This is a genomic window from Kribbella pratensis (assembly GCF_004366075.1).
Lineage (GTDB): Bacteria > Actinomycetota > Actinomycetes > Propionibacteriales > Kribbellaceae > Kribbella > Kribbella pratensis.
Map to the genome: position 1 here is coordinate 228,401 of NZ_SODU01000001.1, position 224,956 is coordinate 453,356.

Sequence of the window (224,956 nt, forward strand, 5' to 3'; positions counted from 1 at the left end):
GACGAGATCCCGCAGGAGACCGGCGGACCGTACCCGGGCGACGGCTCGAACGGGCCCAACGTCCTCACCCAGTCCGGCATCGTCCGCAGCGACATCACCAAGTCGTTCGGATCCGCATCCGGCGTCGCCGCCGGCGTACCGCTGACCGTCGAGCTCACCGTCGTCGACGCCGACCAGGACAAGGCCCTCGAAGGCGCCGCCGTCTACCTCTGGCACTGCGACGCCCAGGGCCGCTACTCGCTGTACTCCGACGGCGTGACGAACGAGAACTACCTCCGTGGCGTCCAGGCCGCTGACGGCTCCGGCAAGGTCACCTTCAAGACGATCTTCCCGGCCGCGTACATGGGTCGCTGGCCGCACATCCACTTCGAGGTCTACGCCAGCGCCGCCGAGGCGACCAAGGCCGGCCAGATCACCCGTACGTCGCAGCTCGCCCTCCCCAAGGACGTCTGCAGCACCGTCTACGCCACCGACGGGTACGACGGCAGCGCGCAGAACCTCAGCCAGACGTCGCTGGAGAACGACAACGTGTTCGGCGACGACGACGGCGTACACCAGCTCGCGACCGTCACCGGGGACGTCTCCAGCGGGTACGTCGCCACGCTGACGGTGGGTGTGTAGCAGCGAGTTAACACCGGCCAAGTAGCGTTGGCTTGATGCCAGACTCGCCTGACCCTCAGAACCCCGCCCGGCCGGCCGGTCCGCCACCGCCCGGAACGTGGGTGCTGGGGCGCGTCCGCGGCATCCGGCTGACCATGCGTTTCACGTGGTTGCCGGTGGCGATGCTGCTCGCGATCGGCTTCGCCGCGATCATCGGGCAGCAGTTCCCCGAGCTCGGCGGCTGGCGGTACGTCGCGGCGTTCGCGTTCGTCGTCGCGTTCACGGTGTCGATCCTGATCCACGAGCTCGCGCACGCGCTGATGGCGATGCGGTTCGGCATCGGCGTCTCGGAGATCAACCTCGGTTTCTTCGCGGCCGGCACGCACATCGAAGGTGAGCGGAAGTCACCGCTCGAGGAGTTCGCCGTCTCGGTCGTCGGCCCGATCGCGTCCCTGATCGTCGGCGGCCTCGCGTACCTCGGTTCCCGCGCCTTCGACGAGGGCGTCGCGTACGTCGCGCTGTGGGAGCTCGGCGTCGCGAACCTGATCGTCGGCGTCACGAACCTGCTGCCCGGCCTGCCGCTGGACGGCGGCTGGGTGCTGCGGGCGATCGTGTGGAAGTTCACCGGCAACATGCACACCGGCACGATCGCCGCCGCGTGGGCCGGACGCATCCTCGCGATGGCGGTGCTCGCACTGCCGGTGCTGCTCGAGGAGATCTGGGGCCGGCACCCGTCGATGATCGACTTCCTGATCGCCCTGCTGGTCGGCTTCTTCCTCTGGTCCGGCTCGACCGCGTCCCTGATGCAGGCCCGGCTGCGGCGCAAACTGCCCGCACTCCAGGTCCGGACGATGGCCCGCCGCGCCATCGCCGTACATTCCGGTACGCCGCTCGCGGAAGCCGTCCGGCTCGCCGGAGAGGCGCACGCCGGGGCGGTCGTGGTGATCGACGGCGACGGCAAGCCGCACGCCCTGGTGTCCGAGTCCGCGGTCGCCGCGGTCGCCCCGAACCAGCGCCCCTGGACCACGGTCAGCGAGGTCTCCACCCGGATCGGCGCGGGCCACATCATCGGCGTCAACGACACCGGCGAGGAGATCCTCAGCACACTGCGCGAGCACCCCGCCTCGGAGTACCTGGTCCTGGGCGCCGACGGCGGCGTGTACGGCGTACTCGCGACCGCCGACGTTGAACGCGCTTTCCGAGGTCGTTGAACAGCCGCTGATTCTTCGGTTCCGGTGACCGAAAGTTAAGGTGAGCGCCTTATGGCTGACTTGCGCGACTTTCCCGACCAGGCGTACTCCGGCGTCCATCACGGACCGCTGCAGGAGGGCGAGTGGATCACCCTGCAGGACTCCAAGGGCCGCCGGCACTCGGTCAAGCTGGAGCGCGGGAAGACCTTCCACACCACCAAGGGCGGGATCGAGCACGACCAGCTGATCGACGGCCCGGACGCCGTGGTGATCAGGTCCAAGGGCAACGTCGAGTACCTCGCGCTGCGGCCGCTGATGGCCGACTACTCGGTCTCGATGCCGCGCGGCGCCGCCGTGATCTACCCGAAGGACACCGCGCAGATCGTCACGATGGCCGACATCTTCCCCGGCGCGAAGGTGGTCGAGGCGGGCGCCGGTTCCGGTGCGCTGACCACCGCGCTGCTGCGGGCGGTCGGCATCCACGGTCAGGTGATCTCGTTCGAGCGCCGCGAGGACTTCGCCGAGGTCGCGCGGAAGAATGTGACCGGTTTCTTCGGCGGCGAGCACCCCGCCTGGCGGCTCGAGGTCGGCGACCTGGTCGAGAAGCTGAACGAGCAGGACGTCGACCGCGTCGTCCTCGACATGCTCGCGCCGTGGGAGTGCGTTGACGTGGTCGCTGAGGCACTTTCACCCGGCGGGGTGTTCTGTGCCTATGTGGCCACCACAACGCAGCTGAGCCGCGTTGTGGAGACGCTGAGGGCACACGGCGAGTTCACCGAGCCGCGCGCGTGGGAGTCACTCGTGCGAGACTGGCATGTAGAGGGTCTCGCCGTCCGTCCGGGCCACCGGATGCAAGGACACACGGCCTTCCTGGTCACCGCCCGGAGGATGGCGCACGGGGTGCAGGCACCCCGTAAGAAGCGCCGTCCGGCACCGGGCGCGTACGGCGACGACTACGCCGGACCGCGCCGCCCTGAGGCAGCCGGTGCGCCGTCGTCCGAAGCATCCGCGGAAACTTCCGGCGACATGCCGTAGGCAACGGACTCCATCCGCAACCGACACGTGATGGGATTCAGCTTGCCCGGCGAGGTTTTCTGGGTAAGGTCCATAGGGTCGAGCCCCACATGGTGAGGTGATGATCGTGGCTGGAGACGAGAGTCCTACCGCGGCAGAACTGCGTAACCAGGTCCGGTACCTGGAAGCCGAGGTCGCGGCGTTGCGACGTCGGCTGCTCGAGCACCCGGCGGACAGCCGGTCGCTCGAGAGCAGACTGTCCGAAACCCAGGCCTCCTTGGCGAGTGTCACCGCTCAGAACGAGCGGCTGGCGGACACGCTGCGGGAGGCGCGAGAGAAGATCATCGCCCTGAAGGAGGAGGTCGACCGGCTGGCGCAACCGCCGTCCGGTTTCGGCACCTTCCTCGGACGGAACGAAGACGACACGCTCGACGTGTTCACCGGGGGCCGGAAACTCCGGGTCGCGGCGAGCCCGTCGGTGGACCTGGACGCGCTCAAGCTCGGCCAGGAACTGATGCTGAACGAAGCACTTAACGTGGTCGAGGCCTGTGACTTCGAGGTCGTCGGCGACGTGGTGATGCTCAAGGAGCTGCTCGCCGACGGCGAGCGGGCACTGGTGATCGCACAGGCCGACGAGGAGCGCGTGGTGCGACTGGCGTCGCCGCTGCTCGACGTACCCCTGCGTGCCGGTGACTCGCTGTTGCTCGAGGCCCGCTCCGGATACGTGTACGAGAAGATCCCGAAGTCCGAGGTCGAGGAGCTGATCCTCGAAGAGGTTCCGGACATCGACTACACCCAGATCGGCGGCCTGTCCGGCCAGATCGAGCAGATCCGGGACGCGGTCGAGCTGCCGTACCTGCACAAGGACCTGTTCCTGGAACACGAGCTCAAGCCGCCGAAGGGCGTGCTGCTCTACGGCCCGCCGGGGTGTGGCAAGACGCTGATCGCGAAGGCGGTCGCGAACTCGCTGGCCAAGAAGGTCGCCGAGCGGACCGGGACCGAGGGCCAGAAGTCGTTCTTCCTGAACATCAAGGGCCCCGAGCTGCTGAACAAGTACGTCGGCGAGACCGAGCGTCACATCCGCCTGGTCTTCCAGCGGGCCCGGGAGAAGGCTTCCGAGGGCATGCCGGTGATCGTGTTCTTCGACGAGATGGACTCGCTGTTCCGCACCCGCGGATCCGGTGTGTCGTCGGATGTCGAGAACACCATCGTCCCGCAGTTGCTGAGCGAGATCGACGGTGTCGAGGGGCTGGAGAACGTCCTCGTCATCGGTGCCTCCAACCGCGAGGACATGATCGACCCGGCGATCCTGCGGCCCGGCCGGCTGGACGTGAAGATCAAGATCGAGCGCCCCGACGCGGAGGCGGCGCGGGACATCTTCTCGAAGTACCTGACCGCGAACCTGCCGCTGCACGTCGACGATCTGGGCGAGTTCGGCGGGGACCGGCAGGGCTGCGTGGACGGGATGATCCAGCGCACGGTCGAGCGGATGTACACAGAGGCCGACGAGAACCGCTTCCTCGAGGTCACCTACGCCAACGGTGACAAGGAGGTCCTGTACTTCAAGGACTTCAACTCGGGCGCGATGATCCAGAACATCGTCGACCGGGCGAAGAAGATGGCGATCAAGGCGTTCCTGGACGAGAACCAGAAGGGTCTGCGGGTGCAGCACCTGCTGCAGGCCTGCGTGGACGAGTTCAAGGAGAACGAGGACCTGCCGAACACCACGAACCCGGACGACTGGGCCCGGATCTCCGGCAAGAAGGGCGAGCGGATCGTCTACATCCGGACGCTCATCTCCGGCAAGCAGGGCACCGAGCCCGGCCGGTCGATCGACACCGCGACCAACACCGGTCAGTACCTGTAACACGCCGTACCGCGAACCGCCCCCGGACCGAGCGTCCGGGGGCGGTTCCGCTTCTCCTGGGTCTCCTGGGGGTAGGTCTAACACCCGGTGAGATCGGGGGGTTTCCCCGATTGGTACCGCGGTTTTGCGGGCCTAGCGTGCTGCTATGGCGACGGACGAGGTGCGGAAGGACCTGCGTGCTGCGGTGGCGGCACGCCAGGAGCTGGGACCGGAGTACGAGGCCGAGATCATCGACGGCTTCCTGGAGAAGCTCGACGCGCGTGACCGGCACCGTAGCGCCGGGCTGCTGCCGGAGCCTGCGCCTCGGCGGCACCCGAGCCGCGAGACCGACCCGGGCGGGCTGGCGCTGGCGATCGTCTCGATCGTCGCCGCGATCCCGATCACCGCGATCGCAGCCGGCATGATCGGCCCCTTCGGCGTCGTCATCTGCTGGGCGGGCCTGGTCGCGATCAACTTCGCCCGGACGATGGCCCGCCGCCGCTAACCGACAGGCACCGGCCGGCCCTGGGCGTCGAAGGCGCGGACCTCGGTCTCGAGTCGCTGGCCGAGCGTGAACTTTCCGTTCGCCTGGACCTCGAGGTAGGCGAAGCCGCCGTCGACGACGCCGCTCGTCCACGGGCCGGTCTTCCCGTCGAGCACGTACCGGGCCTCGACCTTGGCGACATCCGGATGGGCCCGGTAGAGCCGCCACGCCTGCAGCGTGGTCAGGTCGTTCGTGATGTCGCCGTCGGTGCTGCCGAGCGTCACCAGACCGCGCTGCGCCGTCGGCTCGGTCCGCCAGGCCTTGTCCTCGACCCGTGCGACGGATGCGACCGCGCCGAGCTTGGCGCTCGGTGGCATGCGCGTCATGCAGAACCGGTACCCGAGCTTGGCGATGGATGGTGCTCCTCCGGGCCCGGGCTTGCGACCGCCGCGGGTCACAGTGGGCTGCGCCGTGGCGCGCTTCGTGTTCAGTGCCAGTGCCACCAGCGCGCTGCTGTCCGTGGTGATGCCGCGGACGTGACGGCTCCAGACAAGCTGAGCGGGACCCGCTTCATCCGGGAACTGGCAATCGGCGACGATCTTGGCCACGTCGCCCCGCGGCACCGCGCCGAGGTCGACCCCGACCCTGGCCTCGGGCGAGGTGAGCGGTGCCGATGTACCGGCCGCGGCGGGTTCGTCGGGCGACTTCTGGGTAACGACCAACGTGCCGGCGACCACGGCCGCGACGGCTCCGACGCCGACCATCGGGGCGATCCAGCGCCGGGCCTGGCGGCCGGTGGCGGGCCGGGTACGCTCCATCAGCTGGTTACGCATCCGGGAGCGCTCGGCGGCGCTCAGCGGTGGAACGCGCGGCGGTTCGAGTTCGGTGTTCATGACAGCTCCTCGGTGAGGTCGACCCGGGTCAGCAGGTCGGGGAAACGGCGACGTGTGCGGTGCAGCCGGGCCTTGACGGTTCCGACCGGTACGCCGAGCGCGTCCGCGGCCTCGGCAGTGGTGAGTCCGGACCAGACGACGAGCTCGAGGGTCTCGCGCTCGTGCCGGGGGAGCTTGGCCACGGCGCGACGGATCGCCGACATCCGGAGCTCGTCGTCCAGCCGGCGGGCGACATCGGGGGCATGGTCGTCGTCAGGTGACGGCTCGGGCAGGCGATCGACAAGGTTCCGCAAGCGGGCCGCCGTCCGGGCCAGCGTCCGGCACTCGTTGCCGGCCACGACGAGCAGCCAGCCGCGAGCGCTCGATCCGGTCAGCGGCCCCGGCGGATTGCGCTCGAACCGCCGCCAGGTGCTCAGGAACGTTGCCTGGACCACGTCGTCGGCGGTGCTCCAGGATGCGGTCCGCCGGAACGCGAACGCCCGTACGTCGTCGGCGTACCGGTCGAAGAGCTCGCCGAGCGCGAAATGGTCCCCAGCGCGCAACTGCTCCCAGAGCTCCTCGTCGGAGCCGTCGACGGGCGGCGGGTCGCTCGCTGAACCGGCGGCTGCGGATCCCGTCGACGGGTCCCTGTCGTCAGTCAGGATGATCTTCACATGAGCTAGTGACCGCTCGCCTGCCAAGGGGTTGCATCACAGCACGGCGGCGATCTCTGCCAGTCCGGTCGCGACGTCGTCGGGAAGGCCCAGGAGCAGGCCGCGGTGGGTGCCGTACCAGGGGGATAGACGGGCCCAGTCGTGGGCGCGTTCGACCTGGTCAGGGGTGGGTCGGTACACCTCGGCGAGGCCGGCGGCGACCGGGGCCGGTGCGCCGTTGAGGGGCCAGCAGAGGTCGAGGGCGGGGTCGCCGATGACGGCGTCGGTCCAGTCGATGACTCCGGTGATCTGTCCGTCGGTCATCAGGATGTGGTCGGGACCGAAGTCGCAGTGCACCAAGGCGGTTCGGACGTTCGCGACGCGGTCCAGCAGCTCGACCGCTGTGGTCCGGACCTCTGCCGGGAGCAACGGCACGATCTGGTCGCGGCACTCGCCCAGAAAGGCGGTCTTCTCGGCTGTAGCGGTCGCTGCGTCCAATGCGCCGTACGCCACGGCTTCTGTGGTGTCGACCGCATGTAACGCCTTCAGGAAGCCGCCCAGTGCCCGGCCAGTCTCGACGCTGCCGTCGGTGAACGGTTCGCCGGGGAGCAGCAGGTGGCGTACGCCGTCGCTTGTCAGCTCAGGTACTGGGACCGGCAGCGGGAGCTGTGGCGCGAGCCAGGGGAGGAGGGTGGCCTCGGCGAGCAGCCGCGGGCGCACCTCCGGGCGACGCGGTGCCCGGTGGATCCACGGCCCGTCGATCCAGGCGTGGCTGTCCCACCCCTCGATGATTGTCATACCAAGCTCCGGACGTACGGCCCGAGCAACGCCAGCGTGTCCGGCATGAACGACCACTCGTCGAACTTGGCCACGAGCTCGGCCGGCGACATCCACGCGCCCCAGGCGACCTCTTCCGGCTGATGCCGCACCGGGCCGTCCCAGACACACGTGTACAGGTACGCGTGGTACCGCGTGTTCTCGTCGGCGTAGTCGTCCTCCGGTAACCGCGTCAGCTCCACGCCGGAGATCCCGAGCTCCTCGTCCAGTTCCCGTACGACGGCATGGAACGGGTCCTCACCGGCCGCGACGACCCCACCCGCAGCGAAGTCGTACCGTCCCGGATAGACGTCCTTCGTCGGCGTCCGCCGATGCACGTAGATCTCACCGGCGGAATTCAGGACGACGACACCCGTCGCGGAGTGACGCAGGTTGTCGCGCCGCATCACAGACCGTGGCACCGCCCCGGTGACCTGGTTGGCCTCGTCCAGAATCGCCACCATCTCGTCCACCCGCGCAGTCTCACAGATAACCCTGTGGATACAGCAACCCCTTTAGTCGCTGGTACCGCGTAGGCTCGGCTGCATGAGTGTTCGGCGGATCATGGGTACCGAGACCGAGTTCGGGATCTCGGTGCCGGGGCAGCCCGGGGCGAACCCGATGCTGACCTCGAGCCAGGTGGTGAACGGGTACGCGCAGACGCAGCCGCTCGCGCGCAAGACCCGGTGGGACTTCGACGAGGAGCACCCGCTGCGGGACGCGCGAGGATTCGACCTCAGCCGGGAGGTGGCCGACTCCAGCCAGCTCACCGACGAGGAGACCGGCCTGGCGAACGTGATCCTCACCAACGGCGCCCGGCTGTACGTCGACCACGCCCACCCGGAGTACTCCGCGCCCGAGACGACGAACCCGCGGGACGCGGTGGTGTGGGACAAGGCCGGCGAGCTGGTGATCATGGAGGGGGCGCGGCAGGCCCGGCTGATTCCCGGGGCGCCGCAGCTGAACCTCTACAAGAACAACACCGACAACAAGGGCGCGTCGTACGGTTCGCACGAGAACTACCTGATGCGGCGGTCGACGCCGTTCGCGTCGATCGTGCGGCACCTGACGCCGTTCTTCGTGAGCCGTCAGGTGGTGACCGGCGCCGGCCGGGTCGGGATCGGCCAGGACGGCGCGGCGCACGGCTTCCAGATCAGCCAGCGGGCCGACTACTTCGAGGTCGAGGTCGGCCTGGAGACGACGCTGAAGCGGCCGATCATCAACACCCGCGACGAACCGCACGCGAACCCGGACCGCTACCGCCGGCTGCACGTGATCATCGGCGACGCGAACCTGTCCGAGATCTCGACGTACCTGAAGGTCGGGACGACGTCGCTGGTGCTGGCGATGATCGAGGACGGCTGGCTGACCGACGACCTCAGCGTCGACCGGCCGGTGACCGCGCTGCACGAGGTCAGCCACGACCCGTCCTGCACGCACCTGCTGACGCTCAAGGACGGCCGCAAGATCACCGCCGTCCAGCTGCAGACGGAGTACCTGGAGCAGGCCCGCAAGTACGTCGAGGACAAGTACGGCGACGACGCGGACCGGCAGACCAAGGACGTGCTGCACCGCTGGGAGCAGGTGCTCGACCAGCTCGCCACCGACCCGATGAAGCTGTCCGACCAGCTCGACTGGGTCGCGAAGTACAAACTGCTCCAGTCGTACCGCGACCGCGACGCCCTCGAGTGGGACGACTCGAAGCTGCACCTGATCGACCTGCAGTACGCCGACCTGCGCCCGGACAAGGGCCTGTATTACAAGTTGGTGAAATCCGGCCGGATGCAGCGGATCGTCTCCGACGAGGAGATCCGGATGGCCGTCGCGCACCCGCCGACCGACACCCGGGCGTATTTCCGCGGCCGCTGCATGCAGCAGTACGCGCCGCAGGTCGCGGCCGCCTCCTGGGACTCGGTGATCTTCGATCTGCCCGGCAAGGAGTCGCTCCAGCGGATCCCGACCCTGGACCCGCTGCGGGGCACGAAAGCGCATGTCGGGGCACTTCTTGACCAATGCGACACCGCAAGTGACCTGGTTCGCACCATTACTGGGGGTGCCGCCGGGTAGGGTCGCTAGTGAGGGTCGGTTGGGCGGCCCTCCCAGCGGTTCTAGGAGGTGTGCCATGGCGAAGGACGGCGGTCAGCAGCACAAGCAGCCGAAGCGTTCGTCGACCGAGGAAGAGGTCGAGCAGGTCGAGGCGTCGGAGGACGTCCAGGAGCGGAAAGAGCGGCTCGACGAGGACGTCGACTCGATCCTGGACGAGATCGACGAGGTCCTCGAGGAGAACGCCGAGGAGTTCGTCCGCGGATTCGTGCAAAAGGGTGGGGAGTGAACCGCTCGATGACATCTGATGCCTCCGGCCGGCTGCCGGAAGCCTTCCTGACCCCAGGCGGCTCGTCGTTCATGGACTTCCTGGCCGGGCATGCGCCCGACCTGCTGCCCGGACGACGGTCCCTGGGGCAGGGTGACCTGTCCAGCGAAGTCCCGCACGGTACGACGATCGTGGCCGCCACCTTCCCGGGTGGCGTGATCATGGCCGGCGACCGGCGGGCCACGATGGGCAACATCATCGCCCAGCGTGACATCGAGAAGGTGTTCCCCGCCGACGAGTACTCGGCGGTCGCGTTCGCCGGCTCGGCCGGCTTCGGGATCGAGATGGTCCGGTTGTTCCAGGTCGAGCTGGAGCACTACGAGAAGCTCGAGGGCGCCACCCTCAGTCTCGACGGCAAGGCCAACCGGCTCAGTGCGCTGATCCGCGGCAACCTGCCGATGGCCATGCAGGGTCTTACCGTGGTGCCGCTGTTCGCGGGCTACGACCCGGACATCAAGGGCGGCCGGATCTTCTCCTACGACCCGACCGGCGGGCGGTACGAGGAGACCCACTTCTACAGCGTCGGTTCGGGCTCGCTGTTCGCCCGCGGCGCGCTGAAGAAGCTGTACCGCGAGGACCTGTCCGAGACCGACTGCGCGACGGTGGCGATCCAGTCGCTGATCGACGCGGCCGACGACGACTCGGCGACCGGTGGCCCGGACATGCTGCGCCGGATCTTCCCGGTGATCGGCGTGGTCACCGTCGACGGCTACCGGCGGCTGCCGGAGGACGAGGTGGCGGCGCTGGTCGACGCCGCCTGGGCCCAGCGCCACGAGCGTCCCGACGGCCCGGCCGCGGCGTCCCTGACCTGACCATCTCGATGATCATGCCCGATCGACTGATTAGAGGACGACACCTTCGATGAGCGTTCCGTTCTACGTCTCGCCCGAGCAGCTGATGCGGGACCGGGCCGACTTCGCCCGGAAGGGCATCGCCAAGGGCCGCAGCGCGATCGCGCTGCAGTACGCCGACGGCATCCTGTTCGTGGCGGAGAACCGCTCGCCCGCCCTGCACAAGGTGGCCGAGATCTACGACCGGATGGCGTTCGCCGCCGTCGGCCGGTACAACGAGTTCGAGAACCTGCGGATCGCCGGAGTCCGGCTCGCCGACATGCGCGGGTACTCCTACGACCGGCGCGACGTCACCGGCCGGGCGCTGGCCAACGCGTATGCGCAGACCCTCGGCGCGATCTTCTCCTCCGGCGGCGAGAAGCCGCTCGAGGTGGAGATCCTGGTCGCCGAGATCGGCGCCGGCCCGGCCGACGACCAGATCTACCGGCTCACCTACGACGGCTCGATCGCGGACGTCCGCGGGTACGCCGTGATGGGCGGCGCCGCGGAGACGGTCGCGGAATACATCGGCGAGCACTACTCCGACGGCATCTCGCTGGCCGGCGCGGTCCGGCTGGCAGTGGACGCGCTCGGCCACGACAGCACCGAGGTCCGGGAGCTCACCCCGGACCAGCTCGAGGTCGCCGTCCTGGACCGGACCCGGACCCAGATGCGCAAGTTCAAGCGCATCTCCGAGGAGTCGTTGGCCGGCATCCTGAGCGAGTCCAGCCCGGCGGTGGACGCGAAATCGGAGTCGGGCTCGGGTTCGGACGCGAGTGACTCCAGTGAGTCGTCCACGGGTGACACTCCAGTCGCACCGCCGGCGGACGACGCACCGGTAGCGCCGCCGGAAGACTCGGACGACGACCGTCCGCTGTGACGGACCAGATCGAGAACTCAGCCGCTACCGACAAGGTGGCGGCTGAGCTGTCTCGTCCGGCCGACCCGGCACCTTGGGAGCTGCTGGGGGAGGAGACGGGGTTCCACCGGTTCCTGAGCGTGAACCTGCGCCGGTACCGGATGCCCGACGGGCGCGAGGTCGACTGGGACGTGCTCGGCCCGAAGTCCGACGCCGGGATCACGTCCGGCGTGACCGTGCTGCCGTTGACGCCTGAGGGCCGGATCGTCACGGTGCGGATGTTCCGGGCCGGACCGGACCGCGTCGTCACGAATCTGCCAGGTGGGTACGTCGAGCCCGGCGAAGACCCCGCGGTGGCAGGTGTCCGGGAGCTCGAGGAGGAGACCGGCTACGTCTGCGAGTCGCTCGAAGTCGTCGGCTGGCAGTGGTCGGCGGCCTCGTCGACGTACCGCAAGTACGTCGCGATTGCCCGCGGCTGCCGCCCCGACGGGAAACAGCAACTGGACGAGACCGAGGACTGTATCCCGGTCGAGCTGTCCCTGGACGCGTTCCGTGCGGAGTTGCGCACACCCGGTGCGATGACGGGAATCGACGCCGCCTATCTCGCGTTGGACCACGCAGGTTTGCTCTAGCAACCAGCAATCTGTGGAGGAATCGATATGAGCGACTGGAACGCCAACATCATCACCGAGTTCCGGGACAACGAGGGCAAAGTCGGTGGGCAGTTCGAGGGCGCACCGATGGTCCTGCTGCACCACTACGGCCGTCGGAGCGGGCAGGAGTACGTCGCTCCGACGATGTACCTCGCCGACGACAGCCACCCGGACCTGATCTACGTCTTCGCGAGCAAAGGCGGCGCCCCCACCAACCCCGATTGGTACCGCAACCTCACGGCAGCCGGCAAGGCCACGATCGAGCGTGGGACCGAGACGTACGAGGTGATCGTCAAGGAAGTGACCGGCGCCGAGCGCGACCGGATCTACGCCGAGCAGGCCCGGCGGTATCCCGGCTTCGCCGACTACGAGCGCAGTACGGCCGGCATTCGCACCATCCCCGTGCTCGAGCTCAAGCGCGCGTAGGAATCCAGGCGAGCTGATCGGCGCGGCGAGCGGGCCGGTATCCTGACAGCGGACCGCGACTGGCGCTGAGGTGGACGACCACCGGGGAACGGTCTGCCATCCGGCTTCGCCGCGCGCCTGGGCACACTTCTGACGCAGAGGAGTGCGCCGATGAGCGCAGAACTGATGATCGGGACCGACCTCGCCGCCGACATGGTCGCCAAGGCGGCCGAACGAGCACGGGTCCTGCAGGAGAGGTACGGCGTGCAGCCGTGTCTGGCGACCGTGCTGGTCGGTGACGACCCGGCGTCGGCGACGTACGTGCGGATGAAGCAGAACCGCTCAAAGAAGGCCGGGATCGCGTCGCTGAGCGTCGTACTGCCGGCCGAGACTTCCACCGCGGAGCTGGTCGCGGAGATCACCAAGCTCTCCGAGGACCCGGCCGTGCACGGGATCCTGCTGCAGCACCCCGTGCCGGCGCAGATCGACGAGCGGGCCGCGTTCGAGGCGATCGACCCGGCGAAGGACGTCGACGGCGTGACGATGCGGTCGTTCGCGGCGATGGCGTTCGGGGATCCGGGTTTCCGCTCGGCCACCCCCGGCGGGATCATGCGGCTGCTGGCGGCGTACGACGTACCGCTCGAAGGGGCGCACGCCGTGGTGATCGGCCGCAGCCCGATCCTCGGTAAGCCGGCCGGCATGTTGCTGCTGGCATCGAACGCCACCGTCACGTACGCGCACTCCCGGACCCGGGACCTGCCCGAGCTGGTCCGGACCGCGGATGTGGTGATCGCCGCGGTCGGCAAGGCGAACTTCGTCCGCGGCGACTGGCTGAAGCCGGGCGCGGTCGTGGTCGACGCCGGGTACAACGAGGGCAACGTCGGCGACGTGCACTTCGCGGAGGCGGCCGAGGTGGCCCGGCTGATCACGCCGGTACCGGGCGGGGTCGGGCCGATGACGATCGCGCTGCTGCTGGAGCAGACGGTCGACGCCGCTGAGACGGCTGTCCACTCTTTGACTACTCTGGCCTAGGGTTGGGGGACAAGATCTAAGGAGGCGGACGTGGCGGTACGGGCGATCCGGGGTGCCACCCAGCTGGACGTGGACGAGCGCGAGCACCTGCTCGAGCGGTCCGCGGAGCTGGTGAAGGCGGTCCTGGAGGCGAACGATCTGGAGAACGAGGACCTGATCAGCATCCTGTTCACCGTCACGTCGGACCTGCGTTCGGAGTTTCCCGCCGTCGCGGGCCGGCAGATCGGGCTGACCGACGTACCGCTGATGTGCATGCAGGAGATCCCGGTGCCGCATGCGCTGCCGCGGGTGGTGCGGCTGATGGTGCACACCGAGACGCCGCGGTCCCGGGACAAGATCCAGCACGTCTACCTGCACGGAGCAGTCGCGCTCCGCCCGGACCTGACCGGCGCCCAGTGAGGGCACAGTGAGTGAGTTGCGCGGGCCGGTTCGCATTGTCGGCACCGGATTGATCGGTACGTCGATCGGTCTCGCGCTGGCGCGGCTCGGTGTGGTCGTGGAGCTCGTCGACGGGAACCCGGACAACGCGCTGATGGCCGAGCGGATCGGCGCCGGCTCGCGGCTGGTCGAGATCGAGCCGCAGCTGGTCGTGGTCGCCGTACCGCCGGACCACGTCGGCGCCGTCGTCGCCGAGCAACTGGAGGCGACTCAGGCCATCGTCACGGACGCGGCCAGTGTGAAGTCCAAGCCGCTGACCGATGCGCGCCGGCTGACCGGTGACGTCAGCCGGTACGTCGGTAGTCACCCGATGGCAGGCTCCGAGCGCAACGGCCCGCTGGCCGCACGCGCCGACCTGTTCGACGGCGCCACCTGGGCGATCACCCCGCACGCGACGAGCGCTCCGGAAGCGATCGATCTCGTACGCCGGCTCGCCGAGGCCTGTGGTGCCCGGACGGTGGAGCTGTCGGTCGAGGACCACGACCTCGGCGTCGCCCGGGTCTCGCACCTCCCGCACCTGATGTCGGCGCTCGCCGCGGGCACGCTGGCGGACGCGCCGTCCTCCCATCTCGAACTGTCCGGTCAGGGTGTCCGCGACGTGACCCGGATCGCGGCGGGCGACCCGCGGTTGTGGACCCAGATCGTGTCCGCGAACTCGACCGCGCTCACCGGCCTGCTGGAGCAGATCCGCGGCGAGCTCGACCGGCTGCTCGTTGCCCTCGGCAAGGAAGAGGCGGCCGACGAACTGACCGCGATCCTCGGCCAGGGCGTGTCCGGCGCGGTCCGCGTCCCGGGCAAGCACGGTACGCCGCACATCGACCTGGTCACGGTCCTCGTCACGATCCCGGACCGCCCCGGCCAACTGGCCCGGCTGTTCGCCGACGCGGCCGAATCCGGCGCGAACGTCGAGGACCTGCGCATCGACCACAGCCCGGGTCGCCCCGTCGGTGAGGTCGAGCTCGCCGTCAAACCGGGATCGGTCGACCAGTTGGTCGAGGTCCTGACCGACCGCGGGTGGGTAGTCCACCGGTAGGTTGTCCCCGGCCGAAGGTAACCTTCGGGGCATGATCATCGCTGTTGACGGGCCGAGCGGCTCCGGTAAGTCGAGCACCGCGCGTGGAGTGGCCACCCGCCTCGGTCTGCGGTACCTGGACACCGGTGCGACGTACCGTGCGGTGACCTGGTCGGCCGTCGATCGCGGACTGGACCTGGACGACACGGCGGCGGTCGCGCAGCGTGCGCGGGAGCTCGAGCTGGAGGTCAGCACCGACCCCGGCCACCAGTTCGTGATCGCCGACGGGACCGACGTCACGGCCGCGATCCGGGAGCCGCGGATCAGCGCGGTGGTGTCGAAGATCGCCACCAACCTCGACGTCCGCAAGGAGCTGATCCGGCGCCAGCGGGAGATCATCGACGACGCCCAGAATTCTCCGCAGTCGGGCGGCGGGATCGTGGTCGAGGGCCGCGACATCGCCACCGTGGTCGCCACCGACGCCGAGCTGAAGGTCCACCTGACCGCCGACCAGGACGCGCGGATGTCCCGCCGCGGCGCCGAGCTCGAGTCCGGTTCGGTGACCGCCGAGCAACTGCGGGACCAGATCGTCCGCCGCGACGCCGACGACGCCACCGTTTCGCAATTCCTGGTCGCCTCCGACGGTGCGGTGACCGTCGACTCCACCCATCTGAGCCTCGAGGAGGTCATCGACGTGATCAGCAGACTCGCCAAGGAGACCGTCCCTCAAGGCCGGGAGCGATGAGGGCTGAAGTCACCGGGCACAAGGACCTGCCCGGACCGACGATCTGCCTGCACTGCCGTACCGGATGGCGCTCCCGTTGCGGAGGATCGCCAGGCCCTACTTCCGCCGCAAGTACAAGCTGACCGTGCATCACGAGGACCGGTTCCCGCTGACCGGTCCGCTGCTGATGGCGCCGAACCACCTGAGCCTGCTCGACGGGCCGCTGCTCGGTGCGATCGCCCCGCGGATGCTGCACCAGCTCGGCAAGATCGAGGCTTTCGGCGGCCTCCAGGGGGCGATCCTGCGCCGGATCGGCCAGATCCCGGTCGACCGGTCGACGTACGACGTACTCGCGGTCCGGCAGTCCATCAAGGTACTGCGGGACGGCCGGGTGCTGAACATCTACCCGGAGGGCACCCGCGGCCCGGGCGACTTCAGCCGGATCCGGACCGGCGTGGCGTACCTGGCGATGGTGACCGGGGCCCCGATCCTGCCCGTCGCGCTGATCGGGACGCGGCTCCCAGGGGGTGACGTGGAGGGCTTTCCGCCGGCCGGGAGCCGGATCGACGTGGTGTACGGCGAGCCTTTCGCCGTCGAGCGCGTACCCTTTCCCAGGAGACAACCCGACGTACAGGCGGTCGCCGGCCAGATCGGCGACGTGTTGCGCGCCCATGTGAAGGCGGCCGTCGACGAAACCGGCCACCCGCTTCCGGGCTGGCGAGACCAGAAGGACCCTGATGACTGACCTGCCCACCGAAGCACCGACGCATGACCGCGAAGACACCGGGCCGCTGCCCGTTCTCGCGATCGTCGGGCGGCCGAACGTGGGCAAGTCCACGCTGGTCAACCGCATCATCGGCCGCCGCGAGGCGGTCGTCGAGGACACCCCGGGCGTCACCCGGGACCGCGTCTCGTACGACGCCAACTGGGCCGGCCGCGAGTTCACGGTCGTCGACACCGGTGGCTGGGACCCGGACGCGGTCGGCATGGCCGCCCTGGTCGCCGCCCAGGCGGAGGTCGCGATCAACGCCGCCGACGCGGTGCTGTTCGTGGTCGACGCCGTGGTGGGTATCACCGACGCGGACGAGGCAGTCGTCCGGGTGCTGCGGAAGTCCGGCAAACCCGTCGTACTGGCCGCGAACAAGGTCGACGACCAGCGCATCGAGTCCGAGGCGATGAACCTGTGGAGCCTCGGGATCGGTGAGCCGTACCCGGTGTCCGGGATGCACGGCCGCGGGACGGGCGACCTGCTGGACGCCGTACTCGCGGCGCTTCCGGAGGCCCCGGCCGAGCGCGACGGTGAGGTCGGCGGACCGCGCCGGGTCGCGATCGTCGGCAAGCCGAACGTGGGCAAGTCCTCGCTGCTCAACAAGGTCGCCAAGGAGGACCGGGTCGTCGTGAGCGACGTCGCCGGTACGACGGTGGACCCGGTCGACGAGCTGATCACGCTCGGCGGTCAGGAGTGGCGGTTCATCGACACCGCGGGCATCCGGCGCAAGGTGAAGAACGTCCAGGGGCACGAGTACTACGCCTCGCTGCGGACCAATGCGGCGATCGAGCGGGCCGAGGTCGTGGTGGTCGTGATCGACGCCTCGGAGTCGCTCACCGAGCAGGACCTGCGGATCATGAACGCGGTCGAGGAAGCCGGCAAGGCGCTGGTGATCGCGTACAACAAGTGGGACCTGATGGACGAGGAGCGGCGTTACTACCTGGAGCGCGAGATCGACCGCGACCTGGTGCAGTTCCGCTGGGCGCCGCGGGTGAACATCAGCGCGCTCACCGGCTGGCACATGGACAGGCTGGTGCCCGCCATCGAGGCCGCGCTGGAAGGCTGGCAGACGCGCGTCCCGACCGGGCAGCTCAACGCCTTCCTCGGCCGCCTGGTCGCCGCCCATCCGCACCCGGTCCGCTCCGGCAAGCAGCCGAAGATCCTCTTCGGCACCCAGGCCACCACGATGCCCCCGACCTTCGCCATCTTCACCTCCGGCCAGATCGAGGCGTCGTACCAGCGCTTCATCGAACGCCGCCTCCGCGAGGACTTCGGCTTCGTCGGCAGCCCGATCCACGTCCAGATCCGAGCCCGCCAGAAGAACAAGAAACGCTGACCGAACCCGGTCCGAACCACCCGGTCGGATGAGGTAAGGTTTACCCCGGCTCGCTCTTCGGAGCGTCCATCGGGCTGTGGCGTAGTTTGGTAACGCGTCTGGCTGGGGGCCAGAAGACCGCAGGTTCAAATCCTGTCAGCCCGACATTCGAGGGGCACCCAACAGGTGCCCCTCTTCTGCGTTTCAGTGGACGTCGGCCAGTTGCCTGGGCTCGGGCTCGTCGGCGACCTTGAGGGACTCGCCCTCGATGTCGACGCGCGGGGTGATCCGGTCCAGCCACTTCGGGAACCACCAGGCCCGGTCGCCGAGGAGGCTGAGGATGGCGGGAACCAGGGTCATCCGGACGACGAAGGCGTCGATCAGGACACCGATGGTGAGGCCGAAGCCGATCGCCTTGATGATCGGGTCCTCGACGAGGATGAAACCCGCGAAGACCGACGCCATGATCAGCGCCGCGGCGGTGACCACGCGCGCACCGTGACCGAGGCCCTGGACGGTCGCGTCGTTCGCGTGCCGCCCGTGCACGAACTCCTCCCGGACCCGGGACACGATGAACACCTCGTAGTCCATCGCCAGCCCGAACAGGATGCCCATCATGATGATCGGCAGGAAGCTCACCAGCGGACCGGGGGAGTCGATCCCGACCAGGCTCGCCAGATGCCCTTCCTGGAAGACCGCGATCGTGATCCCGAACGTCGCCCCGATCGTCAGCACGAACCCGAGCGTCGCCTTCAACGGCACCAGCACCGACCGGAACGCCAGCAGCAACAGCAGGAACGAGAGCCCGATCACGACGAACAGGTACGTCGGCAACGCGTCGGACAACTTGTTCGACACATCGACGCCGACCGCCGTGTTCCCGGTCACCGAGATACTCGCGTCGCCCGTGGCGAGCGGCTGCACCGCCGACCGCAGGTTCTTCACGAGATCAGCGGTTTCCTCGCTGGCCGGCCCGCTCTTCGGGATCACCTGCAGCAATCGCGTCGTACCGTCCTGACTCGCCGCGGCCGGCTGCGCCGCGACCACATCCGGCAGGCCTTGCGCCTTGCCCAGCACCTGCTGCACCAGCGCGTTGGACGTCGCCGCGTCGTTGCTCTTCACAACAACCACCAGCGGCCCGTTGGCGCCCGGCCCGAACGCCGCGGCCGTCAGGTCGTACGCGACCCGCTGGTTGCTCCCGGCCGCCGCCGAAGCACCGTCCGGCAGCGCGAGCTGCATGTCCTTCGCCGGGATCGCGAGCAAGCCCAAGCCGATGATGCCGACAGCAACGATCGGCACCCGCAATCGGGTCACCAGCCGACCCCACCGGAAACCGAAGCCTTCCTTGTGAGTCGCCGCGGCCGGTGACTTGCGCAGCTTCCGCGGCAGCACCCGGTTCCCCACGAACCCGAGCAGTGCCGGCAGCAACGTCAGCGCCACGAGGACGGCGGTCAGCACGGTTGCCGCTGCGGCCAGGCCCATCGCGGTCAGGAACGGTACGCCGACCACGGACAACCCGGCGAGCGCGATCACCACGGTCGCGCCGGCGAACAACACCGCTGACCCGGCCGTCGCAGTCGCTCGCGCGACGGACTCCTCCGGATCCATGCCTTCGCCGAGCTGCGACCGGTGCCGCGAGCTGATGAACAGCGAGTAGTCGATCCCAACGGCGAGTCCGAGCATCAGCGCCAGGATCGGCGCCGTCGACGACACGTCGGTGAACGCGGTCACGATGAACAACCCGGCCATCCCGGCCAGCACGCCGAGCAGCGCCGTCACCAGCGTCATCCCGGCCGCCACGAGCGATCCGAACGTGACGACCAGTACCACAGCCGCGACCGCCACACCGAGCACCTCGGTCGCGCCGATCTCCGGTACGCCGGCCTTGATCTGTCCGCCCGGCACCACCTGGAGATCACCCGAGCTGAGTCCGCTCAGTCCGTCGTACCCGTCGCTGCTCTCGTGCGACAGCTCGTCGGCCGGCTTGTCGAACTGGACGCTGATCAATCCCGTCGTACCGTCCGGGCTGATCGCCTTGCTGGTGAACGGGTCGATCGCCGCGATCACCTCGGGCACCTTCGCGACCTTGGCGACGGTGGCGCCGACGGCGGCCTTCACGGTCGGGTCTGCGAGCGTTTTGCCGTCGGGCGCCTTCACCACGACCGTGGCGGACGCACCGCTGGCGGCCGGTAGCTCTTGCTTGAGCGCGTCGAGCGCGCGTTGCGACTCGGTGCCCGGGATCGAGAATGTGTTCGCGGTCTTGCCGCCCAGTGTCAGCGCACCGACGCCGAGGACGACGAGGAACAGCGCCCACAGGGCGGCGACCAGGCGCCTGCGCTGATAGGAGAACCGGCCGAGCCGGTACAGCAGATTGGCCATCGTGAAGAGCGTCCGTTCAGATCGGTACGGCGTACGGGCAGAAGTGATCGCCCCGTGGCGGCGGGGGAGTCGGGTCGGGGCTCAGGCGCGGCGGAGGATTCTCCGCAGGGCGATGTCGCAGAGTCTTCGGAGGTCGTCGTCGGTGCGTTCCTGCGCGTGCCGGCACTCGCCGAGGAGGCCGTTGATGGCGAACTTCGCCAGGTCCTGCTCGAGTGGGTCGTCGGACCCGGCCAGGTAGTCCGAGAGCTGCATGCCGTCGGCGACGAGTTGCGCGACCTCGGGCATCTGCTCGATCACCGGGAGGATGTCCTGGAGCACGTCGACCACGCCGCGATGGACGACGGCGAGATCGATGAAGCTCCGGATGGCGAGCTCCTGTGCGTCGGCGCGGGACAGCTCGGCGGCGGCCTTGACGAGCGCGGCCACGTCGGCGGCGGCGGGCTCGAGGACGGCGGCGAGGACGGCGGGCTTGCCGCTGAAGTGGTACAGCACGGTCGCCTTGGAGCAACCGGCCGCGGTCGCGATGTCCTGCAGTGACGTCGCGTTGTAGCCGGCGGCCTGGAACAGGTCCATCGCCTGACGCACGATCTCGCGCCTGGTCCGCTCCCGCGCCGGGGTGGTAACTGCCATGTCATGCATCATGACTGACCGATCGGCCAGTTTTCAACCGATCGGTCAGTTTTGTGGTCCGGGCCACGTGGTTGTCTTCGGTGTAATGATGTAATTCAGGAGGCGAGAGCGATGGCTGACGAGATTGCCGACGGGGTGGCCGGGGACGACGTACTGGACGCCTACTCCCGGGTGGTCTCGGGCGTGGCGGCACACCTGATCCCGCGGGTCGCGAGCCTGCGGATCCACAGCCGGCGCGGCGACTCGTCCGGCTCCGCCGTCGTCCTGACCGGCGACGGGCATCTGCTCACGAACGCGCACGTGGTCGGCGACGGCGTCGAGGCGTCGGCCGAGTTCGCGGACGGTACGACGGCGCAGGCCCGGGTGGTCGGGGTGGACCGGCTGTCCGACCTCGCCGTACTGCGGGCCGACCGGGAGATCCCAGATCCGCCGGAGTACGGCGACGCGGACGTGCTGAAGGTCGGGAACCTGGTGGTTGCCGTCGGGAATCCGCTCGGCCTGGCCGGGAGCGTGACGGCCGGCGTGGTGAGTGCGCTGGGCCGGTCGTTGCCGGTGCGCAGTGGCTCCGCTCAGCGCATCATCGAGGACGTGATCCAGACCGACGCAGCGCTGAACCCGGGCAACTCAGGCGGGGCGCTTGCCGACGGCAACGGGCGGGTGATCGGGATCAACACCGCGGTGGCCGGGATCGGGCTGGGTCTCGCGGTGCCGGTCAACCAGACCACGCGCCGGATCATCTACTCGCTGCTGCACGACGGTCGCGTGCGTCGCGCGTACCTCGGGCTCGTGACCAAGCCCGCGCCGCTGCAGCCGGCGCTCGCGGAACGGTTCGATCAGCGCTCGGCTCTGCGCGTCGTCGAGGTCATTCCGGCCAGTCCGGCGGCGGCCGCGGGTCTACGGCAGGGCGATCTCGTCCTGGCCGTGAACGGCGTACAGCTTCGGGATGCTCAGTCTCTGCAGCGTCAGTTGTTCGAGGACGCGATCGCGCGCCGTACCGAGATCACCGCGATCCGGAACAACGCGCTCGTGGACGTGATCGCCTACCCGGCCGAGCTCAGTGATTGAGTTCGGCACGCAGGAGCACGCAGGTGCCGGGTTTTAGGGGCGCGTTCGGGAAGGTGAAGTCGCGGGTGACCTCGCTGAACCCGAAGCGGCGGGTGAGATCGAGAATGGCGCCGTTGGAGAGATTGACGAAGGTGTAGATCTCGTCGGCGCGCTCGGCGGTCCAGCGGATGCGGTCCTGGGTGAGCAGGTCGCCGATGCCGTGGCGGCGCCACTCGTTCGAGACGATCAGCCCGATCAGGTAGTACCCGTCCGGAGCCGTTGTGGGCGGGTCGGCGGGGGAGATCTGGTGCCGGATCACGGCGCCGTACCCGACGACTTGACCATCGATCTCGGCGACGGCGGGGTACCGGTCGGGGTTCTGGAGGTCGGCTTGGAGCCTGCTCCGGCGCTCGTCGACCGACCCGCCGGTTCGCGTGACGATCAGCTCGGCGCAGGTTGTCAGATCCGCCTCCACCGCCGGGCGCACGAGGACGTCGGCCGTCTTGCGAGCGGCCCCGGGCTCATATTCCGCGAAGCCGGTCATGCAGGCATCCTAGGATCGGCCGGGTGGACGAACTCATGCGGCAGGTCGACGAACTGTACGAGCGGGCGATCTTCAACGGCGAGTACGACGGCCTGCCCGCCGCCGACCGCGCACTGGACACGGTCGAGGCCCGGCTGCTCCTGCAACGCGGCCGAATCCTCCACTGCCGCTTCCTGCAACCGCACGCCGACCCGCCGGAAGAGTCGCACGTCGACCGGCCGGAGTCGCGCGCCGAGCAGCCGGGTGTGTCGCACGTCGACCCGGTGGAGGAGCTCGCGTACTTCGAGCGCGCGGCGGACCTGTTCCGTGGCGCCGGCGACGAGCGCGGCGAGGCCGAGGCGTTGTTCTGGATCGGCTGCTTCCACCAGGTCGTCCGCGACGACAACCCGACCGCCATCCCCTTCCTCACCCAGGCCGCCGACCTGTGCCGCAAGACCGGCGACCAACTAACCCTCTCGTACGCCCTCCGCCACCTAGGCATCGCCGCCCACATGGCCGACGACTACCCCAAAGCCCGCGACCTGCTGGAGGAGTCCACCGCACTCCGCCGCACCCTCAATTTCACCGCCGGCGTCGCCGCCAACCTGGTGGGCCTCATCTACCTGGCAATAGCCCAGAACCGCCCCGACGACGCCCGAGCCCTAGCCGCCGAAGCCACAACCCTCGCCACCACATCCGGCGCCACAAAGATCACCGAACAAATCGAAGCCGCCCGCTCACGCATCTAATGGCGGGTGTGCAGTTGGACAGGAGGTATCGGTTGGCTGGGTAGTGCACCTCAGCGTGATTGTGGTTGTGCGTACAGCGTCTCGCTGGTGCTCTACCTGTCGAGCTGCACACGACCAGCTGACCGCGAGTGGTTACCAGCCGCGGTTGCGCCATTCGGGGAGGTTGGGGCGTTCGGTGCCGAGGGTGGTGTCGGAGCCGTGGCCGGGGTAGACCCAGGTTTCGTCGGGGAGGTCGGCGAAGAGTTTGGTCTCGACGTCGTTCAGGAGTGAGGTGAAGCGCTCGGCGTCGCCCTGGGTGTTGCCGACGCCGCCGGGGAAGAGCGAGTCGCCGGTGAAGAGGTGGGGTGCGCCGTCGGGGTCGTCGTACAGGAGTGCGATCGAGCCCGGGGTGTGACCGACGAGGTGGATGACGCGGAGGCTGCACCGGCCGACGGCGATGTGGTCGCCGTCGTCGACGGGCTGGTCGGTGGGGACCGGGATGCCCTCGGCGTCGTACCGGCCGGCGACCGTGGTGGCGCCGGTGCGGGCGACGACCTCGGCGAGCGCCTCCCAGTGGTCCTGGTGGCGGTGCGTGGTGATCACCCGCGCGAGGCCGCCGTCACCGATCAGCCGCAGCAGGGTGTCCGCTTCGTTCGCGGCGTCGATCAGCACCTGCTCGTCGGTATGCCGGCAGCGCAACAGGTACGCGTTGTTGTCCATCGGCCCGACCGCGACCTTGGTGATCATCAAGTGGGCCAGCTCGTGCGTCTGCGCTGCCCCGCCGACCTTCACGTTCCCGTGGTACTCCGGCATCTCGCCTCTCCCTGATCTCGGTGACACGCCGATCCTCGCACCTCCCGACCACCGGTGCAGCCACCACCTGCGGCGATCGAATATACTTTCGAAGAGGCTTCCGGATTCGGCAGGCGGAAGTTTTTGTCGGTGGGCCTCGTTAGCATGACCGGGCATGCCAGAGATGCACCCCCAGCACCACCCGGAACCCCTCGAGAACGGCTGAGAGTGAGCTTGTGTCTGACCGTCTGATCGTGCGCGGAGCGCGTGAGCACAACCTGAAAGACGTCTCGGTCGACCTGCCGCGGGACGCCATGATCGTCTTCACCGGCCTGTCCGGGTCCGGGAAGTCCAGCCTGGCCTTCGACACGATCTTCGCCGAGGGCCAGCGGCGGTACGTCGAGTCGCTCTCGGCGTACGCACGGCAGTTCCTCGGCCAGATGGACAAGCCGGACGTCGACTTCATCGAGGGCTTGTCGCCGGCCGTCTCGATCGACCAGAAGTCCACCTCGCGGAACCCGCGGTCCACCGTCGGCACGATCACCGAGGTGTACGACTACCTCCGGCTGCTGTTCGCCCGCGCCGGGCGGCCGCACTGCCCGGAGTGCGGCGAGCCGATCGCGCGGCAGACGCCGCAGCAGATCGTCGACCGGGTGCTCGAGCTGGAGGAGGGCACCCGGTTCCAGGTGCTCGCGCCGGTCGTCCGCGGCCGCAAGGGGGAGTACCTGGATCTCTTCCGCCAGCTGACCGGTCAGGGTCTGTCCCGGGCCCGGGTCGACGGCGAGACGATCCAGCTCACCGACCCGCCGAAACTCGACAAGCAGAAGAAGCACGACATCGACGTCGTCGTCGACCGGCTGGCGGTGAAGAGCTCCGCCAAGCAGCGGCTCACCGACTCGGTCGAGACCGCGCTCGGTCTGGCCAGCGGGCTGCTCGTGCTGGACTTCGTCGACCTGCCGGAGGACGACCCGCACCGCGAGCGCCGGTTCTCCGAGAAGCTCGCCTGCCCGAACGATCACCCGCTCGCGATCGACGAGCTCGAGCCGCGGTCGTTCTCGTTCAACTCGCCGTACGGCGCCTGCCCGGTGTGCACCGGTCTCGGGACCCGGATGGAGGTCGACCCGGAGCTGCTGGTTCCGGACCCGTCCAAGTCGCTCGACGAGGGCGCGATCCAGCCGTGGGCGGGGCAGAACGTCTCGCAGTACTTCGAGCGGCTGCTGGAGGCGCTGGCGAAGGACCTGAAGTTCAAGACCAGCACGCCGTTCGGGGAGCTGCCGGCGAAGGCGAAGAAGGCGCTGCTCACCGGTCACGACAAACAGGTCCACGTCTCGTACCAGAACCGCTACGGCCGCGAGCGGTCGTACTACACGAGCTTCGAAGGCGTCATCCCGTACGTCGAGCGGCGGCACGCGGAGGCGTCGAGCGACACCGGGCGGGAGCGCTTCGAGGAGTACATGCGCGAGGTGCCGTGCCTGGCCTGCAACGGCGCGCGGCTGAAGCCGATCTCGCTGGCGGTCACGCTCGGCGGGAAGAACATCGCGGAGATCAGCGCGATGTCGATCGACGAGGTGCACGGATTCCTGTCGCAGATGGAGTTGAGCCCGCGTGAGAAGCAGATCGCCGAGCGCGTGGTCAAGGAGATCGGCGAGCGGCTGCGGTTCCTGCTCGACGTCGGTCTGGACTACCTCGCGCTGAGCCGGCCGGCGGGTTCGCTGTCCGGAGGTGAGGCGCAGCGGATCCGGCTGGCGACGCAGATCGGTTCGGGTCTGGTCGGCGTACTTTATGTGCTCGACGAGCCGTCGATCGGCCTGCACCAGCGGGACAACCGGCGGCTCATCGACACGCTGGTCCGGCTCAAGGAGCTCGGCAACACGCTGATCGTCGTCGAGCACGACGAGGACACCATCGACCACGCGGACTGGGTCGTCGACATCGGCCCGGGCGCCGGTGAGCACGGCGGCCAGGTCGTCGTGTCCGGCACGGTCGAGGACCTGCGCAACCACCCGGACTCGATCACCGGCGCCTACGTGTCGGGCCGACGGGAGATCCCGATCCCGGCGGTACGGCGGCCGCTCACCGAGGGCCGCGAGCTGACCGTGTACGGCGCGCGCCAGAACAACCTGAAGGATCTCGACGTCACCATCCCGCTCGGGGTGTTCGTCGCGGTCACCGGGGTGTCCGGCTCGGGCAAGTCGACGCTGGTGAACGACATCCTCTACACATCGCTGGCGCGGCAGATCTACGGTGCCCGCGCGGTGCCCGGACGGCACACGAAGATCTCCGGGATGGAGCTGGTCGACAAGGTCATCCACGTCGACCAGTCGCCGATCGGCCGCACGCCGCGGTCCAACCCGGCGACGTACACCGGCGTGTGGGACCACATCCGGAAGCTGTTCGCGGACACGCCTGAGGCGAAGGTCCGCGGGTACCAGCAGGGTCGCTTCTCGTTCAACGTGAAGGGCGGCCGCTGCGAGGCCTGCTCGGGTGACGGCACGCTGAAGATCGAGATGAACTTCCTGCCGGACGTGTATGTCCCGTGCGAGGTGTGCCACGGCGCCCGGTACAACCGCGAGACGCTCGAAGTGCACTACAAGAGCAAGACGGTCGCGGACGTGCTGGACATGCCGATCGAGGAGGCGGCCGAGTTCTTCGCGGCGATCCCGGCGATCTCGCGGCACCTGAAGACGCTCGTCGAGGTCGGCCTCGGGTACGTACGGCTCGGGCAGCCGGCGCCGACGCTGTCCGGCGGTGAGGCGCAGCGCGTCAAGCTGGCGTCCGAGCTGCAGCGGCGGTCGACAGGCCGCACGGTGTACGTGCTGGACGAGCCGACGACGGGCCTGCACTTCGAGGACATCCGCAAGCTGCTCGGCGTTCTCAACGGTCTGGTCGACAAGGGCAACTCGGTGCTGGTGATCGAGCACAACCTCGACGTCATCAAGACCGCCGACTGGATCATCGACCTCGGCCCCGACGGCGGACGTCGCGGCGGCACCCTGGTTGCGGAAGGTACGCCGGAGCAGGTCGCGGCCAACCCCGCGTCGTACACCGGGCAGTTCCTCGCCGAGATCCTCAGGGGTCGCGCGGCCAAGCCGAGCGCCAAGCAGGCCGCGGCGAAGTCGGTGCCGGCGAAGAAGGCGGTTGCGAAGAAGACCACCGCAACAAAGAAGACGGCCGTCGCAAAGACCACCGCCGCGAAGAACGGCGGTGCCAAGAAGAGCACGGCGGCCAAGAAGGCTGCGCCGGCGAAGAAGACGGCTGCCAGGAAGCGCGTCGCAGGCTGACCAGAGAGTCAGCGACGGAAGAGCTGCTGCCAGAGGTGCCGGACCCAGGTGCGGCGCGGTGACGGCAGCAACGCCGCCGGCAGCATGACTGCCGGCGGCTTCGCAAGCGTGACCGGCACCTGAACCATGCGGTCGCCCTGCAACCAGTACAGGTCGGGGCTGCACTGGTCCGGCGCATCGCGGTAGGTGTCGGCGACGTACTGCGCCAACCTGTCGGCGATCTGCTGTCCCGCATCGGCTGCGCAGAAGGCGACGCTGCTCAACCTCGGTACGCCGACCAGCACGCCGAGTCCGATGGAGGCCTGGGGCAACAACTTCTCGCGGTCGACGATCGCCATCGACACGAGTGGGTCGTCGTCGCGGGAGAGCACCGAGAAGCCGTCGTGCTCCACCGGCCGCAGGTCCGAGATGTGCTCGAGCGTCAACTGCACCGGCGACGGTACGTCGGGATCACCGAGCCCGAGCATGGAGCGCCGTACGACGGTCAGCCGACGGTAGTCCGCGCCGGTGCCGATGAAAACCACGACCTCGAAATGGTCGCCGAACGGGATCAACGCGTCCGCCACCGGACCAGAGGTTCGCGCCGACCAGCCGCGCTGCAGCAGCATCGCGCGCTGACGTACGGCGACGTCGCCGAACCGGTGTTCCTCCGTGGCCAGCTCGCCCTCAGCGACGACCGCGCGCAGCCAGGCCTCGATCTGCTCGGCCCAGAGCTGCTGGGGGAGCTGACGGCACCGGTCGATGATCTCGCCGAGGCCGACGACGGCCGACATCTGCAACGCGCCGCGGCCCCAGCCGACCTCGACCGTGCGTTCGGCGGTATCGACGACGCATCCCGGCATCCACATCGGCGCCAGGTCCGCGATCGCCTTCAGAACCGTCGAGTCGTTCGTCGTACCAGTCATCTCCAGGCCTCTCCCACCACTAAAGTGTGCCGGGCGATGACTGAGTCTGACTGGCAGGGGGACATGCTGCGCCGAATGTCGGGGCAGTCGGCACCACCTGAACAGACCCAAGAACCCGAGCAACCCGCGCCTCAGCCCTCACTCCCACCTGCAGATCAGCCTGCGATCCAACCCCAGGCAGACCACCAACAGCACCCCCACCAGCAACCGGACAAGCAGCAGCCGTACGTGGAGCACCCGGCGCAGGCGGCGTACCAGCGGGACCAGCCGCCCGCGGATTGGAGGCGCTCGGCGGGTGACAGTGAGGAGTCGGTGTTCGACAAGTTTCGGCGGGTTGCGGCCGAGGCGGCGTACCTGATCGGTGGATCCGGCCGCCTGCAGCATGAGGTTGACCTGATCGCCACCTGTCGCCGCCCGATCGCGATCGCCCGCCGGGTCGGGGTGACGAGCCCGGTGCTGAACGGCGGTACGTCGACGGTGACGGCGCTGCTGTCCACGACGCTGGCGGCCCAGCGGGCGGACCGGGTGGTTGCGGTCGACGTCGATCCGGGCGGTGCCGAGCTGTCGCGACGGCTCGAGCTGACCCGTGGCTCGGGCGCGATGGAGGGTGCGAGTCTGGTCCGCAGCGACCCCACCGTTCCGGCGCTGCGGTCGACGCTCGCCGCCGCGCAGAGTCAGGGTGCGCGGGACGTCGGTCTCGCCGTCGTGGACTGCCCGGGCAGCATGTTCGACGAGATCGCCACCGAGATGGCGAACACCGGACACTGCACGGTCCTCGTCGTACCGTCGGCGCCGGACATCGCGGCGTACTGCCTGCAGCAGCTCGATCAGCTGGCGCCTGCCGGACAGGACGTGCTGCTCAACCGCGGCGTCGTCGTGATCACGGTGGTCGACAGTTCCACTCTCGACACAGCCCGTTGGCTGGTCGACGCGTTCCGGCAGCGCGGACTGGATCCCGTTGTGGTGCCGTACGACCCGCACATCGCCGGCGCCTGGCCGCTGCACTCGAGCGAACTGGAGACCGAGACGCGGCGCGCCGTCCTGGAACTCGCGGCGCGTGTCGTCGGGATCGTGACGCGGACTGCCAGCTGATTCACAGCAAACCTTCAAACTGCGGTTCAATCCCACCGGCGTTGAACCGTTCGGCCGATCCGCCCGTTTGACTCGGTATATAGCGTTCAACTACTTCGATCAGCAGGCTCCTGGAGGTCCGGATTCATGAGCGATGACACGATGGCACCAGCCACCACACCGCCGCAGGCCGATGGACTGGCCAAGGCGGCCGACGGTCTGCGCGACCGGCGGACGGTGCTCCGTTGCGCGGCGATGGTCGCGCTCGCGGGTGCCAGCGCGCCGATCCTCGCGGCCTGCGGTGGCAGTGACGACGCCTCGGGCGGCGGTACGACGCCGTCCGCGAGCGGCTCGAACTCGGCGCCGAGCGCCAGCGGCAGCGCCTCGTCGAGCGCCCCTTCGTCGAGTGCCCCGTCATCGAGTGCGCCGGCCGGTGGCGGTGCGGTGCTCGGCCCGGTGTCCGACGTACCGGTCGGCGGCGGGAAGGTGTTCACCGACGCGAAGGTCGTGGTGACGCAGCCGACCGCGGGGCAGTACAAGGGTTTCTCCGCGGTGTGCACGCACCAGGGCAACCCGATCGGCTCGGTGGAGGGCGGCCAGATCGTCTGCCCGTTCCACAACAGCCACTTCAGTATCACCGACGGCAGCCCGGTCAGCGGGCCCGCGCAGACGGCCCTGCCGGCCGTGAACGTGAAGGTCGAGGGCGGCAACATCGTCGAGTCCGCCTGACCGATTTGCTGGGCTGACCAGTCAAATTGGTGGCTCCATCAGGCAAATGGGGGGTTCCCCACCCGGAATCAGGGTGGGGAACCCCCTATCTCATGGGTCAACCCATGAAATGGGTCAGGACTGGTCGGCTGCCCCGACGAACAGGAGCTTGTTCGGCGAGCCTGTGCCCGGGTCGCCGACCTTGTCGGCGGTCGAGGTGTCGACCAATGCCTTGGCGACGTCGGCCGGCGTGGCGTCCGGGTGGTCGGCCAGGTACAGCGCGACCCCGCCGGCGACGTGCGGCGTGGCCATCGACGTACCGCTCATCTTCGCGGTGGCGTCCGGCCCGGTGATGCCGACCGAGGTGATGTCGACGCCCGGTGCGAACAGGTCCACGCACTTGCCGAAGTTCGAGAACTCCGCGCGCTTGTCCTGGTCGTCGGTGGCGCCGACGGTGATCGCCGAAGGCTCCCGTGCCGGCGAGCCCTGGCAGGCGTCCGCGCTTTCGTTGCCGGCAGCAACGGCGTACGTGACACCGGAGTCGACCGAGGCCTTGACCGCCGCGTCGAGGGCGTCGTCGGCGCCGCCGCCGAGGCTCATGTTCGCGACCGCCGGCTTCTTGGCGTTCTTGGTCACCCAGTCGATCCCGGCCACAACAGACTCGGTCGAGCCGGAGCCCTTGCAGTCGAGCACCCGGACGCCGACGACCTTCGCACCCTTGGCCAGGCCGTACGTCGTGCCCGCGATGGTGCCGGCCACGTGGCTGCCGTGGCCCATGCAGTCGACGCCGTTCTGGCCGTCGCCGACCGTGTCGGTGCCGACCGACGCGCGGTCGCCGAAGTCCTTGTGGGCGGCGTAGATCCCGGTGTCGATCACGTAGACGTTCACGTTCTCGGCGGTGGTCGACGCCTCGTACTTCTTGTCCAGCGGCAGGTCGCGCTGGTCGGCGCGGTCCAGGCCCCACGGCGGGTCGTCCTGGCTGACCGTGATCTTCTGGTTCTGCTGGACGAACGCGACCCGTTTGTCACCGGCCAGCTTCTTCGCCTGGTCCTCGGTCATGCCGGCGGAGAAGCCCTTGATCGACGAGTCGAACTGCTTGTTGATCTTGACGTCGTAGCTCGAGGCCAGGCTCTGGGTCGCGGCCCGGGTCTGTGCCCGCGAGTTCTGGCCGGCCAGTACGACGATGTAGCTGCCGGGGATCGCGTTCGAGCTGCCGGCGCCGCGGATCGTCGCGGGAGCGGTTTGCGACGCGTCACTACCGGCCGCGGTGACGGCGATCCCGGTGACGGCGAGCGCGGATGCAGCTGCAGCACCCAAAAGACGGCGCTGCAGGGCGCGTGATATCCGAAGGGGTGGGAACATGGGCGGAACTCCCTCGAGTCAGCGCAAGGCCTTGTTGCCTCACGCAAAGGACCTGCGCATCTACCCTGGTCCACACGCTAGGGAGCGCGCCCATCCCAGCCGGGGGTCAACTCAGCCTTATGACTCAACCCGCAATACGACCGCAATCTTCAGCTGGTTTGCCGCATCTGGTGATTGGAATACTTGCGCGCCGCGAACTCGTACGCCTCCACGATCAACGGGAGCAGTTGGTCCAGACCGGTCGGGTCGACGATCGCGACCCAGTGCTGAGCGGCATAGAACGGATGTGGCATCAACACGTCACGGGCGGCGTAGTCGTGGCCCGAGTCGAGCACCCAGTCGGCGTCGCGCTCGGTCGGCACCGGTCCGAACAAGGACGTGTACGTCGTCTTGGTGAGGCCGAGGTTGAGACGCCAGGAGCCGGGCTCGTCGAGCCGGGACACCTTCTCGTAGTGGTCACCGGTGACGATGGTGGCGAACGGTTGCTGCCGCTCCGCGGGCAGGTCGGCGGCCGGGTCGTACAGGTAGAACAGGTCGTCCTGGGCCTCGAGCACCCGGACGCCGTCGTACGCGCGAATCAGTCGGTCCAGTTCTTCAACTCTCATACCTTCAAGTCTGTCATTGAACCTGCGTTAGAAACTTTCCCGCGATTCCGGATTTGTCGGCAGGCCGAACTAGGGTGGTTGGGTGGCTGATCCGTCCTCGTACCGTCCTGCTCCGGGATCGATCCCCGACTCGCCCGGTGTCTACCGTTTCAGCGACTCCGGCGGCCGGGTGATCTACGTCGGCAAGGCGAAGAACCTGCGCGCGCGGCTGTCGTCGTACTTCCAGGACCTGGTGAACCTGCACCCGCGCACGCAGGCGATGGTGACGACGGCCGCGAAGGTCGAGTGGACGGTGGTCTCGACGGAGGTCGAGTCGCTGCAGCTGGAGTACTCCTGGATCAAGGAGTACGACCCGCGCTTCAACGTGAAGTACCGCGACGACAAGTCGTACCCGTGGCTCGCGATCACCCTCAACGAGGAGTATCCGCGGGTGATGGTCGGTCGCGGCCAGAAGAAGAAGGGCGTGCGGTACTTCGGTCCGTACAGCCACGCGTGGGCGATCCGGGAGACCGTCGACCTGCTGCTCCGGGTGTTCCCGATGCGCTCCTGCAGCAAGGGCGTGTTCAACCGGCACCGCCAGATCGGCCGGCCCTGTCTGCTCGGGTACATCGGCAAGTGCGCCGCGCCCTGCACGGGGCAGGTGACCCAGGAGGAGCACCGGCAGATCGTCGACGACTTCGCCGCGTTCCTCTCCGGCCAGACCGCGACGTACGTGCGCCGGCTGCAGAAGGAGATGCAGGCCGCGGCCGCCGAGCTCGAGTACGAGCGGGCCGCGAAGATCCGCGACGACCTGGCCGCCCTGGAGAAGGCACTGGCCAAGAACGCGGTGGTCCTCGGCGACGGCACCGACACGGACGTGATCGCGCTCAGCGAGGACCCGCTCGAGGTCGCGGTCCAGATCTTCTACGTCCGCGGCGGCCGGATCCGCGGTGAACGAGGCTTCATCGCCGACAAGGCCGACGGTACGGCGTCCACCGCCGACCTGGTGTCCCGGTTCATCCAGCAGACGTACGCCGGGGACTCGGCCGACGCGATCCCGCGGGAGATCCTGGTCCCGACGATGCCCGAGGACGCGGCCGCACTGACCGAGTGGCTCGAGGCGACACGTGGCGCGCGGGTGGACATCCGGGTCCCGCAGCGCGGCGACAAGAAGGCGCTGATGGAGACCGTCGAGCGGAACGCGCTGCAGACGCTGACGATGCACAAGACCAAGCGGGCCAGCGACCTGACCACGCGCAACCAGGCGCTCGAGGAGATCCAGGCCGCGCTCGACCTGCCCGAGGCGCCGCTGCGGCTGGAGTGCTACGACGTCTCGAACCTGCAGGGCACCGAGGTGGTCGCCTCGATGGTCGTGTTCGAGGACGGACTGCCGCGCAAGAGCGAGTACCGGCGGTTCGTGATCAAGGGCGTCGACGGGCAGAACGACGTCGCCTCGATCGCCGAGGTGCTGACCCGGCGGTTCAAGCGGCTGCTCGACGAGCGCGCGACGATGACCGGTGACGAGGATCCGAGCGGCACGCTGATCGACCCGGAGACCGGGCGGGCGAAGAAGTTCTCGTACGCACCCGGCCTCGTGGTCGTCGACGGTGGTCCTCCGCAGGTCGCGGCGGCCCGGCAGGCGATGGACGAGCTCGGCCTCGGCGACATCCCGGTCTGTGGCCTGGCGAAGCGCCTGGAGGAGGTGTGGCTGCCGGACGAGGAAGACCCGGTGATCTTCTCGCGGACGTCGGAAGGCCTCTACCTGCTGCAGCGGCTCCGGGACGAGGCGCACCGGTTCGCGATCACGCACCACCGCAACCGGCGGTCGAAGTCGATGGTCGAGAGCGTCCTCGACGAGGTGCCGGGGCTTGGTGAGGTCCGGCGCAAGACGCTGCTGCGGCACTTCGGGTCGCTGAAGAAGTTGCGGCTGGCCACGATCGACGAGGTGGCGGATCTGCCCGGTTTCGGGCGCCGTACGGCGGAGTCCGTCGTACTCGCGGTTAACGCTGCCGCAACGAAGGCGGAAACCGGCCGGGCTCCGTCGGTGAACACGGCCACAGGCGAGATACTGGGGGACGACGTCCCGGCGCCGGCCGAGACGCCTGACGGGGATCCAGGGAGAACTGAGAACTGATGGACGATACAGGCGGCAACCTCATCATCGTGTCCGGTATGTCGGGCGCGGGACGGAGCTCCGTCGCCGACGTACTGGAGGACCTCGGCTGGTTCGTGGTGGACAACCTGCCGCCGATGTTCCTGACCACGCTCGTCGAGCAGGTCGTCGGGACCGGCGCGGCACCGCGGCTCGCGGTCGTCGTCGACGTCCGGACCGGCCTGTTCTTCGAGGAACTGAGCTCTGCGATCCACGACCTGCGGCTGAAGGGGTACCGGCCGCTGACGTTGTTCCTGGAGGCGTCCGACGACGTCATCGTGCGGCGGCAGGAGAGCGTGCGCCGGCCGCACCCGCTGCAGGGCGAGGGCAGGCTACTCGACGGCATCCAGCGCGAGCGCGAGCTGCTCGGCGACATCCGGGCCGGCGCCGATCTGGTGATCGACACCTCGAGCTTGAACATCCACCAGCTCGCCGCGAAGATCGTGAACGCGTTCGGCGACGAGGAGAACGCGGAGCTGCGAGCGACCGTGGTGTCGTTCGGGTTCAAGTACGGCATCCCGGTGGACGCCGACGTGGTCGCCGACATGCGCTTCATCCCGAACCCGTACTGGCAGCCCGACCTGCGCCCGATGACCGGGCAGGACAAGCCTGTGTCAGACTTCGTGCTCGGCCATCCGCTGGCCCAGCAGTTCCTGCAGAACTACGTGGACGTGCTGGACACCCTGCGGACCGGCTACCTGAACGAGGGCAAGCGCTTCGTCACTGTCGCGATCGGCTGCACCGGGGGTAAGCACCGCAGCGTTGCGATGGCGGAGGAGATCGCCCGCAGGCTGCGCGAGAAGGGGTCACCGACGTTAGTGGTACACCGGGATCTGGGGCGGGAGTGAGCCGGGCGCCCAGGGTCGTCGCACTGGGTGGGGGACATGGCCTGGCCGCATCCCTTTCCGCGCTTCGTCATGTCACCGATCAACTGACCGCCGTCGTCACGGTCGCCGACAACGGAGGCTCGTCCGGGCGGCTGCGTCGAGAGCTCGGCGTACTGCCACCAGGTGATCTGCGGATGGCGCTGGCCGCGCTCTGCCGTGACGACGAGTGGGGCCGGACGTGGGCCGACGTACTGCAGCATCGCTTCCGCAGCAACGGTGAGCTGCACGACCACGCCGTCGGCAATCTGCTGATCGTCGCGTTGTGGGAGCTGCTCGGCGAGGCGGTCGACGGACTCGACTGGGTCGGCCGGCTGCTCGGCGCGGAGGGCCGGGTGCTGCCGATGTCCGCCGTACCGCTGGACATCACTGCGCGGGTGCTCGGGCTGGATCCCGAGCATCCGGAGCTGATCACGGAGATCCGCGGTCAGGCCGAGGTGGCGTCGACCGAGGGCCACGTCGTCGACGTCGCGCTGGATCCGGCCGACCCGCCGGCTTGTCCCGAGGCCCTGGTGGCGATCGCGGAAGCGGACTGGGTCGTGGTCGGGCCGGGATCCTGGTTCACCTCCGTCATCCCGAACCTGCTGGTGCCCGCATTGTGCCGCGGTCTCGAGCAGACGAGCGCCCGCCGGCTCCTGACATTGAACCTGGGGGAGCAGAAGGGGGAGACCGACGGGTTCTCGCCCGAGACGCATCTGGAGGTGCTGGCCGGCCACGCGCCGGATCTCCGGATCGACGTCGTACTCGCCGACGCCGGTCACGTGCCCGACCCCGAGTCGCTCCGCCGTACGGCGGAATCCCTCGGGGCCGAGCTGGTGATCGCCGACATCGCCGACGAGGACCGCGAGCTCCACCACGCACCGGACAAACTCGCCAAGGTCTACCGGGAGATCTTCTTAAGGCCCTAGTCGAAGTCGGCGTCCACGTCCTTCTTGGCGGTGTACACCTGCTTGCCCTGGGCGTCGTACCCGCGAACTCGGACGTTCTTGATGTCCGAGTTCCCGCCGGTGAGGCCCCAGATGTAGTAGCCGTTCGAGATCAGCGCGCGGGTCGGGCCCTGCTTCGGCAGGTCGACGACGAGCTGCGCGACGCCGTCCGGCACCATCCCGAAGCTGAAGTCGTCGGCGAACTTCCCGTTCGCCTGTACGGCGCTCCGCGTGTAGTCGTACGCGCCCTTGGCCGTCGGCGCCAGCATGTGGCACCACGCGTACACCTTCTTGTCCGGCGAGATCAGTACGGCGGTGAGCTTGTTGCCGGTGCCCGTCTTGAGCGCGACCTGCCACTCCTTCGTGACCGGGCCGGCGGCCTTGATCCGCGGATCCTGAGCTCCACTGCTGCCACTGAAGTAGATGTCGTCCACTTCACGGCACCGCGTGGTGACCTGCTCGTCGGTCAGTGGACTGACCGGCGGCGCGGGAGCGAGAGCCTTCCCGGTCAACGGGTCTTTTGTCCGTACGACGTTCGGGGTGATCGGCTCGGCGGTCTTGACCGTGACGCTGTCCGGGACAGACGGCCTCGTGGTCGGGAGCGGCGGTCGTGTGTACTCGAAGACCTTGCGGCCTTGCTCGTCGTACCCGCGGACCTGCCGCACCCGCCCGCTGGTCGAGGCGTCGAATCCCAGCGAGTAGAAACCGTTCTCGCCGAGAAGTGCCTGCCGCGGCTCGGTCTCGCCGTCGAGGTTGACCAGGACCTCGGGGACACCGTCCGGAACCCGGTTCGCCACCCCGCCCGGAGACTTGATCGACGCGTCCGCCTTTGTGCTCACCCGGCCGTAGGACTGCGCCTGCCCGACGCTCATCAGCGTGCAGGTGCTGACGATGGACCGGTCCGGCGACAGGAAAATCGCCTGTACTCGGTTGCCGGTGCCGGCCTTCGCGACGACCTTCCAGCGGGCGTCGAGCGGCTGAAGTTTGTCGAGGGGGTTGGCACCGTGCTCGCGCAAGAAGTCGACGTACTCCTTGTCGGCCTGCTTGCACTGGTCGCGCAGGTTGGCATCGCTGAGCTGGCTGACCGGCGGAGGCGCCTGGACCTGCGCGCCGGTCTCGTCCTTGATGACCCGACCGGTCGTCGGATCCAGCGTGAGCCTCGGGCCGTCCGCTGGACCGGTGGTCTCGCTGCGGTTCGCGGACCACGTGGCGACACCGGCGATGATGACGCCCGTGGTGAGGACCGCCGTCGAGACCGTTGCGATCCGGGTCTTCCGCACGGAGCGCCGGGCCCGGACGAGCAGATCGTCGACGTCGGTGGTCAGTGGCTGGTCGGAGTCGTCGGCGGCAGCGGCCAGCAAGCGTTCGATGTCCGTGGTCATGAGGCGCTCCTTTCGGTCTGGTCGAGAAGTTCGCGGAGGCGGGTGAGGCCGCGGGACGTCTGGCTCTTCACGCCGCCCACGCCGATGCCGAGGATGTCGGCGGTCTGTTCGAGGCTGAGGTCGGTGTAGTGCCGCAGTACGACGCACGCACGTTGGCTCGGCGGCAGCGCGCCGAGCGCCTGTACGACGAGCATCCGGTCGTCGACGGCGCCGACCGGATCGGGCTGCGGCCCTGTGTTCTCGTCGGCGTCGACGAGCCGCTCCCGCCGCCACGGTTTCCTGGACTGGTCGAACACGGCCGTGACCAGGCATTGGTGCGCGTACCCGTTCAGCCCTTGGGTGCGGTCGATCCGGTGCCAGCGGCGGTACACCTTCACCAGCGCGTCCTGCGCCGCGTCCTCCGCCCGGTGCCAGTCGCCACACATCAGGTACGCCGTTCTGCGCAGCCGCCGGATCGTGGTCGCGGCGAACTCGGTGAACTCGGCGTCGTCCGGTCCCTTCATGCCCCTCCTCTCAGAACTTCGCCGGAGTAACGCACTCAGCGCGCGGAAAGGTTGCAATGCGCGTAACCGGGGCAGCTTCCGCCCGTTGGGTCTTTGACACGGGTGGGAGGATGGCCTTCATGGCGATGACAGCACAGGTGAAGTCCGAGTTGACCAGTATTCAGGTGACGAAACCGTGTTGCCGCAAGGCTGAGGTCTCGTCGATCCTGCGGTTCGCCGGCGGGCTGCACCTGGTGTCCGGACGCATCGTCGTCGAGGCCGAACTGGACAGCGGCGCCGCTGCCCGGCGGCTGCGCAAGGACATCGCGGAAATCTTCGGTCACCCGTCGGACGTGGTCGTGATCTCGCCCTCGGGCATCCGGAAGCAGACCAAGTACGTCGTTCGCGTCGTCCGGGACGGTGACGCGCTCGCGCGGCAGACCGGCCTGGTGGACAACCGTGGGCGTCCGGTCCGCGGGCTCCCGCCCGCGGTCGTTTCCGGTGCGTCCTGTGACGCTGTGGCGGCCTGGCGCGGTGCGTTCCTCGCGCACGGTTCGCTGACCGAGCCGGGCCGGTCGTCCTCACTCGAGGTGACCTGCCCCGGGCCGGAGGCGGCGCTCGCACTGGTCGGTGCGGCGCGGCGGCTCGGGATCGGTTCGAAGGCGCGCGAGGTGCGGAACGTGGACCGCGTGGTGATCCGCGACGGTGACGCGATCGGCGCTCTGCTCACGCGCCTCGGTGCACATGAGTCCGTGCTGGCGTGGGAAGAGCGGCGGATGCGTCGCGAGGTCCGCGCGACCGCGAACCGGCTGGCCAACTTCGACGACGCGAACCTGCGTCGCTCCGCACGAGCCGCGGTGGCCGCGGGCGCGCGCGTCGAGCGGGCGCTGGAGATTCTCGGCGACGACGTACCGGATCACCTACAGGTCGCGGGCAAGCTGCGGCTGGAGCACAAGCAGGCCAGCCTCGAAGAGCTTGGCCAGCTGCACGAGCCGGCCCTCACCAAGGATGCCGTCGCCGGCCGGATCCGCCGGCTGCTCGCGATGGCCGACAAGCGCGCCAGCGACCTCGGCGTCCCGAACACCGAAGCAAACCTCACCCCGGAGATGCTCGACCCGGCCTGACCGGATCGTTAGCGGCAGCAGATGGATGAACGGCCAAGCCGGACAGACCGCTGACGGCGCGAAGGAGAGGGCGGCCGGATCACGGGCCGCGAAACCCGCGCTCGGTCTCGACTGATCGAGCGCTGATCTCCGTCCGTCCCACCCCCGGATGACTGCGGGGGCGGGGCGGCGCGGCCGAAGGTTTTCCCGGGATTTCCGGGGTTTTCGAACCTGACCGGTTCCTTTTGGCGGGTGGCTCGCCGAGGGTGTGCGTGCCCATTCGCGCACATCCTTTCCCGGATCGCGCGCGTCTCCCGCCCAAGGAGTAACGCATGAAGCGCATTCATCGCGCCGGTCTGGCCGCGACCGCGATCGCCGGTCTGGCCGTCGTCACCATCACCGTCAACGTGCAGGCCGCCCAACCCGGTGGCTCCGCCGTGTCCCCGGTGGCCGCTGCCCGCGCCAACGCCGCACAGCTCGGCATCGGCGACGGCAGCGACCTGGTCGTCCGTGACGTCGTCGTGGACGGCGATGGCAGCAGCCACGTCCGGTTCGACCGCACGTACCAAGGTCTGCCGGTCGTCGGCGGCGACGTCGTCGTACACCAGGACAAGGCCGGCAAGACCCGGTCGGCGACCGGTGGGGTCGGCAAGCTCGCCCTGTCCGTGAAGCCTGCTGTCTCTGCCGCGTCCGCAGCCGCTGCCACCAAGCAGAAGTCCGCCAAGCAGCAGCTCGTCGTCTTCGTCACGAACGCCGGCCAGTCCAAGCTCGCGTACAAGGTCGTCAGCGAGGGCCGCCAGGCCAACGGCGAGCCGACCGGCACCGAGACGTACGTCGACGCCCAGAACGGCAAGGTCCTGGACAGCTGGACCACGGTGAACGACGACCTCGGCAGCGGCACCGGCCTGTACGTCGGCACTGTCGGCCTGGACACCACGAAGTCCGGCACCAGCTGGACGATGGTCGACCCGGTCCGCGGCGGCAACGCGACGTACAACGCCGGCACGCTGTTCTCCGACGCCGACAACGTCTGGGGGACCGGCAGCAACTCGAACGCGCAGACGGCCGGCGTCGACGCCCACTACGGCATCGCCAAGACGTGGGACTACTACAAGAACGTGCACGGCCGCAACGGCATCGCGAACGACGGCAAGGGCGCGAAGTCCTACGTCCACGACGGCGCGTACGTGAACGCCTCCTGGAGTGACTCCTGCTTCTGCATGAAGTACGGGGACGGCGACCCGAGCCAGGGGATCGGCCCGCTCGTCGAGCTGGACATCGCCGGGCACGAGATGAGCCACGGCGTCACCAGCCGCACCGCAGGCCTGCGCTACAGCGGCGAGTCCGGCGGCCTGAACGAGTCCACGTCGGACATCTTCGGCACGGCCGTCGAGTGGTACGCCGCCAACAGCCAGGACACCCCGGACTACGTGCTCGGTGAGGAGATCTTCACCGACTACAACCCGGCCACGAACTACATCCGGCGGCTCGACAAGCCGTCGCTGGACGGCGCCTCCGCCGACTCGTGGTCGAAGAGCGTCGGCCGGCTCAACGTGCACTACTCGTCCGGTGTCGGCAACCACTTCTTCTACCTGCTGTCCGAGGGCAGCGGCGCGAAGACGATCAACGGCATCGCGTACAACAGCCCGGCCGCCAACGGCGTCACGGTCACCGGGATCGGCCTCAGCAAGGCCGAGAAGATCTGGTACCGCGCGCTGACGACGTACATGACGTCCCGGACCGACTACCACGGCGCCCGGACCGCGACGCTGAACGCCGCGACGGACCTGTACGGCGCGAGCAGCGCCGAGCGGGCCGCGGTGGACAAGGCGTGGGTGGGGTTGAACGTTCTGCCGTAGTTGAGTGAACAGCAGTGCGAACGGCGGTTTCCGGAGAGACATTCCGGAAATCGCCGTTCGTCGTACCAGCCAGTGGTCTGGTCTGAAGCCGTGAAAAATAACCGGTGGTCTCATCTGGACGCTACCAGTTGATCGAGTGGGCTGTTGGGCTAGTGTTCGGGCTGTAGCGGCAGTGCCAAAGCTAGTTCTGAGGAGACGCAGACCCGTGACCGTACGCGTAGGTATCAACGGCTTCGGCCGCATCGGCCGTAACTTCTTCCGCGCCGTGCAGGCGTCCGGTGCCGACATCGAGGTCGTCGCCGTCAACGACCTGACCGACAACCAGACCCTCGCCCACCTGCTGAAGTACGACTCGATCCTGGGCCGGTTCCCGGGTGAGGTCTCCGCCACCGAGGACGACATCACCGTCGGCGGCAAGAGCTTCAAGGCGTTCGCCGAGCGCGACCCGGCCAACCTGAAGTGGTCGGACGTCGGCGCCGACGTGGTGATCGAGTCCACCGGCTTCTTCACCGACGCCACCAAGGCCAAGACGCACGCCGACAACGGCGCCAAGAAGGTCATCATCTCCGCCCCGGCGAAGAACGAGGACCTGACCGTGGTGATGGGCGTGAACCACGACCTGTACGACGCCGAGAAGCACACCGTGATCTCGAACGCGTCCTGCACCACGAACTGCATCGCCCCGCTGGCCAAGGTTCTGAACGACGCGTTCACGATCGAGAAGGGTCTGATGACCACGATCCACGCGTACACCCAGGACCAGAACCTGCAGGACGGCCCGCACAAGGACCTGCGCCGCGCCCGCGCCGCCGCGCTGAACATCGTCCCGACCTCCACCGGCGCCGCGAAGGCGATCGGCCTGGTGCTGCCGGAGCTCAAGGGCAAGCTGGACGGCTACGCGCTGCGCGTCCCGGTCCCGACCGGCTCGGCGACCGACCTCACCGTCACCGTCGGCCGCGAGGTCACCGTGGACGAGGTCAAGGAGGCCTACAAGGTCGCCGCGGCGGAGGGTTCGCTGAAGGGCTACCTGACCTACACCGAGGACGAGATCGTCTCGACCGACATCGTCACCGACCCGGCGTCCTGCATCTTCGACGCGGGCCTGACCAAGGTGATCGGCAACCAGGTGAAGGTCGTCGGCTGGTACGACAACGAGTGGGGCTACTCGAACCGCCTCGTCGACCTGGTGAACCACGTCGGCGCGTCGCTCTGACATTCCCACAAGCTTTGCGTCCGAAGGCAGCCCTGGTGCTTCTTCGGGCGCAAAGCTCGTTCTCACGAGGAAGCTGAACTGTGAAGACCATCGAAGACCTCGGCGACCTGGCCGGGCAGCGGGTGCTGGTCCGGTCCGACCTGAACGTGCCGATCAAGGACGAGGTGATCGGCGACGACGGCCGGATCCGCGCGTCGCTGCCGACTCTGGTGAAGCTGGCGAAGGCGGGCGCGAAGGTGATCGTGACCGCGCACCTCGGCCGTCCCAAGGGCGAGCCGAACCCGAAGTACACGCTGGCCCCGGTGGCCAAGCGGCTCGGTGAGCTGCTGCAGCCCGAGGGCATCACGGTGCGGTTCGCCTCCGACGTCACCGGCGACGCGGCGCAGACCGCCGTACAGGATCTCGACGAGGGCGAGGTCCTGCTGCTGGAGAACGTGCGCTACGACCCGCGCGAGGAGAGCAAGGACGAGGCCGAGCGGGGCGCGCTGGCCGATGAGCTCGCGGCGCTGGCCGACGTGTTCGTCAGCGACGGCTTCGGTGTCGTGCACCGCAAGCAGGCCAGTGTGTACGACGTCGCGCGCAAGCTCCCGCACGCCGCGGGTGGCCTGGTGCTCGCCGAGGTCGACGTACTGAAGAAGCTCACCGAGGACCCGGCCCGGCCGTACGTCGTCGTGCTCGGCGGCGCCAAGGTGTCGGACAAGCTCGCGGTGATCGACAACCTGATCGCCAAGGCCGACAAGCTGCTGATCGGCGGCGGCATGGTCTTCACGTTCCTCAAGGCGCAGGGCCACGAGGTCGGCAAGAGCCTGCTCGAGGACGACCAGCTGGACGTCGTCCGCGGCTACCTGAAGGATGCCGGCGACAAGATCGTGCTGCCGACCGACATCGTGGTCGCGCCCGAGTTCAAGGCCGACTCGCCGGCCACCGTGGTGGCCGCGGACGCGATCCCGGCCGACCAGCTCGGTCTGGACATCGGCCCGGAGTCCGGCAAGGCCTTCGCCGCCGAGGTCGCCGCGGCGAAGACGGTCTTCTGGAACGGCCCGATGGGCGTGTTCGAGATGGCGGCGTTCGCCGGCGGAACCAAGGCCGTCGCGCAGGCGTTGACCGAGGTGGACGGGCTGAGTGTCGTAGGCGGCGGTGACTCCGCGGCCGCCGTACGGCAGCTAGGCTTCGCCGACGACGCGTTCGGCCACATCTCCACCGGTGGCGGCGCGTCGCTCGAATACCTGGAGGGCAAGGAGCTCCCGGGTCTCGCGGTACTGGAAGAGGACTGAGATGGCCACCGACAACTCAGCTGCCCGTACGCCGTTGATGGCGGGCAACTGGAAGATGAACCTGAACCACGTCGAGGCCGTGCACCTGCTGCAGAAGCTGAGCTGGACGCTGCAGGACAAGAAGCACGACTTCGAGCGGGTCGAGGTGGCGGTGCTGCCGCCGTTCACCGATATCCGCAGCGTGCAGACGCTGGTCGACGGTGACCGGATGAAGATCAAGTACGGCGCGCAGGACGTGTCCACGCGCGACGCCGGCGCGTACACCGGCGAGATCTCGGCGGCGATGCTCACCAAGCTCGGCTGCACCTACGTGCTGACCGGGCACTCCGAGCGCCGGCAGTACCACAACGAGACCGACGAGATCGTCAACGCCAAGACCGCGAAGGCGCTCGAGGCCGGACTGGTCCCGATCATGTGCGTCGGCGAGGGCCTGGAGATCCGGAAGGCCGACGGTCACGTCGAGCACTGCCTGGGTCAGATCGACGCCGGCCTGGCCGGACTGAAGCAGGACGACGTCCGCAAGGTCGTCATCGCCTACGAGCCGGTCTGGGCGATCGGCACCGGAGAGGTGGCCACGCCGGAGGACGCGCAGGAGGTGATCGCCGCGATCCGGGGCCGGATCGAGGAGACGATCTCACCCTCGGTCGCCGACTCGGTACGGATTCTTTACGGTGGGTCGGTGAAGATGGCCAGTGCAAGTGGCATCATGGCCCAACCGGATGTCGACGGCTGCCTGGTCGGAGGTGCGAGCCTTCAGGTGGACGAGTTCGCCGGCATCTGCCGTTACCTGGACCTTCAGTTAGGCTACTCCTCGTGATTCTCGCTTTCTCGATCGTCGTGATCGTCTGCAGCCTGTTCCTGACGCTGCTGGTGCTGCTGCACAAAGGCCGCGGTGGCGGCCTCTCGGACCTGTTCGGTGGCGGTGTGTCGTCCAGCCTCGGCGGCTCGTCGGTCGCCGAGCGGAACCTGGACCGGATCACGATCGGCGTCGGTCTGATCTGGTTCGCCGCCATCGTCGCGCTCGGCCTGCTCTACAAGCTCGGCTGAGGGGAGTAGGTTCGCGTGGCTGGTGGTGGCAGTGCGATTCGTGGCAGCCGGGTCGGTGCCGGGCCGATGGGCGAGGCGGAGCGCGGCGACACCGCGCCCCGGCAGCGCATCGTGTTCTTCTGTGCGAACCGGCACGAGACCGCAACCTGGTTCGCGGTCGAGGCCTCCATCCCGGAGGAGTGGGACTGTCCACGGTGCGGTCTGCCGACCAGCACCGATGTGAACAACCCGCCCCCGCCGCCGAAGATCGAGCCCTACAAGACCCACCTGGCCTATGTGAAGGAGCGCCGCTCCGAGCAGGAGGCGCAGGAGATCCTCGACGAAGCCCTCGAGAAGCTTCGCGCCCGCCGCGCCCGCGGCGAGGTCATCTTCTAGCAAGTACGTCTGAGCCCGGACCGACCTGGTCCGGGCTCAGACGTACTTGTACCCCCTGTGGTCGGGTGGGCGCAGCGCGCTAGGGTCGGCGGCATGAAGACGTCGATCGCGCCCGTTCGCTGGACCCCGCCGCCCGCACCGCCGGTGCGGCATCCCAAGGGCATCGACGTCGAGGTCGTCGGGTTGCCCGGCGCCGGCCCCGAGGACACGCTGATCGACGACGACGGCAGCGTCCTCACCGGTCTGTACGACGGCCGCATCCTGCGCGTCAGCGCCGACGGCAAGACGATCAGCACCCTCGCCGCCACCGGCGGCCGGCCGCTCGGCCTGGAATGGCTGCCGGACGGCAAGGTGCTGATCTGCGACGCGAACCGCGGCCTGCTGACCCTCGACAAGAACAATCGGATCACCACCCTGCTGTCCGAGATCGACGGCCGCCCGATGCGGTTCTGCAACAACGCGGACGTCACCGAGGACGGCACGATCTACTTCACCGACTCGTCGACCCGGTTCGGCATCGACGAGTGGATGGCCGATCTCCTCGAACACTCCACGACCGGCAGCGTGTACCGCCGTACCCCCGACGGCGAGGTGACCCGGCTGGCGACCGGTCGCGGCTTTCCGAACGGCGTGGCGCTCAGCAGCGATCGCCGTACCCTCTTCTGGGCCGAGACCGCGATGTACGGGCTCTACAAACTCGACCTCACCACCGAGGGCGCGGCGCCGGTGCAGATCGCGTCGATCCCGGGGCTGCCGGACAACATCGCGCGTGGCTCTGACGGCCTGATCTGGGTCGCGGTCGGGTCGCCGCGCAACGCCGTACTCGACCTGCTGCTGCCCAAGCACCCGGTGCTCCGCAAGGTCGTCTGGTCGCTGCCGGACGCGCTGAAGCCGAAGGCCGCGGACATCATCGAGATCCAGGCGTACGACGAGACCGGCGAACTGATCCACGACCTGCGCGCCAAGCACCCGAACTTCCACATGCCCACCGGCGTCCGCGAACGCGACGGGAAGGTGTGGCTAGGAAGCATCGGCACGAGCTCCCTAGCCACGTTCCCGACGCCGGCCCGTTAGGGCTTAGGCGGCGGGACCTCGCCCCGCGGCTGCGGTGACTCCGGGACCTCGGTGCCGGCGTCGTGGCCGTTGCCGGCGACGACGAGCGAGAAGGCGTCGCCGTGGTTGCTGACTCCTTCGATGACCGCAGCCTCGACCGCCTCCGAGCCGATCTCGCTGCGCAACATCAAGGGGTCGGTGCGCAGGTCCTTGGCGAGCGCGACCGCGAGTCCGACCATCACGACCGCGAACGGCAACGCCGCGACGATCGTGAGGTTCTGCAGGCCTTGCAAGGCGTCCGCGCCACCTCCGCCGGCGAGCAGCATGACCGCCGCCACCGCACCGGTCAGCACGCCCCAGAAGATCACCAACGGTTTCTTCGGCTCGATCGCACCACGCTCGGACAGCGTGCCCATGACGATCGACGCGGCGTCCGCACCGGACACGAAGAAGATCGCGACCAGCAGGACGACGATGACCGTCGTGACCGCGCCCAGCGGGATGTGGTCGAGCATGCCGAACAGCTGACCCTCGGTCGTCGACGCGCCGGCGATGTCGGTACCGCCACGCTGGATGTCGATCGCCGTACCGCCGAAGATGCAGAACCACAGCACACTGACCAGCGACGGCACCAGCAGGACGCCGGTGACGAACTGCCGGATCGTGCGGCCGCGGCTGATCCGCGCGATGAACATGCCGACGAACGGCGTCCACGAGATCCACCAGGCCCAGTAGAAGACGGTCCAGCCGGACAGCCAGGTGGCCATCGCGTCGCCGCCGCTGGCCTCGGTCCGCGCGGCCATGTCGGCCAGGTCGCGGAAGTAGTCGCCGATCGCGGTCGGCACCAGGTTCAGGATCAGCACGGTCGGACCGACCACGAACACGAAGACCGCGAGAACGACGGCCAGCACCATGTTGATGTTCGAGAGCCACTGGATGCCCTTCGCGACGCCGGAGACCGCCGAGGCGACGAAGGCCGCGGTGAGTACGGCGATCACGCCGACCATGACGGCGTTCCCGGTGTTGTCCAGCCAGCCGAGGATCCGGACACCGGAACCGATCTGCAGCGCGCCGAGCCCGAGTGACGCGGCCGACCCGAACAGGGTCGCGAAGATCGCCAGCCCGTCGATCACCTTGCCGATCGGTCCTTCGGTACGGCGTCCCAGCAGCGGAGCGAACGCCGCGCTGATCAGCTGCGACCGCCCGCGCCGGAACGTGCCGTACGCGATCGCGATGCCGACGACGGCGTAGATCGCCCACGGGTGCAGGGTCCAGTGGAACAACGTGGTCGCCATCGCGGTCTCGAGGGCCTCCGGCGACCCGCCCTGGACGGTGCCGGGCGGGGGACTGGTGAAGTGCGAGAGCGGCTCGCTGACGCCGAAGAACATCAGCCCGATGCCCATGCCGGCGCTGAACATCATCGCCACCCAGGACACGGTCCTGAACTCGGGTTCCTCGTCGTCCCGGCCGAGCGGGATCCGCCCGTACCGTCCGGCGGCGAGCCAGATCACGTAGACGACGAAACCGGAGGCCAGCAGGACGAACAGCCAGCCGGTGTTCTCCTCGACCCATCCGAGGGCCGAGGTGGACGCCGTACCGAGACCGGCGGCGTCGGCGATGCCCCAGGCGACGAAGGCCAGGGCGATGACCGCGGTGACACCGAAGGTGACGCGGTCGAGTCCGGAGCCGCGACTTCGGCTGCCGGGTGCTGGGGGTGTTGCGATGGCGGGATGGGGTGCGGGGTCTTGGGTGTCTGCCTGGTTGTCGATATCGATCGCCACAGGTAAGTCACGCCTCGCTTAGGCGCGCCTCCGTTCTGTTGTGTCGGGAAAAGTGCCTTACGACCGTGTCGAAGATCGTGGCAAAACGCAACAATCGTGCTTTCGGCCACACTCGGTAGGGTGCGGTCATGCGTTTCGGGATCGCGATTCTGCCGGAGTACCGCTGGCGCGACGCCGCGCCGCGGTGGCGGCGAGCCGACGAGTACGGCTTCGACCATGCGTGGACGTACGACCACCTGACCTGGAGCGGCCTCCAGGACTCACCGTGGTACGGGACGACGCCGACACTGACGGCGGCCGCACTCGCCACGTCGGCGATCAAGCTCGGCACGTTCGTCACCTCGCCGAACTTCCGGCACCCGCTGGCGCTGACCCGCGACATCCTCGCGATCGACGACGTGTCGGACGGCCGGTTCCTGTGCGGGATCGGGGCCGGCGGCAGCCTGGACGCGACGATCCAGGGCGGGCCCGACCTGACGCCACGGCAGAAGCAGGACCGCTATCAGGAGTTCGTGCAGCTCCTCGACACCCTGCTCACCACGGACGGCGTCGACTTCAAGGGCGAGTACTTCGAGACGCGCAACGGCCGGACGCTGCCTGGTTGCGTCCAGCAACCACGTGTCCCGTTCATCCTGGCCGGCAACGGGCCGCGCTCGCTCAAGTTCGCCGCCCGGCACGGCGACGGCTGGATGACGACCGGGGGAGCGGGGGACGACCTCGACAGCTGGTGGGCGTCGGTCGCCGACCTCAGCCACCGCCTCGACGACCTCCTCGAAGGCCGCCACCTGGACCGGTACCTGTCCCTCGACTCCAAGGTCTACGCGCTCTCCAGCCCGTCCGCCTTCGAGGACGCCGTCGGCCGCGCCGCCGCTCTCGGCTTCACCGATGTCATCACCCACTGGCCCCGCACCGAGGGCGTGTACGCCGGCTCCGAAACCGTCCTCGAGCAGATCGCGAGCGACGTCGTACCGCGATTGCGCTGAGCGCGGTAATGCGGCGAAAGGGCCGCACACCTGGTGGTGTGCGACCCTCTCGTCAGTGTGCTGGAAGGGCGATCAGGAACCGATCGCGCGGATGTTCTCCGCCTGCAGACCCTTCTGGCCCTGGGTGATCTCGAACTCCACGCGCTGGTTCTCGTCCAGCGAACGGAAGCCCGACATCTGGATGGCGGAGTAGTGCGCGAACACGTCCGCGCCACCGTCATCCGGGGTGATGAAGCCGAAGCCCTTGTCAGCATTGAACCACTTGACAGTACCGACAGCCATTTGTCTATCTCCTCGATGGCTATTAACAATCCGCGACCCACACCTCATGAGCCGCGCGTCGCCGAAAGGCCCCAGACGACAGACCGGCCATGCAGCACAGCAAAAGTCAGGGAGTCCAAAACTGCAACGCCATAACTGTAGCCGTTCTGCGGCCTGATGGTAGAGGTGACCACAAACACGTGTCGCTGATTGTCGCGACTCGCTACCCTCCGTGCACGCCCGAATCTGGGCAGCACAGGGCCGGTCCAGAAGCGGAAATCCCGCGCGACCTGCTGTTTCGCAGCCGCAGGTCGGGACGGGACGTTGGCAACGAAGGACAATGGCCCGGTACGCCGGGTGATGGGCGCATGATTCTGATCGGAGTCCCCGGCGTGTCGCGCCGCTGTGGACAGTTGCGCGACAGGCAACGCGCCAGGAACAGCGAGGAGGCAACGATGATCGTCAGCGTGACCCGGAGCGGTGGTTTCGCCGGCCTGACCAAGCAGGCCGAACTCGACACCAGCGACCAGCCGGACGCCGACCGGCTGGAGGCCGCAGTCCGGGAGTTGGGTGCAAAGGACCTGGGCACCGGCCGGCCGCAGCCGGACCGGTACGTATACCGGCTGGAGGTACGTGACGCCGCCGACATCACGCACCACACGGTCGCAGAGCAGGACATGGACGCGACCACAGCCTGGCTATTGGACCGCATCCTGAGCTAGCGCCAGTCGATCTCCGGTGACCGGTAGAAGTTGACGCCGAGCACCTCCCAGCGCGGCCCCTGCTCGGCCAGCCGGTCGCGGTACGTCGTCCAGTCGAGCGCGGACTCCTGCGACCATCCGAGCTCGGCGATGCCCGGCAGCCGCGGGAACGTCATGAACTCGACCTTCTCCAGATCGTCGAGCGTCTCTGTCCACAGCGGCGCCTCGACGCCGTCGATCGCACTCGCAGGCACGTTCGGGACCAGCGTGGCCGGGTTCCAGCTGTAGGACTGCTCGACGCTGACCAATCCGGCCCACTGCAGACCGAGCGGCGTCTCCTCGTGGTACTTCATGTCCAGGTACGCCCGGTTGGCGGGGGACAGCACCAGAGTCGCCCCCTGCTCCACTGCCTTCTGCGCCAGCACCTGAGCCTTGGGGTCCTCGGTGCCCCAGTACTGCACGACAGTGCCGGCAGGCAGCGACCCGTCGGCGATCTCGTGCCATCCCATCACCCGCTTGCCGTGCTTGACGACCAGCTCGGCGGCTTGGGGTACGAAGGCGAGGTACTCCGAGTGCGGGGTCGAGTGGGCCTCGTCGCCACCGAGGTGCAGGAGCTCACCGGGCGTCTGCTCGGCCACCTCCCGGAACACGTCGTCGAGGAACTCGTACGTCACGTCCTTGTCGATGGCGAACGAGCTGAACCCGACCTCGGTCTCCGTATAGAGCTCCGGCGCCTGGTCACCCTTGTTCAGCTCGGGGTACGACGCCAGAGCCGCATTGGTGTGTCCTGGGGTGTCGATCTCCGGTACGACGGTGATGTAGTGCTCCGCGGCGTACTGGACGAGCTCGGCGTACTCCGTCTTCGTGTAGTAGCCGCCGGTGCCGCCGCCGACCTGCAGACTGCCGCCGTACTCCGTGAGGCGCGGCCAGGAGTCCACTTGGATCCGCCAGCCCTGGTCGTCCGAGAGGTGCAGGTGCAGCCGGTTGATCTTGTAGAGCGACACCAGGTCGATGAAGTGCTTCACCTGGTCGAGGGTGAAGAAGTGCCGCGACACGTCGAGCATCACGCCGCGGTACCCGTACCGCGGGAAGTCGGAGATCGTCGTACCGGCGATCTCCCACGGACCCTCTTGCTCGCTGTTGGCCTCGGCCTTGGCGGGGAGGAGCTGCCGGAGTGTGGTGACGCCGCGGAACAGGCCCTCGGTGGTCGCCGCAGTGACGGTCACCCCGGACGCGTCTGCGCGGAGCTCGTAGCCCTCAGCACCCAGCGACTCTGCGCCGTCGGTGGACAGCGTGATCGTGCCGGTGCCTTCCTGGACAGGCAGCTCGAAACCGGTCGACCGGCGGAGCTGAGCGGCGAACCGGTCCGCGATCGGTTGGGCGGAGGAGTCGGCGATGCCGATGGTGGCGTCGGGCTGCAGCGTGAAGGTCTCGTCGGGGAGTGCCTGCTGCGCCGTGGGCTGCGGAATCATGATCGAAAGTGTTCGCGGCTCCCGGCATTACGTCAAGAGGCTTCAATACCGCTTGGCCGACTCGATCGCCCGCGCCACATAGCTGCCGCCGAACAGCACGACATGCACCAGCAACGGGTGCAGCTGGTGCAGCTCGATCCGCTCTCGCCATCCGTCTCGCAGCGGGTGCGCCTCGTCGTACGCACGCAGTACGCGGTCCAGCCGCGGTAGCCCGAAGAGCGCGAGCATGGCGAGGTCCGTCTCTCGGTGACCGCCGTGAGCAGCCGGATCGATCAGGTGTACGCCGTCCGGCGTCCAGAGCACGTTGCCGGACCACAGGTCGCCGTGGATCCGGCACGGCTCGTCGGACGGGTCGTCGTACGCACCTGCCTCCAGGCGAGTGCAGACGCGCTCGATGAGGTCCAGGTGGATGCCCTGGTCGTGGGCGGCCCGCAGGTACGGCCGTAGCCGCAGGTTCGCGTAGAACTCGCCCCACGACCGCACGGGCTCCACTGCGTGCGGCAACGGGACGGTGCCGATGTAGCCGTCGCCACTCCACCCGTCGGGCGGTACGCCGAAGTAGCGGGCGCCGGCGTCATGCGTGACAGCCAACCGCTGCCCGAATTCCTCGGCCGCGGACTCGGTCGGCGCAGACGTGTCCAACCTGGTCGTCGCCAGCTGAGTGGGGGAGACCTGGAGCGGCTCAGCGACCGGCACTCCGCCAGGAACCGCCAGCCAGCGCAGACCGGCCGCCTCGACCTCGAAGAAGCCCGCGGGTGCGTCAGACCGGCTCTTCACAAACGGCGTGGTCATCCCGGCACTCTGGCACGGTCCGTCGCTGTCGAACCAGCAGGGGCTCGCTGAGCATGACGAGAGTTGCGGCCGCGGCCAGCAAGCCGCCGACGAGTGCTACCGCTCGTACAGTAGTGGTGTCGATCAGTGCGCCGCCCACGAACGCTCCGGCGGCGATGCCGACGTTGAACGCCGAACTGGTCCCGGCAGACGCGATGTCGGTGCTGCCCGGGGCGATCTGCAGCGTCCGGCTCTGTACGGCGACTGCGAGCCCGCTGAACGCCAGACCGATCACTGCGATCAGCGCGACCGTCACGACTTGCACCTGTCCCAGCGCGTACAGCCCCAGCAGGCCGATCGTGATGAGACCGAGAGGCAGGACGGTCGCGCCCCACGGGTACCGATCCAGGACGCGTCCGACGATCACCGTGCCGGCCAGTCCGCCCGCACCGCTGGCCAGCAGCATCGGACCGAGCACCTCGGACGAGACCCCGGAGATGTCCAGCAAGAACGGCGTGATGTACGTGTTGAACGTCAGGAATCCGGTCACGCCGACAGCGGACGCGACCAGCAGGACGACGTACCGCCGCAGGTCGGGGGAGCTGCCCCGCCGGGACGGACTGTCCTGCACCTCGGTGCGCGGCAGCAGGACGGCGATCCCGACGCTGGCGGCCGCTCCGAGCACTGTCATCACCACGAACGGCACCCGCCAGCCGGCCTGCTCGCCGAGCCAGGTGCCGACCGGGATGCCGAGAATCGGCGCCAGCGCGGTACCGATCGCGAGCCGCGCGACCACCCGGCCGCGAAACTCCGGCGGGAACAGACTGGTCGCGATCGGCGGGGCGATCGACCAGAACAGCGCCTGTGAGAGTGCGATCAGCAGTCGCGCGGCGAACAGCGTCTCGTACGACGGAGCGGCCGCCGAGAGCGCCGTGGCGGCGGTCAGGACCCCGAGGGTGCCGGTCAGCACGACGCGACGGGGCAGGTGGTGGGTGAGTCGGGCCAGGGGGATCGACGCGAGTACAACGACCGCGGCGTACCCGGTGACGAGGAGGCCGACCTGGGAGCGCGATCGCTCGAGGTCGTCGGCGATCACGGTCAGCAGACCGATCGGAAGCACCTCGACCGTCACGAACGAGAAGGTCGAAACGCCGAGGAACACCAGTGCGGCGATTGCTCGGCGGGACGAGAGAGGCATGAGTCACCTGATTCCAGTAAAGATTCGGACAGTGGTAGCATCTCATCCATGACCGACAGTTCTCACGCGGAATACCGCATCGTGGGCGGACATCCCGTTCTCGACCTGGTGAACACGGTCACCCCACGGCTGCGGGGCGGCGACCCGGAGCGGGATTACCTCACCTCGCCGTCCGAGCTGATCGCCTGGGCCCACCGGATCGGACTGATCGATCTGCGGGACTACAGCGCCGTCGAAGGCACCTGGCGCTCGGCGCCGGAGCTGGCCGCGAAGGCCCTCAACGCGACACTGGAGATTCGCGAGGCGGCGTACGACGTGTTCGCGCCGCGGGCGACCGGTGCTGCGGTTGCGGGCGACGGCGTCAAGCGCAGCGAGGGCTCTGCGTTCGAGCGGTTGATGCTGCGCTGGTCGGCGGCCGCCGCGCGGTCGATGCTGATCCCGGATCCGGGCCGGGACCGCGGGATCGCGGAGCTGGTGGTCGGGACGTCGCCGGCGCAGTTGATCCCGGATCGGCTGGTGGTGGCCGCGGTCGAGCTGGTGCGGGGCGTCGAGCTGCGTCAGTTGCGGGCCTGCCCGGTCGCGGACGGAGGCTGCGGCTGGCTGTTCCTCGACCGCAGCCGGAACGGTTCGCGGCGGTGGTGCGCGATGGAGGACTGCGGGACGCGGGCGAAGATCCGCAAACTCGGCGAGCGCCGACGTGCTACCGGCGTACAGCGATTTGAGGGGTAGCGCGCTCGAACCTTCACTGTCAGCGACCGGCTCAGTGGCCGAGAACGCGTGTCGAAAGGTGCGAATTGTCCCCGCGACCTGTCATCGTAGGCGGCCGGGCCTTCCGACAAGAGGGCCCTGGCCGGACCTGCCCCTCATGAGGGACAGGCTGACGAAATTGATTGTGGAGGACAGATGACGCAGGTGGCAGAGCAGCCGGGCAGTACTGCCGGGCGGCTCGGCTCGGTGGTTCTGGATTGCCCGGACCCACTCGAGCTCGCCCAGTTCTACTCGGCGCTGCTGGGGCTGGAGATCGACGAGAACGGTGACGAGGACTGGCGGAGCCTGACCGGCCCGGGGTCGTCGCTGGGGTTCTCGACGCTGGCCTTCCGGCGCTCGGAGGAGTACGTGCCGGGCACGTGGCCCGGCACCGACGCGCAGGATCTCCACCTCGACCTGATCGTCGAGGACCTCTCCAGCGGGCATGCGACGGTGGTTGCCCTCGGCGCCGAGCCGCTCGATCCGCTGGACCCGCCGCCCGCCGAGAACGCGCGCGGCTGGCGGATCTACGCGGATCCCGCAGGGCATCCGTTCCGGATCTGCCTCGAGTGAGTCACCGAAGAGCCCGCCCCTTTCCCGGGGCGGGCTCTTCACTTGTTCAGGCGCCGGCGAACGGGAAGTGCCGGCCCTCGACGTACCGCGGCCGCGGCTGGTAGCTGTTCACCCCCGGCTCACCGCGCAGATGGAACGCGCTCGGGTACGGCGACTCCGGATCGGTGATCCGCGTCGACGTCGGGATGTAGCGGATGGTCAGCCCGCAGCGCCGATCCGGCGACGTGTTCGCGTTGCTGCCGTGCACGATGTTCGGATGGTGCACCTCGACGTCGCCCGGCGCGAGCACCATGTCGACGGCCTGCGACTCGTCGACCTCGACCGCGATCTCCTTGCCGAGCACGCTCTCCACGTCGGTGTTGTCACGCATCCCGGCGACCCCGGAGCGGTGACTTCCCGGGATCACCCGGACGCACCCGGTCTCCGGCGTCGAGTGGTCGACGGCCAGCCAGAGCGTCACCACCTCCATCGGATCGAGCGGCCAGAACGCGGCGTCCTGATGCCAGAGCACCGGCTGCCCGGAGTACGGCGGCTTGGAGATGTAGTGGGACGCGAACAGCGCGATGTCCGGCCCGACGAACCTCTCGGCGATGTCGACGAGCCGGTCGTCGCTCACCAGCCGGACCCAGAACGGGTCGTCCTTCAGGTAGATGTGGCCGAGCTGCTCGGGCCGTACGTCGGGATGCCTGGCCTGCAGCCACTCGACATGATCGTTCACTTCCTTGATCAGGTCTTGGTCGATGACGTCGCGGAAGATGACATATCCATCGGTTTCGAACATGCCTCCAGCGTCCGGGTGTGACGCATCCGAGGGCTAGCAGCCGTACGACGAGAATTTGTACTGTCTTGATGTGGATCAGATCCTGCGCTTCGAGGCGCACGCGTTCGGTCGGCCGTACCACGCGGCGCGGGTGCGGATCCCGGCCCGAGCCCGCGACACCGAACTGCACACGCACGCCGACTTCCACGAGTTCATGGGAGTCGTGTCCGGCAGTGGCGAGCACCTGCTGACCACCGGCGCCGTGCCGCTGCGTGCCGGCGACGTCGCCCTGGTCCGGCCGAGCGACCGCCATGCGGTCCGCGGGGCGGCGCCCGACGGTCTGGAGTTCGTCAACGTGGCGTTTCCGAGCTCGATCTGGCAAGGGTTCCTGGACCTGACCCGCACCCCGACCTGGACCTCCCGGGGCCCGGTCAGCTTCCATCAGCCGGCCGCCGTACCGCTCTTCGAGCACGCCCTCGACCGCTTCCAGAACGCCCCGACCGCCTACGACCTCCTGCGCTTCTGGACCGACCTTCTCGACCTGCTGGCACCAGGAGACCCCGGCGGCTCAGGGATCCCGGACTGGCTGGCCAAGGCATGTACGGCGATGCGCGCCGAGGAGAACCTCCGCGGCGGCGTACCGCGCCTCCTCGAACTCGCCGGCGTCAGCGCCGCACACCTGTCCCGCTCGATGCGCGCGGCGTACGGCGTCACCCCGACCGCCTTCGTCACCGACCTCCGCCTGGAACACGCCGCATCCTTGCTAGCAGCCACCAACGCCACGATCGCCGCCATCGCATCCCGCTGCGGCTTCACCAGCCAGTCCTACTTCACCCGCTGCTTCACCACCGCCCACGACCTGTCACCACGAGATTTCCGCCGCCGATCCCAACGCGCCTTCGTCCCGTAATCTACGTCACGTTGAGAAAAATCGACACCGTGTAGAATTTGGGGCATGGAGAAGCAGAACTGGCTCATCACCGGCGTCAGCACGGGGCTCGGGCGGGCATTCGCCCAGGCCGCCCTGACCGCCGGTCACACCGTCGTGGGGACGGTCCGCTCCGAGGAGGACCTGCGTGCCTTCGAGCAACTGGAGCGCGCGCACGCCCGCATCCTTGACGTGACCGACGACGACGCGGTCACTCGCGTGGTGGCGGACGTGGAGCAGAGCGTCGGCCCGTTGGATGTTGTCGTCGCCAACGCCGGCTACGGCCTCGAGGGCACCTTCGAGGAAACCCCGTTGGCAGACGTACGTCGGCAGTTCGAGGTCAACGTCTTCGGGGCAGCGGCCACTCTGCAGGCTGCGCTCCCGTTCATGCGTCGCCGCCGCCGCGGACACCTGATGGCGGTCACGTCGATGGGCGGCTTGATGGCCGTGCCCGGTATGTCGGCGTACTGCGGGAGCAAGTTCGCAATGGAAGGCATTCTCGAGGCGCTCGGCAAGGAGGTCGCACAGTTCGGCATCCACGTGACCGCGATCGAGCCCGGGTCGTTCCGCACCGACTGGGCCGGGCGCTCTATGACACGCGCCGGGCACTCCATCGACGACTACGACGAACTGTTCGTTCCGATCCGCGCGGCGCGGCAGAAGGCGAGTGGGAACCAATTGGGCAACCCGGCGAAGGCCGGCGAAGCAGTCGTCCACATCGCGTCGGTCGATCAACCTCCGGCGCACCTCGTCCTGGGCTCGGACGCGCTGCGCCTGGTCACGGCCGCACGTTCCGCCACCGATGCGGACATCCGCGCTTGGGATGCCCTCTCCCGGACGACCGACTTCGCGGAAGGTGCGCAGCTCTGATGACCGGCCGGCGCGCTGTCGAACGCAAAGGCGATGTCCGTGAGCGAGCCATCCTGGACACCTGCGAGGCGTTGCTGGCGGACATGGGGTACGACGCGATGTCGGTCGGCGACATCGCCCAAGGCGCCGGGATCACGCGCGGCGCTCTGTACTTCTACTTCGGCTCCAAACAGGAAGTCGTCACGGCACTGGTGGCTCGGACCGTCGAACACCTGTGGGAAAGGTCCCGCGTCGCCGCCGAGTCCGACGAGCCGCGCGAGGCCATCGCGGCTGCCATGCAGCGCACGGTCGAACTGTGGAACGAGCACGGGCTGGTGATGCGGACGGCGATCGACCTGTCGTTGACCGTCCCCGAGATCGGCACGCTGTGGAGCCGGACCGCCGACCTGTTCATCACGGCCATCACCGCAGTCCTCGAACGCGCCGGCGTACCGGCCGGCACCGCACCGGATCAGGCGTCGGCGATGGCCCGTGTCCTGTGCTGGATGATCGAGCGAACCTTCTACCACGCCTCGCAGGAGTCGCCCGTACAGTTGCAGCAGGCGTCCTCGACCTGCGAACACATCTGGCTGCTCAGCGCGGGGCTGATCACAGCGTCTCGAGGTACTTGATCGCCTCGGTCTGCTGGAACCACTTCGCCCAGCCGAGTACGTCGGCCTGGAACTGGCCGTCGGTGATCGACAGATCGGCCCCGCGTTCGACCAGGAACCGCAGGATCTCCAGGTTCCCGGTTCCCGCGGCCAGGTGGGCCGCCGTACGGCCGCTGGTGGTCTTCGCGTTCAGGTCGAAGCCTTGGTCCGCGAGCTCGGGGATGAGTTCCCAGTGGCGTGCGGCCGCGGCCTCGGCCAGCAGGGCCGGGCGCTCGCCGGGTGTCAGTTTGCCGGTGAAGCGGTTGTCGGGGTGGGTGCCGTGGTAGAAGTCGCGGACCGTTCCGACCTCCGCGCCGTGGTGGATGAGCTCGTCGAGGATGTGCAGGGCGAAGTCGGCTCCGTTGTCCTCGGCGTACGGTCCGGCGATGGCGCCCATCGGGCGGTCGAGATCGTCCTGGGTGAGCGCGGCCAGTCGCCGGCGCCAGACAGCGTAGGCGTGGTCGAGGGCGTCGATCGCGTCGGCGACCGAGCCCGGGACCGGCGGCGTACCGTCGTCGGCGGCAGGCTCCTGGCCGAACCAGGTCGCCGTGCGCTCCGCCTGCAGGACGTCGACGATGTGCGCGACCCGCCATGCCAGCGTCGTGAACGGCGGCGGCTCCGGCGGAATCCGGTCCCAGTCGGCCACGAACCCGTCATCCGTCGCCCGGACGGTCCAGCAACCGTCGAACGGCTCCCAGAAGTACTCCTCGTCGGTCAGCCCGCCGAGCCGGTCACGGAGGCGCTGCCAGGCGAAGTCGGACAGATCCAGCAAGCTCTGCGTCGTGGTCATGAATCCACCGTAAAGCGACCTGCGGACAGGATCGGTCCGCAGGTCGAGGCAGAATAGCCGATGGATACCGCGGCCCGGCTGCTCCGATTGCTGTCGTTGCTTCACTCGCGCCCCCAGTGGGACGGTGCCGAGCTGGCAGCAAGGCTCGAGATCACGCCTCGCACCGTACGGCGGGACATCACCAGGCTGCGGTCGCTCGGCTACCCGATCGACGCCGAGGCCGGGATCGGCGGTGGCTATCGCCTCGGACCCGGTGGACGCCTGCCGCCGCTGCTGCTCGAGGACTCCGAGGCCGTGGCGATCGCGGTCGGTCTGCGGGTCGCGACGACCACGACGGTGTCCGGCGTCGAGGAGGCGGCGATCTCGGCGCTCGCCAAACTCCATCAGGTGCTGCCCGTCCGGCTCCGGGAGCAGGTCGACGCGATCGGGGCACACACGACTCAGTTGCCGCAGGGCGAACTGCCGCCGGTTGACGGCGGCGTGCTGGTCACGCTGGCGGCGGGTTGCCGGCACGTCGAAGGCATCCGGTTCCGCTATCGCACCCATGACGGCAGCGAGTCGGAGCGCAGCGTCGAACCGCTGCAGATCGTGCACACCGGCCGGCGCTGGTACCTCGTCGCCCGCGACCGCGACCGGCAGGCCTGGCGAACCTTCCGGGTCGACCGCATCGAGCAGCCGGTGCTCACCGGGTCCCGGTACCGCTTCGACGACCCGCCGGACCCGGTCGCACTCGTTGCCGAGGGCACCGGAGTGTCGCCGTGGGACATCGTCGCCCGGATCCGCGTCCAGGCTCCCGCCGCCACCGTCACGAAGATGATCCCGCCGAGTCAGGGCGTGGTCGAAGAGCTCGACGCCGCGACCTGTGAGGTCCGCTTCGCCGCCAACGAACTCGGCCCTCTGGTCGCCCAGGTCTGCCGGATCTATTGGCCGTTCGAGATCCTCGAGCCACCTGAACTACGCACCGCCGTCCACGAGCACGCCCGTCGGCTGCTGGACTCCTAGCTGTCGGCCAGGGCCTTGCGGATGCGTTTTTCGGAGACTGGGTACGGCGTGCCGAGGGTTTGGGCGAACAGGCTGATGCGGAGTTCTTCGAGCATCCACCGGACCTCGAGCAGTTCGGGGCTCGGGTACTTGCCTGTCGGCACCGCGCGGAGTCTCTTGCGGTACTCGTCGGTGAGCATGTCGACGACGGCCATCCCGGAGCGGTCGCGCGCCGCGTTGGCGCCGAGCTTGTCCAGGCGCAGCTCCATGCCGCGCAGGTACCGCACCAGATCGGGCAGTCGCTTCGCCCCGGTCTCGGTGATGAAGCCCGGATGCACGAGGCCTTCGAGCTGACCGCGGACATCCGACAGGGCAGCGAGCAACGCGGGGCTGGCCGCGCGGGAGATCTGCTTGTCCACGGTCCGCGCATGCCCGAGCACCTGCTCGACCTGCTGCAGAATCGTCAGCACGGTGTCCGCGAGTTCCGACCGTACGGCGTCCCGCAGGATCGAGAACGCGGTCAGGTTCCACGCCGGCCCGCCTGCCGCTGCCATCAGCTGATCGACAGCCGCCGCGATCGCATCGTCGAGCAGCTCACCGACGTTGCGATGCGGACCCGCCATCAGAGTCAGCTTCTGCGCACTGCTGAGTTGGCGTTGTACGACGTCGATCACCGACGGCATGGTCAGCAGCAGAAGCCGCCGCGTGCCCGCCCACATCGCCGCGGCCTGGTCGCGCTCGGTCTCCTGCAGGCGGATCGCGACGCTCTTGCCCTCGTCGACGAGCGCCGGGTAGCCCGCGACCGTCAGCCCGTTGCGGTGCTCGGAGAAGCTGCGGGGGAGATCGCCGAACGTCCAGTCGGTCAGGCCGGCCTTCTCCAGTCCGCTGACCGCCTTCGACGCGACCTGTGAGATCGCGGCCTTCGTCTTCGGCTTCAGCTTCTCCTTCAGCTTGGCGAGATCCTTGCCCTCGGCCACTGTCTTGCGTTTGTCGTCCTCGACCCGGAACGTCATCCGCAGGTGCTCAGGCACCCGGGTCCAGTCCCAGTCCTCGGGCTCGATCACCACGCCGCGCAGGTCCCGCAAGGCGCGTGCCATCGCGTCGGTGAGCGGCCCGGACGCCGGGTCGAGCTCGGGGAGGATCTGTCGCGCGTGGTCCGGCGCGGGCACGATGTTCCGCCGTACAGCCTTGGGCAGCGACTTGATCAGCGTCGTGACCAGTTCCTCGCGGAATCCGGGAACGCTCCACTCGAAGCCGTCCGCGGTCACCTGGTTCAGGACGAGCAGCGGGATGTGCACGGTCACGCCGTCGGCATCCGTGCCGGGCTCGAACGCATAGGTCAGGTCGAACGTCATCCCGTTCTGCGTCCAGTGGAGCGGGAACTCGTCCTCCTTGACGTCCGCACCTTCGCGGACGATCAGCGAACGCTCGAAGTCGAGCAGGTCGGGGTCGCGCTGCCGTGCCGTCTTCCACCACGTGTCGAAGTGCCGGCCGGTGACGACCTCGGGGCCGAGACGCTCGTCGTAGAACGCGAACAGCGTCTCGTCGTCGACCAGCAGGTCGCGTCGCCGGGTCCGCTCCTCGAGTTCCTCGACCTCTTCGATCAGTTTGCGGTTCTCGTGGAAGAACTTGTGGTGGGTGTCCCAGTCGCCCTCGACCAGCGCGTGCCGGATGAACAGCTCGCGCGACACCTCCGGGTCGACCTTCCCGTAGTTCACCTTGCGCCGGGCAACGATCGGTACGCCGTACAGCGTGACCTTCTCGTACGCCATCACGGCGCCGGCCTTGCGTTCCCAGTGCGGCTCGGAGTACGAGCGCTTGATCAGGTGCGGCGCGAGATCCTCGGCCCACTCCGGCTCGATCTTCGCGTTCACCCGCGCCCACAGCTTCGACGTCTCGACCAGCTCGGCGGCCATCACGAACTGCGGCGGCTTCTTGAACAGCCCGGAGCCGGGGAAGATCGCGAACTTCGTCCCGCGCGCGCCGAGGTACTGGTGCTGGTTCGCGGGATCCTTCATCCCGAGGTGGCTGAGCAAGCCGGACATCAGCGCGATGTGCACGCTCTGTGGGTCGGCCGGCTCGCCGCTGTTGAGTTTCACGCCGATCTGTGTGGCGACCTGGCGGAGCTGCGCGAAGATGTCCTGCCACTCGCGGACCCGGAGATAGTTCAGGTACTCGCTGCGGCACATCCGGCGGAACTGGTTACCGGACAGCTCCTTCTGCTGCTTCTTCAGGTAGCCCCAGAGGTTCAGGTAGCCGAGGAAGTCGCTGTTCGGGTCCCGGAACCGGGCATGCGCCTGCTGGGCCTGCGCCTCGGCATCGGTCGGGCGCTCGCGCGGGTCCTGGATCGAGAGTGCGGCCGCGATCACCATGACCTCGCGGACACAGGCATGCTTGTCGGCCTCGACGATCATCCGCGCCAGCCGCGGGTCCAGCGGGATCTGCGCGAGCTGCCGGCCGATCGGAGTCAGCCGGCCGCCCTTCGGTGTATCGATCGCTCCCAGCTCGGTGAGCAGCTGCAGGCCGTCGGTGATGCTGCGCTTGTCGGGTTCGTCGATGAACGGGAACGCGGCGATGTCGCCGAGCCCGATCGCGGTCATCTGCAGGATGACGGAGGCGAGGTTGGTGCGCAGGATCTCCGGGTCGGTGAACTCGGGCCGGTTGGTGAAGTCCTCCTCGGAGTACAGCCGGATGCAGATGCCGTCGCTGGTCCGGCCGCTGCGGCCCTTGCGCTGGTTCGCGCTGGCCTGCGACACCGGCTCGATCGGGAGGTGCTGGACCTTGGTGCGGTGGCTGTAGCGCGAGATCCGCGCCGTACCGGGGTCGATCACGTACTTGATGCCCGGGACGGTCAGCGAGGTCTCGGCGACGTTCGTGGCGAGCACGATCCGGCGGTTCGAGTGCGGCTGGAAGACCCGGTGCTGCTCCGCGTTGGAGAGCCTGGCGTAGAGGGGGAGGATCTCGGTCGTACGGCGTTCGCCGCGGAACTTGTCGTTCAACGCGTCGGCGGTGTCGCGGATCTCGCGCTCACCGGACAGGAACACCAGTACGTCGCCGTCCGCCTCGTACTCGAGCTCGTCGACGGCGTCCAGGATCGCCTGGGTCTGGTCGCGGTCGATCGTGCTCGGGTCCTCGGGGTCGTTGACCGGGCGGTACCGCACCTCGACCGGATAGGTGCGGCCGGACACCTCGACGATCGGCGCCGGGGTGCCGTCCGCGGCCGCGAAGTGCGCGGCGAACCGCTCCGGGTCGATGGTCGCCGAGGTGATGATCACCTTGAGGTCCGGGCGGCGGGGGAGCAGACGCTTGAGGTAGCCGAGGATGAAGTCGATGTTCAGGCTGCGCTCGTGCGCCTCGTCGATGATGAGCGTGTCGTACCGCGTGAGGTCGCGGTCGCGCTGCAGCTCGTTCAGCAGGATGCCGTCGGTCATCAGCTTGACCAGCGACCGCTCGCTGACCTTGTCGGTGAACCGTACGGCGAAACCGATCGTCTCACCGAGCTCGGTGCCGAGCTCCTCCGCGATTCGCTCCGCGACCGTGCGCGCCGCGAGCCGGCGGGGCTGGGTGTGGCCGATCATGCCGTGCACGCCGCGGCCGAGCTCGAGGCAGATCTTCGGGATCTGGGTGGTCTTCCCGGACCCGGTCTCACCGGCGACGACCACGACCTGGTGGTCCCGGATCGCGGCGGCGATCTCGTCCTTCAGCTGGCTGACCGGCAGCTCTTCCGGGTAGGTGATCTCGGGTACGGCGTTGCGCCGTACGTCGACCCGCCGTTCGGCCTGCTCGACCGCCCCGGCCACACTCTGCAGCTCGGCGGCCCGCTTGCGAGCGTCCGTCGTACGCCGAACCCGCTCGAGCCGCCGCCCGAGATGCTCCCGGTCGTACGCCGTCAGATCGTCGAGCCGAGCCACCACGTCCGCAAGATTCAGCTCACCCTCGGCAGCACCGGATGCGGTTGCCGGGGCGGCGGCTTGGCGTCCCTTTCCGCCGCGCCGACGGCGCCGGCGATTGGCCGGGTCCTGCGAGGGGGCTGGGGGTGGACTCGTGGACTCGGTCCGGGCATCAGGCATAACCAGTCCAGTTTAGAGGCCCGACCCCAGCACCTCACCCGGATTTCAGTCGTGGGGGGACGGGACCTTGACGGCGAGGACCGGGACGGGGGACTCGAGGAGGACTCGCTGGGCGGTGCTGCCGAGGATGAGTTTGCCGACCGGGCTGCGGCGGCGGAGGCCGAGGACGATCAGACCGACGTCCTCGGCGGCAGCCGCCTTCAGGAGGGCGCCGGCCACGTCGCCCTCGGAGACCGCCTGCTGGATCGTCACCTCGACGCCGTGTTCGCGCAGCTTGGCCTCGGCGGCCGCCAACTCGTCGGCGTTGGCGTAGCGGGCGTCGATGTAGGCGTCGCCCCGGCTCGTGTTCAGCAGCAGGATCGAGGCCCCGCGCAGCTCGGCCTCGGTCGCTGCGGCGGTCAGCGCCGCCTCACCCTCGGGCGTTGGTACGTATCCGACGAGAATCTTCACGGTTCTTACTCTCCCATGCCTGACCTGCGCCACTCACCAAGCAGCCCGAAGCCGAGCAACCCACGCTCAGCCACAGCCGCGAACGAGCCCGCTGCGGGGGTTGGTGAGTGGCGCAGGTCCATCAACCGCCCTCGCCGCCGGTTAGGGTCGAGCACATGGTCGAACTTCAGGTGGTCCTCCCGGACGAGTCGGCGACGATGCCGCCCGAGCGACTGGTCGAGCTGGCGATCGCCGCGGAGGACCTGGGCTACGGTACGGCGTGGTTGCCCGATCACCTCCTCCCGCCGGGTGAGTTCGGCCCGACCTACGGCGGCGTGTACGAACCTCTCGTCACGATCGGGTACCTGGCGGCGCGCGCGAGCCGGATCCGGTTCGGGACCTCGGTGCTCGTGCTGCCGATGCGGAGTCCGTACGTGGTCGCCAAGCAGGCGGCGACACTGCACCGGTTGTCCGGCGAGCGCGTCGTACTGGGGATCGGCGCGGGGTGGGCGAAGGACGAGTTCGCGGCAGTCCGTGCCGTGTTCGAGGAGCGCGGCCGCCGCACGGACGAGTCACTCGGGATCATCCGTGATCTCTTCGAGGGCCGGGACCGCGGCGGGGTGTTCGAGCCCAAGCCCCGGGCGCCGCTCCCGCTCATGATCGGCGGTACGACGGTGCCCGCGTTGCGCCGCGCCGCGCGCTACGGCGACGAGTGGCAGGGGCTCAACCTGGACGGTGCCGGATTCGCGGCGGCGGTATCGCGGCTCAGGTCGTTCGGTGACCGGCCGATCAAGGTCGGGACGCGGCTCGACTGGTCCGACGGCGATCCCGACCCGGTCGTCGCCATGGCTCACGAGCTCGTCGACGCCGGCGCGGAGACCGTGGCGGTGTCCTTCGGGGACGAGGCCAGCGCGCTGGACCGGATGACGAGGTTCCGGAAGCTCTTCACGGCGGGGTGAGTTTGCCGCGCAGGACCTTGCCGGTCGCGTTGCGCGGGAATTCGTCGAGGACCACGATCCGGCGCGGGGTCTTGTAGCGTGCGAGGTTGGCCTTCACGTGCGTCAGCAACTCGTCCTCGGTGGCCGGCGAGTCGAGTACGACGTACGCGATCAGCCGCTGGCCGAACTCGTCGTCGGGGACTCCGGCAACGACCGCTTCGGCGACCGCGGGATGTGCGGCGAGGCACTGCTCGACCTCGACCGGATACACGTTCTCGCCGCCGGACACGATCATGTCGTCCTCGCGGCCGTCGACGAACAAGCGCCCGGCCGCATCGACGTGACCGAGGTCGCCGGTGCTCATCCGCCCGTCGACGACGGTCTTGCTCGAACCGTCCGAGTACCCGCCGAACACCAGCCCGCCGCCCGCGAAGATCCGCCCGGTCGTGCCGGTCGGCACCGTGCGGTCCTGGTCGTCGAGGATCCGGATCGTGCTGCCGAGACAGGGCCGCCCGACGGTCCCGGGCGCGGCGAGCAGGTCGGCGGACGTCGCGATCGTGGCGATGCCGACCTCGCTCGACCCGTACGCGTCGCACAGCACCGGCCCGAACCGTTCGATGAACCGCTCCGCCAGCGGCGCGCCGAGCTGGGACGCGCCCGAGATGACGGCCCGCAGCGAGCGCAGGTCGTGCTGGGCGGTGGCGTCCGGACCGAGATCGAGGATTCGGCGCAGCATCACCGGTACGGCGACGATCGCGCCGGCGCGGGTCGCCTCGACGTCGGCGAGCAAGGTGGCGGCGTCGAACCGCGGTCGCAGGACGAGCGGCGAGCCGAGGAACAACGCGAGCATCGAGGTGAGGAGACCGAGCCCGTGGAACAGCGGCGGGCAAACGACCATCGGCTCGCCCGCCCGGAGCCCGAACCGGCTGAGCGCGCTCCCGGTCAACCCCGCCAGCCCCACCGCGGTCGGCACCCGGGGCGCCGCCTTGGGCGTACCAGTGGTTCCCGAAGTGAGAATCGTGATGTGCCCGGCCGTGTCAGGCGCAGGCGCAGCCGGGCCGCCGCTCCGAGCGAGGTCATGCAGGCTCCGAGGTCCGCGGCTGTCCTCGTCCGTCCCCGCCCCGGCCGACCTCAGGCCGGCTGACGCCGACAGAACAGCAGGGAGGTCGGCCGGCGGAGTGAACTCTTCGTCATGGACCAGGAGATCCGGCCGATGCCGTTCGAGGACCGCTTGGAGTTGCGGCGGTGCGAACTCGGTGTTCACGAACAGGACGTCCGCGCCGATCCGCGACGCCGCCAGCGTCGCCTCGAGGAATCCGCGGTGGTTGCGGCACAGCACCGCCACCTTGCTCCCGGCAACGATCCCGTACTGCGCCTGCATCCCGGCCGCGATCCGTTCGCACCGCCGATCCAGCTCGGCGTACGTCATCACGTCGTCCCCGGAGATCACCGCAGGCCGCTCCGGATACCGGATCGCCGCGATCACCCCGAGCGCCGCCATCGACTGACCCCAGGTCCGCAGCGCCCGTTCGATCCGCACGAGCTGCGCCGGCCCCGCCGACCTCCACACCCCGGACGTGATCAGTGCGACCGACAAGCCGCCGACCTCGGCCGCGCTCTGCACCAGCCATGCCGGCGGCCGCAGCGGTGGGATCGGGCGGATCGTCCTCATCGCTTCTTCCCGCCTCCGGTACGCCGGAAGTACTGCTCGAGCAACCGATCCGTCGGCACCCGCAACAGGTTGCCGATGGCATCGGCCGGCCGGACGAACGGCGGCGTGATGTTGTGCGGGCGCTCGGCCACCGCCGTACACACCTGATCGGCTGCCTGCTCCGGCGTCAGCCCCGGCAACTTGTTCAGCAGCGGCGTCGGCTCACTCATCCGCGTGTGCACCAGCCCCATGTAGACCGTCGAGGTCGTCACCCCGTCGCCGCGGACCTCCTGCGCCACGCACCGCAGCCACACGTCGAACGCGCTCTTCGACGCCAGGTACGCCGACCAGCGCGCCATCGGCGGCGTACGGACGCCGGCCGTCGACACGTTCACGATGTGGCCGGACCCGCGCTCGCGCATCGACGGCAGCAGTTCGAGCACGAGCTTCGCCGGCCCGAGGTAGTTGACCGCGTTCGTCCGCTCGATGTCGTGGAACCGCTGGTACGTGTCCGCGATCGATCGCCGGATCGACTTGCCGGCGTTGTTCACGAGTACGTCGACCCGCTCGTGCTCGGCCAGCATGGTCCGCACGAGCTCCTCGACCGCTGCCGGGTCGGCGAGGTTCGCCGGATACGCGTAGGCGGTCCCGCCCGCGGCACGAATCTCGTCGGCCACTGCCTGCAGTTGGTCCGCCGTTCGCGCGACGAGCAACACCGTCGCGCCTGCAGCAGCCAGCCGCCGTGCAGTTGCCTCACCGATCCCGTACGACGAACCGGTGACCAGCACCACCTTGCCCCGGACAGCCGCGTCCAGCCGCTCGTCGGAAATCCTGGTGCGACCGTTGGTGAGCGCGACAAGCAACGGCCACCCCGGAGCACGCTTCCCAGTCACCATGCGCCCGACATTACCCGCTGGTAGCCGTCAGTGGCAGGGGGTGATTCAGTCGGCTGCCGGCTGCGGAGCGCTCCAGCTCGCCAACAGCCGGAGACGATCCGCGGTGGGCGAGCCGGGCTCGACCTGGTAGACGCACAGCGTCTGCTCGGCGTCGCCAGGTACCTGGAACGACTCGTACGCGAACTCCAGATCGCCCGCCACTGGGTGGTGATAGAGCTTCGCGCCGTGCGTCCGGCGCAGGACCCGGTGGTCGTTCCACCAGCCCGTGAACTCGGGGCATTGCAGCGTGAGTTCCCCGACGAGGTCGGCGAGCTGACGGTCGTTCGGGTGGCGGCCGGCTTCGAGCCGCAGCATCGCGACGGTCTCGGCCGCGATCCGTTCCCAGTCGCCGACCTGCTTGCGGGCCGCGGGATCGAGCAGGTAGTAGCGCGCGAGGTTACGGCGGGTCGCAGGCATCGCGTCGAAGTCCGTCAGGACCTCGCGGGCGAGCCGGTTGGTCGCGAGTACGTCGGTGCGCCGGCCGAGGATGAACGCCGGGATGTGATCGAGCGTCTGCAGCATCAAGTACAGACCTGACCGGACCCGCTGAGGGCTTGCGGGAGTACGCCGGACCGGTGCCCGCCGCGTCAGAAGGTCGCTGAGGTGTTCGCGCTCGACCGCGTCGAGTTGGAGGGCGCGAGCAAGCGCGTCGAGCACCTCGGCCGACGGGTTGCCCGCCCGACCTTGCTCGAGCCGGGTGTAGTACTCCGTGCTGACGCCGGCCAACCGCGCGACCTCGTCACGACGCAGACCGGGGACGCGCCGCTTGCGCCCGTCCGCGGGCAGGCCGGCCTGGTCGGGTGCGATCGCGGCCCGCCGCGAGCGGAGGAAGTCGGCGATCTCGGTACTGCGCTCCATGGCTCCAGTGTCTCGAACGCCGCGGCCGATCCGTGCTGCCAAGGTGGCCCTGCGGGTACCAGCTTCGCCGATACCTGCCCGGACAGGGGCTGCTCAGGCGCCCAAAACACCTTCTGTGACTGGTGTTCTGGAGTCACGGCCGGCAAGTCGCCGACCGAACCACCCTGGAAGGCAGCCAGAAATGTCTGTGCAAGAAGAAGGCAAACCGCTCGCAGGCCGGGTCGCCGTCATCACCGGCGCGTCGAGAGGCATCGGCGAGGCCGCGGCCGAGCATCTGGCCGGTCTGGGCGCGACCGTCGCGGTGTTTGCCCGGCGAGCGGATCGCCTTGGCGAGCTCGTCGCCCGGATCGAGAAGGACGGCGGCAGCGCCCTCGCCGTGACCGTCGACGTCACCGACGCTGCTGCGGTGCAGGCCGCAGCCGAGCGGGTCCAGGCCGAGCTGGGCGGCGCCGACCTGCTCTTCAACAACGCCGGTATCATGCTCCCCGCGCCCGTCGAGGAGCGCGCGACAGAGCAGTGGCAGCATCAGATCGACCTGAACATCACCGGCCTGATGAACGCCATCGGCGCCTTCACCCCGCAGCTGGGTGCGGCCGGAGCCGAGCGCGGTGTCGCTGACCTGATCAACACATCGTCGATCGCGGCGCAGAACATCTTCCCGAACTTCGCCGTCTATTCGGGCACCAAGGCGTACGTCAGCCACCTGTCCCGGCACCTTCGCGCCGAACTCGGCCCGAAGAACGTCCGGGTCTCGGCGATCGAACCGGGCATCGTGGGCACCGAGCTGCAGAGCCACGTCACCGACGAGGGCGCACTGGAGTGGCTGGACGGGTCCAAGCAGACCATGGAGTGGCTGACGCCCGACGATGTCGCGCAGGCGGTCGGCTTCATCGCCACGCAGCCGCCCCGGGTCAACTTTCAGCAGGTCACGATCATGCCGACGGCTCAGACCAGCTGAGGCGTTGCAGCCATTCGCGGATCAAGGCGCCGAACAGCGCGGGTTGTTCCAGTTGGAGGTTGTGGCCGGCGACGTCCAGTACGGCGTACGTCGCCCGCGGGTAGTGGGGGAGCAGACCGAACTGGTCCTCGTACCCGGTCACGGCGTCCTGCCGGCCGCAGACGATGAGGGACGGTCCGTCGTACGGCGGACCGCTCTCCGGTGCCGTCGACAGTGCCCAGTTCTTCTGGATGCGTTCGAGCGCCGCCGTGTCGGCGACCTCGAGACCCGGCGCCACGTCCGCGCGGTACGCCGCCAGCGCGTCGGCGGTCTGTACGACGGCCAGCTCGGTGAAGTCCTCGCCCTCGGTCAGCGACTCGAGAACGCCCGGCTCGGACCGCAGAACGACGTGTTCGGGCAGCTTCCGGTCCTTGTGCCAGAGCGTGCCGATCGGGCAGATCAGTCCGATGCCCAGGATCTGCTCGGGCCGCTCCACGACCAGGCCGCGGGCAAGATATCCGCCGTACGACTCGCCGATGAGCACGAACGGCTCGTCGCCGATCTGCTCGTCGATGAACGCGCGCACGGCCGCCATGATGCCGTCGGAGCTGTCGATGTCGCCGGCCGGACTCCGACCCATCCCGGGCAGATCGGGGTAGAGGCGGCGGTAGCCGGGCAGCGCCGATGGTCCAGTGAAGATCGGCTCCAGGCAGCCGGTCATCAACCGGTGGTCCGGTGTCCAGCCGTGCAACGCGAGAACCGGTACGCCGTCGCCGAAGGACACATGGTGCAGGGTCATGGGGCAAGTTGTAGCAACCCCTCCCGACAGTTTTAGATTCAGGCATGGCCCGTCGCTCAGCACTTCCTCCCGTCCATGATGTCGCCGTCCTCCGCGCCCGCCTCGACCGTGCCCGCGAGGCCGCGGCCGGCACCGGTCTGGTGATCACGCCAGGCTCCGATCTGCGCTACCTGATCGGTCAGCCCGGCGGCTCGCTCGAGCGCCTCACCACGCTGGTGATCCCGGCCGACGGCGCCCCGGCACTCGTCGTACCGAAGCTCGAAGCGCCCGGGTACGAGGATCTGCCCCTGGCGGAGCTGGGCGTCGACGTCATCACCTGGGTGGACGGCGTCGACCCGTACAACCTCGTGGCCGAGCGGCTGAGTGGCGCCGAGCGGGTCGCGGTGAGCGACTTCACGCCGGCGCTGCACGTCTTCGGGTTCCGGGACGCGTTGCCGAAGGCCGAGCAGGTGCTGGCCGGGCCGATCGTCCGTGAGTTGCGGATGCGGAAGGACGCGGCGGAGATCGAGGCGCTGCGGAAGGCGGGCGCGGCGATCGACCGGGTGCACGCCCGCGTCGGGGAGTGGCTGCGTCCCGGCCGGACCGAGGCCGAGGTCGGTGCCGACATCGAGGCCGCGATCGTCGAGGAAGGCCACACCGGGGCGGACTTCGTGATCGTCGGCAGCGGCCCGAACGGCGCGAGCCCGCACCACGCCCTGTCCGGCCGCGTGATCGAGACCGGCGACGTCGTGGTCGTCGACATCGGCGGTCCGGTTGCCGAGGGCTACAACTCCGACTCCACGCGGACGTACGCCGTCGGTACGCCGCGGGACGCAGACGTCGCCGCGACGTACGCCGTACTGCAGGAGGCGCAGCAGGCCGCGGTGGAGGCTGTTCGGCCCGGTGCGACCGCGGAGTCGATCGACGCCGCCGCCCGGGACGTCATCGCGGCGGCGGGCTTCGGCGACTACTTCATCCACCGGACCGGCCACGGGATCGGGCTGGACGTCCACGAGGAGCCGTACATCGTCGCGGGCAACGACCTGCCGCTGGAGCCCGGTATGGCGTTCAGCGTCGAGCCGGGCATCTACCAGGCCGGTCGCTGGGGTGCGCGGATCGAGGACATCGTCGTGGTGACGGCGGACGGCGTCGAATCGATGAACAACCAGCCGCACGACCTGGTCGTTCTGACCTAACCCGCCCGGAACGTCTTGCGGTAGGCGAGTGGAGAGACGCCCAGCTCGGACCGTAGGTGGTGTCGGAGGGACGCCGCCGTACCCAGGCCGGCCTCCTCGGCGACGCGGTCGACCGAGAGGTCGGTGGTCTCGAGCAGTTGGCACGCGTGCCGCACGCGCTGCTGCAGCAGCCAGGTGCCGGGCGACTGTCCGGTCTCCGACTTGAAGCGCCGGCTGAACGTACGCACACTCATCCGCGCATGCTCCGCCATCGCCGCGAGACTGATGTCCTCACCGAGCCGTTCGAGGGCCCAGGCCCGCGTCGGCGACGTACCCTCACTGCCTTCCTCGGGTACGGCGCGCTCGATGTACTGCGACTGCCCGCCGTCGCGCCACGGAGGTACGACGCAGTGCCGGGCGGCCCGGTTGGCGACCTCGCTGCCGAAGTCGCGGCGGATCAGGTGCAGGCAGAGATCGACGCCCGCGGCCAGGCCGGCCGACGTGAGTACATCGCCGTCGTCGATGAACAGCTTGTCCTCGTCGAGCTTCACCTGCGGGTACACGCTGCGGAACAACTCGGCCCGTCGCCAGTGTGTCGTCGCGGGCCGCCCGTCCAGGTAGCCGGCCGCGCCGAGGACGAACGCCCCCGTGCAGATCGAGGCGATCCGCGTACCCGGGCGGACGGTGGCGAGAGCGGCGGCCAGGTCGTCGGGCAGCGTGCCTTCGTACCGCGGCTGGGGGATGTAGGTTCCTGGGACGATCACCGTGTCCGCCTCGGCGAGCGCCTCGGGGCCGTGGTCCGGGACGAGGCTGAACCCGGCACCGGCCCGCACCGGTCCGCCGAGTCCGCAGATGCGGACGTCGTACAACTTGGTGCCGTCGGCCTTGGTGGCGGCACCCAGGACCGTCGGCGGGATCGTCAGGTCGAACCCGACGACCGGCTCGAGCGCGAGGACGGCGACCACGTGCGGACCGACGGCGGCCAGATGACGACTCATGGCCACATCTTGACACATGTTGGCTATCTGGCCACTAGTTCGATGACGATCGAACCCTCATCCTTGATCGGGTGACGCAGATTCTAGAGACGAAGAAGGCCCCCAGGGTGCACCTGGCCTGGGCGGTCGCTGTGGTCGGGTTCGTGACGCTGATCGGCGCGGCCGGGTTCCGGTCGGTGCCGAGTGTGCTGCTCGATCCGCTGCACGAGGAGTTCGGGTGGTCGCACGCGACGATCTCGGCGGCGGTGTCGATCAACCTGCTGCTGTTCGGTGGGATCTCGCCGTTCGCCGCCGCGCTGATGGACCGGCTCGGGCTGCGGAAGGTGGTCAGCGGTGCACTGGTCCTGATCGCGCTGGGCAGCGGCCTGACCGTGTTCATGACCGCGTCCTGGCAACTGCTGCTCTGCTGGGGCCTTCTGGTCGGCGTCGGCACCGGGTCGATGTCGATGACCTTCGTAGCGACGATCACCGGGCGCTGGTTCGTGCACCGTCGCGGCCTGGTGACCGGGATCCTCACAGCGGCCGGTGCTACCGGTCAGCTGATCTTCCTGCCACTGATCGCCTCGCTGGCGTCGAACTACGGCTGGCGGGTGCCTGCGCTCGTAGCGGCCGGTGCGGCGTTGGCCGTCGTACCGCTGGTGCTGTTGTTCCTGCGGGACTACCCGAGTGACGTCGGGCTGCGTGCGTACGGCGCCCCGGAGGGCAGTACGGCGGGGCAGCGGGTGGAGACGACCGGTAGTAGTGCCATGCGAGCGCTCAACGCCCTGCGCATGGCGGCCCGGCGTCCCGCGTTCTGGATGCTGGCGGGCGGGTTCGCGATCTGTGGCGCCTCGACGAACGGTCTGGTCGGCACGCACTTCGTGACGGCAGCGCACGACCACGGCATGCCCGCTACGACTGCTGCGTCGCTGCTGGCGCTAGTAGGCGTGTTCGACGTGGGCGGGACGATCTTCTCCGGGTACCTGACCGACCGGTGGGACCCGCGGTACCTGCTCATCGCCTACTACTCGCTGCGCGGCCTGTCGCTGCTGGTGCTGCCGTCGCTGCTCGGACCGACCGCTGCGCCGAGCACCTGGGTGTTCATCATCTTCTACGGCCTGGACTGGGTAGCGACCGTGCCGCCGACCGTGGCGCTGTGCCGCGAGTGGTTCGGCGAGGACGGGCCGATCGTGTTCGGCTGGGTGTTCGCGTCGCACCAGGTCGGTGCGGCGCTGGCCGCGACCGGCGCCGGGGCGATCCGGGACGCGCAAGGCAGCTACAACCTCGCGTGGTACCTGGCCGGCGGGCTCTGCGCGGCGGCCGCGTTGATGTCCGCGAGCATCGGTCGCCGCCTCGTAACCGCCTGACTCTTTCCGCTAGCCTCGATCTAAGTTGAGGTTGAAGGGATGAGCGATGGACATCGAGCCGGGTGAGTTGACGGTCGGGCAGCTGTCGCAACGCAGCGGCGTGGCGATCTCGGCTCTGCATTTCTACGAGCGGCAGGGGCTGATCCTCAGTCGCCGTACGTCGGGGAACCAGCGTCGCTACAAGCGGGACACGTTGCGCCGGGTGGCGTTGGTCAGGATCGCCCAGCGGGTCGGCGTACCGCTCGCGGAGGTGGCCGCGATCCTGAAGTTGCTCCCGGAGAACCGTACGCCGACGCGTGCCGACTGGGAGCGCATCTCGGAGTGCTGGCAGGCCGAGCTCGACCGCCGCATCGTGCACCTCGAACAACTCCGCGACGACTTCAAGGACTGCGTCGGCTGCGGCTGCCTCTCCATCGACCGCTGCGCCTTGGCCAACCCCCACGACACCCTCGCCACCACAGGCCCCGGCCCCCGCCGCCTGGTCGCCACCACCGGAGAACCCTGCCACCCCGGCAAATGCGCCTAGTCCCACCGCACCGCCTCGCGCTACCGACGCGGGTCGGGAGGGGTTGGAGGCCGGCGCGCGGGGAGTTGGATCGGGTTGTCCACAGGGTGGGCGGCAGGCGCGCGCGGAATGGGGGTGGGGGCGTCTAGTGTCGTCGGCATGGGCGAGACTGCGGCGATGCTGACTCTGACCGACGACCGGGCGAAGGTTGCGGGTGACCTGATCCGGGCGATCGCGGGCGACGAGGCGCGGCTGCGGACGGATCAGGAGACCGCTGTTGCCGCGTTGTGCGAGGCGGCCGCGCGGGTGCTCGTGGTCCAGGCGACCGGCTGGGGGAAGTCCGCGGTCTACTGGGCCGCGACGGCGATCCGGCGGGCTGAGGGGTTCGGCCCGACGCTCGTGGTCTCACCGCTGCTCTCGTTGATGCGTGACCAGGTCGCCGCGGCCGGCCGTGCAGGGCTCCGCGCCGCCACGCTCAACTCGAACAACATCGACGAGTGGTCGAGCATCGAGCACGATCTACGCTCCGGTGCGGTCGACGTACTGCTGGTCTCCCCGGAGCGCCTGGCGAACCCGGGCTTCGGACGGCGCGTGCTGGACGGCCTGGCCGGGCAGATCGGTCTGCTGGTCATCGACGAAGCGCACGCGGTGTCGGACTGGGGTCACGACTTCCGCCCGGACTATCGCCGGGTGTCCGAGGTGCTGCAGCAGCTGAACCCGAAGACACCGGTGCTGGCGACGACAGCGACGGCCAACTCGCGCGTGACGGAGGACGTCGCGAAGCAGCTCGGCGAGTCCACCTTGGTGCTGCGTGGTCCGCTGGCGCGATCGAGTCTGCAGCTCGCGGTGGTGGATGCGCTGTCACCGCTGGATCGGTTCGCGTGGGTCGTCGACGTCCTGCCGACGCTTCCCGGGTCAGGGATCGTGTACGCGTTGACGGTGGCCGACGCGCAGCGGCTGGCTGCGGTGATCCAGGAGGTCCACGGGCCAGATGTCCCGGTCGCGGCGTACACAGGTCAGCTGGAGGCGGGGGAGCGGGAGCGGCTCGAGGACGCGCTGCGCGCCAACCAGCTGAAGGCGCTGATCGCGACCTCGGCGTTGGGAATGGGGTACGACAAGCCGGACCTCGGTTTCGTGGTGCATGTCGGGTCGCCGCCCTCACCGGTCTCGTACTACCAGCAGGTCGGCCGTGCAGGGCGCGGCATCGACCATGCGGTGGTGGCGTTGCTGCCGTCCGACGCGGACGCGGGCGTCTGGGACTACTTCGCGACCGCGACGATCCCGGTGCCCGAGAACGTGCAGCGCTTGCTGCGGGCGCTGGAGAGCTACGGACCGGATCAACCCGCGACCGTGCCGGCGTTGGAGGCCGAGACCGGACTGCGCCGGACCCGGGTCGAGCTGATGCTGAAACAGCTCGCCGTGGACGGAGCCGTCGACAGGGTCGAGCGCGGATGGGTCCGGACCGGTGCCGAGTGGACGTTCGACGCGGCGCACTACGACGGCATCGTGTCCGTACGGCGGCGCGAGGCCGACATCATGCGCGCGTACACCCGCGGCGATCGTTGTCTGATGCAACTTCTCCAGGAGTCGCTGGACGATCCGTCGGCGGAGCCCTGCGGCCGGTGCTCGGTGTGCCTGGGCGCGTTGCCCGAGCCGTTGGTGGAGCGGCCCGATCCGGAGACCGTCGCGACGATCACGCGGTCGCTGCGCGGCGAGGTCCACGTGCTGGAGACGCGGAAGATGTGGCCGGGCGGTGCGTTCGGCGCCCGCGGGAAGATCCCACCCGCCCTCTCCGCCGAGCCGGGCCGCATCATCGTGTACGCCGACGCGCCCGAGTGGCGCGAGGTTTTGCAGGGTGCATTCAACGGATCGCCCGCCCCTGAGGCAGTCGAGGCGTTGCAGGCCGGTGCGGTCGCGGCGCTCTCCCGATGGCGTGGTTCGTGGTCGGCTCGGCCCGATGTCGTCGTACCGCTTGCTGCCGGGGGTTATCGGGACCTCACGTCCGCGGTTGCGGATCACGTTGCCGGGGTCGGCCGGTTGGAGCGAGCGGAGTTGACCATCGACCGGACCGGCTACACCGACGACCTGTCGTCGGCCGAGGAGGCGAAGGTCTGGCGGGACGGTCTCCAGGTGGACGGCGTCACCGCCCAGGCCGTCACAGCACGCACTGTGCTCCTCCTCGTCGACTCCACGTCGTCACAGTGGCCGGTCACGGTAGCCGCGGCGAAACTGCGTGAAGCAGGCGCCGCGGCTGTTCTCCCGCTGGTGATCCACAAGCGTCCTTAGGACTCCTGATGCACGGTGGCGACTGATGTCTCCAGCAAGGATTTCAGGTCCGCCAGCAGGCGCGGCCAGCCGTCCTGGATCATGGTCCGGATCGTGCTGTCCGGCTCGAAGCCGCTGTGGATCACGGTGAGCTTCACCTGGTCGTCGATCGGCTCGAGCTCGAACGTTGCCGTCGACAACGGCTCACGGCTGGTCCGCTCGTAGGTCGCCTCGTCGAACCCGACCGCCTTCGCGAACTCGGGCGTGATGTGGTGCCAGGCGTAGGCCAGCCGTGTGTACGGCGTGTGCTCGACCACCACCTGCCCCGGTCCGGAGATCACGACGTCGCCCTGGTGCCACACCATCGGGGAGCCGGGCTTCCAGTCCGTCTCGTGGTGGAGCTGCCAGTACTGCTCGGTGAACGCCGGGTCGGTCAGCGCCTGCCACAGCCGCTCGGGCGTGGTCCGGATGTACGTGGTGTAGACGAAATCATTGTTCGTCACTTCAGCCTCCAGTGCCGTCTTGAGGTCGGCGAAGAGCTGAACCCGCCGACGGTCGTACTGATGGATCCAGCGATCGGCGATGGCGTTGATCGGCTCCGCGTTCAGGTGGTGCAGCTTCTCCCGGCCGCGCCACACGGTGCTGATGAGGTTCGCGCTCTCGAGGACGGCGAGATGCTTGCTGACGGACTGCCGCGCCATGTCGAGCTCGGCGCACAGCTCGCGCAGTGTCTGCCCGTTGCGCAGGTTCAGCAGGTCGAGCAGCCGTCGCCGGCTGGGATCCGCGAGCGCCCGGAACACCTCGTCGTCCATCACCCTCCGATCGCTTCATGCAGCCTTTTGGCTGCCTTTCCAACATAGGCAGCCAATTGGCTGCATGTCAACCACTGCATCGTCAAAGAAGGCGATTGACGACTGGGTGAGGATGTGGAGGTGGAGATCAAGAGCCTGGGGTACCGGACCGATCTGTTGCTCCTGGAGCTGGGCGGAAGCACGCTGCGCGACACGGGGGAGTACGTCGTGGTGCGCACGCCGGGCAACCCGGGCTTCTGGTGGGGCAACTTCCTGCTCTACCGCACGCCGTTCGCGCCCGGCGACACGAAGATCCGCCTCGACGACTTCCGGCGGGAGTTCCCGGACGCGAAGCATGTCGCCCTCGGCATCGATACCGTCGACGGCGTGATCGGGGCCGAGGACGAGCTGACCGCCGCCGGGTTCACGGGCGACAGCAGTGTCGTGATGACGGCCGATCGGGTCCTGCAACCGCAACGGCCCAATACGGACTCGACGTACCGCTTCCTGAACAGCGACAACGACTGGGAGCAGCTGTACCGCCAGAGCCTCGCCACCGCGTCCATGAAGGTCGACGCGGCGTACGAGGAATTCACCCGGCGCAGGTTGGCGGCGAAGCGCGAGCTGGTCGACGACGGTCACGGGAAGTGGTTCGGCGCGTTCGACGGGGATCGGCTGCAGAGCGCGCTCGGGTTGATGTTCGACGGCAGCGGGCTGGCCCGGTTCCAGGATGTGCAGACGTCCCCGGAGGACCGTGGTCGCGGGCTGGCGACCACGCTCGTCCACCACGCGTCGACCTACGGGCTGACCGAAGGCGGTGCGCGGACCCTGGTGATGGTCGCGGATCCGGAGTACCTCGCGATCCGGATCTATCGCTCGCTGGGATTCACCGACTCGGAGACCCAGCTCGGGTTCGCGAAGCCGCCCGCGTGACCCCCACATGAAACAGTAGGACCATGACTGACGGACGCGGAGTTGTACTGGTCACCGGTGGAAGTCGCGGGATCGGCGCGGCCGCGTCGCTCGCGCTCGCGGCGGACGGCTGGGACGTCGGAGTCAACTACCGGACGCAGGCCGACGAAGCCGCGCAGGTCGTGAAGGCCTGCGAAGAGCGCGGCGGTCGCGCGATCGCCGTCCAGGCGGACGTCACAGAGGCCGAGCAGATCGAGCGGCTCTTCGACACGGTCAGCGCGGAACTGGGCCCGATCACCGCGGTGATCAACAACGCCGGCGTCGTCTCGCCGGCCGGGCGGGTCGCGGAGTACGACGCCGAACGGCTCGACCGGGTGTTCCGGATCAACGCGATCAGCGCGTTCCTCGTGGCCGGTGCCGCGGTCCGCCGGATGTCGACGGCGTACGGCGGCGACGGTGGCGTCATCGTGAACGTGTCCTCGCGCGCGGCGGTGCTCGGATCGGCGGGAGAGTACGTCGACTACGCGGCGAGCAAGGCCGCCGTCGACGCGCTCACGACCGGCCTGGCGAACGAGGTCGCGAAGGAAGGCGTCCGCGTCCTCGGGATCCGGCCCGGCCTGATCCAGACCGACATCCACGAGCCGGGCCGCTTGGACCGCCTCGGCGCGACCCCGCCGCTGGCCCGCCCCGGCAAGCCGGAGGAGGTCGCCGAGGTGATCGCCTTCCTCGCCTCGAACCGCTCCTCCTACATGACCGGTACGACGGTCGACGTCTCGGGCGGCCGGTAACGGATGGGACTGCGGCCGGTAGACCTCGCGCGCCGGGCCGGGGTATCGACTCAGCTCGTCCGCAACTACGAGGCGGCCGGAATTCTGCCGCCGGCGCCGCGGTCGGACACCGGATATCGGCAGTACGGTCCCGAGCATGTCGCGGCGTTGCTGACGTACCGCGCGCTCGCGCCCGGCTTCGGCGCCGAGACCGCCACCGAGATCATGCGCGCCGTGCACAACGGCGACGAGGCGCTCGCCTACAGGCTGGTGGACGCGGCCCACGCCGCCCTGCACGAGCAGCGACTCGCGACCGACGCCGCCAGTGAGGCGCTCGGCGCGCTGGCCGCTGAGTACGTCGACGAACAGCCGGTCACTGGCCCGTCCCTACTCGTCGGCGAACTCGCACACCGCCTTGGCGTCCGTACCTCGGCCCTCCGCGTCTGGGAGGCCGCGGGCCTGCTCGCGCCGACCCGGGAACCGGGTACCAAGTACCGCCGCTACGGCCCCGAACAGGTGCGGGACGCTCGGATCATTCACATGCTCCGCCAGGGCCGGTACTACTTCGAGCAGATCAAGCCGGTACTCGACGGTCTCCGACGTACGGGCAGCACCGACGCGTTGCGCACCGCGATCGCCGAGCGTCGCGCCGCCCACGACCGTCAGACGAAGGCGATGCTGTACGGCGCCGCGCTGCTTCACGAGCTGATCACTGCGGGACAGCAAGACGGGTCGGCACCGACCGCCCTCGCACAGTGACCAGGTCGCTCTGCCGCCACTGATCGGACTCGGCCGGCGCAGCCTTCTCGACGGCGGTCATCGACGCGATGAGCCGCCCGGGTGCTGTCTTGGCCAGTTCGCTCAGCCGCGCCGCCTCGTTCACCGGGTCCCCGATCACGGTGTACTCGTGCCGCCGTACGTCGCCCACCGTGCCGGCCACCACGATCCCCGCCGTGACACCGATCCCCGCGGTTGCCTCCGGCAACTCGTCGGCGAGCCGCCGGGACAGCTCCCGCCCCGCGGTCAGAGCGCTGCCCGCCGGGTCCGCCAGCTCGGCCGGCGCCCCGAAGACCGCCAGCACCGCGTCACCGGCGAACTTGTTCACAAACCCGCCCTGCCGGTCCACCTCCGCGACCACGATCGCGAAGAACCGGTTGAGCAACTGCACCACCTCGGCCGGCGGCCGCTGGGCAGCGAGCTCGGTCGATCCGACCAGGTCGACGAACAGCACCGCGGCGTACCGCTCCTCGCCGCCGAGGCTGTCGCTGGTCAGCGCCTCCTGGACGACATCCGTCCCGACGTACCGCCCGAACAGGTCCCGAATCCGCTCCCGCTCGCGCAGACCGTCCGCCATCCGGTTGAACCCGGCCTGCAGCGACCCCAGCTCGGTGCCGTCGAAGACCGGGATACGTACGTCGAGGCGTCCCTCGCCGATCAGGTTCAACGCGTCCCGCACCGACCGCACCGGCGCCACCACGGACCTCGCCGACAACCAGGTGAGCAGGCAACCGTTGCCGAGCGCCACGATGCCCAGGGCAAGAATCACGACCGAGAGCCGGGTCGAGGTGACGTCGCCCTCGATCAGCGCGAGTACGGCGGCCAGCATCAGGCCGGCCACGGGTACGCCGGACCCGACCGCCCAGAAGAACACCGTGCGGGCCTTCAACCCGGCCGCGAGCAGCCGCCTCGGCGGCGGGGAGTCGACGAGCGCCCGTGCGGCGATGGGCCTGAGGGCGAACTCGGTCAGGAGGTACGAGACCGCGGAGGTGATGATCATCCCGTCGATGACCGTGAGGGCCACCCGGAGTGCGTTCTCTGGCTGCAAGACCAGCGTCATCACTGTGAACAGCACGGCGGCACCGAACCAGAGCAGCACCTCGATCAGTGTGAGCCGCAGCGGCAGTTGCAGCGTGGCGATCTGCTCCCGCCGGGTGGCGGGCCGCTCGAGGTCGATCCAGCGGGTGACCCGCTTCGTCAGGCGGCTGCTCCAGACGTAACAGATCCCCATCGCGAAGAGGAAGTACGCCGGGATGACGATCGCGTCGAGGAGCTGGAGCTGATCGACCAGCGACGGTCCCGGCAGCACGAAGACGGCGAGGACGAAGGTGACGAAGGCACCGATCAGGTTGGTGCCGATCGAGAACACGGTCAGCAGCAGGTGGAGGCGGATCCGCAGCCGTTTCGTGCTCTGGTCAGCCGGGCCGAGCAGCCAGGACCCGAAGGGGCGCCTTTTCAGCACCAGCTCGGGGCTCCGCTGGGACATCCGCTGGGACATCATCGTCCTAGTCTGCCGTGTCAGGACCGAACCAGGGTTTTGGCACGGTGGTGCGGCTGGCCCAGATTGGTCGTCCGATCCGCCCGCGACGTGGGTAGTGTTCCCCGGACGCCTCACCTGGGGAGCATCCCTTGACGCACGATCGCCACTCCTACGCCGAGCCGCATGTGGTTCGGACCACCCACCTCGAACTCGACCTCGCGCTCGACTTCGACGAGAAGGTGCTGGCCGGCAGTGCCACGCACACCCTCGCCTGGACCGGTGCGACCAGCGGGCTCGTCCTGGACACCCGCGACCTCACGGTGCTGGGCGTCGAGGGACTGACGGCCGACGGCTGGGAGCCGCTGGAGTACAGCCTCGCGGTTGCGGACCCGGAGCTCGGCTCCGCGCTGACCATCCGGACGGCGGGCCAGCCGCGGGTCAAGGTGAGTTACCGGACCGCGCCGACCGCGACCGGTCTGCAGTGGCTGGATCCGGCGATGACGGGGGGCGGCGTGATGCCGTTCATGTTCAGCCAGTCGCAGGCGATCCACGCGCGCAGCTGGGTCCCGGTGCAGGACACGCCGAGCGTGCGGTTCAGCTACGCCGCGCACGTGACGGCGCCGCCCGAGCTGATGGTGCTGATGAGCGCCGACAACGGTACGACGTCGCGCCGTACCGGCTCGTACGACGTGGTGATGCCGGAGCCGATCCCGTCGTACCTGCTGGCGATCGCCGCGGGCGACCTGGTGTTCGAGCCGCTGGGCGAGCGGTCGGGCGTGTGGGCCGAGCCCGCGACCGTGCGGAGGGCGGCGACCGAGTTCTCCGACACCGAGGAGATGATGCGGGTCACCGAGGAGCTCTTCGGCCCGTACCGCTGGGGCCGCTACGACCTGCTCGTGCTGCCGCCGTCGTTCCCGTACGGCGGTATGGAGAACCCGCGGATGACGTTCGCGACCCCGACCGTGGTGATCGGCGACAAGTCGCTGGTCAGCGTGATCGCCCACGAGCTGGCACACAGCTGGTCCGGCAACCTCGTCACGCAGGACAGCTGGGACGACATCTGGCTCAACGAGGGCTTCACGTCGTACGTCGAGAACCGGATCGTCGAGGCCGTCTACGGGACCGAGCTCGCGGTGATGGAGACCGCGATCAAGCAGCACGCGACCGTGGTGAAGCTGGACCCGCTGACGCCGGCCGAGCTCGCGGTCGAGCTGCCGGGCCTGCACCACCGGTCCGAGTACCACGGCACGACGTCGACCGGCCCGCTGAAGGGTTCGTGGTTCCTGTCCTGGCTGGAGGAGCGGTTCACGCGGGAGGTGTTCGATCCGTTCCTGCGCGGGTACTTCGACACGTTCGCGTTCCGCAGCATCAACACCGACAACTTCGTGGAGCACCTGCGGGAGCACCTGACGACGCCGCATCCGGGCGTGGTGACCGAGGACGAGCTGGCCGCCTGGCTGTACGAGCCGGGGATTCCGGCGTTCGCGCGCCGCGCGGTGTCGGCACGGTTCGAGGTCGTGGACGAGGCACGCGGACTGTGGCTGACGACGGGCGAGCTGCCGCACGGCGCGGAGCGGTGGACGACGCAGGAGTGGCTGCGGTTCCTCGACGCGGCTCCCGACGTACTGAGCCCGGTCCTGTTGCAGCAGCTCGACCGTGCGTTCGGCCTGACCGGTACGGCGAACGGTGAGATCGCGCGGCGCTGGTACCAGATCGTTGCCGCGAGCAGCTATGAGGCGGCGTACGCCGAGATGGCCGAGTTCCTGACCACGGTGGGCCGGATGAAGCTGGTCCTCCCGGTGTACCAGGCACTGGCCGGTACCGACCGCGCGTTCGCCGCGGAGGTCTTCGCCAAGGCCCGCCCCGGCTACCACCCGATCACGACCGCGGCGGTGCTGAAGATCCTCGGCCAGTAGACTGGGTCGCATGATGACGCGAATTCCTGACGGGAGGATCGATCCCGCTACTCGATGAGCGGGATCCGGGTGCGGAGCCGCAAGGACCTCAAGCACCAACGCCGCCGCAAGTCCCACTCGTGCTGGGACCATCTGCTCATCGCGCCGCTCTGGCCGATGTACGACGTGAACCTCGGGACGCTGCTCCGGACCTGTGACACGGTCGGCGCGTGTCTCGCCGTACCGAAGCTGCCGTGGGTGCCGGATGCGCTTGCCAAGGGCAACACACTGCGCAGACGGACCTGCGTGCACTGGACCGGGCACGACCCGGTGCGCTGGCTGATCGATCAACGGAGCCGACCGGACACGACGGTGATCGGGGTCGAGTTGGCCGACGAGGCGATCCGGCTGGCTGATCTGCCGCCGGCGCGGAACCGGACGATCGCCGTTCTCGGGCACGAACGCAGCGGGATCCCGCCCGAGGCGGTCGACGAGTTGGACGTCGTCGTCGAGATCCCGATGATCGGGACCGGTGCCAGCCTCAACGTCGCGGTCGCCGGTTCGCTCGTGCTCTACCGGCTGGCCGGGTTGCTATAGGTCGAGGGTGCGGCGGTGGACCTCGTGCTGCGGCCGATAGCCGAGGCGCTCGTTGGTGCGCCGCATGGCTGTGTTGGTGTCGACCGTATCCGTGAGGAGGCCGTCGAGGTCGGGGAACCGGCGACGGGTCTCGTGGATCTGGGCGGCCTTCATCCACAGCGCGAGCCCACGGCCGCGATGCTCGGGAAGGACGGCGGTGCCGTAGTTCTGACCGTCGCCCTTCCCGTCTCCCGCGACGACGACCTCTGTGAAGCCGGCGATGCGGCCCGTGCTGTCGAGCGCCACGACGACCAAGAGACGCTCGCCGCGCTGCTCGATCAGCTGCGCAGCAGACCTCGTCCGCTCGACGTCCCACACGTCCACGCCGGCGTCGATCGTGCCTGACGGCGCGTCGTTCATCCCGGCGCGCGCATCGGTGAAGGTCTGCACCAGTTCTTCCGGCGGCGCCCCTTCCCAGGACATCAGCCGGTAACCAGGGACTTCTGGTACGTCGGGAGTGCTCGTCGACAGATCCAGCCGCGCGTAGATCAGCGTCAGGCCGATCGTGAACCCGCGCCGCTGGAGGAAACTGTCGCCGATCGAGTTGACGTCGACATCCGTGACCAGCGTCCGTACGCCGTGCTCGCGCGCGGCGCTGACGACGGCGCCGAGGAGCAGCGTGCCGGTCCCGCGGCCGCGCTCGGCCGGGTGCACGTTGATCTCCACGTCGCCGAGGTGCGCGTGGGCCTTGCGGCTGTTGAGCCGCAGGAACGCGGAACCGACCGGCGTACCGTCGGCCTGTGCGGCAAGCCAGGCGATCCGCCGGCTGAACGGCTTGTGGTCGGGATCTGTCAGGGGAATCAGTCGGATGCTCAAGCCGTCAACATAACGCTGCCCCGGGATCACGTGCCGCGTGGCGATCGATCGGCTACCGTGGCGCGCAGGCCGAACGGGGAGCGGGGAGAGGAGCCAGGGGTGGAGCAGCTCGACGAGGACGCCCGCCGGGACCGGACGGTCCGCACGATCGGTGCCGATCACATCGCGCTCCGCGAGCAGGTGCTCGCGGAACTGCGCCGGCGGATCGTCGACGGTGAGTACCACGAGGGCGAGCGGCTGACCGAGACGCGGCTCGCGGAGGACTTCGGGGTGTCGAGGAATCCGGTCCGGGAAGCACTGCGCGTGGTCGAGGCCGAAGGCTTCGTGCACATCCTTCCGCGCCGGGGCGCGGTGGTCGCGACCCTCGACGAGACCGCGGTCCGGGACCTGTTCGCCGTACGGCAGCAACTCGAGACGCTCGCGGCCGGACTCGCGGCGGAGCGGGCGACTCCTGCGGGGATCGCGACGCTGCGCGGGCTGGTCGAGGACGCGAACGCGGCCGCGAAGGCCGAGGACTTCGACCGGGTCGCCGAGCTGAACAGCGCGTTCCACCGGGCCGTGATCGAGGTCAGCGGGAATCGCTGGCTGCACTCGATCTCGGCCGCGATGTACCACCACGTGCACTGGGTGTTCCGGGTCGGCGCGGCTCAGCGGGCGCCGCACTCGACGGAGGAGCACCTGCGGCTGGTCGAGGCCATCGAGGCAGGCGACGCGGCGGCCGCGAGTACGGCCGCCCGCCTGCACGTCGAGGCCGCCGCGAAGGCAGCACTGGGCTCGAAGGCCTGACTCAGCGCCCGACCGCGTAGCCTTGCATACCGCGAGGGTTGGCCGCGGCAGCCAGGACGCCGTCGGCCTCTCTCCGTACGGCGCAGAGCCGGCCGAGGCTCCACGGATCGGACTCGGTCACGACGTGCCCACGCCGCACCAGCTCGTCGCGGATGCCCTTGCTGACCCGGCTCTCGATCACGAGCCCGCCTGGTTCCGTGGTGCGCGGGTAGAACGACGACGGGAAGCCGGTCGTGTGCCAGGCAGGCGCGTCGATCGCCTCCTGCAGGTCCTGGCCCGCGCCGAGGTGCCGAAGCAGGAAGAGCAGCTGCCACTGGTCCTGCTGGTCGCCGCCCGGTGATCCGCAGGCCATGATCGGCTCGCCGTCGCGCAGTACGAGCGTCGGCGTCAGCGTGGTGCGGGGCCGCTTGCCGGGCGCGAGCGAAGCAGGCAGCCCTTCCTCGAGCCAGAACATCTGCGCGCGACTGCCCAGGCAGAACCCGAGCTCGGGGATCGTCGGCGACGACTGCAGCCAGCCGCCGCTGGGCGTCGCCGAGATCATGTTGCCCCAGCGGTCGACCACGTCGACGTGGCAGGTGTCGCCGCGTGTCTCACCGACCGGGGAGACGGTCGGCTCACCGGTCGTCGCGTCGCCCGTCTCGTTGCCTGCAGCAAATGAAGGCAGCTTCGGTGTGCGCCCGTCCGGGGTGCCCGGGCGGAGGTCCAGCGCGGCGTCCGATCCGATCAGCTTCGCTCGCTCGGCGGCGTAGGCGGGGGAGAGGAGCGTGTCGAGCGGTACGTCGGCGCCGTCGCCGTACCAGGCCTCGCGATCGGCGTACGACAGCTTCATGACCTCGACCGTCGTGTGTACGCCCTCGGCGGAGTCGAGGTCGACGTCGCCGAGCTCCGCGAGTACGGCGAGGGACTGCAGCAGGGCGGGGCCCTGGCCCCAGGGACCGGTCTTGGCGACCGTGTACCCGTTCCAGTCGTACGTCGCGGCGTCCTCCCAGGTCGCCTCGAACCGGGCCAGGTCGTCGCCCGTGATCAGGCCGGCGTGGTCCTCGCCGCTGGAGTCGCGATGCGGCAGCCGCGAGAACTTGTCGATCGCCTCCGCGACGAACCCTTCCCGCCAGGTCTTCCGTGCCCGCTCGATCTGCGCCTGCCGGTCCGCTCCGGCGGCCTCAGCCTCTTCGACGAGCTTCTCGAGCGTCGCGGCGTACGCCTCATTGCTGAACCGGCCGGTCACGGGGCTGCCGTTCTTGAGCCAGAGCGCGGCGGACGTCGGCCAGTGCTCCTCGAAGAGCTGCTGCACGGTACTGATGGTGTCGGCGATCCGCGGCACGAGCGGATGCCCGTTGCGGGCGTAATCGATCGCTGGCTCGAGTACGACGCTCAACGGCAACGTGCCGTGGTCACGCAGCAGGAGAAGCCAGGCGTCGACCGCGCCGGGAACCGTGGCCGCGAGCGGACCGGAGCCGGGCACCAACGCCAGACCAAGTGACCGGTAGTGCTCTATGGTCGCACCGGCCGGCGCGACGCCCTGACCGCACAGGACCCGCGGCGTCGGGTCGTCGGCGGTCGCGATGATCGCCGGCACTTCACCGCCCGGCCCGTTGAGGTGCGGCTCGACCACGTGCAGCACGAACCCGGCCGCGGCACCCGCGTCGAACGCGTTGCCGCCCAGCTCGAGGATCCGCATGGCCGACTGCGACGCCAGCCAATGCGTGGACGAGACCATCCCGAACGTGCCACGCAGCGTGGGCCGGGTGGTGAACGTCATTGGGCAACTCCTTCAGTTGGTCGTACGTCGGGGCCGGTGCCGTCGTCCTTGACGAGGTGACAGGCGACCTGGTGTCCACCTTCGCCGATCGTCCGTCGTTCCGGGACGACTGTCCGGCATGTGTCCACCGCGACCGGGCACCGGGTGTGGAAGCGGCAACCGGGCGGTGGATCGATCGCCGACGGAAGGTCGTCACCGAGCAGGACGGGCCGGCGGGCACGCTGCTCGGCGGGATCGGGGACGGGCGCCGCGGACAGCAGCGCCTGCGTGTACGGGTGCGCCGGGTGCCCGAAGATCCTGGCGCGCGGCCCCTGCTCCACCAGTTGACCGAGGTACATCACCGCGACCTCGTCGGCGAGGTACTCGACCGCCGACAGGTCGTGGGTGATGAACAAGCACGCGAACCCGAGATCACGCTGGAGGTCGGCGAGCAGATTGAGTACGGCGGCCTGCACCGAGACGTCCAGCGCACTGGTCGGCTCGTCCGCGACCAGCAGCCGTGGTTCGGAGATCAGCGCGCGGGCGATGCTGACCCGTTGGCGTTGACCGCCGGACAGTTCGTGTGGGGCGCGTTGCGCGACCTCCGGCCGGAGGCCGACCCGCTGCAGCGACTCGGAGACCTTGGTGGAGATGTCCTTGCGGCGCATCAGGCGGAGCGGTTCGCCGACGATGTCGCCGACGGACAGCCGCGGATCGAGCGAGCCGGCCGGGTCCTGGAACACGATGGACACGTCGCGGCGGTGCGGTCGGAGCCGACGGCGGCTCAGGTGCGTGATGTCGGCTCCAGCGAGACGGACGGTGCCGCCCGTCGGTTCGAGCAGCCTGACGATGCAGCGGCCGACAGTCGACTTCCCAGAGCCGCTCTCACCGACGAGCGCAACGACCGTTCCTTGCCGGATCCGGAGCGTCACGCCGTCGACGGCCCGCACAGGGCCGAAGTGCATGACGAGATCCTCTACTTCCAGAGCATTGTCGACCATCAGACCTCCACTCGGTCGCGGACCGGGTTCCAGCACGCAACGCGGTGCGGACCGTCGGTGAGCTGCGGTTGGGACGACGTACAGGTGTCGACGGCTCGTGTGCAGCGGTCGGCGAACGTGCAGGCGTCGGGTTGCTCGCTGAGGACCGGTACGAGACCGGGAATCTCGTTCAGGCGCTGGGATTCCGCGTGCCGGCCGGCAGCAGGGGAGGCGCCGAGCAGTCCCACCGTGTACGGGTGCTCGGGGTGTGCGAACAAGTCGTGGACTTCGGCGGTTTCCACGACGCGTCCGGCGTACATCACCGCGACCCGGTCGGCGAGATCGGCGACCACCCCGAGGTCGTGCGTGATCAGCACGATGCTCGTGCCGAGGCGCTCGCGCAAACCACGCAGTACGTCGAGAATGCCGGCCTGGATCGTGACGTCGAGGGCCGTGGTCGGCTCGTCGGCGATCAGCACCTTCGGGTCGCAGGCGACGGCCATCGCGATCATCACGCGTTGCCGCATCCCGCCGGACAGCTGGTGCGGATAGTCGCCCACGCGGCGCTCGGCGGACGGGATGCCGACCAGCTTGAGGAGTTCGACCGCGCGGGCGTGCGCCGCCTGGCGGTTGAGGCCGATGTGCGTCCGCAGTACCTCGATGATCTGGTGGCCCACGGTGAAGACCGGGTTCAGCGAGGTCATCGGCTCCTGGAAGATGTACGCGACCTCGCGGCCGCGGATCGAGCGGAGCGTGCGCTTGTCGGCGCCGATCAGTTCGGTGCCGTCGAGCTCGACGGAACCGTTGACGGTCGCCGTACGGGGGAGCAGGCCGGCGATGCTCATCGCTGTGACGCTCTTGCCGCAGCCGGACTCACCGACCACGGCGAGCACTTCGCCGTCACCGACCTCGAAGCTGACCCGGTCGACCGCCGACAGCGGCCCGTCCTCGGTGCGGAACGTGACGGACAGATCTTTCACTGCGAGTACAGGCTTCATCGGCGGCTCGCCTTCGGGTCGAGGGCGTCGCGGAGGCTGTCGCCGACGATGTTGAACGCCAGCGTGAGCAGCATGATCGCGACACCGGGCATCACCGCGGCCCACGGCGCCCGGGACGCGAACTGCTGCGCGTCGGCGAGCATCGTGCCGAGGCTCGGCGCGGGCGGCTGGATACCGAGGCCGAGGAACGACAGCACGGCCTCGCCGAGGATCGCGGCCGGGATGCCGACGGTGGCCTGGACGATGATCGCGGAGCCGGCGTTCGGGAAGATGTGCCGGCCCAGGACCCAGGCGTCACTCGCCCCCTCGACGATCGCCGCGGCGACGAAGTCGAGCGACTTGATCCGCAGTGTCTCCGACCGGACGATCCGGATCATGCCAGGGATCTGCGCGATGCCGATCGCGATCGCCGCGTTGCCGAGACTCGCACCGCGGATCGCGGCCAGCCCGACCGCCAGGATCAGGAACGGGAACGCCAGCACCAGGTCGGTGAGCCGGGAGATGAGCGCGTCGACGGTCCGGAAGTAGCCGGCGATCAGCCCGAGCGGTACGCCGACCACGAGCGAGAACGCGACTGCGAGGACACCGACGTGAAGGGACGCCCGGAGCCCGAACATGATCCGCGAGAGCACGTCGCGCCCGAGGTCGTCGGTGCCGAGCAGGTAGCCGGCGGTGCCAGGTGGGGCGAATGCGCGGTCGAGGTGGGTCTGGGTGGGTTCGTGCGGCGCGAGCCAGTTGGCGAACACGGCGAGGATCACCGCGATCGCTAGCACTGCTAGCCCGGTGAGCGCGAGCGGGTTGTGCAGGATCCGGCGTACCACTCGACGGCGGTTGCTGCGGAGCGGGGCCGTCGGCACGGCCTCGGTTACTTCGGCGACAGCCATCAGGCCTCACCTCGCACGCGGATGCGCGGATCGATGACGGAGTACAAGAGATCGACCAGCAGATTGATGACGATGTACGCCGTCGCGGTGACCAGGACGACCGCCTGGATGACGGGGTAGTCGCGCTGGAAGACGGCGTCGACAGTGAGCTTGCCGAAGCCGGGCAGGGCGAAGATCCGTTCGGTGACGACCGCGCCGGAGATCAGCGCGCCCAACTGGAGGCCGACGATCGTGACGACCACGATCAGGCTGTTGCGCAGGGCGTGCTTTCCGACGACGGCCTTGGGCGAGAGGCCCTTGGCTTCCGCCGTACGGATGTAGTCGGCGGACAGCGCGTCGAGCATCGAGGACCTGGTCTGGCGCATGATCACGGCGGACAGGCCGGTGCCGAGGATCAGCGCCGGGAGGATGAGGTGGTGGAGGTTGGCCACCGGGTTGGTGAAGAACGGGACGAAGCCCGAGGCGGGGAAGAGGCCAAGGGCAACGGACAGGTACAGGATCGCCATCAGGCCGAGCCAGAAGTGCGGCACCGACAGACCTAGCAGTGCTAGCGCGTTCGCGGCCCATTCCGCCGGCCGCCCACGCCGTACGGCGGCGATCACACCGGTCCCGACCCCGATCACGCTCGCGATCAGAATCGCCAGCACTGACAGCTCGATCGTCACCGGCAGCGCGCTGACGATCATCGACCGCACCGACGTACCGGTCCGGATCGACTGCCCGAGATCACCGCGCGCCGCATGGCTCACGAACTGCCAGAACTGCACGAGCCACGACTGGTCCAGTCCGTACTGCTCCCGGATCGCCCGCAGCGACTCCGGATCCCGATCCTCACCCGCCAGCGCCAGCGCCGGATCGCCCGGCAACGCCCGCACCCCGGCGAACACCACGATCGTCGCGAGTACGAGCGTCACCGCGGACTGCCACAACCGATTGAGCAGGTACCGCCTCACTTCGCGAAACCTGCGAACGCGGTGCGGATCACGCCGTCGGGGTAGACCTGGATGCCGAGCAGCTTCTTGGAGACCCCGGTCAGGTTGCGCTGGCGGTACATGTAGATGATCGGGTCGTCCTGCTGCAGCTTGGCGACGACCTCGCCGTACAGCTTCACGCGCTCGGCCTTGTCGGTGGCCTGGCGCGCGTCGGTGAGGAGCTTGTCGACGTCGGGGTTGCTGTAGCCGGAGACGTTCTGGCTGCCGGTGGTGCCGACGAAGTTGAAGATGTTCGCGTCCGGGTCGACCCGTCCCGACCAGCCGAGCTGCAGCAGCTCGAAGTCACCACGGTCCTGCTGGTCCAGCAGAGCGGCGTACTCGACCGGCTTGATGACCAGGTCGAACCCGCCCTCCTTCACCATGCCCTGCAACGCCTGCGCGAGCCGCAGACTGTCCGGGTTGTTCGACGTGATCATCTCGACCTTGTACGGCGTACTCACGCCGGCGTCGGCCAGCAACTGCTTGGCCTTCGCGGGATCGTGCGCCGGGCACACCTGCGCCGCGTCCGACGTGAACTCGCTCTTCGGCGAGATCGGCGAACAGGCGACCGTGTTGAGCCCGTTGAAGATCGACTTCACGAGCGCTTCCCGGTCGATCGCCAGCGCCAACGCCTGCCGTACCTTCGGGTCCTTCGCGATCGGGGTGTCGAGCTGCTTGGGCGGATTGCCGATCCCGTTGGCGTTACCGATGTTGATCGTCAGGCCCTGGTACCCGAGCGACTGCGACTGCAGCACGCTGACGCTGTCGTCCTTCTGCAGCGTCGGCGCGTCCTGCGACGACAGCGAGTCCGCGACCTGCGCGTCCCCGGACTTCAGGTTCGCCGAGCGGATGCTGGAGTCGGTGATGATCCGGTACTCGATCGCGTCCAGGTGCACCTTGGCGGCGTCGTAGTACTGCGGGTCCTTGACGACCTTGATCGAGTTCTGCGCGACCCGGCTGGCGAACTTGAACGGGCCGACGCAAACCGGCGCGTTGGAGAAGTTCGCACCGAGCTTCGCGACGGCGGCCGGGCTCAGCACCATCCCGGCCCGGTCGGCCAGCGCTGCGGTCAGCGGGGCGAACGGCTTCGAGAGCTTGATGACGACGGTCTTCGGGTCCGGCGTCTCGATCGAGGTGATCGGGCCGAGCTCGCTCTTGCGCGCCGAGCCGGCCAGCGTGAGATCGCGGTTCAGCGAGATCTTGACCGCGTTCGAGTCGAACGTGCCGCCGTCGGCGAACTTCACGCCCTCCTTCAGCGGGATCGTCAGGCTGAGCCCGTCGGAGGAGATCGTCGGCAGTGCGGTCGCGAGCTGCGGGACCAGCTTGGCGTCCGGGCCGAGGTCGTACAGCTTCTCGCACATGGTGTGGAAGACGTACCGCGAGTACAGGCTGCGCGACAGCGTCGGGTCGAGCTTGTCCGGGTCGGCGGAGAGCGCGACGGTCAGCGTGCCGCCCTGCTTCACCTTCGCCGCGTCGGCGGCCTCGCCGAACACGTCCTGACCGCCTGCCGACTGACCGGTCGACGGATTGTCGCCGCCGCTCGGCTCCACCGGCGAGCAGGCCGTCCCGACGAGGGCCACTGCAACGACGGCCGCGCCGATCCCAGCCGCGGTACGACGGCGGGTGCCGGAGATGAAACGGTTCAGTGCGAGTCGACGAGTCATCGCGGTAGCTCCTGAGTAGGCGGGTTCCTGTCGACTGTTTCATGTATACAAGGCGGGTGCGCAAGTGATTCGGCGAGTTTGACTGAACCTTTTACGACCGCCCGCCGTACTTCGTTCAGGACCGCTCCGTGCCCGGGCCGACCCTCCCGTTGGGTCGGCCCGGGCCGTGGCGGTCGTCAGCCGGTGACCGGGAAGGTGAGGTTTCCGGCGGGTACTGCGTGGTTGCCGAGGGCGAGTGCCATCAGGTGCGGGCCGTCGTGCTGCGGGTGGTGGATGCCGAACTCGGTCGCCTGCCGGAAACCGAACCGCGGGTAGTAGTCCGCGTGGCCGAGGACTACGACCGCGGGCTCGACGCGGTCACGCACCGCCGCCAAGGCGGCCCGCACAGCCGCCCCACCGGCCCCCTGTCGCTGGTACGCGGGCATCACGGCGACCGGGCTGAGCGACAGGACCGGTACGTCGTCGACGTGACAACGGCTGAGGATCGCGTAGGCGATCGGCTCGTCGTCGGACGTGGTGGCGACGAACGAGAGCCCGGGAATCCAGGCGACCGGGTCCGCGCGAAGCGCGTCCAGGAAGTCGACCTCGAACTGCCGGCCGAAGGCCTCGCGGGTCAGGGCGCGGAGAGGTTCGATGTCGGACGGAGTCTCGACACGGGTGATCCAGGTGATGGACAACGGAGGTCCCTTTCGGAGGTTCAGCGGATGAGTTGAATGACCGATGGCGCCGCGGGACGTGCCGCAGCGCAGGCCGGCGCGGTCATCAACTCACCTCCTCCTGCTCCGAAGTCGTGACCAACTTTAACCGAGCGTGAGGCGTCTATCACCTCGAATTCGTCAAGCTGAACAAGGGGTCTTCAGTGAACGTGAATCGCAAGCATGCAGGCAGTTGGAGAAGGTATGCCCTGGGGGCAGGCGCGGTCGCCGCACTCCTCACAACCGCCGCGTGCGGGTCCGCCAACGCGTCGGACGGCAGCAAGCCCTCGGACCAGCAGAGTACGACGACCTCGGCGAGCGCAACGACCTCGTCGAGCCCGGTGAAGCCGGTGACGGCGCCTCCGTCGAAGAAGCCCACCGGCGACTCCAGCGTCGACCTGTGCACCATGACGGACCTGACCTTCACGGTCACGAACTACGACGCGCGGGGCGAAGAGGTCCGGCACCTCATGCTCGTGGCCACCAACAAGAGCGCCAAGAAGTGCGACGTACAGAACTATCCCGAGGTCACGCTCGGCAACGCCAAGAGCTACGCCCCGGTCAAGGAGGGGACCAACCCCGATGAAGCGGTCGCCCTCGCTCCCGGAGCGAAGGCCTACGCGGGCGTGCTCGCCACCGGCGGCCAGATGGACACTTATCCCGTGAAGTTCATGACTGTCGGCCTCGGCAGCCCAGGCGGCGAGGCCGAGGCGGAGAAGCCGGTCAGGGTGAAGATGCCTGTCACCTCGTTCGAGGCCGACGACGGCCAGCGCGTCACGTACTGGGCGGGCACCGAGGGCCTCGCCATGCGTCCCGTCACCGAGTCCTGACGCTTACCACTCGACGACCAGCGGATCCCTGGACGGCGTACCGGCCGGGATCCAGACCTCGTCGACGAGCCGGTACGGATGCCAGCGGCCGTCCCGGTCGAGGCGGAGCTGCGTGTCGGCGCCCAGCGTCAACCGGTTCGCCGACGTGCTGATGGTCAGGTCGTCGGCCGCGGCGAGCAGCTCCGTCCGCGCTCGGTTGAGCTCGGCAGGGTCGGGCGTCCAGGTGTGCTCGAGTACGTCGAGACCGGCCGCGCCGCCGTACTGCCAGGCTTGGATGCCGGGGGCAAGGTTCCGTCCGGTCGACTCGGTCAGCGCCGGGACGAGTTGCGGGAAGTCCGTCGCGAGGCGGACGGCGTCCTGCCATTCGTCGAGGGGCCGCGGTTCGGCGGTGCCGTGGAGGAGCGCGTTGAGGATCGATCGGGCGCGGCGGGCGGCATCGAGCACGAGCAACTGGAGCACCTGCGGCCCGAGGTCGCCGGGTGGCTCGATCCCCGCCACCGCGAGCTCGTCGAGACCAACGCGCGCGGGGAGCTCCGGTGGCTCGGGCAGATCGCCGGGAGTGCCGGCCAGTACGTCGGTGACGGCAACGCCCGCCTCGACGGGCTGGGCCGACGAGGCCTGCAGTTCGTCGAGCAGCGCCTCGCGGGTGCGGCCGCGGAGGAGCAGCAGCACGAACGGATCGGCGTCGAGGAGCCAGGCGACCTGGTAGCACAGGGCGGCTGCGTGCAGGCAGGGGAGTTCCCAGGCGTCGCACGTACAGCTCGGATCGAGATCGCCGATGCCCGGCAGCAGGGTGACACCGGCGTCGGACGCTGCTTCGACCAGCTTGTGCGGCATCTCGCCGTCGAGCAACGCCGCGATGTGACCGGCGCGCGCCGCGACCTGCTCGTGGAACCTGTGCCAGTCGTCATCGCTCAACTGGTCGACGTGGACCACGGCCTCGTACGTGTCCTCGGGCGAGTAGACAGTAGCTGCGATCCGTCCGGGGCTGACAGTGATCGTGCCGACCTGGCCGGAGTTCGCGTACCGGCGGCCCTTCTTGAGCTGACCGTTGTCCAGCGACGTGTCCTCCATCGCCTGCACCCAGGCCCTGGCCCACCACGACCGGCCCCGGGTACTGCGGTGTTGGGCCGCGAAGGCCGGGAAGCCTTGTGCCTCGGTCATCGCGCACCTCCCCGCAGCTCGACCAGATCGGCCAGTTCGGCGTCGGAGAGCTCAGTCAGCGCGGCTTCGCCTCCGGACAGCACGGCCTCGGCCAGCTCCCGTTTGGCGGCGAGCATGCCGGCGATCCGGTCCTCGATGGTGCCTTCGGCAATCAACCGGTGAACCTGCACCGGCCGGGTCTGCCCGATCCGGTACGCCCGGTCGGTCGCCTGGTCCTCGACCGCGGGGTTCCACCAGCGGTCGAAGTGCACGACGTGATCCGCGCGGGTCAGGTTCAGCCCGGTCCCGGCCGCCTTCAACGACAGCAGGAACACGCGCACCTCGCCGGCCTGGAACCGGTCGACCATCTCCTCACGCCGCGCGACCGGCGTACCGCCGTGCAGCAACTGGGTCGGGATGCCGCGGTCGGCGAGATGCCGTTCGAGCAGTCGCGCCATCGCGACGTACTGCGTGAAGATGAGCACGGCGCCGTCCTCGGCGACGATCGTCTCGAGCAGCTCGTCGAGCAGTTCGAGTTTGCCCGAGCGACCGGTCAGCCGCGCGTCGCCGGGCTCCTTCAGGTACTGCGCGGGGTGGTTGCAGATCTGCTTCAACCCGGTCAGGAGCTTCACGATCAGCCCGCGCCGCGCCATCCGGTCGCTCGCCTGGACCTCCGCCATCAGCTCGCGGACCGTTGCCTCGTACAACACAACCTGCTCGCGGGTCAGCGACACCGCCTGGTCCGTCTCGGTCTTCGGCGGCAGCTCGGGCGCGATCCCCGGATCGGACTTCTTCCGGCGGAGCAGGAACGGTTTGACGAGCTTCGCGAGCCGCGCCGCGACCTCCTCGTCCTTGTCCGCCTCGATCGGCTGCGCCCACTGGTTCCGGAACGACCCGAGCCGGCCGAGCAGCCCGGGCGTCGTCCAGTCGAGGATCGCCCACAGCTCGGACAGATTGTTCTCCACCGGCGTACCGGTCAGCGCGACCCGCGCCTTGGCCGGAACGGTCCGCAGCGCCTTCGCCGTACCCGAAGACGGGTTCTTCACATGCTGCGCCTCATCCGCAACCACGAGCGCCCACGGATGCTCGGCCAGCCGTACGGCGTCACGCCGCAGCGTCCCGTACGTCGTCAGCACGAAACCTTCCCGTGCCTCGTCGAGCGAACGGGACGTGCCGTGGAAGCGGCGTACTGGCGTGCCCGGAGCGAAGCGCTGCACCTCCCGCTCCCAGTTGCCGAGCAGGGAAGCCGGGCACACGACCAGCGTCGGACCGGCGGTGTCGGCGGACTGCTGGCGGTGCAGGTGCAGCGAGATGAGCGTGATCGTCTTGCCGAGGCCCATGTCGTCGGCGAGGCAGCCGCCGAGACCGAGCGACGTCATCCGGGACAGCCACCGCAGGCCGCGCAGCTGGTAGTCGCGGAGGGTCGCCTGCAGTCCGGCCGGCGCTTCGATCGGCTCGTCGGCGCGATCCGGGTCGGCGATCTTGGCGCGCAGGTCGTCGAGCCACTTGGTCGGGGTGACGGCGATCTGGCGTCCGTCGATCTCGGTGGTCCCGGTGAGGGCTGCGCCGAGGGCGTCGATCGCGGTGACGGGTTTGAGGATGCGTTCGCGGGCCTTGCGGGCGAGCTCGGGATCGATCAGCATCCACTGGTCCCGGAGCCGCACGACCGGGCGGGTCGCCTCCGCGAGCCGGTCGAGCTCGGCCTCGGTCAGCGGGTCGTCGCCGAGTGCAACCTGCCAGCTGAAATCGAGGGTGCGGTCGCCGCCGAAGAAGCCCGGGAGATCGCTGGGCGGCCCGTCGGCCGAGGTGATCGCCGCGCGTGCCGTGAGTTCCCGGCCGAGGCTGCGTGGCCAGTGCAGGTCCACGCCTGCTGCGGCGAGCCGCTGTGCGGAACCGGCCAGCAGTTCGGCGATCTCTTCGTCCGCGAGGTCCATGCGGTCCGGTACGGCGGAGTCGAGCAGGCGGCCGAGTGGTTGCCAGACGCGTGCCGCGCGGCGGATCGCCAGTGTGGCGTCGATCCGTGCTCGCGGTCCGAAACCGGGAACGTCGTCGGACCAGACATCGTCGGCGTCTCTGACGAGGGTTGGGTCCTTGAGGCTGTGCAGTTGGACCGCGGCGCTGAAGGCGAGTGAGTCGGCCAGCTCGATGCGGAGCGAGATCCGTACGCCGGTGTCCAGTCCGGCCGAGACTTCGTCGGCCCAGGTCCGCAGACGCTCGGCGCGCTGGGGCGCGGTCGCGGTGAAGAGGTTGGTCTGATGTGCCTTCGCTGCGGCGGGGGAGCGAGGCATGCCGTCGGCCACGGCATCCAGAAACTCCCGCAACAGCTCCTCAGCAACAGGAACCCGCACCTCACCTTGAGAAGAGTTGGTGAGTGGGAGTGCTCGGGCTGAGGCGGGCATTGCTTCGGCGAGGGTGAGGAGGCGGGTGACGTCGTCGGGATCGAGCGGGCCGACCCGCCAGGCGTCGTGACCGTCGGGGGTGACGCCGGGCAGGAGTTTGCCGCGGGCAACCAGTTGGAGGGCGACCAGGGAGGCGCCACCCCAGAAGGCCGCCGACGGGTGCGCCCCAGGCGCCCGCCGCATCCGCCCGAGGATCGGAACGGCCTCCGCTACCGGCAACTCGACGGCGCGGACGCCACCGCCTCCCGCCGCCGGTCCAGCGGGGGAGTCCGCGGCGACCAGGTCCAGCTCCACCTGGTCGCCGACCCCGAGGGGGAGTGGGCCGCCGTCCGGATCCCAGAACGCCACGCGACTTGCCCGTGGTGGATCAGCCGGCCGGAAAACCACCGCACACCCAGCCAGCTCCTGTCCCGTGCCCACCAACCCGACGACCTTCCACTCGCTACGGACAACAACAAGAAAATCAGACCGGAAGCACTTCGGCGCCTTCCGTCCCGGGCTGCTCGAACTGGGTCCGGTGCAGTTCCTCGTACCGTCCGGCCGCCGCGAGGAGATCCGCGTGCGTGCCGCGTTCGACGATCCGCCCGTCCTCGACCACGAGGATCTGGTCGGCGGCCCGGATGGTCGACAAGCGGTGCGCGATGACCACCGCCGTACGTCCGGAAAGCGCCTCGGTCAGCGCTGCCTGCACCGCGGCCTCGTTCGTCGAGTCCAGCGCCGCGGTCGCCTCGTCGAGGATGACCACCCGCGGCTGCGCGAGCAGCAACCGTGCGATCGTCAACCGCTGCCGCTCACCACCCGACAGCCGGTACCCACGCTCACCCACGACCGTGTCCAGCTGATCAGGCAGCGACCGGATCAACTCACCCAGCCGGGCACGCTCCAGCGCGTCCCACAGATCGTCCTCGGTGGCCTCGGGACGCGCGAGCAGCAGGTTCTCCCGGATCGAGTCGTGGAACAGGTGCCCGTCCTGCGTGACCATGCCGAGTGTCTCCCGCAACGACTCCGCGGACACATCCCGTACGTCGACCCCGGCGAGCTTCACGGAGCCCGAGTCCACGTCGTACAACCGCGGAATCAGCTGCGCGATCGTCGACTTTCCGGCACCCGACGAGCCGACGAGCGCGACCATCTGCCCGGGCTCGGCGCGGAACGAGACGTCGTGCAGCACCTCGACGCCACCGCGGGTGTCCAGCTTCGCGACCTCCTCGAGCGACGCCAGCGACACCTTGTCCGCCGACGGGTACGCGAAGCTGACGCCGGAGAACTCCACCGCCACCGGACCCTCGGGCACTCGTCCCGCGTCCGGCTTGTCCTTGATCAGCGGCTCCAGGTCCAGCACCTCGAAGACCCGCTCGAAACTCACCAGAGCGGTCATCACCTCGAGCCGCGCACTCGCGAGCGCGGTCAGCGGCGAGTACAGCCGGGTGAGCAGCAATGCCATCGAGACGACCGCGCCCGCGTCGAGCTGGTCACGCAACGCGTAGAACCCGCCCAGCCCGTAAACGACTGCCAGCGCGAGCGCGGACACCAGCGTGAGCGAGGTGACGAAGATCCATTGCACCATCGCGGTCCGGACACCGATGTCGCGCACGCGGCGTGCCCGGATCGCGAACTCGAGGGACTCGCGAGCCGGCCGTCCGAACAGCTTCACCAGCGTCGCACCGGGCGCCGAGAACCGCTCGGTCATCTGGGTGCTCATGGTCGCGTTGTAGTCCGCCGCTTCGCGTTGCAGCCCGGCCAGCTTCCTCCCGATCCGGCGCGCGGGCACGACGAAGACCGGCAGGATGACCAGCGCGAGCAGGGTGATCTGCCACGACACGCCGAGCATCACGACCAGCGTCAGCACGAGCATCACCAGGTTGCTGACGACACCGGACAGCGTGTCGCTGAACGCCCGCTGCGCACCGATCACGTCGTTGTTCAGCCGGGAGACCAGCGCGCCGGTCCGCGTCCGGGTGAAGAACGCGATCGGCATCCGCTGGATGTGGTCGAACACGGCGGTCCGCAGATCGAGGATCAGTCCCTCGCCGATGCTCGCGGACAGCCAACGGGTGAGCATGCTCAGCCCGGCCTCCGCGACCGCGATGGCCGCGATCAGCAGGGACAGTTGCAGCACGACGCTGAAGGCCTTGCCGCCGACGATCGCGTCGACCACTCGCCCGGCCAGCACCGGCGTGGCGACGGCGAGCACGGCACCGCCGATGCTCAGCACCAGGAACGAGACCAGATACCGCCGGTGGGGCCGGGCGAAGGCAAGGATCCGTCGCAAGGTGGCTCGGGAGAAGGGTCTCTTCTCGTCCTGGGCGTGCATCGCGTGGTAGAGCGAGTTCCACGCGGTCATTTCCATACTCACGGCTGTGCTCCGCTGCATCGATCGGCTGGGACGGTCGATGATTCCGCACACCACCGACAAAACCTCACGCTAGAACCTCGACGGAACTTGAGGTCAACTGCGTACACTGTACGAAGAATAGCCGGTGACAAGGAATCACGCACATGAACCAGGAGCACAGCGGCAGCGGAGACCCGGCGAAGAGTCTCGAACTGCTGTGGCGCCGGCGTCCCGCGCCCACCCGCGGGCCGAAGCCGGCGCAGACCGTCGACGGGATCGTCGCGGTCGCTCTGCAGGTCGCGGACGCCGAAGGACTGGCCGCGATGTCGATGCGCCGGGTCGCCGACGAGCTCGGCGTCGGCGCGATGACGCTGTACCGCTATTTCCCAGGCAAAGGTGAACTGCTCGACGTCATGCTCGACACCGTGTACGGCGAACTGCCGCGCCGCGTCGTACCGGGGGACTGGCGAGCGGCGCTCGACGAGGTCGCTCGGGAGAACCGGGAGCTGTACCTGCGGCACCCGTGGCTGCTCCAGGTCGCGATCAACCGCCCGCCGCTCGGGCCGAACGTGATGGCCAAGTACGAGTGGGAGCTGACCGCGGTCGAGGGGATCGGACTCACCGATCTGGAGATGGATGCGACCGTCGCACTCGTCAACGGCTACGTGCACGGCGCCGTCCGTACGGCGGTCGAAGCGCGCCAGGTGATCCAGCGGTCCGGGATGACCGACAAGGAGTGGTGGCTGGCGCACGTACCGCACCTGGATCAGATCGGGGACCTGGACAAGTTCCCCCTCTCGTCCCGCGTCGGGACGGCGGTCGGGAATGAGTTCGATGCTCCTTATGATGCCGAACATGCGTTCGAGTACGGTCTGGAAAGGCTCCTCGACGGCGTGTCCGTGCTGGTCGGGAACCGGACTGCGCCAGAAGGGTGAATGTAGTTGTGAGTGAGTACTCACTCAGTTACCTTTGAGGGCGTGAGCCCACGAGCGACCCCACTGCCCCCCGAGGAACGGCGCGCTGCCATCCTCGCGGCCGCGATGCCGTTGCTGGAGGAGTTCGGCACCGAGGTCAGCACCAAGCAGATCGCCGAGGCGGCGGGGATCGCCGAAGGGACGATCTTCCGTGCGTTCGGCAGCAAGGACGCGCTGATCGAGGCCGCGATGGCGACCGTGTTCGACCCCTCGGACCTGATCCGGGCGCTCGAGCAGGTCGATCGCACCTTGCCGCTGCGGGAGCGGACCGTCGTCGCGGTCGAGATCAGCCAGAAGCGGTTACGCCGGGTGTTCAAACTGCTGTTCGCGCTGCGGGTCCGCCGACCGCCTGAGTTCAAGCACTCGACACCGATGGACGAGGCCCGGCGCAAACATCAGAACGACCTGGCCAATGCCGCGTTCGCCGATCTGCTGCGGCCGGACGCCGACCAGCTCCGGGTTCCTCCGGAGGATGTCGTCCGGATGATCGGCATGCTCACCTTCTCGGCCACCCACCCAATGATTTCCGGCGGCCACGTGCTGACCGCCGAAGAGATCGTCGACTTCGCCTTCGACGGTCTCCGCAAGCACCACACCGGTCAGCCACCGGCCTCCGAGGACATCGTCGGGTTCGCGCTCGACGGTGCCCGCCATCACGACTCTGGGGATGATTGATGTTACTTCGCGTCTTGCGTACGCACCTGCGTCCGTACGCGGGAAACCTGCTCCTGGTGGTCGTCCTGCAACTGGTCGGGACGATTGCCTCCCTCTACCTACCCAGCCTGAACGCCGACATCATCGACAACGGTGTGGCCAAGGGTGACACCGGCTACATCATGGACACCGGCGGCTGGATGCTCGCGGTCAGCCTGGTGCAGATCGCCTGCACGATCACCGCGGTGTACTTCGGGGCGAAGACGGCCGCCCTGTTCGGACGCGACGTACGCGCCGCCGTGTTCCACCGGGTCGGCGAGTTCTCCGCCCGGGAGGTGAACCAGTTCGGTGCGCCGACGCTGATCTCCCGCAGCACGAACGACGTGACCCAGATCCAGATGCTGGTCGTCACCACCTGCACGATGCTGGTCGCCGCGCCGATCACGATGGTCGGCGGCGTCATCATGGCGGTCCGTGAGGACGTCGGCCTGTCCTGGCTGGTCGCGGTCGCCGTACCGCTGCTGGCCGGCTGTGTCGGCTTCATCGCCAGCCGGATGGTGCCGCAGTTCCGGAAGATGCAGAAGAACATCGACGGCGTGAACCGGGTGCTGCGCGAGCAGATCGCCGGGATCCGGGTGGTCCGGGCGTTCGTCCGCGAACCGCACGAGGTCGAGCGGTTCGGCGAGGCCAACGCGAACCTGACCGACACCGCGATCCGGGCCGGCCGGCTGATGGCGCTGGTGTTCCCGACGGTGATGCTGATCCTGAACGTGTCGAGTGTCGCGGTGCTGTGGTTCGGCGCCTCCCGGATCGAGAACGGGACGATGGAGGTCGGCGCGCTGACCGCGTTCCTGAGCTACCTGATCCAGATCTTGTTCTCGGTGATGATGGGCGTGTTCGTGATGATCATGGTGCCCCGGGCCTCGGTCTGCGCGGACCGGATCGCCGAGGTGCTGGACACCGACTCGTCCGTGCGGCCGCCGGTCACGCCGATCCGTAGCTTCACCGGTCGCGGCCAACTCGTGTTCGAACACGCCTCCTTCAAGTACCCGGGTGCCGCCGAGCCGGTGCTGCAGGACATCAGCTTCGTCGCGTCGCCGGGCCAGACGACCGCGATCATCGGCAGCACCGGTGCGGGCAAGACCACCCTGTTGTCGCTCGTGCCGCGATTGATCGACGCGACCGAGGGGCGGGTGCTCGTCGACGGTATCGACGTACGGGAGATCGCGCCCGAGGCGCTGTGGGAGCGGATCGGTCTGGTGCCGCAGCGTCCGTACCTGTTCTCCGGGACGGTCGCCAGCAACCTGCGGTACGGGAACCCGGACGCGACCGACGAGGAGCTCTGGGAGGCGCTGGAGATTGCCCAGGGCAAGGACTTCGTCGAGGCCATGCCGGAAGGGCTGAACGCGCCGATCGCGCAGGGCGGCACGAACGTGTCCGGCGGTCAGCGGCAAAGGCTCGCGATCGCGCGGGCGCTGGTCCGGAAGCCGGAGATCTTCCTGTTCGACGACTCGTTCTCGGCCCTCGACCTGGCGACGGACGCCCGGCTGCGGGCGGCGCTGCGCCCGGTCACCCGGGAGGCGTGCGTGGTCGTCGTCGCCCAGCGGGTCTCGACGATCATCGACGCCGACCAGATCGTGGTGATCGAGGACGGCGCGATCGTCGGCAAGGGCACCCATCAGGAGTTGCTCGACACGTGTCCGACGTACGTCGAGATCGTCGAGTCCCAGCGTTCCGCGGAGGAGGCGGCATGAGCGAGTCCCAAGAGCCTGCTGCGGACGGCCAGGCGGAAAGCAAGACTGTCAAGGCGACTGAGCGACCCACCACCGGGCGCGCGTTCGGGCCTCCGGGAGGTATTCCGGGGGACAAGTCGATGAACTTCCTGCCCTCGGCGAAGCGGCTGCTCAGGCGGCTGCGTCCGCACCGGGTGCAGGTTTCGGGTGTGGTCCTGCTCGCGATCTTCAGCGTCGGCCTGTCGGTGCTCGGCCCGAAGGTCCTCGGTCGCGCGACCGACATCATCTTCTCCGGCGCGATCGGCAAGAGGTTCCCGCGCGGCGTGACCAAGGAGCAGGTCATCGAGCAGACCCGCGCGTCCGGCAACGGCCGGCTGGCGGACCTGCTGCAGGGGATCGACCTGATCCCCGGTGTCGGCATCGACACCGATGCCCTGCGCAACGTCCTGCTGCTGGCGCTGGCGTTGTACGCCGGCGCGTTCTTCCTGTCCTGGGCGCAGGGTTACATCCTGAACGGCGTCGTACAGCGGACCATTCTCGACCTGCGGTCCGAGGTCGAGGAGAAGCTGAACAAGCTGCCGTTGAGCTACTTCGACGGCGCGCCGCGCGGTGAGCTGCTCAGCCGGGTGACCAACGACATCGACAACATCTCGACCAGCCTGCAGCAGACGCTGAGCCAGTTGCTCACCTCGCTGCTGACGGTGATCGGGGTGGTCACGATGATGTTCGTGATCTCGCCGCTGCTGGCGCTGATCGCGCTCGTCACGATCCCGATCTCGATGGTGCTGACCGCGGCGATCGCCAAGCGGTCGCAGGTACGGTTCGTCGCGCAATGGCGGCATACCGGCGCCTTGAACGGTCAGATCGAGGAGGCGTTCACCGGGCACGAGCTGGTGAAGGTCTTCGGCCGGCAGAAGGAGATCGAGGCGAGCTTCGCGGAGAAGAACGAGGAGCTGTACAAGGCCGCGTTCGGGGCGCAGTTCATCTCCGGTCTGATCATGCCGTTGATGATGTTCATCGGGAACGTGAACTACGTGGTGATCGCGGTCGTCGGCGGTCTGCGGGTCGCCTCCGGCACGATGTCGCTGGGTGACGTCCAGGCGTTCATCCAGTACTCGCGGCAGTTCACCCAGCCGCTGACCCAGGTGGCCTCGATGGCGAACCTGCTGCAGTCCGGTGTGGCGTCGGCGGAACGGGTGTTCGAGGTGCTGGACGCCAAGGAGCAGGTGCCGGACGACGCGACGCCGCAGAAGGTCACGGACTCGCGGGGCCGGGTCGAGTTCGAGCACGTGTCGTTCTCGTACAAGCCGGACGAGCCGCTGATCACCGACCTGAGCCTGGTCGCCGAACCCGGCCAGACGGTCGCGATCGTCGGACCGACCGGTGCCGGGAAGACCACGCTGGTCAACCTGATCATGCGGTTCTACGAGCTCAACAGCGGCCGGATCACCCTCGACGGCGTCGACATCACCGAGCTGACCCGGCACGACCTGCGCTCGCGGATCGGCATGGTGCTGCAGGACACGTGGCTGTTCGGCGGCACGATCCGGGACAACCTCCTCTACGGCAACCTGAAGGCCACCGAGGAGGACATGCTGGCGGCAGCGAAGGCGACGTACGTCGATCGCTTCGTGCACAGCCTGCCGGACGGGTACGACACGGTCATCGACGAGGAAGGCAGCAACGTCAGCGCCGGTGAGAAGCAGCTGCTCACCATCGCCCGCGCGTTCCTCGCCGACCCGCAGTTGCTGATCCTCGACGAGGCGACCAGTTCGGTCGACACCCGCACAGAGGTCCTGGTGCAGCGCGCCATGGCCGCCCTGCGCTCCGACCGCACCAGCTTCGTCATCGCCCACCGCCTGTCCACCATCCGCGACGCCGACCTGATCCTCGTCATGGAGAACGGCGCCATCGTAGAACAGGGCAACCACACCGAACTCCTGGCCGAGAACGGCGCCTACGCCCGCCTCTACAACGCCCAGTTCAGCGGCGCAGTAGTAGACATCGACGAAGAAGCCGCCGCCATCGCCGCACCGGTAGCCACCCCGGCCGGCCGCCCAATGGCCCGCTGACCGAAAGGACGGGGACGCACCACAGCGTCCCCGTCCTGCACGCCCTGTGGATAACTTCCGCGGGGTTTGCGCCGACTGTGGCGTACTTGAAGCATGGCGAGTGACGCAGACTCGGTGCGGCGACGTGGCAACCATTGGGCGCAGGTGACCGCATCGAGGCTGGGCCTCACCGATCCGGCCCACCTGGCCACCTTGCGGGACGCCTACCTTGTCGCGTACCAGTTCCCGGCGCCGTTGATGGTCCGGGTGGCCGACAACATGCTGGCCGATCTTCGGGCGGATGTGGGGTCTCGTCGTACCGACCGGATCCTCGCCCTGGGCCGTGACGGGCACCACCTGGCGTTCGCGATGAGAATGCTCGACGGCGACTTCTTCCAGCAGAACTGCTCCAACCTGGTGGTGTCGCGGGCGCTGGTCGAGAACGCACTGCAGGATCTCGAGAACCACCAAGGGATGCGGTTCCCGCAGCTCGACGGATTCCGGCGGGTCGCGTCACGCGTGGATCCGGCGGACACAGTCGGTGGTCTCCTGGTGTTGACGGAGTACCTGCAGATGCGTCAGGTGCCGGTCGGTCGGCCGGGGAGCAGGGTGAGCGTGTTCGACACGAGCTTCAAGGGCACGGTGCAAGAGCTCCTGTCTGCTGTGTATCCGGAGACAACCTTCACCGGGCGGTACGCGTTCCACGGCGAGTCGCCGTACGATCCGCATCCGGGGAGCAAGAAGGGGTATGAAGTACACCTGTCGGCTTCGGAAGGACGGGGCGGCCTGCCGCTCTACGAGCTGCCGCCGGATGTGTCCAAGACGTTCGCGCATCAGCTCGCGCTCAACAGTATCGAGGAGCTCCTGGACGGACCGATGTCCAGTCCGGTCCGAATCGGCTCCGCCGGTCCCGAACAGACCGGTCAGCGCCATCACCCGGAGCTTCTGGACGGACTGAGCCGCGGCCGGATCTCCCCGCGGTTGCAGCGCCTTTCGGTGCGTGAAGGTGTCAAGGTGATGAACCTCCAAGCGGTTGCCGACCTCGCCGGAGATGTGGCGAGGGTGCGCGATGCCGGAGGCAACTACCGTCGTTGGCTGGACGACTGGGCACACAGGTACCGGATGGAGATTCGCGCCTGGATCAGCGGCGGATCGACCGATCCACGACTGGCGGAGCTTCTCGACTCGTTCGTGCACCGTGCCGACAAGAAGCAGGCCGAGTTGCTGCAGAAGACTCTCGACCGGGCGCAAGTTCCTGAGGCCGCGCGTCAGTCGATCTGGACGGCGTACGAGCGATGTGGCAGCGACGGGGACAAGAAGGTCTTCGTAGAGAATGTTCTGAACTCGACTCGGGCAAGCGGAGGTTGTGATGGGCGGCGGGAAGGAAAGAGACCCGGAGGCCGACTGGATGGCCCTCGCAGGGACGACCGCGAGCTTTGAGGGGTTCGAGGAGATGGCGGACGCGATGATTCGGGACGGGCCTCCGCCACGGGTTGGCGTGCCGGCGATTGCCACAGCGCCGATGATCATCGACACCGATCTGGGTGGGGATCCGGACGACGCGGTGGCGTTGGTGGTGGCGGCCCGGCGGGTGCCCGAGCTGCGGTTGGTGGTGACCAGCGACGAGTACGGTGGTGAGCGGGCTCGGCTCGTGCGGTATCTGCTGGATCTCGTCGGACGGCCTGATGTACGCGTCGTGGCTGGGTCCGATCTGGGGAACAGCCGGATGTGGATCATGGATGGAGTCTGCCCGCCGGAGGTACCTCCTCAGGACGACGACGTGGTGGCGGTGGTCGACGAGATCTGCGCCGGGATCGAGGGGCGGATCCGATGGGTCGGCATGGGCCCGCTGTCGAATCTCGCTCGGCTGCGACGCGAGGAGCCGTTGCTGCTGCCGCGGTTTGCCGTCACCCAGATGGGCGGGGCCATCACCTATCGCGACCCGTCGCGGGCCGAGCACAACTTCAGGGTGGATCCCGCGGCGGCGATCCGGATGCTGCCCGAGCTCGGCCTCTGGAACCCGAGGTTCGTGGTGTCGGACGTGACGTTCAACCCCGCGATGGAGATCACCCGAGAGTCCGCGCTCTACCAACGCTGGGGCCGCCCGGACGCGCGACCGTGGGAGCGGGTACTGCGCGAGCACTTCGACCGGTGGATGGTGAAGTACCCGGGGTCGATGCAGCACGACGCGCTGGCGCTGGCGGCGGCGATGCTCTGGCCGGGGGTGCGGTTCATCCGGGAACACGTTGCGCTCGACGAGCTTGCGCGCATGAGTCTGCACGCTGACGGCACCGAGATCGCGATGTCCGTGTCCGCCGACTACTCCGCGTTCATGTCCTGGCTGGCCGGCGCCCTGAGTTGATACCGGAGGAGGGCCGCCATCCCGGACTGGATGGCGGCCCTCAGTTCGTCAGTCCTGGGGCTGCACGAGGTGGGGGCGGAGGGCCAGTAGGGCGCCCAGCGTGGCGTAGCCGATCAGGAGGTGGAAGCCGCCGACCCAGCGGGCGACGCTGTCGCCGATGAGGACGGCGCACGGGACGGTGATGATCGCCCAGCTCTCGGCGACCAGCGGCCACCAGCGGAGTGCGCCGCGCCAGCGCCCGGCGACGGCGATCTTGATCGCGATCACCATCATGCCGAGCATGGACAGCGGCCAGCAGATGTCCATCGGGATCAGCCACGCGGCGTCCTGCAGATTCGACGGCAGTACGCCGTGCAGGAGCGACCAGACACTGGCGATGCCGAGGATCACCGCCTCCACCTTCAGCAGGACCGTGGACGGTCCGGTTGCGCGGGTCCTGAACTGCACAGCCAGCAGGCAGAACACCCCGAGCTGGAACGCGAGGCCGGTCAGGTCCCCGATCCGCTCGGGCACCCCCTCGTTGACCGTGCTGAACGCGAAGATGCTCGCCGCCCAGGCCAGCGTGCCGGCGGTCAGCCCGAGTCCCAGTCGCCGGATCGTGCCCTCCGCCAGGCCGGTCGCGGCCCTGAGCGTCGGTGGTACGTCGGTGCGGGCCCTGGCAGGTGTGGTTGTCATTTCGGTTCCTCCCCCTGAGGTTTGTCTTGGCACCGAGTCTTCGCGGCACACCGACCCGGGCGGCAGGGTCTGGCGTCCCGGGCGATGTCCCGACTCGAGAAGGGACAACTGACCCGCGACGGCGGGACACACTCTGGGTGACAATGCATCGGTGGGGGAGGAGACACGGAGGGGATGGGGGCCGGCTGCACTCGGTGCGGCCGCGCTCCTGCTGACTGCGGCCACGATCGTTCTCGACCTCCGCAACGGCACGAACGCACCGGCCGACGCACAGCTGGACGAAGGATGGACGTCGGCTCTGTCCGGCCTCGCACAGGTCGTACCGGGTGTACTTCTCCTGCATCGCCTTCCGCGGCACCCGATCGCGTGGATCCTGACCGGATCCGGTCTGTTGTGGGTGGTCGACGGGCTCGCCTCGAGCTGGGCGACGTACTCGATCTACACGTCTCCGGGACTGCCTGGCGGGTCGGCGGCGTACTGGTTCTACTCCCGCTTCGGCGCGTTCCTGCTGCTCGGGCTGCCACTGCTCATCTTGCTCTTCCCGGACGGGAAGCTGGTTACGGCGAGAGTATGGCGCTGGCTCTCGATCGTCAGCCTTGCGCTGACTCTGCTCCTCCCAGTTCTCCTGCTCGTCGCGCCCATGGACGTGATGCAGCGCTACCACAGCGCCGAGCTGCCGCCGGAGATCACCAGGCTGGCGCTCGACCCGTTCAGCATCGATGCCCCGTACGACGTCTGGGCGGGACTGCTCCGGGTTGCGTACGCGGGCGTGATCGTCAGCCTGGTCGTGCCGTTCGCCGTCGCCGTTCACCGCTACCGCGCGGCCACGCGGGAGAGCAGAGCGCAGCTCCGGTGGCTGATGTGGGCCGCTCTGGTGGACATGATCGTCCTGATCGTTCCGTTCGAGAATCCGCCCGCGGTCCCGGCGATCATGTTCGGCCTGGCGATCGCGGTCACGTCGGCGGCCATCGTCGTCGCGGTCGCCAAACACCGCCTGTACGACATCGATCGGTTGCTCTCGGCCACCTTCCTGTACGGCGTACTCGCGGTGCTCGTGGTCGGCATCGACCTCGCCGTGTTCGCGATCGCCGGCGGGATGCTCGGCGAGCGGGACGCCGCACTGGTCGCGATCGCCGTCGTCGCCGTGGTCTACGCGCCGCTGCGGAGCCGGCTCTGGCGGTGGGTACGGCGCCTGGTCCGCGGCTCCCGGGATGATCCGTACGCGACCATGTCGACCTTGGCCGAGCGGCTCGAGTCGGCCGCGGACCCGGATCAGCAACTCCACGCGGTCGCGCGCACGGTTGCCGACGCGTTCCGGCTGCCCTATGTGCGGGTGGAGATCGAGCGTTCCGGCGGCGGGCTGGCGATCGTCGAGCACGGACGCGCATCGGGTCCGACGCATGCGCTGCCGGTCGGCTACCGCGGTGAGCCGGTCGGCCGGCTGGTGTTCTGTCCGGGCGACGGGACGGCGTTGTCGGAGCGCGACCAGCGACTGCTGGGTGATCTCGTCCGGCAGGCGGCCGCGGCCGCCCGCGCGACCGAGCTGAGCACCGAACTGCAGCGGAGCCGCAGCCGGCTGGTCGCCGCTCGTGAGGAGGAACGGCGGCGGATCCGCCGGGACCTGCACGACGGTCTCGGCCCGAGCCTGGGCGCCGTGACGTTGCGCATCGAGACCGCCCGGAACCTCGCGAAGTCCGCCCCCGACGAGGCGGACCGGATCCTGGTCCAGGCGACGACCGAGATGGCCGCCGCGGTGGCCGACGTACGGCGGCTCGTCCACGACCTGCGACCGCCGGCCTTGGACGAGTTGGGTCTGGTGCGGGCGATCCAGCAACAAGCCGAGCCCTTCCGGCTCGCGGGACTCGCGGTGTCCGTCGACGCGGACCCGCTCGGAACGTTGCCGGCCGGCGTGGAGGTGGCGGCGTACCGGATCGCATCGGAGGCGCTGACGAACGTCGCCCGGCACGCCGCGGCATCCCGGTGCGATATCGCCCTCCGGCTGGACGAGGCGGCGCTGGAGTTGTCGGTGCAGGACGACGGGATCGGGATCGGCGAAGACGTCGCGGCGGGCGTGGGGATGTTGTCGGTACGGGAACGAGTTGCCGAACTCGGCGGAGTCTGTAGTGTCACGTGTCCACCGAGCGGCGGCACCGCCGTCCACGTGAGGTTGCCGCTGGACGCCGTACCGGAGGTTGCTCATGGATGAGCCAGTGCGCGTGCTGCTGGCCGACGATCATCCCGTCTACCGCGACGGGCTGGCCGCATTGCTCGGGTCGCTGGACGGTGTCGAGGTCGTCGGTACGGCGGCCGACGGGGTGGAGGCCGTGGACGGAGCGCGGGAGTTGCAGCCGGATGTCGTGGTGATGGACGTGCAGATGCCGCGGCTCGACGGGATCGAGGCGACGCGTGCGATCACCGCAGACAGTCCGCACATCGGCGTCGTCGTACTCACGATGGCCGAGGAGGACCAGACGCTGTTCGCCGCGATGCGGGCCGGCGCTCGTGGCTACCTGTTGAAAGGCGCGAGCCAGGGTGAGATCGTGCGTGCGATCACCGCGGTAGCCCAGGGCGAGGCGATCTTCGGTCCGGCGATCGCGCGCAGGGTGGCCGAATTCTTCGCGGCCGCGCCGGCCGCCACGCCCGGCAGCGCTTTTCCGCAGCTCACCTCGCGCGAGCACGAGATTCTCGCCCTGGTTGCTGCGGGCCGCTCGAACGCCCAGATCGCGAGCGAGCTCTACCTGTCTCCGAAGACGGTCCGGAACAATGTCTCGAACATCTTCACCAAGCTTCATGTCGCCGACCGGGCCGAAGCGATCATCCGGGCTCGCGACGCTGGCCTCGGTCGCTGAGTCGTCAGTCTGATCTGGACCGAGTACGGCGGGCGTAGGCGCGGGCGGCTCGGGTTCGGTCGCCGCAGCGGGTGGAGCACCAGTGGCGGCGGCCGTGGCGGATCAGGTAGCGGTTGCAGGGCGTGGACTCGCAAGCCGTGAGGGTTTCCGCTTCCTCGCTGGTGAGGAGGTCGGCTGCGCTGGCGGCGATGGTTGCCAGGGCGTGCTCGAGGATCTCGTTGGTGGGGCACGGAGTGGCTCGGTAGGGGCCGGTCTTGTCGTCCCAGCGGAGGAGTGCGGCGGTCGGGACACGGGTGAGGGCGTCGTTGACGGCGTCGAGCGCCGCGGGGAGCGCGGGCGCGCCGGTGACTCGGGCGGCGAAGAGTGAGCGGACGTGCTCGCGGAGGGCGCGGAGCTGGGTCGCGCACATCTCCTGTACGTCGGCGTTCTCGGGAGCGAGGCCGCGTGCGCTGAGCCAGTCGTTGACGGCCGGGGGACTGCCGAGCAGGTCGACGTACTGACCGCCGGGGAGCGCGATCGCAGTGTTGGCGAAGTCCAGCGCGAGCCACACGTCGGAGCCGGGAGCAGGCGGCAACGGCGCGACGGCATCAAGCTGGGCGGCGATCGGGTCCGGCATGTTTCTCATGGTACAGGTTGCGGATATCCGTGAGAACGATCTACCGTTCTCACGGATAATTCATTGCCTATCCGTGAGGAACTCATGAAGCTGACGGCGTTGCTGGTGTGCGTGTTCGGAGTAACCACGGGAGAGTTCGTGGTGGCCGGGATCCTGCCGGCGGTGGCGGGGGATCTGGGGGTGTCGATCCCGGCGGCCGGGTTGCTGGTCACGGCGTACGCGCTGGGCATGATCGTCGGCGGCCCGTTGCTGACGGCAATCACAGCCGGCCGGTCGCGCAAGCCGTTGGTGCTGGCTCTGCTGGCGGTCGCTGTCACAGGCAACCTGCTGTCCACGATCGCTCCCGATTACGGCGTGCTGTTCGCCGCGCGGATCGTGACGGCACTCGTCACGTCCACGTTCTTCGCGAACGCGATCGTGATCGCGACCACCTCAGCGCCTCTGGACAAGAAGGCGTCCACGGTCGCGAAGCTTGCCCTCGGCATGAATCTGGCGATGATCCTCGGCGCACCGCTCGGCACCTGGATCGGCGACGAGCTCGGCTGGCGGACGACGTTCGCCGCGATCACAGCCTGCTGCGCGGCCGGCCTGATCCTGGTCGCCCGGTTCATCCCCAATGATCAGCCCGGCGTACGCACCCGCGCGCTGCGCGAGTTCGCCGTCTTCCGCAACCGCGACCTGCTCCTCGCGATCGCCATCACTGCCGTCGCGAACATCGGCGCACTGATGGTGTTCACCTACCTCGCACCGCTGCTGACCGGCCCCGCGTCGTTCCCCGCGGGGGCCGTCGCCCCGATGCTGCTGGTGTACGGCGTCGGCGCGACGATCGGCAACCTGGTGGGCGGCCGCCTGGCTGACCGCGCCCTGCTGCCTTCGCAACTCGGTGCGCTAGCGCTGCTAGTTCTACTGCTCATCGCCCTCCGGCTGAGCCCAGCCGCGATCCTGACCGGTGTGCTCGTCTTCGCCCTCGGCGCCGTCGGATTCTCCGTGATCCCCGGTATGCAGGCCCGCGTCCTCACCACAGCCGCCGCGGCCCCGACGTTGGCTATCGCCGTCAACGCCTCGTCGTACCAGGTCGCGGCCGCTTTCGCAGGCTGGCTGGGCGGCCGGGTCATCGCCGGACCCGGCCTGCCCACGATCTACTTGGTCGCCGCGGCGACGACGGTCCTCGGGCTCGCGCTCACCGGGCTGGGGTTAGCGCGCGAGGCGACGTACAGCGAGCTCCGCCAGTAGGGCGGCGGCGTCGGGGAGGACCGAGTCGTCGAAGTTGGCCAGTGGGGAATGGTTGTCGGCGGCTGCGTCGGGGTCGGGGGAGGCGCAGGCGCTGAGGTTGAGGTAGACGCCCGGGACCTCCTGCAGGATGTAGGAGAAGTCCTCGGCGCCGCAGCGTGGATTCGGCCGTTCGCGGAAGCGGTCCGGGCCGAAGACGTCGACGATGGTGTCGCGGGCGAAGTCGAACTCCGCTTCGTCGTTGACCGTCACCGGATACCCGACCCGGTACTCCGCCTCGACCTGCAGCCCGTGCGCGGCCGCGAGCCCTTCGACGAGCTCGATCGACGCTTCCTGCACCTTCGCGCGGGCCACCTCGGAGAACGTCCGCACGGTCGCGTCGAAGAACGCGTCGTCCGGGATGATGTTCTCCTTGGTGCCGCCCGCGATCCGGCCGACGGTGAGCACCACCGGGTCGAACACGTCGAACTGCCGCGTGACCATCGTCTGCAACGCGGTCACGATCTCGCAGAGCACCGGAATCGGGTCCTTACCCCGGTACGGCGTGGAGCCGTGCGTACCCGCGCCGACGACGCGCACGGACAACTGGTCGGCCGCCGCCATGAACGATCCGGGCCTGCTGCTCCACATCCCCAACGGCTGCGAGGACGCCCCGACATGCAGCCCGTACGCCGCATCCGCCCGGCGGCCGGCCGCGTCGAGAACCCCTTCGCGGATCATGATCGGCGCGCCACCGGTCGTCTCCTCGCCCGGCTGGAACATGAACACCACGTCACCCGGCAGCTCGTCCCGCAGCGCGCACAGCACCTTCGCGGCGCCGACGAGCCCCGCGACGTGCAGGTCGTGACCGCAGGCGTGCATCATCCCCGGATGCAAGGACGCGAACGGTACGTCGGTCCGCTCAGTGACCGGCAGTGCGTCCATGTCGCCGCGCAACAGTACGACGGGACCTGGCCCGCCGCCGCCCCGCAGTACGGCGGTCACCGACGACAGCTCCTTGCCGAGCGTGATCTCCAGGGGCAGCCCTTCGAGCGCGTCCAGGACCAGCTGCTGCGTCTTCGGCAGGTCGAGGTCGTACTCCGGGACCTGGTGCAGCGCCCGGCGCAACGTGACGATCTCCTCGCGGAACAGCTCCGCCAGCTCGCGCGTCCGCACGCTTTCGGCGCTCACGCTTTCGGCCCGAGGTCGAGCGCCGCCATGACCCGTTGGGCGCTGCTGCCGAGCTCGAGCAGTTCGACGAGATCCAGCCAGCGCTCCGGGTCCTTGATCGTGCGCGGCAGCGTCGCGTCGTACGTCCCGACCGGCGCGTCCTTCGCCACCGCGACCACCTTGGGGGCGACGTCGAGGTAGTCGCTGTCCGCCAGGATCTTCTTCTTCACCCCGGGCGCCATCGGCGTGGTCGGGTCGGCGGCCGCGGCGCGGATCGCGTCCAGATCGCCGTACGCCGTGACCAGCGAGGCGGCCGTCTTCTCGCCGATACCCTTCACGCCGGGCAGCCCGTCGGACGCGTCACCACGCAGCGTCGCGAAGTCGGCGTACCGCTGCGCGGGGACCTCGTACTTCGCCAGCAGCGCCTTCTCGTCGTACACCTCGGCCCGGCCGACGCCGCGGGCGGCCGTGTAGACGACCCGGATGCCGCGGCTGTCGTCGATCAGCTGGAACAGGTCACGGTCCCCGGTGACGACGTCGACCGGCATCGTCGCCTGATGCGACAGCGTGCCGATCACGTCGTCCGCCTCGTGGTCGGGCGCCCCGACGACGGTGATCCCGATCGCCTCCAGGCAGGCCCGGATGTACGGCACCTGCACCTCCAGGCGGTCGGGCACGTCCTCGATCTGCTCGCCCTTCGGCGTCACGAACTCGACTCGCTGCGCCTTGTACGACGGGATCAGCGCGACCCGCCACGACGGCCGCCAGTTGTCGTCCCAGCAGGCGACCAGATGGGTCGGCTTGTGGTTCTCGGCCAGCCGGGCGATGAAGTCGAGCAGCCCCCGGATCGCGTTGGTCGGCGTACCGTCGGCAGCCTTCATCGTGTCCGGTACGCCGAAGAACGCACGAAAGTAGAGCGACGCGGTGTCGAGCAGCATCAAACGCTCGGGTCTGTCAGCCATGCCCAGATGCTTTCACAGCCCACCGACAGCCCGCGAGATCGCATGCGGCCGGGCCGGTCGCTCCAGTACTGTCTTGAGGATGGAGGACCTGGACCGCAAGATCGTCGGGCTGCTCGCTTCCGACGGCAGGATGAGCTTCACCGACCTGGGCAAGGCGACCGGCCTGTCCACGTCGGCCGTACACCAGCGGGTGAAGCGGCTCGAGCAGCGCGGGATCATCCAGGGGTACGCCGCTACCGTCGACCACACCGCGCTGGGTCTGCCGCTGACCGCGCTGATCTCGATCCGGCCGATCGATCCGTCGCAACCGGACGACTCGCCGGAGCGGCTCCGGGAGGTCCCGGAGATCGAGTCCTGCTACTCGGTCGCCGGCGACTCGAGCTACATCCTCGTGGTCAGGGTCGCCTCGCCAGGCGCGCTCGAGCACCTGCTGGCAGTGATCCGGGCACGCGCGAACGTCTCCACCACCACGACGATCGTCCTGAGCACGCCGTACGAACGTCGTCCACCGGCCCTGTGAAGGTTCTGCTCAGCGATCTGTTCAGCACGCTGGTCTCAGGCGGCGACGCCGAGCGGGACGTGGTCAACGCGCGGATGGGCGCGGTGCTCGGGGTCGATGCCGTGGCGTTCCAGCGGGCGTTCGACGCGTCGTCGTACGAGCGGTTCATCGGTGCGTACGGCGACCTGCCGAGCACACTGCGCGTGATCGTCGAACGGTGCGGCGGTACCCCGACCAACGAATAGGTGCAGGAGGCAACCGACCTGCGCCGGGCGCTCGCCCAACGGCTGCTCGGCCGGGCCCCTGTGGCGACGCTGGAGACGTTGGCCGCGTTCAAGGCGGCCGGCTGGCGGATCGGGCTCGTCAGCAACATCACCGCCGAAACCCAGGTCCAGTGGGCGGCCAGCCCGCTCGCCCAGTACTTCGACGCGACCGCCTTCTCCGCCGAGGTCGGCGCCGCCAAGCCCGAGCCCAGGATCTACGAGACCGCCTGTGCAGCCCTCGGCGCCGACCCCAGCGACTGCATCTACGTTGGCGACGGCAACGACAACGAACTGCCTGCCGCCGCCTCCCTCGGCATGCACGCGATCCGTACGACAGAACACGCGGACAGCGACCCGACCTGGCCCGGACCGACCATCAAAACCTTCGCCGACCTGAAGGCCCACCTGGTTCAGTAGCCACCGGCCTCGACGAGTTCGTCGGCGGTGGAGAGGATCCGGATCTTCGCCCCTTTGGGCGGAACGACAAGGGCGGCCTGATAGAGGGTCGTGCTGGTGATGGCGCTGTCGTACTTCGTGGTGGGTGGACTGAACGCGGAACCAGGGCTGCCCTGAGCCCAGTAGATTGAGAGGTTCGGGCCGACCTGAAGCTGGAACTCCTCAGTGAGTGAGAGGAACACCAACGCCTCGCCGGAGCTCGTCATGAAGGCGGTCGGTGTACCGCTGAGCCTGAACGTGTCGATGACCGCGCGATATGACTTCGGGTCCTTCAGCAACGATTTGGCGTCCGCGACGGTCCTGAGGATGCTGGTGACGTCAGCGGACGGCGCGAAGAGAGCGGCGTGCGACGACTTGGTGCCGGCGTTGAAGTATCCGGCCAGTGCCTTGCCCGCGGCTTCCGGTGAGGCTGCGAGCTTCTCGTTGTCCGCGGCGGTGACCGGACGCAAGCCCTTGAGGGGCGGGAGCTTGACCTTCTTCTCAGGCGTGACCTGATGGCTCACTAGCCAGGGCTCACCCGCCGACCTGCGCTCCCAGAGGTCGAGCACCTGGTAGTCCTTGTACGCCGACATGCCGGCCGAGGCCACGAACCGCATCGGGTACCCGCCGTACGACGGCACGCCGATGCTCGGCTTCACGTGAGTGGTCGGGTCGGCAATGCCCTTGCCGGCCTTGTCCAGCACCCTGTCTATGCGGTAGCAGGCCTGAGACAGGCGGCCCCGTCTCGACAGTCGCGATCAGCTTCTCGTCGCGGCGCTTGGCGGCGGCGTTGTTGACCTCGTCGTAGTGCTTGATCGCCGCTGCCGCGACCTGCTCGCTGATCGCGGGACGGGTCAGCACCGTCACCGTGTCCGCCGGCGGAACGGCCGAACACCCCGTCGTCAACCCGAACGCGATCCCCACGACGACAACTCGCTGAGCGGCCGCGATCCTGGAAGCCGGCTGCTGGACCGGCTGCGGTGGGGAAGTCGCGTTCTGCGCCGGGTGTGGCTTGCGGGGACCGCGGCGGAAAAGGACGAGGAGGATGCCTACGGCAAGGAGAATGATGCCGGCGGCGAAGACGCCCAGTGCGCTCGTGAACGCCTTCGGGATCTCGATGCCCAGGTCGACCTGTACGTCGGGAGCCGTCTTCCCGTCGGCGTTCATGATGACGACGTCGTACGGGCCGTCCTCGATGGGCCAGGCGATCGACTGTGTGCCGGTGCCGTTCGCCTTGGTGACCCACCAGTCGAGCGTGGCGGGTGCCGCGAGTGGACCCGCCGTGCCCTTCTCGTCCTCGGTCGACAGCGCGATCGGGAATTGCACCTGCACGAGCTTCGTGTGCGCGATGCCCTTCAGATAACTGCTGACGTCGAAGTCCCGAGCCACCCCGACGAACACCGGCTGGCTCTTGCTCGACCGTACGTCGACGTGCAGCACCGGACCGTGCCGGTTCAGCAGCTCCGGCGTCGAAGCGATCGCCAGTCCCTTGCTGCTCAGCGACTGCTCACCCGAATGCACCGTGTCGTCCGGCCCGATCAGCCAGAACGCGGCGACACCGCCGACCACAACAACAATCAGTCCGACCAGAGCCAGCAGTACGCCGACAATCCTGCGGATCACACGCAAGAGTTCTCCCGAGATCGCGGCATGCCCCAGACAAGCCCGACAACGCTCCGCGATGGTAGCGGTTGCCCAGCGCATCGAAGCCCTCACGCTCGGACAGTTGCATCAAGTTGCAATCCCGTCGGTGGCCACACCGGCCAACCCCAACCACGCCTCAAACCCGGAGGTTGCCCCCTCAACTGCAGCGTTGCCCACCGAGAAGCCGAGGGGGCAACCCACCACATCAGGGGGCAACCCGACGGATGCAGGAATCAGATGCCCGCTGCCGACGGAGCCCATCACAGCCTGAACTCCGGACCGAGGAGGATGACCCGCCGGATCCGGTACGCGCGCCTGCCCACTATGAGCCGGTGCGGCAACTCCGACCGTCGTCGACTCCTGAGGCGGAGTGCGTGACGGCCTGTTGGGAAACAAATGTGCACATGCCGACGATTTCTTTCCCATCAACGGGACTGACGGCCGGCCAACGCCCGTAACTGAACGGCATTGCGTTGATCCCCGCGCGTGCCAACTGACGTCCACGGAGGCAGGCTGAGTCTTCGGTGCCGCCCCCTGCGGTGGCACCGAAGACGGATCGGGTCAGTTGATGTCGAGGAGTTTTTGGGCCTCGGCGGTGGTGCGGGAGGCGGCGGCGCGGGCCTCGGCTTCGGCCAGGTGGTTGCCGGCGTGCTGGGACCACCAGTCCTGGCCCTCGACAGGCAGCGTGTCGATCGGGTCGTAGTACTCGTAGGTGCGGTTCAGCGCGTCAGGATCCTGCTGCTCGATGCCCGTGCGGTAGTTCTTCTTCCAGTACGAGATTCCGCGGACCTCGTCGTACTCGGACAGCTGGTGCACCCAGCGCTTCCCGACGTACGGGACGTCGCACACGATGCGCGGTGTCGCGAAGCCGGGGAGGTAGCCGAGGATCCCGTGCTGCAGGTGCTGCGCGTCGCGGACCGACACCCGCCAGTGCTCCGAGAACGGGATCATGTCGCACATGTAGAAGTAGTACGGCGTGATGTTCGCGCCGTCGAGCAACGCGAAGCACAGGTCGAGCAGCTGCGGGATCGAGTCGTTGACGCCGCGCATCAGGACGCCCTGGTTCCGCACGTCCCGCAGACCGGCCTCGAGCATCGCCTTCGACGCCTCGGCGACCAGTGGGGTCACGGACTGCGCCGCGTTGACGTGCGTGTGCATCGCGAGCATCACGCCGCGGTCCCGCGCGACGCCGGCGACGCGCGCGACGCCGGACCGGACGTCGTCGGACAGCCAGTGCTGCGGCATCCCCATCAGCGCCTTGGTGGCGAGCCGGATGTCGCGGATGTTCTCGATCTCGAGCAGGTTCATCAGGAACGCCTCGAGCCGCGGCCACGGCATGTTCGCCACATCGCCACCGGAGACGACGACGTCCCGGACTCCCGGCGTACGGCGCAGGTAGTCGAGCATGTCGTCGAGCCGGGTCTGCGGCTTGGCGACGAACTTGAGCTTGTCGATCACCGGCGTCGAGTTCCCGACCAGGTCCATCCGCGTGCAGTGCCCGCAGTACTGCGGGCACGTCGGCAGGACCTCCGCGAGGACCTTGGTCGGGTAGCGGTGGGTCAACCCCTCCGTGGCCCACATCTCGTGCTCGTGCAGCGAGTCCCGGGCCGCGTGCGGGTGCGACGGCCAGTCGGTACGGCGGTCGCTGAACACGGGCAGCATGTACCGGCGGACCGGGTCGGCGTAGAACGCCTCCGTGTAGTCAGCCGCACCGGAAGGAACGATGGTGTTCAGCATCTGCGGCGGCAGCAGCATCGACATGGTCGCGCGCTCGGCCTGGTCCCGGGTGAGGTCGTCGTACAGCCGGTCCTCGAGCAGGTCGCCCATCACCTCGCGCAGTTGCTTCACGTTCTTCACGCAGTGCGACCGCTGCCATTGCGCCGAGCGCCACTCCTCGGCCGTGACGTCCTTCCATCCGGGCAGCCGGGTCCAGTCCGGTTCGACCAGCTCGGCGCGCCGATAGAGGTACGGCTGGCCGTCGCCAGGCTCCGAACGAGCCAGCTCCGGGGTGATCAGGTCGGTCACAGGTCCTCCGCGGGGCTTCAGGGGTATTGCTGTCTCATGTGAGGATAGCGACAGAACGTCCTTCAGATCCAACAGTACGCCGCAAGAATTCCCGTCAGGACATGCTGTGAGTAGTATTTTGCCCGACCGCACAGAGGAGGATCCGTGTCATCCAGCCCGGTAGGACTGCACCGTGTACTCGCGCCGTCCGGCGTGTTGCCGCAGGCGGCGGAGAGACTCGACGCACGTCCCGGGATCTGGCCCGACGAGGTCCGCATCGCGGTCGAGCGGCTGAACCTGGACGCCGCGTCGTACCGCCAGCTCGCCGAAGCGCACGGCGGTGACGGTACGGCGATCCGCCACGCGGTCCTGGACATCGTCGAGACCCGCGGCAAGATGCAGAACCCGGTCACCGGCTCCGGCGGCATGCTGGTCGGCGTGGTCGACGAGGTCGGTCCCGACTCGCCCCTCGGTCTCGCGCCTGGCGACCGAGTGGCCACGCTGGTCTCGCTCACGCTGACCCCGCTGCAGATCACCGACGAACTGCGGGACTGGGACGGCAAGAGCGAGCAGGTACCGGCGCAGGGGCACGCGATCCTGTTCGCGCGGTCGATCGTCGCGAAGCTCCCCGACGACCTCAAGCCGGAGCTGTCGCTGGCCGTGATGGACGTCTGCGGCGCCCCGGCCCTGACCGCTCGCGTGGTGCGATCGTATGTCGACAAAGGCATAAAGCCTGTCGTGTCAGTAATTGGCGGCGCAGGTAAATCCGGTTCGTTGTCACTGGCTGCGGCCCGCGCCGCCGGGGCTGCTCGCACGATCGGTGTTGTGCCGGTGCAGCCCGAGCAGGATCGCCTGATCGAAGCCGGTCTGGCCGATGTCGTGACGCTGGCCGACGCCCGCGATCCGGTGGCGCTGGCCAAGGCGGTCGAGGACGCCGGGGGACCCGCGGACATCACGGTGGTGTGCGTCGACGTACCGGGGTGTGAGCACGGAGCAGTCCTGTCGACAGCGGCCGGCGGCACTGTGATCTTCTTCTCGATGGCGACCTCGTTCTCCGCGGCCGCGCTCGGCGCAGAAGGTCTCGCCGCGGACGTCACGATGCTCGTCGGCAACGGGTACGTGCCCGGGCATGCGGACTATGCGATGGAGCTGTTGCGGACCGAGCCGGGTGTCCGTGGTCTGTTCGAGAGCAGGCTGGCGGAGGATTAGGGCGTGCGCACACTTCTGACGAACGGTTCCGTCTACTCGCCTGCCGACCCCCACGCGACCGCTATCGCGTTCGACGACGGGGTGGTGACCTGGCTCGGTGACGACACGGGCGCGAGTTCGTACGCCGACGGCGCGGACGAGGTGATCGACCTCGACGGAAAGCTGGTGACACCTGCCTTCGTCGACGCCCACGTCCACACGGCTGGTGCGGGCGCGATGCTGACCGGTCTCGACCTCGCCGGTTCAACCTCGCTGACAGACGCTCTCGATCGCCTCGCGGCGTTCGCGGCGAACCTCCCCGAGGACGCGGTCATCGACAGCGCCGGCTGGGACGAGACCACCTGGCCGGAGGGCCGCCCGCCAACAACGGAGGAGCTCGACCGCGCAGCCGGCGGCCGCCGCGTCTACCTGTCCCGCATCGACGGCCACTCCGGCGTCATCTCATCGGCCCTCGTCCCGGTCGCGAAGGACCAAGAGGGGTACGACGAGACCGGCCGCGTGGAGCGCTCCGCGAATCACGCCGTACGGGATGCCATCGGTGACCTGATCGGACCGGACCAGCGACGGCAGGTCATCGAGGCCGCGCTCAAGGCCATGGCCGCCAAGGGAATCGGTGCGTTCCACGAGATGGCTGCGCCGCACATCGGGCCGCTGTGGGAGTTGCCGATCGTGCGTGAGACGGCCGAGCAGCTCGGCCTGGCCGCGACGCTGTACTGGGGTGAGCCAGGCGCCTTCGAGCACCTCGGCACCTACGGTCTCGCCGGTCTCGCCGGTGACCTGAACGCGGACGGCGCACTCGGTTCACGTACGGCGGCTTTGCGGGAGCCGTACGCCGATCGCGCCGACCACCGCGGCCACGCGTACCTGACGGCGGAGCAGATCGCCGAGCACGTGATCGCCTGCACCGAGCGGAACGTGCAGGCCGGGTTCCACTGCATCGGCGACCAGGCGCTCGACAACATCGCGCGCGGGTTCGAGCTCGCTGCCGAGAAGGTCGGCGTACAGGCGCTCGTCGCGGCGCGGCACCGGCTCGAGCACGTCGAAATGGTCGACGAGGCAACGATCGCGACGCTCGCGCGCTGCGGCGTGGTGGCGAGTGTGCAGCCGATGTTCGACAGCCAGTGGGGCGGTCCGGACGGCATGTACGCCGAGCGCGTCGGCGACCGCTGGCAGGGCATGAACCCGTTCGGTTCGCTGGCCCGTGCCGGCGTCGTACTCGCGTTCGGCTCGGATGCGCCCGTGACCGAGCTTGGTGGTTGGGAGGCCGTTCGGGCGGCCGCGTTCCACCACGAGCAGTCGGAGCGGATCACTGTCCGGGCGGCGTTCCAGGCGCATACGCGCGGCGGCTGGCGGGCAGCCGGGATCGATGACGCCGGAGTGCTTGCGCCCAGCACGGCCGCGACGTACGCGATCTGGCAGAGCGATGCCGACCTCGTCGTACAGACGCCGGACACGCGTGTCGCCGCGTGGTCGACGGACCCGCGGGCCGGCGTACCGGTGCTGCCGGATCTGAGCCAGGGAACACCTACCTGCCTGCGAACCGTCGTCGGTGGTCGTGTGGTCCATGAAGCCGAGGGATGGTCGCAATGAACAAGAAGCTGGACCTCGATCCAGTCACCGTCCGGAAGGCGCGCAGCCTCGCGCGCAAGGCCGGGAAGCCGATCGTCAACCTCGCTCGGCAGCACACCACGGTGTCGGTCGAGCGAGCTGTACTGCGGCTCGCCGGGCTGACCGGTGCCGACACCGAAGGCATCCCGTGGGTGAACCGGCTCGCCGACACCGTGCGTGCGGACGTCGGCCTCGAGCACGGTCTCGCGCTGCCGGTGTGGGACGCGCTGCTGCGTGGTGAGGCCGAGGACCTGGCGGTGCTGGCGCAGAAAGCCGCATCGGGTTCCGTCACGTTCCGGATGCCCGAGGGGCGCGACGGTGTCCGGGCTCGGTCCGCCGCGCGCAAGGCCGCAACTGCCGGGATGAAGCGGATCGACGGGCGGCGGCGGGAGCGGGACCGGCTGATCAAGCGGCACGGCGACCCCGAGCAGCGGCCGTGGATCTACCTGATCGTTGCCACCGGCGACATCTACGAGGACATCCCGCAGGCGCAGGCGGCCGCGCGGGAAGGCGCCGACATCATCGCGGTGATCCGGTCGACGGGGCAGTCGCTGCTCGACTACGTGCCGGAGGGCCCGACTCGCGAGGGGTTCGCCGGCACGTACGCGACGCAGGAGAACTTCCGGCTGATGCGTGCCGCCCTGGACGAGTCGTCCAAGGAGCTCGGCCGCTACGTGCGCCTCACGAACTACGCGTCCGGTCTGTGCATGCCGGAGATCGCGACGCTGGCCGGGCTCGAGCGGCTCGACATGATGCTGAACGACTCGATGTACGGGATCCTCTTCCGCGACATCAACCCGATCCGGACGTTCGTCGACCAGCGGTTCAGCCGCCAGATCCACGCCCGCGCCGGGATCATCATCAACACCGGCGAGGACAACTACCTGACCACCGCGGACGCGGTCGAGGCCGCGCACACCGTGACGGTCTCGCAGCTCCTGAACGAGTACTTCGCCAAGGAGGCCGGGCTCGAGGACTGGCAGCTGGGTCTCGGGCACGCGTTCGAGATCAACCCTGACATCCCGGACTCGTTCCGGCTCGAGCTCGCGCACGCGATGCTGGCGCGGCAGCTGTTCCCGAACGCGCCGCTGAAGTGGATGCCGCCGACCCGGCACATGACCGGTGACGTGTTCCGCGGGTACCTGCTGGACGGGTTCTTCAACCTGGCCGGCGCGATGACCGGACAGGGCATCCTGCTGGTCGGCATGATGACCGAGGCCGTCGTGACGCCGTGGATCTCGGACCGCGACCTGGCACTGCAGAACGTCCGCTACGTCTTGGGTGCCGCGGGCAACCTTCATGAGGACTTCCGGCCGGAGCCGAACGGGTTCATCGCGTCCCGGGCCCGCCAGGTGCTCGGCGAGTCGGTCGAGCTGCTGGACCGGATCGTCGACGACGGCCTGCTGAACGCGATCGGCGACGGCACCTTCGGCCTGATGAAACGTCCGCAGGACGCCGGTCGCGGGCTGGACGGGGTCGCGCGCAAGTCGCCGGCGTACTACAACCCGGCGATCGAGCTGTTGGAGGAGGGCCAGTGAGCATCATCCGGCCGTACGGCGACACCACGGGCGACGGGATGGTGCAGCTGTCGTTCACGTTGCCCGTCCCGCACGACAAACGCGCCGAGGGTGCGGCGGTCCAGCTGGCCAACAAGATGGGCATGGACCCGGCCCTGGTCGTGCACTCGAAGCCGATCGGCCCGGACTTCACGTTCTTCGTGGTCTACGGTCCTGTGAACCACCTGGTGGACACGTCGAAGGTCGAGGTCATCGAGCGCGACTACCCGCTGCTGTCGCCGAAGGAGGTCAACCTCGCGATCCGCAAGGGGCTGCGCCGCCGGCTGACCGTGGTCGGCGCGTGCATCGGCACCGACGCGCACACGGTCGGGATCGACGCGATCCTCAACATCAAGGGATTCGCGGGGGAGAAGGGCCTGGAGTACTACCGCGAGGTGAAGGTCGTGAACCTCGGCGCGCAGGTCGCCGTACCCGAGCTGGTCCGGCGCGCCAAGGCCGACAAGGCCGACGCGATCCTGGTGTCGCAGGTGGTGACGCAGCGCGAGGCGCACGTACTCAACACCAAGGAGATGTCCGCGGCGTTCCGGGAGGCGTACGCCGAGGACGCGCGCCCCGTACTTGTTGCCGGCGGCCCCCGTTTCACCGAGCAGATGGCCGGCGAGCTCGGCGTCGACCGGGTGTTCGGCCGGGGGACCACGCCGGGTGAAGTGGCCAGCTATCTCGTCGACGCGCTCGTGACTCGGCGTCATGCCTACAGGAAGACTGCATAAAGGTGTCAAAGGCAACCGTTGGACTGACCGTCACGCACCGGCGCTACGTCCCGTACAGCCACGCGCACTACGCCGGCAACCTGGTCGACGGCGCGTACGTGCTCGCGCTGTTCGGTGACGTCGCGACCGAGGTCTGCATCCAGGCGGACGATGACGAAGGCCTGTTCGCGTCGTACTCCGACGTGCAGTTCCTGCAGCCGCTGCGCGCGGGTGACGTGGTCGAGGTGCAGGCAACGATCAGCCGGGTCGGGAACCGCAGCCGTGACCTCGACTTCAGCGCGTACGTCGTGTGCCGCGGACGTCCCGACCGATCCGCGTCGGCGGCCGAGGTGCTCGCCGAGCCGCTGGAGATCACCCGCGCCAAGGGAACCGTCGTCGTACCGGTTGGGTGACGTTTGGTTGCCGTGGGTAACGATCACGTGGAGTGCTGATATCGCTCTGTAACGTGACTCGGCTGAAGGATACTCGTTTTCCCTTGTAGGGCAGGCGATCGTGTTACAACGGCCTCAAAGAGCCGGGGGAGAGGTTGACACCGTCGCCGCCAGCGAGCATCGTTTTGGGAGTCGTCACAACCCGTTCGTTCAACGGTCACACGAAGTTCGGCCACCGGATGATCCCGCGACGCTGACCAGGTCAGAGCCAGGCTTGAGTCGACGGGGGCTGAGATCACCGGCGGTGAGCCCCCCGCGGGGCAGAGGTGGAAGAGGCTCGGCGGCCAGTAGACAACAGCCCGACAGTGCGCAGCCAGCGCATCGACGGTTGGTCCGAAGGCACGCCGAGCCTCTTTCCTCTTTTCCCGGCCCCTTCACTCCGATGCGGCAGCCGGAATCCCAGGCGTGTAGTTCCCCGCCGTCCGGTCCGGACACCGTTCTGGCTACTGACCGGATACATTCGCGTGCCCCGGACGTTGTACGGTCGTGCGACCGGCGTCCGCCGGTGCGGTGAGGACAAGGGGTACGGCGTGGACCGGTTGAAGGCGCTGGGGCGGCTGCTGCCGCGGGTGGCGGTGGCCGTGGCCGCCGGCGTGCTGCTCGGCTTCGCGTTCGAACCGCACGACCATCCCTGGCTCACCGTCATCGCCGTACCGCTGCTCCTGGCCGCGCTGAACGGGATCTCGATGAAGGCCGGCTTCCTGGTCGGCGCCGGGTTCGGGATCGCGTACTACGCCGTCCTCGTGCCGTGGCTGAGCATCATCGGCGGCGACGCGGCGATCGCGCTGGCGATCCTCGAGGGACTGTTCTACGCAGTCTTCGGACTGTTCGCGACACAGGTCCTGAAGCTTCGGCTGTGGGCGCTGTGGATCCCGTGTCTGTGGGTGGCGACCGAGTTCGCGACCGCGTCGGTGCCGTTCGGCGGGTTCCCGTGGGGCCGGCTCGCCTGGGCGTTCTCCGACGACTCGCTGGGCAAGCTGGCCGCGTACGTCGGCATCCCCGGCCTGAGCTTCGTCGTCGCGTTCGTCGGCGTCCTGTTGTACGCCGTACTGCGCCGGGAGACCGCACTGCGTCTGCGGGCCGTGGCGCTCGTTGCGGGGCTGGCCATCGTGTTCGGGAGCGCCTTGATCCACCTGTCGATCGCGGGCGACGGGCAGACTGTGCGGGCCGCGATGGTGCAGGGCAACGTGCCGGGCAAGGGGCTGGAGTTCCTGGGCCGGGCGCGGACCGTGACGCGCAACCATCTGCAGGCGACTCTCGACCTGCAGAAACGCGTCGAGGCCGGCACCGAGATGAAGCCCGACGTCGTGATCTGGCCGGAGAACTCGACCGACATCGACCCGTACAAGGACGCGGAGACCCGCGCCGATATCGAGACCGCGGTGAAGGCGGTCGGCGTGCCGATCCTGGTCGGGGCCGTCACGGAGGGGCCCGGCGAGAACGAGCGGCAGACCACCGGAATCGTCTGGGATCCCGCCACCGGGCCGGGGCAGCGGTACGCGAAGCGGCACCCGGTGCCGTTCGGTGAGTACATCCCGTTCCGCGACCAGTTGCTGCCCTACATCAAGCGGCTGGAGATGATCGGCGCGCAGACCGTGCCGGGCGTGGGGCCGGGCGTGATGCCGATCCGCGGGGTCACCTACGGCGACGTCATCTGCTTCGAGCTTGCGTACGACAACGTCATCCACGACGTGGTCAAGGGCGGTGCCCAGGTGCTGATCGTGCAGACCAACAACGCGACGTACGGCGGAACAGGTCAGCCCGAGCAGCAGTTCGCGATCACCCGGATGCGCGCGATCGAGACCGGGCGCACCGTACTGATTGCGTCGACGAGCGGGATCTCCGGCGTGATCCGTCCGGACGGCAGCGTCGAGCACAAATCCGCGCAGTTCGTGCCGGACGTGTACGTCGCGACCGTTCCGGTGCAGGACGGGCAGACGCTGGCCATGACTCTCGGCGGCTGGCCGGAGTGGGTCCTCACCGGGCTCGGCCTGCTCGGTCTCGTCCTGGCGATGATCGACCGCCGCCGCGGTCGCACGGACAAGACCCCGCCGCCGGCAGCCGAGACGCCGAGCCGCGAGAAGGTCCCGGTCTGAGTCAGGGTTCACTCAGGGTTGGTCGTGCCCACTCGTTCCGTACGCTGGTGTCTCAGGCAGGAAGGGGTAGGACATGCCGTGGTTCGTGGCGCTCGCGTTGCTGGTGGTTCCGATCGCGGAGATCTTCGTGATCATCCAGGTCGGTCAGGTGATCGGCGGGTGGCCGACGGTCGCGCTGCTGCTGGTCGAGAGCGCGTTCGGCGCGTGGCTGATCAAGCGCGAGGGCCGGCGGGCCTGGCGGGCGCTGCAGAGCTCGTTCGAGACCGGGAAGATGCCCGGCCGCGAGCTGGCTGACGCCGCGTTGGTCCTGGTCGGCGGGACGCTGCTCCTCACCCCGGGCTTCATCACCGACATCTTCGGCTTCTTCTTCGTCCTCCCCTTCACCCGCCCCCTGGCCCGCCGCGCCATGACCGCCTTCTTCAGCCGCCGCGTCACCACCCAACTAGGCACCCCCGGCCTCGGCACCTTCATCCCCGGCCCCGGCACCCCCGGCCCCCAACGCCCAACAAACGACGTAATCCAAGGCGAAGTCATCGACCCAGAAAAGAAGTAGCCGTCAGGTGCGGTAGCTGGCTTTCGCGGTCTGGACGAAGGACCGGGTCAGCGGGGTTGTCTCGGTCCAGGCGATGACGAGGGGGCTGGGCGGGAGGTCCTGGATCGGGATGGTGACCAGTTCGTCGCCGGGGTTGTGGTTGGTGAGCGGGGCGAGGCCTATGGTGCCGTTCCAGAGGACTGCCTGGAGGCATTCTTGGACGGCTCGGACCACTGGTCCTTCGCGGTGTCGGCCGCCGTTCCAGTAGGACTGCCAGATCGGGTCGGTGCCGGGCGGGAACTGGAACCAGCGGCGGCCGTCCAGGTCGGCGAGCCGCAACTGGGAACGGCCGGCCAGTGGGTCGTCGGCCCGGAGTACGGCGCCTACCGGATCGGAGCGCAACTCATGGACGCGCAGACCGGTCTCGTCGAACGGGCCGCGGGTCAGGGCGATGTCGACGTGCCCGGCGCGCAGGCCGCAGGTGGGGTCGGTGAGGTCCGTCTCGCGGATGTGGATCTCGACGTTCGGGTGTTGCGAGCGGTACGCGGCGGCGAGTCTCGAGATGTCTGGATCCGTGCTGTCGCTGAGGATGCCGACGGTCAGGGTTGCAGCGCCGGCGGCCGCGGCGACCCGGGCGCGCACCTGCTCTGATTGGACGAGCAGCTTGCGGGCTTCCTTCACCAGTGCGGCTCCGGCGGGCGTCAGGCTGACACCGGCCGAGGATCGTCGGAACAGAGGCGTGCCGAGATCGGCTTCCAGTTGCTGGATCGCCCGGCTGAGGGGCGGTTGGCTCATGTGCAGGCGCGCCGCGGCCCGCCCGAAGTGGAGCTCCTCGGCGACCGCCACGAAGTACCGCAAGGTCCGCAGTTCCATCACCTGCGACGATACCCGCTGGGTATCGACAATGCGGGACTAGTCTTGGACGCGCCTCCACCTCCGGTGCTGAGGTGGAGGCATGTCCGACTACCCGTACGCCGATCCGATTGTCGACCTCGCCGACGTCCAGGAACTCGCCCGCGACCTCATCGTGATCCCGAACCGCAACGTCGACCTAGTACCCAACATCGGCCTCATCGGCGGCACCCATTCGGTGCTCGTCGTCGACACCGGCCTCGGCCCGCGGAACGCGGAGCAGGTGCTGCGGTTCGCCTCGTCGTACGCGAACGGCCGGCGGCTCTACCTGACGACGACGCACTTCCACCCCGAGCACGCGTTCGGAGCGCAGGTCTTCGCCGACGAGGCGACCTACCTCCTGAACACCGCCCAGGCCGACGACCTGACGACCAAGGGCGAGGGCTACCTGGGCATGTTCCGGCAGCTCGGCGAGCCGGTCGCCCGTGAACTGGAAGGCGCGCGGATCCCCGTCCCCGACCAGACGTACGACGGCACGTACGGGCTCGACCTCGGCGGCCGGTCCGTGCAGCTTCGCCCGACCGGACGTGCACACAGCAAGGGCGATCAGGTCATCACGGTCCCCGACGCCGGCGTCCTGTTCACGGGTGATCTGGCCGAGGCGGACCAGTTCGCGATCTTCCCGTGGTTCCCGCCGTACGACGTCGACGTGTCCGGCGTCCGCTGGATCGAGGTCATGGACCGCCTCGCCGCGGAGCGGCCGCAGATCGTTGTCCCCGGCCACGGTGAGGTCGGCGACGCGCAACTGCTGACCCAGGTACACGACTACCTGGTCGAACTCCGCGACGAGACCTGGCGCCGGCGGGACTCGGGCCTGTCGGAGGAGACGACCGCCGCCGAGATCCGGGCCCTCATGATCGAGCGCCACCCCGACTGGCGGCTGCCGGAGTGGATCGAGCGCGGCGTCGGCTGCCTCTGTACGGAGCATCGTCACTGACTCTGCATGAAGCCTGGGTACCGGTCCGTCGTACGACTATCGGATTCGGGACGGTGACAATGCGTCGAGCAGTAGCTGTGGCAGTGCTGATGGTGATGGTTCTGAGCAGCTGTGCCGACCCGGACCAGAAGCTGCGGTCAGCAGCCGCCCAGTCGGCCCGTGATGCAGCGTCCGAGGTGCGCACCACCCAGGTTGCCGTCGAGCAGCTACGGGCCCACCAGTTGTGGTCGCAGTCCGCCGGGCAGATCGTCGGAGATGCCGAGAAGGGCGTCGAGAAGGCCACGAGTTCGTTCTCCGCCCAGCAACCGTCGACGGAAACCTCGACACGGCTCTACGAGCAGGTCACGAAGACTCTGGACGACGCGCAGACCGCGGTGACGGCGGTCCGGATCGCACTCGGCAACGGCGATCTCGCGGCGGCCGAGCAGCAGCTCACGGCGCTTCGGCAATCCGGTGCCGATCTGGGCCGGATCGGAGAGCTCGCCAAATGAAGAAGGTGCTCGGCGTCACGCTCGGGATCCTGACCGCGATCGGTGGCTTCGTGGACATCGGTGACCTGGTCACCAACGCGCTGGTCGGCGCCCGGTTCGGAATGCACATGGCGTGGGTGGTGGTCGTCGGCGTGATCGGGATCTGCCTGTACGCCGAGATGTGCGGACGGGTCGTGGCGATGTCCGGACGCCCGGTGTTCGACCTGGTCCGCGAGCGGCTCGGCCCCCGGACGGGACTGCTCACGTTGGTGGCGTCGTTCTTGGTGACGCTGCTGACGTTGATCGCCGAGATCGGCGGTGTGGCACTCGCACTCGAGCTGGCGAGTGGCGTGCACTACCTGCTCTGGATGCCGCTGGCCGCGTTCGCGGTGTGGCTGGTGATCTGGAGGGTGAAGTTCTCCCGGCTCGAGCAGGTCTTCGGGCTGCTCGGGCTGCTGCTTGTGGTGTTCGCGGTCGCGTTGTTCAAGCTTGGACCTGACTGGGGCCAGTTGCTGCACCAAGCGACGCGGCCGCATCCGATCGGTCACGAGGACTGGGCGACTTACGCGTACTACGGGATCGCACTGTTCGGTGCGGCGATGACGCCGTACGAGGTGTTCTTCTTCTCGTCCGGAGGGGTCGAGGAGAAGTGGACGCGGAAAGATCTGGTGACGGCACGGTCCAACGTGTTCGTCGGTTTCCCGCTCGGCGGGTTGCTGTCGCTGGCGATCATGGGCTGTGCCGCGGTCCTGTTCCTGCCGGCGGGCATCAAGGTCGAGACCTTGGGCCAGGTGGCGCTTCCGGTGGCGGTTGCCCTCGGCAAGCTCGGGTTGGCGATCGTCCTGATCGGGGTGTTCGCGGCGACCTTCGGCGCGGCGCTGGAGACGGCGCTGTCGTGCGGTTACACGATCGCGCAGTACCGCGGCTGGCAGTGGGGAAAGTTCGTCCGGCCGCGGGAGGCGTCGCGGTTCCACGTGGTGATCATCGTGTGCCTCGTACTGGCGATGCTGACGCTGCTGACGGCCGTCGATCCGGTGCAGGTGACGGAGTACTCCGTGGTGTTCGCGGCGGTGGCCCTGCCACTCACCTACCTGCCGATCCTGATCGTTGCCAACGACCCCGACTATGTCGGCCAGGAGAAGAACGGCCCGGTGCGCAACGCGGTCGGCCTGGTCTACCTGGCTCTGCTCACCGTCGCCTCGCTGGCCGCGATACCGCTGATGATCATCACGAAAGGAGGGCAGTGACCATGCCAGGGACACCCGGCGAGTCGGGGCGAGTGCTGCACGCACAGCTGCATCTCCTGGACCGGCAGTTGATCGACCAGGCCGACGGTCACCTGGCCGGGAAGGTCGACGACGTCGAACTCGACCTGGACGCCGATCCGCCGGTGGTGGCCGCACTGATCACCGGCCGGGAGCGGATCACGGCCCGCCGGATCGTCGGTATCGACACGGCGGTGACGGTCTCGGTCGAGGACCTCGATCTCGACTACTACGACGACTGGGTCGAGAACCACGTCATCGCGAAGATCCCGGGAGCCCGCCATGCGGCTGAATGACCTGCTCGGTCGCCGCGTCCTGGACGCCGAGGGCGACGTCATCGGCAACGTCGCGGACGTTCGCCTGGTCCAGGACGGCCCGATGCTGGTCTCGATGCAGCGCGCGTTGCGGGTCGACGGCCTGATCGTGGTGGAGAACCGACACACGCGGCTCTTCGGGTACGAGCGCCACGTCGGCCCCGAGCTGCTCCGCCGGCTGATCCACGCACGACTCGGCGAGGTCTGGTACCTGCCCTGGGACGACATCGAGGAGATCACCGACGAGGGGGTCACGATCGCTCCCAGGCGCGCCGACCTGCGTCCTCTGGAAGACCTCGCGCGCTACTGAGCCATCAGCCCCGGGCGTCACCTGTGAAAGGGCCTTTGGGCCCGAACGCGTGATCGGTGAAGCGGGTGGCGAGGAGGTTGTGCGTGGCGGCGTCGGGGTGGAGGTCGTCGGGGAGGGGATGGGCGACGTTGTCTGCTTCGCCGTACAGGTCGCGGCCGTCCAGGTAGTGGAGGTTGGGGTCGGTCAGGGCGCGTTGTGTGACGATGCGGGCCAGCTCGGTGCGGATGACCGACAGGGTGAGTTTGCCGGCCGGGATCTCGTCGGGATTGCCCGTGGCGGTGAAGCGGAGTTCGCCCGCGGCCAAGGCGGACAGGTCCCAGTTGGTCGGTCCGGGGGTGTCCTCGTGGATCGGGCAGAGGATGGGGGAGACGACCAGGAGCGGCGTGTCGGGATGGCCGTCGCGGATGGTGTCGAGGAAGCCGTGGACGGCCGGGGTGAAGCTGCGGAGACGGAGCCCGTCGCTGTTGACGATGTTGATGCCGAGTTTGAGGCTGATCAGATCTGCGGGCGTGTCGCGGATGGTGCGGGCGATGAAGGGCTGCAGGTACGCACTCCCGCCGAAGCCCAGGTTGACGAGTTCGACACCGGCCTGAGCGGCGGCCAGGGCCGGCCAGGTGCCCTTGGGGTGGGTGGCGTTGGACCCGTGGCTGATGGAGCTGCCGTGGTGCAGCCAGACCCGGCCCGCGACCGGAACCGGCTCGATCGGAGCATCGGTGCGCAGGGCAACGAGTTCAGTGGTCTCGTCGTGCGGCAGCCAGATCTCGACGGTCTTCGGTACGGCGGCCAGCCCGGCGACTCGTAGCGTTTCGGGCTGTCCAGGACGCTGCGAGGTGGCACCTGTCATCAGGTCGATGGTGACGACGTCGCCGCCGGTCGCGGTGAGCTGCGTCACCAGTTGGCCGTCGACGAGTACGTCGTACACGCCGTCCGGACGTGGGGGAGCGCCGATGTAGTCCCGTTTCGTCGGCAGCGTCTCCAGTTCGACGACGGTGGCCGACGTACGGAAGACGAGGCGTACGCCGGAGGGTTGTGACTCGACCATCGACATCTGGCCGTCGTCGTACTGGGCTCGTGCCCAAGCGGGCAGGCGGTGCGGGAGCACGCCGCGCTCGGTCTGCTCCAGGTCGAGCGCACCGCGGAGCAGGTCGCCGGTAACAGGGGTAGTGATCATGTCAGCTCCAGCTGCGGAGGAGGGTGTCGAGGGCGTCGATGATGCGTGGCCAGCTTTCGCCGGCACTGGGCTCGCTGTGCGAGAAGGAACCAGCGAGCTCGAGGGTGATGTAGCCGTGGATCGTGCTGCCAAGGAGGCGCACGGCGTCGGTCTGGGCGGGCTCGCCGAGGTCGTACCCGCGAAGGACCGCGCGGACGAGCTCCGAGTGCCGACGCCCCGCAGCGACGTACTGCTCGCCCAGAACTGAGGCAGCGGCGGTGTGGCGTGTGGCGGCGTAGCGGCCCGGATGGGCTCGGGCGTAGTCGCGGTAGACGTCGGCCAGGGCATGGAGGGCGTCGCGGCCGGCGCGACCAGCCAGGGCAGCGGCCGCCTGGTCGGCCAGTTCGGTGAGAGCGACCGTGGCGATGCGGGCCTTCAGGTCGTCGGAGTTGCGGACGTGCGAGTACAGGCTCGCGACCTGGACGCCGAAGTGGCGAGCCAGCGCCGACACAGTGACCTGTTCGAACCCGACCTCATCGGCCAGCTCGGCACCGGCCAGAGCCAGCCGCGCACCGCTCAACCCCACTCGTGCCATAACTCATTATGTGATTGCCTAAAGGCTTTAGGCAAATCAGGGCGAAAAGAAGCCCTCACCGCGCCATTGCGGTGAGGGTTCCCAGTGAATCAGCGCCTGGATCAGGCGGTGCGCTTGGTCCGGTGCAGGTGCGCCGGGCCGATCTCGCCCTTGCGGAGCAGGTCGACCCGCTCGGCGAGCAGCTCCTCCAGCTCCGAGATGCTCCGGCGCTCGCGCAGCATGTCCCAGTGCGTACGGGCCGGCTTCTCCTGCTTCGGCTCCGGCTTCTCGCCGGTGGACCGGGCGGCCTCGCTGCCGCAGTGCGGGCATTCCCAGATCGCGGGCACCTCGGCGTCGTGCGCCATGGTCACCTCGACCACGTGGCCGCGGGGGCAGTCGTACGTGATCATCTGGCGCGGCGCGAACTCGACACCGCGGTCATCCTCGAAGCTGACCCCACCCAGCCCCGAACCACGCAGTACGCGATTAGACATGTCAAACCTCCGAGATCGTCATCCGAGCCAACGGTCGGCCGGCCCGGATCATTCCCATTTTGGCATGTCCGAGCCATATGTACGCACCTGACACTGTCGTCGTGACCTGCTGTCATCGACTGTTCACAGATCTCGCTGTGTCACCGCGTGCCGCAAGCCGCCCGACGTACGACGCATCAAATCGATACCTGGTTCACAGCCTGTTGCCAGGAATCGAGGATCTACTCCTCAGCAACCGACCCTAGCCTCAGCGTCCATGGTGCTACCCCGCCACAAGCTCCGTGGCCTCAGTTTCGTGAACGTGGCCCTGGTGGCCATCGTCCTCGCCATCGCCGTCACCGCCTACTTCCTGTTCTTCAAGAAGGATCCCCCGGCCGCCAGCGCGACCCGGCCGTCGGTGGCCGTACAGCGCGGCGAGGTGACCGCGAGCGTCAGCTCGAGCGGCACGCTGCAGAGCTCGCAGACCGCATCCCCGCAGTTCGAGACGTCCGGCACGGTGACACAGGTGCTCGTCAAGGTCGGCCAGGTGGTGGCGAAGGGCGCCGCGATCGCGAAGATCGACCCGGCCGCCGCCGAGCGGCAGTTGCGGATCGCACAGCAGAACCAGATCGCGTCCGCAAACTCGGTCACCGCGGCCGAGGAGACCCTCAGCGACGCCCAGGACGCCCTCGAGGCGGCCGAGGAAGCGTCCGCCTCACCGTCGCCGACCCCCACCCCGAGCAACGGCCAGCAACAGCAGACCCAGCAGTCTCAGCAGTCTCAAGGTCAAGGGCAGAGTCAGAGTCCTGAGGTAGCCGTCAGCAACGCCGAGGCGAGCCTGGCGAAGGCGAAGGCGGACAAGGAACAGTCCGACCAGAACGTCGAGGCGGCCGAGGCCGCGGTCGACGCGACCACACTGAAGGCGCCGATCGCCGGCACCATCACCGCGGTCAACGGCACGGTCGGCTCGGTGACCGGCGGGTCCAACTCGAGTTCGAGCTCCAGTTCAGGCAGCGGCGGGCAAGGCTCGACCTCAGGTCAAGGTTCAGCCTCGGGCTCCGGTACGTCGACGACGTCCGGCACCGGCTTCGTGGACATCGCCGACCTGAAGGCGCTCCAGGTCGTGGCCGCGTTCGCCGAGGCCGACGCGATCAAGATCAAGGCCGGCCAAGCGGCGACGGTGACGCTGAACGCCGAGCCTGGTACGACGCTCACCGCGTCGCTGGCGACCGTGTCCCCGACCCCGACCACCACCAACGGCGTGGTCTCGTACTCGGCCACCTTCAGCCTCGCCAAGCTCCCGGCCAACGCGCGGATGGGCCAGACCGCGAACGTCACGGTCCAGACCGCGAAGGCGGCCAACGCCCTGTACGTCCCGAGCACAGCGATCGCGACCAGCGGTACGACGTACACGGTCACGATGGCCGACGGCAGCGGGACGCGTGAGGTTCAGGTCGGCGTCCGGGGCGACAGCTATACCCAGATCACGTCGGGCCTGAACGAAGGCGACCAGATCGAGCTGCTGCAGGGCGCGATCGGCGGTACCGGGACCCAGAACGGCCAGGGCCGGCAGGGACAGCTCCCAGGCGGCGGCCAGTTCCCAGGCGCAGGCGTCGGCCAGGGTGCGGGGGGCTTCCGTGGCCGCTGAGTCCCTGATCGAGATCCGGGAGGTCACCAAGACGTACGGCCAGGGCGAGACCGCGGTGCACGCTCTCCGGGGTGTGTCGCTGCGGGTCGAGGCCGGCGAGTACGTCGCGGTGATGGGCTCGTCCGGTTCCGGCAAGTCGACGTTGATGAACATCCTCGGCTGCCTCGACGTACCCTCCCGAGGGGAGTACTGGCTGGACGGGAGCGACGTGGCCCGGCTGAGCGAGGACCAGCAGGCGCTCGTCCGCGGCCGGAAGATCGGGTTCATCTTCCAGTCGTTCAACCTGATCCCGCGCACCACGGCGCTCGCTAACGTCGAACTGCCTCTCACCTATGCCCACCTGCGCCGCGGCGAACGCCGCAAGCGCGCGAACCGGGCGCTCGAACTCGTCGGTCTCGCCGACCGCACGGGCCACCGGCCGAACGAGCTGTCCGGCGGTCAGCAGCAGCGGGTCGCGATCGCCCGGGCGCTGGCGACGGGTCCGCGGATCCTGCTGGCCGACGAGCCGACCGGCAACCTCGACGCCCACTCGACCGCCGAGGTGCTCGGTATGTTCGACGACCTGCACGCCGACGGTCGCACGATCATCGTGATCACCCACGAGCACGACGTCGCGGCCCGCGCCCGGCGGCTCGTGCAGGTCTCCGACGGCCGGATCGTCTCCGACGAGGTGACCCGCTGATGTCTCCACGCGACCTGATGGGCGCCGCACTCCGCGGCCTCACCGCCAACAAGCTGAGATCGCTCCTCACCGTCCTCGGCGTCTCGATCGGGGTCGGCGCCGTGATCGTGCTGGTTGCGGTCGGCAACGGCTCCGGGAAGGCGGTACAGGACCGCCTGGAGGCGATGGGCACCAACCTGCTCACGGTCTCCACCACGGGCGGTGGCGGCGGCTTCGTCCGCGGCCAGGCCGGCCCGGCCAACCAGCAGTACAGCCTCACGCTCGACGACGCCGCCGCGCTCGCCGACAAGAACCTGGCTCCCGACATCTCGTCGGTCGCGCCGGTGATGACCAGCTCCGGTACGGCGACCAACGGCGACACCAGCTACACGGTCAACCAGGTGATCGGCACCACGCCGGCGTACCTGCCCGCGACCAACACGCCGGTGCAGATCGGGCGCTCGTTCACGCAGGCCGACGTGGACACCTCGCAGCGGGTCATCCTGCTCGGGCAGACGGCCGCGACCGAACTGTTCACGCGGCCCGCGAGCGCGGTCGGTCAGACGATCAAGCTCGGCGCCGTCGACTTCACCGTCCTCGGCGTACTGGCGAGCAAGGACAGCACCGGGTTCAACGACCCGAACGCGACCGCGATCGTCCCGATCACCACGCTCCGGGCGACCCAGGCCGGGTACGGCGCCCTGAACCAGATCGTCGTCCAGGCGGCCGGCCAGGACCGGGTCGACACCGCGCAGGCCGAGGTAACGCAGTTGCTGACCGCCCGTCACCAGGTGCCCGCCGACGAGACCTCGCCGTTCCGGATCACGAACTCGGCGCAGATCCTGCAGACCAGCCAGGACACCGCGGCGACGTTCACCGCCCTGCTCGCGACGGTGGCCGCGATCAGCCTGGTCGTGGGCGGGATCGGGGTCACCAACATCATGCTGGTCACGGTGACCGAGCGGACCCGGGAGATCGGGATCCGCAAGGCGCTCGGCGCCCGGCGGCGGACGATCCTCGGCCAGTTCCTGATCGAGGCGACGCTGCTCAGCCTGATCGGCGGCGCGGTCGGGGTCGGGGCAGCGCTGATCGTCACCCGCTTCCAGTTGGCCGGCGTGCACCCGGTACTGGTGCCGTCGTCGATCGGGCTCGCACTCGGCGTGTCCGCGGCGGTCGGCCTGTTCTTCGGCAGCATGCCGGCGCACCGAGCCGCCGGCCTCCGTCCCATCGATGCACTACGTCACGAGTGAGAGGTCTCTTCTGATGAGTAACCAGACGCCCGACGAGTTCGCCCAGATCGGGTCCGACGAGGAGGTCGAGGCGGCGCTGAAGCCGAAGAAGACCCTCAACCTGCCGCTGGCCACGGCGATCCTGACCGGGATCGTGGTCCTTGCCATCGGTCTCGGCGGCGGCGCCGGGCTGCATGCGGCGTTCGCCTCGGACAGTTCGTCGAACCAGCCGCAGGCCGGTGGCCGCGGTGCGGGCGGGTACGGCGGGTTCCGCGGCCAGAACGGATACGGCGCACCCGGTCAGGGGCCTGGCGGTGCGCAGGGCGGTGGCGGGACGGTCGGCACGGTGGTCTCGGCGAACAGTTCCGAGCTGGTCGTGAAGACCCAGTCCGGCAACGTCACCGTGAAGCTGACCGGCGACACGACGTACGAGATCACGTCGAAGGGCACCGCGGCGGACCTGAAGGCGGGGCAGCAGGTCGTCGTCAGCGGCCAGAACACCAACGGCACGATCACCGCGAACACAGTCCGCCAGGGCACCTTCGCCCCCTTCCGCAACCCAACCGCGTCGCCGTCCACCCGCTGAGGATCCCCAGGCCATCACAATCGCACCCACACCCCACCGCCAAGCGTGCCGCGGACATCCGGCGGTGAATTGTGATGGCCTGGCGATCCGCCTCAACCCGTGCACCCGGCCAGCACCCCGGCTGGGCGCACGGTCAGGTCCGGGTGGCGGTGAGGGTTACGGCGATGGAGTCGAGGGTGAAGGTGCCGCCGGCGGCGTCGATTGCTGCGCCGGTGCCTTCGAGTACGGCGTCGAGTTTGCCGGCGTCGGCGAGGGGTTTGGCGATGCCGCTGGTGCGGAGTTGGTCGAGCCACTCGTCGCGGGTGTACGTGCGGGACCAAGGGAACGTTGCGCGGGAGATGTCGGTGAAGGCGTCGGTGAGGTTGTCGGCGGTGCGGTCCAGGAAGTGTTCGTACGCACCGAGGGGCGAAGCGGCGGCGCGCGCGGCGGCTGGGTTCTTGGGCAGTACGTCGCGCTGCACTGCGGCGAAGGCTGCGCCGAGGTCGGATGGTGGTTGCAGGACGTACCAGAAGACGGCGAACGTCCCGCCGGGGCGGAGTACGTCCGCGGCCTTCGCGGCACCGACCGCGGGGTCGATCCAGTGCCACGTCATCCCGGCGACGAGCGCGTCGAAGGTACGGCCGGCCGCGTCCCAGGTCTCGAAGGGGGCGACCTCGGCGTCGACTCCGGTCGAGCGTGCGTACGCCGCCATTCGCTCGTCCACGTCGACGCCGAGCACTCGGCATCCCGCCGCCTGGAGTTGGCGGGACAGGATGCCGGTCCCGCAGCCGACGTCGAGGAAGTCGCGCCCTAGTGCCGCGGCGACGAGTGCGTCGATGAGGGCGGTCGGATAGGACGGCCGGGCCCGGTCGTAGAGCGCCGCGTCGGCGCCGAAGGACTCGGCCATCTCACGATGCCGATGCGGATCGGCGTCGGTGGGCCGCAGCGGGTCGGCGGTCTGCAACGGGTCGGCGGGCTGCTTCGGGTCGAGAGGCTGCAGCGGCTCGGTGGGCCGCACTGGGGCGGTGGGCTGCTTCGGGTCGGGGTCCGGCGCTAGAGTGGGCATGTGCCCACGATAGTGGGCGGTTGCCCATTTGCGTCGAGGGAAGGTGTGCATGCCGACCGGTGTGGCGATGCGGGACGCCCGGGAGCAACTGTTCGACGCGGCCGAGCGGGTGCTGCTGCGGGACGGGCCCGAGGCGCTGACCAGCCGGGCCGTGACCGCCGAGGCGGGGTGCGCGAAGGGCGTGCTGCACAAGCACTTCACGGACTTCGACGGATTCCTCGCCGAACTCGTCCTCGACCGGATCCGCCGCCTCGACGACCAGGCCGAAGCGCTGCTGAAGGCCGCGGGGCAGGGGAGCGTCGTCGACAACCTGACCGCGATGCTGACCGACCTGTTCGGCTCGGTCGCCGTCGCGATCGTCAGCCTGACAATCTCCCGCGACGGCCTGCGCGCCCGCCTGCGGGAGGCCGTGCCCACCGGCGTACCGATCCTCAGCGAAGCCGGCCGGGCCATCCGGGATTACCTCGCCGCGGAGCAGACCTACGGCCGCATCCGCTCGGACGCCAACATCGATGTCCTCGGCCTGACGCTCATCGGCTCGAGCCACATGATGTTCGCCGACCGCACCGGCACCCGCCCGACGGCCGCCGAGGTGCGTGAGTTCGTCGCTTCCGTCGTACCGATGTAACCGAACCCTGCCGGCGAGAGATCCGATGAGTCATTGACTCCCTCGCTTGGAAAGCGCTATCTTGCGACGAAATAAGGCTAAAAAAGTACAAAACGGCCTCAGAAGTGGCGGACTGTGCGATGAGGACGACCCAGAAGAACGCAGTCGGAGAGCAGGAGATCATCCGGACGTATCTCGACCGGCTGCGGCTGGATCTGGTCGTCGCGGCGCGGATCACGAAGGTGCACCGTGAGTGGTCCCGGGCTCTGATGCCGGATCCGTTCTCGCGCCTCTATCTGATCCTGGAGGGGGAGGGGCGTCTCGTCGTACGGGACCAGGAGCTCTACCCGCGGCCCGGTGAGCTCGTCTACCTGCCGGCCGACGTGCCGGTGTCGTACGAGACGATCAGCGACAACGTTTTCCGCAAGCACTGGCTGCATTTCTCGGCGCTGATCGGCGACCGCGACATCGGCGAGATGCTGACGCTGCCGTACGTCGTCCCGAGCAAGGCGCCCGAGGAGGCGGCGGCTCTGTTCGAGCAGGTCGGTGCGGCCGACCGGGACCCGCCCGGTCTCGCGACGCCGCTGCGGCTGCGTTCGGCGCTGACCGCGTTGTTCGCGCACTATCTGGACAGTGCACCGCCAGGTTCGGTGCGCCTGTCGGAGCGGCAGACGAGCGAGTCCGGGATCGTGCAGTACATCCAGGACAATCTTGCGACGCTGCCGAGCGTCGAGGAGCTCGCGGCCGTGTTCGGCTACGACCTGTCGAGTTTCCTGCGGCATTTCCGCACCGAGTTCGGATTGTCGCCGAAGCAGTACATCAAACGGGCCCGGATCGAATGGGCCCAGCGCGAGCTGACGACGACCGAGCGCCCGATGGAGGAGATCGCGGCCGAGGTCGGCATGGACCAGTCCTACTTCTCGAAGGTGTTCCGCCAGGTGAGTTCGGTGACCCCGAGCGAGTACCGGAAGTTGTACCGCCCACACAACTAGGAGCCTCGTCATGGACCGTCGTACCTTCCTGGCCGGTAGTGGCGCCGTCGCAGTTTCCTTGGTGGGCGCGCGAGCAGCGCTCGCCCAGGAGACGGCAACGGTGACCTCGCTGGCCGAGTTGCAACAGGCAATCAACAGGGCCACCGCCGGCACCACGATCACGATGGCGAACGGTTCGTACGCCGTACCGTCGGGGTCGCCGATCACCATCACCAACCGGCACGGCAGCAGCAGCGCGCCGATCACGATCGTGGCCCAGAGCCGCGGCGGTGTGACGCTCACCGGCGCGCAGAGCTTCGTGTTCTCGGGATCGTCGGACATCACGATCAGCGGGTTCGCGTTCCGGCAGAGTACGACGCTGGAGATCCCGGCGGACTGCCCGCGGATCCGGCTGACCCGCAACGACCTCGCCCTCGCGGCGTCGACCGGCCACTGGGTCGTCGTCCGCGGCGACGACGCGAAGATCGACCGCAACGTCTTCCACGACAAGTCCACCCTCGGCGTGTACCTGGTGATCGACGGCCCCGGCTCGGAGGCGATGGCACAGCGCACGCACATCCTTCGGAACTACTTCCGCGACCACACGTACGGCGGGGCGAACGGCGGGGAGCCGATCCGGCTCGGAGTGAGCGGCCGGGCGCTCAGCACCGCCGACGCGACGGTCGAGTACAACCTGTTCGAGCGGTGCAACGGCGACCCCGAGGCGATCTCGGTGAAGTCGTCGGGCAACACGATCCGGTACAACACGATCCGCTCGTCCCTCGGCGGGCTCGTCCTGCGGCACGGCAACGACAACCGGGTCGAGAGCAACTATCTGCTCTCCGGGCAGAACGGGATCCGGATCTACGGCAACGACCATCTGATCGTGAACAACTACGTCAGCGGGATCGCGGGCGCCGGCGTGGTGCTCGGCAGCGGCACGGAGCGGGACCACTACGAGGGCGAGCCGTCCAGTTCCCGGACCGGCAACGACGCGCCTGACCGCGTGACGATCGCGCTGAACACCCTCCGGAACAACGGCCAGGCCCTCGTCGGTGAGAGTCAGCGCACGCTGCCTCCGCTGGATTGTGTGGTGGTTGACAATCTGATGGTCGGCGACAGCGGCGAGCTGGTCGACATGCCGTACCTCGACGGCCTGACGTGGGCGGGGAACATCGTCTGGGGTCAGGCGACCAACGGCAACATCCCGTCGTCGGGCGTCACGCGCGCCGATCCGAAGCTGACCGCGGGCACCGACGGCGTCTACCGGCTCGGTCCGGGGAGTGCCGCCGTGAACGCCGCTGCCGTCGACCACACGGGTCAGATCAGCGACGACGTCGACGGGCAGGCCCGGACGGTGCCGTACGACGTGGGCGCCGACGAGTACTCGACCGCGGCACGGGTCCGACACCCACTCACCTCCGCGGATGTCGGCCCCGGCGCTGCTTAGACCACGGTGGGCTGGCTGTTGCCGGCTTCGTCGATACCGCGGCGCATGTCGACGCGGACCAGGAGGGCGAGGCCGACGACGAAGAAGAGGCCGAGGGCGACGATCGCGGGACGGTACGAGCCGGTGAGCTGGTGGACGAGACCGAACACCAGCGTGCCGAGCCACGACGTCCCCCGTTCGCCCGCCTGGTAGAGCGAGAAGTACTCCGCCTCGCGGCCCTTCGGGATCAGCTGGCTGAACGCCGACCGGGACAGCGCCTGCGTCCCGCCGAGCACGATCCCGATCGCCAGCCCCATCGCCAGGAACGGGACGATCTGGCGCTCGGGCAGCAGGAATCCGGCGATAACGATCAGGATCCAGACGACCAGGCCGCCCGCGATCGTGCGATGCGCGCCGTACCGCTGGGCGAACCGGCCGAACGCGAGCGCCCCGAAGAAGGCCACGAACTGGACGAGCAGAATGGTTGCGATCAGCACCTGTGTCTCGAACCCGAGCTGCTTCTCGCCGTACGTCGACGACACCGAGATGACCGTCTGGATCCCGTCGTTGAAGAACAGGTACGCGATCAGGAACAGCATCGTCATCTTGTAGCTGCGCAGGTGCTTGAGTGTGGCGGCCAGCTGACCGAAGCTCTGACGCACGAGGCTGCCGCTGCGCACCTGCACGACGTTCGTCGGCGGCCGGTTCCGTAGCCGGAGGAACGGGAAGAACGTGAAGATTCCCCACCAGAGCCCCGCACTGAGCAGGCTGAGGCGGACGGCCGTGCTCTGGCTCAGCCCGAGCGCGTCGTGGGCGGTGACGACTGCCAGGTTGACCAGGAGCAGTAGAAAGCCACCGGCGTACCCGAACGCCCAGGCGCGGGACGAGACGGCGTCGCGCTGATCCGGTGGAGCGATGTCGATGAGGATCGAGTCGTACACGACCAGGGACGAGCCGAGGCACAGGTTCCCCACGAACAGCAGCAGCGCGCCGAGCTGCCAGCGTCCGTCGTCGACGAACACCATGCAGGAAGCCGCGAGCGCTCCGGCCCAGGCGAAGCCGCACATGAGCAGCTTCTTGTGCGACATCCGGTCCGCGATGGCGCCGACCACCGGCAGGAACAGCGCGGACACCAGGGTCGCGACCGTGACGACGTAGAACGCGAGCGAGCCGGGGGAGATGCCGAGCCCGAGCACGTCGAGGTTCGTGTGGCACGGGTTGTCTGTGGTCCCGACGAACCCGCAGGCGGCCTTCTCCGCGACCGATGTCAGGTACGGCGCGAACAGGACGGTCCCGGTGGTGGTGACGTAGCCCGAGTTGGCCCAGTCGTAGAGACTGAATCCCCAGTACTCGCGCTTGTCGACCGCCGGCGGGGCGGAGAGGAATCCCATGCGCGGAAGTGTGTCAGGTCCGGGGGACGATGCGGCGTACCCGCGGATAACACTTCAACTCCACTGACCCCGCTCTTTCAGGACGTCGCGAAGCAGGTCCGTGCGGTCGGTGATGATGCCGTCGACGCCGGCGTCGAGCAGCCGGTTCATCGCGTCCGGGTCGTCGATCGTCCAGACGTGCACCTGCTTGCCCCGGGAGTGCGCGCGCTTGACCAGGCCGGGCGTGAGCACGTGGAGCGCGCCGTACCGCTCGGGGATCTGCAGGCAGGCGCCGGCCGCGTTCAGGGCGAACGGCAGGAACCGGATCAGGGCGATCTCCCACTCGCCGTACCCCGTGCACAGCCGCGGCCCGAGCAGCTTGCGGATCCGGCGGACCCGCGACTGGGAGAACGAGGACACGCAGATCCGGTCGATCGCGTCGGCGGCCCGCAGGACCTTCGCGGCCGGTTCGAGGCCGCCCTCGGCCTTGATGTCGAGGTTGAACCGGGTCTCCGGGAAGTGCTCGAGCAGCTCGTCCAGGCGGGGGATCGGCTCGTGGCCGTTGATCTTCGCCTTGCTGACCTCCGACCACGGCAGCTCCGTGATCACGCCGGTCCGGTCGGTGACCCGGTCGAGCCGGTCGTCGTGGAACGCGATCACGACGCCGTCGCTGGTCGCGTGCAGGTCGGTCTCCAGGTACCGGTACCCGAGGTCGACGGCGTTCTGGAACGCGTGCAGCGAGTTCTCGTAGCCGATGTTGTCCGGGTGCTTGGCGCCGCCTCGATGGGCCATCGCGATCGGTCCGTCATGGTCGAGGTAGGGGTGCACGTGTGCAGTATGTACCGTTTGGGTGGTGACAGTACTCCGCTCCCGCCCCGATCTGTGGACTCTCGATCCCGGCGTTCTGCACCTCAACCACGGTTCGTACGGCGCTGTGCCGCGCCGCACGCAGGACGTGATGGCCGGCCTCCGTGCCGAGATGGACGCCAACCCGATGGTCTGGTTCCGTACGGTCGCCGACCGGCTGACCGCGAGCCGCCTGGCGCTGGCGGCATACCTGGAGACCGACCCTGACGGGTTCGCGCTGGTCCCGAACGCGAGCGCCGGCGTGACCGTCGCGCTCCAGACCCTGCCGATCCCGGCCGGCAGCCGGATCGTGCTGACCGACCACGCGTACGGCGCGGTGCGGTTCGCGGCCGAGCGGTTCGCGAAGGCGCACGGCGCCGAGGTGGTGATCGTCGAGATCCCGATCGAGGCCGACGACGAGACCGTGGTCGCGCTGATCGCGGACCGCCTGGACGGCGCATCTGTCCTGATCGTGGACCAGATCACGTCCGGTACGGCGAAGGTCTTCCCGATCGATGCGCTGGTGGCGGCCTCCCATGAGCGCGGCGTACCGATCGTGGTCGACGGCGCGCACGCCCCGGCGCTGATCGACGCACCGGCCGCCGCGGGCGCCGACTTCTGGACCGGCAACTTCCACAAGTGGCCGGCCGCGCCGCGGGCAACGGCCGGGCTGGTCGTCGCCGAGCAGTGGCGTACGGCGTCGATGCCGCTGATCGTGTCGTGGTCGGAGTACGACGAGCGGATGCCGGAGCGCTTCGACATGCTCGGCACGTACGACTACGTGCCGTGGATCGCGGCCCCGGAGTCGTTGCGGGTCCTGGCGGACCTGGACTGGCCGACCCGTCGCCCGCAGCTGACCACGTTGGTCGAGGAGGGCGCGAAGGTCCTGGCGAAGGCGCTCGGGACCGGCGTGGCCGAGGTGGCGCACCCACCGGCGACGATGCGCCTGGTCGAGCTGCCGTCCTCGGTCGATCTCAGCGGCGGCGACGCGCTGAAGCTGCGGGTGTCCCGCGAACTGAAGGCCGAGATCACGCTCACCGGCTTCGACGACCGTGGGTTCATCCGGCTCTCGGCGCACGCGTACAACTCGATCGCGGACTACGAGAAACTGTCGGAGGGCCTTCCTAAGGTTCTGGCGTGAACGATATCCAAGGTTCGTACAACGCGGCTGCCACCGACTACCACGCGATTCTGCGCGACTATCACCGCGCGGATCCGTTCGAGAAAGGGGCCCTCGACTACTTCTGCCAGCTGGTCACCGACGGGCCGGTGGGGGATCTCGGGTGCGGCACCGGGCGGATCACGACGTACCTGGCCGGCCGCGGGATGGACGTGTTCGGGGTCGATCTGACGCCGGGGATGATCGAGGTGGCCCGGCGGGAGTACCCGGAGCTGCGGTTCGAGGTCGGGTCGCTGTACGACCTGGATCTGAAGGACGGTGAGCTGGCCGGGGCCCTCGCGTGGTATTCGCTCGTTCACACTCCACGCGAGGACCTGCCGGCGGTGTACGCGGAGCTGTTCCGCGTGCTGCGGCCCGGCGGCCACCTCGTGCACGGCTTCAAGGTCGGTGCCGGCAGCCGGCACCTGAGCACCGGCTACGGTCACGACATCGACCTCGAGGTCTACATGTACGACGTCGCGGACGTCGCCGGGCTGCTCGCGAGCGCCGGGTTCGCCGAGGTGGCGACCCTGACGCGCGCGGCGCTGCCCGGTGAGAAGGACGCGGGCCAGGCGGCCCTGATCGTCCGCAAACCGGCTACCCCTTGACCGCTCCGGACGTCATACCCGCCACGATCTGCCGGTTGAAGAACAGGAACATGATCAGCGGCGGGATCGTGATCAGCAGGATGTCCATGAACAGCAGGTTGTACTGGGTGCTGAACTGGCCGGAGAAGTTGTAGAGGGTCAGCTGGACGGTGGCGTTCTTGTCGCCGGGCAGGAAGTACAGCGGGTTCACGAAGTCGTTGAACACGTTGACCGACTGGACCACGACGACCGTGATGATGACGGATCTGAGCAGCGGGAAGATGACCCGGAAGAACAGCCGCAAGGGCCCGGCTCCGTCGATGATCGCCGCCTCGTCCAGCTCGCGGGGAATGGTCGCGACGAAGGCCCGGAACAACAGGATGCAGAACGACAGCCCGAACGCGATCTCGATCAGGATCAGCCCTGGCATGGTCTTGAACAGCCCGAGCTTCTGCAGCACCCAGATCGTCGGTACGACGGCCGGCGGGATGATCAGCCCGGACAGCACCAGGAAGTTGATGAAGCCGTTCCACTTGCTCTTCCGCCGCTGCAGCACGAACCCGGCCATGGCCGCCAGCACCACCATCCCGGCGACGCTGGCCACGGTCAGGATCGTGCTGTTGATGAACGCGATCACCAGCATGTAGTCGCGGGCCTTGACCACGTCGACGAAGTTCTGCACGAACTGGAACTGGTGCGGCCAGGAGAAGTCCAGGTCCGCGGACTGCTGCCGGTCCTTCACCGCGGTCAGCACGATGAACGCGAACGGGATGATGAAGACCACGATCGAGGACACGATCGCGACCGCGCTGAGCACGTAGCTCCGGCCCGGCCGGTGGTTGACGAGTTCTGCGGTGCTCACATGTCCACCTCTTTCCGGTTCAGGAACCACGACAGCGGCAGGATGATCGCGGTGACGACGACGAACAGGATCACGTTGCCGGCGGTCGACAGGCCGTAGAACCCGGCCTGGTACTGCTTGTAGATCACCGACGAGATCACGTCCGAGGTGAACCCGGGCCCGCCGCGCGTCATCGCCCAGATCAGCTCGAAGGACCGCAGGCCGCCGATCAGGGACAGGATGATCACGGTGACGGTGGCCGGCTTGCACAGCGGCAGGACGATCCGGCGGAACGACTCCCACGACCCGGCGCCGTCCACCCGGGCGGCCTCCATGTACTCCCGCGGGATCGACACGATGCCGGCGATGTAGATCAGGGTCGCCAGCCCGACGCCCTTCCAGACATCGACCGCGGCGATCGACATCAGCGCCCATTTCGGGTCGGTCAGCCACCCAGGGCCCTGGATGCCGAGCACACCCAGGGCGCCGTTGATGATGCCGCGCTCGGGGTTCATCAGCACCTGGAACAGCAGGCCGACGCCGACGGTGCTGACCAGCACCGGGAAGAACACCACCGACCGCAGATACCCGCGGCCGACGATCCGCGACGTCAGCAGGACGGCGAGCAACAGACCGAGCACGACCTTCGAACCCGACGTCACCACGGCGTAGATCAAGGTGTTGGTGAAGCCCTTGACCAGCGCCGGCTCCTGGAAGAAGGTGACGAAGTTGTCGAACCCGATGAACTTCGACTCGAACAGGCTCCACCGGGTCAGGCTGTAGTAGAACGACGCGAACGTCGGGACCAGGAACAGCACGGAGTAGAGCACCGCGGTCGGCAGGTAGAACCAGAACGAGTACGGCGTGTAGACCTTCCCCCCGCCCGCAGGCGCGGCCGGGGTCGAGTCAACGCGGTCCTGAGGACGGGCCGAGGTAACGGTCATAACCTCACCAACCCGCCAGCCCGAGTTGCTGGGCCTGCTTCTTGACGTCCTCGTCGTACCGGGCGGCGCCGTCCTTCGCCTTCCGGATGCCGGACCCGACCTCGACGGTGATCTGCTCCAGCGACGGGCCCTTGACCGGCGAGAGGAACTCCAGCGCAAGGCTGGACGCGCCCGGCTTGTCGAGGTACGGCTGCATGTCCTTGATGGCCCGCGGTACGTCGTTGCCGAGCGTGCAGCCCTTGACCGCGTACGGACCGGTCGGTGCGCCGGCCTTGGTCTGCGACGCGCAGCCGTCCGGACTGGCGACGAAGGCGAGGAACTTCTTGGCCGCGTCGAGCTTGTCGCCCTCGGTGGTCTTGGGGATGTACAGGCCGCCCGGCGTCCACAGCGTCAGGCCGTTCTTGCTCGCGTCGTCACCAGGGAGCGCGAACAGTCCGACGGTCTTGGCCGCGTCCGGGTAGGTGGCGATCATGTTGGCGACCACGCCGGACAGGATCGGGTAGTGCGCGCCCTTGCCAGTGGCAAGCATCTTGAGACCGTCCGGCAGCTTGGCCGAGGCGAAGTCCTTGTTCTCGTAGCCGGCGTCGTGGACGGCCTGGGTGTGCTCGAAGCCCTTCAGCGCGGCCGGTGACGTCGCGTACTTCGCCTGGTTCTTGGTGTACTTGTCGGCGAAGTCCGGCTCGGCCGCTGAGACGTTGTGGAAGTCGCCGAGGACGAACAGTTGCGACGTCCAGGTTTCGCCGTACGTCTGGATGACGGGGGCTACGCCACCGCCGCCGGCCTTGATCTTGGCGTTGTTCGCCATGAACTCGGCCCACGTCGTCGGCACCTTCAGGCCGAGCTTCTCGTAGACCGGGATGCTGTAGAGGACCGCGCCACCCATGAACCCGCCGACGGGTGCGCCGTACACCTGCCCGTCGGCGGTCACGGTCTTCTTGAAGTTGTCGTCCAGGTTGGCGACCCACGGCTCGTCGTTGACCGAGAGCAGGTTCTTCTGCGGCGCGATCGCGTTGAACAGCGACCCGGTGTTGTAGTTGAACACGTCGACCATGTCGCCGGTCGACAGCCGGGTCTTGATGATGTTGTCGCCCTCGGTGCCACCCGGCCGGGTCTCGACCTTCACGGTGATGTTCGAGTTCTTCGCGTGGAAGTCCTTGGCGAGTTGCTCGGCCTCCTTCACGTCCTGGTCCTGGTTCGTGGTCAGGTACGTGATCTCGACCGCGCCGCTGCCACCGGCGTCGTCGCTGGATCCGAGACTGCCCGCGCTGCACGCGGCAAGGGTTAGGGAACAGACAGCCAGCAGTGCGAGACCGCTGGCTCCTGGGCGGAACCTCATCATGACCTCCAAGGGATGTACATCGCGGCAGCGGGGCGGTCGGTGAGTTGGGTCAGTGGGTCAGTGGCTGAGCCGTGCGTCGAGCTCGGCCTGCAGGGCCTGGGCGTCGGGGTTCTTGCGGAAGCGGCCGAGCACGGGGATCAGATCCGCGGCCGGCTGGTCGAGGTAGCGCTCCAGGCGGGTGGTGAGGTCGGTGTCGGCGGTGACCACCTCGTCTTCGACGGCGGCCGCGACGATCGCGGTCCAGGCCGGTGCGTTGTCGATGAGCTGGCGGATCGTGGCGTCGGCAGGCACGCCCGGCGTCTCGGCGTACGGGTCGTCGGCGGTCCACTCGTGCGTTCCGTGACCGACCTCGACCGGCTCGTCCTGTCCAGGAACGGCGACCTTGGCCTTGGATCCGACCGGCACCGTCACGGAGAGGGTGACCTGACCGTTGTCACGCACCCACGCCGCGGAAGCCTCGCCGTACGGCGTGAGGTGTTTGGCGGATGCCTTCGTCAGGTGGTCGGTGAGGAGCGGGCGCACCTCGAAGGTTCGGTAACCGGGATCGACCGGGGCCAGCCCCGCCACCCGGCGGTGCATCCAGTCGGCGACGGCGCCGAGGGCGTAGTGGTTGAACGACGTCATCTCGCCGGGGTTGATGCTGCCGTCGGGCAGCATGCTGTCGTAGCGTTCCCAGACCGTCGTGGCTCCCATCGTCACTGCGTACAGCCAAGACGGGCACCCTGTCTGTAGCAAGAGGCGGTATGCCAGGTCAGGATGTCCGGAATCGGCCAGCGCGTCGGAGATCAGCGGCGTTCCGACGAATCCGGTACTGATCCGGAAACTCGACGTCCGGACGAGATCGGCGAGGCGCTCGCCGGCGCCGCGCCGCTGGGTGTCGGTCGGTAGCAGGGCCCACTGCAGGGCGAGGGCGTAAGTCGTTGCCGCATCGCTCAGTACCCGGCCACCGGCGGTGACATACTCGGCGGCGAACGCCTTCCGGACGCCGTCGGCCAGATTGGCGTACTGCCGGGCGACGTCGGGCTGGCCGACGATCTCGGCGGCCTGCGCGACGACCTCGGCCGAGCGGGCCAGGTGCGCAGTCGCGACCACGTCGGCGTCGGCCTTGGCCTTGAACGCGTTCTCCGGGGGAGCCGTCGGGTCGAGCCAGTCACCGAACTGGAAGCCTCCGGACCACAGCAGGTTGCTGCCGGCCAGATCGGCCATCTTGTCGACCCACGCGCGCATGCTCGGCAGTTGCCGGGCGAGCAGACCGGCGTCGCCCGTGCGCTGGTAGATGACCCAGGGCACGATCGTTGCCGCGTCACCCCAAGCCGCGGTCGCCGGGTGCTCGTCCTTCAGCACGTCCGGGATGACGTACGGCACGGAGCCGTCCTTCTGCTGCTCGGCCGCCAGATCGGCGAGCCAGTTGGTGAGGAATCCGGCGGTGTCGAACAGGAACGTCGCGGTCGGCGAGAAGACCTGGATGTCGCCGGTCCAGCCGAGGCGCTCGTCGCGCTGCGGGCAGTCGGTCGGTACGTCGACGAAGTTGCCGCGCATGCCCCAGACCACGTTCTCGTGGAACTTGTTGAGCAGCTCGTCGGACGATTCGAACCAGCCGGTACGGCGCAGGTCGGTGCCGACGACGACCGCCACGATGTCGTCCTTCGAGAGCGCGCTCACTCCCGATACTTCGGCGTACCGGAAGCCGTGGAAGGTGAGTGGCGAGTCGAGGGTCACCTCGTCGGGGCCGGCGAGGATGTAGGTGTCAGTGGCCTTCGCGGTGCGGAGCGGGCGGACGCCGAGCTCGCCGTTCTCCAGGACTTCCGCGTGGCGCAGGACGATCTCGTCGCCCTCGGCCTGGCCGCGGACAGTGAGGCGGACGCGGCCGACGAGGTTCTGGCCGAAGTCGACGAGGGTCTTACCGGAGGGGGACGTGGTGATCTCGACCGCGGGCAGGACGTCGGTGATCCGGACCGGCGGGCCGTCGGGAGCGACGAGCAGGTTCAGGTCGGCGTCGAGAACGTCCACCAGAGAGCGCTCTCCGGGTTCTCTGCGCAGGTCCGTGGTCTGGCCGTCGTACAGGTCGTCGGCGAGGACGTTGCTCTCCCGGGAGGTCCAGGTGCCGTCGCTCGCGAACGTGTGGATCTGACCGTCCTCGGTGGTGACCTCGAGTTGGGCGAGGACGGCGAGGCGTTCGCCGTACAACTGCTTCTGGTGCTGGAAGCCGATCCGGCCGCGGTACCAGGCGTTGCCGAGGAGGAACTCGAGCGTGTTCTCACCAGGTCGAACAAGCTCGGTGACGTCGTACGTCTGGTAGCGGAGCCGGAACTGGTACGACGTCCAGCCGGGCGCCAGCTCCTCGTTCCCGACCCGTTGCCCGTTGAGCTCGGGGATGTAGATGCCGTGCGAAGTCGCGTACAAGCGGGCCTTCACGACGCCGTCCGGGAGGTTCGCGGTGCCGGCGATCAGTGGAGCGGGGGAGCCGTGCGGGTTGTTCTTCGGGCTGACGAACCGGGCCGTCCAGTCGTCCGGCGTGAGCAGCCCGGTCTCGACTGTTGCGGGCTCGCTCCATTCGCTCCAGTCGTCGTTCCCCCGGACGCGGACCCGCACCTGAGCGGACTCACGCGAGGCGAGCGCCGCGCCCGGCCACGGCACCAGGACCTGGTCGGGGGACTGGACGGTGAAGACCTCGGTGGTTCCGGTGGTGATCTCGACCTCGTACGCCGTCTGCGTGTAGCCGGCGTCCGCGGCGGGGACCTGCCAGGAGATCCGCGGGCTCGCGGTGCCGAGACCCAGAACGGTGCCGGATTCTGGCGCCTGCTGATGCTCGAAGCGGAGGGCGGTGGGTGCGGCGAGTTGCGACATGTGACTCCAACCAGGGCGCTGATCAGGACGGTCTGTGAAACGATTCATTGGGTGCTCTGACAAAACGCTCGATCTTTGGCTGATGGACCGGCGAGGACGTTTCGCCTGTTCCCTGATCCTGCGACCGGCAGTCGCCGGCCACTAGCCCGATGTGCACTCGATCTAGCACGATCTGCACCTTGGCTCGTATCGTGAGGCATGGCCGACGAGCCGGTGAGGACCCGCGGGACCGTGCTGCACTTCGTCGAAGGGACGGTGGTGCACGCGGGTACACACCTGCACGAAAAGGCGCACCCGCTGCACACACACAGCTTCTTCGAGTTGCTGCTCGTCACGGCCGGTGAAGGCGTCCATCACAGCCTTGCCGGACGTCAGCGACTGCGGGCCGGCGACGCGATCCTGCTGCGTCCGGGGGTCTGGCACGAGTACGTCGATTGCGACGGGCTCGAGGTCTACAACTGCTGTTTCTCCGCCGACCTGATCCGGCGCGAGCTCGCCTGGGCGCGTGAGGATCCCTTGCTGGGCTACCTGTTGTGGACCGGTCCGTTCTCGGCCCAGCGCCGCGGCATGATCGCCACCCACCTCGATCCGGCGACCGTGAACGAGGCGGTCGGCCACCTCGACGGACTGCGCCGGCTACGGAACCAGCCGCCGAACCGGCACCGCGGCGAGATCATCGGCTGGCTGTCGTTGTATCTCAGTTGCGTCGCGCGAACCGTCGCGGAAACCGACCAACGCGGCGAGTACACCCATCCGGCCGTCGTCGACGCGATGCGGATGATGGAGGCCGACCCGGCCCGGCACTGGACACTGACCGATCTCGCGGGGGAGCTGCACCTCGCACCCGGGTACCTGGTCCGCCTCTTCAAGTCGGTGACCGGACTGCCGCCGATGGCGTACCTGTCGCGGCACCGCGTCGAGCTCGCGGCCGATCGCCTGCTGCACACGGACCTGCCGATCAACCGGATCGGGGAGTCCGTCGGCTGGCCCGACCAGAACTACTTCGCCCGCCGCTTCAAGTCCCACTACGGGCTACCCGCGTCGCTCTATCGGCAACGTTTCAATGCGATCCGGCACAGCTATCCGGCCGCGGACGAGAAGGTCTAGTCCGTCCAGGATCCGCTGCAGACCGAACTCGAGTCCCTGGTTCTCGCTGCCCGCCGACGTACGCATCGCGGCGGTCAGGTGCGGGAACCGATCGGCCTGGGTGGTGAGGATCTCGGCGAGCGACTGCTGCATGTCTTCCTCGCTCAGCCCGTTGGTGTGCCCGGGGAAGGTCGTGGATTGCTGGGCGATGTTCCGGACGTGACTGGTGAGGACCAGGATCGAGTCGAACTGCTCGCCGCCGGTCAGGCCCGTGCCGGCGAGTGCGGCGAGTCCGCGCTCCATCCAGGTGAGCTCGTTCGGTCCGAGGAGCCGGCGTCCGATCGTCGACTGCAGCAGCCACGGGTGCCGCGTGAATCCGTCGTACAGGTCGATCGCCCACGTCCGGAGCGCCTCGCGCCACGGTAGGTCGGGACGTTCCGGTGGGCTGCCCATCGCCAGGTCGCTCATCACCGCGACCAGCTCGCTCTTGCCGGGGACGTACCGGTAGAGCGCCATCTTCGTGACCGGGAGCTCACCCGCGACGCGTTGCATCGAGACGGCGTCGAGGCCTTCGGCGTCCGCGATCGCGATCGCGACCTCGGCGATGGCGGTCAGCGTGATCGCCGGCTTCGGGCCGCGCGTCCGGGCCGGTTCCTTGCCCCAGAGCAGTTCGGTCATCGCCTTCCTTTCTGCAATTCGCTTGAACTGTGTCTACCATACACATTACTGTGTCCGACAGACACAGTTACTCGATGGAGGCGATGATGAAGGTTCTGGTTTCGGGTGCGAGCGTGGCGGGCCCGTCGGTGGCGCTCTGGCTGGGCCGTGCGGGACACGACGTGACGGTGGTCGAGATCGCGCCCGCGCTGCGGCAGGGCGGGTACGCGGTGGACTTCCGTGGTGAGGTGTTCACGACCGTCCTGGAGCGCATGGGCGTGCTCGAGGACCTGCGGTCGCTACAGACCGGTGGGAACGCGATGCGGTTCGTCGACGAGTCGGGCCGCAAGCTGATGCGGCTGCCGGCCGAGTTCGCGGGCGGGGAGCTGGAGGTACTGCGGGCAGACCTGTCGCGGGTGTTGTACGAGCACAGCCGCGAGCAGGCGACGTACCGCTTCGGCGACTCGATAGCCAACCTGGCGGAGCACGCGGACGGCGTGGACGTGCGGTTCGAGAGCGGTATCGAGGAGACGTACGACCTGGTGATCGGCGCGGACGGGATGCATTCCGTCGTACGGCGGCTGGCGTGGCCGGCGGAACAGGTCGTCGAACGGCACCTCGACTACTACGTGGCCGGCTGGGAGGTGCCGAACACGCTGGGGATCTCCGGCGACACGCTGATGTACAACGTGCCCGGGAAGCTTGCGAGCGTCGGCGCGGACCGTCGCGATCCGGCGCTGGCGCAGACGCTGTTCGTGTTCAAGTCGCCGGAGCTGGAGTACAACCGGCGCGACCTGGACCAGCAGAAGGCCATCCTGCTGGAGCAGTTCAGCGGTCTCGGCTGGCACGTCCCGGAGCTGCTCGAAGCGTTGCCGGCGGCAACGGAGCTGTACTTCGACTCGATCAGCCGGGTGCGCGTGGACCGGTGGTCGACCGACCGGATCGTGCTGCTCGGCGACGCGGGGTACGGCGCGACGTTCGGTGCGCTCGGCACCGGTACGGCGGTGGTCGGCGCCTACGTCCTGGCGGGGGAGTTGGCCCAGGGAGACTTGCGGACCGCGTTCGACCGGTACGAGGAGCGGCTGCGGAAGGCTGTGTCGAAGACTCAGGACGGCAGCCGCTCGGGTCAGTTCATGGCGCCGGCGACCCGGTTCGGGATCGCGGCGCGGAACAAGATCCTCGACCGGCCGTTCTTTCTCAACCAGATGCTCAAGATGGCGCAGAACATGAGCGAGCTGGTCGAGTTGCCGACGTACTCAGCCCAGCAGGGGGAGTTTGTGCAGGAATGACTCCCACGAGTCGGGCAGCCAGCCCGGCACGCCGAGCACGGCCAGGTAGAGCCAGATCACGACGAGCACGCAGACGAACAGCGCGAGTGTCCCGAGCGCCTTCAGCCAGGCGGGTTGCTTGCCGGTCCAGGCAGTGAGCGCCTTCACCCAGTCCTTGACCCGGTACAGCAGCCGCTGGGCCCACTCGAACTCGCTCGCGAGCACGGCGAGACCCGCGATGAACAACGGGATCCCGCCCGGCCCCGGCAACCATCCGGTCAACGGCGCGGCAATGATCAGCAGTCCGCCGAGAACGCCCACACCGATCCGGTACAACAGCAACTTCCGCGGATTCTCGCGAATCCGTCTCCGCCATTCCCACCGGTCGTCCGCCGCATCGAGCGTGAAGTTGTGATCGGTGCGGTCGGGACTCCGTTTCTCGGCCACGCCCCCAGCCTACCGGGCGGTCAGGAGGTGGCCGGGTTGCCGAACTCCCAATGCCACGGCTCTTCCCGGTTACCGCCCTGGTCGGCCCAGGCCGGGTGCAGCCAGCCGTACGCCGACGCGTGCGACTTCATCCACTGGTATTGGGTGGTGTTGTACTTGTCGACGCCTCCGCAGAGGTCGACCGCCACACCCCAGCCGTGGTTGGACGTGCCCGGGAGCGCGGCCAGGGAAGGCTTGCGCTGATAGAGGCTGACCTGGGACGCGTACGAACGGTAGGAGTCGGTGATGCAGAGCGACTTGCCGAACTGCGCACGGTAGGCCGAGGCGAGCTTCAGGTAGGCCGCGGCGGCGTCGCACCTGAGCATGTGACCGGACCCGAGCGCGCACAGCTTGCCCGACGGAATCATGCCGTTGCTGTAGCCGCCCCACCCGGTGCTCGCGGACCCGGTCGCCAGGAACGGCATCGGGTTGACGGGGTCGCCGCCGAGCCGGACCTCGAAGTGCAGGTGCGGCCCGGTCGAGTTGCCTTCGGTGCCGACGGCACCGATCTGCTGCCCGGCCGTCACCTGCTGCCCGTCCGCGACGTCGACCCTGCTCAGGTGGGCGTAGAGCGTCTCCAGGCCGTTCCCGTGGTCGATCCGCACCAGGTTGCCGGCCCAGGCGGGGTGCTCGACGCGTACGACGCCAGACGTCACGGCGCGTACCGTCGTACCGATCGAGGCGGGGAAGTCCTGGCCGGTGTGGGATCCGGTCGACCACATGGATCCCGACTGACCGAACGGCGTACCGATCTCGTAGGTCCCGTCCGGCAGCGGCCAGGTCCAGGAGCCCGAACCGACGTCGTACGACGTGGCCGTGTTGCCGCACCGGAACGCGTACGCCTCGGACGTCGCCACCGGCGCGACCTGGGGCTTGGCCGGGGCGCCGAGCGTCGGACGGAGCGCGGCGTACAGGTTGTCGGGCACCGTCGTGACGACGACCGACCCCTTCGACTCGTCCGCGGCGATCATCTCGCCGTTGTCGAGCGCGACGCCGATGTGGACGAGGCCGAGGGACCTGCTGCCCATGACGAGCAGGTCGCCGGGCTGGATCTGCGCGTTCGGGACGGCCTGGTAGTTCGGGTAGACCTTGCCGACCAGGTTCGGCAGGGTCGTGTACGGCTGCCACGCGACGCGGGCCGCGCCGAGGCAGCCGTACTTGTCCGGGCCGGTCGCGGCAACGCCGTACGGCTTCCCGACCAAGCTGAAGGCCTGGTTGACCGCCCGGATCGTCTCGGCCGACATCACGCGCACGGTCCGTCCGGCGACGGACACCGATGCGACACCCGGGACTGCCGCACCGCGGCGGGTCAGCGGAGCCAGCCCGTTCGGCAGTTTGCTCGGATTCTTGAGTACGGCGGCGGCCGGGGGAGTGACCTTCGTGGCGGCGAGCTCAGTCAGATAGGTCCGCCAGCGAGCGAGCGCCTGCTGGTTGCGCGCCAGCTGGAGCTGCTTCGAGAGCGCGGAGGCGACATCGAGATCGGCCGTCTGGTCAGCCATCGCCGCCGATGCGCTGGCAGCCTTGTGCTGGACCTGATTGCTGAGCTCCTGAGCCTTGGCGGCGGCCTCGTTCGCGGCGGTGCGCTTCGCGGTCGCGTCGGCCTTGAGCCGGTTGGACTCGGCTTCAGCAGCCATGGCCTTGTTGTACTGCGACACGTGCGTGCTGCCGAGCTGCGTGATCGCGGTCTGCCGATCGGCGATCTCCTGCAGGTTCTCGGCGATCGGGGCGAGCGACCAGAGCATCGACTCGGTACCCATCACGGTCGGAATACCCAGCTGGTACGCCTGCGCGGTGATCACGCCGAGCCGGCGACGCTCCGCGTCGGACAGGCCCTTGGACGCCGTCGCACTGGCTTCCGCCTTCTTCGCGGCGGCCTCGGCGGCCTGCGCCTCCTTCAGCGCCTTCGTGTAGGCGATCGTCGCCTTGGCGAAGTCGGCCTGGACGGCGGCGGCCTCGGCCTGGAGCTGCTCCAGCGAGCGGTTGACATCGGTGACGGAGGCAGGCGGCGGCTCGGTCGTGGGCGGCGTCGGGTCGGCGTACGCCGCCGGGGCGGCGACCGCCGCCAGCAGTATGCCGAGTGCCGCGAGCCGCAGCCCCCGGCGTCTGCCCAGATCCATCCGTCCCCCATGCCTATCGCCTCACGCGCGAGCCCAGCGTAGGCGTCGTACGGTCCTGACGGAACCCTCGTGCACACACCGTGACCCTTCGGGCAACATGAGGCGGGCCACAGTTGCCGCCTCGGCGTCGGATCGGCTGGTGGCACCTATTAAAGTTCACTGCATGGCCTCGCACTTTGACGTTGTTGTCCTCGGCGCCGGTCCCGGCGGGTACGTCGCGGCGATCCGCGCCGCCCAGCTCGGGCTCAAGACCGCCATCATCGAGAAGAAGTACTGGGGCGGTGTCTGCCTGAACGTGGGCTGTATCCCGTCCAAGGCGCTGCTGCGGAACGCCGAGCTGTCGCACATCTTCCGGACGGAGGCGAAGACCTTCGGCATCAGCGGCGAGGTGACCTTCGACTTCCCGACCGCGGTGCAGCGCAGCCGGAAGGTCGCGGACGGCCGGGTCAAGGGCGTCCACTTCCTGATGAAGAAGAACAACATCACCGAGTTCGACGGCTGGGGCTCGTTCACCGACGCCAACACCCTCGACGTGACGCTGAACGACGGTTCGTCGGAGACGGTCACCTTCGGCTCCTGCATCGTGGCGACCGGCGCGACCACCAAGCTGCTGCCGGGCACCCAGCTCAGCGAGCGCGTGGTGACCTACGAGGAGCAGATCCTCACCGAGGAGCTGCCCGGCTCGATCGTGATCGCCGGCGCGGGTGCGATCGGTGTCGAGTTCGCGTACGTGCTGGCGAACTACGGCGTGAAGGTGACGATCGTCGAGTTCCTCGACCGGATGGTCCCGCTCGAGGACCCGGAGGTCTCCAAGGAGCTCGCGCGGGCGTACAAGAAGCTCGGCGTCGACGTGCTGACGTCCACGCGGGTCGACTCGATCGACGACTCCGGCGCCTCGGTCAAGGTCACCGTGACCGGCAAGGACGGCGTACAGCAGACGATCGAGGCCGACAAGGTCATGCAGGCGATCGGCTTCCAGCCGCGCGTCGACGGCTACGGCCTGGACAAGATCGGCGTACAGCTCACCGAGCGCGGTGCGATCGGCGTCGACGGCTTCTGCCGGACCAACGTGCCGAACATCTTCGCGATCGGCGACGTGACCGCGAAGCTGATGCTCGCGCACGCGGCCGAGGCGATGGGCGTGATCGCGGCCGAGACGATCGCGGGTCACGAGACGATGGAGCTCGACTACGCGATGATCCCGCGGGCGACGTTCTGCCAGCCGCAGATCGCCAGCTTCGGGTACACCGAGGAAGAGGCCCGCAAGCTCGGCCACGACGTGAAGGTCGCCAAGTTCCCGTTCACCGCGAACGGCAAGGCGCACGGCCTCGGCGACCCGACCGGTTTCGTCAAGGTGATCAGCGACAGCAAGTACGGCGAACTTCTCGGCGCGCACCTGATCGGCCCCGAGGTCACCGAGCTCCTGCCCGAGCTGACCCTGGCCCAGAAGTGGGACCTGACCACCAAGGAACTGGCCCGCAACGTCCACGCCCACCCCACCCTCAGCGAGGCTCTCCAAGAAGCCTTCCATGGCCTCGAAGGCCACATGATCAACTTCTAGCCGGAGTTGGGGAGGGGTTTGTGCCGTTCTGGGCGCAAAACCCTCCCCAAGTCATCAGGCGACGGCAGTGGCTTCGAGTTCGACCAGTTGGCCGGGGATTGCCAGGCGCGTGACGCCGAGCATTGTCGTGGTGGGTGCGACGCCCGCGGCTGCGAGGCGTGCGGCCAGTACGCCGTAGTGGGGGAACAGTAGGTCGACGTCTGTGGTGTAGACGTTGAGGCGGACGAGGTTCGTGAGGGACATTCCGGCCTCGGTGAGTACTGCCTCCAGGTTGTCGAGGCTCAGTGCCAGCTGTGCGGGCAGGTCTCCGTCGTGCTGGGGTTTGCCGTCGGCGTCCATCGCGGTCTGGCCGGAGCAGTACAGCGTCCGGGGGTGACCTTCAACCAGCTCGCCCTGGTTGAAGCCCAGCTCCAGCGACCACGGCACCGGGTTGACTGCGGTTCGTTCAATCGTCATGCCGGCGAGCTTTCCAACAAATCACGACATCCTTGGTCAGGTATTGTTTCGGGGTGCGCGCCGACCGGTTGGTCTCGCTGGTGTTGTTGCTGCGTCAACGCGGCCGGCTGACCGCAGACGTGCTCGCCCGCGAGCTGGAGGTGTCGACGCGCACGGTGCTGCGGGACATCGAGGCGCTGTCGGCGGCGGGCGTTCCGGTGTACGCCGAGCGTGGGCGGCACGGCGGATTCGCGTTGCTACCCGGGTTCCGCACCGAGCTCACCGGGCTGAATCACGACGAGGCGCTGGCGTTGCTGACTGCCGGCTCGGGACGAGGCGAGCAGGTCTTCGGTCTCAGCTCCGCGCTGGCCTCGGCGATGCGCAAGGTGGTCGACGCGCTCCCCGAAAGCCACCGGACCACCGCGAGCGAGGCAGCCCAGCGGATCCTCGTCGACCCGGAGACGGACCTGCTCTCGCGTCGGCTGATCACGAAAGAGGTGCCCGATGCGTGGATGCTCGAGGTCCGGCGCGCGGTGCTGGCCGGCCACAAACTGCGCATCCTGTACGCCGCCACAGGCCGGGAACCGCAGTGGCGCACGGTCGACCCGATCGGCCTGGTCACCGTCCGAGACCGCGGCTACCTGCTGGCCAGAAGATCCGGCGAGGACCGCACGTACCGGCTGTCGCGGATGCAAGCCGCCGAGGAGCTCCCCGAACCTGCGGAGCGTCCGAGCCGCGTCGACCTCGACCGCATCTGGCGCGATCGCTCCGCCCAGTTCCTCTCCGATGGCCACCTCACGGTCCTGGTACGGGTCAATCCAGCACGCCGCGAAGACCTGCTGAACGCCGCGGTGGCCGTCCGAGCCGAGGCCCCCGAACCTGACGCCGACGGCTGGCTCCACCTCGAACTGACCTTCCAAGACTCGTGGCACGCCGAATGGGCTCTCTGGCAACTAGGAGACAACGCGGAAGCCCTGAAGCCCCAGTCCCTCCGCACCGCCCTCCACAACCGAGCCACCACAATGGCCACTCGCTACGAGTCTCCGATCGACGCGGGGGTCAGCGTTCATGGATGTCGCCCAGAACGGGCTTGACGTCGACGACCGGTGTGCCGTCGAGGGCTTCCAGGTTGTTCACGTGCAGGCGGAGGCCGTCGACGGCCAGGACCGTGACTCGATGGAGGCCGAGGGGGTTGGGGCGGTCAGGGGAGCGGGTGCTGAAGACGCCGGTCGCCGGGCGGGACGTGTCGCCTCGCGGATGGACTGCCTGTACGGCGCGGTCGGCTCGGTCGAACCAGGTGATCAGGATGAGTTCGTCGCCCGCCGTGATGTCGGCGAGGGCAGCGCGGACCGACTCGTCGAAGACCACCCACGCGTCGGGGGCGCCTTCGTCGCCCTGACGGGGAGCGTCCGTGCGCTCCTGCAGGCTGGACTCGACCCGGGCGATCGGGTGCAGAACCAATGGGCCCGTCATCGCGGGAACCTGTAGACGGTCTGGAGGGGTTCGCCCGGTACGTGGACGTGGAGGGCGAAACCGGGTTCGGCGGTGGGGTCGACCAGCGATCCGGTCGGGCTCTCGGGTTCGAAGGGGAGCGGGACCGACGAGCGGATGCCGGGGGCGACTCGGAGGGGGATGCCGGCGAAGGTTGCTGCGATGGCGTTGTGGACGTGGCCCGCGAACAGCGCGGTGACTGGCTTGCCTTGGAGCACGGCGGCGAACGGCTCGCGGGTCCGGAGCATCCACTGGTCCATCGTCGGGTGATGCAGGTTGAACGGTGGCTGATGGAACGCGACGAACAACGGTCCGTCGAACGGTTCCCGCAGTACGCCGTCCAGCCAGGCCAACGACTCCTCCGGCAGCAGACCGTGGTTCTCGCCCGGCACCGTCGTGTCGAGCAGCACGAAACGGGCCTCGCCGACATCACGAACCTGGTGCACCGGATGCGCCTCACCCGGCGCGTCGACGAACGACGCGAGCCCGGCGCGGAACGGCGTACTCACATCGTGGTTGCCCGGCAGGACGAGCACCGGCGCGGACAGCTCGAGCTCCGCGGCGAGTTCGGCGTACTCGGACTCCAGCCCGTGATCGGCCAGATCGCCGGTGACCAGGACGACGTCGACCGGGCGGCGGAACTCTCGCAGGTACGACGTGATTCGCCGGAGCCTCGATCGCGCCTCCTCCGAGCCGTCGAGATGCGGGTCACTGAGGTGCGCGATCACGTACATGGCAGCACCCTAGCCGCAGGATCCGTTCACTCTGACGTGGCGCCGGTGGAATTCCGACGCCGGTCCTCTTTCACCCCAACGCAGTCAGCAATTGCCGGTAGCCCGGAGCGAGCTGCCTGAGGGTTTCGGCTGCTTGGCTGAATTCACCCACCACCAATGGGTACTGGAGGCGGCCGAGAAGAGTGGACTGGTCGCGGGCGATGACGGCGGCTTCGGCCTCGCCGATCGAAGCCAGCCAGGTGGCGGCGTCGTCGAGGCGGCGGGCACCGGAGCGGACGGCGAAGGTCGAGAGGTGCCGCTGGAGGTCGTCGTCGATGCCGGCGGCAAGCATTCCGGCGAGCCGGTGGACGGCGCCGGCCGAGTCTCCGTTCGCGAGCCAGCTGACTGCCGCGGGCAAGGAGGCTCGGACGGCGTCCTCGACCCGCACGTCGCGGACTCGGCGAAAATGCGTGCGCAGGACATGAGGAGCCGAGAAGTCGAGTTTCTCCGCCCGCCAAGCCTGCAGGAAGCTGTCGATCGGCAGCGTCGCGTAAGGGAAGCCGTCCGGGTCGTGCATCACGACGACATCGTCGGTCACCTCGAGTACGACGACCCAATGGTCGCCGCCGATCGCTGTACCGGCCGCCCAAGGCTGGTGCCTGAGCAGACCGATATCCACGGGACCGACAAGCGCGGGGCCAGACGCAGCCCGCAGTCGGTCGAGGGCCTCGTCCGGCGAACCACCCGCGGAGCGTTCGCAGGTCCAGCCCAGCAGGTCGACGGCGGCGTCGAGGCCCAGGTCCGGGTTCCATCCGGGCGGGTCGAAGTACGGGAGGCCCGACGGTTCGATCTGTGCACCGTAGGGCGAGCCGGTCAGTACCTCGATCGCGGACGGCGGCGCAGAATTGCCGCCGGTCACCATCGCGAGTGAATTCGCGTAACAATAGCTACCGGAGCCGATATAGCGAGTCATACCGCCGACAGTGACATTTTCGGAATTCGTTGTCACCTTGGTGAATTCGGCGGCCGACGGGGGTGGGTTCGGCCGCGCCCGGCCGGTCTGGGAGATTGGGCAGCATGGCTGAACAGGTTGACGTGGTCGTTGTCGGGCTCGGAGTCGGCGGGGAGGAGACGGCGGGGCGGCTGGCGCAGGCCGGGCTGCGGGTGGTCGGGATCGAATCCCGGCTGGTCGGCGGTGAGTGCCCGTACTACGGGTGCATCCCGAGCAAGATGATGATCCGGGCCGCGAACCTGATCGCCGAGACGCGTCGCGTCGACGGCATCGCGGGTACGGCGAGCGTGCAGCCGGACTGGACGCCGGTCGCGAAGCGGATCCGCGAGGAGGCGACCGACACCTGGAACGACCAGGTCGCGGTCGACCGGCTGGTGAACAAGGGCGCGACCGTCATCAAGGACGCCGCCACGATCACCGGCCCGAACACGGTCCGCGCCGGCGACACCGAGTACGAGGCGGCCCGCGGCATCGTGATCGCGACCGGGACGGTCCCGTCCGTCCCGCCGATCGACGGCCTGGCCGGTACGCCGTACTGGACGAACCGGGAGGCGATCGAGGTCGAGACGCTGCCCGAGTCGCTCGTCGTCCTCGGCGGCGGCGCGATCGGCATGGAGCTGGCGCAGGTGTTCGCCCGCTTCGGTGTCCAGGTGACCGTCGTCGAAGGTGCTCCTGAGGTGCTGCCGATGGAGGAGCCGGAGTCGGGCGAGCTGGCCCGCGAGGCGATGGAGCGCGACGGTGTGACGTTCCGTCTCGGCGCGCACGCGCAGCAGATCGGGTACGCCGACGGCACGTTCACCGTCACGCTCGCGGACGGGGCGACGGCCACCGGCGAGAAGTTGCTGGTGGCAACCGGTCGGCGGGTGGCGACCGCGGAGCTCGGCCTGGACAAGCTCGGTCTGGACCCGTCGGCCCGGCGGGTCGAGGTCGACGAGCATGTCCGCGCGGGCGACAAGGTCTGGGCGGTCGGTGACGTCACCGGCGTCGGCGCGTTCACCCACAACGCCATGTACCAGGCCGACATCGCGGTCCGCGACATCCTGCAGGAGGCGGACGCGCCGACGGCGAGCTACCACGCGATGCCGCGGGTCACGTTCACCGACCCGGAGATCGGTGCGGTCGGGCTGACCGAGAAGCAGGCGCGGGAGGCGGGGCTGAACGTGCGGACCGCGTCGACCCCGATCCCGGCCTCGACTCGCGGCTGGATCCACAAGGCCGGCAACGAGGGCTTCATCAAGGTCGTCATGGATGCCGACCGGGGTGTGCTGGTCGGCGCGACGAGCGCGGGCCCGACGGGTGGCGAGGTGCTCAGCGCGCTGGCGGTCGCGGTGCATGCCGCCGTACCGGTGAACACGCTGCGTCAGATGATCTACGCGTATCCGACGTTCCACCGTGCGATCAGCGAGGCGCTCAAGGAGCTGTGAGATTGCTTGTTGCGATTCGGTCGCAACAAGAACAACAATGAGCGCGTGCATGTCCCTGACGGTTTCTTCAACGCGCCAACGTCCGTCGCCACCGGCCTGATCGCGGCCGGGGCGGTCGGCTTCAGCCTGCAGCGGGCGAACCGCGAGCTCCGGGAGACCGGTCCGGCGCTGGCCGGGCTGACCGCGGCGTTCGTGTTCGCGGTGCAGATGGTGAACTTCCCGGTCGGCGCGGGCACCAGCGGTCACCTGCTCGGAGGCGCGCTCGCGGCGGCGCTGGTCGGGCCGTGGACCGCCGTACTGGTGATGTCGACGGTGCTCCTGGTGCAGGGGCTGCTGTTCGCCGACGGCGGTCTGACGGCGCTGGGTACGAACATCACGTTGATGGGCCTGATCACGGTGCTCGTCGGGTACTTCCTGACACGGGCGCTGATGAAGGTGCTGCCGCGCCGGGTCGGCAGCGTCGTACCGGCCGCGACCGTCGGCGCGCTGGTGTCGGTGCCGGTCGCGGCCCTGGCGTTCGCCGGGCTGTACTCGATCGGCGGCGCGGTCGACATCCCGCTCGGCAAACTCGCGACCGCGATGGTCGGCTGGCACGTTCTGGTCGGGATCGGCGAGGCGGTGATCACCGCGGCCGTGCTGAGCGCGGTCGTCGCGACCCGGCCGGACCTTGTGTACGCCGCTCGGCACCTGCAGCAGGACCTGGTCCTGGTCGATGCCGACGGCAACACCTCCACGGTGTCACCGGACCGGCCGATCGCCGCGAAGCCGGCCGGCCGATCCCTCGGTGTGGGGGTTGCGGTGACGCTGTTCGTCGCGGGCGGGCTGAGTCTGTTCGCGAGCGCGCACCCGGACGGGCTGGAGTTCGTCGGCGCCAAGCTCGGGTTCGAGGGCGCGGCGAAGGACTCGGCGGTCGCGGGCAGTCCACTGGCCGATTACGGCGTACACGGCATCGGAAATGCACAGGTTTCCGGCGCACTGGCCGGGATCATCGGCGTACTGGTGACGATCGTCGTCGGCCTCGCGATCGCCAAGCTCGCCTCACTCCGAACCAACAAGGCCTCATGAGTGGGGACGGCCTGCTCGTCGCGGTGGACAGCCCGGTCCACCGCGTCCCGGCGCAGGTGAAGCTCGTCGCACTGTTCGTGTTCGTCCTCGCGGTCGTCTCCACGCCGGCCGCGATCTTCTGGGCGTTCAGCCTGTACGCCGTGATGCTCGTTGCGGCTGTGGTCGTGGCGAAGTTGCCGGCGACCGTGGTGTCGCGACGGCTCGCGGTCGAGACGCCGTTCATCGTGTTCGCGTTGTTGCTGCCCTTCGTCGCGACCGGCCCGCAGGTCCACGTACTCGGGCTGCACCTGTCCCAGTCGGGTGTGCTCGGTGCCTGGAACGTGCTGGCGAAGGGGACGCTCGGGGTGATCGCGGCGATCCTGCTGTCGGCGACGACCGCGCCACGCGACCTGCTGGCCGGGCTCGAGCGGCTGCGGCTGCCCGCGACTCTCGTAGCGATCCTGTCGTTCATGGTTCGGTACCTGAGCGTGGTCTCGGACGACCTGCACCGGATGCGGGTGGCTCGGGAATCCCGCGGGTACACCGGTGGCCGGGTCGGTCATCTGAAGGCGGTCGCCGGGGGAGTGGGCGTCCTGTTCGTCCGCAGCTTCGAGCGGGGCGAGCGTGTCCATCTGGCGATGCGCTCGCGCGGCTACACCGGACGAATGCCGCTGCTCAGCGTCTCGGGCGCGACCCGGGCACAGTGGCTCGAGGGTCTGGCGATCTCCCTCGCCGCGGTGACGATCGCGGTCGCGGCTAGGGTGGTGAGCTTGTGAGCGGTCCTGCGATTCAGGTCGAGCGGCTGGTGTTCGCCTATCCCGACGGGCGGCAGGCCCTGTTCGGCGTCGACTTCACCGTGGAGCGCGGCGAGCGGGTCGCGCTGCTCGGTCCGAACGGCGCCGGCAAGACCACGCTCGTGCTGCACCTGAACGGCATTCTCGGGTCGGTCGCCGGTGGGACCGGGAGCGGCCGCATCCAGATCGGCGGCACCGGGCTGCACCGGGAGCACCTGACCGAGATCCGGCGCAAGGTCGGTCTGGTCTTCCAGGACCCGGACGACCAGCTGTTCATGCCGACGGTCCGCGACGACGTGGCCTTCGGGCCCGCCAACCTCGGGTTGCGTGGCGCGGAGCTCGACGATCGCGTCCACGAAGCGCTGGTCCAGGTCGGCATGCAGGACCACGCCGACCTCGCCCCGCACCACCTGTCGTTCGGTCAGCGCCGACGTGTCGCCGTCGCCACGGTCCTCGCGATGCGTCCCGAAGTACTGGTCCTCGACGAGCCGTCGAGCAACCTCGATCCCGCAGCCCGTCGCGAGCTCGCCGACATCCTTGCCGGGCTCGACGTCACGCTGCTGATGATCACCCACGACCTTCCGTACGCGCTGCAGCTGTGCGAGCGGAGCCTCTTGATGGATGGCGGCCGGATCGTGGCTGACGGCAAGACCCGTGACCTGCTCGGCGACGCCGACCTGATGGCCGCACATCGTCTCGAGCTGCCGTACGGATTCGATCCCCTCTCCGTCCCCGGTCCGGAGCGTTCATGAAGATCACCGCGGTCACCGTCGAGGTCACGTCGGAGCCCAAGGCCCATCCGGTGCGCGACGCGATCCAGCTGCTCGATCGCAATGGTGTCACCAGGGTCCGCATCGACACCGACGAGGGCGTCAGCGGCGTGAGTACGACGTACTTCGGTCGTGTCGAGAGCTCACCGGACGTGCTGGCGAAGATCGTCACCGACCAGCTGGCGCCGGCGATCATCGGCGAGGATCCAGCCGTCATCCGGGGGATCCGGCAACAGCTGCAGACGCTGACCGACTACCAGGGGACGGCGGGGCTGTCGTCGTACGGGATCTCGGCGATCGACCAGGCGCTGTGGGATCTCCTCGGCAAGTCGCTGGACGTGCCGGTGTGGAAGTTGCTCGGTGCGCAGCGGACCGCCATCCCGACGTATGCGATGGTCGGCTGGCTCGAGCTCGACGTTGCCGGTCTGGAGCAGGTGTCCGCGCAGGCGATGGAGCAGGGCTTCCGCGGCGTCAAGATGAAGGTCGGCGGCGGGCCGCTGACCGAGGACGTGCAACGGATCAAGGCGGTCCGCAACGTGATCGGGCCGGATGCGCCGCTGATGGTCGACGCCAATCAGGCCTTCGGGTTCGCCGAGGCGCTGCGGCGCGGCCGGGTGTACGAAGAACTCGACTGCCGGTGGTTCGAGGAGCCGCTGCCGGCGGGGGACACCGACGGTCATGTCCGGCTGGCGGAGAAGCTGGACATCCCGATCGCGACGGGCGAGAACCGCTACGGGCAGGCCGCGTTCCGGGACCTGATCGCGCGCGGCGGCGTGGGCGTCGTACAACCTGATCTGCGACGGGCCGGTGGGTTGACGGATTGTCTCGAGATCGGGTTGATGGCGGCCGGGTTCGGGATTCCGTACGCGTCGCACGGCGGCGGTGCGCACATTCATGTGCTCGCGGCCCTGCCGAACACGATCTACGTGGAGAGCGGGCTGCTGCCTGCCGGGGTGCAACTGGTGGACGGTTGTTATCCGTTGCCGACGGGACCGGGTCTGTCGTCCTGGGACGGCTAGTTGGTGACAGTCACCTGGAATCCACGGTGAATTTGTTACCAAGCCCTTGTGTGTTACTCGCCAGTCAGCGAAGGTGACGTTGAGTACTTCTGTCGCTACCCCCCGCTCAGGTAAAGGCGGTCCGCCCCCATGAAGTCATTCACCGGTTTGCTCACTGCCGCGGCCCTCGGTGCCGCGATGCTCCTCAGCCCGGGTGTCGCGCATGCCGCGGCACCGAACTACGTCGCGCTCGGCGACTCCTACGCCTCCGGTGTCGGAACCCGCTCCTACATCGAGAGCAGCGGCTCCTGCCAGCGCTCCACGAAGGCCTACGCGTACATCGACGCCGGCCGGATCGGCGCGAACCTCACGTTCGTCGCCTGCTCCGGCGCGCGGGTCGCCGATGTGACCGCGAATCAGCTGCCGGCGGTGACCAGCTCGACCAACATCGTCTCCGTCCAGGTCGGCGGCAACGACGCCGGGTTCTCGTCGGTGATCACCGAGTGCGCGAAGCCGTCCTGGCTCGCCGACTGCACCGGCGCGGTCGCGAACGCACGGTCGATCATCAACAACTCGCTGCCGGGCCGACTCAACACGCTCTACTCGTCGATCCGGAGCCGGGCCTCGTCGGCGAAGGTCGTCGTGGTCGGGTACCCGCGCCTGTTCAACGGCACCGACTGCAACGCCGGCACGTTCTTCAGCCCCGACGAGATGACCAAGCTGAACGCCACCGCGGACCTGCTGAACTCGAAGGTCTCGGCCTCGGCGAGCGCGGCCGGTTTCACGTTCGTGGATCCGACGTCGAACTTCATCGGGCACGCGGTCTGCGGCAGCCCGGAGTGGATCAACGGCCTGTCCAACCCGGTCAGCGAGTCCTACCACCCCAACGTGACCGGCCAGGCGGCGTACGCCGGACTCGTCCAACCCGCCCTCTGACCGATCCACGTTTGCCTGGCTGACCAGGCAAATGAGGGGTTCGTGACCCGGATTCAGGGTCACGAACCCCTCATTTCATGGGTGAGCCAGGCAAATTGCCGGGTCAGCCAGGCAAATTGGTGAGGGGGAGGGTGCGGACGGGGCTGGTTCGTGGTGTCATGCAGGAGTGGCGCGGAGGTCTGTGGACTGGTTACTGGCAGCCAGGATGCAGGCCAACGGCCTGGCGCGTCCGGTGAACGAGGCCGGCCCCGGAGGGGTGGCCGACGTCGTACGCCGGGCGGGGGGACTCCAGGCCCAGACCTGGCGAGGAGCGGCGTACGCCGTCCGCGCCCGATCGACCGCGACCACGCTCGCCGACGTCGCGAGCGCCCAGGAAACCGACCGCTCCGTGATCCGCGGCTGGTTCATGCGCGGCACCCTCCAACTCGTCGCGACCGAGGACGCCGGCCCTCTGCTCGGGGTGCTCGGCCCGAAACTGATCAAGGACACCGAGCGCCGGTACGGCGAACTCGGCCTCCCGGATCGCGTCCGAGCCGAGGCCGCCGACGTACTCGAGGACTGGTTGCTGACCCGCGGCCCGAGCAACCGCGCCGAACTGGCGGACGTCCTGGTCCGCGCCGGACTGATCGCGGAGCCCAAAGGACAGGCTGTGTACGCGCTCATCCGGTACGCCGGTCTGCTCGGACGTCTCTGCTACGGCCCCGGCGAAACCTGGGTCGCCGTCCGGGACTGGCTCGGCAAGCCATTGGTCCTCGAAGGCGACCCCGAGGACCTGGCCCGCCGCTACCTGACCGCGTACGGCCCAGCCACCCCACGCGACTTCGCCACCTGGTCCGGCCTGCCGGTCCCAGTTGCGCGCCGAGCGGTGGAGGCGGTGGCCACGACGTCCTTCGAGATCGAGACCACCGAACTCCACGCCGTCGACGATCTCCCGGGCTGTTACGACGTACGCATGCTGGGCGAGTTCGATGCTTACCTACTCGGCTATCAGAACCGCCACTTCGACCTACCGACCTCGATCTTCCCCGGCGGTGGCATGCTGCGTCCCGCAGTCGTGCAAGCCGGCCGCCCGATCGGCACCTGGCAGCACGCCACCCTCGCGGTCGACCTCTTCGAACCAGCAGACCTGACCCAGGAACTAGCAGATATCAACCGCTTCTCAGGCCACTGACACGTACTCGCGGAGATGCTCCGCGGTGATGGTCGGGCTGCTCTCGACCAGGTCAGCGGGCGTTCCTGTGAAGACGACCCGACCGCCGTCGTGGCCGGCTCCCGGGCCGATGTCGATGAGCCAGTCGGCGTGCGCCATCACCGCCTGGTGGTGCTCGATCACGATCACCGTGTTGCCCTGATCGACAAGCGTGTCGAGCATGCCGAGGAGCTTGTCGACGTCGGCCAGGTGCAGTCCGGTCGTCGGTTCGTCGAGGATGTAGATCGACCCGGTCCGGCCCATGTTGATCGCCAGCTTGAGCCGCTGACGTTCACCACCCGACAGCGTGGTCAGCGGCTGCCCGAGCCCGATGTAACCGAGCCCGACCGTCGCGAGCCGATCCAGGATCGTCCGCGCCGTACCGGTCCCGAAGGACTTCCGCGCCTCGGCCACCGTCATCCGCAGTACTTCGCTGATGTCCTTGCCGCGCAACCGGTACTCGAGCACCTCGGCCGTGAACCGGGCCCCGTTGCAGTCCTCGCACACCGACGCGACCTCGGCCATCATCGCGAGGTCCGTGTACACCAGCCCGATGCCCTTGCAGGTCGGGCAGGCGCCGACCGAGTTCGCGCTGAACAACCCGGGCTTCACCTTGTTCGCCTTGGCGAAGGCCGCGCGAATGGGATCCAGCAACCCCGTGTACGTCGCCGGATTGCTCCGCTTCGACCCGCGGATCGGTTCCTGACCCGCGACGATCACGCCGTCCCGCCCGGCCAGCGAGCCGTGGATCAGTGAACTCTTCCCGGAACCCGCGACCCCGGTCACCACCGTCAGTACGCCGAGCGGAACGTCGACACTCACGTCCTGCAGATTGTGCAGCGACGCGTGCTCGATCGAGATCTTCCCGGTCGGCCGCCGTACGTCGTCCCGCACGGTCACCCGGTGATCGAGGTACTGCCCGGTGAGCGTCCCGGACGTCTTCAAACCGTCCACGTCGCCGGCGTAGCAGAGCCGCCCGCCGGACAGGCCCGCACCCGGGCCGAGGTCGACGACGTGGTCGGCGATCCGGATCGTCTCCGGCTTGTGCTCGACGACCAGCACCGTGTTGCCCTTGTCCCGCAGTTGCAGCAGCAGGTCGTTCATCTGCTGGATGTCGTGCGGATGCAGGCCGACCGTCGGCTCGTCGAAGACATAGGTGACATCGCTGAGGCTGGACCCGAGATGACGCACCAGCTTCACCCGTTGCGCCTCACCACCGGACAGCGTCGACGACTCGCGATCCAGGCTCAGGTAGCCGAGACCGATCGTCACGAAGGACTCGAGCAGCTCCCGGAGCCCGTCCAGCATCGGCCCGACGCCCGAATGCTTGACCCCGGCAACGAACTCGGCCAGATCGCTGATCTGCATCGCCGAACACTCACCGATCGTCCGCCCGTCCACGGTCACACTCCGGGCCGCGGCATTCAGCCGCACACCGTGGCATTCCGTGCACGTCTCCTGCCGGATCGCGCGCTCGGCGAACGCCCGCGCGTGACTCTGCATCGACTGCGGATCCTTGCTCAGGTACTGCCGTTTCAGCTTGCTGATGAGCCCTTCGAAGGTCAGGTTGCTCTTCCCGACCCGGATCTTGATCGGCTCCTGGTACAGGAACTGCTGCCACGCCTCCGCCGGGTAGTCCTTCAGTGGCAGGTCCGCGTCGAACAGGCCCGACTGAGCCATCAGCTGCCAGTGCCAACTGTCGACCGAGTACCCAGGCGCCTTGATCGGGCCTTGATTGAGGGTCTTGTCGCGGTCCACGAGTTCGTCGAGGTTGAACTCGGTGGTCCGCCCGAGCCCCTCGCACACCGGGCACATGCCTTCGGCGCGGTTGAAGCTGAAGACCGAGGGCGACCCGGCGTAGGGCGTGCCGGCGCGGCTGAACAACACCCGGAGCATGGTGTGGGCGTCGGTCGCCGTACCGACGGTGGAGCGGGCGTTGGCGCCGATCCGTTCCTGGTCGACGATGATCGCGGCGGACAGGTTCCGCAGCGCGTCCACGTCCGGCCGGCCGAGGCTCGGCATGAAGTTCTGCACGAACGCGGTGTAGGTCTCGTTGATCAGCCGCTGGGACTCGGCGGCGATGGTGTCGAAGACGAGTGAGGACTTGCCGGAACCGGAGACTCCGGTGAAGACGGTGAGCCGGCGTTTCGGGATGTCGAGCGAGACGCCGCTGAGGTTGTTCTCGCGGGCGCCGCGCACCTGGATGACGTCATGACTGTCAGCAGGAAGCATCCTTCAATGGTCTCATTGAACCGCCCGCACCAACTTGGCTCAGCTTGTCAGCCCTCGTGGCTGGGTAAAAGTTTCAACGTCGTCAGGAAGGTTTGCGAGCGATGCGGGCGACCTCGTCGAGCAGATCCTGGAGCTGGCCCGCGAGCTGGGTGCGCGCGGTGGGGGACAGTGACGCGACCAGTTCGGACTCGCGCGTGAGCACCTGGTCGACCGTCCGCTCGATCAGGTCGTGCCCGGCTTCGGTGAGCGTGACGACGACCGCGCGACTCCCGTCGGCCGCGGACCGCCGGGTGACCAGTCCGCCGGCCTCGGCGCGGGCGACCCGCTGCGAGATCGCCCCGGCGGTGACGAGCGTACGGCGGGACAGCTCGCGCGTACTGAGCTCGTACGGCGTGCCCGCGCGCCGCAGCACGCTGAGCAGGTCGAGCGTCGCGGGATCCACGCCGGCGTCCGCGAGCACCCGGCGCCGGTCGTCGGCGAACAGCTTCGCCAGCCGCCACAGGGGAGTGACGATCTCGATCGAGTCGGTCGGCGTACCGGGGCGTTCCCGCTGCCAGGCGCGGGCGATCTCAGCGGCGGGGTACGGACTCGGAGCATCGAGCGGGTAGTTGTCGACCACGGGACCCATGGTACGTTTAGATCTAAACATTTAGAGCTAAACGTGAGGATTTCAGATGAGGACGATCGTGGTGACCGGGGGAGCGACCGGGATCGGGCGGGCGACCGCGGAGCGGTTCCGCGCGGACGGTGACGACGTGCTGATCACCGGCCGGCGCGCCGACGTACTCGCGAAGACCGCCGCTGATCTCGGAGTCAGGGCAGTGGTGTGCGACGCGACCGACCCGGCGCAGGTGGAGCGGCTGCTGGACGAACTGCCCGAGCAGGTCGATGTCCTGGTCAACAATGCCGGTGGCAACACCGACTTCGGCCGGCCGGACGGCGATCTCGCGCAACTGAAAGCGAACTGGCTGGCGAACCTCGAAGCCAACCTGATCAGCGCAGTCCTGACCACAACCGCCCTCGCACCCCGATTGACCACTGCCGTCGTCCATCTGGGCTCGATCGCCGGCGCTCGCGGGCCGGGTTCGTACGGCGCCTCGAAGGCCGCGCTGGCGATGTGGAACGTCGACGTGGCGACCGAGCTCGGGCCCCGGGGAGTCACCTCCAATGTCGTCGCGCCGGGCTTCACCGCGGAGACCGAGTTCTTCCAGGGCCGGCTCACCGGCGAGCGCCGCGAGACTCTGCTCCGGGCAACGCTGACCAAACGCGAGGGCCAGGTCGACGACATCGCCGGGACGATCCACTTCCTCGCCTCACCCGCCGCCCGCCACCTCACCGGACAGGTCCTGCACGTGAACGGCGGTGCCTTCGTCACGCGCTGATACGTGACAACGTATGTCAGGTGTGACAATGGGCAGCATGCGTCCCACCGTCAAAGATGTCGCCAAGCTCGCCGGGGTGTCGCCGAAGACGGTGTCGAACGTGATCAACGGCGTCGTCTTCGTGCGCCCCGAGACCCGGGCCCGGGTGGAGAGCGCCCTCGCCGAGCTCGACTACGTGCCGAACATGAGCGCGCGTGGCCTCCGCAACGGCCGCTCCGGCATGATCGCGCTGGCCCTGCCCGACCTGCTCAGGCCGTACTCCGCGGAGATCGTCCACCTGGTCGTCGAGCTTGCCCACGAGCGCGGCTGGGGTGTGCAGATCGAGCAGACCGCGGCCGAGCCCAAGCGCGAGTTCGAGCTGCTCTCGAAGGCCCGCGCGTACCTGGTGGACGGCCTGATCCTGAACCCGGTGAACCTCGACGACAGCGCGGTGACGACGGCCGGTCCGCTACCGCCCCTCGTGCTGATCGGTGACGTCGACCAGGACGTGGTGAGCCAGGTCGCGATCGACAACGTCGCGGCCGCGCGGGACCTGACGAAACACCTGCTGGCGCAGGGCTGCCGGCGGATCGCGGCCGTCGGTACGCCGGAGATCCCGCGCGGCTCGAGCGGGGTCGGAGTCCTCGGCGGATCGGCCGAGTCCCCGGGTACGGCGGCGTCGCGGCTGCGGACCGCGGGGTATCGCCAGGCGCTCGAGGAGGCCGGCGTACCGATCGATCCGAGTCTGGAGATCAGCCTCGACCGCTGGCGGCCCGAGGGTGCCGCGACCGTGGTGGGGAAGTACCTGGCCGAGCACGAGTTGCCGGACGCGTTCTTCTGCTTCACCGACACGATGGCCTCCGGTACCTTGTCCACGCTGTGGAGCGCGGGCATCGACGTACCGAAGCAGGTCCTGGTGGCCGGGTTCGACAACATCCTCGACAGTCAGTTCATGATTCCGCCGCTGACCACGATCGCCTTCGACCGCAGAGAGTTCGTGGCCGCGGCCCTCGACCTGCTGGCCGAGCGCATGGCGGACAAGGACGCACCGCCGCGCAGGGTGATGATCCCCCACCACGTGGTCGAACGCGCCAGCACCGCACGGTGACGCGGCCCTGCTACCGCCGGCTTCGGTGGTCGGTAGGGTTCCTGGACAGTCGTTCCGGGGAACGGGATTCCGGTCACGATCCCTTGAAAACGTCGTCACTCTCAGCGAGGGTTGCCTGATCACTTCCGCGTCGTTTCCGGGTGCGGGAAGGACGGGGGAGTGTGCGGGCGTGCCGTGAGGACGAGGTGTTCGGTGCGACCGCAACCGCCAACACTCGGGGGCAGTAACGATGAGAAGGGGGAAGTGTGTCAGCGATGACAAGGCTTGCCGAGCAGTGCCGTGATGTGAGGAGTCACGGCAACGCGGGACTCGGGCGAGCTTCGATCCAACCGGCGGTGTGTACCGGCATCCACGAGGTGAGCTCGTCGATTCCGTCGGTGCGACCGCGACGCGTGGCGATGCTCAGACTGAGCAACGGTATGACGACCACGCTCCGACTCGGCGACGGTGCCCAGGCGCCGGCGCCCGGTAGCACTGTGTACGTCCGAGGTGGCCGGGGCATGGGTGATCAGCCCGCCTCAGGTGGGGTCATCCTCGCGTCCCGCGAACCCGTCGGGACGTAGACGGTCTGAGTCAGTGACTCGCCGGTCTCAGGTGTCCAACGCCCAGCTGAGGCCGGCAAGCCGCTGGACAGCTAGCTCTCCACCGGGTCGGTGAACGACCTGATCTCGATCGGCGAGTACGGCGCCTCTGGCAGGCGCGCGGCGATCTCGGTTGCGCGATCCAGGCTCGCACAGTCGACGATGTAGTAGCCGGCCAGCACTTCCTTGGCCTCGGTGAACGGTCCGTCCGTCACCGTCGGTACGCCGTCCCGCACCCGGACCACCCGCGAGTTCGCGATGGTCAGCGGCCTGTCGTCGACGTGCTCACCGCGCGCCTTCAGTTCGTCGATGAGCTCGCCGTGCTGTTCCATCACCTGGTCGATGCCTTCGGCGTGCAAGGTGTCCCACGTCTCGTCGTTCCCGTAGATCAGCAGCATGTATTTCATGGCTTGCCTCCATTCACCCGGGTACGTCGGAGCCCCGGACATCTTCTCGACATCCGGGGCCCAGCGTAGTGACTACCAGGTGGCGCCGGCGGGCTCCCGCACCGTGGTGTTGAGGCGGTTGAACAGGTTGGTGAGCGCGATCATCAGGATGATCGCCGACAGTTCCTTCTCGTCGAAGTGGTCGGCGGCAGCGTTCCAGATCTCGTCGGTGACCGCGGTCGGGTTGTCGGCCAGCCGGGTCGCGGCCTCGGCCATCTCGAGTGCGGCCCGCTCGGCGTCGGTGAACAGGTCGGAGTCGCGCCACGCCGCGACCTGGTGCAGCCGCTCGTCGGACTCACCGTTCTTCAGCGCCGACTTGACGCCGCCGAAAACGCACGGCGAGCACCCGTTGATCTGACTGGCCCGCAGGTGTACGAGTTCGAGGGTCCTGCCGTCGGCGCCGGACTGCCCGATCGCCTTGTAGATGTTCTGGATGCCCTTCGTGGCGTCGGGCAGAACCATTGCGGGGTTGGTCATCCGTGCTTGCATGGGAGGTTCTCCAAAAGCTCGTGTCTGTTGATTTCACTCCCTTGACGGATGCTGCGCGGCCGATGTGACAGCGAATCGCAGATCTCTTTCGAGCCTGGTCTCCACCGGTACGGCGGGATCGGAGTACTGACCCGTCAGGCAGATCGGGCCGGTGTACGTGAGCTGCCGGAGCGTCGCGAACACCGCCGGCCAGTCTGACAATCCGTCCTCGGCCTCGACGAAGTTCGTCGTCCAGCCGCGTTCCGAGCGGACGTAGTGGACGTTCTTCAGGTTCACGATGCCGAGCCGGTCCGCGCCGAGCTCCAGGGTCACCGCGGGATGATCCCCGGCAAGCGCGTCGTGCGCCGCGTCCCACACGAGCTTGAACCGATGAGGCAGCCCGTCGAGCAACTGCAGTACGCCGAGCGTCGACGAGACATATCGCCCGTGATGCGGTTGCACTCCGACCTGTACGTCGTATCGCTCGGTGAGTACGGCGGCGGTCTCGAGCAGCTCGCGATTGCGTCGTACCGAAGCGGCGTACCCGTCCGGGCCGAGGCCGGCCATGATCCGGATCATCGGCACGCCGGACTCCGCGCACGCCGCGAACACGTGCTCGGACAGCTCGCTCGCGACGCTGATCGGTTCGATGCCCTCGGCCCGTAACTGCGCGGTGAACTTCGGCAGCTCGGCCTCGGCGGTCGCCGGCGTCACGTACGCCGTTTCGCGCACCGGGACCTCGGCCCCGGCGAATCCGAGTCCGGAGATCAGCCGCCCGAGCTCGTCACCGGGCAACCCGATCCACGGTTTGGTGAAGACGGACCACAGATAGGTCATGTTCAACGGCCTCCCAGCCCACTCATCGTGATACCTCGGACGAACCAACGTTGCGTGAGGAAGAACAGGACGATCAGGGGCACGGTGGTGACGGTCGCCGCCATCAGGAGAAGGTTCCACTGGGTGCCGTTGGTGTCCTGGAACACCTGCAGGCCGACCGATGCGGTCCGGGTGGCGTCGCTGTTGGAGATCACCAGCGGCCACAGCAGGTTGTTCCACTGCCCGATGAACTTGAAGACCGCCAGCGTCGCGATGGCCGGCACCGCGAGCGGCACGATGACTCGGACGAACGCCTGCCACCGGTTGGCGCCGTCCAACCGGGCTGCCTCCTCGTAGTCGCGCGGGATGCCGAGGAAGAACTGGCGGAGCAGGAACACGCCGATCGCGGTGAACGCGTGCGGCAGGATCATGCCCGGCCAGGTGTCGATCCCGTGCAGCTTCGCGACCAGCACGAACTGCGGGATCAGCGTCACCTGCGACGGGATCATGAGGGTCGCGAGGTAGATGCCGAACAGCCAGCTCCGGCCGAGAAAGTTCAGCCGCGCGAACGCGTACGCCGCGAGCGCCGCGGTGACCGTTTCGAGCAGCGTCGTACCGGCGGCGAAGTAGATCGTGTTCAGCAGGTACTTGCCGAGGGGGACGAGCTCGAACGCGCGGGTCAGGTTCTCGGGATGCCAGCTGCTCGGCCAGAACGACGGCTTCGCGGCCATCGCCTCGCCGTCGGACTGGAACGCGACGAGCACCATCATGACGACCGGGACCAGCGTGATCGCGGTGACCAGGAAGCAGGTGAAGACAACGAGCTTGCGCCGGATCTCAGTTGTCATAGTGCACCAACTTCCGCTGGAACAGGAACTGACCTGCGGTGATGAGCACGATGAACGCGAACAGGACCAGCGACTGCGCAGCGGCGTACCCCTGGTCGTAGTTCTCGAAGCCGGTCCGGTAGATGTACATGACCAGCGTGGTGGTGCGGGTGCCCGGGCCGCCGTTCGTCATGATCAGCGCCTGGTCGAAGACCTGGAACGATCCGATCACCGACGTGACGATTACGAAGAACAGCGCGGGGGACAGCATCGGCACCGTGATGTGCCGGAAGCTCTTCCATGGCGACGTACCGTCGACGCGGCCCGCTTCGTAGAGCTGTTGCGGGATCGCCTGGAGGCCCGCGAGGAAGACGACCATGCCGAAGCCGAAGCTCTTCCAGACGCTCATCAGGATCAGCGCGGGCATCGCCCAGGTGTCGGAGATGAGCCAGGCCGGGCCGTTGATGCCGAACCATCCGAGCACGGCGTTCACCAGGCCGTCGTGCGGGATGTAGAGCCAGATCCAGACGAACGCGACCGCCACCGTAATGGTTGCGTACGGCAACAGCAACAGGGATCGGAAGACGGCGATCCGCTTCAGGCCCTGGTTGAGCAGGAGCGCCAGCGCAAGGCTGACCAGGATCGTCAGCGGGACGCTCACCAGGGTGAAGTACGCCGTACTGCCGAGCGCGGACCAGAACGTCGGATCGGGGCCGAGGCGGGCGAAGTTGTGCAGGCCGGCCCAGGTGGGTGCGCTGAACAGGTTCCAGTTCAGCAGTGAGATGACGCCGGCGGCGACGACCGGTCCGGCGGTGAAGATCAGGAAGCCGATCAGGCTGGGCAGGATGAAGAGCCACGCAGTGAGCGCTTCCCGGCTGCGCCAACGCGGCGGCGGGGCCTGCTTGGCCGGTACCGGTGCGGTGGTGACAGGTGCGGTGTCTGCCGTGGAAATGGCCATCACGCTCACCCCTTCCTGGCCGTGGCTTGGCGGACGGTGTCGAGATGCTGCCGCATCAGTACGTCGAGACGCGGCGTCAGACCGTTGATGGCTTCCGGGACGCTGACCTGGCCGAGGAACGTCCGCGGGAGATCCTGGCCGAGCAACTGCTTGACCTGGTTCCAGTTCGTGGTGACGTCGAAGGCGTGGCCGCCGGCGACCTTGCCGGCCAGGATGTCCTGGACGATGCCCAGGTTGTCGGGCGGCGGCTGGAACGCGCTCCCTGCGCTGAGCCGGGCCGGGTTGTTGCGGCCGGCCTTGGCGTAGATGTCGAGCGCGCCGGTGCTGGTGAGCGTCTTGAGCAGCTTCCACGCGAGGTCGAGCTCGGCCCCCTCGCGTACCCCCGATGGAATGGCGAAGCTGGACCCTGAAACGCGCGGCGTGCTCCCGTTCGCGCCGGCCGGGAACGGGATGATGTCCCAGTCGAACTTGGCCTTCCGGGCGTTCACGACCTGCCACGGCCCGTTCTGCATGAACGCGACGTTGCCCTGCATGAAGTTGGACAGTGAACTCTCGGTGACCAGGTTCTTGATCGGCGGCGTGACCTTGTCCTTCACGAACAAGTCGATGACGAACTGCAGCGCCTCCATCGCCTCGGGATCGCCGAGCGTATTGCGGCTCGCGTCGGCGCTCATCACGTTCCCGCCCGCGCAATAGATCCACGACACCAGGTCGTCGATGGCTGGCGCGCAGGTGAAGCCGTACTGCTCACCGGGTTTGGTGAGTTGCTTGGCGAGGTCGCGGAACGTTGCCCAGGACATCGGTTCGGTCCGGGACGGCAGCGGGACGCCCTGCTTCTTCAGCAGGTCCTTGTTGTAGTACATGACTGTCGGGGCGACGTCGAAGCCAATCGCGTACGTCTTCCCGTTGAAGCCCGAGATCTTCCGGCTGGTCTCGTAGAAGTCGTCGAGCTTGAAGTCGGGGTCGGCGGCGATCAGGTCGTCGAGCGGCCGGTGCGCACCGCGGGCGGCGTACGTCGGGATCAGGGTGCCGTTGAGCGCGGTGACCAGGCTCGCCGTGCCGCTGACGAGTTGCAGGTCGAGTTTGGTCGGGTAGCCGCTCGACGGGGTCAGGGTGGCGACCGACTTCACGCCGAGTTGCTTCTCGACGTACTTGCCGAAGTCCTCCCAGACCTTCTTCTCGGCGGCGCTGCTCGACCACATCGCCCAGGTGGCGGTGCCGGCCGGTGGCCCCGAAGAACAGCCGGCGGCGAGCGCGATGCCGGCCAGTCCGCCGAGCTGGAGCACGCTGCGGCGGGTCAGGTTGGTGCTCATCGATCTCCTCAACGGTAGAGCAGGTCGATCGACTCGGCGCGGATGCGCTCCTCGTCGACCTCGACGCCCAGTCCAGGGGCGGTGGGGACCGTTGCGACGGCCTTGGTGATGCTCAGCCCGTCCACGTACAGATCGGTCAGCAGCTCCGGCCCGTTGAGCTCGGCGGGCAGGGCGAGCTCGAGCTGACTGAACACGTGCAGTGCGGCGGCGAACGCGACTCCGCAGTCGGTCAGGCCGCTGGCGAGCAATTCCACGCCGCCCGCCAGCGCTGTCTGGGCGGTCTTGAGAGCGTTCCGCAGGCCGCCCGACTTGCAGACCTTGACGACGACCAGGTCCGCGGCGTTCAGGCGGATCGCGCGGGCGAGGTCCTGCGCGGAAAAGCTGCCCTCGTCGATCGCGACCGGAAGGTCGATGAGCTCGCGCACGCGCTGCATGGCGAGCGTGTCGGTGCTCGGCACAGGTTGCTCGACGCAATGGATCGTGCGGATGTGCGCCGTCCGGTCGCGGAGTTGTTTCAGCGCGGCTGGTCGATACGACTGGTTGGCGTCCAGCCAGAGCGGTTTGCCGTCGGCAACTTCCGCGACGGTCTCGATCGCGGCCGTGTCCGCGTCCAGGTCGCCGCCGATCTTGACCTTGTACGCCGCATAGTCCGACGACTGGAGAGCGTGTTCGCGGACCGTTTCCTGGTCGCCGACCCCGATCGCGGAACAGAGCGGGATCTCGTCGTAGATCTTGCCGCCGAGCAGTGCGTGCACGGGGACGCCGGCGAGCTTGCCGGCCGCGTCGTGCAACGCGACGTCGACGGCGGCGCGGGCGAACGGGAAACCGTTCGAGACGGCGGGGCTGAGGCGTTTGGCGGCGCGCTGATGGAACAGTTCGACGTCGAACGGCGTGAGTTCGAGAAGGATCGGGGCGAGGTGCCGGCGGATGACGACCGCCATCGTCTCGGCGGTCTCGTAGCTCCAGCTGGGGAGCGCTCGCTGCTCTCCCCAGCCGACCACACCGTCCTCGGTCGTGAGCTTCACGAAGATCACCGCGCCGGCCTGGTCGGGGGCGGCGTCGGGGGAGCCGACGGCGCCGCTGCCGAGCACGAACCGGCGCGCGAACGGCACCGCAACCGCAAAGACCTCAACCTGGGTGATGCGGGACAAGATGATCAGTCCTCTCTCGGTCTGCTCGGCGCGGTGGATCAGGCGGCGATCGACCAGAGGGCGGGATCTACGAAGCTGGGGCCTCGGGTGCCGTCTTCGAGCCACTGGAGGGCGTCCTTCAGCACGTAGCCCGCGAGTGCGAGGTGGCCCTCGGCGGTGTCGCCGGCGATGTGCGGGGTGAGCAACAGGTTCTCCGCACGGAGAGCGCTCTCGGCAAGGTCCGGCGGCTCCGGGTCGTAGACGTCGAGCGCGGCGTAGATCCGCCCGGAGACAGCGTGTTCCAGCAGGGCCTGCTGATCGATCGCCGGACCGCGCGACGAGTTGACCACGACCGCACCGTCGGGCAGCCGCTCGATCAGCTCGCGCGAGATCATGCCCTTCGTCTCGGGCACGTTCGGCACATGGATCGTCAAGAAGGCGCTCGCTGACGTTTCCGGCAGCTCGGCCAGCCGGACCCCGAGCTCGGCGGCGCGTTCGGCACTCAAGTACGGGTCGTACACGACCACGTCGCAGCCGAACGGCTTGAGCAGCGTGATCAACGCACGCGCCGTACTGCTCGCGCCGACGATCCCGACCTTCGCGCCGGCCAGCTCATGCCCGCGGTATCCGGTCTGCTTCCACCCGCCACCGCGGACCGCACCGTCGAACCGGGGCAGCTGCCGAGCCAGCGTGAGCATCGACGCCAGGCAGTACTCACCGACCGACCACGCGATCCGCGGACCTGCCGAGAACACCCCGACCCCCTGGTCGAGGATGACCGGATCGATGAGGTTCTTCACGGTGCCCGCGGCATGCGCGACGACCTTCGGACCGTTGCCGTCGGCCCACAGCGCCTTGCCGAGGTGCGGCGTACCCCAGCTGGTAAGCAGCACGTCGGCGCCCTCGGCCAGCAGCGGTACCGCGGCCGGGTCGAGCGCCGGCGGCCTCGCGAGCGAGCCGTTACCCGTCGTGTGGCCGATGGTGTGGTCGGCGGTTGCCCAGACCACGTCGAAGCGGTCCTCGAGCAGGCGGCGGGTCTCCGGGTCGATCACGTCGGCGGCGCGTTCGGGGGAGAAAAGGGCAGCGAGTTTCGGCACCGTGTCGGCTCCTTCGGTGGTCGGTGATCCGACGGTAGGCGCTTTCCGTTATGCAGGTCCAAGCCCATTTACGTATGGACCGATACCGTGCTTGCATGGCCGCCATGGACCTGTCGCTCCAGCAACTCCGTGGATTCGTCGCCGTCGCCGAGGAACTGCACTACGGCCGGGCCGCCCAGCGCCTGAACCTGACCCAGCCGCCGCTGACCCGCCAGATCCAGGGCCTCGAGCGCACGCTCGACGTCCGCTTGTTCGACCGCACCGGCCGCGGCGTGCGGCTGACCGCGGCCGGGGGAGTCTTCCTCGAGCACGCCCGCCGGGTGCTAGCACTGCTGGAAGTCGCACCCGAGGCGACCCGGCGCGCCGCGGACGGGACGACCGGGACGCTCCGCCTCGCCTTCACCGCGATCGGCGCGTACGCCGTACTCGCCGACTTCCTGACCATGGTCGGGAAACGGACGCCCGGGGTGACGGCCGAGCTGACCGAACTGGTGAGCCCGGCGCAGTTCGAGGCGCTGGCGAACCTGGAGATCGACCTCGGCCTGGTGCGCCCGCCGATCCCGGCGCAGTTCGAGTCGTTGCTGGTCCACTCGGAGGACCTGGTCCTCGCCGTACCCGCCTCGCATCCACTGGCGCTCGGCGACGGGGCGGTCTCGCTGGTGGACGTGACCGACGACTACATCGGGTACAGCCCGGAGGGATCGCAGTACCTGCACGACATCTGTGCGGCGATGATCGGCATGGATCGCTACGCCGTCAGCCAGTTGGCGTCGCAGGTGCCGACGATGCTCGCGCTGGTCCGCGCCGGCCTGGGCTGCGCGTTGATCCCACGCTCGATCATGGCGATGGGTGTCGAGGGCGTCCGCTACCGCGAGCTGGACGCGGCCGACGCGCACTCGGTCACTCTGCACGCCTGCTGGAGCCCCGACAACCCCAACCCGGCCCTGCAGCGCCTGGCCGAATCCCTGCGGCTCGATCCGCGCCTCACGACTTGACTTAGAGCGAACTCTAATTCGTAGGCTCGATGGCATGAGTGCACAACACAAGATCGGCTCGGGTTTCGGGCACGACAGCACCGCGGACGACGTCCTCGCCGGGATCGACCTGACCGGCAAGCTGGCGATCGTCACCGGTGGATATTCCGGTCTCGGTCTGGAGACCACCAAGGCGCTGGCGAAGGCCGGCGCCCACGTCGTCGTACCGGCGCGTCGGCCGGACGCGGCCCGGGAAGTTCTCGGAGAGCTCGCTGAGGTCGACGAGCTGGACCTGGGCTCGTTGGAGAGTGTGGAGGCGTTCGCGGACCGGTTTCTGGCTTCGGGCCGGTCGGTGGACATCGTGATCGACAACGCGGCGATCATGGCGTCGCCGGAGACGCGGGTCGGGCCGGGATGGGAGGCGCAGTTCGCGACCAACCACCTCGGGCACTTCGCGCTGGTGAACCGGCTGTGGCCGGCGATCGCGGCCGGCGGTGGCGCACGGGTCGTCTCGGTGTCGTCGACCGGGCACCGGCGGTCGGACATCCGGTGGGACGACCTGGAGTTCCGGCTGGGGTACGACAAGTGGGAGGCGTACGGGCAGGCGAAGACGGCCAACGTGCTGTTCGCCGTCCAGCTCGATGCGCTCGGCAAGGATTTCGGCGTACGGGCGTTCGCGCTGCATCCTGGCGGGATCCTGACGCCGCTGCAGCGACACCTCGAGAAGCAGGAGATGGTCGACTACGGCTGGATCGACGAGGACGGCAATCCACTGAACCCGGCGTTCAAGAGCCCGGAGCAGGGCGCCGCGACACAGGTGTGGGCGGCGACGTCGCCGCAGCTCGACGGGATCGGTGGCGTGTTCCTCGAGGACTGCGAGGTCGCCGAGGTGTCGACCGACGACGCGCCGGGAGTACGCCCGTACGCGATCGACCCCGCGTCGGCGGAGCGACTGTGGACCGTGTCGGCGCAGCTCACCGGCGTGAACGCATTCGGGTAAGCTGACGCGGTCAGGTAACGGCAGACTGAAGGAGGTGGGACCGATCATCCAGGCAGGTCGGTTGCTCCCGCCTCGAGTGATCAGCGCCGGCTGATCGCGGGAGCCTCGTAGTTCTCTAGGGGTTCAGTGTGTCTGTTTCTTCTTCTGCTGTAGAGCTCGGCTCTGTTGTCGAGCGGTTGCGCGCGTCCGGTTGTGTGTTCGCCGAGGACGAGGCTGCGCTGATCGTCGAGACCGCGCGGGACGCGGCCGAGCTCGCAGCGATGGTCGACCGGCGGGTTGCCGGCTCGCCGTTGGAGTACGTCGTCGGCTGGGCGTCGTTCCGCGGGCTGCGGATCGCTGTCGATCCCGGGGTGTTCATCCCACGTCGCCGTACCGAGTTCCTGGTCGCCGAAGCGCTGCGGGTCACCGCCGCGGGCTCGGTGGTGGTCGACCTCGGCTGCGGCTCCGGTGCCCTGGGTGCCGCGGTCGCGGCTGAGCGCGAGGTGTCGCTGTACGCCGCTGACATCGAGCCGGCCGCGGTGCGATGCGCACGCCGGAACGTGGAGCCGTTTGGCGGAACGGTCTATCAGGGCGACCTGTTCGCGGCGTTGCCGGAACGTTTGCGCGGGAAGGTCGACGTACTGCTGGCGAATGTTCCGTACGTGCCGACCGACGAGATCCGGCTGCTCCCGCCGGAGGCGCGGCTGTACGAGCCGCACGTCACGCTGGATGGCGGACCCGACGGCCTCGCGACCCTGCGTCGCGTGGTCGTCGGTGCCGCGGAGTGGCTCGGGCCCGGCGGTCAGCTGTTCGTCGAGATGAGCGACCACCAGGCATCCGTCGCGCGGGCGCTGATGATCGAACACAGGCTGGACGCCGAGATCACCACGGACGAGGATCTCGGCGCCAACGTCGTACACGGCATCAAACCCGGCGCTGCACATGCAGCAGGTACTCCCGGCGGTTGAGGGGGTCGTGGTCGGTACGCGGGCGTTCCGGGATCGGGCCGGTCACCGGCTGGTAGCGCTCGAAGGCCGACTCCAGGACCCCCTCGCCGCGGGTGAGAGCGGGGAGTTGCTGCTCGAGTTCGTAGACGGCGGCCGCGGGGATTTCTCCTTCCAGGGTTGAGATTTCCGCGGCCGGCGCCGGTACCTGGGGGATCGCCCGGAGCCGGGCGAGGGCCGCGAGTACGGCGCGGGTCGTGTCGGTCGGGATCTCCAGACGGAAGCGGTGCATCGGCTCGTGCACCGTCGTACCTGCCTCCTGGAGCGCGGTCATCAGGACCAGCGGCGTGAGGAACCGGAAGTCGCCGGCCGTGCTGGACATGCTCTTGTCGAACACGGCGTGGGCGTGACTCTGACGGGCGGAGTACCCCGAGTGCGTCATCACCACGCGGGCGTCAGGGATCTGCCAGCCGTGGATGCCCTGGTGCAGCGTTTCGCGGACGGTTTCCTCGACGGCCTTGATGAACGCGTACGGCATCGAGCCGAGTTCGACCTCCAGCTCGAAGGTGACCCCGGCGTCGACCGGTGCCGCTTCGACCCGGAGCCCGACGGTCGCGAGGAACGGGTTCGCGTCCTTCTTGTTGAACTCGACCGCCTGCCCGGTCCCGGCGATCCGCTCGATGCAGATCGTGGTGGTCTCGCGGAAGTCGACCTCGATCCCGAAGTCCGTTGCCAGCGTGGACTCGATGACCTCCTTCTGCACCTCGCCGTACAGGGAAACGTAGGTTTCCTGGCGCAGGTCGTCCTGGCGGAGGTTGATCAGCGGGTCCTGCTCCGCCAGTTGGGTGAGCGCCACGCGGAGGTTGCCCTTGTCGGAGCGCTTCCTCGGAGTGATCACCGTTTCGAGCGTGGGCGGGGAGAACGCCGGTGCGGAAACAATGTGTCGTTCCGTTCCGGAAACGTTCCGGAAATCGGTCAGGGTGTCGCCGATGCGGATTTCCGTCAGGCCCCAGAGGCGGCCGATCTGGCCGGCACGGATCGTCGTCGCGGGGCCTTCGCCGACGACCTCGAGCGCGGTGATCTTCCCGTCGGTGTCGCCGTACCGCACGCGTTCGCGCACGTGGGCCGTGCCGGAGAACATCCGGACGTAGGCGATCTTCTCGCCGGCCGGTCCGCGCTCGACCTTGAACACGGTGCCGTCGAGCGGTACGCCGGTGGTGCGGGCGCGGGGGAGCAGTTCCCGGATGCCGTCGGCGAGCGCTTCCGTGCCCGCGCCGGTGATCGCCGATCCGAAGTACACCGGGTGGACGATCGCCTGATGCGTCTGGGCGATGAGTGCCTCGGGCAACGACAGTGGCTCGTTGTCGACGTACCGCTGCAGGAGCGCGTCGTCGTGCCGGGTGAGGACCTCCAGAAGGGCGTCCTCCTGCACGATCGGCTTGAACGTCGCCTCGGGTGTGCCGAGGTACGCCGCCTCGCCCATCGGGACGATCTCCCGGGTGAGTTTCGCGGCGATCTGCTCCAGTACGCCGTCGTACTGCGCGCCGGTCCGGTCGAGTTTGTTGACGAAGATCAGCGTCGGGATGCGCAGGCGTTGCAGGGTGCGCATGAGTACGCGCGTCTGCGCCTGGACGCCCTCGACCGCCGAGACGACCAGGACCGCACCGTCGAGCACGCTCAGCGCGCGCTCCACCTCGGCGATGAAGTCCGGGTGGCCCGGGGTGTCGATCAGGTTGATGCCGACGTCGCCGATCGTGAACGCCGCGACGGCGGACTTGATCGTGATCCCGCGCTGCCGTTCGAGCGCGAGCGAGTCGGTCTGGGTACTTCCGTCGTCGACGCTGCCGACCTCGTCGATGACTCCGGCGGCGTACAGCAGCCGCTCGGTCAGGCTGGTCTTTCCGGCGTCAACATGCGCCAGGATCCCAAGATTCAGTAGTTCCACGCCGCTTCATGTCCTTAGAACAGGTGCCATCGGTCTCCGCAACAGCCATGAAGCGAGGTCGCATGACGGACTCCTTTACCAGACACCTGTTCGTTCGTACGCCCCGAGTACACCAACCCTCTCCACCGACGAACAAACCATTTAGCTCCCACCTACACCCACCCGTAGGCTGACTCGGATGCTCGATCCCATCGCCCTCGCGGCACCGCACGTCGGCGCCGTCCTCCGTGCGACGCCGGTGAACGGCTTCGTCGGCAACGAGACGTTCCGCCTGGACACGCGCGCCGGCGTCTACTACCTGAAGGCGGGCGCGACGGTCGCCGAGGAGGCCGATGCGTGCCGGCTCGCGCGGTCGGTCGGCGTACCTGCGCCGGAGGTGATCGCGTCGTCCCCTCTGATCACGCGGGAGCTTCCTGGCCGGCCGCTCGCGGCTGACTCACCTGACCTCGGCGCGGTGGTGCGGATGGTTGGAGAGGGCATGCGGCGCGTGCACACGATCGTCGACCCGTCGGCGTCCTGGCGAGATCGACTGAGTGGTGTCCTGGACGGGCTGGACGTGTTGCCGGATCGCCTCGCTGCGCGCGTGCGGGAGGTGATTCCTCCGTTCATCGACAGTGTCGGCGACGTGACGCCGGTGTTGTTGCACGGGGATCTGCATCTGCGGCACGTGTACGCCGAGGGCGCCGAGCTGACCGGGATCCTCGACTGGGGCGACACGACGTACGGCGATCCGCTGTTCGATCTCGCCCGGCTGTCCATGGCGGGACCGGACGTGACGGCGATGTTCCTGACCGGGTACGGCGACGTCGACGCGCCGCCGCGGACGCTGTCGACGTACCGCGTGCTGTGGTCGCTGATCGCATTGCAGGCCGAGCACGCAGCGGGCGGAGACTGGATTCAACCGCACCTCGAGGTGATCGCGCGCGACCTCAGTTGATAAGGGTCCCCAAGGGGGTGCCGTTGAGGATGGCGGAGGCGGCGCCGGGGCGGTCTATGTCGAAGACGTGGAGGGGGAGGTGGTGGTCGCGGGCGAGGATGAAGGCGGTCTGGTCCATCACGCCGAGGCCGCGCTCGATGACCTCGGCGTACGTGAGGTGGTCGAACCGCCGCGCGTCGGGATGCTTGTTCGGGTCGGCGTCGTACACGCCGTCGGTGCCGTTCTTCGCGACGAGCAGCGCGTCCGCCTCCAGCTCCACGGCACGCTGCACCGACGGGTAGTCGGTGGTGGTGAACGGCTGCCCGTTGCCGCAGGCAAGCAGTACGATCGATCCCTTCTCCAGGTGCCGGAGCGCGCGCAGCCGGATGTACGGTTCGGCCAGGTTGTCGATCGGGATCGCGGTCATCAGCCGTACGCCGTGCGCCCCGAGCGCCGCGAGCCGCCCCCGCAGCAGCACCGCGTTGATGACGGTGCCGAGCATGCCGATGTTGTCCGCCTCGAGCCGGTCAATACCCCAATCGTCGGCGCGATTGCCCCGGAACACGTTCCCGCCGCCGACGACGACCGCGACCTGGACGCCGGTGGCGCGCAGCGCGATCACCTCGGTCGCGAGATGGGTGAGCCGGTCGCCGGCGAAACCGAACTCGTTCGGGCCGGCGATCGCCTGGCCGGACAGCTTGAGGACGAGCCTGCGGTACATGCCGCTCCGTTCTGAAGGCGGGGGGCACGTCCGATGGCGGCGTGCCGACAGCAGATGTATCACGGAGCGGTTCCGCTGTGGGCCGTGGTCTGTAAAGCTGACGGGGTGACCGAGTTCAAGGCGCGGAATCTGACCGGGGCGCGATTCGAGAAGTCGACGCTGCGGGGCGCGGTGTTCCGGGACGTCGATCTCAGCGGTGCCTCCTTCGACGACGTGGACCTCAGTGGTACGACGATCCGCAACGCGCGACTGGTCGACGTGTCGCTCGACGGCGACATCAGCAACCTGACGGTCTGGGGCATCGACGTCGTACCGCTGGTCGACGCGGAGCTCAACCGCCTGTACCCGGGCCGCGAGCGGATGCGCCCGACCGACGCCGACGGCTACCGCGAAGCGTGGGACCTGCTGGAACAGCTGTGGTCGGAAACCGTGACGAAGGCCCGCCGGCTACCGCCGGAGCTGCTGCACGAGTCGGTGGACGGCGAGTGGTCGTTCATCGAGACACTCCGCCACCTCGTGTTCGCCACCGACGCCTGGGTACGTCGTGCGGTCCTCGGCGTACCCGAGCCGTGGCACCCCCTGGACCTGCCTCACGACGAGATGCACGACACCCCGCCCGTGCCACGCGACCGCGCTGCTCGTCCCTCGCTCGACGAGGTGCTCGAGCTGCGGGCCGATCGGATGACGACGGTACGGACGGTTCTCGCCGACCTCACCGACGACCAGTTGACCGAGCAGACGACGCCCGTCCCGGAGCCTGGCTACCCGGCGTCCGAGAGCTATGAGATCAGCAGCTGCCTGGGCGCGATCCTCAGTGAGGAGTTCGAGCACCGCCGGTACGCCGAGCGCGATCTCGCGACCCTGCAGGCGAGAACTGTCGGCGAGGAGTCCTAGCCTCGGTTCATGGTGCCCGAGACTGGACCGCAGGACTGGCGAAAGCTCGCGCAGAAGCTGCACGCGAGATTCTTGATCGACGCCTATGCCGACGGCGCGCGCTTCGTGGCGGCGGTGGGGGAGGCCTGTCAGGATGCCGTACCTGAGGTGCGGCTCGGTGCGTCCTTTGTGGACGTCGCCACTCGCGACGCGCAGCTGGCCGGACGGATCAGCGCGATTGCGGCGGAGCACGGGTTGACCGCCGACCCGACGGCCGTGGCGCAGCTCGAGATCGGGTTGGACACGGCGGATCTCGTCGAGCTCGGCCCGTTCTGGGCAGCGGTGCTCACCGGCAGCACGGAATCCTTCACGGGCAACGACATCCTCGATCCGACGGGCCGCGTCGCCAATCTGTGGTTCCAGGGCACGACGCCGCACGAAACGCCTCGCCAGCGGTTCCATCTCGACCTCTGGCTGCCGCCGGAGGTCGTGCAGGAGCGGATCGAGGCGGCGCTCGCCGCGGGTGGCAAGGTCGTGTACGACGAGGAGGCGCCGGCGTTCATCGTGCTCGCGGACCCCCAGGGCAACAAGGTCTGTCTGTGTACGTCGGAAGGCCGGTAAAACGCCAGCGCGGTACGGCGTGCTCTGCTACATTCGTGCTGAATCGAGGAGGTGTGTGATGGCTTGCAAGGTGATCCGGTTCCGCGCCATTCCCTCCCCGACTGCTGCCCGCTGACAGGTTGACAGCTCTTCCCGGACCGATTGGTGCGTCGCGGCGTCTGGCCGCGGATCACGTGCGCCCTCGAACAGGTGCGCACTCCGTGCCGATCGAACCGGAGATCCCTCATGTCCTCCGTGGACATTCAGCTGCATGCTGCCCTCGCACGCGCCGTCGCCGGCGTGCCGCATCACGAACTCCGCGGCCGCGTCGCCGCGCTCTCACATCGCTACCGGACCGAACAGGTCGCCGACACCGCCCCGGGGATACGCGACGCGCTCGATGCCCTCGCGTACGCCGTCGTACGAATGCCGGCCACCTTCCGCGCACTGCTCACCGCGCTGTCGACGGTGGAGCACCAGCCCAGCACCCATGTGGACCTCGGCGGCGGAACCGGCGCTGCAGCCTGGGCCGCCGCCGCGCTCTGGCCCTCCGTCACCACCGAGATCGTCGAACGCCAACCCGTCGCGATCCGCCTCGGCCGGCAACTTGCCGCAGGCAACTTCTCTCCCGACTGGCGCTGGACGACCGCCGACCTCCGCGACTGGACCTCACCGACCACGATCGACGTCATCACGATCGGCTACGTGCTGAACGAGCTGACCGATGAGACCCGGCGCGACCTGATCGGCGCCGCCGCCCGGTCGGCGAAGACGATCGTCGTCGTCGAACCGGGCACCCCCAGCGGTCACCGCCGTACCCTCGCCGCCCGCGACCTCCTGATCGAGCAGGGACTCACGATCGCGGCGCCCTGCCCGCACCAGGGACCGTGCCCGGCCGACTGGTGCCACTTCGCCGCGCGCCTGCCGCGCACCGAACTCCACCGCATCCTCAAGGACGGCACCCGCAACTACGAGGACGAGAAGTTCACGTACGTCGTCGCAACCCGCCGCCCGGTTAGCCCGACGCCGGCGCGGGTGATCGCCCGGCCGATCCGTCGCAAGGGCCAGGTCGTCCTGGACCTCTGCACCGCGGCCGGTACGTCGGAGCGGGTCGTCGTACCGAAGTCCTCTCCGTCGTACCGGACTGCTCGCGGCGCATCATGGGGTGACGAATCGCCGACGATCAGGAGATGACAAGCCGGGTGATCCGGCCGTCGACCAGGGTGAACGTGAAGTCCAGGTCGGCGGTGCCGCCTGGGAAGTCGCCTTCGAGGTGATGGGTCGCGACGTAGGTCTGTGCGTCGACCTGCCGGGCGCTGGTGAGTTCGGTCGTGTAGCTGTACTCGGTGGCCGAGCTCGCCAGCCAGGCGCGGATCTCGTCGTGCCCGCGATAGGTCTTGCCGTCATCGGTGATCTCGGCGTCATCGGCGTACCAGCGCATCGCCGCGGGGACGTTCCGGGTGACGTGGGAGATCAGGTACTTCGTGATCGTGTCAGGCAGCATGGCGTGCTCCTCAGATGGTTGGAACGGTGCCGACGACGCTGCCTCCTCTCGGTGGGAGAGACGCAAGGAGTTGACTCTCTCCCCGGGGGAGGGTGCAGGCTGGGCGACGTGCGGAGCGGACTGACGATCGGAGAGTTCGCGCGGGCGACGCATCTGAGTGTGCGCACGCTGCGGCGCTACCACGAGAGCGGGTTGCTCGAGCCGGCGGCTGTCGACCCGTCCAGCGGCTACAGGTACTACGCGCTCGAGCAGATCCCGTCCGCTCAGGTCATCCACCGGCTGCGCGAGCTCGACGTACCGCTCGCAGACGTCGGCAAGATCATCGCCACCGACGATCCGGATCGGCGCGCGGACCTCGTAGCGGTCCATCTCGAGCGGCTGCAGGAGACGCTCGAACGGACCCGAGCGGCCGTGACCTCGCTGCAACGGCTGCTCGAGCCCGCTGCGGGCGACCTCGAGATCGAGCTCCGCTCGGAGCCCGCCACGTTGGTTGCCGGTGTCACCGACATCCTGAGCCTGGACGAGGTTCTCCCGTGGTACGGCGGCGCGATGGCCGAGCTAGACGCAGCCGTCGCGCAGCCTGTCGGTCCGCCCGGCGGGCACTACGACGACGAACTCTTCGCCGAGGGCCGCGGAACCGTTCTCGTCTACTACCCCGTCGCGGAGGCGCCGTCGCACGGCCGGGTGCGCCCGGTCGAGCTACCCGCCGTCGAGCTCGCAGCCACGATTCACCACGGACCCCACGACGACATCGACGTCACCTACGGTCGGCTCGCGACCTGGGTGCACGAGCATGCCCTGGCCGTTGCGGGACCGGTGCAGGAGACGTACTCGGTCGGCCCGCGAGACGACGCGGATCCGGCGGCCTGGCGCACCGGCATCGCGTGGCCTGTCTTCCGCGTCGGCTGAGCGGTCTCAGAGTTCGTAGCCGCCTGAGGCTTCTACGGTCTGGGCGGTGATCCAGGCGGCGTCGGGGGAGCCGAGGAAGGCGATGACCTTGCCGAGGTCGTCGGACTCGCCGATCCGGCCGAGCGCGGTGCGTTCGGCGATCGGCGGGATCAGTTCGGGGTGCTGGGCGAACGCGTCGTCGCCCAGGCGGGTCCGGGTCACGCCGGGAGCGACGGCGTTGACCCGGATGCCGCGGGTGCTGAGCTCCTTCGCGAGGTACCGGGTGAGCACGATCTGCGCGCCCTTCACGCTCGCGTAGACCGAGTACCCGGGCGACGGGCGCGCAGACTCGAGTGCCGACGTACTCGTTGTGTAGACGATCGAGCCGTGGTCGGCGATCAGCGGGAGGAGGGTCTGGGTGAGGAAGTACGGGCCCTTCAGGTGGACGTTCACCATCTGGTCGAACAGGTCCGCGGTCGTGTCCTCGAACATCACCGGTGGCTGGCCGACACCGGCATTGCTGACGAGGAAGTCGAACGACGTGCGGTCCCATCCCCGCAGTACGTCGGTCAGCGCGGCGCGGAACTCGATGAACGTGTCGGCGCGGGCGACGTCCAGCGGCAGCGCGACCGCCGTACCGCCGTCCTTCTCGATCCGCTCGACCGTTTCCAGGCCGCGTTCGCGACTGCCGCGATAGGTGACGACGACGGCGGAGCCGCGTTTCGCGAGCTCGAACGCCGTGGCCCGGCCGATGCCGGAACTCCCGCCGGTGATCACAGCTACATGCATGATCGTGCACAACTCCTACTGGTCAGGAACAGGTACCTCACCAGTAGACGTTTGGTTGCAGGGGGAGTGTTAGACCAATGCTCGCGACGACTTGCCTGATCCTGCTCGATCGCGGCTCGGCGGTGTACCGAACTCGCGCCGGTACTCGCGGCTGAACTGGGACGGGCTGTCGTAACCGACGGCGTACCCGGCACTCGTCACGTCCTCGCCGAGCCCGACCACCCGCAGCCGCGCCTCCTGCAGGCGGATCTTCTTCTGGTACTGGATCGGGGTCAGCTCGGTCACCGTGCGGAAGTGCCGGTGGAACGCCGACGTACTCATGCCGGCCATCGACGCGAGATCCTCGACCCGGAACGGCTCGGTGTAGTGGTCGCGGATCCAGCGGATGACGCGCGCGACGTGCGACAGGCTGCTGTCGGCGAGGCCGATGTCGCGGACGGCGGCGCCTTGTGGACTGCGGAGCAGGCGCCAGAGGATCTCGCGCTGGACGAGCGGCGCCAGTACGGGCGCATCCTCGGGCTCGTCGACCAGGCGCAGCAGACGGATGACCGCGTCGACCAACTCCGTCGACGCGCGGCTCACGGTCAGGCCGCGGACGGGTCCGCCCGGTTTCTCGGCCGCGTCGAGCAGGAGCTCCGCGATGACCTCCGGTTTCAGCTCGAGACCGACACCGAGACAAGGGGCAGTAGGCGAAGCCTCGACGAAGTGGCCCGTGACGGGCAGATCGACCGACACGACGAGGTAGTCGCCGGCGCCGTACTCGAAGACCTGCTCGCCGAGCGCCAGCCGCTTCCGGCCCTGAGCCACCAGCGCGAATGTCGGCGAGGCCAGGCTGGACGTCGGCGGGGTGGGCGCCGTGACGACCGACAGCAAGAGCCCGTCGACGGTGTCTTCACGCCCGATCGCTTTCACGATCAGCTCCCGCAACTCCTCCATCACGAGGTCAGGCATCACGAGGTCAGGCGTCGAGGAAGGTGGTGACGGTGTCGAGGACCAGGGGAGTGCGGGCGAGGCCGGTGAAGTGCGTCGTACCGGGGAAGATCGCCAGTTGTGAAGCGGGGACACCGACGAAGTCGCCGTTGACGTCGCCGCCGCGGAGCTGGTGGAAGCGGACGGCGTGCTCGAGCTTCACCGCGTCGGAGTCGCCGAACGTCAGCAGCGTCGGCGCCTCGATACCTCGGATGTCGTCGTCGCTCCAGCCGCTGGTGCCGCGGTCGTAGCTGCCGAGCTTGTCGAGCAGCGACTGCAGGTGCTCGTGATCGGGGTGCGGCGACTTCGCCAGGTAGTCGGCCTCCATCGGCGTACCGGCGATCATCTCCACCTTCATCGAGCCGACCGCCGCCGCGTTCTCCTCGCGGTCGCCGGACGGGTTGAACGAGACCGACGAGATGACCGCCTTCCGGACCAGCTCCGGGTACTCGATCGCGAGGTACAGCGCGACCGCACCGCCGACGCTGAACCCGAACAGGTCGGCCTTCGGTACGTCGAGGCGGGCGAGCAGCGCCGCCACGTCCGAGGCCAGCTCCGCCGTACCGAGCGGGCGGTCGATGTCGTTCGTGTAGCCGTGTCCCTGGAAGTCCGCGGCGATGACCTTCCGCCCGGCCGACAACCCTTCGAGCAGTTCGCCGAACTGGAGGTCGATGTTGAACAGTCCGCCGTGCAGCAGCACCAACGGCGTGCCGCCCTCGCCGTGCACCTCGTAGTACATGCGCAGCCCGTTGACGTCGGCGTACCCAGTCTTCTTGCTCACGGTTCTCCCACCAGTAGACAAAACGGATGCCCCGCCGGATCCGCCAGGACGAACAGCGGCTCGTCCTCGTCGGCGCTCCGGTCGTACAACAGCGTTGCACCGAGCTCCTCGGCCCGTTGCCGATGCCGATGAAGTTCGTCCACCGACAGTACGGCGTAGTCGAGGTGCATCTGCATCGGCACGTCGGGCGACGGCCACGTGGACGGCGTCAACTCGTCCACCTGCTGGATCGCCAGCTGACGATTCCCTTCGTCGTCAACAAGCACCAGCCAACTGGCATCATCCGCCGCACCGTCCACCGGCGGCTCGTCCCCCGCCCGGTACCGCAACCCGAGCAACACCCGATAAAACTCAGCCAGCCCCCGCCCATCCGTCGTATCGAGCGCGGTATGCATCCGCCGCGGGTAGGTGTCCATGGCGGTAACCCTAGTCAGTCTCTGGGTTTGGGGAAGTGGTGCGGAACGAGCGTCGGTAGGTGTTCGGGGGGACGCCGACAACGCGTTGGAAGTGGCGGCGGAGGGTGGTGGCTGTTCCTAGGCCGGTGGCTGAGGCAACCTTTTCGATTGCGTCGTCGGTGGACTCGAGGAGCTGCTGCGCGCGGCGGACGCGCTGGGTCAGGAGCCACTGGAGAGGCGTCTGGCCGGTGACCGAACGGAACTGCCGGCCGAGGTGTCGCGGGCTGGTGTTGGCCCGCCTCGCCAGGTCCGTGACGGTCAACGGCTGGTCCAGGCGCTCTTGCGCCCAGCCCAGCAACTGCGCAAGCGAATGATCGCCGTTGACCTGCACCGGCGTCGCCACGAACTGCGCTTGCCCACCGGCCCGATGCGGCGGTACGACGAGACGCCGGGCAACCGTGTTCGCGATCGTGGCGCCGTGGTCGAGATGGATCAGATGCAGACACAGGTCGACCGCCGCCGCCTTCCCCGCCGCCGTCAGCACCTTGCCGTTGTCCGTATAGAGAACGTCGGGATCGACGACCGCCTTCGGATAGCGCGCGCTGAGTACGTCGGTGTGCCCCCAGTGCGTCGTGGCCCGCCGGCCGTCGAGCAGCCCGGCCGCACCGAGTACGAACGCACCGGTGCACAACGACGCGACCCGCGCCCCGGCCTCGTATGCCGCCCGTACCGCATCCGCCAGTTCACCCGGCACCGGCTCGTCGACATCGGCGAGCGCCGGCACCAGCACGGTGTCCGCCCGCTTGATCGCGTCGAGCGGCTCGGTCGGCTCGACCACGAACGGCCCGACCTGTACCGGCCCCGGTCCGCACAGGCGTACGTCGTACCACTCGTCGACGCCGAGCGGTGGATTGCCGAAGATCTCGTACGCGATCCCGAGCTCGAAGTGGAGCAGGTGCCCGGCGGTGGCGAGCGCTACGGTGTGCATGTCCGAAAGTGTACGGATGGTGTCGTTCCGGACTCTCACACCGGCCTGGGGAAACCGGCGAGACTCGTCGCATGAACGCAATCGTGGTGTACGGCGCCACCGGTCACACCGGCCACTTCGTCGTCGAGGAACTCCTCCGGCAGAACCTTCCCACCGCTGTCTCCGGACGCAACGCGGCAGCCCTCGCTGCGCAGTGGGGCGACCTCGACGTCCGCCCCGCCGCTGTCGACGACCCACACGCCCTCGACCTCCCCCTGAAGAACGCTGCGGCCGTGATCAACGCGGCCGGGCCGTTCGCCACGACAGCCGCCCCGATCATCGACGCGGCCGCCCGCGCGCGTATCCCGTACGTCGACGTCGCGGCCGAACTCGAAGCGAACGTGTCGACGTTCGCCCGAGAGAGTGCTCTCCCGGTGATCCCGGCGATGGCGTTCTACGGCGGACTCGGCGACCTGCTGACGACCGCGGCGCTGGGGGAGCGGACCAGCGCTGACGAGGTGCATGTGGCCTACGGGCTGAGCAGCTGGCACCCCACGGCAGGCACACGCGCCGCCGGTCAGGTTTCGCACGATCGGCGGAACGGGCAGCGCGTGCGGTTCAGCGGCGGGCGCCTGCAATACCACCAGGACCCGGCGGTCCAGGAGAACTGGACGTTCCCGGATCCGCTCGGCAACCGCCGCGTGATCGCCGAGTTCACGATGGCCGACGTGATCACGATCCCGACGCACATCGCCGTACCCGAGGTCCGCACGTACATGACGCTCGAAGCCGCTGGTGATCTCGCGGATTCGGAAACGCCGGCGCCGGCTGCCGTCGACGAGCTGGGGCGGTCGGACCAGACGTTCGTGGTGGATGTCCGCGTGCGGACCCGCGGCGAAGAGCGGCGGGCTACCGCGACCGGACAGGACATCTACGCGATCTCGGCGCCGCTCGCGGTCGGCGCGGTACGCCGGATCCTCGCCGGTCAGACGCGTTCCTTGGGGGTGGCATCCGCGGGCGCGATGTTCGACGCCGTCGAGTTCCTCAAGGATTTACCGCTGACACTCGACCTGCCGTAACTCGATTTCCTGCGGGAGAATGTTGGGCCCCTGCTGTGTTCAACGCCCACGAACAGCTGGAGGCCGCCCACCATGCCCAATATCCCCCTGCCCAACATCCCCCTGCCACACAGCGATCTGTCCCGCCGTGATCTCCTCCGGCTGACCGCAGCCGGTGCGGTCGCGGGAACGGCGGGGAGCGCTTTCTCCGCGTTCCCGGCGTACGCCGCTGACATCGACTACACGGCGCGCAAGACGTTCGACGACTGGGATCGGCTGTTTCAGGAAGGTGGTCCTGGGCAGCCGGATCAGCCGAACGACAACACGAACCGGGACGGCCGGTCCGGCATGCTCGCCTGGAGTCAGTCGTACGTGCTGCTCGGTCTGGTCCGCATGTACGAGAAGTACCGCGACACCTACTACCTGGACCGCCTCGTCGACAACGTCGACCAGGTGCTCGCCGTCCGCGACAGCGAACGCGGCGTCACCGACTACCGCGGTCTCTCGCTCCCCGCCTGGCGAGCCGACCACCCGTACACGACCGGCTACGCAACCCTTGCCGACAGCAACGGTCAGCCGCTGCTCGACCTCCGCGAGGCGCTGTCGTACGCCGAGGACACGACGGTCACGGTCACCGCCGGGACCCGCCCGGGCACGTTCACCGTCCAACTCGTCAACACGTTCGTGAACCGCACGGTCACGCTCTCCGACCTCTCTCTGGATCCGGCCAGTCCCGACTACGCCGTGAGCCGGATCTACGCAGCCGCCCCCGGCCCGCTCCAGCTCACCGCTGCGGATCGACGGCCGACTCCGCGCGCAGGCGACGTACCGCGGCTGGGCACCTACGAGATGCACTGCAAGCCGGTGATCTTCGCCGTTCACACCGGGATGATCACGTACCCGATCGCGAGCTTCGTCCGGCTCGTCGCCGGCTCTCCGGTTCTCCGCCGGCGCTACCAGCGGAAGGCGGCCGAGTACCTCACGGCATGCCGCGAGGCGGTCGCCGTGCACGACTGGGAGTACGACGAGGAGGGCGGTCACCTGATCTGGCCGAAGGGTCAGCCGCTCGCGTACGACGGGTGTGAGCAGCCGATCAATCAGTCGGTCGGTCTCGGGCAGACGCTGGTCGAGCTCGCGCTGGCAACCGGAGAGAGCGGATACCGGCGGAAGGTCGCCGCGATGGGCCGGATGCTGGCCGGCCAGCTCACGGTGGACGCGGGTGACGCCTATCTGTGGCACTACTGGCCGGCGGGCAGCCGCATCTACGAGGGGTTCACGAAGACGGGAAGCCCCGACAGCGATGTCTCGATCTTCACGCCGTCGGGTGGGCCGGCGCGGCAGTTCGAGGACATCAGCCACGGCGCGATCGACGTCGAGTTCGCCGTACGGGCGTTCCGGGCGCGGCTCGCGTTCACCGGCCTGGACATGGAGCGGCTCGCGCGCACGTTCACCCAGAACGTCGCGACGACCGACGCCGACGGCCTCCCCGCCGTACACACGACCGTCGGCGGCACGGCTATCGGCGCGGCCTCGGTCGCGCACCAGGCCCCGCGCTGGATGCAGGTGAGCCCGTGGAACCCGCAGGTCCATGCACACTGTCTCGCGCTCTACAAGCGCTACCAGCCGACACCGGAGCGCGACGGGCAGCAAGCGATCGGCTTCGGCTGGCTACTGGCCAACGTCGCGTACCTCAACTGGGGAGCCCGATGACCACGGCGTACCTGACGTACGACGTGTTGTGACATAGCCTGGTGAGGTGGAGGGGGAGCCGCCCGCGCGGCGGTGGGTGGGGATCGCGATCGCGGGACTGTTGCCATGGGCATGGTTCGTGCTGCGCGACCGGTTCGGCGTGGTCACCGACGTGACCGCGATCGTGCTGCCACTGGCCGTGCTCGTCACGGCCGTCGTCGCCCTCGTCGTCGCGGGGGCAGTGGGTGCAGCGGGCGCCTGGCGTGTCCCGCCGGGCCACCGTGTCCTGGTACGCCGGCGGCGGCGCCGGGCAGCGGTTGTGTTCGCCGTGTCGACGCTGCTGGTCGGGATCGTCGCCACGTTCGGGCCGTGGGTGCCGCACGGCACGGGCACGGTCGACAAGAGTCGCGCCGTACGGATCGCCGCCGTCAACATCGGCAGCGGTGAGCTCGACGGTGCGGACAACCTGCTCGCACTCAAGGCCGACGTACTCGTGGTCTCCGAGATCGGCGAGCCGCTGACACAGCGCCTGTCCGAGTCGTACCCGGAACATGTTGCCGATTGGAAAGGCCCGTCGATCGGCGTCTTCAGCCGCTGGCCGCTGACCGTCATCGAGCAGACCGGCCCGGATCTCCCCGGGTTCGTGCTCCGGGTCCACGCGCCGTCGGGTGAGTTCGATCTGATCGCGGCGCACGTGCCGCGTCCGTGGTGGAGGACGGGCGGGTCGACGTACACCAGCTCGACAGACGACGGGATTCCGTACCAGACGACGGTCGCCGAGCATCACCGGCTGATCGAGCAGATCGCCGCACGGGCAGCGCGCGACGACCGCCCCGTCGTGGTGGCCGGTGACCTGAACACCACGGACCGCGGCCGCGACTACCGGGTCCTCACCGACCACCTCGACGACGCGATGCTCGACAGCTGGGGCCGCCCGTCGCAGATCGGCAAATGGTCCGCGCTCATGGTCCGGATCGACCACCTGTTCGTGAAGCCCGGCTGGTGCTCCGACGACAACGACTGGTACTCGATTCCGATGTCGGACCATCATGGTCTCGCCTCGACGATCGGGCCTTGCAGATGACGACCGAACTCGACCAGCTCGTGGCGACGCTCGACAGCCTGCGAGCCGGCGTACTGAAGAAGCTGGCCGGCCTCACCGAGACCGACTGCGCCGCCTCCAACGAGATCATCGCGAAGCTCGCCGACCCCGAAACCCCGGTGACCCGCAACGGCAAGACGCACAATCTCCGCTGGGCGATCCTCGCCGTGATCGGCGAGACCTCGCGGCACGCCGGGCACGCGGACATCATCCGCGAACAGATCGACGGCACCACCGGCCGCTGACCCGCGATGGCCGGGGGGAATGACTTCGGTCGGCTGACATGGCAGGATTCCTACGGTGAGTAGCGGTACGACGGAGGAACAGCGCCTGCAGGACCTGGCGCGGCTGCGGCGTGTGAAGGACCGGATCGACCGGGAGTACGCGCAGCCGCTGGACGTCGAGGCGCTGGCGCGTGGCGCGCACATGTCGTCCGGGCACCTGAGCCGCGAGTTCAAGCGCGCTTACGGAGAGTCGCCGTACGGGTATCTGATGACCCGGCGGATCGAGCGGGCGATGATGCTGCTGCGACGCGGTGGGATGAGCGTCACCGACGTCTGCTTCGCTGTCGGCTGCCAGTCGCTTGGCACGTTCAGCACCCGGTTCACCGAGCTGGTCGGGATGCCGCCGAGCGTCTACAAGGAGAACGCCGGCGACGCCACGCTCGGCATCCCGTCGTGTGTCGCGAAACAGGTGACGCGACCGATCAGGAATCGAGAAGCATCTCCGACCTCCGGCAGCTAGGTTGACGCCCATGGAGATCAAGATCCTCGCCAGCTTCCTGCCACACACCGACCCCGAGGAGTCGCTGAAGTTCTACCGCGACATCCTCGGCTTCGAGGTCCGCACCGACGTCGGGTACGGCGGCATGCGCTGGATCACCGTCGGCCCGCCCGGCCAGCCGGACACGGGGATCGTGCTCTGCCCGCCGTTCGCCGACCCCGGTATCACCGAGGACGAGCGCCGTACGATCGGCGAGATGATGGCGAAGGGCACCTACGCCACCGTCGTGCTCCAGACCGACGACATCGACGGCCTGTTCGAGCGGCTGCAGGCGACCGACGCCGAGGTGATCCAGGAACCGGTGGACCAGCCGTACGGCGTCCGCGACTGCGCGTTCCGGGACCCGGCCGGCAACCACATCCGAATCAACCAGGCATCCTGAGTCCTTCCCGAGAGGTAGCAGCATGAGCCGCGACGAGCACGTTGCCGACAGCCACGACCTGATCCGGGTGACCGGGGCCCGGGTGAACAACCTGAAGGACATCAGCGTCGAGATCCCGAAGCGCCGGCTGACCGTGTTCACCGGGGTGTCCGGGTCGGGCAAGAGCTCGCTCGTGTTCGGCACCATCGCGGCGGAGTCGCAGCGGCTGATCAACGAGACGTACAGCGCCTTCGTCCAGGGCTTCATGCCGAACCAGGCCCGCCCGGAGGTCGACGTACTCGAGGGCCTGACCACCGCGATCATCGTCGACCAGGAGCGGATGGGCGCCAACCCGCGCTCCACGGTCGGTACGGCGACCGACGCGAACGCGATGCTCCGGATCCTGTTCAGCCGGATCGCGAAACCGAACGCCGGCCCGCCGACGGCGTACTCGTTCAACGTCCCGAAGCGGACCGCGACCGGTTCGATGACCGCCGACAAGGGCGCCGGGGAGAAGAAGGTCGTCCGCGAGGCCGTGTACGCCGGCGGCATGTGCCCGCGCTGCGAGGGCATGGGCTCGGTGACGGACTTCGACCTGACCGCGCTGTACGACGAGAACAAGTCGCTGAACGAGGGCGCGCTGACGATCCCCGGCTACAGCATGGACGGCTGGTACGGGCGGATCTTCCGCGGCGCCGGCTACTTCAACCCGGACAAGCCGATCAAGAAGTACACCAAGAAGGAACTGCACGACCTGCTGTACCGGGAAGCGACCAAGATCAAGGTCGAGGGCATCAACCTGACCTACACCGGCATCATCCCGGCGATCCAGCGGTCGTTCCTGTCCAAGGACGTGGACGCGATGCAGCCGCACATCCGCGCGTTCGTCGAGCGGGCGGTGACGTTCACGATCTGCCCGGACTGCGACGGGACCCGGCTCGGCGCCGAGGCGCGGGCGTCGAAGATCAAGGGCAAGAACATCGCGGACCTGTGTGCGATGCAGATCACCGACCTGGCCGCGTGGATCCGCGAGCTGAAGGAGCCGTCGGTCGCGCCGCTGCTGAAGGCGCTCGGCGACGCGCTCGACTCGTTCGTCGACATCGGCCTCGGCTACCTGTCGCTGGAGCGGCCGGCCGGGACGCTGTCCGGCGGTGAGGCGCAGCGGACGAAGATGATCCGCCATCTCGGGTCGTCGCTGACCGACGTCACGTACGTGTTCGACGAGCCGACGATCGGCCTGCACCCGCACGACATCCAGCGGATGAACGAGCTGCTGCTGCAGCTGCGCGACAAGGGCAACACCGTCCTCGTCGTCGAGCACAAGCCGGAGACGATCGCGATCGCGGACCACGTGATCGACCTCGGTCCCGGCGCCGGCTCCGGCGGTGGCGAGGTAGTGTTCGAGGGGACGCTCGACAAGCTGCGGACGAGCGGGACACTCACCGGACGGCACCTCGACTACCGGGTCTCGGTGAAGTCGTCGGTGCGATCGCCGTCCGGTGCGCTCGAGGTGCGCGGCGCCTCGACGAACAACCTGCAGGACGTGGATGTCGACGTACCGCTCGGTGTCCTGGTGGTCGTGACCGGGGTCGCCGGGTCGGGGAAGAGTTCGCTGATCCAGGGGTCGGTCGCCGATCGCGAGGGCGTGGTGGCGATCGATCAGGGCGCGATCCGCGGGTCGCGGCGGAGCAATCCGGCGACGTACACAGGGTTGCTGGACCCGATCCGGAAGGCGTTCGCGAAGGCCAACGGGGTGAAGCCGGCGCTGTTCAGCGCGAACTCCGAAGGGGCCTGCCCGGCGTGTAAGGGCGCGGGCGTGATCTACACCGAGCTCGGCGTGATGGCGACCGTCGAGGCCCCGTGTGAGGAGTGCGAAGGTCGTCGCTTCCAGGCGGCCGTGCTGGAGTACACGTTCGGCGGGAAGAACATCGCCGAGGTGCTCGCGATGCCGGTCTCGGAGGCGTTGACGTACTTCGCCGACGGTGAGGCGAAGACGCCGGCCGCGGAGAAGATCCTGGAGCGGCTCGCCGACGTCGGGCTCGGGTACCTGTCGCTCGGGCAGCCGTTGACCACGCTGTCCGGCGGTGAGCGGCAGCGGTTGAAGCTCGCGACGCACATGGGGGAGAAGGGCGGGATCCTCGTCCTCGACGAGCCGACCACCGGCCTGCACCTGGCCGATGTCGAGCAGCTCCTCGCTCTACTGGACCGCCTGGTCGACTCGGGCAAGTCGGTCATCGTCATCGAGCACCACCAGGCCGTCATGGCCCACGCCGACTGGATCATCGACCTCGGCCCCGGCGCCGGCCACGACGGCGGCAAGGTGGTCTTCGAAGGCACCCCGGCCGACCTCATCAAGAAGCCGAAAACCCTGACCGGAAAACATCTCGCGGAGTACGTCGCCTGACGCCACTTGAACGCGCCGTTGCGTCACGCCGAGCCGCGGAAGCGATAGCCGAAGCCGCGGACGGACTCGATCCGAGCGGCCGACGCATCGGGCGATTCGAGCTTTCGGCGAAGTCGAAGAACCGCGAACTTCACCCGTTCCAGTCCGAGACCGCTCGGGTCGTCCCACACCTGGGCGAGCAACTGGGCCGGATTGAGGATCGAGCCCCCGTGCCGGACCAGCACGGCCAGCAGCCGAAACTCCGTCGGCGTCAGGCGCACGTCCCGACCGTCCAGCGACACCGACCGCTGCTGTGGATCGATCCGCAGCCGGCCGTCGTCGTAGACCTCGATCGCCCAGGTGGGCTGCGCCGTACGACGCAGCAATGCCTCCAGTCGCGCGACCAGCTCGTTGCTGCCGAACGGTTTGGTCAGGTAGTCGTCTGCCCCGGCCCGCAGTCCGCGGACCTTGTCCGCCTCCTGGCCATGGCCACTGAGGATGAGGATCGGCAGGTCGCTGATGTCCCGGACCCGCTCGAGAACCTGCCAGCCGTCCATCCCTCGCAGCCCGATGTCCAGCACCAGCAGATCAGGACGCAGGGAGTGCACCGCCCGCAGACCCGCCCGCCCGTCCTCGACATGGTCGACCTCATAGCCCGACCGTCGGAGCAGCACACCGAGCGCGAGTCCGACGTCGGCATCGTCCTCGATCACCAGGACGCGGCTCATCACCGCTCACCCGGTCGCCGCCACGGAAGCCCGACGCTGATCGTGGTGCCTTCGCCCGTGGTGGCGGCCTCGATGGTCCCGCCGTGACTTTCGGCGATCGCCCGGCTGAGCGCCAGTCCGAGCCCGGTCGTCGGTGTACCGGTCCGCGGACGGTTGGATGCCTGGTGGAAGGCAGTGAAAAGCTGGTCCAGATCACGCTCGGGGTGGCCGGGCCCGGAACTGGTGACCTCGATCCGCCACCCGGTGCGCGCCGGCGCGGCCCGGAGTACGACGGCGCCGCCTGGTGTAGCGACTTCGAGCCGGTTGACGACGAGATTGGTGAGCAACTGATGCACGCGGCCCCGATCACAGCTGATGAGCCGTCCGTCGGCCTCCTCACCGCGCAGGGCGACGACCGCCGACCGGGCACGGGGTTGCTGCTCCGCTACGACGGTCCGCACCAGCTCACGAACAGAGACAAGCGCCAGGTCCAACTGCAGTTCCCCTGACTCCAACCGGGCGATGAGAGCCAATTCGTCGATGACGGCGAGCATGCGATCGCCGCTACGCCGGATCACCTCGGCGAACTGGCGGTTCTCCTCGGTCAGTCCGCCTTCCTCTGCGTCGGTCAGGAAGCTGGAGAAGGCGATCACCGACGTCAGCGAGCCCCGCAACGCGTGGCACACGGCGGTGACGAAGTCATGGCCGGCAACCGGGCCGTCGGGATGCTCCATCCGCTCGGCGACAACCTCTGCGAATGCGTCGAGTGCTGTCATCAGCGCATCGTCGGTCCCCGCACCCGCCGTACGGACAGACAGCTGTTGCGCATCGCGACCAATTCCGATGGACCAGACCAGATCGGTCGCCGCAGGCGAAGGAGGACCGACCGAGGCCGCGTCGAGTCGGGCGGAGCTGATGCCGGGCACTTCCGCCAACCGAGCGACGACGTCGTTGGCGTCCTCGTGGGTGCGGATGACCATGGCGGGGCTCAGCAGAGCGAGCACGGCGGTGACATCGGGCCGCACCGACCGAGGCCGACCCACTGCGCCGACGCCGAACCCCGCTGTTGCCATCTTGTCTCGCCCGTCCCTCGCGCCCGGTCCGCGACAGCTTCGAGTACGCCGCAGGCCGACCCTTCACTATAGTCGAGACATCAGCATGGAGTCACGATCCGCTTACCTTGGGTGAGAATTGGGCCCTGGATGGTTCTGAGAGCGAATCCACGGATCGGAGAACATGTATGGCTCCAGGGGAGTTCGTACTCGTCGTCGATGACGACGAGTACATCCGGGAGGCGATCCGGCGGATCGTCACCAAGTGCGGGTACTCCGTCCTCGCTGCCGCCGATGCCGGGGCCGCCCTGCGTGCCGCGCAGGCTGTGGAGGCTCCGATCACCTTGTTGCTCACCGATGTCTGGATGCCCGGGGACATCAGCGCTTCCGCCCTGGCAGAAGAACTCGCCGACCGCTACGCGGACCTCCGCGTGGTCTATGTCTCCGGGCTGCCGAAGGAACTCGCGGTCGGCAACGGGCTTGTGGCCTCGGACGCGAGGTTTCTCGAGAAGCCGTTCACCCCGGCGCGGCTGGTGGAGGCGATCCGCGCAGCCCTTGACGAGACCGGCACTCGGGCAGTCAGTTCGCCGGTGGACCAGGCGCGTCCAGAACGTCACGGACCATCGTGAGCAACTCCGTCTGTGCGAACGGCTTCTCGATGAGGGCGACACCCGGCTGCAAGGTCCCTTGCGAGGTCAGCACCGGCTGTGCGTAGCCGGACATGTAGAGCACCCGGAGACCCGGCCGGAGCGCGGAGGCCTCGTCCGCCACGTCCTTGCCCAGCATGCGCGGCATGACGACATCGGTGAGCAGCAACTGAACCGGTTCCTCGGTCGTGCTCAGCAACTCCAGCGCAGTGACCCCGTCGGCTGCGGTCAGCACCCGGTAACCCTTGCGCGTGAGCACGCGGCGGGTGACCTCGCGCATGGCGTCCTCGTCCTCGATCACGAGGATGGTCTCGCCCCCGCCGGAGGGCCGGCCGGACGCCTGCGCCTGCGACCCAGGATCTGCGCCCCCCAGATCGTCCGCCGGGATCACCGTGGCCGGGATCAGCATGAAGAACGTGCTGCCTTCGGATGGCCGGGACATGATCCGCACGAACCCGTCCATCCGCATGATGATCCCGTAGACCGTCGCCAGCCCGAGACCCGTGCCTTCGCCCTTCGGCTTGGTGGTGAAGAACGGTTCGAAGGCGTGCTCGATGACGTCCTGCGACATCCCACTGCCGTTGTCGCTCAGCCGGAGCCGGACGTACTGGCCCGGGCCGAGGCCATGATGGTTGGCCGCATAAGCCTCGTCCACCACGACATTCGCGGTGTCGATCCGCAGTACCCCACCGTTCGGCATCGCGTCCCGGGCGTTGACCGCGAGATTGACCAGGACCTGCTCGATCTGGCCGGGATCGGCCATCACCGGCCACAGATCCGGCGCCAGTACGGCGACCAGGTCGATCTGCTCGTCCAGGGTCCGCTGGAGCAGCTGCTTCACATTGCTCACGACCGCGTTGAGGGAGAGCACCCGGGGTCTGACCACCTCCCGGCGGCCGAAGGTGAGCAGTTGGTGGGTCAGCCCGGCACCGCGTTCGGCGGCGCCCTGGATCTGCTGAAGGTCCTTCAAGGCCGCATCCCAGCGCCCCTGGTCAGCGCCGCGGACGGCCTTGATCTCCTCCTCGACGAACGAGGCGTAGTTGAGGATCACGGACAGCAGGTTGTTGAAGTCGTGGGCCACTCCGCCGGCGAGCTGGCCCAGGCTTTCCAGGCGTTGCGACTGGTGCGACCGGTTCTCTGCCTGCTCCCGGTCCGCCTGAGCCCGGAGTACCTCGCGCTCGGCCTGCAGCTCGCGCCGCTCGGTGACGTCGCGGATCGCGGCGAAGGTAATCGTCCCGTTCTCGGTCGCGATCGGAGACAGTGAGATCTCGGCAGGGAACTGAGTGCCGTCCTTGCGGCGAGCTGTGAGTTCGGAGCTGCCGTCCATCAGGCGCGGCCGGGGCTCGACGACGTACCGCGCCCGTTTCGCCGGGTGCAGCGGGCGGGCGTCCTCCGGCACCAGGATCTCCACCGGCCGGCCGATGAGCTCCTCGCGGCTGTACCCGAACAAGGCCTCCACGCGGGCGTTCGCCAGGACGATGACGCCGTCGGACGTGACGCCGACGATGGCGTCCGGAGTCACCTCCAGCCATCCGACCGGCAATTCTGTCGGCTGCGCGAGCATCTGAGTCACCCCCGTGTGACGACCTCTGCACTATAAGCAACCAGCCCTCTGCACTGCGGACCCGTCCACAAATGACACCCGTTCTGCAACCTGGCGGCACCGGCGCCCGCACCACAGGAGCCGCAGTGTCAGGACCAGGCGGAACCAACGCGCCCCCCGCCAGCTCCAGGTTTGCGCGACTCAACCCCAGCACGTGCACCACGAAGGAGATTGTCATGTTCAAGGTCCTGAGGAAGAAGCGAGTTGCCATCCCAGTGGCGGTCTTCGCGGTACTCGCCATCAGCGGTATCGCCTACGCGTTCTGGACCACCACCGGCGAGGGCACCGCGAAGGGCTCCACCGGCACCAGCACCGCGATGACGATCACCCAGGACGGTACGGTCACCGCCATGACGCCGGGTAGCGCGGCGCAGCCCGTCAACTACACGATCAACAACACCGCCTCCACACCGCAGTACATCACCACGGTGACGATCACGAAGGCCAGCGTCACCTACATCGGCGCAGCCGGCGCGGGAACCGGAACCACTGCCGCTGACCACCCGGCCGGCGCGGTTGCCGCGGTCTGCACAACCGGCGACTTCGCCGTGGTCCAACCGGACCCGGTGGGCCTCGATCTTCCCGTCGGCCCCACCGCCTTCACGCGAAGCCTTACTACGACGTACCAGAACAAGCTGAGCGGCACTGTCGCGATGATCAACTCCGCCTCGAACCAGGACGACTGCAAGAACACCACCCTCAACCTCACCATCACGGCCGCGTAGCAGCGCGGCTCCGATCCAGCCAGTGGGGTGGCGCGTGAGGCCGCCACCCCACTGGCTGCTCGACCTCGACGTACCGCCCGCGAGACCCGGGAGACATCATGAGCAAGACATTCCAGCGGCGCCAAGGCCGATGGATTGCCTTCCCGCTCGTCGCGCTCCTCGCCGGGGGGATCCATGCCATCGGGCCCGTCCAGCAGATGCCCGGGAAGCGGCCCCACGCCGTGACCGGGTCGGCCTCATCCACCGCTGCCGCCGATCGCCTCGCGATCAGCGGCAGCGTCACCAGCACGCTGACGCCGACGTCGACCGCCCCGGTCCTGCTGATCCTGACCAATGGCAGCGATGTCCCGCTCGGTATCACCGGCCTGACCGTCCAGGTGGCTGACATCACCGCGCACGGCGGTGGTGAGGCAGCCTGCGACCCGAGCCAGTTCGTGATCCGGCAGTCTGCCGGCAGGTACGGGTTCCACCTCGCTGCCGGCACCACCAGCAGTCTTGCCGAACTGGGATTCGTCCCGGCCCACTGGCCCCAGGTCACCATGCGGGACCTGCCCACGAACCAGGACGGCTGCAAGGACGTCGTGATCCTGCTCCGGGTGATCGGAACGGCCCTGGAGCCGACATCATGAAGCGCCGGGCGCGTCGGACGGCCGTGCTCGTCCTCAGCACGCTCGCCGCCGTCGCTGCCGTGACCGCCGACGCCTACTGGCCCGGATCAGCTGACGGAACCGCGGCCGGCACGGCCGGGGGAGCGCTGTCGATCACGATGACCGCCGGTACGCCGACGACCCAGCTGAGTCCTGGCGGGAGCGCAGGCGTGGCGCTGACGATATCCAACCCGAACTTGTTCGGCGTCCGGATCACCGCGCTGTCCTTGAACACCGGCGCCGGGACGGGCGGGTTTGCCGTCGATGCTGCCCACGCCGGATGTGCTGTCGCAACGCTGAGCTACACGCAGCAAACCAATGGCGGAGCCGGCTGGACCGTACCCGCGAAACTCGGTGCGGTGAACGGTTCACTGCCGCTGGATCTACCCGCTGCGCTGACGATGAACGTCGATGCGGCCAACGCCTGCCAGGGCGCAAGTTTCACCGTGTTCCTGTTGGCCGGCTGATGACGACCCGGGCCGCTGCGGGCCGTTCCACCCGCGTCCGCCTGCTCTGCCAACTCACCGGTACTGTCGTTGTTGCCGCAGTCACCATGACACTGGTCGCAGGCAATGCTGCGGCGTACTGGACCAGCGATTCCACTACTGGCGCGGGCGGAGCCGCGGCGACGACGGTGAACCAGGGCGCGACACCCACCGCCAGTGGGGTCGGGAACACAGTGACCGTCAACTGGGCCGCAAGCACTCTGGCGAACGGTACGGCGGTGGCGAACTACCTGGTCACCCGCTACGACGTCGCGACCCAGACTCCGCAACTCGTCTGCACGGTCACGGGCACGACGTGCACCGATTCGGCGGCGCCCGCCGGGCAGTGGGTCTACTCCGTCACACCGCGCGCGGGGACCAACTGGCTCGGCCTTGAGAGTGAGAAGAGCAACCAGGTCACGTCGGACCTCGTCGCCCCCACCAATGCCCTCACCGTAGCTGTTGTCGCAGGCAACGCCGCCCTGAGCGGTGGCACGATCTTCTACCGCGGGCTGGCCGCAGGCTCGTTCCGGCTCCGCAACGCGATGACCGACGCCGGGTCGGGGCCTGCCTCGAGTACGACGACACCCCTGACCAGTGGGCCAACCTGGACACACAACGCGTCGAGCGTCTCCACACCCGCGGGCGGGCCGTATCTCTCCGACCCGTTCACCTGGCCGGCAGCGACAACGAGCTCGCCCACCGAGACCATCAGCGGTCGCGATGTCGCCGGCAACGTGAGCAGCCTGCCGCTGACCTTCGTCGACGATTCCATCGCACCGACCGGTGGCACCCTGAGCTACGCGGCCGGCTATCAACCGGGCCCGTCGGTCCAGATCTCGTTCACCTCCGGAACCGACACCGGGTCAGGCATCGCCGGCCGCCAACTCCAGCGTTCCGCGGCGGCCACGAGCGTCGGCGTCTGCCCAGTCATCGGCAGCTACAGCGCCTTTGCCGACGTAGGCCCGCTCGACCCCGCTTCGCCGTACGTCGACGACCAAGTGACGACCGATACCTGCTACGTGTACCGGTACGTCATCACCGACCTGGTAGGAAACCAGTACATCGCGACGAACACCAACGTCGCGATCGTCAGCTACGCCGGTGCCGTCAGCACCACAGTTGGCGCTCTCAGCCTCTGGCGCTTCGGCGAAAGCGCGACCGACCTGATCTCAGCGGACAAGTTCACTGCGCCGACCGGCACGGAGTTGTCGGCTCACACCAGCGATACCAGCTGGACCAGGTGGGCGGCGGACCTCAACATCGCCGTGATCACCGCTCAGGGCCGGGTTCGCCAGAACGCCGCGCTCACCGGCGCCGCCAGCTACTACACCTCAGCCACCCCGTCGAGCCCCGACTACTCAGTTGAAGCCGACATCACCGTGAAGTCGGTCCTGGCGCTCGACGACGTCGGCATCGAAGGCCGCCTCCAGCTCGGCAGCAGTCTGAGCGGCACGTTCTACCTCGCCCAGTATCACCTCGGCGCATTTGGCGTCGCCCAATGGCAGCTGCTCCGGTACGTCAACGGCACGCCCAGCTTGTTGACGACAGCTGTCGCGCAGTCGTCGGCTGTCGGGCAGACGTACCGGCTCCGGCTGGACATGGCCGGATCGACGATCCGCATGTTCGTCAACGGTGTCGTCGTCGCAACAGCGTCCGATCCGTCTCCCATAACTCCCGCCGGCCGGGCCGGCATCCGGCTCGGATCGACCGCGGTGATCGTCGGCCAGAGCGACACCACCGGTCTTCAGCTCGACAACTTCCAGTTGAATCTGTCGACGTATCCCCGCGCCGCGGACAGTCTGAGCACCAACACCGCCGACTACAAGAACGGCGTGAGCCTCGGCGCCACCGGAGCGCTGACCGGGAGCACCGACGCCGCCGCCCGGTTCGACGGCCTCAACGACTACGCGCAGGCGGCCGGGACGACCGGCCTGCCGGTCGGCGCCTCGGCCCGGTCCGTGGAGCTGTGGTTCACGACGACGAGCTCGTCGAAGCAGATGTTGTTCGACTACGGCACGCGGGCGACGAACCAGAAGTTCTCTCTGAGCATCGACGCCGGTGGCGCGTCGATGACGGCCTGGGCCGGCGGTGCGGGCTCGGACAAGACGTTCACGCCGGCGTTCGCCGTCAACGACGGGCTGTGGCACCACCTTGTGACGACCTATGACGGCACCTCGATCCGGATCTACGTCGACGGCGTCGCACTCGCACCGCAGGCTGCGGTCCGTGCGACGGTGATGGACCCGTACGGCTTCTCCATCGGCGCGGCCTTGAACACCTTGGACCCCAACTCGACGGCGTACTTCGACGGCATGATCGACGAGGTCGCCATCTACACCGCGGTGCTGAGCCAGGCGACCGTCACCAACCACCACCAATTCGGCAAGCACTGACCGTAACCGTTCGGTTCGCTCGCAGGCCCACGGCAACCGGTCAGGAATCGAGAAGCACCGGTGTTCGGACCCGATTAGCGTGAGAGTCACTGAACGTCAGGGGCAAACGCCCCCCGAAATTGGAGACGAAATGACTGGCACGCAAGGCGTCAACACGATCCTGCACCCCGTGACCGACCTCGAGAAGGCCAAGCCGGTGTACGCCGCTCTGCTCGGCGTCGAGCCGATGGCCGACTCGCCGTACTACGTCGGGTTCGAGGCCGAAGGCCAGCAGATCGGGCTGGTCCCGAACAGCGACATGACCTCGCCGATCGCCTACTGGCACGTGACCGACATCGAGGCCAAGATCAAGGAGATCACCGAGGCCGGCGGCGCCCTCAAGGACGCCCCGAAGGACGTCGGCGCCGGGCGGCTCGTCGCCACCCTCACCGATCCCGACGGCAACGTTCTCGGCATTCTCCAGGACCCGTCCTGATCATGTGCCACGTCCCGGAGGAGTACCGCGCGGCGCTGTTCGGCGTACGCCGCCAGCCGGAGGAGGCCGCCGGCGTCGAGGAAATCCCCGTGTGCGCGGACGAGCAGTTGGGGCATGATCTGGTCCATGGGCGACCCGATCCGGCACGTGCTGTTCGACGCTGACGGCGTACTGCAGGATCTTCCGGGCGGTTGGTACGCGGCGATGGAGCCATATCTGGGTTCTCGGTCCCGGGATTTCCTCCACGAGACCTGGTCCGACGAGCTGCCGATGCTCGCCGGGCGTGGTGACTACCTGCCGGTGCTCGCGGCGTCGCTGGAGAAGTACGGCGTGAGCACACCGGCGGCCGAGTTGTACGACGCGGTGTGGAAGAACATCGTGCTGATCGAGGAGTCACTCGACATCGTGCGGACCCTGAAGCGGAACGGGTACGGCGTACACCTCGGCACCAACCAGGAGTGCTACCGCGGCGCTCACATGCGAGAGGTCCTCGGGTACGACGACCTGTTCGACGTCAGCTGCTACTCGTACGACCTCGGCGTCGCGAAACCCGACCCGTCCTTCTTCACCCGCGCCGCGGAACGCATCGGCGCCGACGCGGACTCGATCCTGTTCATCGACGACACCGCCAAGAACATCATCGGCGCCCGCACCGCCGGCCTCCACGCCGAACAATGGGACTTCACCCAAGGCCACGCCGCCCTCCACACCGTCTTCACACGCCACGGCATCTCTGCTGCTTAGGTCACTCGACGACGATTTCGACCGGGATGTTGCCGTCTGTGGCGCGGGAGTAGGGGCAGATGTTGTGGGCTGCTTCGATCAGTTTGCGGCCGGGTTCGCCATGGAGGTGGTCGGGGAGTTCGATCCGCAGTACGGCGGCCAGGGTGAACCTCTGACCGACCGGGACGAGGCTGATCTCCGCGGTCACCGCGACGTCTTTGGCGTCGAGGTTCTGGGTCTGGCCGATGCGGTCCAGGACGGTCGAGAAGCAGGCGGCCCAGCCTGCGGCGAGCAACTGTTCGGGGTTGAGACCGTCGCCGGTGCCGCCGAGCTCCTTCGGCAGGGCGAGTTGGACGTCGAGCAGCCCGTCGGCGGTGACGGCGCGGGCGTCGCGCCCCGAGGAGGTCGCGACGGCTGTGTAGGTGGGGTTCATCGTGGTGGGATTCATGCGAACAACGATCCGGGGCGACGGGGAGCGGCTCAATTACCTCTTTGTTAATGGAGGCGCGGCGTGTGTCCGCCGTACGCTGATTTTGTGACCGTGCTGGAAGAGCCGCAGACCGTGGGGGAGATGCTTCGCTTCTGGCGGATGCACCGGAAGCTGAGTCAGCTCGAGTTGGCGCTCGATGCGGAGGTGTCGACCAAGCATCTGAGTTTCGTGGAGACGGGCCGCGCGCAGCCGAGCCGGCAACTGCTGGTGCATCTCTCGAACCATCTCGATCTGCCGCTGGCCGAACAGAACCGATTGCTGCTGGCGGGTGGATTCGCGCCGCGGTACCTCGACGAGCCGTACCACTCCGACGCGATGCTCCCGCTCCGCGAACCACTGCGCCAACTCCTCGACGCCCACCTGCCGAACCCGGCGCTCATCGTCGACGGCCTCTGGAACCTGATCGACGCGAACGACGCCGCATCACTGCTCTGGGACGGCGTCGACCCCGAACTCCTGAAGCCGCCGATGAACATGCTGCGCCTAGCCCTCCACCCCGGCGGCCTGCCCAGCATCTCGTCCATGACCGCGGCGTGCAGTGTCCCGCTCATCCACCAGCTCAAACGCAAGAGCCGCGACACCGCCGACAAACCGCTCGCGGACCTCCTCGAAGAACTCGAGCCCTACCTCCCCGACAAGCCGGTCACCGGCCCGTCCCAACAGCCCATGGTCACCCTCGACCTCCAAACCCGCCTTGGCCCCGTCCGCCTCTTCACCCTGATAGCCACCATCGGCGCCCCCTTGGAAGTAACAGCCGCCAACCTGGCCATAGAAACCTTCCTCCCCACAGACCCCACCAGCAGCGAACGGCTACGCGCCCTGGCACAGTCCAAGACGCAATGACGCCCGCCCTGGACCAAGCGGTCCTGGGCGCCGCGCGCGCCGCTCTCGTGGAACTCTGCGAGTCCGGCTCACCGGTCGTACGCCCCGAAACCGTCGACGAGATCCTGGCAGTCGCCGTACGCCGCTGGCAGTCCTTCCACCGCCGCAACGACCGCAGTGCAGACGTCAACACTCGCACCAACGACCTGGCCAAAGGCCTCGTCAACACCTTCGAACCCGACCCGACCCTCGCCGGCCCCCTCAAAACCGACTACCACCACCTAGCCGTAACCCTCGCGAACCTCTTTGCCTCCGCCTAGTCCTGGGGGTGCTGCAGGAGCTGGCGGGACGATCCGAAGCCCAGGCGCTCGTACACCGGGACTGCCTTGCGGCCCGAGTGGACTGTCACGCGCAGAGCACCGGCTCCCAGCGCATGCTCCGAAGCAGCCTTCACAAGCGCCGATCCGATTCCGCGGCCCCGGGCGTCAGGGATGACGAAGACGCTCTGGATGTCCGCGGACATCCGGCTCATCGCCCCAGGTCTCGGAACGCGTGGAACGAGCGCAACCCAGGCCATGCCGACGAGGTCTGGCTGATCGAGCCGCGCGACGTACGCTACGTGCGAGTCGTCACGGGCTGCCCACCACTGCCCGAGCTCCACTGCGAACTCGTCGACCGGTCGCTCCTCCTGCTCGTCCTCAGTGCTGTTCAACCACAACAACCGCGCGAGCCCCGCAACATCATCTGCATCAGCCTGACTGATCCGCACGACCTGAAGTCTTTCACGGAACGGGATCCCAGTGCGGGCGGTCCGTTTCGAGCAGCCGGAGCCAGATCTCGCTGATCGTCGGGTACGCCGGGACGGCGTGCCAGAGACGATCGATCGGGACCTCACCGATGATGGCGATGGTCGCCGCGTGCAGTAGTTCGGCGACATCGGGGCCGACCGCAGTGAACCCGATCAGGATGTTGCGGTCGGCATCGACAATCATCCGCGCCTGACCTCGGTAGTCGTCGGCGTGCAGGGCCGCTCCGGCGACTGCTCCGAGGTCGTAGTCGACAATCCGAATGTGCACACCGGCGGCCGCCGCAGCTTCGGCGGACAGACCGACGGCGGCGACCTCGGGATCGGTGAAGATCACCTGCGTCGCGGCACGTTCGTCGGCTGTGACCGCGTGCCGTCCCCACGGATTCAGGTCGGGCTCCTCGCCACGAGCTCGTACGGCGATCGCGTCGCCCAGCGCGCGTCCTTGGTACTTGCCGTGATGGGTGAGGAGAACACGCTTGTTCACGTCGCCCGCGGCGTACAACCAACTCTCGCCGACACGATCGCCGGCGTCGTCGACAACAGCGAGCGTTTCATCGACATGCAGCCAGTCACCCGGCGTCAGACCGACGTGATCCAAGCCGAGGTCCTTCGTGTTGGGCGTGCGCCCGGTCGCGACGAGAACCTCGTCAGCGTCGACCGTCGCGCCGTCGGAGAGCGCCAGATGTACGCCGTCTGCAGTCCGACGAGCCTCAGCGACCTCGACGTCCAGGTGAAGCGACACACCCGCAGTACGGAGAGCGGCCGCCACATGTTCACTGGCGAACGGCTCCACCCCGAGCAGCAGCCGGCTCTGAGAAATGAGCGTCACCTGCGAGCCGAGCGCGCTGAAGGCGGTAGCCATCTCGGAGCCGACGACCCCGCCACCGATGATGGCCAACCTCGCCGGGACGTTCTGCACGGCGGCCGCCTCGCGGCTCGTCCACGGTGCCACGTCCGCCAGCCCGCGGATGGGTGGAATGTGAGCGCTGCTGCCGGTGGCGATCACGACCGCGTGGCGTGCCTTCACGGTGGTCGTCGTACCGTCCGTCTGAGTGACGGTGACAGTACGCGTCCCAGTGATGCGTCCGTGGCCGCGGACCAGGTTGATGCCGGCGTGGTTCAGCCACTCGACCTGGCCGGAGTCGCTCCAGTTGGACGCGAATCGGTCGCGCCGGGCGAGCACCGCGGCTGGGTCCAGATTGCCGCTGACGGTTTGGCCGGCAGCCGGCAGTGCGCGAGCGGCGCGGAGGGCCGCGGCGTCGCGGAGCAGGGCCTTGGTCGGCATGCAGGCCCAGTACGAGCACTCGCCGCCGACGAGCTCGTGTTCGACGATCGCCGCGGTCAGGCCGCCCTGCACTACTCGGTCGGCGACGTTCTCGCCGACCGGTCCGCCACCGACGATCACGACGTCGAAGAGCTTCTCCGTCATGTCAGCTCACCTTCGCAGCGAGGCGCTGCAGCCGGATCGCGGAGATCAGGAAGAAGATGCCGCCCAGGATCGCGTACCCGGCGACGCTGGTGAGCGACGCCTTCGCGCCACCGGCCATCACGATGAAGCTGCCACCGGCGAGCACCGAGATACCGCCGCTGAGAATCATCGCCCACTGACCACCGAGCCGGTAGCGCAGGATCGCGACGACCAACTGGACGATGCCGGCGGTGATCGCCCACGCACCCCACACCCGCAGCACGCTCGGGATCCCGGACCCGGCCGCGACGGCCAGCCCGATCGCGGTGAGCAGGCTCAACGCCATGTTGACGTAGAGAGGCGCCTTCGGTCGCGTCGTACCCGAGGTCTGGAAGTCGATGACCGCCGCCGCGACGTCGAACAGTGGGTAGATCACCAAGAGAGCGGTTGCTCCTGGGTTGATCTTCTTGGCGATCGCCATCATCAGGACCGCCCAGACGATGGCGAAGCCGAAGCGGACGTAGTACAGCGTGCGCAGCGCCTTCGTGCTGTCGGCGGCGCCGGCCGTCGGGCCGGCAGTGGCTGCATAGGAACTGGACACCAGTTGCCTCTCATCTCATGTAGATAGAACGATCGGTACACCTGGAGCCTGCAGCAAGCTGTCTCCCGTTGTCAAGACCGATCGTTCTATCTGCTAATCTCGGAGTACCCCGAAGAGATCCGGAAGGGAAGCGGGATGTCGGAAGCACGGTCGCGACTGCTCAGCACGGCCACTGGGCTCTTCTACGCCGAAGGCATTCGCGCCGTGGGAGTCGACCGCGTCATCGCCGAGGCGCAGGTCACGCGCGCCACGCTGTACCGGCATTTCGCGAGCAAGGACGACCTGATCGTCGCCTATCTGACGCAGGCCGACGAGGCGATCCGGGCGCAGTTGAACACAGCGCGGGCCCAGGACGCGAGCCCGGCCGACATCATTCGAGCTGTCAGCCGCTCCATCGCCGACGACATCCAGCGTCCCGGCTTCCGAGGTTGCGCGTTCCTCAACGCCGCCGCCGAGTACCCGGACCCGGCCTTCGCCGTGCACCAGGCGGTCCTCAAGCACCGCCAATGGTTCCTGTGGACGATGGCCGAACTCTTCACCGGCCTCGGCAAGATCGACCCCGAACCCGCGGCCCGTCACTTCGTCATGCTCCGAGACGGCGCGATGGCCGCCGGCTGCCTGTCCGACCCCAAGCCTGTCTGCGAAACTTTCCTCCGCGGAGTAGAAGGCCTCCTCACCTACCGCAGCCGCGAGGAACAAGGCCAAAAGGCTCTCGGGTAGCGTCGTCCAATGCTGCCCGTCGACAGTCACGTACACAGCCAGTGGTCGTGGGCCGCGCTGCACGGCTGGTGGCACGCCGAAGGGGGACAGGCGGTCACCTTCGGCAGCGACGCGCACGAGGCGGCCGTACTCGGTCGGGGATTTCCTGAGGCGGTCGCGATGGGCGAGGCCTGCGGGTTCCGTCCGGGGCCGACGCCGCGGGGCGCGTGGGTGCGGAACGACTGTTAATGTCGGCCGGGATGGATGGGGATCTTCGACTCGCGTTCGGTGCCGTCGAGGCGGCGGCTGAGGTTGCTGTTGGGTATTTCGGGGCTGGGGTTGCGGCGACGTTGAAGGCTGACGGTACGCCGGTGACGGAGGCTGATCGGGCCGTCGAGGGGCTGCTTCGGGAGACGTTGTCGGCGGCCCGGCCCGGTGATGCGTTTCTGGGGGAGGAACTGGGGGAGTTGGGGGAGTCCGACCGGGTCTGGATTCTCGATCCGATCGACGGCACCAGGTTCTTCAGCGAGGGTGACCCGAACTGGCGGATCCAGATCGCGCTGGAGGTTCGAGGGGTCACCGAGCTCGCGGTGGTCGCATCTCCCGCGCTGGGTCGCTGCTGGTGGGCGACGCGAGGGGGCGGTGCCTTCGAGTCGTCCTGGCCGCGTGCCGAGACCCGTCGTCTCGGGGTGAGTACGGCGGCGTCGCCGGAAAACGCCGTACTGGTTGCTTTGGACAACGACCCCGGCGCTCGCCTTCCGTCGGCTCGCCCGCCGTGGAGCCCGCTGCCGCTGATCGAACTCGTCCACGGCGAGATCGACGCTTTCCTCGTCGAGCGCTACTACAAATGGGACCACGCACCGTGGATCCTGATCGTCGAAGAGGCCGGCGGCCGTTTCACGAACCCGACTGGCGGCAACTCGGGCGATCAAGGCGGCGGCCTGTACTCGAACGCCGCCCTCCACGACAACCTCCTCGCCACTCTGCACTACCCACTGCGCCCCTGACCGGGCACGTCCATCTGGGTGCCTGGCCCTCCGGCTGTCACGAGACGAACCGATCCGGGCCAAAGTCTGCGAGCAGCTCGTCTCGCGTCCCGCTGACGATCTCGGACGCGAGCAGCCGGCCGAGCACTGGTCCGAGCGTGATGCCACTGTGCGAAACGGCCTCGTAGTAACCCGGCACAGACGGCACCGCCCCCACCGACGGGAAACCGTCGATCGGGATCGGCCGTTCGACGACCCGTGTCTCTGCGATCCGGGAGCTACTCAGCTCGGGTACGACGTACTGCGCGTGTTCATGCAGCCGCCGGGCGAGTTCGGCAGGATCCTCGTCGGTGTCGATCAGTGCGTCGATCTCGCGGCTGTGGAGCACTACCGAGTCGTCACCATCAGGTCGGATCTCGATGTGGGGTGCGTGCATGGCCCGTTGAACTGGGACCTGAGCACAGCCGAGCCGCGTGACGACGCCGGGTTCGTGGCGCATCGGCAGGTGCCGTGAGACGAGGCCGGCGATGTGTGAGGCACTGGGACCTGCCGCATTCACAACGACGTCGACGTCGAGGCGGGTCCCGTCGGACAGTGCGACGGTCTGGATGTCCCCGCCGGCATCGATCTCGCGGACAGCAGTGCCGAAGCGATGCTCGGCGCCAGAGGCAACGGCCTGGCGGATCAGGCAGCCGACGAGCTGACGGCCATGCACCCAGGCTTCGTCCGGGTAGTACGCGACTGGAACCTCGTCAGGTATCGCGAGAGCAGGCTCGAGGTGGCGGCGTACCTCGGCTCCTGTCTGCACCTCGACCCGGTAGTCCCACGCAGCCAAGAGATCCGCCGTCTTCAGCAGCTGTGCCGGGTCGTCGGCCCAACGCAGGTGGCCGCTGGGTTGCCACCATGACCCCGGCCCAATGGCGCCGGAGAGTTCACGGTACGCCGCAATCCCCGCGACGTTCAGGTCGAAGTAGGACTTGCGCGCTGTCTTGTTGCTGGCGTTGACCCACGAGAACGACCAGTTGGTGACACCTTCGCCCGGCTGGCCGGCGTCGACGAAGATCACCTCGACGCCCAGCCGGGACAAGTTCCAACCCGCACAGGCTCCGAGAACGCCTGCTCCAATGACAACAGCCTTCATCGCCGACGCTCCATCTCGTCCGCATCGCCTTTGTTTACAAGGGTTTTCGCCCACTGTTCAGCCTGGCCGCCGACGAGGGTGTCGGTGAGCCGGCCCATCGCGACGAGGAGGCCGATGGATCCGGCCGTGATGAGTACCGCGAGCAACATGTCATTCATCGTCGAGCGGATCGAGACACGGAGACAGTGGCAAGAATGCCGTTCTCCGATAGATTCTGGTCATGCATCGAATCGCTGTTCTCGCGGTCGACGGGATCCACAGCTTCGACCTGTCGATGCCGCTGCAGGTGTTCAGTACGGCGCATTCGCTGGAGAAGGCGCCGGGGCAGCTCTTCGGTCCGCGGCTGTACGACGTGCGGGTCTGTGGTAACGGTCGCGACCTGCTTGTCACCGGCGTCGGCGGAGTAGAGATGTTCCGGCTCACGCCGCCGTACCCGTTGGCCGCCGCGATCAACGCCGACACCATCGTGGTCATCGGCGTACCCGCAGGCCGCGAACCGCTGACCGAAGCACTCGAGCTGCTCCGCGAGGCGCACCGGCGCGGCATCAGGATCGCCTCGATCAGCGCCGGTGGCGCCGCGGTGATGGCGGCGTCCGGCTTGATGGACGGCCGGCGGTTGGCGACGCACTGGTCGCGGGCACACGTGCTGGCCGAGCGTTACCCGCAGGTGATGGTCGACACCGACGCGCTCTACATCGACCACGGCGACGTCATGACCTCTGCCGGCGCGGCCAGTGGCATCGACATGTGCCTGCACATGATCCGTCAGGACTTCGGATCCGCGGTCGCCGCCGATGTCGCCAGGCACATGGTCGTGCCACCACAACGCGACGGCGGCCAGGCGCCGTACATCGCACACCCGGATCCCGGAGACGACCACGGATCACTGGAGCCGACGATGCGGTGGCTACGAGAACGGCTGGGGGAGTCGGTGACCTTGGCGGACATTGCGTCGTACGCCGGAACCAGCCCGCGCACGCTCAACCGGAGATTCCGCGAACAGACCGGAACGACGCCACTGCAATGGTTGCTGCGGCAACGAGTTCATCATGCGCAGGAATTGCTGGAAACCACCGACCTGTCCGTCGAGGAAATCTCCAGACACTGCGGTTTCGGTACGTCGATCGCGATGCGCCAGCACTTCGCCAAACACATCAGAACCTCACCGATGGCCTACCGCCGCACCTTCCGCGCCCGCACCGACTGACTTCGAGTGACTTCGCCGAGAACGGGACCAAGCCCCGCCGCGGTGTGCGGCGGGGCTTGGTCCCTGGACGACCTAGCGAGTGGTCGGCGCCGGCTCGCGGCGGCCGGTGTCGATCGCAAGGTCACCGACGTAGTTGGTGCGCAGGGCGAAACGGTCCCGGCTGTTGGTCTTGACCCACTCCGCGGCCCTCGCGGCGGCTGTGTCGGCCTGCGCCCGGGTTTCCCAGGTGCTGATGGAGACGAAGGCGTTCTTCTCGACCTGGGCAACCCCGTAGGACACGAAGCCCTGGCTCTCCTTGAACAAGGGAACCATCCCGGACTGTGCCTGGCCGACGACCTCGTCGAAGGTGCCGGTCTTGATGTCGTACAGAGCGACGCGCGTGCAGCGCATGGTGTGCCTTCCTGTGGTGGAGCGGCTCGCGTAAACCGTGAACCAGTTCCACCATTGAAGCTACGCTAGTAATCTAATACTGGCAATGCAGTTCCTAGATCTGCGCATCTAGTATGATCTGTGTCATGGCCTGGGGCTTTCTGACGAACCACGCGCAAGCACTGTTGTGCATCGCGCACGATCCGGGCGTGCGGCTGCGGGAGATCGCGATCGCGCTCGGCATCACGGAGCGCGCCGCCTTCGGCATCGTCACCGATCTAGTGGACGCGGGCTACGTGGTTAAAGACAAGAACGGCCGCCGCAACCGCTACGAAGTCCAAGTCGACAAACCGCTGCCCGAGGCCCTGCTCAACCAGCGAACGGTCGGCCAACTCGTGGACCTCCTCGCACACACCGAACTCGAGACACACGACGACACCTGAGCGCGCACCGAGCCGAGCCCGCCCAGGTGCCGGTGCGAGACCGTGGCTCAGTTGACGCTTGGCCTCGAGTACGACGCGTTCGTCAGGTCGTCTTGAGCACCTGTTCGACGATCATGCTGAACGCGTCGCGGGCTGGGCCGTCGTCGTCTTTCAGCCCTGCCAATGCGCACGTGGAAGGCGGCAGGTCACGGAGCGGAATGGCGACCACGTCAGGGTGCTGGAAATGCTGCGCGAACGGTACGACGGTGGGATGGACGAGTTGACCACGCGCCAGGAGGTAGAGGAGCTCGGCGTTGTCGTCGACGGGTGCGTCGACGAACCGGATGAGTCGGCCCGATGGTGTTCTGGCCGGACAGGTCGCCTCGGCCAGCTCGGCGGGGACGCCGTGGGGTCGCCGGACGTCGTGACCTACGAGGTCCTCCGTGGTCACGTCGGTGCGGCCGGCGAGCGGGTGGGTTCTGCCGACCATGACAACGCGCTTGTCGGTACTCAACACCGGACCGACGGCGATGTCGGGTTGGTCGAGGGGCAGTCGCGTCATGACCAGGTCGATCTCGCGTCGGCGCAGAGGACCGAGCCGGTCATCGAACGGCGTGGTGGTCAGCTGCACCTTGGCGCCTGCGTAGACCGCCTCGTACCGTTCGATCGCTCGGCTCAAGACATCCACTCCGGAAGCGAAGTTGAGCAGGCCCACACGCACCACACCTGGCCCCCGACCTCTCGCTTGGGCCCTACGTAGTACCCGGTCCAGACCCGCGACGGCTGGATCCAGCTCGGCGTACAACTCGCGTCCGGCCACGGTGAGACTGACGACGCGACTGGTGCGGTGGAAGAGCAAGTGACCGCCGAGCTTCCGCTCGAGGACCCGCAGGGTCTGGGAGACCCGCGAGGTCGTCAGACCGAGCCGTTCGGCGGCGCGGCCGAAATGCAGCTCCTCAGCGAGCACCAGAAACAGGCGCACTTCTCGCAGCTCGACCTCCGGAATCATGTACCGACGCTACACGCTGCGTGGAACAGATCGTCGTTGATGCGGTGGCCTTGCCCTGCGAGGCTCGGAGCCATGAAGTCCGGGAACCTCATCACGGTAGGCGTGCTCACACCTCACGCCGCTGAGGGGCAGCGTGCAGAGTGGCGGTGCATGGCTGCGACGCACGTCCGCATCCACGTCTCAAGGACGCAGAACCCCGCGTCGCCCGGATCTGAACCGCCGACCGCTGTAGCCGACCTGCTCGCGGGGACCACGCCGGCCTCGCTCGATGAGGCGGTGTCGACGTTGCAAGTTGCCGCACTGGATGCACTGGTCCTGGCATCGACGAGCTTGGGCTACGCCCTGGGCCACCGCGAAGAATCGGCACTGGTGCAGCGGCTCTCCGAGCGATGGGGCTTGCCCGCGTGCGCCACCGCGATGTCGGCGGTGTCGGCATTGAGGGCACTCGACATCAAGCGGGTCAGTCTCATTCACCCTCCGTGGTTCGGATCCTCGTTCAACGATCTCGGCGCCGAATACTTCCGCAGCCAGGGCTTCGAGGTCGTCGAGGCCCTGATAGCGGAGCTTCCGAACGACCCGGACCGGATCGAGCCTGCCTCGGTCGTCGACTGGATCTCTGACCATCTCAGCCCACGCGCCGAAGCTGTGGTCATCGGTGGGAACGGCTTCCGGGCGGCTCGGGCGGTCCACGCGCTGGAGAGCAGGATCGGACGTCTCGTCCTGGAGGCGAACCAGGTCCTGCTGAGATCCGTCCTCGACAGCGCGGGAGCAGCAATCACCATCGACGGATTCGGGAGGCTGCTCAACAACCTTCCCGAGTCAACACACACAAGGAACGAGAGGTATCCATGCGCAACGTCATCCTGTACATGTCCATGTCGCTGGACGGGATCGTGGCCAGCGACCGCGAGCACCCCGGCGCCGCGGTCGAGGACCCCGAGGTGAAGGAGTGGAAGCTAGAGCGCATCAGGAAGGCCGGCGCTCACCTGATGGGTCGCGTCACGTACCAGCAGATGTCGTCGTTCTGGCCACAGTCCGACGACCCGTACGCCGCGCCGATGAACGACATCCCCAAGGTCGTGTTCTCCAAAACACTCAACGACGCCGAGGCCACGTGGCCGACCACCCGCGTCGCGCGCGGAGACCTCGCAACCGAGATCGCCGGCATCAAGGCCGAACCGGGCCCTGACGTCATCGTCTGGGGCGGAGCCGGCCTCGCCGGGGCGTTGGCCGCGGCAGACCTGATCGACGAGTACCGCCTCCTGGTCCAGCCGATGGTCATTGGGCAAGGGCAGGCCCTCTTCGACCAACTGCCGGAGTCGCGACACCTGGATCTGGTCGAGGCCACGCC

General features: G+C 68.5%; 224 protein-coding genes, 1 tRNA gene, 1 pseudogene and 1 riboswitch (2 of these 227 cut by a window edge). Of the genes and pseudogenes, 132 read left to right on the forward strand and 94 right to left on the reverse strand.

From position 1 onward, the window contains the following. From EV137_RS01060 to EV137_RS01080, 5 genes are all read left to right on the forward strand, one after another. Positions 1–621, forward strand: the 3' portion of a protein-coding gene (locus tag EV137_RS01060; RefSeq protein ID WP_134125874.1) for an intradiol ring-cleavage dioxygenase. The gene continues 213 nt to the left of window position 1, outside the view; 621 of the gene's 834 nt are visible here — the last part of the coding sequence; its start codon lies beyond the left edge, outside the window; the stop codon is at positions 619–621. 35 nt (positions 622–656) lie between these two features. Then, positions 657–1,811: a M50 family metallopeptidase gene (locus EV137_RS01065; RefSeq protein WP_238175015.1), complete on the forward strand. Its 1,155-nt coding sequence runs from the start codon at positions 657–659 to the stop codon at positions 1,809–1,811. A gap of 51 nt (positions 1,812–1,862) precedes the next feature. After that, positions 1,863–2,825 (forward strand): tRNA (adenine-N1)-methyltransferase, encoded by a 963-nt coding sequence (locus EV137_RS01070; RefSeq protein ID WP_134004832.1) that lies wholly within the window; start codon positions 1,863–1,865, stop codon positions 2,823–2,825. A gap of 100 nt (positions 2,826–2,925) precedes the next feature. Further along, complete coding sequence (gene arc, locus EV137_RS01075; RefSeq protein WP_131296988.1) at positions 2,926–4,671, forward strand: proteasome ATPase; 1,746 nt, start codon at positions 2,926–2,928, stop codon at positions 4,669–4,671. 145 nt (positions 4,672–4,816) lie between these two features. Continuing rightward, positions 4,817–5,155, forward strand: a complete 339-nt coding sequence (locus EV137_RS01080) for a hypothetical protein (protein ID WP_134004830.1) — start codon at positions 4,817–4,819, stop codon at positions 5,153–5,155. On the opposite strand, the gene EV137_RS01085 is transcribed toward EV137_RS01080, so the two are convergent. From EV137_RS01085 to EV137_RS01100, 4 genes are read right to left on the reverse strand one after another with little or no spacing between them, the layout of a single operon-like run. Next, entirely contained in the window at positions 5,152–6,027 is an 876-nt protein-coding gene (locus tag EV137_RS01085) for a hypothetical protein (RefSeq protein ID WP_134125876.1), read from the reverse strand. The two genes, EV137_RS01080 and EV137_RS01085, sit on opposite strands and share 4 nt — an antisense overlap. Beyond that, complete coding sequence (locus EV137_RS01090; RefSeq protein ID WP_134125878.1) at positions 6,024–6,680, reverse strand: RNA polymerase sigma factor; 657 nt, start codon at positions 6,678–6,680, stop codon at positions 6,024–6,026. Before EV137_RS01090 ends, EV137_RS01085 begins: the two co-directional genes overlap by 4 nt. Positions 6,681–6,716: 36 nt before the next feature. Beyond that, entirely contained in the window at positions 6,717–7,457 is a 741-nt protein-coding gene (locus EV137_RS01095; protein WP_134125879.1) for a phosphotransferase family protein, read from the reverse strand. Continuing rightward, on the reverse strand, positions 7,454–7,939 hold the full coding sequence (locus tag EV137_RS01100) for an NUDIX hydrolase (protein ID WP_238175308.1): 486 nt from the start codon (positions 7,937–7,939) through the stop codon (positions 7,454–7,456). Before EV137_RS01100 ends, EV137_RS01095 begins: the two co-directional genes overlap by 4 nt. A gap of 82 nt (positions 7,940–8,021) precedes the next feature. On the opposite strand from EV137_RS01100, the gene dop reads away from it, so the two are divergent. The 13 genes from dop to EV137_RS01165 all read left to right on the forward strand — a co-directional run bounded on the left by dop (position 8,022) and on the right by EV137_RS01165 (position 18,048). Then, positions 8,022–9,542, forward strand: a complete 1,521-nt coding sequence (dop, locus tag EV137_RS01105) for a depupylase/deamidase Dop (RefSeq protein WP_134004820.1) — start codon at positions 8,022–8,024, stop codon at positions 9,540–9,542. A gap of 55 nt (positions 9,543–9,597) precedes the next feature. Continuing rightward, positions 9,598–9,807 carry a ubiquitin-like protein Pup gene (locus EV137_RS01110; protein WP_130448384.1) on the forward strand — a complete coding sequence of 70 codons (210 nt, stop codon included), beginning with the start codon at positions 9,598–9,600 and terminating at the stop codon, positions 9,805–9,807. An 8-nt stretch (positions 9,808–9,815) separates the two neighbouring features. Next, on the forward strand, positions 9,816–10,658 hold the full coding sequence (gene prcB, locus EV137_RS01115) for a proteasome subunit beta (protein WP_130385486.1): 843 nt from the start codon (positions 9,816–9,818) through the stop codon (positions 10,656–10,658). 49 nt (positions 10,659–10,707) lie between these two features. Continuing rightward, positions 10,708–11,556: a proteasome subunit alpha gene (gene prcA, locus EV137_RS01120; protein WP_134125880.1), complete on the forward strand. Its 849-nt coding sequence runs from the start codon at positions 10,708–10,710 to the stop codon at positions 11,554–11,556. After that, positions 11,553–12,167, forward strand: coding sequence for an NUDIX hydrolase (locus tag EV137_RS01125; RefSeq protein ID WP_134125881.1), 615 nt, complete (start codon positions 11,553–11,555; stop codon positions 12,165–12,167). Before prcA ends, EV137_RS01125 begins: the two co-directional genes overlap by 4 nt. 27 nt (positions 12,168–12,194) lie before the next feature. Then, positions 12,195–12,614: a nitroreductase family deazaflavin-dependent oxidoreductase gene (locus EV137_RS01130; RefSeq protein ID WP_134004814.1), complete on the forward strand. Its 420-nt coding sequence runs from the start codon at positions 12,195–12,197 to the stop codon at positions 12,612–12,614. A 45-nt stretch (positions 12,615–12,659) separates the two neighbouring features. After that, a riboswitch (ZMP/ZTP riboswitch) is annotated at positions 12,660–12,744 on the forward strand. A 20-nt stretch (positions 12,745–12,764) separates the two neighbouring features. Continuing rightward, the gene (locus EV137_RS01135) at positions 12,765–13,625 is read left to right on the forward strand and encodes a bifunctional 5,10-methylenetetrahydrofolate dehydrogenase/5,10-methenyltetrahydrofolate cyclohydrolase (RefSeq protein ID WP_134125882.1); all 861 of its coding nucleotides are present in this window, start codon (positions 12,765–12,767) and stop codon (positions 13,623–13,625) included. A gap of 30 nt (positions 13,626–13,655) precedes the next feature. Then, positions 13,656–14,024: a chorismate mutase gene (gene aroH, locus EV137_RS01140; protein WP_130385491.1), complete on the forward strand. Its 369-nt coding sequence runs from the start codon at positions 13,656–13,658 to the stop codon at positions 14,022–14,024. Between the two features lie 7 nt (positions 14,025–14,031). Next, positions 14,032–15,096, forward strand: coding sequence for a prephenate dehydrogenase (locus tag EV137_RS01145; protein WP_134004810.1), 1,065 nt, complete (start codon positions 14,032–14,034; stop codon positions 15,094–15,096). Between the two features lie 31 nt (positions 15,097–15,127). Next, positions 15,128–15,820: a (d)CMP kinase gene (gene cmk, locus EV137_RS01150; protein ID WP_134004808.1), complete on the forward strand. Its 693-nt coding sequence runs from the start codon at positions 15,128–15,130 to the stop codon at positions 15,818–15,820. Positions 15,821–15,884: 64 nt separating this feature from the next. Further along, positions 15,885–16,544: a lysophospholipid acyltransferase family protein gene (locus EV137_RS01155; protein WP_238175016.1), complete on the forward strand. Its 660-nt coding sequence runs from the start codon at positions 15,885–15,887 to the stop codon at positions 16,542–16,544. Further along, complete coding sequence (gene der / locus EV137_RS01160) at positions 16,537–17,904, forward strand: ribosome biogenesis GTPase Der (protein WP_133789133.1); 1,368 nt, start codon at positions 16,537–16,539, stop codon at positions 17,902–17,904. Before EV137_RS01155 ends, der begins: the two co-directional genes overlap by 8 nt. Positions 17,905–17,974: 70 nt before the next feature. After that, positions 17,975–18,048 (forward strand) — tRNA-Pro (locus EV137_RS01165). Between the two features lie 39 nt (positions 18,049–18,087). Here EV137_RS01165 and EV137_RS01170 read toward each other — a convergent pair. Together EV137_RS01170 and EV137_RS01175 are read right to left on the reverse strand one after the other, a co-directional pair. Further along, positions 18,088–20,262, reverse strand: a complete 2,175-nt coding sequence (locus EV137_RS01170; protein WP_134125883.1) for an MMPL family transporter — start codon at positions 20,260–20,262, stop codon at positions 18,088–18,090. Between the two features lie 81 nt (positions 20,263–20,343). Then, positions 20,344–20,892 carry a TetR/AcrR family transcriptional regulator gene (locus tag EV137_RS01175; RefSeq protein ID WP_134125884.1) on the reverse strand — a complete coding sequence of 183 codons (549 nt, stop codon included), beginning with the start codon at positions 20,890–20,892 and terminating at the stop codon, positions 20,344–20,346. A gap of 111 nt (positions 20,893–21,003) precedes the next feature. Here EV137_RS01175 and EV137_RS01180 point away from each other — a divergent pair, with 111 nt between their 5' ends. Then, positions 21,004–21,957, forward strand: coding sequence for a S1C family serine protease (locus tag EV137_RS01180; RefSeq protein ID WP_134004802.1), 954 nt, complete (start codon positions 21,004–21,006; stop codon positions 21,955–21,957). On the opposite strand, the gene EV137_RS01185 is transcribed toward EV137_RS01180, so the two are convergent. Next, positions 21,947–22,480 carry a GNAT family N-acetyltransferase gene (locus EV137_RS01185; protein WP_134125885.1) on the reverse strand — a complete coding sequence of 178 codons (534 nt, stop codon included), beginning with the start codon at positions 22,478–22,480 and terminating at the stop codon, positions 21,947–21,949. The two genes, EV137_RS01180 and EV137_RS01185, sit on opposite strands and share 11 nt — an antisense overlap. Positions 22,481–22,503: 23 nt before the next feature. On the opposite strand from EV137_RS01185, the gene EV137_RS01190 reads away from it, so the two are divergent. Continuing rightward, positions 22,504–23,208 (forward strand): tetratricopeptide repeat protein, encoded by a 705-nt coding sequence (locus EV137_RS01190; protein WP_238175017.1) that lies wholly within the window; start codon positions 22,504–22,506, stop codon positions 23,206–23,208. Positions 23,209–23,340: 132 nt separating this feature from the next. On the opposite strand, the gene EV137_RS01195 is transcribed toward EV137_RS01190, so the two are convergent. Continuing rightward, positions 23,341–24,000, reverse strand: a complete 660-nt coding sequence (locus tag EV137_RS01195) for an MBL fold metallo-hydrolase (RefSeq protein WP_134004798.1) — start codon at positions 23,998–24,000, stop codon at positions 23,341–23,343. 215 nt (positions 24,001–24,215) lie between these two features. Here EV137_RS01195 and uvrA point away from each other — a divergent pair, with 215 nt between their 5' ends. Then, entirely contained in the window at positions 24,216–27,260 is a 3,045-nt protein-coding gene (uvrA, locus tag EV137_RS01200; RefSeq protein ID WP_134004796.1) for an excinuclease ABC subunit UvrA, read from the forward strand. Between the two features lie 8 nt (positions 27,261–27,268). Here the strand turns inward: uvrA and EV137_RS01205 are convergent, their stop codons facing one another. Beyond that, complete coding sequence (locus EV137_RS01205) at positions 27,269–28,165, reverse strand: hypothetical protein (RefSeq protein ID WP_134125886.1); 897 nt, start codon at positions 28,163–28,165, stop codon at positions 27,269–27,271. Positions 28,166–28,393: 228 nt separating this feature from the next. Here EV137_RS01205 and EV137_RS01210 point away from each other — a divergent pair, with 228 nt between their 5' ends. Together EV137_RS01210 and EV137_RS01215 are read left to right on the forward strand one after the other, a co-directional pair. Further along, on the forward strand, positions 28,394–29,257 hold the full coding sequence (locus tag EV137_RS01210) for a MinD/ParA family ATP-binding protein (protein WP_134125887.1): 864 nt from the start codon (positions 28,394–28,396) through the stop codon (positions 29,255–29,257). Positions 29,258–29,383: 126 nt separating this feature from the next. Beyond that, complete coding sequence (locus tag EV137_RS01215; protein WP_134004790.1) at positions 29,384–29,965, forward strand: Rieske (2Fe-2S) protein; 582 nt, start codon at positions 29,384–29,386, stop codon at positions 29,963–29,965. 114 nt (positions 29,966–30,079) lie between these two features. Here EV137_RS01215 and EV137_RS01220 read toward each other — a convergent pair whose 3' ends face one another. Continuing rightward, positions 30,080–31,306, reverse strand: coding sequence for a S8 family peptidase (locus tag EV137_RS01220; protein ID WP_134125888.1), 1,227 nt, complete (start codon positions 31,304–31,306; stop codon positions 30,080–30,082). Between the two features lie 149 nt (positions 31,307–31,455). Further along, complete coding sequence (locus tag EV137_RS01225; protein ID WP_134125890.1) at positions 31,456–31,911, reverse strand: DUF6194 family protein; 456 nt, start codon at positions 31,909–31,911, stop codon at positions 31,456–31,458. Positions 31,912–31,993: 82 nt separating this feature from the next. On the opposite strand from EV137_RS01225, the gene uvrC reads away from it, so the two are divergent. From uvrC to EV137_RS01240, 3 genes are read left to right on the forward strand one after another with little or no spacing between them, the layout of a single operon-like run. Next, entirely contained in the window at positions 31,994–34,024 is a 2,031-nt protein-coding gene (gene uvrC, locus EV137_RS01230; protein WP_134125892.1) for an excinuclease ABC subunit UvrC, read from the forward strand. Further along, entirely contained in the window at positions 34,024–34,890 is an 867-nt protein-coding gene (gene rapZ / locus EV137_RS01235; RefSeq protein ID WP_130385510.1) for an RNase adapter RapZ, read from the forward strand. The genes uvrC and rapZ overlap by 1 nt, the downstream gene beginning before the upstream one ends. Beyond that, positions 34,887–35,834 (forward strand): gluconeogenesis factor YvcK family protein, encoded by a 948-nt coding sequence (locus tag EV137_RS01240; RefSeq protein WP_134004782.1) that lies wholly within the window; start codon positions 34,887–34,889, stop codon positions 35,832–35,834. The genes rapZ and EV137_RS01240 overlap by 4 nt, the downstream gene beginning before the upstream one ends. Here the strand turns inward: EV137_RS01240 and EV137_RS01245 are convergent. Together EV137_RS01245 and EV137_RS01250 are read right to left on the reverse strand one after the other, a co-directional pair. After that, on the reverse strand, positions 35,831–37,234 hold the full coding sequence (locus EV137_RS01245; protein ID WP_134125894.1) for a hypothetical protein: 1,404 nt from the start codon (positions 37,232–37,234) through the stop codon (positions 35,831–35,833). The genes EV137_RS01240 and EV137_RS01245 overlap by 4 nt on opposite strands. Beyond that, entirely contained in the window at positions 37,231–37,737 is a 507-nt protein-coding gene (locus EV137_RS01250; RefSeq protein WP_134004778.1) for a SigE family RNA polymerase sigma factor, read from the reverse strand. The genes EV137_RS01245 and EV137_RS01250 overlap by 4 nt, the downstream gene beginning before the upstream one ends. A 119-nt stretch (positions 37,738–37,856) precedes the next feature. Between EV137_RS01250 and whiA the strand changes: the two genes are divergently transcribed. From whiA to EV137_RS01290, 8 genes are all read left to right on the forward strand, one after another. Further along, positions 37,857–38,840 carry a DNA-binding protein WhiA gene (gene whiA, locus EV137_RS01255; RefSeq protein ID WP_130448357.1) on the forward strand — a complete coding sequence of 328 codons (984 nt, stop codon included), beginning with the start codon at positions 37,857–37,859 and terminating at the stop codon, positions 38,838–38,840. Positions 38,841–39,151: 311 nt separating this feature from the next. Then, positions 39,152–40,678 carry a M4 family metallopeptidase gene (locus EV137_RS01260; protein ID WP_134125896.1) on the forward strand — a complete coding sequence of 509 codons (1,527 nt, stop codon included), beginning with the start codon at positions 39,152–39,154 and terminating at the stop codon, positions 40,676–40,678. Between the two features lie 205 nt (positions 40,679–40,883). Beyond that, entirely contained in the window at positions 40,884–41,891 is a 1,008-nt protein-coding gene (gene gap / locus EV137_RS01265) for a type I glyceraldehyde-3-phosphate dehydrogenase (RefSeq protein ID WP_134004774.1), read from the forward strand. A gap of 80 nt (positions 41,892–41,971) precedes the next feature. Then, entirely contained in the window at positions 41,972–43,165 is a 1,194-nt protein-coding gene (locus tag EV137_RS01270) for a phosphoglycerate kinase (RefSeq protein WP_134125898.1), read from the forward strand. A 1-nt stretch (position 43,166) separates the two neighbouring features. Then, the gene (gene tpiA, locus EV137_RS01275) at positions 43,167–43,982 is read left to right on the forward strand and encodes a triose-phosphate isomerase (RefSeq protein ID WP_134125900.1); all 816 of its coding nucleotides are present in this window, start codon (positions 43,167–43,169) and stop codon (positions 43,980–43,982) included. Further along, entirely contained in the window at positions 43,979–44,212 is a 234-nt protein-coding gene (secG, locus tag EV137_RS01280) for a preprotein translocase subunit SecG (protein ID WP_130385521.1), read from the forward strand. The genes tpiA and secG overlap by 4 nt, the downstream gene beginning before the upstream one ends. 15 nt (positions 44,213–44,227) lie before the next feature. Then, the gene (locus EV137_RS01285) at positions 44,228–44,587 is read left to right on the forward strand and encodes an RNA polymerase-binding protein RbpA (RefSeq protein ID WP_134125902.1); all 360 of its coding nucleotides are present in this window, start codon (positions 44,228–44,230) and stop codon (positions 44,585–44,587) included. A gap of 93 nt (positions 44,588–44,680) precedes the next feature. Next, positions 44,681–45,661: an SMP-30/gluconolactonase/LRE family protein gene (locus EV137_RS01290; RefSeq protein WP_134125904.1), complete on the forward strand. Its 981-nt coding sequence runs from the start codon at positions 44,681–44,683 to the stop codon at positions 45,659–45,661. Here EV137_RS01290 and EV137_RS01295 read toward each other — a convergent pair. Next, positions 45,658–47,421: a BCCT family transporter gene (locus tag EV137_RS01295; RefSeq protein ID WP_134125906.1), complete on the reverse strand. Its 1,764-nt coding sequence runs from the start codon at positions 47,419–47,421 to the stop codon at positions 45,658–45,660. The genes EV137_RS01290 and EV137_RS01295 overlap by 4 nt on opposite strands. Before the next feature lie 128 nt (positions 47,422–47,549). Between EV137_RS01295 and EV137_RS01300 the strand changes: the two genes are divergently transcribed. After that, the gene (locus tag EV137_RS01300) at positions 47,550–48,404 is read left to right on the forward strand and encodes an LLM class flavin-dependent oxidoreductase (protein ID WP_134125908.1); all 855 of its coding nucleotides are present in this window, start codon (positions 47,550–47,552) and stop codon (positions 48,402–48,404) included. A 72-nt stretch (positions 48,405–48,476) separates the two neighbouring features. Here the strand turns inward: EV137_RS01300 and EV137_RS01305 are convergent, their stop codons facing one another. Further along, positions 48,477–48,686: a cold-shock protein gene (locus tag EV137_RS01305; protein ID WP_130385526.1), complete on the reverse strand. Its 210-nt coding sequence runs from the start codon at positions 48,684–48,686 to the stop codon at positions 48,477–48,479. Between the two features lie 434 nt (positions 48,687–49,120). On the opposite strand from EV137_RS01305, the gene EV137_RS01310 reads away from it, so the two are divergent. Continuing rightward, the gene (locus EV137_RS01310) at positions 49,121–49,387 is read left to right on the forward strand and encodes a protealysin inhibitor emfourin (RefSeq protein WP_134125910.1); all 267 of its coding nucleotides are present in this window, start codon (positions 49,121–49,123) and stop codon (positions 49,385–49,387) included. Here EV137_RS01310 and EV137_RS01315 read toward each other — a convergent pair. Genes EV137_RS01315 through EV137_RS01325 form a run of 3 tightly spaced genes read right to left on the reverse strand, consistent with a single transcriptional unit; the run spans position 49,384 to position 52,807 of the window. Next, a complete protein-coding gene (locus EV137_RS01315) occupies positions 49,384–50,838 on the reverse strand; it encodes a beta-N-acetylhexosaminidase (RefSeq protein WP_134125912.1) in 1,455 nt (484 codons plus the stop codon). The two genes, EV137_RS01310 and EV137_RS01315, sit on opposite strands and share 4 nt — an antisense overlap. 42 nt (positions 50,839–50,880) lie before the next feature. After that, entirely contained in the window at positions 50,881–51,630 is a 750-nt protein-coding gene (locus tag EV137_RS01320; protein WP_134125914.1) for a fructosamine kinase family protein, read from the reverse strand. Further along, a complete protein-coding gene (locus EV137_RS01325) occupies positions 51,599–52,807 on the reverse strand; it encodes an MFS transporter (RefSeq protein ID WP_134125916.1) in 1,209 nt (402 codons plus the stop codon). Before EV137_RS01325 ends, EV137_RS01320 begins: the two co-directional genes overlap by 32 nt. Positions 52,808–52,855: 48 nt before the next feature. Between EV137_RS01325 and EV137_RS41835 the strand changes: the two genes are divergently transcribed. Together EV137_RS41835 and EV137_RS01335 are read left to right on the forward strand one after the other, a co-directional pair. Beyond that, entirely contained in the window at positions 52,856–53,536 is a 681-nt protein-coding gene (locus EV137_RS41835; RefSeq protein ID WP_134125918.1) for a CGNR zinc finger domain-containing protein, read from the forward strand. Positions 53,537–53,710: 174 nt separating this feature from the next. Beyond that, entirely contained in the window at positions 53,711–54,127 is a 417-nt protein-coding gene (locus EV137_RS01335; RefSeq protein WP_133789105.1) for a VOC family protein, read from the forward strand. A 46-nt stretch (positions 54,128–54,173) separates the two neighbouring features. Here the strand turns inward: EV137_RS01335 and EV137_RS01340 are convergent, their stop codons facing one another. Beyond that, positions 54,174–54,908, reverse strand: coding sequence for a phytanoyl-CoA dioxygenase family protein (locus EV137_RS01340; protein ID WP_134125920.1), 735 nt, complete (start codon positions 54,906–54,908; stop codon positions 54,174–54,176). Between the two features lie 70 nt (positions 54,909–54,978). Between EV137_RS01340 and EV137_RS01345 the strand changes: the two genes are divergently transcribed. Genes EV137_RS01345 through EV137_RS01355 form a run of 3 tightly spaced genes read left to right on the forward strand, consistent with a single transcriptional unit; the run spans position 54,979 to position 57,296 of the window. Beyond that, positions 54,979–55,797 carry a helix-turn-helix transcriptional regulator gene (locus tag EV137_RS01345; protein WP_134125922.1) on the forward strand — a complete coding sequence of 273 codons (819 nt, stop codon included), beginning with the start codon at positions 54,979–54,981 and terminating at the stop codon, positions 55,795–55,797. Positions 55,798–55,842: 45 nt separating this feature from the next. Beyond that, positions 55,843–56,685 carry an oxidoreductase gene (locus EV137_RS01350; protein ID WP_134125924.1) on the forward strand — a complete coding sequence of 281 codons (843 nt, stop codon included), beginning with the start codon at positions 55,843–55,845 and terminating at the stop codon, positions 56,683–56,685. Next, entirely contained in the window at positions 56,685–57,296 is a 612-nt protein-coding gene (locus tag EV137_RS01355) for a TetR/AcrR family transcriptional regulator (RefSeq protein WP_134125926.1), read from the forward strand. Before EV137_RS01350 ends, EV137_RS01355 begins: the two co-directional genes overlap by 1 nt. Here EV137_RS01355 and EV137_RS01360 read toward each other — a convergent pair. Next, entirely contained in the window at positions 57,274–58,104 is an 831-nt protein-coding gene (locus EV137_RS01360) for a DinB family protein (RefSeq protein ID WP_134125928.1), read from the reverse strand. The genes EV137_RS01355 and EV137_RS01360 overlap by 23 nt on opposite strands. A 60-nt stretch (positions 58,105–58,164) precedes the next feature. On the opposite strand from EV137_RS01360, the gene EV137_RS01365 reads away from it, so the two are divergent. Continuing rightward, entirely contained in the window at positions 58,165–59,106 is a 942-nt protein-coding gene (locus tag EV137_RS01365; RefSeq protein ID WP_134125930.1) for a helix-turn-helix transcriptional regulator, read from the forward strand. Here EV137_RS01365 and hrpA read toward each other — a convergent pair. Beyond that, positions 59,103–63,155 carry an ATP-dependent RNA helicase HrpA gene (hrpA, locus tag EV137_RS01370; RefSeq protein ID WP_134125932.1) on the reverse strand — a complete coding sequence of 1,351 codons (4,053 nt, stop codon included), beginning with the start codon at positions 63,153–63,155 and terminating at the stop codon, positions 59,103–59,105. The genes EV137_RS01365 and hrpA overlap by 4 nt on opposite strands. Before the next feature lie 45 nt (positions 63,156–63,200). After that, complete coding sequence (locus EV137_RS01375; RefSeq protein WP_131338258.1) at positions 63,201–63,605, reverse strand: universal stress protein; 405 nt, start codon at positions 63,603–63,605, stop codon at positions 63,201–63,203. 155 nt (positions 63,606–63,760) lie between these two features. On the opposite strand from EV137_RS01375, the gene EV137_RS01380 reads away from it, so the two are divergent. After that, a complete protein-coding gene (locus EV137_RS01380; protein WP_134125934.1) occupies positions 63,761–64,543 on the forward strand; it encodes an LLM class flavin-dependent oxidoreductase in 783 nt (260 codons plus the stop codon). Here the strand turns inward: EV137_RS01380 and EV137_RS01385 are convergent. Genes EV137_RS01385 through EV137_RS01395 form a run of 3 tightly spaced genes read right to left on the reverse strand, consistent with a single transcriptional unit; the run spans position 64,530 to position 67,966 of the window. Then, a complete protein-coding gene (locus tag EV137_RS01385) occupies positions 64,530–66,194 on the reverse strand; it encodes an AMP-binding protein (RefSeq protein ID WP_238175019.1) in 1,665 nt (554 codons plus the stop codon). The genes EV137_RS01380 and EV137_RS01385 overlap by 14 nt on opposite strands. Then, on the reverse strand, positions 66,191–67,069 hold the full coding sequence (locus EV137_RS01390) for an SDR family NAD(P)-dependent oxidoreductase (RefSeq protein ID WP_134125936.1): 879 nt from the start codon (positions 67,067–67,069) through the stop codon (positions 66,191–66,193). Before EV137_RS01390 ends, EV137_RS01385 begins: the two co-directional genes overlap by 4 nt. Before the next feature lie 45 nt (positions 67,070–67,114). Beyond that, the gene (locus EV137_RS01395) at positions 67,115–67,966 is read right to left on the reverse strand and encodes a helix-turn-helix transcriptional regulator (protein ID WP_134125938.1); all 852 of its coding nucleotides are present in this window, start codon (positions 67,964–67,966) and stop codon (positions 67,115–67,117) included. Positions 67,967–68,147: 181 nt separating this feature from the next. Here EV137_RS01395 and EV137_RS01400 point away from each other — a divergent pair, with 181 nt between their 5' ends. Further along, positions 68,148–68,924 carry an SDR family oxidoreductase gene (locus EV137_RS01400; protein WP_134125940.1) on the forward strand — a complete coding sequence of 259 codons (777 nt, stop codon included), beginning with the start codon at positions 68,148–68,150 and terminating at the stop codon, positions 68,922–68,924. Here the strand turns inward: EV137_RS01400 and EV137_RS01405 are convergent. Next, entirely contained in the window at positions 68,899–69,702 is an 804-nt protein-coding gene (locus tag EV137_RS01405) for an alpha/beta fold hydrolase (protein ID WP_134004737.1), read from the reverse strand. The two genes, EV137_RS01400 and EV137_RS01405, sit on opposite strands and share 26 nt — an antisense overlap. 44 nt (positions 69,703–69,746) lie before the next feature. On the opposite strand from EV137_RS01405, the gene EV137_RS01410 reads away from it, so the two are divergent. Then, a complete protein-coding gene (locus tag EV137_RS01410) occupies positions 69,747–70,877 on the forward strand; it encodes a M24 family metallopeptidase (protein ID WP_134125942.1) in 1,131 nt (376 codons plus the stop codon). On the opposite strand, the gene EV137_RS01415 is transcribed toward EV137_RS01410, so the two are convergent. Then, positions 70,874–71,854, reverse strand: a complete 981-nt coding sequence (locus EV137_RS01415) for a GlxA family transcriptional regulator (RefSeq protein ID WP_134125944.1) — start codon at positions 71,852–71,854, stop codon at positions 70,874–70,876. The two genes, EV137_RS01410 and EV137_RS01415, sit on opposite strands and share 4 nt — an antisense overlap. A 71-nt stretch (positions 71,855–71,925) precedes the next feature. Between EV137_RS01415 and EV137_RS01420 the strand changes: the two genes are divergently transcribed. The 3 genes from EV137_RS01420 (at position 71,926) to EV137_RS01430 (ending at position 75,991) form a co-directional block, all read left to right on the forward strand. Next, complete coding sequence (locus tag EV137_RS01420; RefSeq protein WP_238175020.1) at positions 71,926–73,200, forward strand: MFS transporter; 1,275 nt, start codon at positions 71,926–71,928, stop codon at positions 73,198–73,200. A 46-nt stretch (positions 73,201–73,246) separates the two neighbouring features. Then, positions 73,247–73,726 carry a redox-sensitive transcriptional activator SoxR gene (soxR, locus tag EV137_RS01425; RefSeq protein ID WP_134004730.1) on the forward strand — a complete coding sequence of 160 codons (480 nt, stop codon included), beginning with the start codon at positions 73,247–73,249 and terminating at the stop codon, positions 73,724–73,726. Between the two features lie 138 nt (positions 73,727–73,864). Further along, positions 73,865–75,991 (forward strand): RecQ family ATP-dependent DNA helicase, encoded by a 2,127-nt coding sequence (locus EV137_RS01430; protein ID WP_134125946.1) that lies wholly within the window; start codon positions 73,865–73,867, stop codon positions 75,989–75,991. On the opposite strand, the gene EV137_RS01435 is transcribed toward EV137_RS01430, so the two are convergent. Continuing rightward, positions 75,988–76,782 carry an ArsR/SmtB family transcription factor gene (locus tag EV137_RS01435; RefSeq protein ID WP_134125948.1) on the reverse strand — a complete coding sequence of 265 codons (795 nt, stop codon included), beginning with the start codon at positions 76,780–76,782 and terminating at the stop codon, positions 75,988–75,990. The genes EV137_RS01430 and EV137_RS01435 overlap by 4 nt on opposite strands. Positions 76,783–76,902: 120 nt before the next feature. On the opposite strand from EV137_RS01435, the gene EV137_RS01440 reads away from it, so the two are divergent. Genes EV137_RS01440 through EV137_RS01450 form a run of 3 tightly spaced genes read left to right on the forward strand, consistent with a single transcriptional unit; the run spans position 76,903 to position 79,199 of the window. Next, positions 76,903–77,694 (forward strand): GNAT family N-acetyltransferase, encoded by a 792-nt coding sequence (locus EV137_RS01440; RefSeq protein WP_134125950.1) that lies wholly within the window; start codon positions 76,903–76,905, stop codon positions 77,692–77,694. Between the two features lie 23 nt (positions 77,695–77,717). After that, positions 77,718–78,461: an SDR family oxidoreductase gene (locus EV137_RS01445; RefSeq protein WP_134125952.1), complete on the forward strand. Its 744-nt coding sequence runs from the start codon at positions 77,718–77,720 to the stop codon at positions 78,459–78,461. 3 nt (positions 78,462–78,464) lie between these two features. Further along, complete coding sequence (locus EV137_RS01450; RefSeq protein ID WP_134004721.1) at positions 78,465–79,199, forward strand: MerR family transcriptional regulator; 735 nt, start codon at positions 78,465–78,467, stop codon at positions 79,197–79,199. Here EV137_RS01450 and EV137_RS01455 read toward each other — a convergent pair. Then, positions 79,150–80,718: an adenylate/guanylate cyclase domain-containing protein gene (locus EV137_RS01455; RefSeq protein WP_238175021.1), complete on the reverse strand. Its 1,569-nt coding sequence runs from the start codon at positions 80,716–80,718 to the stop codon at positions 79,150–79,152. The two genes, EV137_RS01450 and EV137_RS01455, sit on opposite strands and share 50 nt — an antisense overlap. Positions 80,719–80,846: 128 nt before the next feature. On the opposite strand from EV137_RS01455, the gene EV137_RS01460 reads away from it, so the two are divergent. Both EV137_RS01460 and EV137_RS01465 read left to right on the forward strand, forming a co-directional pair. Beyond that, entirely contained in the window at positions 80,847–82,613 is a 1,767-nt protein-coding gene (locus tag EV137_RS01460) for a M1 family metallopeptidase (RefSeq protein WP_134125954.1), read from the forward strand. 54 nt (positions 82,614–82,667) lie between these two features. Continuing rightward, positions 82,668–83,189, forward strand: coding sequence for a TrmH family RNA methyltransferase (locus EV137_RS01465; protein ID WP_134125957.1), 522 nt, complete (start codon positions 82,668–82,670; stop codon positions 83,187–83,189). Here the strand turns inward: EV137_RS01465 and EV137_RS01470 are convergent. Next, positions 83,184–84,044 carry a GNAT family N-acetyltransferase gene (locus tag EV137_RS01470; protein ID WP_134125959.1) on the reverse strand — a complete coding sequence of 287 codons (861 nt, stop codon included), beginning with the start codon at positions 84,042–84,044 and terminating at the stop codon, positions 83,184–83,186. The genes EV137_RS01465 and EV137_RS01470 overlap by 6 nt on opposite strands. 99 nt (positions 84,045–84,143) lie before the next feature. Between EV137_RS01470 and EV137_RS01475 the strand changes: the two genes are divergently transcribed. Next, positions 84,144–84,830, forward strand: coding sequence for a GntR family transcriptional regulator (locus EV137_RS01475; RefSeq protein WP_166679748.1), 687 nt, complete (start codon positions 84,144–84,146; stop codon positions 84,828–84,830). Position 84,831: 1 nt separating this feature from the next. On the opposite strand, the gene EV137_RS01480 is transcribed toward EV137_RS01475, so the two are convergent. The 7 genes from EV137_RS01480 to EV137_RS01510 all read right to left on the reverse strand — a co-directional run bounded on the left by EV137_RS01480 (position 84,832) and on the right by EV137_RS01510 (position 92,742). Then, entirely contained in the window at positions 84,832–86,589 is a 1,758-nt protein-coding gene (locus EV137_RS01480; RefSeq protein ID WP_134125961.1) for a gamma-glutamyltransferase family protein, read from the reverse strand. Beyond that, positions 86,586–87,569, reverse strand: a complete 984-nt coding sequence (locus tag EV137_RS01485) for an ABC transporter ATP-binding protein (RefSeq protein WP_134125963.1) — start codon at positions 87,567–87,569, stop codon at positions 86,586–86,588. Before EV137_RS01485 ends, EV137_RS01480 begins: the two co-directional genes overlap by 4 nt. Beyond that, the gene (locus EV137_RS01490; protein WP_134125965.1) at positions 87,569–88,546 is read right to left on the reverse strand and encodes an ABC transporter ATP-binding protein; all 978 of its coding nucleotides are present in this window, start codon (positions 88,544–88,546) and stop codon (positions 87,569–87,571) included. The genes EV137_RS01485 and EV137_RS01490 overlap by 1 nt, the downstream gene beginning before the upstream one ends. Further along, a complete protein-coding gene (locus tag EV137_RS01495; RefSeq protein ID WP_133789073.1) occupies positions 88,543–89,430 on the reverse strand; it encodes an ABC transporter permease in 888 nt (295 codons plus the stop codon). Before EV137_RS01495 ends, EV137_RS01490 begins: the two co-directional genes overlap by 4 nt. Next, entirely contained in the window at positions 89,430–90,383 is a 954-nt protein-coding gene (locus EV137_RS01500; RefSeq protein ID WP_134125967.1) for an ABC transporter permease, read from the reverse strand. The genes EV137_RS01495 and EV137_RS01500 overlap by 1 nt, the downstream gene beginning before the upstream one ends. Continuing rightward, positions 90,380–92,065 (reverse strand): ABC transporter substrate-binding protein, encoded by a 1,686-nt coding sequence (locus tag EV137_RS01505; RefSeq protein ID WP_134004703.1) that lies wholly within the window; start codon positions 92,063–92,065, stop codon positions 90,380–90,382. Before EV137_RS01505 ends, EV137_RS01500 begins: the two co-directional genes overlap by 4 nt. A 176-nt stretch (positions 92,066–92,241) precedes the next feature. Next, complete coding sequence (locus EV137_RS01510; RefSeq protein ID WP_134004701.1) at positions 92,242–92,742, reverse strand: GNAT family N-acetyltransferase; 501 nt, start codon at positions 92,740–92,742, stop codon at positions 92,242–92,244. Between the two features lie 182 nt (positions 92,743–92,924). Here EV137_RS01510 and EV137_RS01515 point away from each other — a divergent pair, with 182 nt between their 5' ends. Then, positions 92,925–93,590: a DUF4232 domain-containing protein gene (locus EV137_RS01515; RefSeq protein WP_134125969.1), complete on the forward strand. Its 666-nt coding sequence runs from the start codon at positions 92,925–92,927 to the stop codon at positions 93,588–93,590. Positions 93,591–93,593: 3 nt separating this feature from the next. Here the strand turns inward: EV137_RS01515 and EV137_RS01520 are convergent, their stop codons facing one another. From EV137_RS01520 to EV137_RS01530, 3 genes are read right to left on the reverse strand one after another with little or no spacing between them, the layout of a single operon-like run. After that, positions 93,594–94,754, reverse strand: a complete 1,161-nt coding sequence (locus EV137_RS01520) for an SWIM zinc finger family protein (RefSeq protein WP_134125971.1) — start codon at positions 94,752–94,754, stop codon at positions 93,594–93,596. Beyond that, on the reverse strand, positions 94,751–97,552 hold the full coding sequence (locus EV137_RS01525; RefSeq protein ID WP_511194520.1) for an SCO1167/SCO6262 family helicase: 2,802 nt from the start codon (positions 97,550–97,552) through the stop codon (positions 94,751–94,753). The genes EV137_RS01520 and EV137_RS01525 overlap by 4 nt, the downstream gene beginning before the upstream one ends. Before the next feature lie 43 nt (positions 97,553–97,595). Next, on the reverse strand, positions 97,596–99,476 hold the full coding sequence (locus EV137_RS01530) for an ABC transporter ATP-binding protein (RefSeq protein WP_202870930.1): 1,881 nt from the start codon (positions 99,474–99,476) through the stop codon (positions 97,596–97,598). Between the two features lie 155 nt (positions 99,477–99,631). Here EV137_RS01530 and EV137_RS01535 point away from each other — a divergent pair, with 155 nt between their 5' ends. From EV137_RS01535 to EV137_RS01560, 6 genes are all read left to right on the forward strand, one after another. Then, positions 99,632–100,402: a TetR/AcrR family transcriptional regulator gene (locus tag EV137_RS01535; protein WP_134125975.1), complete on the forward strand. Its 771-nt coding sequence runs from the start codon at positions 99,632–99,634 to the stop codon at positions 100,400–100,402. 42 nt (positions 100,403–100,444) lie between these two features. Continuing rightward, positions 100,445–101,116, forward strand: a complete 672-nt coding sequence (locus tag EV137_RS01540; protein ID WP_238175023.1) for a TetR/AcrR family transcriptional regulator — start codon at positions 100,445–100,447, stop codon at positions 101,114–101,116. After that, the gene (locus tag EV137_RS01545; protein WP_134004690.1) at positions 101,116–102,849 is read left to right on the forward strand and encodes an ABC transporter ATP-binding protein; all 1,734 of its coding nucleotides are present in this window, start codon (positions 101,116–101,118) and stop codon (positions 102,847–102,849) included. The genes EV137_RS01540 and EV137_RS01545 overlap by 1 nt, the downstream gene beginning before the upstream one ends. Beyond that, positions 102,846–104,900: an ABC transporter ATP-binding protein gene (locus tag EV137_RS01550; protein ID WP_134125977.1), complete on the forward strand. Its 2,055-nt coding sequence runs from the start codon at positions 102,846–102,848 to the stop codon at positions 104,898–104,900. Before EV137_RS01545 ends, EV137_RS01550 begins: the two co-directional genes overlap by 4 nt. Positions 104,901–104,993: 93 nt before the next feature. Beyond that, positions 104,994–106,319 carry an ABC transporter permease gene (locus EV137_RS01555; RefSeq protein WP_134125979.1) on the forward strand — a complete coding sequence of 442 codons (1,326 nt, stop codon included), beginning with the start codon at positions 104,994–104,996 and terminating at the stop codon, positions 106,317–106,319. Beyond that, positions 106,288–107,241, forward strand: a complete 954-nt coding sequence (locus tag EV137_RS01560; protein ID WP_166679749.1) for a nucleoside hydrolase — start codon at positions 106,288–106,290, stop codon at positions 107,239–107,241. The genes EV137_RS01555 and EV137_RS01560 overlap by 32 nt, the downstream gene beginning before the upstream one ends. 48 nt (positions 107,242–107,289) lie before the next feature. Here EV137_RS01560 and EV137_RS01565 read toward each other — a convergent pair whose 3' ends face one another. Then, positions 107,290–107,916 carry a hypothetical protein gene (locus EV137_RS01565; protein WP_134125983.1) on the reverse strand — a complete coding sequence of 209 codons (627 nt, stop codon included), beginning with the start codon at positions 107,914–107,916 and terminating at the stop codon, positions 107,290–107,292. Between the two features lie 151 nt (positions 107,917–108,067). Between EV137_RS01565 and EV137_RS01570 the strand changes: the two genes are divergently transcribed. Both EV137_RS01570 and EV137_RS01575 read left to right on the forward strand, forming a co-directional pair. Continuing rightward, positions 108,068–110,122, forward strand: coding sequence for a sensor histidine kinase (locus EV137_RS01570; RefSeq protein WP_134004680.1), 2,055 nt, complete (start codon positions 108,068–108,070; stop codon positions 110,120–110,122). After that, positions 110,115–110,765, forward strand: a complete 651-nt coding sequence (locus EV137_RS01575; RefSeq protein WP_134125985.1) for a response regulator transcription factor — start codon at positions 110,115–110,117, stop codon at positions 110,763–110,765. The genes EV137_RS01570 and EV137_RS01575 overlap by 8 nt, the downstream gene beginning before the upstream one ends. 4 nt (positions 110,766–110,769) lie before the next feature. On the opposite strand, the gene EV137_RS01580 is transcribed toward EV137_RS01575, so the two are convergent. After that, on the reverse strand, positions 110,770–111,381 hold the full coding sequence (locus EV137_RS01580; protein ID WP_134125987.1) for a CGNR zinc finger domain-containing protein: 612 nt from the start codon (positions 111,379–111,381) through the stop codon (positions 110,770–110,772). A gap of 84 nt (positions 111,382–111,465) precedes the next feature. Between EV137_RS01580 and EV137_RS01585 the strand changes: the two genes are divergently transcribed. Continuing rightward, a complete protein-coding gene (locus tag EV137_RS01585) occupies positions 111,466–112,614 on the forward strand; it encodes an MFS transporter (protein ID WP_134125989.1) in 1,149 nt (382 codons plus the stop codon). Here the strand turns inward: EV137_RS01585 and EV137_RS01590 are convergent. Next, positions 112,576–113,781, reverse strand: coding sequence for a M20 metallopeptidase family protein (locus EV137_RS01590; protein ID WP_238175024.1), 1,206 nt, complete (start codon positions 113,779–113,781; stop codon positions 112,576–112,578). The genes EV137_RS01585 and EV137_RS01590 overlap by 39 nt on opposite strands. Further along, positions 113,778–114,698, reverse strand: coding sequence for a 5'-3' exonuclease (locus EV137_RS01595; RefSeq protein ID WP_134005927.1), 921 nt, complete (start codon positions 114,696–114,698; stop codon positions 113,778–113,780). Before EV137_RS01595 ends, EV137_RS01590 begins: the two co-directional genes overlap by 4 nt. Positions 114,699–114,801: 103 nt before the next feature. Here EV137_RS01595 and EV137_RS01600 point away from each other — a divergent pair, with 103 nt between their 5' ends. From EV137_RS01600 to EV137_RS01610, 3 genes are read left to right on the forward strand one after another with little or no spacing between them, the layout of a single operon-like run. Next, positions 114,802–115,242 (forward strand): Lrp/AsnC family transcriptional regulator, encoded by a 441-nt coding sequence (locus tag EV137_RS01600; RefSeq protein ID WP_134125991.1) that lies wholly within the window; start codon positions 114,802–114,804, stop codon positions 115,240–115,242. Beyond that, entirely contained in the window at positions 115,239–115,466 is a 228-nt protein-coding gene (locus tag EV137_RS01605; protein ID WP_134125993.1) for a hypothetical protein, read from the forward strand. The genes EV137_RS01600 and EV137_RS01605 overlap by 4 nt, the downstream gene beginning before the upstream one ends. Beyond that, positions 115,467–115,901 (forward strand): HAD family hydrolase, encoded by a 435-nt coding sequence (locus EV137_RS01610; protein ID WP_134125995.1) that lies wholly within the window; start codon positions 115,467–115,469, stop codon positions 115,899–115,901. It begins immediately after the preceding gene. Here the strand turns inward: EV137_RS01610 and EV137_RS40375 are convergent. From EV137_RS40375 to EV137_RS01620, 3 genes and pseudogenes are all read right to left on the reverse strand, one after another. Next, on the reverse strand, positions 115,895–116,623 hold the full coding sequence (locus EV137_RS40375; RefSeq protein ID WP_511194521.1) for a DUF8094 domain-containing protein: 729 nt from the start codon (positions 116,621–116,623) through the stop codon (positions 115,895–115,897). The two genes, EV137_RS01610 and EV137_RS40375, sit on opposite strands and share 7 nt — an antisense overlap. A gap of 43 nt (positions 116,624–116,666) precedes the next feature. Further along, positions 116,667–117,623: pseudogene (locus tag EV137_RS01615) on the reverse strand (hypothetical protein); the annotation flags it as partial. A gap of 501 nt (positions 117,624–118,124) precedes the next feature. Continuing rightward, positions 118,125–119,588, reverse strand: coding sequence for a KamA family radical SAM protein (locus EV137_RS01620; protein WP_134004665.1), 1,464 nt, complete (start codon positions 119,586–119,588; stop codon positions 118,125–118,127). Between the two features lie 144 nt (positions 119,589–119,732). Here EV137_RS01620 and kdd point away from each other — a divergent pair, with 144 nt between their 5' ends. From kdd to EV137_RS01655, 7 genes are all read left to right on the forward strand, one after another. Then, positions 119,733–120,776, forward strand: a complete 1,044-nt coding sequence (kdd, locus tag EV137_RS01625; protein ID WP_134125999.1) for an L-erythro-3,5-diaminohexanoate dehydrogenase — start codon at positions 119,733–119,735, stop codon at positions 120,774–120,776. Between the two features lie 3 nt (positions 120,777–120,779). Continuing rightward, positions 120,780–122,366: an amidohydrolase gene (locus EV137_RS01630; protein WP_134126001.1), complete on the forward strand. Its 1,587-nt coding sequence runs from the start codon at positions 120,780–120,782 to the stop codon at positions 122,364–122,366. Further along, positions 122,363–123,922, forward strand: a complete 1,560-nt coding sequence (gene kamD, locus EV137_RS01635; protein ID WP_134126003.1) for a lysine 5,6-aminomutase subunit alpha — start codon at positions 122,363–122,365, stop codon at positions 123,920–123,922. Before EV137_RS01630 ends, kamD begins: the two co-directional genes overlap by 4 nt. Further along, positions 123,919–124,671 carry a lysine 5,6-aminomutase subunit beta gene (gene kamE / locus EV137_RS01640; RefSeq protein ID WP_134126005.1) on the forward strand — a complete coding sequence of 251 codons (753 nt, stop codon included), beginning with the start codon at positions 123,919–123,921 and terminating at the stop codon, positions 124,669–124,671. Before kamD ends, kamE begins: the two co-directional genes overlap by 4 nt. A gap of 2 nt (positions 124,672–124,673) precedes the next feature. After that, entirely contained in the window at positions 124,674–125,063 is a 390-nt protein-coding gene (kal, locus tag EV137_RS01645) for a 3-aminobutyryl-CoA ammonia lyase (RefSeq protein WP_134126007.1), read from the forward strand. A 503-nt stretch (positions 125,064–125,566) separates the two neighbouring features. Beyond that, positions 125,567–127,198: an apolipoprotein N-acyltransferase gene (gene lnt, locus EV137_RS01650; protein WP_238175026.1), complete on the forward strand. Its 1,632-nt coding sequence runs from the start codon at positions 125,567–125,569 to the stop codon at positions 127,196–127,198. A gap of 73 nt (positions 127,199–127,271) precedes the next feature. Next, positions 127,272–127,751, forward strand: a complete 480-nt coding sequence (locus EV137_RS01655; protein ID WP_134004653.1) for an FxsA family protein — start codon at positions 127,272–127,274, stop codon at positions 127,749–127,751. 3 nt (positions 127,752–127,754) lie between these two features. Here the strand turns inward: EV137_RS01655 and EV137_RS01660 are convergent, their stop codons facing one another. After that, positions 127,755–128,603, reverse strand: a complete 849-nt coding sequence (locus EV137_RS01660) for a LysR family transcriptional regulator (protein WP_134004651.1) — start codon at positions 128,601–128,603, stop codon at positions 127,755–127,757. Between the two features lie 82 nt (positions 128,604–128,685). On the opposite strand from EV137_RS01660, the gene EV137_RS01665 reads away from it, so the two are divergent. From EV137_RS01665 to EV137_RS01685, 5 genes are all read left to right on the forward strand, one after another. Then, on the forward strand, positions 128,686–129,579 hold the full coding sequence (locus EV137_RS01665; protein WP_134126009.1) for an MBL fold metallo-hydrolase: 894 nt from the start codon (positions 128,686–128,688) through the stop codon (positions 129,577–129,579). A gap of 77 nt (positions 129,580–129,656) precedes the next feature. Continuing rightward, positions 129,657–130,070 carry a hypothetical protein gene (locus EV137_RS01670; protein ID WP_134126011.1) on the forward strand — a complete coding sequence of 138 codons (414 nt, stop codon included), beginning with the start codon at positions 129,657–129,659 and terminating at the stop codon, positions 130,068–130,070. Beyond that, positions 130,067–131,296: an NRAMP family divalent metal transporter gene (locus EV137_RS01675; protein ID WP_134004645.1), complete on the forward strand. Its 1,230-nt coding sequence runs from the start codon at positions 130,067–130,069 to the stop codon at positions 131,294–131,296. The genes EV137_RS01670 and EV137_RS01675 overlap by 4 nt, the downstream gene beginning before the upstream one ends. Positions 131,297–131,298: 2 nt before the next feature. Beyond that, the gene (locus tag EV137_RS01680; protein WP_134004643.1) at positions 131,299–131,610 is read left to right on the forward strand and encodes a hypothetical protein; all 312 of its coding nucleotides are present in this window, start codon (positions 131,299–131,301) and stop codon (positions 131,608–131,610) included. Beyond that, on the forward strand, positions 131,597–131,938 hold the full coding sequence (locus EV137_RS01685) for a PRC-barrel domain containing protein (protein ID WP_134126013.1): 342 nt from the start codon (positions 131,597–131,599) through the stop codon (positions 131,936–131,938). The genes EV137_RS01680 and EV137_RS01685 overlap by 14 nt, the downstream gene beginning before the upstream one ends. A 4-nt stretch (positions 131,939–131,942) precedes the next feature. Here EV137_RS01685 and EV137_RS01690 read toward each other — a convergent pair whose 3' ends face one another. From EV137_RS01690 to EV137_RS01700, 3 genes are all read right to left on the reverse strand, one after another. Continuing rightward, entirely contained in the window at positions 131,943–133,109 is a 1,167-nt protein-coding gene (locus EV137_RS01690) for a GDSL-type esterase/lipase family protein (protein WP_134126015.1), read from the reverse strand. Position 133,110: 1 nt separating this feature from the next. Continuing rightward, positions 133,111–133,683, reverse strand: coding sequence for a TetR/AcrR family transcriptional regulator (locus EV137_RS01695; protein ID WP_134126017.1), 573 nt, complete (start codon positions 133,681–133,683; stop codon positions 133,111–133,113). Between the two features lie 101 nt (positions 133,684–133,784). Next, positions 133,785–134,156, reverse strand: a complete 372-nt coding sequence (locus EV137_RS01700) for an RNA polymerase-binding protein RbpA (protein WP_130385606.1) — start codon at positions 134,154–134,156, stop codon at positions 133,785–133,787. Between the two features lie 256 nt (positions 134,157–134,412). Here EV137_RS01700 and EV137_RS01705 point away from each other — a divergent pair, with 256 nt between their 5' ends. Genes EV137_RS01705 through EV137_RS01720 form a run of 4 tightly spaced genes read left to right on the forward strand, consistent with a single transcriptional unit; the run spans position 134,413 to position 138,259 of the window. After that, the gene (locus tag EV137_RS01705) at positions 134,413–135,783 is read left to right on the forward strand and encodes an efflux RND transporter periplasmic adaptor subunit (RefSeq protein WP_134126019.1); all 1,371 of its coding nucleotides are present in this window, start codon (positions 134,413–134,415) and stop codon (positions 135,781–135,783) included. Further along, positions 135,773–136,465, forward strand: a complete 693-nt coding sequence (locus EV137_RS01710; RefSeq protein ID WP_134126021.1) for an ABC transporter ATP-binding protein — start codon at positions 135,773–135,775, stop codon at positions 136,463–136,465. Before EV137_RS01705 ends, EV137_RS01710 begins: the two co-directional genes overlap by 11 nt. Next, entirely contained in the window at positions 136,465–137,694 is a 1,230-nt protein-coding gene (locus EV137_RS01715) for an ABC transporter permease (protein ID WP_134126023.1), read from the forward strand. Before EV137_RS01710 ends, EV137_RS01715 begins: the two co-directional genes overlap by 1 nt. A gap of 13 nt (positions 137,695–137,707) precedes the next feature. Further along, positions 137,708–138,259, forward strand: a complete 552-nt coding sequence (locus EV137_RS01720; protein WP_134004629.1) for a hypothetical protein — start codon at positions 137,708–137,710, stop codon at positions 138,257–138,259. A gap of 133 nt (positions 138,260–138,392) precedes the next feature. On the opposite strand, the gene EV137_RS01725 is transcribed toward EV137_RS01720, so the two are convergent. Continuing rightward, positions 138,393–139,304, reverse strand: coding sequence for a class I SAM-dependent methyltransferase (locus EV137_RS01725; protein WP_238175027.1), 912 nt, complete (start codon positions 139,302–139,304; stop codon positions 138,393–138,395). A 49-nt stretch (positions 139,305–139,353) separates the two neighbouring features. On the opposite strand from EV137_RS01725, the gene EV137_RS01730 reads away from it, so the two are divergent. The 3 genes from EV137_RS01730 to EV137_RS01740 all read left to right on the forward strand — a co-directional run bounded on the left by EV137_RS01730 (position 139,354) and on the right by EV137_RS01740 (position 142,332). After that, positions 139,354–139,932: a TetR/AcrR family transcriptional regulator gene (locus EV137_RS01730; RefSeq protein ID WP_134126025.1), complete on the forward strand. Its 579-nt coding sequence runs from the start codon at positions 139,354–139,356 to the stop codon at positions 139,930–139,932. Between the two features lie 119 nt (positions 139,933–140,051). Then, positions 140,052–140,903 (forward strand): AraC family transcriptional regulator, encoded by an 852-nt coding sequence (locus tag EV137_RS01735; protein ID WP_134126027.1) that lies wholly within the window; start codon positions 140,052–140,054, stop codon positions 140,901–140,903. A 10-nt stretch (positions 140,904–140,913) separates the two neighbouring features. Then, positions 140,914–142,332 carry a polysaccharide lyase 6 family protein gene (locus EV137_RS01740; RefSeq protein ID WP_134126029.1) on the forward strand — a complete coding sequence of 473 codons (1,419 nt, stop codon included), beginning with the start codon at positions 140,914–140,916 and terminating at the stop codon, positions 142,330–142,332. Here the strand turns inward: EV137_RS01740 and EV137_RS01745 are convergent. Both EV137_RS01745 and EV137_RS01750 read right to left on the reverse strand, forming a co-directional pair. After that, the gene (locus EV137_RS01745) at positions 142,329–143,702 is read right to left on the reverse strand and encodes an MFS transporter (RefSeq protein ID WP_134004618.1); all 1,374 of its coding nucleotides are present in this window, start codon (positions 143,700–143,702) and stop codon (positions 142,329–142,331) included. The genes EV137_RS01740 and EV137_RS01745 overlap by 4 nt on opposite strands. Before the next feature lie 54 nt (positions 143,703–143,756). Continuing rightward, positions 143,757–144,509: a glycerophosphodiester phosphodiesterase family protein gene (locus EV137_RS01750; protein WP_202870787.1), complete on the reverse strand. Its 753-nt coding sequence runs from the start codon at positions 144,507–144,509 to the stop codon at positions 143,757–143,759. Between the two features lie 25 nt (positions 144,510–144,534). On the opposite strand from EV137_RS01750, the gene EV137_RS01755 reads away from it, so the two are divergent. Continuing rightward, positions 144,535–145,668 carry an aminotransferase class V-fold PLP-dependent enzyme gene (locus tag EV137_RS01755; RefSeq protein WP_238175028.1) on the forward strand — a complete coding sequence of 378 codons (1,134 nt, stop codon included), beginning with the start codon at positions 144,535–144,537 and terminating at the stop codon, positions 145,666–145,668. Further along, entirely contained in the window at positions 145,665–146,294 is a 630-nt protein-coding gene (locus EV137_RS01760; RefSeq protein WP_134126033.1) for a class I SAM-dependent methyltransferase, read from the forward strand. Before EV137_RS01755 ends, EV137_RS01760 begins: the two co-directional genes overlap by 4 nt. Here the strand turns inward: EV137_RS01760 and EV137_RS01765 are convergent. From EV137_RS01765 to EV137_RS01780, 4 genes are read right to left on the reverse strand one after another with little or no spacing between them, the layout of a single operon-like run. After that, on the reverse strand, positions 146,284–147,135 hold the full coding sequence (locus EV137_RS01765; RefSeq protein ID WP_134004610.1) for a carbohydrate ABC transporter permease: 852 nt from the start codon (positions 147,133–147,135) through the stop codon (positions 146,284–146,286). The genes EV137_RS01760 and EV137_RS01765 overlap by 11 nt on opposite strands. Next, on the reverse strand, positions 147,132–148,058 hold the full coding sequence (locus EV137_RS01770; protein WP_134004608.1) for a carbohydrate ABC transporter permease: 927 nt from the start codon (positions 148,056–148,058) through the stop codon (positions 147,132–147,134). Before EV137_RS01770 ends, EV137_RS01765 begins: the two co-directional genes overlap by 4 nt. A gap of 4 nt (positions 148,059–148,062) precedes the next feature. After that, a complete protein-coding gene (locus EV137_RS01775) occupies positions 148,063–149,394 on the reverse strand; it encodes an ABC transporter substrate-binding protein (protein ID WP_134004606.1) in 1,332 nt (443 codons plus the stop codon). A gap of 60 nt (positions 149,395–149,454) precedes the next feature. Then, positions 149,455–152,244, reverse strand: coding sequence for an alpha-L-rhamnosidase (locus EV137_RS01780; RefSeq protein ID WP_134126035.1), 2,790 nt, complete (start codon positions 152,242–152,244; stop codon positions 149,455–149,457). A 198-nt stretch (positions 152,245–152,442) separates the two neighbouring features. Here EV137_RS01780 and EV137_RS01785 point away from each other — a divergent pair, with 198 nt between their 5' ends. Continuing rightward, positions 152,443–153,351: a helix-turn-helix transcriptional regulator gene (locus tag EV137_RS01785; protein WP_134126037.1), complete on the forward strand. Its 909-nt coding sequence runs from the start codon at positions 152,443–152,445 to the stop codon at positions 153,349–153,351. On the opposite strand, the gene EV137_RS01790 is transcribed toward EV137_RS01785, so the two are convergent. Further along, positions 153,277–154,008 carry a TetR/AcrR family transcriptional regulator gene (locus EV137_RS01790; protein WP_134004597.1) on the reverse strand — a complete coding sequence of 244 codons (732 nt, stop codon included), beginning with the start codon at positions 154,006–154,008 and terminating at the stop codon, positions 153,277–153,279. The genes EV137_RS01785 and EV137_RS01790 overlap by 75 nt on opposite strands. Positions 154,009–154,094: 86 nt before the next feature. Here EV137_RS01790 and EV137_RS01795 point away from each other — a divergent pair, with 86 nt between their 5' ends. After that, entirely contained in the window at positions 154,095–155,276 is a 1,182-nt protein-coding gene (locus tag EV137_RS01795; protein WP_134126039.1) for an FAD-dependent monooxygenase, read from the forward strand. Here EV137_RS01795 and EV137_RS01800 read toward each other — a convergent pair. Further along, positions 155,244–155,702 (reverse strand): PGPGW domain-containing protein, encoded by a 459-nt coding sequence (locus EV137_RS01800; protein ID WP_134004594.1) that lies wholly within the window; start codon positions 155,700–155,702, stop codon positions 155,244–155,246. The genes EV137_RS01795 and EV137_RS01800 overlap by 33 nt on opposite strands. Before the next feature lie 20 nt (positions 155,703–155,722). Continuing rightward, the gene (locus tag EV137_RS01805; protein ID WP_134126041.1) at positions 155,723–157,858 is read right to left on the reverse strand and encodes a peptidoglycan DD-metalloendopeptidase family protein; all 2,136 of its coding nucleotides are present in this window, start codon (positions 157,856–157,858) and stop codon (positions 155,723–155,725) included. 163 nt (positions 157,859–158,021) lie between these two features. Between EV137_RS01805 and lpdA the strand changes: the two genes are divergently transcribed. Further along, entirely contained in the window at positions 158,022–159,419 is a 1,398-nt protein-coding gene (gene lpdA / locus EV137_RS01810; RefSeq protein WP_134004589.1) for a dihydrolipoyl dehydrogenase, read from the forward strand. 54 nt (positions 159,420–159,473) lie between these two features. On the opposite strand, the gene EV137_RS01815 is transcribed toward lpdA, so the two are convergent. Next, positions 159,474–159,869, reverse strand: a complete 396-nt coding sequence (locus tag EV137_RS01815; protein WP_134129268.1) for a RidA family protein — start codon at positions 159,867–159,869, stop codon at positions 159,474–159,476. A 59-nt stretch (positions 159,870–159,928) separates the two neighbouring features. Here EV137_RS01815 and EV137_RS01820 point away from each other — a divergent pair, with 59 nt between their 5' ends. Continuing rightward, positions 159,929–160,948, forward strand: a complete 1,020-nt coding sequence (locus EV137_RS01820) for a helix-turn-helix transcriptional regulator (protein WP_134126043.1) — start codon at positions 159,929–159,931, stop codon at positions 160,946–160,948. Here the strand turns inward: EV137_RS01820 and tsaA are convergent. From tsaA to EV137_RS01835, 3 genes are all read right to left on the reverse strand, one after another. Further along, positions 160,914–161,327 (reverse strand): tRNA (N6-threonylcarbamoyladenosine(37)-N6)-methyltransferase TrmO, encoded by a 414-nt coding sequence (tsaA, locus tag EV137_RS01825; RefSeq protein ID WP_134126045.1) that lies wholly within the window; start codon positions 161,325–161,327, stop codon positions 160,914–160,916. The genes EV137_RS01820 and tsaA overlap by 35 nt on opposite strands. Further along, on the reverse strand, positions 161,324–162,079 hold the full coding sequence (locus EV137_RS01830) for a metallophosphoesterase (RefSeq protein ID WP_134004581.1): 756 nt from the start codon (positions 162,077–162,079) through the stop codon (positions 161,324–161,326). The genes tsaA and EV137_RS01830 overlap by 4 nt, the downstream gene beginning before the upstream one ends. Positions 162,080–162,149: 70 nt before the next feature. Beyond that, positions 162,150–162,977: a YobF C-terminal domain-containing protein gene (locus tag EV137_RS01835; protein WP_202870788.1), complete on the reverse strand. Its 828-nt coding sequence runs from the start codon at positions 162,975–162,977 to the stop codon at positions 162,150–162,152. A 158-nt stretch (positions 162,978–163,135) separates the two neighbouring features. Between EV137_RS01835 and EV137_RS01840 the strand changes: the two genes are divergently transcribed. The 7 genes from EV137_RS01840 to EV137_RS01870 all read left to right on the forward strand — a co-directional run bounded on the left by EV137_RS01840 (position 163,136) and on the right by EV137_RS01870 (position 170,207). After that, positions 163,136–164,494, forward strand: coding sequence for a dihydrolipoyl dehydrogenase family protein (locus EV137_RS01840; protein WP_134126049.1), 1,359 nt, complete (start codon positions 163,136–163,138; stop codon positions 164,492–164,494). A gap of 45 nt (positions 164,495–164,539) precedes the next feature. After that, positions 164,540–165,559 carry an energy-coupling factor ABC transporter permease gene (locus EV137_RS01845; RefSeq protein WP_134126051.1) on the forward strand — a complete coding sequence of 340 codons (1,020 nt, stop codon included), beginning with the start codon at positions 164,540–164,542 and terminating at the stop codon, positions 165,557–165,559. Beyond that, on the forward strand, positions 165,556–166,314 hold the full coding sequence (gene cbiQ / locus EV137_RS01850; RefSeq protein WP_134126053.1) for a cobalt ECF transporter T component CbiQ: 759 nt from the start codon (positions 165,556–165,558) through the stop codon (positions 166,312–166,314). Before EV137_RS01845 ends, cbiQ begins: the two co-directional genes overlap by 4 nt. After that, positions 166,311–167,084, forward strand: a complete 774-nt coding sequence (locus EV137_RS01855) for an energy-coupling factor ABC transporter ATP-binding protein (RefSeq protein ID WP_134004572.1) — start codon at positions 166,311–166,313, stop codon at positions 167,082–167,084. The genes cbiQ and EV137_RS01855 overlap by 4 nt, the downstream gene beginning before the upstream one ends. Further along, positions 167,081–168,121, forward strand: coding sequence for a mandelate racemase/muconate lactonizing enzyme family protein (locus EV137_RS01860; protein ID WP_134126055.1), 1,041 nt, complete (start codon positions 167,081–167,083; stop codon positions 168,119–168,121). The genes EV137_RS01855 and EV137_RS01860 overlap by 4 nt, the downstream gene beginning before the upstream one ends. Before the next feature lie 129 nt (positions 168,122–168,250). Then, complete coding sequence (locus EV137_RS01865) at positions 168,251–169,036, forward strand: SGNH/GDSL hydrolase family protein (protein WP_134126057.1); 786 nt, start codon at positions 168,251–168,253, stop codon at positions 169,034–169,036. A gap of 181 nt (positions 169,037–169,217) precedes the next feature. Beyond that, on the forward strand, positions 169,218–170,207 hold the full coding sequence (locus tag EV137_RS01870; RefSeq protein WP_134126059.1) for a winged helix DNA-binding domain-containing protein: 990 nt from the start codon (positions 169,218–169,220) through the stop codon (positions 170,205–170,207). On the opposite strand, the gene EV137_RS01875 is transcribed toward EV137_RS01870, so the two are convergent. Beyond that, a complete protein-coding gene (locus EV137_RS01875) occupies positions 170,196–172,457 on the reverse strand; it encodes an ATP-binding cassette domain-containing protein (RefSeq protein WP_134126061.1) in 2,262 nt (753 codons plus the stop codon). The two genes, EV137_RS01870 and EV137_RS01875, sit on opposite strands and share 12 nt — an antisense overlap. Before the next feature lie 82 nt (positions 172,458–172,539). Further along, positions 172,540–173,085: a MarR family winged helix-turn-helix transcriptional regulator gene (locus tag EV137_RS01880; protein ID WP_134126063.1), complete on the reverse strand. Its 546-nt coding sequence runs from the start codon at positions 173,083–173,085 to the stop codon at positions 172,540–172,542. A 46-nt stretch (positions 173,086–173,131) separates the two neighbouring features. Between EV137_RS01880 and EV137_RS01885 the strand changes: the two genes are divergently transcribed. After that, positions 173,132–173,839: an SDR family NAD(P)-dependent oxidoreductase gene (locus tag EV137_RS01885; protein WP_134126065.1), complete on the forward strand. Its 708-nt coding sequence runs from the start codon at positions 173,132–173,134 to the stop codon at positions 173,837–173,839. Positions 173,840–173,876: 37 nt separating this feature from the next. Further along, complete coding sequence (locus EV137_RS01890) at positions 173,877–174,926, forward strand: LacI family DNA-binding transcriptional regulator (protein ID WP_134126067.1); 1,050 nt, start codon at positions 173,877–173,879, stop codon at positions 174,924–174,926. Positions 174,927–175,560: 634 nt separating this feature from the next. On the opposite strand, the gene EV137_RS01895 is transcribed toward EV137_RS01890, so the two are convergent. From EV137_RS01895 to EV137_RS01930, 8 genes are all read right to left on the reverse strand, one after another. Beyond that, complete coding sequence (locus EV137_RS01895; protein WP_134004553.1) at positions 175,561–175,914, reverse strand: YciI family protein; 354 nt, start codon at positions 175,912–175,914, stop codon at positions 175,561–175,563. 72 nt (positions 175,915–175,986) lie between these two features. Further along, the gene (locus EV137_RS01900; protein ID WP_238175030.1) at positions 175,987–176,430 is read right to left on the reverse strand and encodes a carboxymuconolactone decarboxylase family protein; all 444 of its coding nucleotides are present in this window, start codon (positions 176,428–176,430) and stop codon (positions 175,987–175,989) included. Between the two features lie 45 nt (positions 176,431–176,475). Next, positions 176,476–177,258, reverse strand: coding sequence for a sugar phosphate isomerase/epimerase family protein (locus EV137_RS01905; protein WP_134126071.1), 783 nt, complete (start codon positions 177,256–177,258; stop codon positions 176,476–176,478). Between the two features lie 2 nt (positions 177,259–177,260). Beyond that, positions 177,261–178,085, reverse strand: coding sequence for a carbohydrate ABC transporter permease (locus EV137_RS01910; RefSeq protein ID WP_134126073.1), 825 nt, complete (start codon positions 178,083–178,085; stop codon positions 177,261–177,263). Next, the gene (locus EV137_RS01915; protein WP_134126075.1) at positions 178,075–179,022 is read right to left on the reverse strand and encodes a carbohydrate ABC transporter permease; all 948 of its coding nucleotides are present in this window, start codon (positions 179,020–179,022) and stop codon (positions 178,075–178,077) included. The genes EV137_RS01910 and EV137_RS01915 overlap by 11 nt, the downstream gene beginning before the upstream one ends. Positions 179,023–179,027: 5 nt before the next feature. Next, positions 179,028–180,335: an ABC transporter substrate-binding protein gene (locus EV137_RS01920; protein ID WP_134126077.1), complete on the reverse strand. Its 1,308-nt coding sequence runs from the start codon at positions 180,333–180,335 to the stop codon at positions 179,028–179,030. Positions 180,336–180,343: 8 nt separating this feature from the next. Further along, positions 180,344–181,486: a mandelate racemase/muconate lactonizing enzyme family protein gene (locus tag EV137_RS01925; protein WP_134126079.1), complete on the reverse strand. Its 1,143-nt coding sequence runs from the start codon at positions 181,484–181,486 to the stop codon at positions 180,344–180,346. Between the two features lie 38 nt (positions 181,487–181,524). Continuing rightward, positions 181,525–182,562, reverse strand: coding sequence for a hydroxyacid dehydrogenase (locus EV137_RS01930; protein WP_134126081.1), 1,038 nt, complete (start codon positions 182,560–182,562; stop codon positions 181,525–181,527). 95 nt (positions 182,563–182,657) lie between these two features. Between EV137_RS01930 and EV137_RS01935 the strand changes: the two genes are divergently transcribed. From EV137_RS01935 to EV137_RS01945, 3 genes are all read left to right on the forward strand, one after another. Beyond that, a complete protein-coding gene (locus EV137_RS01935) occupies positions 182,658–183,557 on the forward strand; it encodes a LysR family transcriptional regulator (RefSeq protein ID WP_238175031.1) in 900 nt (299 codons plus the stop codon). Positions 183,558–183,591: 34 nt separating this feature from the next. Further along, positions 183,592–184,536 carry an SDR family NAD(P)-dependent oxidoreductase gene (locus tag EV137_RS01940; RefSeq protein WP_134126083.1) on the forward strand — a complete coding sequence of 315 codons (945 nt, stop codon included), beginning with the start codon at positions 183,592–183,594 and terminating at the stop codon, positions 184,534–184,536. A gap of 128 nt (positions 184,537–184,664) precedes the next feature. Beyond that, positions 184,665–185,483: a putative protein N(5)-glutamine methyltransferase gene (locus EV137_RS01945; RefSeq protein WP_134126085.1), complete on the forward strand. Its 819-nt coding sequence runs from the start codon at positions 184,665–184,667 to the stop codon at positions 185,481–185,483. Here EV137_RS01945 and EV137_RS01950 read toward each other — a convergent pair. Next, the gene (locus EV137_RS01950) at positions 185,440–187,404 is read right to left on the reverse strand and encodes an elongation factor G (RefSeq protein WP_134126087.1); all 1,965 of its coding nucleotides are present in this window, start codon (positions 187,402–187,404) and stop codon (positions 185,440–185,442) included. The two genes, EV137_RS01945 and EV137_RS01950, sit on opposite strands and share 44 nt — an antisense overlap. A gap of 178 nt (positions 187,405–187,582) precedes the next feature. Between EV137_RS01950 and EV137_RS01955 the strand changes: the two genes are divergently transcribed. Beyond that, positions 187,583–188,341 (forward strand): phosphotransferase family protein, encoded by a 759-nt coding sequence (locus EV137_RS01955; protein ID WP_134126089.1) that lies wholly within the window; start codon positions 187,583–187,585, stop codon positions 188,339–188,341. Here the strand turns inward: EV137_RS01955 and pyrH are convergent. Next, entirely contained in the window at positions 188,334–189,041 is a 708-nt protein-coding gene (gene pyrH / locus EV137_RS01960) for a UMP kinase (protein WP_134126091.1), read from the reverse strand. The two genes, EV137_RS01955 and pyrH, sit on opposite strands and share 8 nt — an antisense overlap. Before the next feature lie 105 nt (positions 189,042–189,146). Between pyrH and EV137_RS01965 the strand changes: the two genes are divergently transcribed. The 3 genes from EV137_RS01965 (at position 189,147) to EV137_RS01975 (ending at position 191,708) form a co-directional block, all read left to right on the forward strand. Continuing rightward, complete coding sequence (locus EV137_RS01965; protein WP_238175032.1) at positions 189,147–189,935, forward strand: DinB family protein; 789 nt, start codon at positions 189,147–189,149, stop codon at positions 189,933–189,935. Positions 189,936–189,944: 9 nt separating this feature from the next. Beyond that, positions 189,945–190,535, forward strand: coding sequence for a 4a-hydroxytetrahydrobiopterin dehydratase family protein (locus EV137_RS01970; RefSeq protein ID WP_134004517.1), 591 nt, complete (start codon positions 189,945–189,947; stop codon positions 190,533–190,535). Between the two features lie 234 nt (positions 190,536–190,769). Continuing rightward, positions 190,770–191,708, forward strand: coding sequence for a small ribosomal subunit Rsm22 family protein (locus EV137_RS01975; RefSeq protein WP_238175033.1), 939 nt, complete (start codon positions 190,770–190,772; stop codon positions 191,706–191,708). On the opposite strand, the gene EV137_RS01980 is transcribed toward EV137_RS01975, so the two are convergent. Further along, on the reverse strand, positions 191,698–192,018 hold the full coding sequence (locus tag EV137_RS01980; protein WP_134126097.1) for a nuclear transport factor 2 family protein: 321 nt from the start codon (positions 192,016–192,018) through the stop codon (positions 191,698–191,700). The genes EV137_RS01975 and EV137_RS01980 overlap by 11 nt on opposite strands. A gap of 108 nt (positions 192,019–192,126) precedes the next feature. On the opposite strand from EV137_RS01980, the gene EV137_RS01985 reads away from it, so the two are divergent. Beyond that, positions 192,127–192,927 (forward strand): MerR family transcriptional regulator, encoded by an 801-nt coding sequence (locus tag EV137_RS01985; protein WP_134126099.1) that lies wholly within the window; start codon positions 192,127–192,129, stop codon positions 192,925–192,927. Between the two features lie 6 nt (positions 192,928–192,933). On the opposite strand, the gene EV137_RS01990 is transcribed toward EV137_RS01985, so the two are convergent. The 5 genes from EV137_RS01990 to EV137_RS02010 form a co-directional block, all read right to left on the reverse strand. Further along, the gene (locus EV137_RS01990; RefSeq protein WP_134126101.1) at positions 192,934–193,695 is read right to left on the reverse strand and encodes an SDR family NAD(P)-dependent oxidoreductase; all 762 of its coding nucleotides are present in this window, start codon (positions 193,693–193,695) and stop codon (positions 192,934–192,936) included. A 69-nt stretch (positions 193,696–193,764) separates the two neighbouring features. After that, positions 193,765–194,646: an AraC family transcriptional regulator gene (locus tag EV137_RS01995; RefSeq protein WP_134126103.1), complete on the reverse strand. Its 882-nt coding sequence runs from the start codon at positions 194,644–194,646 to the stop codon at positions 193,765–193,767. Between the two features lie 7 nt (positions 194,647–194,653). Further along, entirely contained in the window at positions 194,654–195,445 is a 792-nt protein-coding gene (locus EV137_RS02000; RefSeq protein WP_238175034.1) for an alpha/beta fold hydrolase, read from the reverse strand. Further along, complete coding sequence (locus EV137_RS02005; RefSeq protein ID WP_134004503.1) at positions 195,442–195,861, reverse strand: VOC family protein; 420 nt, start codon at positions 195,859–195,861, stop codon at positions 195,442–195,444. Before EV137_RS02005 ends, EV137_RS02000 begins: the two co-directional genes overlap by 4 nt. Positions 195,862–195,871: 10 nt before the next feature. After that, entirely contained in the window at positions 195,872–196,828 is a 957-nt protein-coding gene (locus EV137_RS02010; protein WP_134126105.1) for a helix-turn-helix domain-containing protein, read from the reverse strand. Positions 196,829–196,899: 71 nt separating this feature from the next. Here EV137_RS02010 and EV137_RS02015 point away from each other — a divergent pair, with 71 nt between their 5' ends. The 7 genes from EV137_RS02015 to EV137_RS02045 all read left to right on the forward strand — a co-directional run bounded on the left by EV137_RS02015 (position 196,900) and on the right by EV137_RS02045 (position 204,204). Next, on the forward strand, positions 196,900–197,886 hold the full coding sequence (locus tag EV137_RS02015; RefSeq protein ID WP_134126107.1) for a saccharopine dehydrogenase NADP-binding domain-containing protein: 987 nt from the start codon (positions 196,900–196,902) through the stop codon (positions 197,884–197,886). A gap of 72 nt (positions 197,887–197,958) precedes the next feature. Further along, positions 197,959–199,575, forward strand: coding sequence for a hypothetical protein (locus tag EV137_RS02020; protein WP_134126109.1), 1,617 nt, complete (start codon positions 197,959–197,961; stop codon positions 199,573–199,575). 46 nt (positions 199,576–199,621) lie between these two features. Continuing rightward, positions 199,622–200,638 (forward strand): endonuclease/exonuclease/phosphatase family protein, encoded by a 1,017-nt coding sequence (locus tag EV137_RS41260; protein WP_134126111.1) that lies wholly within the window; start codon positions 199,622–199,624, stop codon positions 200,636–200,638. Beyond that, positions 200,635–200,901, forward strand: a complete 267-nt coding sequence (locus EV137_RS02030; RefSeq protein WP_238175035.1) for a mycothiol transferase — start codon at positions 200,635–200,637, stop codon at positions 200,899–200,901. The genes EV137_RS41260 and EV137_RS02030 overlap by 4 nt, the downstream gene beginning before the upstream one ends. Positions 200,902–200,956: 55 nt before the next feature. Beyond that, entirely contained in the window at positions 200,957–201,400 is a 444-nt protein-coding gene (locus EV137_RS02035) for a helix-turn-helix transcriptional regulator (RefSeq protein ID WP_134004488.1), read from the forward strand. Positions 201,401–201,410: 10 nt separating this feature from the next. Beyond that, entirely contained in the window at positions 201,411–201,821 is a 411-nt protein-coding gene (locus EV137_RS02040) for a VOC family protein (RefSeq protein WP_130385673.1), read from the forward strand. 22 nt (positions 201,822–201,843) lie between these two features. Further along, positions 201,844–204,204, forward strand: coding sequence for an ATP-binding cassette domain-containing protein (locus EV137_RS02045; protein WP_134126115.1), 2,361 nt, complete (start codon positions 201,844–201,846; stop codon positions 204,202–204,204). Between the two features lie 23 nt (positions 204,205–204,227). Here the strand turns inward: EV137_RS02045 and EV137_RS02050 are convergent, their stop codons facing one another. Together EV137_RS02050 and EV137_RS02055 are read right to left on the reverse strand one after the other, a co-directional pair. Next, on the reverse strand, positions 204,228–204,911 hold the full coding sequence (locus EV137_RS02050; protein ID WP_134126117.1) for a response regulator transcription factor: 684 nt from the start codon (positions 204,909–204,911) through the stop codon (positions 204,228–204,230). Then, positions 204,911–205,963, reverse strand: coding sequence for a sensor histidine kinase (locus EV137_RS02055; protein ID WP_134126119.1), 1,053 nt, complete (start codon positions 205,961–205,963; stop codon positions 204,911–204,913). Before EV137_RS02055 ends, EV137_RS02050 begins: the two co-directional genes overlap by 1 nt. A 167-nt stretch (positions 205,964–206,130) precedes the next feature. On the opposite strand from EV137_RS02055, the gene EV137_RS02060 reads away from it, so the two are divergent. Next, positions 206,131–206,571 carry a response regulator gene (locus tag EV137_RS02060; protein ID WP_134126121.1) on the forward strand — a complete coding sequence of 147 codons (441 nt, stop codon included), beginning with the start codon at positions 206,131–206,133 and terminating at the stop codon, positions 206,569–206,571. Here EV137_RS02060 and EV137_RS02065 read toward each other — a convergent pair. Then, a complete protein-coding gene (locus tag EV137_RS02065; protein ID WP_134126123.1) occupies positions 206,522–208,153 on the reverse strand; it encodes a PAS domain S-box protein in 1,632 nt (543 codons plus the stop codon). The two genes, EV137_RS02060 and EV137_RS02065, sit on opposite strands and share 50 nt — an antisense overlap. Positions 208,154–208,368: 215 nt before the next feature. Between EV137_RS02065 and EV137_RS02070 the strand changes: the two genes are divergently transcribed. The 6 genes from EV137_RS02070 to EV137_RS02095 all read left to right on the forward strand — a co-directional run bounded on the left by EV137_RS02070 (position 208,369) and on the right by EV137_RS02095 (position 213,664). Next, positions 208,369–208,917, forward strand: a complete 549-nt coding sequence (locus EV137_RS02070; RefSeq protein ID WP_134126125.1) for a hypothetical protein — start codon at positions 208,369–208,371, stop codon at positions 208,915–208,917. A 98-nt stretch (positions 208,918–209,015) separates the two neighbouring features. Beyond that, positions 209,016–209,546, forward strand: a complete 531-nt coding sequence (locus EV137_RS02075; RefSeq protein WP_134126127.1) for a hypothetical protein — start codon at positions 209,016–209,018, stop codon at positions 209,544–209,546. Further along, entirely contained in the window at positions 209,543–210,031 is a 489-nt protein-coding gene (locus tag EV137_RS02080) for a hypothetical protein (protein WP_134126129.1), read from the forward strand. Before EV137_RS02075 ends, EV137_RS02080 begins: the two co-directional genes overlap by 4 nt. Next, entirely contained in the window at positions 210,031–212,445 is a 2,415-nt protein-coding gene (locus tag EV137_RS02085; protein WP_134126131.1) for a LamG domain-containing protein, read from the forward strand. The genes EV137_RS02080 and EV137_RS02085 overlap by 1 nt, the downstream gene beginning before the upstream one ends. Before the next feature lie 130 nt (positions 212,446–212,575). After that, complete coding sequence (locus tag EV137_RS02090; RefSeq protein WP_134126133.1) at positions 212,576–212,920, forward strand: VOC family protein; 345 nt, start codon at positions 212,576–212,578, stop codon at positions 212,918–212,920. A 114-nt stretch (positions 212,921–213,034) separates the two neighbouring features. Beyond that, positions 213,035–213,664, forward strand: a complete 630-nt coding sequence (locus EV137_RS02095; RefSeq protein ID WP_238175036.1) for an HAD family hydrolase — start codon at positions 213,035–213,037, stop codon at positions 213,662–213,664. Position 213,665: 1 nt separating this feature from the next. Here EV137_RS02095 and EV137_RS02100 read toward each other — a convergent pair whose 3' ends face one another. Next, the gene (locus EV137_RS02100; RefSeq protein WP_238175037.1) at positions 213,666–214,091 is read right to left on the reverse strand and encodes an Ohr family peroxiredoxin; all 426 of its coding nucleotides are present in this window, start codon (positions 214,089–214,091) and stop codon (positions 213,666–213,668) included. An 87-nt stretch (positions 214,092–214,178) separates the two neighbouring features. Between EV137_RS02100 and EV137_RS02105 the strand changes: the two genes are divergently transcribed. Next, positions 214,179–214,976, forward strand: coding sequence for a helix-turn-helix domain-containing protein (locus tag EV137_RS02105; protein ID WP_134126135.1), 798 nt, complete (start codon positions 214,179–214,181; stop codon positions 214,974–214,976). Further along, positions 214,973–215,275, forward strand: a complete 303-nt coding sequence (locus tag EV137_RS02110; RefSeq protein ID WP_134126137.1) for a hypothetical protein — start codon at positions 214,973–214,975, stop codon at positions 215,273–215,275. The genes EV137_RS02105 and EV137_RS02110 overlap by 4 nt, the downstream gene beginning before the upstream one ends. Here the strand turns inward: EV137_RS02110 and EV137_RS02115 are convergent. The 3 genes from EV137_RS02115 to EV137_RS02125 are packed head-to-tail and all read right to left on the reverse strand — an operon-like array spanning position 215,272 to position 217,772. Next, positions 215,272–215,724, reverse strand: coding sequence for a GNAT family N-acetyltransferase (locus EV137_RS02115; RefSeq protein WP_166679751.1), 453 nt, complete (start codon positions 215,722–215,724; stop codon positions 215,272–215,274). The two genes, EV137_RS02110 and EV137_RS02115, sit on opposite strands and share 4 nt — an antisense overlap. Positions 215,725–215,737: 13 nt before the next feature. Further along, complete coding sequence (locus EV137_RS02120) at positions 215,738–217,192, reverse strand: dihydrolipoyl dehydrogenase family protein (RefSeq protein WP_134126141.1); 1,455 nt, start codon at positions 217,190–217,192, stop codon at positions 215,738–215,740. Between the two features lies 1 nt (position 217,193). Continuing rightward, positions 217,194–217,772 carry a hypothetical protein gene (locus EV137_RS02125; protein WP_134126143.1) on the reverse strand — a complete coding sequence of 193 codons (579 nt, stop codon included), beginning with the start codon at positions 217,770–217,772 and terminating at the stop codon, positions 217,194–217,196. A gap of 135 nt (positions 217,773–217,907) precedes the next feature. Here EV137_RS02125 and EV137_RS02130 point away from each other — a divergent pair, with 135 nt between their 5' ends. Genes EV137_RS02130 through EV137_RS02140 form a run of 3 tightly spaced genes read left to right on the forward strand, consistent with a single transcriptional unit; the run spans position 217,908 to position 219,478 of the window. After that, positions 217,908–218,492 carry a TetR/AcrR family transcriptional regulator gene (locus EV137_RS02130; protein WP_134010272.1) on the forward strand — a complete coding sequence of 195 codons (585 nt, stop codon included), beginning with the start codon at positions 217,908–217,910 and terminating at the stop codon, positions 218,490–218,492. A 9-nt stretch (positions 218,493–218,501) separates the two neighbouring features. Further along, positions 218,502–218,720, forward strand: a complete 219-nt coding sequence (locus tag EV137_RS02135) for a hypothetical protein (protein ID WP_134126145.1) — start codon at positions 218,502–218,504, stop codon at positions 218,718–218,720. A gap of 11 nt (positions 218,721–218,731) precedes the next feature. Beyond that, positions 218,732–219,478: an inositol monophosphatase family protein gene (locus EV137_RS02140; protein WP_166679752.1), complete on the forward strand. Its 747-nt coding sequence runs from the start codon at positions 218,732–218,734 to the stop codon at positions 219,476–219,478. Between the two features lie 37 nt (positions 219,479–219,515). Here EV137_RS02140 and EV137_RS02145 read toward each other — a convergent pair whose 3' ends face one another. Further along, entirely contained in the window at positions 219,516–220,598 is a 1,083-nt protein-coding gene (locus EV137_RS02145) for an NAD(P)/FAD-dependent oxidoreductase (protein ID WP_134126149.1), read from the reverse strand. After that, positions 220,595–220,747 carry a hypothetical protein gene (locus EV137_RS40380; RefSeq protein ID WP_166679753.1) on the reverse strand — a complete coding sequence of 51 codons (153 nt, stop codon included), beginning with the start codon at positions 220,745–220,747 and terminating at the stop codon, positions 220,595–220,597. Before EV137_RS40380 ends, EV137_RS02145 begins: the two co-directional genes overlap by 4 nt. Positions 220,748–220,818: 71 nt before the next feature. On the opposite strand from EV137_RS40380, the gene EV137_RS02150 reads away from it, so the two are divergent. Next, positions 220,819–221,805: a GlxA family transcriptional regulator gene (locus tag EV137_RS02150; RefSeq protein ID WP_134126151.1), complete on the forward strand. Its 987-nt coding sequence runs from the start codon at positions 220,819–220,821 to the stop codon at positions 221,803–221,805. Between the two features lie 72 nt (positions 221,806–221,877). Here the strand turns inward: EV137_RS02150 and EV137_RS02155 are convergent, their stop codons facing one another. Next, a complete protein-coding gene (locus tag EV137_RS02155) occupies positions 221,878–222,195 on the reverse strand; it encodes a hypothetical protein (RefSeq protein WP_134010262.1) in 318 nt (105 codons plus the stop codon). A gap of 125 nt (positions 222,196–222,320) precedes the next feature. Here EV137_RS02155 and EV137_RS02160 point away from each other — a divergent pair, with 125 nt between their 5' ends. Next, a complete protein-coding gene (locus EV137_RS02160) occupies positions 222,321–222,617 on the forward strand; it encodes a helix-turn-helix transcriptional regulator (RefSeq protein ID WP_202870789.1) in 297 nt (98 codons plus the stop codon). An 82-nt stretch (positions 222,618–222,699) separates the two neighbouring features. On the opposite strand, the gene EV137_RS02165 is transcribed toward EV137_RS02160, so the two are convergent. Next, positions 222,700–223,605 carry a LysR family transcriptional regulator gene (locus EV137_RS02165; RefSeq protein WP_134126155.1) on the reverse strand — a complete coding sequence of 302 codons (906 nt, stop codon included), beginning with the start codon at positions 223,603–223,605 and terminating at the stop codon, positions 222,700–222,702. Positions 223,606–223,677: 72 nt separating this feature from the next. Here EV137_RS02165 and EV137_RS02170 point away from each other — a divergent pair, with 72 nt between their 5' ends. Then, complete coding sequence (locus tag EV137_RS02170; RefSeq protein ID WP_134126157.1) at positions 223,678–224,550, forward strand: maleate cis-trans isomerase family protein; 873 nt, start codon at positions 223,678–223,680, stop codon at positions 224,548–224,550. Next, positions 224,475–224,956: the 5' portion of a dihydrofolate reductase family protein gene (locus EV137_RS02175; RefSeq protein ID WP_238175038.1), read on the forward strand. The gene runs 49 nt beyond the window's last position; only the first 482 of its 531 coding nucleotides appear in the window; its start codon is at positions 224,475–224,477; its stop codon lies beyond the right edge, outside the window. The genes EV137_RS02170 and EV137_RS02175 overlap by 76 nt, the downstream gene beginning before the upstream one ends.

Bases quoted from the DNA above. Each gene is read 5' to 3' on its own strand.
- EV137_RS02165 (WP_134126155.1), bottom strand. From the start codon at position 223,605: ATGATTCCGGAGGTCGAGCTGCGAGAAGTGCGCCTGTTTCTGGTGCTC.
- EV137_RS01535 (WP_134125975.1), top strand. From the start codon at position 99,632: ATGAACCAGGAGCACAGCGGCAGCGGAGACCCGGCGAAGAGTCTCGAA.
- EV137_RS01675 (WP_134004645.1), top strand. From the start codon at position 130,067: ATGAAGAAGGTGCTCGGCGTCACGCTCGGGATCCTGACCGCGATCGGT.
- EV137_RS01775 (WP_134004606.1), bottom strand. From the start codon at position 149,394: ATGAGGTTCCGCCCAGGAGCCAGCGGTCTCGCACTGCTGGCTGTCTGT.
- EV137_RS01450 (WP_134004721.1), top strand. From the start codon at position 78,465: ATGGGACTGCGGCCGGTAGACCTCGCGCGCCGGGCCGGGGTATCGACT.
- EV137_RS01095 (WP_134125879.1), bottom strand. From the start codon at position 7,457: ATGACAATCATCGAGGGGTGGGACAGCCACGCCTGGATCGACGGGCCG.
- EV137_RS02060 (WP_134126121.1), top strand. From the start codon at position 206,131: ATGGCTCCAGGGGAGTTCGTACTCGTCGTCGATGACGACGAGTACATC.
- EV137_RS01495 (WP_133789073.1), bottom strand. From the start codon at position 89,430: ATGGCTGTCGCCGAAGTAACCGAGGCCGTGCCGACGGCCCCGCTCCGC.
- EV137_RS01175 (WP_134125884.1), bottom strand. From the start codon at position 20,892: ATGGCAGTTACCACCCCGGCGCGGGAGCGGACCAGGCGCGAGATCGTG.
- EV137_RS01905 (WP_134126071.1), bottom strand. From the start codon at position 177,258: ATGACCTATCTGTGGTCCGTCTTCACCAAACCGTGGATCGGGTTGCCC.
- EV137_RS02095 (WP_238175036.1), top strand. From the start codon at position 213,035: ATGATCTGGTCCATGGGCGACCCGATCCGGCACGTGCTGTTCGACGCT.
- tsaA (WP_134126045.1), bottom strand. From the start codon at position 161,327: ATGACGGGCCCATTGGTTCTGCACCCGATCGCCCGGGTCGAGTCCAGC.
- EV137_RS01430 (WP_134125946.1), top strand. From the start codon at position 73,865: ATGGGCGAGACTGCGGCGATGCTGACTCTGACCGACGACCGGGCGAAG.
- soxR (WP_134004730.1), top strand. From the start codon at position 73,247: ATGGACATCGAGCCGGGTGAGTTGACGGTCGGGCAGCTGTCGCAACGC.
- cbiQ (WP_134126053.1), top strand. From the start codon at position 165,556: ATGAGTGGGGACGGCCTGCTCGTCGCGGTGGACAGCCCGGTCCACCGC.
- EV137_RS01405 (WP_134004737.1), bottom strand. From the start codon at position 69,702: ATGACCCTGCACCATGTGTCCTTCGGCGACGGCGTACCGGTTCTCGCG.
- EV137_RS01565 (WP_134125983.1), bottom strand. From the start codon at position 107,916: ATGACAACCACACCTGCCAGGGCCCGCACCGACGTACCACCGACGCTC.
- EV137_RS02130 (WP_134010272.1), top strand. From the start codon at position 217,908: ATGTCGGAAGCACGGTCGCGACTGCTCAGCACGGCCACTGGGCTCTTC.
- EV137_RS01545 (WP_134004690.1), top strand. From the start codon at position 101,116: ATGTTACTTCGCGTCTTGCGTACGCACCTGCGTCCGTACGCGGGAAAC.
- EV137_RS01900 (WP_238175030.1), bottom strand. From the start codon at position 176,430: ATGACCAACCCCGCAATGGTTCTGCCCGACGCCACGAAGGGCATCCAG.
- prcA (WP_134125880.1), top strand. From the start codon at position 10,708: ATGAGCGTTCCGTTCTACGTCTCGCCCGAGCAGCTGATGCGGGACCGG.
- EV137_RS01795 (WP_134126039.1), top strand. From the start codon at position 154,095: ATGAAGGTTCTGGTTTCGGGTGCGAGCGTGGCGGGCCCGTCGGTGGCG.
- EV137_RS01355 (WP_134125926.1), top strand. From the start codon at position 56,685: ATGACCGGCCGGCGCGCTGTCGAACGCAAAGGCGATGTCCGTGAGCGA.
- EV137_RS01865 (WP_134126057.1), top strand. From the start codon at position 168,251: ATGAAGTCATTCACCGGTTTGCTCACTGCCGCGGCCCTCGGTGCCGCG.
- EV137_RS01895 (WP_134004553.1), bottom strand. From the start codon at position 175,914: ATGAAATACATGCTGCTGATCTACGGGAACGACGAGACGTGGGACACC.
- EV137_RS01690 (WP_134126015.1), bottom strand. From the start codon at position 133,109: ATGATCACTACCCCTGTTACCGGCGACCTGCTCCGCGGTGCGCTCGAC.
- EV137_RS01505 (WP_134004703.1), bottom strand. From the start codon at position 92,065: ATGACTCGTCGACTCGCACTGAACCGTTTCATCTCCGGCACCCGCCGT.
- EV137_RS41835 (WP_134125918.1), top strand. From the start codon at position 52,856: ATGACCGACAGTTCTCACGCGGAATACCGCATCGTGGGCGGACATCCC.
- EV137_RS01770 (WP_134004608.1), bottom strand. From the start codon at position 148,058: ATGACCGTTACCTCGGCCCGTCCTCAGGACCGCGTTGACTCGACCCCG.
- EV137_RS01340 (WP_134125920.1), bottom strand. From the start codon at position 54,908: ATGTTCGAAACCGATGGATATGTCATCTTCCGCGACGTCATCGACCAA.
- lpdA (WP_134004589.1), top strand. From the start codon at position 158,022: ATGGCCTCGCACTTTGACGTTGTTGTCCTCGGCGCCGGTCCCGGCGGG.
- EV137_RS02010 (WP_134126105.1), bottom strand. From the start codon at position 196,828: ATGCACACCGTAGCGCTCGCCACCGCCGGGCACCTGCTCCACTTCGAG.
- EV137_RS01320 (WP_134125914.1), bottom strand. From the start codon at position 51,630: ATGACCACGCCGTTTGTGAAGAGCCGGTCTGACGCACCCGCGGGCTTC.
- EV137_RS01660 (WP_134004651.1), bottom strand. From the start codon at position 128,603: ATGGAACTGCGGACCTTGCGGTACTTCGTGGCGGTCGCCGAGGAGCTC.
- EV137_RS01780 (WP_134126035.1), bottom strand. From the start codon at position 152,244: ATGTCGCAACTCGCCGCACCCACCGCCCTCCGCTTCGAGCATCAGCAG.
- EV137_RS01830 (WP_134004581.1), bottom strand. From the start codon at position 162,079: ATGTACGTGATCGCGCACCTCAGTGACCCGCATCTCGACGGCTCGGAG.
- EV137_RS01415 (WP_134125944.1), bottom strand. From the start codon at position 71,854: ATGAGTCGTCATCTGGCCGCCGTCGGTCCGCACGTGGTCGCCGTCCTC.
- pyrH (WP_134126091.1), bottom strand. From the start codon at position 189,041: ATGTACCGCAGGCTCGTCCTCAAGCTGTCCGGCCAGGCGATCGCCGGC.
- EV137_RS01575 (WP_134125985.1), top strand. From the start codon at position 110,115: ATGGATGAGCCAGTGCGCGTGCTGCTGGCCGACGATCATCCCGTCTAC.
- EV137_RS01300 (WP_134125908.1), top strand. From the start codon at position 47,550: ATGCGTTTCGGGATCGCGATTCTGCCGGAGTACCGCTGGCGCGACGCC.
- EV137_RS01680 (WP_134004643.1), top strand. From the start codon at position 131,299: ATGCCAGGGACACCCGGCGAGTCGGGGCGAGTGCTGCACGCACAGCTG.
- EV137_RS01385 (WP_238175019.1), bottom strand. From the start codon at position 66,194: ATGAGGACGATCCGCCCGATCCCACCGCTGCGGCCGCCGGCATGGCTG.
- EV137_RS02040 (WP_130385673.1), top strand. From the start codon at position 201,411: ATGGAGATCAAGATCCTCGCCAGCTTCCTGCCACACACCGACCCCGAG.
- EV137_RS01315 (WP_134125912.1), bottom strand. From the start codon at position 50,838: ATGATTCCGCAGCCCACGGCGCAGCAGGCACTCCCCGACGAGACCTTC.
- EV137_RS01445 (WP_134125952.1), top strand. From the start codon at position 77,718: ATGACTGACGGACGCGGAGTTGTACTGGTCACCGGTGGAAGTCGCGGG.
- EV137_RS01360 (WP_134125928.1), bottom strand. From the start codon at position 58,104: ATGACCACGACGCAGAGCTTGCTGGATCTGTCCGACTTCGCCTGGCAG.
- EV137_RS01170 (WP_134125883.1), bottom strand. From the start codon at position 20,262: ATGGCCAATCTGCTGTACCGGCTCGGCCGGTTCTCCTATCAGCGCAGG.
- EV137_RS01745 (WP_134004618.1), bottom strand. From the start codon at position 143,702: ATGGGATTCCTCTCCGCCCCGCCGGCGGTCGACAAGCGCGAGTACTGG.
- EV137_RS01350 (WP_134125924.1), top strand. From the start codon at position 55,843: ATGGAGAAGCAGAACTGGCTCATCACCGGCGTCAGCACGGGGCTCGGG.
- EV137_RS01325 (WP_134125916.1), bottom strand. From the start codon at position 52,807: ATGCCTCTCTCGTCCCGCCGAGCAATCGCCGCACTGGTGTTCCTCGGC.
- EV137_RS01695 (WP_134126017.1), bottom strand. From the start codon at position 133,683: ATGGCACGAGTGGGGTTGAGCGGTGCGCGGCTGGCTCTGGCCGGTGCC.
- EV137_RS01305 (WP_130385526.1), bottom strand. From the start codon at position 48,686: ATGGCTGTCGGTACTGTCAAGTGGTTCAATGCTGACAAGGGCTTCGGC.
- EV137_RS02135 (WP_134126145.1), top strand. From the start codon at position 218,502: ATGCTGCCCGTCGACAGTCACGTACACAGCCAGTGGTCGTGGGCCGCG.
- EV137_RS01465 (WP_134125957.1), top strand. From the start codon at position 82,668: ATGAGCGGGATCCGGGTGCGGAGCCGCAAGGACCTCAAGCACCAACGC.
- EV137_RS01410 (WP_134125942.1), top strand. From the start codon at position 69,747: ATGGCCCGTCGCTCAGCACTTCCTCCCGTCCATGATGTCGCCGTCCTC.
- hrpA (WP_134125932.1), bottom strand. From the start codon at position 63,155: ATGCCTGATGCCCGGACCGAGTCCACGAGTCCACCCCCAGCCCCCTCG.
- EV137_RS01520 (WP_134125971.1), bottom strand. From the start codon at position 94,754: ATGACCGAGGCACAAGGCTTCCCGGCCTTCGCGGCCCAACACCGCAGT.
- EV137_RS01885 (WP_134126065.1), top strand. From the start codon at position 173,132: ATGAGGACGATCGTGGTGACCGGGGGAGCGACCGGGATCGGGCGGGCG.
- EV137_RS01065 (WP_238175015.1), top strand. From the start codon at position 657: ATGCCAGACTCGCCTGACCCTCAGAACCCCGCCCGGCCGGCCGGTCCG.
- EV137_RS02150 (WP_134126151.1), top strand. From the start codon at position 220,819: ATGCATCGAATCGCTGTTCTCGCGGTCGACGGGATCCACAGCTTCGAC.
- EV137_RS01250 (WP_134004778.1), bottom strand. From the start codon at position 37,737: ATGAAGGGACCGGACGACGCCGAGTTCACCGAGTTCGCCGCGACCACG.
- EV137_RS02160 (WP_202870789.1), top strand. From the start codon at position 222,321: ATGGCCTGGGGCTTTCTGACGAACCACGCGCAAGCACTGTTGTGCATC.
- EV137_RS01995 (WP_134126103.1), bottom strand. From the start codon at position 194,646: ATGCCTGACCTCGTGATGGAGGAGTTGCGGGAGCTGATCGTGAAAGCG.
- EV137_RS01555 (WP_134125979.1), top strand. From the start codon at position 104,994: ATGGCGAGTGACGCAGACTCGGTGCGGCGACGTGGCAACCATTGGGCG.
- EV137_RS02075 (WP_134126127.1), top strand. From the start codon at position 209,016: ATGAGCAAGACATTCCAGCGGCGCCAAGGCCGATGGATTGCCTTCCCG.
- EV137_RS01920 (WP_134126077.1), bottom strand. From the start codon at position 180,335: ATGAGCACCAACCTGACCCGCCGCAGCGTGCTCCAGCTCGGCGGACTG.
- EV137_RS02085 (WP_134126131.1), top strand. From the start codon at position 210,031: ATGACGACCCGGGCCGCTGCGGGCCGTTCCACCCGCGTCCGCCTGCTC.
- EV137_RS01940 (WP_134126083.1), top strand. From the start codon at position 183,592: ATGAGTGCACAACACAAGATCGGCTCGGGTTTCGGGCACGACAGCACC.
- EV137_RS01395 (WP_134125938.1), bottom strand. From the start codon at position 67,966: ATGGAGCGCAGTACCGAGATCGCCGACTTCCTCCGCTCGCGGCGGGCC.
- EV137_RS01915 (WP_134126075.1), bottom strand. From the start codon at position 179,022: ATGGCCATTTCCACGGCAGACACCGCACCTGTCACCACCGCACCGGTA.
- EV137_RS02140 (WP_166679752.1), top strand. From the start codon at position 218,732: ATGGATGGGGATCTTCGACTCGCGTTCGGTGCCGTCGAGGCGGCGGCT.
- EV137_RS01180 (WP_134004802.1), top strand. From the start codon at position 21,004: ATGGCTGACGAGATTGCCGACGGGGTGGCCGGGGACGACGTACTGGAC.
- EV137_RS02015 (WP_134126107.1), top strand. From the start codon at position 196,900: ATGAACGCAATCGTGGTGTACGGCGCCACCGGTCACACCGGCCACTTC.
- EV137_RS01365 (WP_134125930.1), top strand. From the start codon at position 58,165: ATGGATACCGCGGCCCGGCTGCTCCGATTGCTGTCGTTGCTTCACTCG.
- EV137_RS01070 (WP_134004832.1), top strand. From the start codon at position 1,863: ATGGCTGACTTGCGCGACTTTCCCGACCAGGCGTACTCCGGCGTCCAT.
- EV137_RS01205 (WP_134125886.1), bottom strand. From the start codon at position 28,165: ATGACTGGTACGACGAACGACTCGACGGTTCTGAAGGCGATCGCGGAC.
- EV137_RS02045 (WP_134126115.1), top strand. From the start codon at position 201,844: ATGAGCCGCGACGAGCACGTTGCCGACAGCCACGACCTGATCCGGGTG.
- EV137_RS01455 (WP_238175021.1), bottom strand. From the start codon at position 80,718: ATGATGTCCCAGCGGATGTCCCAGCGGAGCCCCGAGCTGGTGCTGAAA.
- EV137_RS02120 (WP_134126141.1), bottom strand. From the start codon at position 217,192: ATGACGGAGAAGCTCTTCGACGTCGTGATCGTCGGTGGCGGACCGGTC.
- EV137_RS01185 (WP_134125885.1), bottom strand. From the start codon at position 22,480: ATGACCGGCTTCGCGGAATATGAGCCCGGGGCCGCTCGCAAGACGGCC.
- EV137_RS01135 (WP_134125882.1), top strand. From the start codon at position 12,765: ATGAGCGCAGAACTGATGATCGGGACCGACCTCGCCGCCGACATGGTC.
- EV137_RS01980 (WP_134126097.1), bottom strand. From the start codon at position 192,018: ATGCTGCCTGACACGATCACGAAGTACCTGATCTCCCACGTCACCCGG.
- EV137_RS02090 (WP_134126133.1), top strand. From the start codon at position 212,576: ATGACTGGCACGCAAGGCGTCAACACGATCCTGCACCCCGTGACCGAC.
- arc (WP_131296988.1), top strand. From the start codon at position 2,926: ATGATCGTGGCTGGAGACGAGAGTCCTACCGCGGCAGAACTGCGTAAC.
- EV137_RS01110 (WP_130448384.1), top strand. From the start codon at position 9,598: ATGGCGAAGGACGGCGGTCAGCAGCACAAGCAGCCGAAGCGTTCGTCG.
- EV137_RS02070 (WP_134126125.1), top strand. From the start codon at position 208,369: ATGTTCAAGGTCCTGAGGAAGAAGCGAGTTGCCATCCCAGTGGCGGTC.
- EV137_RS01435 (WP_134125948.1), bottom strand. From the start codon at position 76,782: ATGGACGACGAGGTGTTCCGGGCGCTCGCGGATCCCAGCCGGCGACGG.
- EV137_RS01970 (WP_134004517.1), top strand. From the start codon at position 189,945: ATGGTGCCCGAGACTGGACCGCAGGACTGGCGAAAGCTCGCGCAGAAG.
- EV137_RS01735 (WP_134126027.1), top strand. From the start codon at position 140,052: ATGAGGACGACCCAGAAGAACGCAGTCGGAGAGCAGGAGATCATCCGG.
- EV137_RS01665 (WP_134126009.1), top strand. From the start codon at position 128,686: ATGTCCGACTACCCGTACGCCGATCCGATTGTCGACCTCGCCGACGTC.
- der (WP_133789133.1), top strand. From the start codon at position 16,537: ATGACTGACCTGCCCACCGAAGCACCGACGCATGACCGCGAAGACACC.
- EV137_RS02065 (WP_134126123.1), bottom strand. From the start codon at position 208,153: ATGCTCGCGCAGCCGACAGAATTGCCGGTCGGATGGCTGGAGGTGACT.
- EV137_RS01530 (WP_202870930.1), bottom strand. From the start codon at position 99,476: ATGACCGCGTGGAACTCGCTCTACCACGCGATGCACGCCCAGGACGAG.
- EV137_RS01550 (WP_134125977.1), top strand. From the start codon at position 102,846: ATGAGCGAGTCCCAAGAGCCTGCTGCGGACGGCCAGGCGGAAAGCAAG.
- EV137_RS02050 (WP_134126117.1), bottom strand. From the start codon at position 204,911: ATGAGCCGCGTCCTGGTGATCGAGGACGATGCCGACGTCGGACTCGCG.
- EV137_RS01310 (WP_134125910.1), top strand. From the start codon at position 49,121: ATGATCGTCAGCGTGACCCGGAGCGGTGGTTTCGCCGGCCTGACCAAG.
- whiA (WP_130448357.1), top strand. From the start codon at position 37,857: ATGGCGATGACAGCACAGGTGAAGTCCGAGTTGACCAGTATTCAGGTG.
- EV137_RS01600 (WP_134125991.1), top strand. From the start codon at position 114,802: ATGGAGGACCTGGACCGCAAGATCGTCGGGCTGCTCGCTTCCGACGGC.
- EV137_RS01080 (WP_134004830.1), top strand. From the start codon at position 4,817: ATGGCGACGGACGAGGTGCGGAAGGACCTGCGTGCTGCGGTGGCGGCA.
- EV137_RS02155 (WP_134010262.1), bottom strand. From the start codon at position 222,195: ATGCGCTGCACGCGCGTCGCTCTGTACGACATCAAGACCGGCACCTTC.
- EV137_RS01485 (WP_134125963.1), bottom strand. From the start codon at position 87,569: ATGGTCGACAATGCTCTGGAAGTAGAGGATCTCGTCATGCACTTCGGC.
- EV137_RS01720 (WP_134004629.1), top strand. From the start codon at position 137,708: ATGAGTAACCAGACGCCCGACGAGTTCGCCCAGATCGGGTCCGACGAG.
- EV137_RS01725 (WP_238175027.1), bottom strand. From the start codon at position 139,304: ATGCCCACTCTAGCGCCGGACCCCGACCCGAAGCAGCCCACCGCCCCA.
- tpiA (WP_134125900.1), top strand. From the start codon at position 43,167: ATGGCCACCGACAACTCAGCTGCCCGTACGCCGTTGATGGCGGGCAAC.
- cmk (WP_134004808.1), top strand. From the start codon at position 15,128: ATGATCATCGCTGTTGACGGGCCGAGCGGCTCCGGTAAGTCGAGCACC.
- EV137_RS02005 (WP_134004503.1), bottom strand. From the start codon at position 195,861: ATGGACACCTACCCGCGGCGGATGCATACCGCGCTCGATACGACGGAT.
- EV137_RS01990 (WP_134126101.1), bottom strand. From the start codon at position 193,695: ATGCATGTAGCTGTGATCACCGGCGGGAGTTCCGGCATCGGCCGGGCC.
- EV137_RS01730 (WP_134126025.1), top strand. From the start codon at position 139,354: ATGCCGACCGGTGTGGCGATGCGGGACGCCCGGGAGCAACTGTTCGAC.
- EV137_RS01400 (WP_134125940.1), top strand. From the start codon at position 68,148: ATGTCTGTGCAAGAAGAAGGCAAACCGCTCGCAGGCCGGGTCGCCGTC.
- EV137_RS02170 (WP_134126157.1), top strand. From the start codon at position 223,678: ATGAAGTCCGGGAACCTCATCACGGTAGGCGTGCTCACACCTCACGCC.
- EV137_RS01840 (WP_134126049.1), top strand. From the start codon at position 163,136: ATGGCTGAACAGGTTGACGTGGTCGTTGTCGGGCTCGGAGTCGGCGGG.
- EV137_RS02110 (WP_134126137.1), top strand. From the start codon at position 214,973: ATGACGCCCGCCCTGGACCAAGCGGTCCTGGGCGCCGCGCGCGCCGCT.
- EV137_RS01935 (WP_238175031.1), top strand. From the start codon at position 182,658: ATGGCCGCCATGGACCTGTCGCTCCAGCAACTCCGTGGATTCGTCGCC.
- EV137_RS01560 (WP_166679749.1), top strand. From the start codon at position 106,288: ATGGCCCTCGCAGGGACGACCGCGAGCTTTGAGGGGTTCGAGGAGATG.
- EV137_RS02080 (WP_134126129.1), top strand. From the start codon at position 209,543: ATGAAGCGCCGGGCGCGTCGGACGGCCGTGCTCGTCCTCAGCACGCTC.
- EV137_RS02055 (WP_134126119.1), bottom strand. From the start codon at position 205,963: ATGGCAACAGCGGGGTTCGGCGTCGGCGCAGTGGGTCGGCCTCGGTCG.
- EV137_RS01790 (WP_134004597.1), bottom strand. From the start codon at position 154,008: ATGACCGAACTGCTCTGGGGCAAGGAACCGGCCCGGACGCGCGGCCCG.
- EV137_RS01290 (WP_134125904.1), top strand. From the start codon at position 44,681: ATGAAGACGTCGATCGCGCCCGTTCGCTGGACCCCGCCGCCCGCACCG.
- kamD (WP_134126003.1), top strand. From the start codon at position 122,363: ATGAACAAGAAGCTGGACCTCGATCCAGTCACCGTCCGGAAGGCGCGC.
- EV137_RS01910 (WP_134126073.1), bottom strand. From the start codon at position 178,085: ATGACAACTGAGATCCGGCGCAAGCTCGTTGTCTTCACCTGCTTCCTG.
- EV137_RS01875 (WP_134126061.1), bottom strand. From the start codon at position 172,457: ATGCTTCCTGCTGACAGTCATGACGTCATCCAGGTGCGCGGCGCCCGC.
- EV137_RS01715 (WP_134126023.1), top strand. From the start codon at position 136,465: ATGTCTCCACGCGACCTGATGGGCGCCGCACTCCGCGGCCTCACCGCC.
- EV137_RS01225 (WP_134125890.1), bottom strand. From the start codon at position 31,911: ATGAGAGTTGAAGAACTGGACCGACTGATTCGCGCGTACGACGGCGTC.
- EV137_RS01260 (WP_134125896.1), top strand. From the start codon at position 39,152: ATGAAGCGCATTCATCGCGCCGGTCTGGCCGCGACCGCGATCGCCGGT.
- prcB (WP_130385486.1), top strand. From the start codon at position 9,816: ATGACATCTGATGCCTCCGGCCGGCTGCCGGAAGCCTTCCTGACCCCA.
- EV137_RS01100 (WP_238175308.1), bottom strand. From the start codon at position 7,939: ATGGTGGCGATTCTGGACGAGGCCAACCAGGTCACCGGGGCGGTGCCA.
- EV137_RS01490 (WP_134125965.1), bottom strand. From the start codon at position 88,546: ATGAAGCCTGTACTCGCAGTGAAAGATCTGTCCGTCACGTTCCGCACC.
- EV137_RS01480 (WP_134125961.1), bottom strand. From the start codon at position 86,589: ATGACGTTCACCACCCGGCCCACGCTGCGTGGCACGTTCGGGATGGTC.
- EV137_RS01655 (WP_134004653.1), top strand. From the start codon at position 127,272: ATGCCGTGGTTCGTGGCGCTCGCGTTGCTGGTGGTTCCGATCGCGGAG.
- EV137_RS02030 (WP_238175035.1), top strand. From the start codon at position 200,635: ATGACGACCGAACTCGACCAGCTCGTGGCGACGCTCGACAGCCTGCGA.
- EV137_RS02100 (WP_238175037.1), bottom strand. From the start codon at position 214,091: ATGAATCCCACCACGATGAACCCCACCTACACAGCCGTCGCGACCTCC.
- EV137_RS01740 (WP_134126029.1), top strand. From the start codon at position 140,914: ATGGACCGTCGTACCTTCCTGGCCGGTAGTGGCGCCGTCGCAGTTTCC.
- EV137_RS01215 (WP_134004790.1), top strand. From the start codon at position 29,384: ATGAGCGATGACACGATGGCACCAGCCACCACACCGCCGCAGGCCGAT.
- EV137_RS01880 (WP_134126063.1), bottom strand. From the start codon at position 173,085: ATGGGTCCCGTGGTCGACAACTACCCGCTCGATGCTCCGAGTCCGTAC.
- EV137_RS01805 (WP_134126041.1), bottom strand. From the start codon at position 157,858: ATGGATCTGGGCAGACGCCGGGGGCTGCGGCTCGCGGCACTCGGCATA.
- EV137_RS01245 (WP_134125894.1), bottom strand. From the start codon at position 37,234: ATGACCACGGACATCGAACGCTTGCTGGCCGCTGCCGCCGACGACTCC.
- EV137_RS01585 (WP_134125989.1), top strand. From the start codon at position 111,466: ATGAAGCTGACGGCGTTGCTGGTGTGCGTGTTCGGAGTAACCACGGGA.
- EV137_RS01380 (WP_134125934.1), top strand. From the start codon at position 63,761: ATGGTCGAACTTCAGGTGGTCCTCCCGGACGAGTCGGCGACGATGCCG.
- EV137_RS01685 (WP_134126013.1), top strand. From the start codon at position 131,597: ATGCGGCTGAATGACCTGCTCGGTCGCCGCGTCCTGGACGCCGAGGGC.
- EV137_RS01785 (WP_134126037.1), top strand. From the start codon at position 152,443: ATGGCCGACGAGCCGGTGAGGACCCGCGGGACCGTGCTGCACTTCGTC.
- EV137_RS01085 (WP_134125876.1), bottom strand. From the start codon at position 6,027: ATGAACACCGAACTCGAACCGCCGCGCGTTCCACCGCTGAGCGCCGCC.
- EV137_RS01195 (WP_134004798.1), bottom strand. From the start codon at position 24,000: ATGCCGGAGTACCACGGGAACGTGAAGGTCGGCGGGGCAGCGCAGACG.
- EV137_RS01220 (WP_134125888.1), bottom strand. From the start codon at position 31,306: ATGTTCCCACCCCTTCGGATATCACGCGCCCTGCAGCGCCGTCTTTTG.
- EV137_RS01705 (WP_134126019.1), top strand. From the start codon at position 134,413: ATGGTGCTACCCCGCCACAAGCTCCGTGGCCTCAGTTTCGTGAACGTG.
- EV137_RS01390 (WP_134125936.1), bottom strand. From the start codon at position 67,069: ATGGTGACTGGGAAGCGTGCTCCGGGGTGGCCGTTGCTTGTCGCGCTC.
- rapZ (WP_130385510.1), top strand. From the start codon at position 34,024: ATGGACGATACAGGCGGCAACCTCATCATCGTGTCCGGTATGTCGGGC.
- EV137_RS01860 (WP_134126055.1), top strand. From the start codon at position 167,081: ATGAAGATCACCGCGGTCACCGTCGAGGTCACGTCGGAGCCCAAGGCC.
- EV137_RS01580 (WP_134125987.1), bottom strand. From the start codon at position 111,381: ATGCCGGACCCGATCGCCGCCCAGCTTGATGCCGTCGCGCCGTTGCCG.
- EV137_RS01595 (WP_134005927.1), bottom strand. From the start codon at position 114,698: ATGCTGCTCGACACCGCGTCGCTCTACTTTCGTGCGTTCTTCGGCGTA.
- EV137_RS01955 (WP_134126089.1), top strand. From the start codon at position 187,583: ATGCTCGATCCCATCGCCCTCGCGGCACCGCACGTCGGCGCCGTCCTC.
- EV137_RS40380 (WP_166679753.1), bottom strand. From the start codon at position 220,747: ATGTTGCTCGCGGTACTCATCACGGCCGGATCCATCGGCCTCCTCGTC.
- EV137_RS01890 (WP_134126067.1), top strand. From the start codon at position 173,877: ATGCGTCCCACCGTCAAAGATGTCGCCAAGCTCGCCGGGGTGTCGCCG.
- EV137_RS01700 (WP_130385606.1), bottom strand. From the start codon at position 134,156: ATGTCTAATCGCGTACTGCGTGGTTCGGGGCTGGGTGGGGTCAGCTTC.
- EV137_RS02145 (WP_134126149.1), bottom strand. From the start codon at position 220,598: ATGAAGGCTGTTGTCATTGGAGCAGGCGTTCTCGGAGCCTGTGCGGGT.
- EV137_RS01130 (WP_134004814.1), top strand. From the start codon at position 12,195: ATGAGCGACTGGAACGCCAACATCATCACCGAGTTCCGGGACAACGAG.
- EV137_RS01155 (WP_238175016.1), top strand. From the start codon at position 15,885: ATGGCGCTCCCGTTGCGGAGGATCGCCAGGCCCTACTTCCGCCGCAAG.
- EV137_RS01335 (WP_133789105.1), top strand. From the start codon at position 53,711: ATGACGCAGGTGGCAGAGCAGCCGGGCAGTACTGCCGGGCGGCTCGGC.
- dop (WP_134004820.1), top strand. From the start codon at position 8,022: ATGAGTGTTCGGCGGATCATGGGTACCGAGACCGAGTTCGGGATCTCG.
- EV137_RS02020 (WP_134126109.1), top strand. From the start codon at position 197,959: ATGCCCAATATCCCCCTGCCCAACATCCCCCTGCCACACAGCGATCTG.